The sequence below is a fragment of the Niallia nealsonii genome (genome assembly GCF_002835805.1).
Classification (GTDB): domain Bacteria; phylum Bacillota; class Bacilli; order Bacillales; family Cytobacillaceae; genus Niallia; species Niallia nealsonii.
In genome coordinates this window covers 1-181,028 of record NZ_PISE01000016.1, presented here as the reverse complement: position 1 = coordinate 181,028, position 181,028 = coordinate 1, and the positions used below count along the sequence as shown (strand labels likewise).

180 protein-coding genes, 1 other RNA gene, 2 pseudogenes and 1 riboswitch are annotated in these 181,028 nt (G+C 34.4%); of the genes and pseudogenes, 153 read left to right on the top strand and 30 right to left on the bottom strand.

The features are described 5' to 3' along the window. Positions 1 to 56: 56 nt before the first annotated feature. The gene (locus tag CWS01_RS08925) at positions 57 to 923 is read right to left on the bottom strand and encodes a DUF1002 domain-containing protein (RefSeq protein WP_101176840.1); all 867 of its coding nucleotides are present in this window, start codon (positions 921 to 923) and stop codon (positions 57 to 59) included. 441 nt (positions 924 to 1,364) lie between these two features. Here CWS01_RS08925 and CWS01_RS08920 point away from each other — a divergent pair, with 441 nt between their 5' ends. Next, entirely contained in the window at positions 1,365 to 1,739 is a 375-nt protein-coding gene (locus CWS01_RS08920; protein WP_101176839.1) for a GNAT family N-acetyltransferase, read from the top strand. Between the two features lie 161 nt (positions 1,740 to 1,900). On the opposite strand, the gene CWS01_RS08915 is transcribed toward CWS01_RS08920, so the two are convergent. Then, a complete protein-coding gene (locus CWS01_RS08915; RefSeq protein ID WP_101176838.1) occupies positions 1,901 to 2,419 on the bottom strand; it encodes a DUF309 domain-containing protein in 519 nt (172 codons plus the stop codon). Between the two features lie 281 nt (positions 2,420 to 2,700). On the opposite strand from CWS01_RS08915, the gene CWS01_RS08910 reads away from it, so the two are divergent. The 22 genes and pseudogenes from CWS01_RS08910 (at position 2,701) to CWS01_RS08795 (ending at position 24,870) form a co-directional block, all read left to right on the top strand. Next, positions 2,701 to 3,471, top strand: coding sequence for a segregation/condensation protein A (locus tag CWS01_RS08910; RefSeq protein WP_101176837.1), 771 nt, complete (start codon positions 2,701 to 2,703; stop codon positions 3,469 to 3,471). Next, positions 3,458 to 4,042, top strand: a complete 585-nt coding sequence (scpB, locus tag CWS01_RS08905) for an SMC-Scp complex subunit ScpB (protein WP_101176836.1) — start codon at positions 3,458 to 3,460, stop codon at positions 4,040 to 4,042. Before CWS01_RS08910 ends, scpB begins: the two co-directional genes overlap by 14 nt. A gap of 391 nt (positions 4,043 to 4,433) precedes the next feature. Then, entirely contained in the window at positions 4,434 to 5,327 is an 894-nt protein-coding gene (locus CWS01_RS08895) for a superoxide dismutase (protein WP_101176834.1), read from the top strand. Positions 5,328 to 5,982: 655 nt separating this feature from the next. After that, positions 5,983 to 7,131, top strand: coding sequence for a D-alanyl-D-alanine carboxypeptidase family protein (locus tag CWS01_RS08885; protein ID WP_101176833.1), 1,149 nt, complete (start codon positions 5,983 to 5,985; stop codon positions 7,129 to 7,131). Further along, positions 7,124 to 7,714: a nucleoside recognition domain-containing protein gene (locus CWS01_RS08880; protein ID WP_101176832.1), complete on the top strand. Its 591-nt coding sequence runs from the start codon at positions 7,124 to 7,126 to the stop codon at positions 7,712 to 7,714. Before CWS01_RS08885 ends, CWS01_RS08880 begins: the two co-directional genes overlap by 8 nt. Before the next feature lie 3 nt (positions 7,715 to 7,717). Next, positions 7,718 to 8,251 carry a spore maturation protein gene (locus CWS01_RS08875; RefSeq protein WP_101176831.1) on the top strand — a complete coding sequence of 178 codons (534 nt, stop codon included), beginning with the start codon at positions 7,718 to 7,720 and terminating at the stop codon, positions 8,249 to 8,251. A 322-nt stretch (positions 8,252 to 8,573) separates the two neighbouring features. After that, on the top strand, positions 8,574 to 9,302 hold the full coding sequence (rluB, locus tag CWS01_RS08870; protein ID WP_101176830.1) for a 23S rRNA pseudouridine(2605) synthase RluB: 729 nt from the start codon (positions 8,574 to 8,576) through the stop codon (positions 9,300 to 9,302). Between the two features lie 100 nt (positions 9,303 to 9,402). Further along, the gene (resA, locus tag CWS01_RS08865; protein ID WP_101176829.1) at positions 9,403 to 9,927 is read left to right on the top strand and encodes a thiol-disulfide oxidoreductase ResA; all 525 of its coding nucleotides are present in this window, start codon (positions 9,403 to 9,405) and stop codon (positions 9,925 to 9,927) included. A gap of 17 nt (positions 9,928 to 9,944) precedes the next feature. Beyond that, a complete protein-coding gene (gene resB / locus CWS01_RS08860) occupies positions 9,945 to 11,564 on the top strand; it encodes a cytochrome c biogenesis protein ResB (RefSeq protein ID WP_101176828.1) in 1,620 nt (539 codons plus the stop codon). 1 nt (position 11,565) lies between these two features. Then, positions 11,566 to 12,741, top strand: a complete 1,176-nt coding sequence (gene ccsB / locus CWS01_RS08855) for a c-type cytochrome biogenesis protein CcsB (protein WP_101176827.1) — start codon at positions 11,566 to 11,568, stop codon at positions 12,739 to 12,741. Positions 12,742 to 12,853: 112 nt separating this feature from the next. Then, a complete protein-coding gene (locus CWS01_RS08850; RefSeq protein ID WP_101176826.1) occupies positions 12,854 to 13,570 on the top strand; it encodes a response regulator transcription factor in 717 nt (238 codons plus the stop codon). Then, positions 13,567 to 15,327, top strand: coding sequence for an ATP-binding protein (locus tag CWS01_RS08845; RefSeq protein WP_101176825.1), 1,761 nt, complete (start codon positions 13,567 to 13,569; stop codon positions 15,325 to 15,327). The genes CWS01_RS08850 and CWS01_RS08845 overlap by 4 nt, the downstream gene beginning before the upstream one ends. Positions 15,328 to 15,584: 257 nt before the next feature. Continuing rightward, positions 15,585 to 16,136, top strand: a complete 552-nt coding sequence (gene sigX, locus CWS01_RS08840) for an RNA polymerase sigma factor SigX (protein ID WP_101176824.1) — start codon at positions 15,585 to 15,587, stop codon at positions 16,134 to 16,136. After that, complete coding sequence (locus CWS01_RS08835) at positions 16,108 to 17,283, top strand: hypothetical protein (RefSeq protein ID WP_101176823.1); 1,176 nt, start codon at positions 16,108 to 16,110, stop codon at positions 17,281 to 17,283. The genes sigX and CWS01_RS08835 overlap by 29 nt, the downstream gene beginning before the upstream one ends. A gap of 200 nt (positions 17,284 to 17,483) precedes the next feature. Further along, positions 17,484 to 17,591: a glycerate kinase gene (locus CWS01_RS23450; RefSeq protein ID WP_407938547.1), complete on the top strand. Its 108-nt coding sequence runs from the start codon at positions 17,484 to 17,486 to the stop codon at positions 17,589 to 17,591. 375 nt (positions 17,592 to 17,966) lie between these two features. Continuing rightward, positions 17,967 to 18,308 (top strand): annotated as a pseudogene (locus CWS01_RS23445) (glycerate kinase); the annotation flags it as partial. A 368-nt stretch (positions 18,309 to 18,676) separates the two neighbouring features. Next, the gene (locus CWS01_RS08820) at positions 18,677 to 19,480 is read left to right on the top strand and encodes a M23 family metallopeptidase (protein WP_101176821.1); all 804 of its coding nucleotides are present in this window, start codon (positions 18,677 to 18,679) and stop codon (positions 19,478 to 19,480) included. Between the two features lie 387 nt (positions 19,481 to 19,867). Then, a complete protein-coding gene (locus tag CWS01_RS08815) occupies positions 19,868 to 20,902 on the top strand; it encodes a sulfate ABC transporter substrate-binding protein (RefSeq protein ID WP_101176820.1) in 1,035 nt (344 codons plus the stop codon). 32 nt (positions 20,903 to 20,934) lie between these two features. Next, complete coding sequence (gene cysT, locus CWS01_RS08810; RefSeq protein WP_101176819.1) at positions 20,935 to 21,777, top strand: sulfate ABC transporter permease subunit CysT; 843 nt, start codon at positions 20,935 to 20,937, stop codon at positions 21,775 to 21,777. A gap of 100 nt (positions 21,778 to 21,877) precedes the next feature. After that, positions 21,878 to 22,750: a sulfate ABC transporter permease subunit CysW gene (gene cysW / locus CWS01_RS08805; RefSeq protein WP_101176818.1), complete on the top strand. Its 873-nt coding sequence runs from the start codon at positions 21,878 to 21,880 to the stop codon at positions 22,748 to 22,750. A 13-nt stretch (positions 22,751 to 22,763) separates the two neighbouring features. Next, entirely contained in the window at positions 22,764 to 23,813 is a 1,050-nt protein-coding gene (locus CWS01_RS08800) for a sulfate/molybdate ABC transporter ATP-binding protein (RefSeq protein WP_101176817.1), read from the top strand. Positions 23,814 to 23,950: 137 nt separating this feature from the next. Continuing rightward, a riboswitch (FMN riboswitch) is annotated at positions 23,951 to 24,084 on the top strand. 168 nt (positions 24,085 to 24,252) lie between these two features. Continuing rightward, on the top strand, positions 24,253 to 24,870 hold the full coding sequence (locus CWS01_RS08795; protein WP_101176816.1) for an ECF transporter S component: 618 nt from the start codon (positions 24,253 to 24,255) through the stop codon (positions 24,868 to 24,870). 22 nt (positions 24,871 to 24,892) lie between these two features. Here CWS01_RS08795 and CWS01_RS08790 read toward each other — a convergent pair whose 3' ends face one another. Beyond that, the gene (locus CWS01_RS08790; protein WP_101176815.1) at positions 24,893 to 25,141 is read right to left on the bottom strand and encodes a ferredoxin; all 249 of its coding nucleotides are present in this window, start codon (positions 25,139 to 25,141) and stop codon (positions 24,893 to 24,895) included. Between the two features lie 270 nt (positions 25,142 to 25,411). Here CWS01_RS08790 and CWS01_RS08785 point away from each other — a divergent pair, with 270 nt between their 5' ends. The 5 genes from CWS01_RS08785 to CWS01_RS08765 all read left to right on the top strand — a co-directional run bounded on the left by CWS01_RS08785 (position 25,412) and on the right by CWS01_RS08765 (position 29,835). Continuing rightward, a complete protein-coding gene (locus tag CWS01_RS08785; protein ID WP_101176814.1) occupies positions 25,412 to 26,461 on the top strand; it encodes a helix-turn-helix domain-containing protein in 1,050 nt (349 codons plus the stop codon). Then, complete coding sequence (locus CWS01_RS08780) at positions 26,458 to 27,954, top strand: RecQ family ATP-dependent DNA helicase (RefSeq protein ID WP_101176813.1); 1,497 nt, start codon at positions 26,458 to 26,460, stop codon at positions 27,952 to 27,954. The genes CWS01_RS08785 and CWS01_RS08780 overlap by 4 nt, the downstream gene beginning before the upstream one ends. 1 nt (position 27,955) lies before the next feature. Next, on the top strand, positions 27,956 to 28,561 hold the full coding sequence (locus tag CWS01_RS08775; protein ID WP_101176812.1) for a CPBP family intramembrane glutamic endopeptidase: 606 nt from the start codon (positions 27,956 to 27,958) through the stop codon (positions 28,559 to 28,561). Positions 28,562 to 28,573: 12 nt separating this feature from the next. Continuing rightward, positions 28,574 to 29,236: a LysM peptidoglycan-binding domain-containing protein gene (locus CWS01_RS08770; RefSeq protein WP_101176811.1), complete on the top strand. Its 663-nt coding sequence runs from the start codon at positions 28,574 to 28,576 to the stop codon at positions 29,234 to 29,236. A 140-nt stretch (positions 29,237 to 29,376) separates the two neighbouring features. After that, positions 29,377 to 29,835, top strand: a complete 459-nt coding sequence (locus CWS01_RS08765) for a YpbF family protein (protein WP_101176810.1) — start codon at positions 29,377 to 29,379, stop codon at positions 29,833 to 29,835. 54 nt (positions 29,836 to 29,889) lie between these two features. On the opposite strand, the gene CWS01_RS08760 is transcribed toward CWS01_RS08765, so the two are convergent. The 3 genes from CWS01_RS08760 to CWS01_RS08750 are packed head-to-tail and all read right to left on the bottom strand — an operon-like array spanning position 29,890 to position 30,971. Continuing rightward, the gene (locus CWS01_RS08760; protein WP_101176809.1) at positions 29,890 to 30,459 is read right to left on the bottom strand and encodes a manganese catalase family protein; all 570 of its coding nucleotides are present in this window, start codon (positions 30,457 to 30,459) and stop codon (positions 29,890 to 29,892) included. Between the two features lie 24 nt (positions 30,460 to 30,483). Further along, positions 30,484 to 30,744 (bottom strand): spore coat protein CotJB, encoded by a 261-nt coding sequence (locus CWS01_RS08755; protein WP_101176808.1) that lies wholly within the window; start codon positions 30,742 to 30,744, stop codon positions 30,484 to 30,486. After that, on the bottom strand, positions 30,741 to 30,971 hold the full coding sequence (locus CWS01_RS08750) for a spore coat associated protein CotJA (protein ID WP_101176807.1): 231 nt from the start codon (positions 30,969 to 30,971) through the stop codon (positions 30,741 to 30,743). The genes CWS01_RS08755 and CWS01_RS08750 overlap by 4 nt, the downstream gene beginning before the upstream one ends. Positions 30,972 to 31,148: 177 nt before the next feature. On the opposite strand from CWS01_RS08750, the gene CWS01_RS08745 reads away from it, so the two are divergent. From CWS01_RS08745 to rpsA, 11 genes are all read left to right on the top strand, one after another. After that, complete coding sequence (locus CWS01_RS08745) at positions 31,149 to 31,937, top strand: metallophosphoesterase (protein WP_101176806.1); 789 nt, start codon at positions 31,149 to 31,151, stop codon at positions 31,935 to 31,937. Positions 31,938 to 32,165: 228 nt separating this feature from the next. Beyond that, positions 32,166 to 32,750, top strand: coding sequence for a genetic competence negative regulator (locus CWS01_RS08740; RefSeq protein WP_101176805.1), 585 nt, complete (start codon positions 32,166 to 32,168; stop codon positions 32,748 to 32,750). A gap of 768 nt (positions 32,751 to 33,518) precedes the next feature. Next, positions 33,519 to 34,796, top strand: coding sequence for a Glu/Leu/Phe/Val family dehydrogenase (locus tag CWS01_RS08735; RefSeq protein ID WP_101176804.1), 1,278 nt, complete (start codon positions 33,519 to 33,521; stop codon positions 34,794 to 34,796). Between the two features lie 164 nt (positions 34,797 to 34,960). After that, complete coding sequence (locus CWS01_RS08730) at positions 34,961 to 35,929, top strand: YpdA family putative bacillithiol disulfide reductase (RefSeq protein ID WP_101176803.1); 969 nt, start codon at positions 34,961 to 34,963, stop codon at positions 35,927 to 35,929. Positions 35,930 to 36,314: 385 nt separating this feature from the next. Next, on the top strand, positions 36,315 to 36,995 hold the full coding sequence (gene prsW / locus CWS01_RS08725; RefSeq protein ID WP_101176802.1) for a glutamic-type intramembrane protease PrsW: 681 nt from the start codon (positions 36,315 to 36,317) through the stop codon (positions 36,993 to 36,995). A gap of 246 nt (positions 36,996 to 37,241) precedes the next feature. Further along, positions 37,242 to 38,240 carry a spore cortex-lytic enzyme gene (gene sleB / locus CWS01_RS08720; RefSeq protein ID WP_168714372.1) on the top strand — a complete coding sequence of 333 codons (999 nt, stop codon included), beginning with the start codon at positions 37,242 to 37,244 and terminating at the stop codon, positions 38,238 to 38,240. 11 nt (positions 38,241 to 38,251) lie between these two features. Beyond that, complete coding sequence (gene ypeB / locus CWS01_RS08715; RefSeq protein WP_101176801.1) at positions 38,252 to 39,601, top strand: germination protein YpeB; 1,350 nt, start codon at positions 38,252 to 38,254, stop codon at positions 39,599 to 39,601. 415 nt (positions 39,602 to 40,016) lie between these two features. Beyond that, positions 40,017 to 40,766: a flagellar brake protein gene (locus CWS01_RS08710; RefSeq protein ID WP_235852007.1), complete on the top strand. Its 750-nt coding sequence runs from the start codon at positions 40,017 to 40,019 to the stop codon at positions 40,764 to 40,766. A gap of 67 nt (positions 40,767 to 40,833) precedes the next feature. Further along, a complete protein-coding gene (locus CWS01_RS08705) occupies positions 40,834 to 41,013 on the top strand; it encodes a DUF5359 family protein (RefSeq protein ID WP_101176800.1) in 180 nt (59 codons plus the stop codon). Between the two features lie 415 nt (positions 41,014 to 41,428). After that, entirely contained in the window at positions 41,429 to 42,106 is a 678-nt protein-coding gene (gene cmk, locus CWS01_RS08700) for a (d)CMP kinase (protein WP_101176799.1), read from the top strand. A 234-nt stretch (positions 42,107 to 42,340) separates the two neighbouring features. Continuing rightward, positions 42,341 to 43,480 (top strand): 30S ribosomal protein S1, encoded by a 1,140-nt coding sequence (gene rpsA / locus CWS01_RS08695; protein WP_101176798.1) that lies wholly within the window; start codon positions 42,341 to 42,343, stop codon positions 43,478 to 43,480. Positions 43,481 to 43,574: 94 nt separating this feature from the next. Here the strand turns inward: rpsA and CWS01_RS08690 are convergent, their stop codons facing one another. Further along, positions 43,575 to 43,718 carry a YpzI family protein gene (locus tag CWS01_RS08690; protein ID WP_101176797.1) on the bottom strand — a complete coding sequence of 48 codons (144 nt, stop codon included), beginning with the start codon at positions 43,716 to 43,718 and terminating at the stop codon, positions 43,575 to 43,577. Between the two features lie 105 nt (positions 43,719 to 43,823). Here CWS01_RS08690 and CWS01_RS08685 point away from each other — a divergent pair, with 105 nt between their 5' ends. The 25 genes from CWS01_RS08685 to CWS01_RS08570 all read left to right on the top strand — a co-directional run bounded on the left by CWS01_RS08685 (position 43,824) and on the right by CWS01_RS08570 (position 70,155). Further along, a complete protein-coding gene (locus CWS01_RS08685) occupies positions 43,824 to 44,432 on the top strand; it encodes a YphA family membrane protein (protein WP_101176796.1) in 609 nt (202 codons plus the stop codon). Further along, positions 44,429 to 45,325 (top strand): YIEGIA family protein, encoded by an 897-nt coding sequence (locus CWS01_RS08680; protein WP_101176795.1) that lies wholly within the window; start codon positions 44,429 to 44,431, stop codon positions 45,323 to 45,325. The genes CWS01_RS08685 and CWS01_RS08680 overlap by 4 nt, the downstream gene beginning before the upstream one ends. Further along, complete coding sequence (locus CWS01_RS08675; RefSeq protein ID WP_101176794.1) at positions 45,315 to 45,500, top strand: capping complex subunit for YIEGIA; 186 nt, start codon at positions 45,315 to 45,317, stop codon at positions 45,498 to 45,500. The genes CWS01_RS08680 and CWS01_RS08675 overlap by 11 nt, the downstream gene beginning before the upstream one ends. Positions 45,501 to 46,152: 652 nt before the next feature. Beyond that, the gene (gene der, locus CWS01_RS08670; protein WP_101176793.1) at positions 46,153 to 47,463 is read left to right on the top strand and encodes a ribosome biogenesis GTPase Der; all 1,311 of its coding nucleotides are present in this window, start codon (positions 46,153 to 46,155) and stop codon (positions 47,461 to 47,463) included. A gap of 16 nt (positions 47,464 to 47,479) precedes the next feature. Next, positions 47,480 to 48,532, top strand: a complete 1,053-nt coding sequence (locus CWS01_RS08665; RefSeq protein WP_101176792.1) for an NAD(P)H-dependent glycerol-3-phosphate dehydrogenase — start codon at positions 47,480 to 47,482, stop codon at positions 48,530 to 48,532. A 1,093-nt stretch (positions 48,533 to 49,625) separates the two neighbouring features. Further along, positions 49,626 to 51,104: a stage IV sporulation protein A gene (gene spoIVA / locus CWS01_RS08660; RefSeq protein WP_101176791.1), complete on the top strand. Its 1,479-nt coding sequence runs from the start codon at positions 49,626 to 49,628 to the stop codon at positions 51,102 to 51,104. Positions 51,105 to 51,609: 505 nt separating this feature from the next. After that, on the top strand, positions 51,610 to 51,882 hold the full coding sequence (locus tag CWS01_RS08655; protein WP_016203034.1) for an HU family DNA-binding protein: 273 nt from the start codon (positions 51,610 to 51,612) through the stop codon (positions 51,880 to 51,882). A gap of 459 nt (positions 51,883 to 52,341) precedes the next feature. Continuing rightward, positions 52,342 to 52,905 (top strand): GTP cyclohydrolase I FolE, encoded by a 564-nt coding sequence (folE, locus tag CWS01_RS08650; RefSeq protein WP_101176789.1) that lies wholly within the window; start codon positions 52,342 to 52,344, stop codon positions 52,903 to 52,905. 293 nt (positions 52,906 to 53,198) lie between these two features. Further along, positions 53,199 to 53,993, top strand: coding sequence for a heptaprenyl diphosphate synthase component 1 (locus CWS01_RS08645; protein ID WP_101176788.1), 795 nt, complete (start codon positions 53,199 to 53,201; stop codon positions 53,991 to 53,993). Positions 53,994 to 54,000: 7 nt separating this feature from the next. After that, positions 54,001 to 54,708: a demethylmenaquinone methyltransferase gene (locus tag CWS01_RS08640; RefSeq protein ID WP_101176787.1), complete on the top strand. Its 708-nt coding sequence runs from the start codon at positions 54,001 to 54,003 to the stop codon at positions 54,706 to 54,708. Between the two features lie 67 nt (positions 54,709 to 54,775). After that, positions 54,776 to 55,738, top strand: a complete 963-nt coding sequence (hepT, locus tag CWS01_RS08635; RefSeq protein WP_101176786.1) for a heptaprenyl diphosphate synthase component II — start codon at positions 54,776 to 54,778, stop codon at positions 55,736 to 55,738. Positions 55,739 to 55,827: 89 nt separating this feature from the next. Further along, positions 55,828 to 56,274, top strand: a complete 447-nt coding sequence (gene ndk, locus CWS01_RS08630; protein ID WP_101176785.1) for a nucleoside-diphosphate kinase — start codon at positions 55,828 to 55,830, stop codon at positions 56,272 to 56,274. A 251-nt stretch (positions 56,275 to 56,525) separates the two neighbouring features. Further along, entirely contained in the window at positions 56,526 to 57,305 is a 780-nt protein-coding gene (locus CWS01_RS08625) for a CheR family methyltransferase (RefSeq protein ID WP_101176784.1), read from the top strand. Positions 57,306 to 57,467: 162 nt separating this feature from the next. Further along, positions 57,468 to 58,637, top strand: a complete 1,170-nt coding sequence (gene aroC, locus CWS01_RS08620; protein ID WP_101176783.1) for a chorismate synthase — start codon at positions 57,468 to 57,470, stop codon at positions 58,635 to 58,637. Further along, positions 58,637 to 59,716, top strand: coding sequence for a 3-dehydroquinate synthase (gene aroB / locus CWS01_RS08615; RefSeq protein WP_193603768.1), 1,080 nt, complete (start codon positions 58,637 to 58,639; stop codon positions 59,714 to 59,716). Before aroC ends, aroB begins: the two co-directional genes overlap by 1 nt. After that, positions 59,717 to 60,082, top strand: a complete 366-nt coding sequence (gene aroH / locus CWS01_RS22770) for a chorismate mutase (protein WP_193603767.1) — start codon at positions 59,717 to 59,719, stop codon at positions 60,080 to 60,082. A 64-nt stretch (positions 60,083 to 60,146) separates the two neighbouring features. Beyond that, on the top strand, positions 60,147 to 61,250 hold the full coding sequence (hisC, locus tag CWS01_RS08610) for a histidinol-phosphate transaminase (protein WP_101176782.1): 1,104 nt from the start codon (positions 60,147 to 60,149) through the stop codon (positions 61,248 to 61,250). Positions 61,251 to 61,278: 28 nt separating this feature from the next. Beyond that, a complete protein-coding gene (locus CWS01_RS08605) occupies positions 61,279 to 62,385 on the top strand; it encodes a prephenate dehydrogenase (RefSeq protein ID WP_101176781.1) in 1,107 nt (368 codons plus the stop codon). Between the two features lie 23 nt (positions 62,386 to 62,408). Next, complete coding sequence (gene aroA, locus CWS01_RS08600; RefSeq protein ID WP_101176780.1) at positions 62,409 to 63,692, top strand: 3-phosphoshikimate 1-carboxyvinyltransferase; 1,284 nt, start codon at positions 62,409 to 62,411, stop codon at positions 63,690 to 63,692. A 614-nt stretch (positions 63,693 to 64,306) separates the two neighbouring features. Next, on the top strand, positions 64,307 to 65,572 hold the full coding sequence (locus tag CWS01_RS08595) for a tetratricopeptide repeat protein (protein WP_101176779.1): 1,266 nt from the start codon (positions 64,307 to 64,309) through the stop codon (positions 65,570 to 65,572). A gap of 111 nt (positions 65,573 to 65,683) precedes the next feature. Further along, entirely contained in the window at positions 65,684 to 66,232 is a 549-nt protein-coding gene (locus CWS01_RS08590; protein ID WP_101176778.1) for a ReoY family proteolytic degradation factor, read from the top strand. A 203-nt stretch (positions 66,233 to 66,435) separates the two neighbouring features. Continuing rightward, a complete protein-coding gene (lhaT, locus tag CWS01_RS08585; RefSeq protein ID WP_101176777.1) occupies positions 66,436 to 67,029 on the top strand; it encodes a lipoprotein heptaprenylglyceryl N-acetyltransferase LhaT in 594 nt (197 codons plus the stop codon). Between the two features lie 74 nt (positions 67,030 to 67,103). Beyond that, positions 67,104 to 67,919 carry a sporulation protein YpjB gene (gene ypjB, locus CWS01_RS08580; protein WP_101176776.1) on the top strand — a complete coding sequence of 272 codons (816 nt, stop codon included), beginning with the start codon at positions 67,104 to 67,106 and terminating at the stop codon, positions 67,917 to 67,919. 174 nt (positions 67,920 to 68,093) lie between these two features. Continuing rightward, positions 68,094 to 68,768, top strand: coding sequence for a zinc metallopeptidase (locus CWS01_RS08575; protein WP_101176775.1), 675 nt, complete (start codon positions 68,094 to 68,096; stop codon positions 68,766 to 68,768). 175 nt (positions 68,769 to 68,943) lie between these two features. Continuing rightward, on the top strand, positions 68,944 to 70,155 hold the full coding sequence (locus CWS01_RS08570) for an MFS transporter (protein WP_101176774.1): 1,212 nt from the start codon (positions 68,944 to 68,946) through the stop codon (positions 70,153 to 70,155). 60 nt (positions 70,156 to 70,215) lie between these two features. Here CWS01_RS08570 and CWS01_RS08565 read toward each other — a convergent pair whose 3' ends face one another. Beyond that, positions 70,216 to 71,094, bottom strand: a complete 879-nt coding sequence (locus tag CWS01_RS08565; protein ID WP_101176773.1) for a YitT family protein — start codon at positions 71,092 to 71,094, stop codon at positions 70,216 to 70,218. A gap of 326 nt (positions 71,095 to 71,420) precedes the next feature. Here CWS01_RS08565 and CWS01_RS08560 point away from each other — a divergent pair, with 326 nt between their 5' ends. The 17 genes from CWS01_RS08560 (at position 71,421) to CWS01_RS08480 (ending at position 88,583) form a co-directional block, all read left to right on the top strand. Beyond that, entirely contained in the window at positions 71,421 to 71,750 is a 330-nt protein-coding gene (locus tag CWS01_RS08560) for a nucleotide pyrophosphohydrolase (protein WP_101176848.1), read from the top strand. Positions 71,751 to 71,830: 80 nt separating this feature from the next. Continuing rightward, entirely contained in the window at positions 71,831 to 72,631 is an 801-nt protein-coding gene (gene dapB, locus CWS01_RS08555; RefSeq protein ID WP_101176772.1) for a 4-hydroxy-tetrahydrodipicolinate reductase, read from the top strand. Between the two features lie 13 nt (positions 72,632 to 72,644). Beyond that, positions 72,645 to 73,070 (top strand): methylglyoxal synthase, encoded by a 426-nt coding sequence (mgsA, locus tag CWS01_RS08550; protein WP_101176771.1) that lies wholly within the window; start codon positions 72,645 to 72,647, stop codon positions 73,068 to 73,070. Further along, entirely contained in the window at positions 73,036 to 73,770 is a 735-nt protein-coding gene (gene bshB1, locus CWS01_RS08545) for a bacillithiol biosynthesis deacetylase BshB1 (protein WP_101176770.1), read from the top strand. Before mgsA ends, bshB1 begins: the two co-directional genes overlap by 35 nt. After that, the gene (gene bshA, locus CWS01_RS08540; RefSeq protein ID WP_101176769.1) at positions 73,767 to 74,903 is read left to right on the top strand and encodes an N-acetyl-alpha-D-glucosaminyl L-malate synthase BshA; all 1,137 of its coding nucleotides are present in this window, start codon (positions 73,767 to 73,769) and stop codon (positions 74,901 to 74,903) included. The genes bshB1 and bshA overlap by 4 nt, the downstream gene beginning before the upstream one ends. Before the next feature lies 1 nt (position 74,904). Further along, positions 74,905 to 76,107, top strand: coding sequence for a CCA tRNA nucleotidyltransferase (locus tag CWS01_RS08535; protein ID WP_101176768.1), 1,203 nt, complete (start codon positions 74,905 to 74,907; stop codon positions 76,105 to 76,107). Then, positions 76,092 to 77,075 (top strand): biotin--[acetyl-CoA-carboxylase] ligase, encoded by a 984-nt coding sequence (locus CWS01_RS08530; protein ID WP_101176767.1) that lies wholly within the window; start codon positions 76,092 to 76,094, stop codon positions 77,073 to 77,075. The genes CWS01_RS08535 and CWS01_RS08530 overlap by 16 nt, the downstream gene beginning before the upstream one ends. Before the next feature lie 230 nt (positions 77,076 to 77,305). Continuing rightward, positions 77,306 to 78,142, top strand: coding sequence for a 3-methyl-2-oxobutanoate hydroxymethyltransferase (panB, locus tag CWS01_RS08525; RefSeq protein ID WP_101176766.1), 837 nt, complete (start codon positions 77,306 to 77,308; stop codon positions 78,140 to 78,142). Continuing rightward, on the top strand, positions 78,139 to 79,002 hold the full coding sequence (panC, locus tag CWS01_RS08520; RefSeq protein WP_101176765.1) for a pantoate--beta-alanine ligase: 864 nt from the start codon (positions 78,139 to 78,141) through the stop codon (positions 79,000 to 79,002). Before panB ends, panC begins: the two co-directional genes overlap by 4 nt. A gap of 35 nt (positions 79,003 to 79,037) precedes the next feature. After that, positions 79,038 to 79,421: an aspartate 1-decarboxylase gene (gene panD / locus CWS01_RS08515; RefSeq protein ID WP_101176764.1), complete on the top strand. Its 384-nt coding sequence runs from the start codon at positions 79,038 to 79,040 to the stop codon at positions 79,419 to 79,421. A gap of 340 nt (positions 79,422 to 79,761) precedes the next feature. After that, a complete protein-coding gene (gene dinG / locus CWS01_RS08510) occupies positions 79,762 to 82,548 on the top strand; it encodes an ATP-dependent DNA helicase DinG (RefSeq protein ID WP_101176763.1) in 2,787 nt (928 codons plus the stop codon). A 281-nt stretch (positions 82,549 to 82,829) separates the two neighbouring features. Further along, entirely contained in the window at positions 82,830 to 83,303 is a 474-nt protein-coding gene (locus tag CWS01_RS08505) for a cell wall elongation regulator TseB-like domain-containing protein (RefSeq protein ID WP_101176762.1), read from the top strand. 29 nt (positions 83,304 to 83,332) lie between these two features. Beyond that, positions 83,333 to 84,526, top strand: a complete 1,194-nt coding sequence (locus CWS01_RS08500; protein ID WP_101176761.1) for a pyridoxal phosphate-dependent aminotransferase — start codon at positions 83,333 to 83,335, stop codon at positions 84,524 to 84,526. A 292-nt stretch (positions 84,527 to 84,818) separates the two neighbouring features. Continuing rightward, positions 84,819 to 86,111, top strand: a complete 1,293-nt coding sequence (gene asnS, locus CWS01_RS08495) for an asparagine--tRNA ligase (RefSeq protein WP_157827606.1) — start codon at positions 84,819 to 84,821, stop codon at positions 86,109 to 86,111. Positions 86,112 to 86,598: 487 nt separating this feature from the next. After that, complete coding sequence (locus CWS01_RS08490) at positions 86,599 to 87,312, top strand: DnaD domain-containing protein (protein ID WP_101176759.1); 714 nt, start codon at positions 86,599 to 86,601, stop codon at positions 87,310 to 87,312. 93 nt (positions 87,313 to 87,405) lie between these two features. Beyond that, positions 87,406 to 88,062, top strand: a complete 657-nt coding sequence (gene nth, locus CWS01_RS08485; RefSeq protein ID WP_101176758.1) for an endonuclease III — start codon at positions 87,406 to 87,408, stop codon at positions 88,060 to 88,062. Continuing rightward, on the top strand, positions 88,062 to 88,583 hold the full coding sequence (locus CWS01_RS08480) for a YpoC family protein (RefSeq protein WP_101176757.1): 522 nt from the start codon (positions 88,062 to 88,064) through the stop codon (positions 88,581 to 88,583). Before nth ends, CWS01_RS08480 begins: the two co-directional genes overlap by 1 nt. Positions 88,584 to 88,681: 98 nt before the next feature. Here the strand turns inward: CWS01_RS08480 and CWS01_RS08475 are convergent, their stop codons facing one another. Then, entirely contained in the window at positions 88,682 to 91,612 is a 2,931-nt protein-coding gene (locus CWS01_RS08475; RefSeq protein ID WP_101176756.1) for a PBP1A family penicillin-binding protein, read from the bottom strand. 45 nt (positions 91,613 to 91,657) lie between these two features. Further along, positions 91,658 to 92,254: a Holliday junction resolvase RecU gene (recU, locus tag CWS01_RS08470; protein ID WP_101176755.1), complete on the bottom strand. Its 597-nt coding sequence runs from the start codon at positions 92,252 to 92,254 to the stop codon at positions 91,658 to 91,660. A gap of 94 nt (positions 92,255 to 92,348) precedes the next feature. On the opposite strand from recU, the gene CWS01_RS08465 reads away from it, so the two are divergent. The 4 genes from CWS01_RS08465 to CWS01_RS08450 all read left to right on the top strand — a co-directional run bounded on the left by CWS01_RS08465 (position 92,349) and on the right by CWS01_RS08450 (position 94,963). Further along, positions 92,349 to 93,332: a DUF2515 family protein gene (locus tag CWS01_RS08465; protein ID WP_101176754.1), complete on the top strand. Its 984-nt coding sequence runs from the start codon at positions 92,349 to 92,351 to the stop codon at positions 93,330 to 93,332. Between the two features lie 136 nt (positions 93,333 to 93,468). Beyond that, a complete protein-coding gene (locus tag CWS01_RS08460; protein WP_101176753.1) occupies positions 93,469 to 93,729 on the top strand; it encodes a hypothetical protein in 261 nt (86 codons plus the stop codon). An 82-nt stretch (positions 93,730 to 93,811) separates the two neighbouring features. Beyond that, on the top strand, positions 93,812 to 94,180 hold the full coding sequence (locus tag CWS01_RS08455; protein WP_168714371.1) for a YppE family protein: 369 nt from the start codon (positions 93,812 to 93,814) through the stop codon (positions 94,178 to 94,180). 255 nt (positions 94,181 to 94,435) lie between these two features. After that, on the top strand, positions 94,436 to 94,963 hold the full coding sequence (locus CWS01_RS08450; RefSeq protein ID WP_235852006.1) for a YppG family protein: 528 nt from the start codon (positions 94,436 to 94,438) through the stop codon (positions 94,961 to 94,963). 52 nt (positions 94,964 to 95,015) lie between these two features. Here the strand turns inward: CWS01_RS08450 and CWS01_RS08445 are convergent, their stop codons facing one another. Next, positions 95,016 to 95,168, bottom strand: a complete 153-nt coding sequence (locus CWS01_RS08445) for a YpzG family protein (RefSeq protein ID WP_101176750.1) — start codon at positions 95,166 to 95,168, stop codon at positions 95,016 to 95,018. 136 nt (positions 95,169 to 95,304) lie between these two features. Beyond that, positions 95,305 to 95,790 (bottom strand): Hsp20/alpha crystallin family protein, encoded by a 486-nt coding sequence (locus CWS01_RS08440; RefSeq protein WP_407938550.1) that lies wholly within the window; start codon positions 95,788 to 95,790, stop codon positions 95,305 to 95,307. A 265-nt stretch (positions 95,791 to 96,055) separates the two neighbouring features. Here CWS01_RS08440 and CWS01_RS08435 point away from each other — a divergent pair, with 265 nt between their 5' ends. The 8 genes from CWS01_RS08435 to CWS01_RS08400 all read left to right on the top strand — a co-directional run bounded on the left by CWS01_RS08435 (position 96,056) and on the right by CWS01_RS08400 (position 104,276). Continuing rightward, the gene (locus tag CWS01_RS08435; RefSeq protein ID WP_101176749.1) at positions 96,056 to 96,835 is read left to right on the top strand and encodes an alpha/beta fold hydrolase; all 780 of its coding nucleotides are present in this window, start codon (positions 96,056 to 96,058) and stop codon (positions 96,833 to 96,835) included. 79 nt (positions 96,836 to 96,914) lie between these two features. Then, a complete protein-coding gene (locus tag CWS01_RS08430) occupies positions 96,915 to 99,191 on the top strand; it encodes a DEAD/DEAH box helicase (protein WP_101176748.1) in 2,277 nt (758 codons plus the stop codon). Positions 99,192 to 99,199: 8 nt separating this feature from the next. Then, entirely contained in the window at positions 99,200 to 100,459 is a 1,260-nt protein-coding gene (locus tag CWS01_RS08425; RefSeq protein ID WP_101176747.1) for a ribonuclease H-like domain-containing protein, read from the top strand. 330 nt (positions 100,460 to 100,789) lie between these two features. Beyond that, positions 100,790 to 101,176, top strand: a complete 387-nt coding sequence (locus tag CWS01_RS08420) for a CotD family spore coat protein (RefSeq protein WP_101176746.1) — start codon at positions 100,790 to 100,792, stop codon at positions 101,174 to 101,176. 334 nt (positions 101,177 to 101,510) lie between these two features. Further along, complete coding sequence (locus CWS01_RS08415) at positions 101,511 to 102,068, top strand: DUF1273 domain-containing protein (RefSeq protein ID WP_101176745.1); 558 nt, start codon at positions 101,511 to 101,513, stop codon at positions 102,066 to 102,068. Positions 102,069 to 102,140: 72 nt separating this feature from the next. Beyond that, entirely contained in the window at positions 102,141 to 102,443 is a 303-nt protein-coding gene (gene gpsB / locus CWS01_RS08410) for a cell division regulator GpsB (protein ID WP_101176744.1), read from the top strand. Positions 102,444 to 102,517: 74 nt separating this feature from the next. Next, positions 102,518 to 102,893, top strand: an RNA gene (rnpB, locus tag CWS01_RS08405) — RNase P RNA component class B. A 243-nt stretch (positions 102,894 to 103,136) separates the two neighbouring features. Further along, the gene (locus tag CWS01_RS08400; RefSeq protein ID WP_101176743.1) at positions 103,137 to 104,276 is read left to right on the top strand and encodes a THUMP domain-containing class I SAM-dependent RNA methyltransferase; all 1,140 of its coding nucleotides are present in this window, start codon (positions 103,137 to 103,139) and stop codon (positions 104,274 to 104,276) included. 999 nt (positions 104,277 to 105,275) lie between these two features. On the opposite strand, the gene CWS01_RS08395 is transcribed toward CWS01_RS08400, so the two are convergent. After that, complete coding sequence (locus tag CWS01_RS08395) at positions 105,276 to 106,709, bottom strand: DHA2 family efflux MFS transporter permease subunit (RefSeq protein WP_407938549.1); 1,434 nt, start codon at positions 106,707 to 106,709, stop codon at positions 105,276 to 105,278. A 292-nt stretch (positions 106,710 to 107,001) separates the two neighbouring features. On the opposite strand from CWS01_RS08395, the gene CWS01_RS08390 reads away from it, so the two are divergent. The 5 genes from CWS01_RS08390 (at position 107,002) to CWS01_RS08375 (ending at position 112,992) form a co-directional block, all read left to right on the top strand. After that, positions 107,002 to 107,595, top strand: coding sequence for a TetR/AcrR family transcriptional regulator (locus CWS01_RS08390; RefSeq protein WP_101176741.1), 594 nt, complete (start codon positions 107,002 to 107,004; stop codon positions 107,593 to 107,595). A 775-nt stretch (positions 107,596 to 108,370) separates the two neighbouring features. Then, positions 108,371 to 108,826, top strand: a complete 456-nt coding sequence (locus tag CWS01_RS08385; protein ID WP_101176740.1) for a CBS domain-containing protein — start codon at positions 108,371 to 108,373, stop codon at positions 108,824 to 108,826. A 165-nt stretch (positions 108,827 to 108,991) separates the two neighbouring features. After that, positions 108,992 to 109,159 carry a hypothetical protein gene (locus CWS01_RS22305; protein ID WP_157827603.1) on the top strand — a complete coding sequence of 56 codons (168 nt, stop codon included), beginning with the start codon at positions 108,992 to 108,994 and terminating at the stop codon, positions 109,157 to 109,159. Positions 109,160 to 109,395: 236 nt separating this feature from the next. Continuing rightward, positions 109,396 to 111,318 (top strand): ATP-dependent DNA helicase, encoded by a 1,923-nt coding sequence (locus CWS01_RS08380; protein ID WP_101176739.1) that lies wholly within the window; start codon positions 109,396 to 109,398, stop codon positions 111,316 to 111,318. Positions 111,319 to 111,465: 147 nt separating this feature from the next. Next, a complete protein-coding gene (locus tag CWS01_RS08375; protein WP_328588905.1) occupies positions 111,466 to 112,992 on the top strand; it encodes a carboxypeptidase M32 in 1,527 nt (508 codons plus the stop codon). A 277-nt stretch (positions 112,993 to 113,269) separates the two neighbouring features. On the opposite strand, the gene CWS01_RS08370 is transcribed toward CWS01_RS08375, so the two are convergent. Further along, a complete protein-coding gene (locus tag CWS01_RS08370) occupies positions 113,270 to 114,919 on the bottom strand; it encodes a b(o/a)3-type cytochrome-c oxidase subunit 1 (RefSeq protein ID WP_101176738.1) in 1,650 nt (549 codons plus the stop codon). Continuing rightward, complete coding sequence (locus CWS01_RS08365; protein WP_101176737.1) at positions 114,916 to 115,395, bottom strand: cytochrome c oxidase subunit II; 480 nt, start codon at positions 115,393 to 115,395, stop codon at positions 114,916 to 114,918. The genes CWS01_RS08370 and CWS01_RS08365 overlap by 4 nt, the downstream gene beginning before the upstream one ends. Positions 115,396 to 115,851: 456 nt before the next feature. Between CWS01_RS08365 and CWS01_RS22630 the strand changes: the two genes are divergently transcribed. Then, positions 115,852 to 116,004, top strand: coding sequence for a hypothetical protein (locus tag CWS01_RS22630; protein ID WP_168714370.1), 153 nt, complete (start codon positions 115,852 to 115,854; stop codon positions 116,002 to 116,004). Between the two features lie 144 nt (positions 116,005 to 116,148). Here CWS01_RS22630 and CWS01_RS08360 read toward each other — a convergent pair whose 3' ends face one another. Beyond that, on the bottom strand, positions 116,149 to 116,601 hold the full coding sequence (locus CWS01_RS08360) for a chemotaxis protein CheX (RefSeq protein WP_101176736.1): 453 nt from the start codon (positions 116,599 to 116,601) through the stop codon (positions 116,149 to 116,151). Between the two features lie 730 nt (positions 116,602 to 117,331). Here CWS01_RS08360 and CWS01_RS08355 point away from each other — a divergent pair. Next, positions 117,332 to 120,922, top strand: a complete 3,591-nt coding sequence (locus CWS01_RS08355) for a dynamin family protein (RefSeq protein WP_101176735.1) — start codon at positions 117,332 to 117,334, stop codon at positions 120,920 to 120,922. Between the two features lie 173 nt (positions 120,923 to 121,095). After that, complete coding sequence (locus CWS01_RS08350; RefSeq protein WP_407938548.1) at positions 121,096 to 121,965, top strand: 5'-3' exonuclease; 870 nt, start codon at positions 121,096 to 121,098, stop codon at positions 121,963 to 121,965. Positions 121,966 to 122,167: 202 nt separating this feature from the next. On the opposite strand, the gene CWS01_RS08345 is transcribed toward CWS01_RS08350, so the two are convergent. Together CWS01_RS08345 and sspL are read right to left on the bottom strand one after the other, a co-directional pair. After that, on the bottom strand, positions 122,168 to 123,244 hold the full coding sequence (locus CWS01_RS08345; protein ID WP_101176733.1) for a glycosyltransferase family 2 protein: 1,077 nt from the start codon (positions 123,242 to 123,244) through the stop codon (positions 122,168 to 122,170). A gap of 491 nt (positions 123,245 to 123,735) precedes the next feature. Next, entirely contained in the window at positions 123,736 to 123,873 is a 138-nt protein-coding gene (sspL, locus tag CWS01_RS08340) for a small, acid-soluble spore protein L (protein ID WP_101176732.1), read from the bottom strand. A gap of 123 nt (positions 123,874 to 123,996) precedes the next feature. On the opposite strand from sspL, the gene CWS01_RS08335 reads away from it, so the two are divergent. Then, a complete protein-coding gene (locus CWS01_RS08335) occupies positions 123,997 to 124,491 on the top strand; it encodes a divergent PAP2 family protein (protein ID WP_101176731.1) in 495 nt (164 codons plus the stop codon). A gap of 27 nt (positions 124,492 to 124,518) precedes the next feature. Then, positions 124,519 to 124,788 carry a DUF6123 family protein gene (locus CWS01_RS08330; RefSeq protein WP_101176730.1) on the top strand — a complete coding sequence of 90 codons (270 nt, stop codon included), beginning with the start codon at positions 124,519 to 124,521 and terminating at the stop codon, positions 124,786 to 124,788. Positions 124,789 to 124,846: 58 nt separating this feature from the next. Here CWS01_RS08330 and CWS01_RS08325 read toward each other — a convergent pair whose 3' ends face one another. Further along, positions 124,847 to 125,776 carry a DMT family transporter gene (locus CWS01_RS08325; protein WP_328588904.1) on the bottom strand — a complete coding sequence of 310 codons (930 nt, stop codon included), beginning with the start codon at positions 125,774 to 125,776 and terminating at the stop codon, positions 124,847 to 124,849. Then, complete coding sequence (locus tag CWS01_RS08320; RefSeq protein ID WP_101176729.1) at positions 125,773 to 126,183, bottom strand: reverse transcriptase-like protein; 411 nt, start codon at positions 126,181 to 126,183, stop codon at positions 125,773 to 125,775. Before CWS01_RS08320 ends, CWS01_RS08325 begins: the two co-directional genes overlap by 4 nt. Positions 126,184 to 126,385: 202 nt before the next feature. On the opposite strand from CWS01_RS08320, the gene CWS01_RS08315 reads away from it, so the two are divergent. Together CWS01_RS08315 and CWS01_RS08310 are read left to right on the top strand one after the other, a co-directional pair. Next, positions 126,386 to 127,042, top strand: a complete 657-nt coding sequence (locus CWS01_RS08315) for a reverse transcriptase-like protein (protein WP_101176728.1) — start codon at positions 126,386 to 126,388, stop codon at positions 127,040 to 127,042. 73 nt (positions 127,043 to 127,115) lie between these two features. Further along, positions 127,116 to 127,301 (top strand): zinc-finger domain-containing protein, encoded by a 186-nt coding sequence (locus CWS01_RS08310; RefSeq protein WP_101176727.1) that lies wholly within the window; start codon positions 127,116 to 127,118, stop codon positions 127,299 to 127,301. 36 nt (positions 127,302 to 127,337) lie between these two features. Here the strand turns inward: CWS01_RS08310 and cspD are convergent, their stop codons facing one another. Further along, a complete protein-coding gene (cspD, locus tag CWS01_RS08305; RefSeq protein WP_009332654.1) occupies positions 127,338 to 127,538 on the bottom strand; it encodes a cold-shock protein CspD in 201 nt (66 codons plus the stop codon). Positions 127,539 to 127,999: 461 nt separating this feature from the next. Here cspD and CWS01_RS08300 point away from each other — a divergent pair, with 461 nt between their 5' ends. From CWS01_RS08300 to mntR, 5 genes are all read left to right on the top strand, one after another. Beyond that, entirely contained in the window at positions 128,000 to 128,284 is a 285-nt protein-coding gene (locus CWS01_RS08300; RefSeq protein ID WP_101176726.1) for a hypothetical protein, read from the top strand. 438 nt (positions 128,285 to 128,722) lie between these two features. Beyond that, positions 128,723 to 129,022: a hypothetical protein gene (locus tag CWS01_RS08295; protein WP_101176725.1), complete on the top strand. Its 300-nt coding sequence runs from the start codon at positions 128,723 to 128,725 to the stop codon at positions 129,020 to 129,022. Between the two features lie 2 nt (positions 129,023 to 129,024). Continuing rightward, positions 129,025 to 130,005, top strand: coding sequence for an aromatic acid exporter family protein (locus CWS01_RS08290; protein ID WP_101176724.1), 981 nt, complete (start codon positions 129,025 to 129,027; stop codon positions 130,003 to 130,005). Positions 130,006 to 130,264: 259 nt separating this feature from the next. Next, a complete protein-coding gene (locus CWS01_RS08285; protein WP_101176723.1) occupies positions 130,265 to 132,424 on the top strand; it encodes a type IA DNA topoisomerase in 2,160 nt (719 codons plus the stop codon). A 378-nt stretch (positions 132,425 to 132,802) separates the two neighbouring features. Further along, positions 132,803 to 133,225, top strand: coding sequence for a transcriptional regulator MntR (mntR, locus tag CWS01_RS08280; protein ID WP_101176722.1), 423 nt, complete (start codon positions 132,803 to 132,805; stop codon positions 133,223 to 133,225). A 53-nt stretch (positions 133,226 to 133,278) separates the two neighbouring features. Here mntR and CWS01_RS08275 read toward each other — a convergent pair whose 3' ends face one another. Beyond that, complete coding sequence (locus CWS01_RS08275; protein ID WP_101176721.1) at positions 133,279 to 133,488, bottom strand: DUF3892 domain-containing protein; 210 nt, start codon at positions 133,486 to 133,488, stop codon at positions 133,279 to 133,281. A gap of 310 nt (positions 133,489 to 133,798) precedes the next feature. Here CWS01_RS08275 and CWS01_RS08270 point away from each other — a divergent pair, with 310 nt between their 5' ends. Further along, positions 133,799 to 134,494 carry an AIM24 family protein gene (locus tag CWS01_RS08270; protein WP_101176720.1) on the top strand — a complete coding sequence of 232 codons (696 nt, stop codon included), beginning with the start codon at positions 133,799 to 133,801 and terminating at the stop codon, positions 134,492 to 134,494. A gap of 102 nt (positions 134,495 to 134,596) precedes the next feature. Here the strand turns inward: CWS01_RS08270 and metA are convergent, their stop codons facing one another. After that, a complete protein-coding gene (metA, locus tag CWS01_RS08265) occupies positions 134,597 to 135,505 on the bottom strand; it encodes a homoserine O-acetyltransferase MetA (RefSeq protein WP_101176719.1) in 909 nt (302 codons plus the stop codon). A gap of 331 nt (positions 135,506 to 135,836) precedes the next feature. On the opposite strand from metA, the gene CWS01_RS08260 reads away from it, so the two are divergent. The 4 genes from CWS01_RS08260 (at position 135,837) to coaW (ending at position 139,659) form a co-directional block, all read left to right on the top strand. Continuing rightward, entirely contained in the window at positions 135,837 to 137,525 is a 1,689-nt protein-coding gene (locus CWS01_RS08260) for a formate--tetrahydrofolate ligase (protein WP_101176718.1), read from the top strand. Positions 137,526 to 137,590: 65 nt separating this feature from the next. Continuing rightward, positions 137,591 to 138,127, top strand: a complete 537-nt coding sequence (locus CWS01_RS08255; RefSeq protein ID WP_101176717.1) for a hypothetical protein — start codon at positions 137,591 to 137,593, stop codon at positions 138,125 to 138,127. A 181-nt stretch (positions 138,128 to 138,308) separates the two neighbouring features. Next, positions 138,309 to 138,785 (top strand): glutathione peroxidase, encoded by a 477-nt coding sequence (locus CWS01_RS08250; protein ID WP_101176716.1) that lies wholly within the window; start codon positions 138,309 to 138,311, stop codon positions 138,783 to 138,785. 73 nt (positions 138,786 to 138,858) lie between these two features. Then, entirely contained in the window at positions 138,859 to 139,659 is an 801-nt protein-coding gene (coaW, locus tag CWS01_RS08245) for a type II pantothenate kinase (protein WP_101176715.1), read from the top strand. Between the two features lie 153 nt (positions 139,660 to 139,812). On the opposite strand, the gene CWS01_RS08240 is transcribed toward coaW, so the two are convergent. Next, complete coding sequence (locus CWS01_RS08240) at positions 139,813 to 140,391, bottom strand: MerR family transcriptional regulator (protein ID WP_101176714.1); 579 nt, start codon at positions 140,389 to 140,391, stop codon at positions 139,813 to 139,815. Between the two features lie 490 nt (positions 140,392 to 140,881). Here CWS01_RS08240 and CWS01_RS08235 point away from each other — a divergent pair, with 490 nt between their 5' ends. From CWS01_RS08235 to CWS01_RS08170, 14 genes are all read left to right on the top strand, one after another. After that, positions 140,882 to 141,535, top strand: a complete 654-nt coding sequence (locus CWS01_RS08235; protein WP_101176713.1) for an HD domain-containing protein — start codon at positions 140,882 to 140,884, stop codon at positions 141,533 to 141,535. Further along, the gene (locus CWS01_RS08230; RefSeq protein ID WP_101176712.1) at positions 141,516 to 143,411 is read left to right on the top strand and encodes an ABC transporter ATP-binding protein; all 1,896 of its coding nucleotides are present in this window, start codon (positions 141,516 to 141,518) and stop codon (positions 143,409 to 143,411) included. Before CWS01_RS08235 ends, CWS01_RS08230 begins: the two co-directional genes overlap by 20 nt. A gap of 76 nt (positions 143,412 to 143,487) precedes the next feature. Then, entirely contained in the window at positions 143,488 to 144,612 is a 1,125-nt protein-coding gene (locus CWS01_RS08225) for a conserved virulence factor C family protein (protein ID WP_101176711.1), read from the top strand. A gap of 94 nt (positions 144,613 to 144,706) precedes the next feature. Continuing rightward, positions 144,707 to 144,976, top strand: a complete 270-nt coding sequence (locus tag CWS01_RS08220) for a YrhK family protein (protein ID WP_101176710.1) — start codon at positions 144,707 to 144,709, stop codon at positions 144,974 to 144,976. Positions 144,977 to 145,054: 78 nt separating this feature from the next. After that, positions 145,055 to 145,489 carry a BrxA/BrxB family bacilliredoxin gene (locus CWS01_RS08215; protein ID WP_101176709.1) on the top strand — a complete coding sequence of 145 codons (435 nt, stop codon included), beginning with the start codon at positions 145,055 to 145,057 and terminating at the stop codon, positions 145,487 to 145,489. Between the two features lie 96 nt (positions 145,490 to 145,585). Continuing rightward, the gene (locus CWS01_RS08210) at positions 145,586 to 146,371 is read left to right on the top strand and encodes a class I SAM-dependent methyltransferase (RefSeq protein WP_101176708.1); all 786 of its coding nucleotides are present in this window, start codon (positions 145,586 to 145,588) and stop codon (positions 146,369 to 146,371) included. A 578-nt stretch (positions 146,372 to 146,949) separates the two neighbouring features. Further along, entirely contained in the window at positions 146,950 to 147,648 is a 699-nt protein-coding gene (locus CWS01_RS08205) for a polysaccharide deacetylase family protein (protein WP_101176707.1), read from the top strand. 155 nt (positions 147,649 to 147,803) lie between these two features. Further along, positions 147,804 to 148,397 (top strand): YpjP family protein, encoded by a 594-nt coding sequence (locus CWS01_RS08200; protein WP_101176706.1) that lies wholly within the window; start codon positions 147,804 to 147,806, stop codon positions 148,395 to 148,397. 88 nt (positions 148,398 to 148,485) lie between these two features. Continuing rightward, entirely contained in the window at positions 148,486 to 149,067 is a 582-nt protein-coding gene (locus CWS01_RS08195; RefSeq protein WP_101176705.1) for a TerD family protein, read from the top strand. A gap of 257 nt (positions 149,068 to 149,324) precedes the next feature. Continuing rightward, on the top strand, positions 149,325 to 150,098 hold the full coding sequence (locus tag CWS01_RS08190) for a TerC family protein (protein WP_101176704.1): 774 nt from the start codon (positions 149,325 to 149,327) through the stop codon (positions 150,096 to 150,098). A 263-nt stretch (positions 150,099 to 150,361) separates the two neighbouring features. Next, complete coding sequence (locus CWS01_RS08185; RefSeq protein WP_101176703.1) at positions 150,362 to 151,558, top strand: HpcH/HpaI aldolase/citrate lyase family protein; 1,197 nt, start codon at positions 150,362 to 150,364, stop codon at positions 151,556 to 151,558. After that, positions 151,500 to 152,864, top strand: a complete 1,365-nt coding sequence (locus CWS01_RS08180) for a phosphoribosyltransferase family protein (RefSeq protein WP_101176702.1) — start codon at positions 151,500 to 151,502, stop codon at positions 152,862 to 152,864. Before CWS01_RS08185 ends, CWS01_RS08180 begins: the two co-directional genes overlap by 59 nt. Continuing rightward, positions 152,864 to 153,976, top strand: coding sequence for a cysteine protease StiP family protein (locus CWS01_RS08175; protein WP_101176701.1), 1,113 nt, complete (start codon positions 152,864 to 152,866; stop codon positions 153,974 to 153,976). Before CWS01_RS08180 ends, CWS01_RS08175 begins: the two co-directional genes overlap by 1 nt. Then, positions 153,973 to 154,788 (top strand): hypothetical protein, encoded by an 816-nt coding sequence (locus tag CWS01_RS08170; protein WP_101176700.1) that lies wholly within the window; start codon positions 153,973 to 153,975, stop codon positions 154,786 to 154,788. Before CWS01_RS08175 ends, CWS01_RS08170 begins: the two co-directional genes overlap by 4 nt. On the opposite strand, the gene CWS01_RS08165 is transcribed toward CWS01_RS08170, so the two are convergent. Continuing rightward, complete coding sequence (locus CWS01_RS08165) at positions 154,785 to 155,033, bottom strand: hypothetical protein (protein ID WP_101176699.1); 249 nt, start codon at positions 155,031 to 155,033, stop codon at positions 154,785 to 154,787. The genes CWS01_RS08170 and CWS01_RS08165 overlap by 4 nt on opposite strands. A gap of 503 nt (positions 155,034 to 155,536) precedes the next feature. On the opposite strand from CWS01_RS08165, the gene CWS01_RS08160 reads away from it, so the two are divergent. The 7 genes from CWS01_RS08160 to CWS01_RS08130 all read left to right on the top strand — a co-directional run bounded on the left by CWS01_RS08160 (position 155,537) and on the right by CWS01_RS08130 (position 161,958). Beyond that, positions 155,537 to 157,174, top strand: a complete 1,638-nt coding sequence (locus CWS01_RS08160; RefSeq protein ID WP_101176698.1) for a YceG family protein — start codon at positions 155,537 to 155,539, stop codon at positions 157,172 to 157,174. Positions 157,175 to 157,189: 15 nt separating this feature from the next. Further along, positions 157,190 to 158,284 carry a toxic anion resistance protein gene (locus CWS01_RS08155; RefSeq protein WP_101176844.1) on the top strand — a complete coding sequence of 365 codons (1,095 nt, stop codon included), beginning with the start codon at positions 157,190 to 157,192 and terminating at the stop codon, positions 158,282 to 158,284. A gap of 35 nt (positions 158,285 to 158,319) precedes the next feature. After that, positions 158,320 to 158,928 (top strand): TerD family protein, encoded by a 609-nt coding sequence (locus CWS01_RS08150; RefSeq protein WP_101176697.1) that lies wholly within the window; start codon positions 158,320 to 158,322, stop codon positions 158,926 to 158,928. Between the two features lie 96 nt (positions 158,929 to 159,024). Further along, a complete protein-coding gene (locus CWS01_RS08145) occupies positions 159,025 to 159,603 on the top strand; it encodes a TerD family protein (protein WP_101176696.1) in 579 nt (192 codons plus the stop codon). 275 nt (positions 159,604 to 159,878) lie between these two features. After that, positions 159,879 to 160,586, top strand: a complete 708-nt coding sequence (locus CWS01_RS08140; RefSeq protein WP_101176695.1) for an anthrax toxin lethal factor-related metalloendopeptidase — start codon at positions 159,879 to 159,881, stop codon at positions 160,584 to 160,586. A gap of 86 nt (positions 160,587 to 160,672) precedes the next feature. Continuing rightward, positions 160,673 to 161,467 carry a thymidylate synthase gene (locus CWS01_RS08135; RefSeq protein ID WP_101176694.1) on the top strand — a complete coding sequence of 265 codons (795 nt, stop codon included), beginning with the start codon at positions 160,673 to 160,675 and terminating at the stop codon, positions 161,465 to 161,467. Further along, on the top strand, positions 161,464 to 161,958 hold the full coding sequence (locus CWS01_RS08130; protein ID WP_101176693.1) for a dihydrofolate reductase: 495 nt from the start codon (positions 161,464 to 161,466) through the stop codon (positions 161,956 to 161,958). The genes CWS01_RS08135 and CWS01_RS08130 overlap by 4 nt, the downstream gene beginning before the upstream one ends. A 54-nt stretch (positions 161,959 to 162,012) precedes the next feature. Here CWS01_RS08130 and trhA read toward each other — a convergent pair whose 3' ends face one another. Continuing rightward, a complete protein-coding gene (gene trhA, locus CWS01_RS08125; RefSeq protein WP_101176692.1) occupies positions 162,013 to 162,636 on the bottom strand; it encodes a PAQR family membrane homeostasis protein TrhA in 624 nt (207 codons plus the stop codon). Positions 162,637 to 162,827: 191 nt separating this feature from the next. Between trhA and ilvA the strand changes: the two genes are divergently transcribed. The 4 genes from ilvA to CWS01_RS08105 all read left to right on the top strand — a co-directional run bounded on the left by ilvA (position 162,828) and on the right by CWS01_RS08105 (position 167,736). Continuing rightward, complete coding sequence (gene ilvA / locus CWS01_RS08120) at positions 162,828 to 164,093, top strand: threonine ammonia-lyase IlvA (protein WP_101176691.1); 1,266 nt, start codon at positions 162,828 to 162,830, stop codon at positions 164,091 to 164,093. Between the two features lie 357 nt (positions 164,094 to 164,450). Further along, positions 164,451 to 165,293 (top strand): DegV family protein, encoded by an 843-nt coding sequence (locus CWS01_RS08115; protein ID WP_101176690.1) that lies wholly within the window; start codon positions 164,451 to 164,453, stop codon positions 165,291 to 165,293. A 978-nt stretch (positions 165,294 to 166,271) separates the two neighbouring features. Then, positions 166,272 to 167,087: an SGNH/GDSL hydrolase family protein gene (locus CWS01_RS08110; protein ID WP_101176689.1), complete on the top strand. Its 816-nt coding sequence runs from the start codon at positions 166,272 to 166,274 to the stop codon at positions 167,085 to 167,087. Between the two features lie 73 nt (positions 167,088 to 167,160). After that, entirely contained in the window at positions 167,161 to 167,736 is a 576-nt protein-coding gene (locus tag CWS01_RS08105; protein ID WP_101176843.1) for a YpmS family protein, read from the top strand. A gap of 119 nt (positions 167,737 to 167,855) precedes the next feature. On the opposite strand, the gene CWS01_RS08100 is transcribed toward CWS01_RS08105, so the two are convergent. Further along, positions 167,856 to 168,620, bottom strand: coding sequence for a DUF4397 domain-containing protein (locus tag CWS01_RS08100; protein WP_157827602.1), 765 nt, complete (start codon positions 168,618 to 168,620; stop codon positions 167,856 to 167,858). 192 nt (positions 168,621 to 168,812) lie between these two features. Here CWS01_RS08100 and msrA point away from each other — a divergent pair, with 192 nt between their 5' ends. The 4 genes from msrA to CWS01_RS08080 all read left to right on the top strand — a co-directional run bounded on the left by msrA (position 168,813) and on the right by CWS01_RS08080 (position 171,607). Further along, positions 168,813 to 169,352: a peptide-methionine (S)-S-oxide reductase MsrA gene (msrA, locus tag CWS01_RS08095; RefSeq protein WP_101176842.1), complete on the top strand. Its 540-nt coding sequence runs from the start codon at positions 168,813 to 168,815 to the stop codon at positions 169,350 to 169,352. After that, positions 169,342 to 169,773 (top strand): peptide-methionine (R)-S-oxide reductase MsrB, encoded by a 432-nt coding sequence (gene msrB, locus CWS01_RS08090; protein WP_101176687.1) that lies wholly within the window; start codon positions 169,342 to 169,344, stop codon positions 169,771 to 169,773. The genes msrA and msrB overlap by 11 nt, the downstream gene beginning before the upstream one ends. A 267-nt stretch (positions 169,774 to 170,040) precedes the next feature. Next, positions 170,041 to 170,271 (top strand): YozE family protein, encoded by a 231-nt coding sequence (locus CWS01_RS08085; RefSeq protein WP_101176686.1) that lies wholly within the window; start codon positions 170,041 to 170,043, stop codon positions 170,269 to 170,271. Between the two features lie 640 nt (positions 170,272 to 170,911). After that, entirely contained in the window at positions 170,912 to 171,607 is a 696-nt protein-coding gene (locus CWS01_RS08080; RefSeq protein ID WP_101176685.1) for a hypothetical protein, read from the top strand. 54 nt (positions 171,608 to 171,661) lie between these two features. Here CWS01_RS08080 and CWS01_RS22300 read toward each other — a convergent pair whose 3' ends face one another. Beyond that, entirely contained in the window at positions 171,662 to 171,820 is a 159-nt protein-coding gene (locus CWS01_RS22300; protein WP_157827601.1) for a hypothetical protein, read from the bottom strand. 163 nt (positions 171,821 to 171,983) lie between these two features. On the opposite strand from CWS01_RS22300, the gene CWS01_RS08075 reads away from it, so the two are divergent. The 3 genes from CWS01_RS08075 (at position 171,984) to CWS01_RS08065 (ending at position 174,089) form a co-directional block, all read left to right on the top strand. After that, a complete protein-coding gene (locus CWS01_RS08075) occupies positions 171,984 to 172,154 on the top strand; it encodes a YozD family protein (RefSeq protein ID WP_101176684.1) in 171 nt (56 codons plus the stop codon). Positions 172,155 to 172,566: 412 nt separating this feature from the next. Then, on the top strand, positions 172,567 to 173,298 hold the full coding sequence (locus CWS01_RS08070; protein WP_157827600.1) for a serine/threonine protein kinase: 732 nt from the start codon (positions 172,567 to 172,569) through the stop codon (positions 173,296 to 173,298). Between the two features lie 23 nt (positions 173,299 to 173,321). Further along, on the top strand, positions 173,322 to 174,089 hold the full coding sequence (locus tag CWS01_RS08065) for a sporulation protein (RefSeq protein ID WP_101176682.1): 768 nt from the start codon (positions 173,322 to 173,324) through the stop codon (positions 174,087 to 174,089). A gap of 88 nt (positions 174,090 to 174,177) precedes the next feature. On the opposite strand, the gene CWS01_RS23150 is transcribed toward CWS01_RS08065, so the two are convergent. After that, a complete protein-coding gene (locus CWS01_RS23150; protein WP_268877060.1) occupies positions 174,178 to 174,303 on the bottom strand; it encodes a hypothetical protein in 126 nt (41 codons plus the stop codon). A 240-nt stretch (positions 174,304 to 174,543) separates the two neighbouring features. On the opposite strand from CWS01_RS23150, the gene deoD reads away from it, so the two are divergent. From deoD to CWS01_RS08040, 5 genes are all read left to right on the top strand, one after another. Continuing rightward, a complete protein-coding gene (gene deoD, locus CWS01_RS08060; RefSeq protein ID WP_101176681.1) occupies positions 174,544 to 175,245 on the top strand; it encodes a purine-nucleoside phosphorylase in 702 nt (233 codons plus the stop codon). Positions 175,246 to 175,337: 92 nt separating this feature from the next. Further along, positions 175,338 to 176,192 (top strand): M15 family metallopeptidase, encoded by an 855-nt coding sequence (locus tag CWS01_RS08055; RefSeq protein ID WP_101176680.1) that lies wholly within the window; start codon positions 175,338 to 175,340, stop codon positions 176,190 to 176,192. A gap of 303 nt (positions 176,193 to 176,495) precedes the next feature. After that, on the top strand, positions 176,496 to 177,974 hold the full coding sequence (locus CWS01_RS08050) for a lmo1851 family serine protease (protein ID WP_456238033.1): 1,479 nt from the start codon (positions 176,496 to 176,498) through the stop codon (positions 177,972 to 177,974). A gap of 63 nt (positions 177,975 to 178,037) precedes the next feature. Then, positions 178,038 to 178,949 carry a CobW family GTP-binding protein gene (locus CWS01_RS08045; protein WP_235852005.1) on the top strand — a complete coding sequence of 304 codons (912 nt, stop codon included), beginning with the start codon at positions 178,038 to 178,040 and terminating at the stop codon, positions 178,947 to 178,949. A 97-nt stretch (positions 178,950 to 179,046) separates the two neighbouring features. Then, positions 179,047 to 179,883, top strand: a complete 837-nt coding sequence (locus CWS01_RS08040; RefSeq protein WP_101176678.1) for a hypothetical protein — start codon at positions 179,047 to 179,049, stop codon at positions 179,881 to 179,883. 78 nt (positions 179,884 to 179,961) lie between these two features. Here CWS01_RS08040 and CWS01_RS08035 read toward each other — a convergent pair whose 3' ends face one another. Further along, positions 179,962 to 180,204 carry a DNA alkylation repair protein gene (locus tag CWS01_RS08035; RefSeq protein ID WP_101176677.1) on the bottom strand — a complete coding sequence of 81 codons (243 nt, stop codon included), beginning with the start codon at positions 180,202 to 180,204 and terminating at the stop codon, positions 179,962 to 179,964. Positions 180,205 to 180,738: 534 nt separating this feature from the next. On the opposite strand from CWS01_RS08035, the pseudogene CWS01_RS08030 reads away from it, so the two are divergent. Then, positions 180,739 to 181,028: pseudogene (locus CWS01_RS08030) on the top strand (CAP domain-containing protein); the annotation flags it as partial.

Genomic DNA, 181,028 nt, shown 5'->3' with positions numbered 1-181,028 from the left:
CTACCATAGAGGGAGCATATCACATCGCACTTAGTTTTTTTGTTTTATTGTGATCATCAGTTAAAAAAATTTTTAATGGCATCAACTAGACTGACAAAAAATTCTTTTACTTTATCTAAAAAGCCTTGGCCTTCTTCACTTTCAAGATAGTTTGTCAATTTATCTTTTGCATTTTGCAGCTGGTCTCCTACTTGGTTCCAATCAATGTTTAATTCTTTTAATTTATTAAAGAACTCAATTAAACTGTTTGTCTGCTGTTCGGTTAAGGTTATATTTAAATCTTTTGCGGCATCATCAATAATTGTTTTTAGTTCCTGATCTGTTTCTGGTTTTGTTTCGGCTACTTTTTCTTTAATTTTCGCCATAAGTGCGGTTGCATTTTCCGTGCCAATATCGTCGCCTAAGTTTGCTGTTTTTACCATTTCCTCATTGGCTGCTTGTTTCACATCTTCCGGAATTTTCGTATCAGTTGAGACCTCATATGCTTTTACAATTCCGGTTAAGGCTGCTGTTCCAGAAACGGGAATGGGAGCTGTTATAAAAATGTTGGCGTCTTTTACTCCAGCAGTAATAAGGGCATTTATATACATTTCATCAGTAACCCATGTAATATTTTTTGTTTTCACCGTAATGCCGGCATTTTTTTCGGCAATGGTAATGGCAGAAGAAGAAATGGACTTTGTACCAATTAAAGATTTGGCAATATAGTTTCCTAAATATTGATGTTCTTCTTCATTTGAAATCGTAATGATTTGTGCATCATCTGGTGCATTCATTTCCGTTAATAATAATTTTTTTTGTTCTTCTGTTAAATTTTTTCCAAGTGTAATAATCATATCTCCTGTTGTAACATCAGCGTATGCAGGAATTGGCAGCAATAACAATAATGTTAACAGAGCAATTATTGGCTTTTTTAATTTCATTTTTTAAGTCCTCCTAATGCTTCAAAAACTTTCCTAATTACTAGACGTAAAAAAGGAGAAAAAAGTTTCCTTTTCTATGATTGATTTTATTGTTATTTTAATATATTAAAAAATAGATGCTTTCATTGAAAAAATAATCGAGGAAAAGGTAGCTTATTTATGAAAGCGGCATATTTATATAGAGAATGCAATCAAATTAGCAAGAGGCAATTCGTCTATAATCACTATTTTTTTATGATTTTTTTGCGAAATATAGGATGAATCCAAAGGTTTAGAAGATTTATCATTGAAGAATCACCATATTTTATGTATGATAAAGGAAATAACATATTTCGTCAAAGTAAGATATTATCTGCATATTGTTTCGGGAACATTGTTTGGAAGTATAGGAAGATGGGAAAAATAATAGGTAAATATGTTTTATAATAATGAGGGATATAAATGATTATTCGATATAAAAAAACATTTGAAAAAATTGCCATGGGATTGCTTTCATTTATGCCAGCTGAAAAAAATTTAAAAGTTCTTCAAGCGACGATTAAGCAATATGAAACAGAGGACAGTTGGCAGCTGTTTTTATGGAAAGATGAAGAAGATATAATCGGTTTAATTGGGATACATCTTGTAGATGAAAATACAATTAGTATTCAGCATATATCTGTTAACCCATCACATAGGCAGCAAGGAGTAGGAAAAGCGATGGTACAAGGAATCAGAAGCTTATATCCAAATAAGGATATTCAAGCAAATGAATTGGTTCTTGAATTTTATTCAAAATGTAAAGATATCGTTGAAAAAGAAAATATGAATTTATAATAAAGTGAAGCTTCAATCAGTGCGGTCAAAAGCCCGTTAATGCGTGATAAAGTTTTCAGAGGAGACGAGGATTTTTTATTCTGCGTCTCTTGTTCTGATTTATGGTATAAAAAACATCTATTTGTTTGCCTCTTTTTTAAAGGGGAACAAATAGATGTTTTTTATTTTTTTCGTTGGCGCATAAAAAGGGCTTCTTCTCGTTCTTTAAGGACAGCTTTACGGTCTCTTGTTAGATGACGGTTGATGATGGTTGGGTCTACAGGTGTCTGGTCTTTCCATAATAATCCAAGTTCTGCTGCTTTATTTTTGCATAGATCTTCTAGCTTCTCATCACATATCGGTAAATTAAATCCTTTAAAAGTACTTAAGTGACTAATCTGTTTTTCTAATTCCTCCAGGGTCAGTAATAGTTTATCCTTGTTAAGACCATACTGGTTGATATCCTCATTTTTTATTTGGAAGATATGTAAACTTTTGCGAATCGTTTTTAATGCGCCAGAATAGTTTCCACGTCTAAAATGGTAGCAAGAAACGGCTAATAAAATAAAGGCTACCCATATCGACTGCTTATTTGCTTTATCTACTTGTTTCCAATATTCTTCTAGTATTTCATGGCATTCAAAATAATCCCGATCTCCATGAAAATGCACTAAAAAAAGGATATATTCATTTGGATACATAAAAAATCTCCTTTCGTTATTTTTTGTATAAGTTTTATCATTATGCAACAAATTGTTTTGAGAAAAGTTGTTTGCGTAAGGTAGCTATTTTTAAACACAGCATTGTGTTTATATAGTATATTCTTCTCTATTATACAAAATAATTTAGAGGGAGGGTCAATGATTTGTTTTGAAATCAGTGATTGGATTATTTTTCTGTTGGATAAAGATATTAAATCATCTATACTTATTACTAGCATTGCAAAAAAGTAATGCGATTAACACAGGATTTGGTGAATGAAATGCAATATAATGTGAAAATTGACAGTTTTGAAGGTCCACTGGACTTGCTTCTTCATTTAATTAATAAATTAGAGATTGATATATACGACATAAATGTTGCAGACATAACAGAGCAGTATTTAGAGTACATTCATACGATGACAGAGCTTCAACTGGATATTGCCAGTGAATTTCTTGTCATGGCGGCAACGCTTCTTGCCATTAAAAGCAAAATGCTTTTGCCAAAACATGAGGATGATTTATTTGATGAAGATTTAATGATGGAATCAGTTGAAGATTCTAAAGAAGAATTAATTGAAAGATTAGTAGAGTATCGGAAATTTAAGGAAGCAGCGGACGATCTGAAAGCGAGAGAACAAGAAAGAGGGCTTATCTATACAAAACCTCCAAGTGATTTATCTAGCTATGTGGACAAAGAAGAAGATATAACGAAAAAAAATCTAGATGTAACTTTATATGATATGTTGGCTGCTTTTCAAAAATTATTAAAAAGAAAAAAACTTCAGGCGCCTCTTGCAACAAAAATAACCAGACAAGAGATTCCTATTGAAAATAGAATGAAAGAGATTCTTCAATTTGTTAAACATAAAACAGGAAGAGTATTATTTGAAGACCTTTTTCCGGTATTGAATAAAACCCATATCGTTGTAACTTTTTTAGCAGTTTTAGAATTAATAAAACGCCAGGAAATATTTGTAGAACAAGAAAAGAATTTCGCAAATATTTTTGTGATGGGAAAGGAAGTAGGAACAAACATTGAAAGCAAGTAAATGGAAGGGCATTATGGAAAGTCTGTTATTTGCAGCAGGTGATGAAGGGTTAACTTTGAAGCAAATAACACATGTATTATCCATTGAACAAAAAGAAGCGGAAGAGATTATCGATCAGTTAAAAAAAGAGTATGAAAATAAAGAACGGGGCATTACGATTATAGAGATTGCAGGAACCTTCCAGCTAGGCACTAAAAAGGAGCATTCCAGCTATTTGAAAAAGCTGGTCGAGTCTCCACATGCTTCTACGCTTTCGCAAGCAGCCCTTGAAACATTGGCGATTATTGCCTATAAGCAGCCAATTACTCGTGCTGAAATCGAAGAAATTAGAGGAGTAAAAACAGAAAGGCCTCTTCATACGTTAGCGGCAAAAGCATTAATTAGAGAAGTAGGCAGAGCAGAAGGTGCCGGCAGAGCGATATTATATGGCACAACCAAAGAATTTTTAGATCATTTTGGCTTAAAAGATCTAAAAGAGCTGCCCCCTCTTGCAGAAAAAGAGGAAGATTTGTTTAATCAGGAAGAAGCAGATCTTTTCTTTGAAACCTTTCAGCAGCAAATGGAAGAGTAGCAAAAAACAAATAATTAATTTGTTTAAGCAGGTGGCTTAGAGTGTTAAAAAGGTTTTAAAGTAAAAATTTAGGAAGAGAGTCATTTGTTTAGGCAAATGGCTTTTTTTGCCGAAAGCAGCATGGTGCTCCTGCCAAAACGGAACTCTTTTTTTGTATATAGAAAGATGAATTTTTTTTGTTTTTCTTATGGAATTATTTTATCATTTCCCAATAGAAGACTCCCACTTCAAGCATTAGCTAAGTGGTGGGTAGTTCAATGTTGTACTTATTCCCATTTAGCAGGCAGTAAGACCTCTAAGGATTGAAGTTTCACTTTATCAAGCATGTTCCCTTTTCTTTTATCATATCTTTTAATGAGTGATTCTAAAAGCGAAAAGGGGTTAACATAGAATGGCGAGCTATAATGAATATGTAAAGGAAGTATTGATCTGGAATGAACAATTAAAGCAGCTGCTAGAATCAGAAGAGATTCGAAAGGATGAAAGCATTTGGCGGAAGTTGGATAATTTCTCTCAATTAATGGAGGGGGTTCAACGCAAGCAGCTCCATACAGAAGAATTGATTAAAATCCAACATGAAGCAGAAGAGCTTCATGGAGCAATGGAAGGATATTTTTCCAGCCGTCAAAATTTAGGGACTATTTATATAAATGAACCGATTGTACCTGCCGGAGGTCATGTATTGCCTAATTTACCATATGCTTATAATGCACTAGAGCCATATATTGAAAAAGAAATTATGGAGCTTCATCATAAAAAACATCATCAATCATATGTTGATGGTTTAAATAAAGCAGAGAATATGCTTGCAAAATCAAGAAAAGATGGAGACTTTCAACTAGTAAAACATTGGTCAAAAGAACTTGCCTTTCATGGTTCTGGCCATTATTTGCATACAATATTCTGGCATAATATGAGTCCAAAAGGTGGGGGAGAACCAAAGGGAGCATTATTAGAAGAAATAAAAAAATATTTTGGCAGTTTTCAAGCATTTAAAAAACATTTTACAGAAGCAGCAAAAGCAGTCGAAGGAGCAGGGTGGGCAATTCTTGTCTGGTCTCCTAGAAGCAGACATTTAGAAATTCTCCAATCAGAAAAACATATGCAGCTTACACAATGGGATACAATTCCCTTACTAGCACTAGATGTATGGGAACATGCTTATTATCTGCAATATAAAAATGACCGGGCAACTTATGTTAATAACTGGTGGAATATTGTCAACTGGAAAGATGTAGAACAGCGCTTTTTAAAAGCAAGTGAATTAAAATGGCGTCCATATTAATTAGTGCAGGAAAATCACTCAGAAAAAAAGGGTTATTATTCGAGACATGAATCTCGAATAATAACCCTTTTTATAGTAGACAATAGTTAGTCGTCTTCCAAATTATCTTGGAATAGATTAATTCCATGTTTTAAATCTGGAGCATACACCTCGATTTTGCGATACCATAGATAAATTTCATCATTCATGATTACGCGAAATATTTTAAGGCTAGCTTGTCTCCAGAGCCGTCTTTACCAATTTTTATATAATTATCAGGAATATATTCTTCTCTGCTACCCATATTTTGTCTGACTGCATAATCTCAAGTGTTTTTAGATTTTATCGTCTTTGATAGGAAATAATATCTATCCGTCAATTTCTAGGTTATTGACTCATTAAAAAACTCTTTATATTGTTTTAGAAATAAGGCATCTGAATTTTTTTCTGCTGTTTGTATGGAAGCTTCGTTTATACTTGCTTTTTGGTATAAATTAATTTGCGAGCTTCTTTCACGATAACTCCCTCCATCCCTCTCTATTAATATATCTGTTCTATATGATATAAAAAGAAGATTTCTGTAGGGGAATTTGATTAGATTTTCCCACAACAGTCATAACCCAACTTGTCTCTTCATAAACTTGTACAAACCATATAAGGAGACGAGGTAGGTTAAATGAAATTATTTAAAGTAATCATTTTATCTGTTATCACGTCCTTGTTAATACTAGCTATTCCTCAAAATACAAGTGCGGCAATGTATGTTAGTGCAAGTAGTGCAGTATTAATGGAGCAGGATTCAGGCAGGATTATTTATGAAAAAGATGCGAATACACAAAGAAGAATTGCTAGTATTACCAAAATTATGACAGCAATCCTTGCGATTGAATCAGGGAAATTAAAAGAAAAAGTAACAGTAAGTGAAAATGCGGTGAAAGCAGAAGGTTCCTCTGTGTATTTAAAGCCAGGTGAAAAGATAGCATTAGAAGATTTAGTATATGGTTTGATGCTTCGTTCCGGCAATGATGCTGCCGTTGCAATTGCAGAAGCGGTTGGGGGAAGTTTAGATGGTTTTGTTTATATGATGAACCAAAAGGCAGAGGAAATTGGTATGGCAAATACTCATTTTTCCAACCCCCACGGTTTGGACGACCATGAAGATCATTATTCCACAGCATATGATATGGCATTATTGACACGTTATGCCATGAACAATGATACATATAAAAAGATTGCTTCTACCAAAACGTATCGCCAAGATAATCCGACGGAAGCATGGGACCGTGTTTGGAAAAATAAAAACAAGCTATTAACATCGCTTTATGAATATTCAACAGGAGGAAAAACAGGGTACACAAAAAGAGCAAAAAGAACTCTTGTCAGCACAGCTGAAAAAGACGGCTTATCGCTTATTGCAGTAACATTAAATGATCCGGATGACTGGGATGACCATATTAATATGTTTGAAACAGCTTTTAAAAATTATACGATGAAAACCGTAATGGAAAAAGGGGATTTAAAAGATGTGGATAGTAAATTTTATAAAAAGAAATTGTATATAAAAGAAGAGTATAACTATCCAATAACAGAGGATGAACAGAATTTTTTTTCGGTAGAGTATAAGCTTGCTCCTGTAAAAAAAGCATGGAAAAAGAATGAGGAAAAAGTTCCGAGTATTGTTGGAGAAGTAGAAATATCTTTTGATCAAAAAATAGTAGATACAATTCCAATCTACTATAAACATACAGAAAAAGACGGAAAATCTTTTATTGATCATTTTAAAAGCATCTTTTTTGCCATAAATGGAGTGGGCGGCAATGGTTAATATCATTTGGGTGTTAATGACGGTTATTGGCATTGTGTTTGCCATGTTTAATGGAACAATGGATGAGGTAAATAAAGCTATTTTTTCAGGAGCAAAGGAAGCAGTTACAATCTGTATCGGTTTAATCAGTGTCTTAGTTTTTTGGCTTGGCATGATGAGAATTGCGGAAGAAGCAGGACTATTAAAAAAACTAACTAATCTTTTTCGTCCACTCGTTACAAAACTATTCCCAGAAGTGCCAAAAAATCACCCAGCAATGGGTTATATTCTTTCCAATATGATGGCTAATTTATTTGGACTTGGCAATGCGGCGACTCCTCTTGGCATTAAAGCAATGGAGGAACTGAAAAAATTAAATGGCGGAAAAACAACAGCAAGCAACAGTATGATTACTTTTCTTGCATTAAATACATCGAGTGTCACCTTAATTCCGACAACTGTTATTGCAATTAGAATGAACTATCATTCTGCCTCCCCAACTGATATTGTTGGACCAACATTAATTGCAACGATTTTTTCGGCAATAGCAGGAATATCAATTGATCGTTTTTTCTACTATAGAAGATTAAAAAAGGGTGGGTAATTTATGGAATTTGTTTCCCTTATTTCTTTATGGATGATTCCTTCCCTGATTGGGTTTATTCTACTATACGGGACATACAAGCGAGTGCCGACATATGAAAGTTTTGTAGAAGGGGGAAAGGAAGGCATTAGCATTGCGTTTTCCATCATTCCTTTTTTAATTGGCATGCTTGTAGCGATTTCTGTATTTAGAGCAAGCGGTGCATTAGAGTATTTTATGGGATTTCTAAAGCCGGTCCTCGATTTTGTAGGGGTTCCATCAGAAGTGGCACCTCTTGCAATTATTCGTCCCATTTCAGGAAATGCAGCACTTGGCATGACAAGCGATTTGATTGCGACATATGGACCTGACTCTTATATTGGCAGGCTTGCTGCTACCATTCAAGGAAGTACAGATACAACACTGTATGTTCTTACCGTTTATTTTGGCGCTGTTGGCATTAGAAAAATGGGCGATGCCTTAAAGGTGGGTTTACTGGCAGATTTAGTTGGTTTTATTGTTGCCGTTGTGGTAGTTACCTTGTTTTTTGGGAAATGATAAAAATATTTATGTCTATTTAGTCATTTGTTTGCACACTGCTATATTTAGCAGTGTGTTTTTGCTGTTGTCGGAATAATGGATTAATAAAGACTTTCTTTGAAAATTCATGATTTTATGTCATAATGCAAAAAGGATATAGCTTAATATGTGAGTACTTTAAACCATAGGCTGCGTTAAATTCTATTGTTGCTTTTAATACTATGTGGATTAGAAATCAGCAGATAAGTTCAACACAGCACAACAATAAAAAAGCAGGGTTTAGAGTATCTTTAACCAATGGCGAAATCAAGAAAATAATGAGAATTTTGAGGTGGCATAGATGGAAAGACTACAAAAAGTAATTGCGCATGCAGGGATTGCATCAAGAAGAAAAGCAGAAGAATTAATTGTAGAAGGTCGAGTGAAAGTTAATGGGAAAACGGTTAAGGAACTAGGGATAAAAGTGACTCCTTCCGATAAAGTGGAAGTAAACGGAATACCTCTTGAAAGAGAAGAGCCAGTTTACTTTTTGCTGTATAAACCAAGAGGGGTTATCTCAAGTGTAAATGATGACAAAGGAAGAAAAGTAGTGACAGACTTTTTCTCTGAAATTGTCGAAGCGCGAATTTATCCAATCGGTCGACTAGATTATGATACATCAGGATTAATCCTATTAACAAATGATGGAGAGTTTGCCAACATCATGATGCATCCAAAAGGAGAAATCGAAAAAGTATATGTGGCAAAAGTAAAAGGAGTTCCATCTCGGGAGAAATTAAAATTGCTAGAAAGAGGAGTAGAATTAGAAGATGGCAAAACAGCTCCTGCTAAAGTAAAGCTTCTTTCTTTAGATAAGAAAAAAGGGACGTCTATTATTGAGTTGAAAATTCATGAAGGCAGAAATCGTCAAGTAAGAAGGATGTTTGACGCAATTGGTACGCCTGTTATGAAACTAAAAAGGGAAAGATATGCTTTTCTTAATTTAAGTGGATTAAGACCAGGAGAGGCAAGGGAACTGACAGCACACGAAGTAAAGCTGCTCCGTGCAGAAGCAAGTAAGAAAAAGTAAAAAATTCATAAAACTTTCACAGTTGCCTAATGGGGATTACAATATCAACAACATATAAATGATATAATAATGTCGAAAGTAGCTTGGCAAGGGGGCATTTATGAAAAAGAAACGTTTATTAGTTCGCTCCACTATTTTTTTACTAATAAGTGCAGCTGCCCTTTATACGATTTATGCAAGCATAACCAATAAAAAAGCCGACCAGCTGCAGGTTGGCCAAAAAGCCCCTGATTTTATACTTGTAGATCAATATGGAAAAAAGCAGCAACTGGACAATTATAAAGGCCAAGGTGTATTTTTGAATTTTTGGGCCACTTGGTGCAAACCATGTGAAACAGAGATGCCCCTTATTAATAAAGTGGATAAAAAATACAGTGAAAAAGGCATTCAAGTATTATCTATTAATATTGGGGAATCCTCTTTGGCAGTAGATAGATTTATAGAAAAATATCAATTGGACTTTTCTATCATGAATGATGCAAATGAAGGAGTGCAGGACTCCTATGCAGTCAATCCCCTTCCTGCTTCCTTTTTCATCGATAAGGATGGAATGGTTAAAGTGATTTATACAGGAGAATTAACGGAAGAAAAAATGGAAGCATTACTGGAAAAGATTAAACCATGATATCAGGTGGCGTACATATGAAACCAATCCAATGCAGCTGTGGCTATAAAAATCCATATGGAACAGAAATTTGTTGTGCATGCGGCAATGTATTAGAGAAAACTGATGGAAAAGTGGATATGCGCTATGAAGGCAGTGCCCGACGTTCCCAAATATATAAGAAAAACTTAATGGATAAACTCTGGAATTTCTTTTCATCTGTAAAAGTCGGTGTTGTCTTTATTATTATTGTATTAGTTGCGTCCATCATTGGAACGATATTGCCCCAAGCCCCAACTATCCAGACAGACCTTCCACTAGAGGAGTATTATAAACAAAACTATGGATGGTTTGGAACTGTGTATCATGCTCTAGGACTTTCTAATTTATATCATTCTTTTTGGTATCTTTTTTTGATCATCTGTTTAAGCATCTCTTTACTTATTGCAAGTATCGATCGTTTTTTTCCTTTATATCGTTCTTTGAAACATCAGCGGGTGATGAAACATCCGAATTTTTTCCAAAATCAGCGCGTTTTTTTTCACAGACCTTCCATTAATGAACAAGAGTTAGAGTGGAAGCTTCAATCTCTTCGTTATAAGGTAAAAAAGGAAGGGGAAAATGTATTAGCTGAAAAAGGAAGATTTTCAAGGTGGGGGCCGTATGTTAATCATTTAGGTTTAATTATTTTTTTGATTGGTGTGGTTGCACGATTTTTGCCTGGAATGTATGTAAATGAAGTAGTCTGGATTCGAGATGGAGAAACAAAACGTTTGCCTGGAACAAACGGCGAATATTATTTAAAAAACAATCAATTCATCGTGGAAGTATATGATAAAACAAAGGAAGAAGAAGTATTTCAGGATGCTTTGCAAAAAAGAGAGGTTATGGCAAAAAACTTTCAAACAAAAGTAACCTTATTTCAAACAGATCAGCATGCCATTTTAGGCGAAAAACCAACTTTGCAAGAAGTAAAAAAAGCAGATATTCAAGTGAATAAACCATTAAAATATGATGGATATGCCTTGTATCAAGGAGACTATAAACTGAATGAATTATCCGAGCTGGAGTATACAGTAATAGCGAATACGACAAAAAAGGAATTTGGGTCTTTTAAGATTAATTTAGCTGATCCACAAAAAAGCTATACACTAAAGAATGGTTTGCAAGTAGAGCTAGAAGAGTATTATCCAGATGTAACCTTTGATAAATTTGGGAAACCTCAGACAGTATCCAAAATTCCCAATAATCCAGCGTTTGTGTTTCGAGTACATTCAGCAGATAAAAAGGTTTCAGAAGTCAGTTTTGCTACAGTAAGCCAAACGGTAAACTCGTCAAAAAATCATCAGTTTACTGTAGAGTTGGAAAATATCAAAACAAAAAATGTAACAGCTTTAACCGTCAGAAAAGATCCATTGCTGCCAATTCTTTTTATTGGTGGAATTATTTTTATGATAGGTGTTATTCAAGGCTCTTATTGGAATCATAGAAGAGTATGGATAAAAAGAGTGGGAGACAAAAAAGTTTGGATTGCCGCACATACAAATAAAAACTGGCACGGTTTAAAACGGGATATTGAGCATGTGTTTGGAAATATAGAAAAAACAAGATTAGAAAAACCTGCATATAAACAATCAGGCAATAGAGAGGAGGAATAAAATGGCAAGTGTCAGCAGCAATTTTTTATTTGCGTCATTTCTCCTTTATATAGTGGCCACTTTGTTTTTTGGCGGGGGAGTGAATCAAAGGCAAAAAGACAAAAAAAAGATGCTGGGCAAATTTTCAACCATAGGCATGATTATAACCGTTTTTGCTTTTTTTAGCCATTTGACCTATTTTATCTTGCGATGGATTGCATCTGGTCATGCTCCTGTCAGCAACTTATTTGAATTTATTTGTTTTTTTGCATTGGCAATAGTTGCAGGTTTTTTGCTAATAGTCAAATTGTATCAGCTTCCTTCATTAGGTGTGTTCACCTTGCCTGTTGTTATTGTTCTTTTGGCATATGCAAATATGTTTCCAAAAGATGTTGCACCTCTTATACCGGCGCTGCAGAGTTCTTGGCTTAAAATTCATGTGATAACAGCAGCATTAGGAGAAGGAATTTTATCCGTTAGTTTCGCGGCGGGCTTTATTTATTTGCTAAAATCAACAAATGATCAAAACATCAAAAGCATAAAAGGGATTGAATTAATCATCTTTATCTTTTTATCTTTTATAGGATTTATTCTGTTAAACCTAATTCTTTCTTCTATTGGCTTTAAAGAAGAAATATACATAGTCGATAGTCAAGGTGAAAAAACAGTGATTGAATATCATATGCCTCCAATCATTGGTCCCGCTGAAAAAGAAGCAGCTAATAATACGGATTTTCAGCCTTTTCTCACAGTGCCGGCAACTATAAATAGCGGTAAATTAAATAGCCTGCTATTATCTGTTGTGGCAGGAGGCATTTTATATGTATTAGCTAGATTAATTCTCCGAAAAAGAGTTGGAACTGCATTAAAACCCCTGGTGAAAAATGTTTCATTAGATCTTTTAGATGAGATAAGCTATCGTTCGGTTTTAATTGGATTTCCTGTTTTTACATTGGGGGCATTAATTTTTGCGATGATTTGGGCGCAAATAGCTTGGTCAAGATTTTGGGATTGGGATCCTAAAGAAGTTTGGGCATTAATTACTTGGTTATTTTATGCAGCATTTTTGCATTTGCGCATTGCGAAAGACTGGCAAGGAAAAAAGTCTGCGTGGCTTGCTGTATTAGGTTTTATTATCATTATGTTTAATTTGATTGTCGTAAATTTAATTATGGTAGGTTTGCATTCTTATGCATAGATAAAGGGAATAAAGCTAATTTCCCCATTTTTAAAAGAGATGATGTGAAGTATCAACTATATGCAATGAAAAAATACTTAAATTAGAGTACTTGGTATAGGGGGATTCATAAATGGAAAAAGAAATTAAACTGTTAGTAGTGGATGATGAGGAAAGAATAAGACGTTTATTAAAAATGTATTTGGAAAGAGAAAATTTTCTTGTAGAAGAAGCGGAAGATGGAGAAGAAGCGCTAACAAAAGCTATGGCGACAGATTATGATGCTATACTTCTTGATTTAATGATGCCAGGCAAAGATGGCATGGAAGTATGTAAAGAGTTAAGAGAAAAAAAAGCGACCCCAGTTATCATGCTGACAGCTAAAGGGGAAGAAATAAATAGAGTGCAAGGGTTTGAAGCTGGAACAGATGACTACATTGTTAAACCGTTTAGTCCAAGAGAAGTTGTTTTGCGTGTAAAAGCCCTTCTCAGAAGATCCGTGACGACAACATTTGTGCAAAATGACAGCAGCTCAAAAGATATTATTGTATTCCCTTTTATTACAATTGATCATGATGCACATCGAGTGCTTGCAGAAGGAAAAGAAGTAAGTTTAACGCCTAAAGAATATGAACTATTATACTTTTTGGCCAAATCTCCAGATAAGGTTTTTGATCGAGAACTCCTTTTAAAGGAAGTATGGCATTATGAGTTTTTCGGTGATTTGCGTACAGTAGATACACATGTCAAACGTTTAAGAGAAAAGTTAAATAAAGTATCAGAAAAAGCTGCAGGAATGATTGTGACAGTTTGGGGTGTAGGGTATAAGTTTGAGGTTAACAATGGATGATGTTTTGGAGGAGCGTAGTATTTAAATTATGGTTTACATTTTTACTTCTGATATCCATTGTGCTTTTTATATTAACAGTGATGCTGTTGGAATATTTTCAACAGTATCATTCTGACCAGACAAAAAAAGGACTGGAAAATACTGCAACCAAAATATCAGCTATTTTAAGCAAGCATCAAACAGAGGCAGGAGTAGAAATTGCTTGGGATTTGCTTGATGATGAGATGGGGGCTACTATCATTCGATCTTCTGATAAGGTTATTTTATCGCCAAAAGGTCAGGTGACAAAGCTTTCTCCTCATTATTTAATGCAAAACAAAAAATTGTCTGATGCGATTTCTAAGGGGAAAACAAAGGTCATCACGATAAAAGATCCGATCAATGATCGAGATCAATTGGTTATCGTTGGGACACCACTAATTGAAAGCGGTAAATCCTCTGGTGCAGTTTATATTTATCAATCCTTGAAAGTATTAAACGAGACGAAAAATTCTACTACTAAATTTATTGTGTTGGCAGCTGTTATCGCTATTGTTTTAACCACAATCTTTGCTTTTTTCTTGTTGACAAGAATAACGGCTCCCTTGCGAAAAATGAGAGAAGCTGCATTTGAGCTGGCAAAAGGAAATTTTGATACAAAGGTGCCGATTATGGCACAGGATGAAATCGGTGAATTGGCTATTGCTTTTAATAATATGGCCAAAAGACTAAACTTTAATATTAATGCATTAAGTGAAGAAAAAGAGCAGCTAGGCAATATACTAAGTGGGATGGCAGATGGCGTTATTACGTTTAATAAAAATGGAAGTTTATTAATCACCAATCCTCCAGCTGAAAGATTTTTGCAGCATTGGCACTACGAGCAAAGCGATCATGCAAAAGAAGGGCAAGTTCCAACAAAAGTGAAAGAGCTATTTCTTTTAGCTATTACGACAGGGGAAGAGCAAATTGATGAAATAAAACTGCAAGGGAGATATTGGGTTGTTATTGTGAGTCCGTTATACAACAAAGAGTTTATTCGAGGGGCAATCGCAGTCATTAGAGATATGACAGAAGAAAGAAAACTGGATAAGCTAAGGATTGATTTTATTGCCAATGTTTCCCATGAATTGCGTACGCCAATAAGTATGCTTCAAGGTTATAGTGAAGCAATCGTAGATGATATTGCTGGGTCGGAAGCGGAAAAAAAAGAAATGGCGCAAATTATTTATGATGAATCGGTTCGAATGGGAAAATTGGTGAATGAATTATTAGATTTGGCGAGAATGGAAGCAGAGCATGTAGATTTATTAAAAGAAGAAGTAGAAATAAGCAGCTTTTTGCAAAAAGTTTCTCGGAAATTTAATGCATTAGCGAAAGAAAAGAATATTTCGTTGATTGTAGATTCACCATCCGTAGCGCAAGCTTTTTATATGGATCCAGATCGTATGGAACAAGTATTAACTAATGTTATCGACAATTGCATTAGACATACTCCTATTAAAGGAAAAGTTGCCATTGATTGTAAGGTAGATAGTTCAGGTGTTACCTGGACCATTGAAGATACAGGCATTGGCATTTCAGAAGAAGATTTGCCTTTTGTATTTGAACGTTTTTATAAAGCAGATAAAGCGAGAACAAGAGGTAATTCTGGTACAGGCCTTGGACTTGCTATTGCCAAAAACATTGTGGAGGCACATCATGGTCATATTTCTGTACACAGTAAGGTAGGCAGTGGTACGACATTTTTAATCTATTTGCCTCGAATCCTTGAATAAAATAAGAGAAAATGACGATTATTCTTGATTCATAAGAAACAATTTCACATAATAGAACGTATGGGAAGGAGTTTAGATGCCTTCCTTTTTTTATTAATAGTTTTATGAAAAAAAAACCAGGTTATTAGCATTTTGCATAAAAATGAGAGTATGTAACGGAAGTGTTTTTGTTATGTAATAAAATAAATCTTTTTTTATAAAGATGAAACTATTGTTACATAAAGTTCGACTAATTAAAGGAACGGGGAGGGGAAGATATGAACTCCGTTTTTGATGACCTATACGACAAGTATCATCATGACGTTTTTCAATTTTTATTATATATGGTGCAGCATAAAGAAACTGCAGAAGATTTAATGCAGGAAGTATATATTCGTGTATTTAAATCATATGAGCGATTTGAGGGGAAAAGCTCACAAAAAACATGGCTGTTCAGTATTGCTAAAAATGTTGCCATTGATCATTTTCGCAAACAAAAAAGCATCAAAACAAAAATTATGGAGAAATTTGATTGGACAAAGCAGCAAATCAAAATAGAAGAGCTAATGCCAGAAGAACTTGTTCTACAATCGGAAGAAAGTCAAAAAATATATAAAGCATTAAAGCTGTGTACGGTAGATCAACGGATGGTTATCATTATGCGTTATATACAGGAACAATCGATTGCTGAAACTGCAAAAGCCTTAGGATGGACAGAAAGCAAAGTGAAAACAACCCAGCATCGCGCGCTGAAAGTATTAAAGAAAAGAATAGAGGACATATATAGAGAGGAGGAAGAGTATGACAAAAGAGTCCAAGTGGAGCGATGAACAGATAGAAGAGCTTTTAAGACAGCTCCCTGCATTAAAAGACCATCGGCCGAAACAAATGATTTATCAACAGATAGACAAAAAAATAAATAAGCGCCGAAAAAGAATTTGGTATATCCCCACAATTGCTACGGTGTGTTCTCTGCTTCTTTTTTTGGTTATTATCAGCGAAATTGTTCATAATGGTACAGAAAATGAAACAAGTAATCGTTCATTAGATAATTCCAATATGATCGCATTAAAAGCAGAAGATAAAATAGCCAAAAAGGAAAGGGAAGACACCTCAGATAGTCTAAACATGGATCAAAGCAAGATGATCCAAGCAAATGCGGTATATCAGGAAGATATACAAAACAAGGAAGTACTTACTTATCCCATTCCAGATGCTGCTATGCAAGTAGTTGTGCCAATTAGCATAGTGGCAGATAATCCGAATCACCATTCTCGCTTCCAGCTGTATATGGATAATATGAGTAAGTTGACAGAAAAGGATTGGCATTTAAAAGAATCTTATCCTATTCAAGCGGACATTCAATTTGATGAAAAGAAAAAAAACGTGTCAGTAACTATTGAAAAAGAGTTAGCTGCTTTTCCTTCCAATGGAATAAACTTTTATTCTGCTATTATAAATCAACAATTACAAAACGTTGGAGGAAAAGAAGTGACATTTATGACAGAAGATCAGCCAGGCATTGAATTTGGCAATTTTGGCGAAAAACTGTCTTATCAATATACCGAATTGGAGAACAGAGGATATTTTCTTTTAGATTCCAATAAAATAGAGGAGAATCTCCCATTTTACGTGCCATCATTAGATTCCTATCAAGATATAGAAACAGCTTTTTATGAAATGAGGCAAGATAATGAAGTTTTAGGGCTTGATTCTTCAATCCCCGATACCATTCATTTTTCCAAAATCGTTAAAGATAAAGCAAAAGGCCAGCTTACTCTCTTTTTAACAAATGGCAGTAAACTAGAGGAAAATGCAACAACTCTTCAAGCGATAGAATCAATTTTATTAACAGCGAAAGATTTTCATTTTTCCTCCGTAAAATTTGAAAATGCCAAGTTAAAGCAAATTGGCAGGTTTTCCCTTGCAAAAGCCATAGCAGTACCTATTGCCCCAAATAAAAGAGAAGTGAGATAGGAGAGTTTATGTTTCTAGGGCAATGTTTTAATTATTGCCCTTTTTTAACTAGTAAAGTTTGATTGTATGGTTTCTTTAATGGAGAATAACGTTTTTTTAGGTTCCTGATTTGTTGTAATTTCAGCTAAAAAATGCCCTTTAGGGGGAGTAATTATGACAAAAAAATTTGTGCTTGCACTAATTCATTTAAAGAAGGCATGATGGCAAAAGAAGTATTTATCGCAATGGCACCAGGTATAAAAAGAGTGTTTCCAAATGGAAAGTTTATTCATGTTCCGGTGGCCGATGGGGGAGAAGGCACCGTGTAATCATTAGTGGATGCTACAGGTAGAAAGCTATATTATACTCATGTAACTGGTCCCCTCAAAAATGTAGTAAAGGCAATATACGGAATAATGGGAGATACAGAAACAGCTATAAGAGAGTGGCATTCATCTTGTTAATAAAAGGCTGTTTTCGTAAACTTTGTTGCTATTCACTAAGCACTGGGGAAGGTTAATTTCCGCTTCAGGATGCTCGCTTTCCGTGGGGCGGGCGGTGAGCCTCCTCGTCGCACCAGCGACTGTGGGGTCTCGCCTGTCCCGCTGCTCCCACAGGAGTCTCACACCTTCCACTCCAATCAACCTAAATAATTTTTGTTTACAAAACTTATTTAAAAACAACAATCTTTTAGAAAAGAGCCTAATAAAAAGATCGAAAATCCCCTTATAGCTATTACATATGGAACAGGTGAATTTAATAATAGAATGTATAAATAAAAAGGCTAAAAGAATTATTATCGGCATTGGTGGAAGCGCTACAAATGATAGGGGGCAGGAATAGCTGAAGCCCTTGGAGTGAAGTTTCTTGATCAAGACGGCAATTGCCTGTCATGCGGGGGAATTCTTTGAATCTATTAAATAAAATTGATTTGTTCTCATTTAGATAAAAGATTAGCTAATATAGAGTTGTTGGCTGCCTGTGAGGTAACAAACCAATTATGTGAAGAGAGCGGTGCTTCCTTTGTGTTTGGCCCACAAAAGGGAGGCGATTTAGTGATTCGATATTCCTAGATAAAGCAGTGAAAGAACCTGAGAATATATTGTACGTTTATTATAAAAATTATTTGCAAAAGTGGGGATTCCTCGCTTTTTTTTGTTTTATTGAATTCAACTTTCATAATGGATGCCTATAAAAAAAATTGATGCATAGTTTTTCACACAACAGAAATAATAAGCTTTGTTGTTTCCTTTTTAAGACATATCTTGCCAGATAACCCATGATTTAAAAGAATTTTATTTGCGAATTTTCCAGAAAAAAAGGATTAGGAGCTAATCGTAGCCGACATCTTGAAGGCGTGCTTTAAAATGGCAGGAACTTTTTTATGTTCTCAATCATTATAAAGGAGGAAAGGATGGAAGATTACAGGAAGAAACACATAAAAGCGATGAGTTTTTTGACACTGTTTTGTTTATTGTTTTTAGGCAACATAAAAGAGGCCAACGCTCAATCTATTGCAGAAAGAACAAAGGATTGGGCTTGGCCTAGTGATGGTATCATCTCTGATTTATATAATACGAGAAATGGGCACCATAAAGGAATTGATATTGCTGGAAATATTAATGAATCAGTTTATGTTGTCGATAGGGGAATCGTGATGAAATCCTACTATTCCAATTCTTATGGAAATGTAGTATTTATTAAGCATACTAACGGGATTGAAACAGTTTATGCCCATTTAAATAAAAGAATGGTAAAACAAAATGACCAAGTGAAAAAAGGACAAGTGATTGGAAAAATGGGGAGTACAGGGAATTCCTCCGGTGTTCATCTCCATTTTGAAATACATAATAAAGAATGGACGATGACAAAAAAGAATGCTGTAGACCCCATGGTGGCTTTAGGAGAAGTAGAAGTAGGGCAAACTGTCCATACTTCTGCCCAAAAGGAAAAGTTGACAGCTAGTAAAGAGAATAAAAAGCAGAAATCAGTAGAAGTAGTAAAAAATATGCCCTTAGCAGAAGGAAATAAAGCAACCTTGCATAAGCATAAAGAAAAAACGCAGAAGTCTGCCAAAAAAATAATTTATACCATTAAAGCGAATGATACATTATGGTCGATTGCGAAAAGGGATAATGTATCGGTGGCTGAATTGAAAAGATGGAATAATAAAAAATCTGATGTGATTATAGAGGGAGAGAAATTGCTTATTAAATAAAATGAAAGGAACAATCAGCGGGGTCACGTTCCCTACGGATTGTTCCTTTGAGGAAAGATAGAATGCAGGCCATACAGATGTTGCTACTGTAAGCCTGTGTTCTTTTTTATTGGGCAGTTTCTACCCATCTAGATTTCTCGTTTCCTCTTTCCATTAGGGTGGTCTCAAAAGCCCGATAAATCGCAATGGAGTTAGTAGAGAGTGGCTCCGATTAGGGTGAAAATTTTTAAAAACCAAGTTGACAAATAGGGATAATATAGTTTAATCTATATGAAGAAAAAATAATATTAATAATGCTGCTGATTAGACAACTAAAGGCATATTACCCATCACATAAAAAGGGGGTAATATGCCTTTTTTTGTAGTCATTTTTAAGGGGGAAAAAAAATGAAAAAAACTGTTATTTTACTAGCTTCACTTATTCTATTAATAGGTGTGCTTGCTGCATGTGGAAATGAAAAAGAAAAGAACGCCACAAAAGAGACAAAAAATGTGGAAATATTAAATGTTTCCTATGATCCGACAAGAGAACTGTATCAAGAATTTAATCAGGCTTTTGCGAAGAACTGGAAAGAGGAAACAGGACAAACGGTTACGATTAAGCAATCACATGGAGGTTCAGGAAAACAAGGAAGAGCTGTTATTGATGGACTTGAAGCAGATGTTGTCACATTAGCACTTGCATATGATATTGATGCCATTGCGGATGGAGCTAATTTGATTGATAAAGAATGGCAAAAAAGACTGCCAGATAATTCAACGCCATACACTTCTACCATTGTTTTTCTAGTGAAAAAAGGCAATCCTAAAGGGATCAAAGATTGGAATGACTTAGTGAAAAAAGATGTGTCTGTTATTACGCCAAATCCCAAAACTTCAGGTGGAGCAAGATGGAACTATTTAGCTGCTTGGGCATATGCGGATAAAAAAGATGGTGGGAATGAAACAGAAACAAAAGAATTTATGAAAAAATTATATAAAAATGTGGAAGTGCTAGATTCAGGTGCCAGAGGAGCTACTACAACTTTTGTAGAGCGTGGAATTGGCGATGTTTTAATTGCATGGGAAAACGAAGCATACTTAACATTAAAAGAATTTGGATCAGATAAATTTGAAATTGTCAATCCGTCTATCAGTATTTTGGCTGAACCTCCTGTTTCCATTGTTGATAAAGTAGTCGATAAAAAAGGAACAAAGGAAGTGGCAGAAGCGTATCTAAAATATTTATATACAGATGAAGGACAAGAAATTGCGGCTAAAAACTTCTATCGCCCAAGAAAGGAAGAAATCTTAAAAAAATACGAAAATCAATTTGCAGATATTGATTTAGTGACAGTGGATAAAGAATTTGGCGGATGGAAAAAAGCACAAGAAAAACATTTTAATGATGGGGGAACTTTTGATGAAATATATGAGCAATAAGGTTCCTGTAATGAAAAAAGAGATGGTGTAGTATGGGGAAAATAACAATAAATCGAAAGAAAGCCAGCAAGAATAATTATATTCCCGGTTTTCGGTTTACTTTAAGTTTTACCTTGCTTTACCTTTCCTTAATTGTGCTAATTCCGTTATCCATGGTGTTTTTACATTCTTTTTCTAATGGTTTTTCTGATTTTTGGGATATTATTACGGAGAAAAGGGTGTTAGCATCCTATAAATTGAGCTTTTTGACTGCTTTTTCAGCAGCGCTAATTAATGTTTTTTTTGGAGTATTAATCGCTTGGGTTTTAACTAGGTATCAATTTCCAGGGAAAAAATTTATTGATGGCCTTGTTGATTTGCCCTTTGCATTACCTACAGCTGTTGCTGGCATAACTTTAACTACTCTTTATGCAAGCAATGGCTGGATAGGCCAATTTTTCTCTTTTAAAATTGCTTTTACGCCAATTGGCATTATCATCGCGTTAGTTTTTATTGGTTTGCCATTTGTGGTTAGAATGGTTCAGCCGGTGCTAGCAAGTGTGGAGACAGAAGTGGAGGAAGCATCTGCTGCTTTAGGAGCCAACAGGTGGCAAACATTCATTAAAGTGATATTTCCAGAGATAATTCCAAGCATTTTTATTGGATTTGCTTTGTCCTTTGCACGGGCTTTAGGGGAATATGGATCTGTTGTATTTATAGCTGGAAATATGCCATATAAGACAGAAATTTCTCCATTAATTATTATAACAAAACTAGAGCAATATGATTATGAGGGAGCTACAGCTGTTGCAGCAGGAATGCTGATTATTACATTTTTTATTTTATTTGGCATTAATCTGCTTCAATGGTGGAATAGAAAAAAGTTTGTTTCTTAAATTATTAGTATGAGATAAACAAAAGAAAAAATCCAGTGTTATTGGATAATAATACCTATTTAGAAAGTAGCGTTTATTTTCCATTTAAAGGAGGATAGAAATGGATGCGAATATACAAGTTAAACAAAAAAACATAAATAATAAGGTGCAAGTGCAAAAGGAGCCGGTGTTAGTCAAATGGGCATTGATTAGTATTGTTTTACTATTTTTAACACTTTTTTTAGTGGTTCCTTTGATTGCTATTTTTGTAAAAGCCTTTGAAAAAGGGAGCTGGGTATATTTTGAAGCAATTTCAAATCCAGACTCTTTATCTGCCATTAAATTAACGCTGTTAGTAGTGATTATTGCTGTGCCAATTAATACAATATTTGGCGTTATTGCAGCATGGGCAATCACTAAATATGAATTTAAAGGGAAAAATCTTCTTATCACTTTAATTGATTTGCCCTTTGCGGTTTCACCGGTTATTGCAGGACTGATTTTTGTTTTATTATTTGGTCTTCATGGAGTATTTGGGCAAATATTGATGGAAAACAATATAAAAATTATTTTTGCTGTTCCAGGAATTGTGTTAGCAACACTTTTTGTAACCTTCCCGTTTATTGCCCGTGAACTAATACCAATTATGCAAAGTCAAGGCACAGCAGAAGAAGAGGCCTCGATTATCTTAGGGGCGGGAGGATTTAGAACGTTTTGGAATATTACTCTTCCAAATATAAAATGGGCTTTGCTTCATGGAGTGATTTTAGCTACCGCAAGAACAATTGGCGAATTTGGAGCTGTATCCGTTGTTTCTGGACATATTAGAGGATTAACCAATACCTTGCCCCTGCATATTGAAATATTGTACAACGAATATCAGTTTTCAGCATCTTTCGCTGTAGCATCGCTTATGTCCATTTTTGCCATTATATCTTTAATTATTAAGAGCATCGTGGAATCAAAAACAAAACATCTACAATTAGAACGGTAGGGAGGGTTGGCAGTTGAGCATAAATATTAAGAATATCCATAAAAACTATGGTTCTTATGAAGCATTAAAAGATATAAACCTTGAAGTTAAAACAGGAGAACTTCTTGCTTTATTAGGTCCTTCCGGTTCAGGAAAAACGTCCTTGCTGCGCATTATTGCAGGGCTGGAATACCAAGATCAAGGTGTGATATTAGTGGACGAGGACAATTTTTCAGAAAAGCATGTAAAAGACAGAAATGTTGGTTTTGTTTTTCAGCATTACGCTTTATTTCGCCATATGACTATTTTTGAAAATGTAGCATATGGTTTACGTGTAAAACCGAAAAAAGAAAGGCCAACAAAAAAAGAAATTACAGAAAAAGTGACTGAATTATTGGAGCTTGTTAAATTAAGCAGCTATCAAGATCGATATCCATCTCAATTATCTGGAGGGCAAAGACAAAGAGTTGCGTTAGCGAGGGCTCTTGCTGTGAAGCCAAAAATATTATTGTTAGATGAGCCTTTTGGTGCACTAGATGCTAAGGTCCGCAAAGAATTAAGACGTTGGTTAAGAAACCTTCATGATCAATATAAAATCACCAGCATATTCGTCACACATGATCAAGAAGAAGCCTTAGATGTTGCGGATAGAGTTGTTATTATGAATGAAGGGGAAATTGAACAAATAGGCACGCCAGAAGAAGTATACGAAAGTCCAGCTAATTCTTTTGTTTATGATTTTTTAGGAAGCATCAATATATTTAAAGGAAGAATGGAAAAAGGAAAATTTGCTTCAGGTGCTGCAATGTTTAATATCCAGAATGGAATTGGCAATGAAGATGGCGTTGGCTATGTTAGACCATATGATTTTATTATTGAAAAACAACCAAGTGATAAAAGTTCTATTAAATCTATTATTCGCCATATCCAAAAGGTAGGGAATACGGTTCGAATGGATGTCGTACGAACAGATTTGCATGAAAGTTTGGAAGTGGAGCTAATAAAAGAACAATATAGCTCATTACAAGTAAAACAAGGCGATATTATTTATGTTAAACCAAAAGAGATAAGGGTTTTTAGCTAAACACTTATTCTTTTTGGAGAAAAAGAGGGATAAAAGCTAGATTTAAAAAAACTTTTTTAAAAAATGAAGCATTCTTCTTCACAGATTGAATTTTCTTTTGTATAATGGCAATTGTATCATATTAAAAATTAATATTGATCTATCTTCGGGGCAGGGTGAAATTCCCGACCGGCGGTGATGAGTATAGCTCAAAGTCCGTGAACCTATTTCGATAGGTTGATTTGGTGAAAATCCAAAACCGACAGTACAGTCTGGATGGGAGAAGATGGAGGTTCTGCGTTTGTTCAAAAATTTTATATTTGCGAACATTTATTTGGCGTACCTTTAAAAATTCTCCCTCAAGTGCATCTGCTTGAGGTTTTTTATTTGAAGAATATGTCAAAATAGAACAGAATCTTTCTTCTTTAGGCAGATGGATCCTAAAAAGGAGAGAGTAGAAATGAAAAAAAAGATGAATGTAAGAACGTATGTAGGAGTTGGAATGTTAAGTAGTTTGGCGTATATTCTAATGTTTATGAATTTCCCAATCCCCCCATTTCCAACATTTTTAAAAATTGATTTTAGTGATATTCCGGCACTGATTGCAGCATTTATATTTGGTCCACTTGCAGGAGTATTAGTAGAGCTTATTAAAAATATTATCGATTATTTTATAACAGGCAGTGAAACAGGCATTCCTGTTGGACATATGGCAAACTTTATCGCAGGTGTATCTTTTATTCTGCCAACCTATTATATTTATAATAAATTAAAATCCAAAAAAGGCATGGTTTTTGGATTAGTTGTTAGTGTTGTGTTAATGAGTACATTACTGAGTCTATTTAATTATTTTGTGCTTCTTCCAGTATTTATGAAATTAATGAATACACCAATGAGTGGTCCAGAAATACGTCAATATGTAGTTTCTTTAATCCTTCCATTCAATTTATTAAAGGGAGTTATTATTTCTGTTTTATTTATGCTAGTTTTCTCAAAAATGAGAGCTTGGATTATGAAACAGCAATCCCAATATAGCAGTGCAATGCTGCTAGGAAAAAAGGAAGCTGGTCGATTTTGACCAGCTTCCTTTTTTATTAAAACTATTCGAATTTAAGTGCATCGCCTTCGAATGGCTCATCAGCAACTTTAATAGAGTCTGTTGGGCATCCTTCAAATGCATCTAGCATATCATCTAATAAAACTTCAGGAACTTCCACTGTTCCTTCATTTTCATCTAACATAACAAAAGCTAAGCCTTCATCATCATAATCATAAAGATCTGGTGCTGCAGCGCCACATGCTCCACAAGCGATACATGTGTCTTTATCTACTATTGTATATTTTGCCATGAGTAAAAAAACCTCCAATATTTTAGTTAAGTTATATACATTTTTACGAATGATACTCCTTACTCTTATCCTATTGTAAAACTGAATCTATAACTTTTCAATAAAAAAAGATGTGTTTGCGATATAAACAATCGTAAATCGACGATTAAATTTTCCTTTTAGCATCATACAAATTTTTAAAACCCTCCTTTTTCATGATAAAATAAGGAGGAGAAATACAACAAATTTCTACAATATTAGCTAAAAAATCGTGTATGGAGAGAGAAGTAAATGCCTTTTATAGAAATTGTGCTATTGTACTGTTTACATAATATTTCTGGAGAAAGAACGATCTATTCTATTTTGCACATTTTAAATGGAAAAAAATCTTCGCAAACGATACAGGATATTCATTTATTTCAATTGACCATGTTTTTTCAAATTTTTCCAGATCTATCAAGAAAAGACTTCCAAGCAATTATGGAAACATTAAAAAGGAATGGTTGGCTAGAAGAGCTTTCAGAACAGCATGTTGTCATAAGTAAGGAGAAACGAAGGGAATTAGAGATGCTGCTGGTAGAAAATCCTATCCCTAAGCATTTAAATGGATGGATTTATCATCAACAAACAAGTGTTTTTTGGGAAAGATTGTCCTTATTTGTACAAGTAGCTGCACACTTAAAAGCAGGGAAACGCCGTTATATTCCGGTGCAAAGAGATCGTTCTATACAAGCATGGCTAAAGGAGACTCTAGCAAGCATAAATATTCCCCGAGATAAAATAAGCGGAAAATTATATGGAGAATTGGTGGCATGTCTAGATCATCGTAACATTGATCCACGTTATTTTGTTATAAGATTGACCGGGTGTGATAATATTGGATTAACGGTGCATCAAGGAGCTCAGGAGCTACAGGTGGACAAGGATTATTATCATGTTTATTTTCTGTCCATTTTACATTTTATGATGGACCATATTAGGAAATGTGAAGATGACTTTCCGTTATTACAAAAACTGATAAAAGAAACGGAACAAAATCTCCCTTTAACTCTTTCAACAACAAAAACATATCAATACATTCAAAGAGGTTATAGTATAGAAGAGATTAGTACAGTCCGCCAGTTAAAAGAGAGCACTATTGAAGATCATATAGTAGAAATTATATTAAATATTCCAACATTTCCTATTAGTGAGTATGTATCAGAAAATAGTTTTGTTCGGGTTAAAAACTGTATAAACAAATTAGAAACAAAATCTTTAAAGCTTATTAAAGAGAATTTTCAGGATGTAAGTTATTTTGAAATTCGGGTAGTGCTGGCAAAATTGGGGGATAAAATATGACTTTAGAAAATAAATTAAAAGAGTTCTTTTCTTTTTCGTCTTTTAGACTAGGCCAAAAGGAAACGATTTCTTCTATTTTAAATGGGAATCATACGCTGTCAATGCTGCCAACTGGCACTGGAAAGTCTTTGTGTTTCCAATTTCCAGGGCTTTTTTTAGATGGTGCCGTTATTATTATCTCTCCATTATTATCCTTGATGCAAGATCAAGTGGAACAAATGAAGATGAATGGGGAAAAACGAGTAGTAGCACTTAATTCCTTTTTATCGAAAAAAGAAAGAGACTACTTCTTTACCCATATAAAAAAATATAAATTCATTTATATTTCCCCAGAAATGATTTCTTCTAGTTATGTATTAAACTTATTAAAAACAATAAAAATCGTCTTATTTGTGGTGGATGAAGCCCATTGCATCTCGCAATGGGGATATGATTTTCGTCCAGAATACAAAAATTTAGGGAAGGTTAGAAAGGAACTAAAATCTCCTTTAACGCTGGCATTAACAGCAACTGCTACATCAGAAATTAGAGAGGATATAAAAAAGTCGCTTTTTTTAGAAGAAGTGACCGAAATTATTTATCCTGTTAACCGACCAAATATTGCCTTTTCGGTAGAAAAGTTTTCTGCAACAGCAGAGAAGCTGGAGAGGTTGTATACATTAGTAGAACAATTGCAAGGTCCAGGCATTATTTATTTTTCTAGCAAAAAAATTGCCGAACAAACTGCGAGTTATATTCGCAGCAAAAGCAATAAAAAAATTAGCGGCTATCATGGTGGCATGACACAGGAAGATCGGATTTTAATCCAGCAGCAGTTTCTACATGGACATTTGGAAGTGATTTGTGCGACAAGTGCATTTGGTATGGGGGTTAATAAGGAAAATATTCGCTATGTGATCCATTATCATATGCCAACACAGATGGAATCCTTTTTGCAGGAAATTGGCCGGGCTGGCAGAGATGGATCTGATAGTATCTCTATTTTACTTTATGCAAATGGAGATGAGGCATTGGCAAGTCAGCTAATTGAAATGGAACTAGCGAGCGATATGCAAATTGATCAACTGCTAGCAAGCTTATCTTCCTATAGCAGTTATCAAGAGTGGAAAGAAAAAGAAAAGGAGTGGCGTCAATTTGCTTTTTCTGAAACACAGTGGCGCGTATTAGAAGCATATTTTTCATCAGAAATAGCTGATATGCCAAGTTTAATAAAAAAACTTCATTTTTTTAAACAACATCGGCTAAAAAGGGTGGAAATAAAAAGACAAAAAATAGCAGCATTATTAACATGGATAAACCAACAGGAATGCAGAAGAACGTTTATAGCTAATTACTTTGATGAGAAAAAACCGGAATCTATGGAAAGATGCTGTGATAGATGTGGGTTAGATTTATCCTTTTATCATTATAAGAGAACCTTGATAGAGAAGAGTCATAATGAGGATGACTGGAAAGAGATCCTTGCCAAAATTTTATTAGAAAGTGATTCTTAGGATGAATAAAGAAGCATATTTTCAATTGATAAAAGAATTGTCTGAAAAACAGTTAATCAAGCATTTATATCTTACCCAGCTCCTATTGCTGACTATAGCATTTATTTTGCATACGTTTATATTTAAAAGCAGTACATTAAAAGAGCTGTTTATAGTAGATGTAAATGAAATGTGGCTAGGGTTTGCAGCAGGGGTGGCTGTAGTTATATTTGATGTTATACTGATGAAATGTTTGCCGGCTGAATATAATGATGATGGGGGATTAAATCATCGGATATTCAGTGCTAGAAATCCTCTTCATATTGCCTTTATTGCTTTTGTGGTCGCTTTTGTTGAAGAACTATTGTTTCGAGGCATTCTTCAAACTCATTTAGGATTATGGATCAGTAGTATTATTTTTGCAGTTATTCATTATCGGTATTTATTTAATTGGTTTTTATTTGCTAACATTATTATTTTAAGTTTAATTATTGGGGTGTTATTTGAATGGACAGAAAATATTTTGGTCACAATCATTATGCATTTTATGATTGATTTTCTACTTGGAATAATTATTAGATATCAGCTATTTGGATACAACAAGGTAAATCAATGGATAGATAAGTAGGGAAGGGATGTTATGACAAGGGAAGATTCATACAGAAAGCAAGCGGAATTGCAGAAAAAAAGAATCCCTCGTTCAAATAATATAAAAGTTGAGACAAAAAAGGAGAATTCCAAAAAAGAATTGCCATCTAGAAGCAGTGTACATAGAAAAAAAGGAAAAAAGAAGACGTTAAAGATACCAGGTATGACTTTATTAGTCATTATCTTTATTCTTTTGCCTATTTCCCTTTTCTTTATACTTAAAACATTATCAAATATTGAGTTTTCGCAAATTGTGCCATCAGACTCTGCTTCTAAGATGTTTGAACGAGTAAATATAGAAAAAACAGAAGAAGATGATGCAGGAAAAGAAGAAGAAACAGATACGATGGAAGAAGAAAAACAAACGAGCCAAACGGAAGATGATAATAAGGAAGAAACGAATTCAGCAGAAAAAAAACAAACTGCCGATGAAGCAGCAGAAAAGACAGCAGAATCTCAAGAAACGAGTTCACAAACCAACAACTCTACAATTGGAAAGGTAGTCTATCATGAGGTTGTACAAGGAGAAACCTTATTTACGATTTCTTTGAAATATTATCCATCTGGCAATGGAGTGGATCTTATTAAACAAGCAAATCAGCTAATAAATAATGAAATTATGGTTGGTCAAACATTAAAAATACCTCTTCCATAAATCTATTGTGATTCTAACTTGTCCTTTTCCTTCATATGTTTTTATATAAGGAAGCATCAAACAAACAGAACTGCTAAAAATAAACCATTGTTTTTTAAGCGTTTATGATGAGCGGGTAAGGGGAAAAGGGAGGAAAAGTAATGGAAACATCCATTATTAAGTTGAATCATTATACAGATGAAGCGACAAAGGCAATGCTGCAGAAGGTTATAGAAAAAAAGCGAAAGTTTGAAATATTACATAAAAGGCATCTTTTTGTGATGTGGTTGACTATTTTATTCGCTTTTTTATATTTTATATTTCTGTATAAGCATGTTGCCATTCCGTATTCTCATTCAATGGAAAGGATGTTTTCCGCTTTTATCGAGGAATCATTTAATTTATATGCGATGACGGTTATTATTGGTTCGTTCGGTTTTATGAATGTATTAAAGCAAAAAACAGATAAGGCAGAAAAAGAGTTTCATGCTTTGCGTTGTGAAATTATTGATAAAAGCAAAGATTTATGGAAAAAAGAAGAAGAATGGAAAAGTCGCCATCAAGTATTCGAAATGATGAAAAAAGAATATGATATTAATTTATTTTATGAATCAAAATAAAGAGAGGCTCATTTGCTTTAGCTTTTTTACAAATGCCTCTCTCTTTTTTTAACATTAGAATATTTTTTTACGGTTTTGATCTTCTTTAATGATTTCGACTGCTTCACGAAATCGCTGAGAATGAATAATTTCTCTTTCCCGCAAAAAACGCAGGCTGTCATTTAAATCAGGATCATCACTCATATTAATAATCCATTGATAGGTTGCTCTTGCTTTTTCCTCTGCAGCAATATCTTCATATAAATCGGCAATAGGATCCCCTTTTGCGGCAATATAGGTAGCGGTCCAGGGATTTCCAGCAGCGTCATGATAAAATAGGGCATGTTCGTGATTAGCATAATGGTCTCCAAGACCTGCTGCTTTTAATTGATCAGGTGTAGCATCCTTAGTTAGTTTGTAAATCATAGTGGCAATCATCTCTAAGTGAGCAAATTCTTCTGTTCCGATATCGGTAAGCAAGCCGATGACACGATCAGGAATAGAATAGCGCTGATTTAGGTAACGCAAGGCGGCGGCTAACTCTCCATCAGCACCGCCATATTGCTCAATTAAAAATTTGGCAAGCATAGGATTACACGTGCTCACTTTTACAGGATATTGCAATTTTTTTTCGTATAACCACATTCACTCTCATCTCCTTTAGTTAATTTATACTTGCCATGGCCAAGGAGCAGAATCCCAGTCCCAAGGGGTGCCGGAATAGCTATTCCCATATTGCAGCAAGGGGCCATATTTACTTTCATAAAGTTTTTTGAATTTTTCTTTTTCTTGTACATAATGATTAAATTGGTTGATGGCATCTTTATCATGAGGATGGGTATCTAAATATAAAGTAAGTTCTACAAGGACAAAATCTACAGCTTGAAGTTGTTCTAACAGCTGATAATATTCTTTTGGAAGTTGTTTCATAAAGGATTCTCTCCTTTTTTGTTTTCATATGGACTATAATAAGGATCATAAAATGCTTTCCATAAAGTCCCTGCTTTTAATGCTTCCATTGGTGAAAATTGTGGCAAATGTGGTGGTTGAAATCCCATATAGAGATTAGGGGGAGTAGAATATGTTTTTGTTTTTATTGGTGGACATGGATCAAATGGACTTATATATGGCTGATATTGTTTATAAAATGAATTCATAAAATATCCTCCTGTATTCAAAATGTTTTAATCCTTTAAATGATATGAGCCTAATTTATTTTCATGCTTCTTTTAATCGTCAATAAATGTCAATTGTTAAAAAAATCAGCTAGGTGAGGTAATATTGTAGGGTTTGGTTCTGTAATTTTTTTAAACTAAATAGAAAGGAAGGCAATTATGCTACCATTAATTCTACTATTGACTGTTTTTTTTCTGTTTGTTGGAGTTTTGCTGCTCGTCAAAATGCATCAACAAGCTAATGAAAATACAGTGAAATATGAACTGATTTATTTTCCGGATTTCCCCCGATCTTTTCAAGCAGTTTCCCTTTTTTTTATTTCTGATATACATAGAAGAACTGTTGCAGATAGTTTAATCAATGAAGTGAAAGATATAGCGGATATCGTAATAATAGGGGGAGATTTAACGGAAAAAGGAGTGTCTTTTGATCAGGTTAGACAAAATATTCAAAAGCTAAAATTAATTGGTGATGTTTATTTTGTTTGGGGCAATAATGATTATGAAGTAGACTCTGATCGTTTAAAACAGTTGTTTGCAGACGAAAAAGTCACAGTACTTGATAATAAGTCCATAACCTTTACCTCTGAATTAGGGGAGAAATGGTCATTAGTTGGAATTGAGGACTATTCGATGGAATTTGATGATCTAGAAGGTGCTTTAATGCAAACAGAGGAAGATGTTTTTAAAATTTTATTAAGCCATAATCCGAAAATAATGGAAAAGATAAAAGAAGAACATAAAATATCTTTTGTGTTAAGTGGACATACACATGGAGGCCAAATTAGAATTTTTGGAATAGGACCATATGAAATTGGAAAAACAAAAGTAATAGGCAATACGACTATATTTGTCAGCAATGGATATGGCACAACTAAGGTTCCTCTTCGTCTCGGCGCAAAACCAGAGACTCATCTAATTAAAATTAAAAATAAACTAGATCAATAAAAAAACTAGAAGCAAGTTAGGAGCTCTTAACTAAACCTGCTGTTTAGATGAGGAAATAGAGGTAAATGCATTATAAGGTAGTATCGTTATGTTAGCTATGTTTAGTATCATCATATAGATAGGGAAAATATGAGAAATATTATATCCATTCCTTTGAAATTATCACCTTTTGTTTTTTGCTTCATAAGCTAAAGTAAGAGTTTTTTCAGAGGAGCAGGAGGCAATGCTATGCGCTTAGAGAGATTAAATTATAACAGAATAAAAATACACCTGACTTTTGATGATTTATATGAACGTGGCTTAACGAAAGATGATATATGGAAAGACTCGATAAAATGGCAGTATTTTTTTCATGAAATGTTAGAAGAAGCAAATGTTCTTTTCGATATAGAAATACAAGGTTCTGTGGCTGTTGAAATTTTCTCTTTAAAAGCACAAGGAATGGTGATGATTTTAACGATGAGCGACAGTTTAGAAGAAGAAGAGGAAGAGCTTTTAAATGAAGGTTTTTTAGAGATGCAAGTCACTGTTGAAGAGACAATTGATATATTATTTGAGTTTATGGAGCTAGAAGATGTGATTCAAGTTTGCAAACAGCTGAAAAGTCTTAACCTGAACGGTGGATTGCTATTAAGCAAAGATGGACGCTATTATCTAATGTTTAAAGAGATGACGGCAAAAGAAGAAGAACGCGCAGTAGCTATGTTAGGTGAATATGGGGAACCTGCTTTAATCAGTATCCATATCTTAGAAGAATATGGGAAAATAATTTGTGCTGATTGTGCAATTGAAACAATTACTACTTATTTTTAAAGCCATACTTAATATCTCGTTAAAAAGATAAAGTTCATTCTGAAGTCTTTAAAAATTTGCATGGTTGACTTATTTTTCTCTTTTTATAAATAAAGGGTGCAAGGAGAAGAAAAGGTTTTTCAAATTTTTAAGGTAACGGAGAAACTTTATTTTTTTATTGGAAAACAAGGCAATAAAGTTGTTATTTTTAGCTTGTATTATATATTTTACATAAATAGAAGAAGGTAAAAGGTTCCTTTCAACAAATGAAGAAAACAGGTGGGAATAACTTGCAATGAGATGTCTAAAAAAATGAAACGATGGGTACAACTTCATTGGTAAATGTTATGAAAAATGTTAAAATGAAAGAAAGTTTTATTCGATTTTACAGAGAATAAAACGCTAGAAATAGAAGACAAATGATTATTATGCAAATAGAGACTTTTGAAATTTTACAGGGAGATGACGGACAAAGACTATGTTATTCGAATATATTATTATTAGGGATGACTGTATAATAAAAACCATCTAATCATAATGAAAAAAGGAATTAATAAAATGATTTAACGAATCGAAAAGTTTTCTTGCAATAAAATAGAAGGTAGGTATACTAATTTAGACTGTATGATGGGGATGTATGCTAAAATAAATAAAATTATTGTTTAGCAAGCATTTCTTTTAAGATGATTTTTTATTATTAAGAGGCAAATTTGGACTTGCCAGTAAAAAGTATAAACGTTGCACGACTAATTAATAATTAATTTTGTAGTTTTTTAGGAGGATTTAAAAATGGTAGCCAAAAAATCTAACGAGAAAAAACAAACAGATGAGCAGCATGATGTTTTAAAATCAACACAAACGGTTATTCAAAAAGCGTTAAGTAAGCTTGGTTATTCTGATGAAGTATATGAGTTGCTAAAAGAACCGATTAGAATGATGACTGTTAAGATTCCCGTGAGAATGGACGATGGAACGGTAAAAATATTCACAGGCTACCGGGCGCAACATAATGATGCTGTTGGACCAACCAAAGGTGGAATTCGTTTTCATCCACATGTAACTGAAAAAGAAGTAAAAGCATTGTCGATTTGGATGAGCTTAAAATGTGGAATTGTTGATTTGCCATATGGAGGAGGAAAAGGAGGGATTGTCTGTGATCCACGAGATATGTCTTTCCGTGAATTAGAGCGGCTAAGTCGAGGGTATGTTCGTGCAATCAGTCAAATAGTCGGACCAACTAAAGATATCCCTGCTCCAGATGTATTTACCAATTCGCAAATAATGGCTTGGATGATGGACGAGTACAGCCGAATTGATGAATTTAACTCTCCAGGTTTTATAACAGGAAAACCGCTAGTGTTAGGGGGATCACATGGAAGAGAAACGGCAACAGCAAAAGGGGTAACGATTTGCATAAGAGAAGCGGCGAAAAAGAAAGGAATTTCCATTGAAGGCGCTCGTGTAGTGGTTCAAGGATTTGGAAATGCAGGAAGTTTCCTAGCAAAATTTATGCATGATGCAGGAGCTAAAATAATTGGTATATCTGATGCATATGGTGCTCTGCATGATCCAGAGGGATTGGATATTGATTATCTATTAGATAGAAGAGACAGTTTTGGAACAGTTACAAACTTATTTAATAAGACAATCACCAATCAGGAGTTATTAGAATTAGAATGTGATATTTTAGTGCCTGCAGCAATTGAAAATCAAATTACTGAAAAAAACGCAGATAACATAAAAGCAAGCATTGTAGTAGAAGCAGCAAACGGTCCAACTACATTAGAAGCTACACGGATTTTAACAGAAAAAGGAGTTCTGTTAGTGCCGGATGTTTTAGCATCAGCAGGTGGAGTAACAGTTTCCTATTTCGAATGGGTGCAAAATAACCAAGGATATTATTGGACAGAAGAAGAAGTGGAAGAAAGATTAGAAAAGGTTATGAGCAAATCTTTTGAAAATATTTATGAAACAGCTCAAGTCAGAAGAGTGGACATGAGACTTGCCGCATATATGGTAGGGGTAAGAAAAATGGCTGAGGCTTCAAGATTTAGAGGATGGATTTAAAGTATCAATTCTTTTTATTGTATATTTTTTTAAAATCTCCTATGCTATTTTTAGGGGATTTTTTTTTATACAAGACATATTTGAATAAATAGGCCATATTTACTTTTTTAAAGTTGTTAAAATATTGGGGTATTTGGATGTAATTAGGTTAGGAGTGAAGAGGTTTGAAAAGAGAAGACGCAATAATAATTGGTGCAGGACCTTGTGGTTTGGCTGCCGCGATTGCATTAAAGGAAATTAATATCAACCCACTTATTATTGAAAAAGGGAATGTAGTGAATGCTATACATGGGTACCCAACCCATCAAACTTTTTTTAGTACGAGCGAAAAATTAGAAATAGGAGAAGTGGCGTTTATAACAGAACAGTATAAACCACATCGCAATCAGGCATTAGTTTATTATCGAGAAGTGGTCAAAAGAAAACAGCTGCGAATTAATGCGTATGAGAAAGTCACTTCTGTGGAAAAAACGAATAATCAAGAATTTATGGTGAAAAGTGAAAAGGAAGAATACATAACTCCGTATGTAATCGTTGCAACAGGTTATTATGATCATCCGAATTATATGAATGTTCCAGGTGAAAAATTGCCGAAAGTAATGCATTATTTTAAAGAAGCCCACCCATACTTTAATCATGATGTTACTGTAATTGGCGGAAAAAATTCGAGTGTGGATGCTGCCATTGAACTTGTGAAAGCAGGAGCAAGAGTAACGGTTTTATATAGAGGAAATGAATACTCAACTAGCATTAAACCATGGATTTTGCCTGAATTTGAGTCGTTAGTGAGAAACGAAAGCATAAAAATGGAATTTAATGCACATGTAACGGAGATTAAAGAAGATAGTTTATTTTACAATAAAAATGGAGAAAGCTTTGAAATAAAAAATGATTTTGTATTTGCAATGACAGGGTATCATCCAGATCATCATTTTCTAATGAAAATGGGTGTGGAAATTGAGAAAACAACAGGAAGACCAGTATTTGATTCGGAAACGATGGAAACAAATGTAAAAGGAATATTTATTGCTGGTGTTATTGCAGCAGGCAATAATGCAAATGAAATCTTTATTGAAAATGGCCGTTTTCATGGCGGACAAATTGCAGAGGCTATTGTTAAGCGTTCTAAATAAGAATATTTCTTATTAAATAAAGTGAAACGAACAATCAGTGGAGGTTTTCCACATCCTCCACTGATTGATTGTAGCTTGAGGACTATGAATATAGTTTACACAGATGTTGCTATATAGTTTTTATATCATCCACCTGAATTTTTCTTATCGCCCCTTAGATGAGGGTCAAAAGCCCGTTAATGCGTGATAAATTTGCTATCCTTAATATTTCAATCTCCCTTACCGATTGAAGTGTTATTTTAGTATAATAAAATGAATTTTTGATTCATTTTAAGAAAAAAGAAATAGATGCTTTAATAAAGACAAATTTATGATAAGATTATATATAATAACGAATAATGGAAATATCGTGTATTTAAGTAAAAAAATGGGAATGAGGATTAGCATGTTGGCAATTATTTCAGCTGGGATAGCTCCTGGTCTTGCTTTATTAAGTTATTTTTATTTAAAGGATCAATATGACTCAGAGCCAATTTCTCTTGTGTTTCGAGCGTTTATTGCTGGAGCTCTTCTTGTATTTCCAATTATGTTTATTCAATATGTTATGGAAGTAGAGCAGATTATTCCATCTGGATTATGGAGCTCTTTAATAACGACCAGTTTGCTGGAAGAGTTTTTTAAGTGGTTTATTCTTTTTTATACTGCCTATCAGCATGTTGAATTTGATGAACCATATGATGGTATCATTTATGGAGCAAGTGTGTCTTTAGGGTTTGCAACAGTAGAAAATATTCTTTATTTAATTGCAAATGGCGTAGAACATGCATTAGGAAGAGCGCTTTTGCCGGTTTCAAGCCATGCCATATTTGGTGTGTTGATGGGATATTATTTAGGTAAAGGGAAATTTACTATGCCTCGGGGTAAGTGGGTGTTTTATTCGTTATTTATCCCTTTTTTCTTACATGGAATATATGACTATATTCTAACAATGCAAAAAAATTGGCTTGTAATCATTACCCCATTTATGCTGTTTCTATGGTGGCTTGGCTTAAAAAAAGTAAAATCCGCAAGAGAATTAAGCAAAGATTATTTCGAAAAGCATATAAAGATGAGCGCTATTAAATAGGAACAAACTTATTGCTTTTCTCTTTTTCAAATTTGGAGAAAAGTCCTCATTCTCTGTTTTATTCATTCCCAATTTGGGTGGGAGTATTGATACATGAACATAAATTATAGTCAATGGAAGATAAACTAAATCTTTTTTATTTGAAACAGGATGATTATTCATTCTGTTTTTTTTTTTGTATAAAAAACCAACATCTACAAAAAATAGAGTTAATGTTAATAGTATTTACTTCTGGGGGTAACAATCATGAATAAAAAATTATTACTCGCAAAAATTTCAATTATTTTTTCTCTATGCCTAATTTTGGAGCCTTCGCTTGAAAGGGAACGATCTGCTGAGGCATTTTCCAATCAAGTTATTCAGCAAGGGGCAGTTGGTGACGATGTAATCGAACTGCAATCAAGGCTGCAATATTTAGGTTTTTATAATGGAAAAATAGATGGAGTTTTTGGATGGAAAACATATTGGGCGCTAAGAAATTTTCAATATGAATTTGGTTTACCGATTGATGGGTTAGCAGGGACGAAAACAAAACAAAAGTTAGCAAAAGCATCTAACTATAATGAGAAATTTGTGAAGAATCAAATTAATAGTGGGAAGAAATTTTCACATTATGGAGGGGTTGATTTAGAAAAACAAAAGACACCTTCTGCTAATGAAAGTGGAACTTCTAAGGAGACCCAAAAAGGATCTGGCGGTACAAAAAGTGGGGCAAATAACAATGCAGCAAATAATGGAGCAGATACATCCAAAAGTTCCAGCAATAATGCAGCAAATAATGGAGCAGGCACATCCAAAAGTTCCAGCAACAATGGAAGCAGCGGTACGGCTAATTCTGGTGAAAATACAAAGGGGGAAAAACCAACAGCCGCCAATGTTCCGAATGGATTTTCTCAAAATGATATTCAATTAATGGCAAATGCAGTGTATGGAGAATCCCGCGGTGAACCATACACAGGACAAGTGGCAGTTGCGGCAGTGATTTTAAATAGGGTAAACAGCCCATCTTTTCCTAATACGGTTTCCGGCGTTATTTTTGAACCGCGTGCATTTACAGCAGTAGCAGATGGACAAATATGGCTGACTCCAAATGAAAAGGCAAAAGAAGCAGTGCTAGATGCCATTAATGGCTGGGATCCAACAGGGAATGCTTTATATTATTTTAATCCAGATACAGCAACAAGTGGCTGGATATGGACAAGACCACAAATTAAGCAAATCGGAAAACATATCTTCTGTAAGTAGAGGTGAGAAAATTGCTAAGAGGCATATTAATAACCGTTTTAACAATTGGTGTTGCAGGGGCAGCATTTTGGGGCTATCAAGAACATAAAGAAAAGAATGCAATATTAATGAATGCAGAAAACAATTATCAACGAGCATTTCATGATTTAACTTATCAAGTCGATTTATTGCATGACCAAATCGGAACCACTTTAGCAATGAATTCGAAAGAGTCTTTATCTCCTGCGTTGGCAGATGTTTGGAGAATTACATCCGAAGCGCATAGCGATGTAGGGCAATTGCCTTTAACATTATTGCCTTTTAATAAAACAGAAGAGTTTCTGGCGAATATTGGAGATTTCAGCTATCGTACTGCGGTAAGGGATCTAAATAAAAAACCATTATCTACGCAAGAATATGGTTCATTAAAAAAATTATATAGCCAAGCAGCGGAAATACAAGATGAGCTGCGCAATGTGCAGCATTTAGTCTTGAAGAATAATTTGCGCTGGATGGATGTGGAAATGGCTATCGCCAGTGGAAAAGAAGCTGGAGACAATACAATCATTGATGGATTAAAAACAGTAGAAAAAACAGTAAATGGATATGATGAAGCATCATTCGGCGTTACAAATGTGAGTATGGAGAAACAAGATCGAAATTTTAAAAATCTAAGTGGTGCGACAATCTCCAAAGAGGAAGCAGTAAAGGTGGCAAAAAAATATGCCGAATTTAATGGAGATGTCGATGTAAAAGTAACAGAAAACGGAAAAGGCTCTAATTACGGTTTTTATAGTGTAACTTTATTGGATAAAGATACAAAGCTTGAGGCTAGCATGGATGTGTCTAAAAAAGGCGGCTATCCAATTTGGTATATCCTTTCTAGAGATGTAGAGAAGCAAAAAATCAGTTTAAATAAGGCAGGTAATAATGCTGTGAAGTTTTTAAAGGATAATAACTTTAAAGATCTTGCTCTTTTTGAAAGCATGCAATATGACAATATTGGAGTGTTTTCCTTTGTAACAGAGCAAGATGGGGTTAAAATTTATCCTGACAGCATAAAAATTAAAGTGGCATTAGATAATGGGAATATTGTTGGGTTTGCGGCTGAGGATTATTTGCTTTCCCATAAGCAAAGAAACATTGCCGATCCAGTTATTTCAAAAGCTGATGCACAAAAGAAAATAAATACGCAAGTGAAAATTATGGATGATGGGCTGGCGATTATCCAAAATGATTTAAACAAAGAAGTTCTATGCTATGAATTTATTGGCACACTTGGAGATGACACCTATCGAATTTACATTAATGCCAAAAATGGCATTGAAGAAAAGGTAGAAAAGCTAAAAAATGCAGAAAGTGTTTATGAAGAAGTGGTGTAAATGCAAGAAATAAACTGAATACAGCTTTAAAAGGCCAACTAAAATTGCGGTTTCTATTCCGTAATGTTAGTAGGCCTTTTTATAAGAGGAAAATTTGCCTATTGTTTTCTTTTTTGATTTCACTTTATTTTCCCCGTGTTTTGCTCCTTTTTTTTAGTAATTTCCTTCGTATTTTGAGCAGATAGCTATTTTTCTACAAAATTCACTATCTGCCAACTCGTCCTTCTCAAAAAGTAGTTGCTCAACTATATTCATTAAAAAGCCTATTAAAAAATAATGGCCAAACATTAGTTGGCTACGTAGTATATAAGGAAAGGAATTATCCTGCAAAAGATCGATTGATTTCACTAGCAGCCAGTAGGGAATAGTTGCTTTCAATCACGCATATGTAAAGAAATTTTAGGTTTTTCTTCTATTGCTTAAAAGGAAAGTTCCATGCCATAATAAAAGAAAAAATTGGGCATTGAACCCAGCTTCTAAAAACAGTGGAAGCAAAGAAAGAGTGGTAGCACGATTGATCAATATTGGAGATACTTTAATTCTTGAACCAATGGATACAGATAGTCCGGAACAGTATAAATGTCGATTAGTAGAATACAATGAAAAAGAATTATATATTGATTATCCAATTCATTTAGAAACAAACAAAACTGTTTTTTTAGTAAATGGTACGCAATTAAGAGGGAGTTTTGTAACAAAGGAAGGGATTTCCTATCTATTTGATACGGAAATCATCGGTCGATTAAAACAAAATATACCAATGTTAATTTTGCCTTTTCCTACAAAAGATCAGCTCATTAAGAATCAGCGAAGACAGTATGTTCGAGTAGCAGCATGCATTGACATTGCCATACATCCTATACCAAATGAATATATACCTTTTACAGCCATGACAATAGATATTAGTGCTGGTGGTGCCGCTATTGTTATTCCTAAGTCCATAGAGCTTGCAGAAGATATACTAGCAGAATTGACATTAGTCCTGCCTCTCCAAAATGGAGAATATTATTATCCTAAATTAAGGGGTAAAGGGATAAAGATATTAGAGCTTAATAAAACATATAATAAGCTAATCATTCAGTTTGTGGATGTATCCCCAAAAAATAGGCAATTGCTTTTGCGTTATTGCTATGATATTCAGCTATCCTATAAAAAGAAAGAATAGAACCTTGAATAAACAGATAGAAATCCTCCGATACTAATAGTATAAGCTATCAGTGGAGTGGGGATTTATGAAAAAAATTGAAAGAATTATAATGAAAATTATCATCATTCAATTTGCCTTCTTAGCGGTGAGTCAAATGATTCATCATTGGGATTTATTTCCTAAGCTATATGAATTGGCAGAATATGAAGGTGTTTCTAAATCGAATTTTACTAAAATATTAGAAACATTTGAGCAAAATAATTAACTATATGCTTGCAATAATTTTGTTTGTATGAAATTAGCTTATTAAATAGTGCACTGCTTCGTTTTTTAGAGTAGTGTCATTTTTTATGTTGAATTTGGACAATAGAATAAAATCTTTAAATCCTCTTATTTTAAAGAAAATAGCAAATAAAATATGTTAAAATAAGAAAGAAGCGATATATTTCGTTTTCCGGATAGAAACAAATGGGCATAATGAAACATCTTCTTTTTTGTTAGGAAGGCAATATAAATTGCTTCAAACCTAATAGGGAAAGTGTGAAACAAAATTTTTGCTGTAAAAACGTTTCGAGCTTTAGCGGTACAGTTCCTTTTGAGAAGTTTGAAGGGGAAGTTGTTTTGTTTTAGCTATTATTATCGTATTGGTTTTTATAAAAGCCAAAGTTTTAGGAGGATTTATGAACAAAAAAATTAGTATTGCAATAGATGGACCTGCTGCGGCTGGAAAAAGTACTGTTGCAAAAATTATTGCAGAAAAATTAGGTTATATTTATATTGATACAGGAGCGATGTATCGAGCATTAACATATAAAGCTTTAAATAATCAAATAGATCTTGAAGATGAACAAAAATTAATGAATGTGCTAGAAAATACAGTTATTGAATTATTTCCAGGAGAAAACAGTCAACTGATATTTTTGGATAATCAAAATGTAACAGAAGAAATTAGGACAAGTGCTGTCACAAATTCCGTTTCCGTTGTTGCAAAGCATAAATCAGTCCGTGAAGAGATGGTTAGACGTCAACAGATGTTTGCAACAAGCGGTGGCGTGGTAATGGATGGTAGGGATATTGGCACACATGTTATTCCAAATGCAGAGGTAAAAGTATTTTTATTGGCATCTGTAGATGAACGAGCAATTAGACGTCATACTGAAAACCTTAAAAAAGGGTATGATTCGGATTTAGAATTATTAAAGCAAGAAATTGCAACAAGAGATAAGTTAGATTCTGAACGTGAAGTAGCACCATTAAAAAAAGCGGCGGATGCCACAGAAGTAGATACTACTTCTCTTTCTATTGAAGAAGTGGTTAATCAAATCATGGAATTGACTGCCGAAAAAATTACCAATTAATTTCTTTTCAACGGTTTATAAATAGTTTGGAATAGCAGAAAAAGAATTATTTAATAGATAGTAGTTCTGTATTTTGCTATTCCTTTTTAAGTTGTCTTACTTGACAAAAGTAGTTATTTATAAGAACTTAAAGAAAAGGAATAATTTGAAGTATTCTAAAAAGTTTGTGCAGAGCAAGCTTGCCGAAATTATTTAAGCATATTTTATGAAAGTGATATATAAGGAGGAGTACATATGTCTGAAGAGTTAAATGATATTGTTGTTAATAATTATAGTGTTGGAGAAAATGTAGTGGGCCAAGTAACAAAAGTAGAAGAAAAACAAGTTATTGTTGCTATTTCCAATAGTAAATTAGATGGAGTTATTCCCATCAGCGAGCTTTCAAGCCTTCATATTGAAAAAGCCAGTGATGTGGCAACTGTTGGAGATACATTAGAATTGCAAGTGATCAAAGTAGAAGAAGATGCGCTAGTGCTTTCTAAGCGTAAAGTCGATGCAGAAAAAGCATGGGATAGTTTAGAAGAAAAGTTTCAAACCGGAGAAATTTTTGATGTCGAAGTAAAAGATGTGGTCAAAGGCGGTTTAGTAGTGGACCTTGGAGTACGAGGGTTTGTTCCTGCTTCTTTAGTAGAAGATCATTATGTAGAAGATTTTTCTGATTACAAAGGAAAAACAATTGCATTTAAGATTGTAGAACTAGAAAAAGACAAAAATCGTTTAATCCTTTCACATAAAGCGGTGATTGAAGCAGAAAAAAGCAAACAAAAACAAAATTTGCTAGATTCATTGGAAGCAGGGCAAACATTAGCTGGTGTTGTACAAAGAATTACTGATTTTGGCGCATTTGTTGATCTTGGAGGAATTGATGGATTAGTTCACATCTCTCAATTATCCCATGAACATATTTCAAAACCGTCTGATGTTGTAGAAGAAGGACAACAAGTAAAGGTAAAGATATTAAGCGTGGATCGAGACAATGATCGAATCTCTTTATCCATTAAAGATACACTGCCTGGTCCATGGGCAAATATCGCAGAAAAAGCAACAGTAGGAAGTGTATTAGAAGGAACAGTAAAAAGACTTGTATCATATGGTGCATTTGTTGAAGTGTTTAAAGGAGTAGAAGGTCTTGTGCATATTTCCCAAATTGCACATAAACATATTGGAACACCGCATGAAGAATTACAAGAAGGACAAGTTGTACAAGTAAAAGTATTAGATGTAAATGAACAAGAGCAGCGTCTATCTTTAAGCATTAAAGAGCTGACAGAAAAAGAACAGGATGAAGAAGAAACTTATGAACTTCCTGAAGAGTCTAAAGGATTCCAATTAGGCGATATGATTGGAGATCAATTAAGAAAACTAAAAAACTAAAGAAAATAAAGAGTGAGCTATTGCCCTATTAATAGCTCACTCTTTTTGTGTAGATGCAGCATGTTTAGAGTGCTTCAACGCATCTTTACAGTGCCTAACCTTGCTTATTATCATTAAAAGCTCTTGCTTCTTCTGGACTTTGAAGCTTTGCAGAACCTGGGTAATGTAATGCTTGGTCTCGGTCAGATTCTACTCTTTTACTCTTTTTTAATTTCCCCTCTTGTCTATCTTTGCCCATACTTTTCACCTCCATTTCCTTATCATGATAAATTATGAGAAGATTATGCATCATCGTTTAAAGTTCTCTTTGAATAGCCATAATGGAAATGAGGAGGAGATAAATTTGGATGGTCAGTTCTTTTATTGGTTTATATGGATGTTATGGATTCAAACGACATTTTTTTTAGATAAAAAGCATAAAAATCGATTGAATTTCACTATCCTATTATTATCAGCTATTATTTTATCGCCATATCAATTAAGTATGTTTGGTTTTACTATTTCTTTATTATTAGCTTGTTTATATGTCGGAATTTTTTTCTATATCACCACATTTAAAAAAACAGCACTTTTGTACTTTCTTTTATCCGCCTTTTTTACGATGCTTGCTTACTGCTCGTTTCACTTATTTTCTATTCTTGACCCTATATGGATTATCTTTAATAAAGAGTGGCTGCTTTCCATTGGTTTAATTATAGTGGCCCGACTTATCTATAAGGAGCCGACGAAACAAATTTTATTAATCATTTTTGGAAGTATTAATGGGGATGTTTTATATGGCATTCTGTTAAAAAAATATCAGTATTCCTATACAGTTGGTTCTATGTCTTTTTTTGATAGTTTGCTTATTAGCATTGCTGCAATCGTCATTTTTTATACAGTTAAACTATATCTTTTAAGATGGGAAAAGTATGTTTATATTATGGAAAAGGAGAAACAAAAACTATTATGAATGAATTTACATATCCTATTGCTTTTGGGGTGATAATCGGAACTGCTTTAAGAGTATTTATGTTAAGAACAGATTATCGGCAATATCCAACGTATTTGCATGGGAAAATAATTCATATTGCATTAGGTTTTATTGCAGCAGGGTTAGGAACGGTGGCGATTCCTGCTATATTAGATAAAGATTTTACCGCGGTCACTTTTTTAACAGTAGCCGCTTCTCAATTTAGAGAAGTTCGTAACATGGAGCGAAACACATTAACGGAGCTAGATAGCTTTGAGATGGTGCCGAGAGGGAAAACATATATCGAGGGAATAGCGATTGCTTTTGAAAGCAGGAACTACTTAGTAATGTTTACAAGCCTTTTGAGTACCTTCGGCTATATTGCATACAATATTTGGACAGGAATGTTTGCCGCTATTGTATCTATTATTATTTCAAAAAAATTAATGTCTGGTGGAAAACTAAAGGATATTGTAACGATACAAGAAATGGAACCGAGATTTGAGGAAGCTGGTTTATACATTGACAATATTTATATTATGAACATCGGCTTGCCCGAAAGACAAAAAGAGGTGCTGCAATATGGCATAGGATTTATTCTTTCACCCAAAAACTTTAATGCCCGAAATACTATCGCTAATTTAGGGCAAAGACAGGCCATTCTTTATGATGTATCTACTGCTCTTGGCGTATATCGAGATTCAGGAACGCCAGCTTTAGTTCCATTAGCTAAAAGGGATTTAAATGATGGGAGAGTGGCTGTTTTTTTGCTGCCCCAAGAAAAAAATACCAAGAAGGCCTTGCAGATTATTGGAGCCGTGCCAACATTAGAGAATGCAATTAGAATGCCAAATAAACGGTTAGAGAGAAAGGAAGAAAAAGGTGAATATTGAAAAGTATATATTGGCTGCCATTACGACGAATTCCGCTAAAGTAGCCCAAGGCACGGGTGTATTTTATTGTGAAAATCAAAAAGAAATGGAACATGTTTCAGCTAATTTAGAAGCAATATTGGATGGAATTGCCCATCAAATAAGTAAAGATATTTATATTATTGTGAAGCATTAGAAATGTTTTTATATGATGGCTCATTTTATTCCGCATTAACGGGCTTTTGATCCCCCTCGAAGTTGGTGGGGACAACTGCCCGTAAAAGCCCGATTGGTTCAACTAACAATCAGTGGGGAATGGAACCCCTCCCCACAGATTGAAGTTTTACTTTATTTGTATAAGATAAAATGCTCTTTTTTCCTATTTAGAGAAACAAAGCCAAGAATTTTTGTTCTTGCTAGTAGTGAGGCTCTTTGTTAAAATAAATAAGTTATAGGGGTGTCCTAGGTGTAATGAGTATAATCCAGTCTTCCTTTTGTTCTTTTAAGCATGTTTCCTAATAATATTGATTTTTGGATTATTTTAACTATGTATACAGAAGCCATAATAAGAGCAAAATTAGTTGCCTGCTCTATATGCAGTAAATTTTCCATGATTTGAGGGAAACAAAAACTTATTCATAAAGGAAATTTGGCTTATGCTCATATGATGGACACCTTTAAGCTTTTGTGTTGTTCTTTATAAGAATAAGCAAACGTTAATAGAGAGTTTAAAGATTTAGATGCAGCTTACTGTTTATCTTTAGTAAGTTGATAACATGTTTGTTTTTAGGAATAAGCAGATTGGCTGCATAAATAAGTTTAATGGAAATGATGGAAGGATGAATGTAATGGCAAAACCTGTAATTGCGATAGTAGGAAGGCCAAATGTGGGCAAGTCCACTATTTTTAATAGAATTGTTGGCGAACGTATTTCAATAGTAGAAGATATTCCAGGAGTAACAAGGGATCGGATCTATAGTTCTGCTGAATGGTTAAATCATGATTTTAATTTAATTGATACAGGGGGCATCGACATTGGTGATGAGCCATTTTTAGATCAGATTAGAATGCAGGCAGAGATTGCTATAGAAGAAGCGGATGTTATTATTTTTATTACAAATGGACGCGAAGGGGTAACATCTGCTGATGAAGAAGTAGCAAAAATTCTATATCGTGCAAAAAAACCTGTTGTTCTTGCAGTAAATAAAATTGATAATCCTGAAATGCGTCAGCAGATTTACGATTTCTATTCCCTAGGTTTTGGTGAACCAGTACCAATTTCAGGTTCTCACGGTTTAGGATTAGGAGATTTGCTTGATGAAGCAGCACAGCATTTTCCAAAAGGAGAAGGAAAAGAATATGGCGATGATGTCATTAAATTCTCTTTAATTGGACGTCCAAATGTTGGGAAATCTTCTTTAGTTAATGCTATGCTAGGGGAAGATCGAGTAATTGTCAGCAATATAGCAGGAACGACAAGGGATGCAATTGATTCACAAGTAACGGTGAATGGAAACCCATATGTTATTATTGATACTGCCGGCATGAGAAAAAAAGGAAAAGTATATGAAACGACAGAAAAGTATAGCGTTCTTCGTGCATTAAGAGCAATTGAAAGATCAGATGTGGTTCTTGTTGTAATTGACGGAGAAGAAGGAATTATTGAACAGGATAAAAAGATTGCCGGCTATGCTCATGAAGCTGGAAGAGCAGTTATTATTGTGGTCAATAAATGGGATGCTGTTGAAAAAGATGAAAAAACAATGAAAGCATTTGAACGAAATATTCGAGAACATTTCTTGTTTTTAGATTATGCTCCGATTGTATTTTTATCTGCAAAAACAAAAAAACGTATCCATACGCTTATTCCTATGATTAATTTAGCAAGTGAGAACCATACATTGCGTGTGGAAACAAGTGTCTTAAACGATGTCATAATGGATGCAGTTGCGATGAATCCAACACCAACTGATAAAGGAAAAAGATTAAAAATCTACTATACTACACAAGTTGCTGTGGGACCGCCGACATTTGTTGTATTTGTTAATGATCCAGAGCTGCTTCATTTTTCTTATGAGCGCTTCTTGGAAAACCGTATAAGAGATGCATTTGGCTTCGAAGGCACACCAATTAAAATCTTTGCGAGAGAACGCAAATAATCGAGGTGTTTTTTTGATGGGCAATGGCAAAGTGAAAGTGGCAATGATAGGTGCTGGAAGTTGGGGAACAGCACTATCATTGGTTCTTGCAGATAATGGACATACTGTTTACTTATGGGGAAAAAACCAGCAAACAATTGATGAAATAAATAAGGTTCATGAGAATAAAAAATATTTGCCGAATATTTTGCTCCCAGATGGAATACATGGGACAACTTCTATGGAAGAAGCAGTGCGTGATGCTGCGTATATAACATTATCTGTACCAACAAAAGCAATGCGGGAAGTGATTAAACAAATTATTCCCTTTGTGAAAAGTCCTATAACCTTTGTACATGTAAGCAAGGGAATAGAACCAGAATCTCTTTTGCGAATTTCTGAAATAATGGAAGAAGAGATACCAAAAGAACTGATTAAAAGCATTGTTGTTCTTTCTGGCCCGAGTCATGCGGAGGAAGTGAGTCTGCGCCATCCAACAACGGTGACCGTTTCTTCGAAAAGCATGGAAGAAGCGCAAAAAGTCCAGGATTTATTTATTAATTCTAATTTTAGAGTATATACAAATCCTGATATTATTGGAGTCGAAATTGGTGGTGCATTAAAAAATATCATTGCTGTTTGTGCAGGTATTACAGATGGATTAGGTTATGGAGATAATGCAAAAGCAGCTTTGATTACAAGAGGGCTTGCTGAAATGGCTCGTCTTGGAACAAAGATGGGCGCTAATCCTTTAACATTTGCTGGACTGACAGGCATTGGTGATTTAATTGTAACATGTACAAGCCCACATTCTAGAAACTGGAGAGCAGGAAATCAGTTGGGAAAAGGGCGTCAAATGGAAGAGGTATTAAATGATATGGGCATGGCCGTGGAAGGAATCCGCACCACTAAAGCCGCTCATCAACTTTCTGAAAAATATAATGTAGAGCTGCCAATCGCAAGTGCTCTATATAATGTCCTCTTTAACGGAGGAGACCCTAAAAAGGCGGTAGATAGCCTTATGGAAAGAGGAAAAACAAGTGAGATGGAAGATTTGATAAATATTCTAGCCTCACAATACATAGAATAAATAAAGGGAAGCAGCAGAAAATATGCTGCTTTTTTTTGTTCGTAGACATTCTTTTATGAACTTTAAAAAAAGGAAAATTCAATTCATAGCTAGATGCAATATACTAGCTGTATAGTTTGTATAAGGTCTATTCTAAAAAAATAACGATCTTTTTTAGAAAAATAGGCATTTTTATGAAGCGATTTTGTAACAAATTGCATACAATGCAACGAAGCAACCTGGTGGATTGAACAGGGATTGGGTACAATAGTCTAAAAGTTTGCCGAAGTAAAGTTTCCCCTTCTTTACTTTGGCTCTTTGTTATTGAATGAGCTCTTATCCCTTTTTTTATATTTAGAAACAATGGGAATATTTAGGGGGGACTCGGGTTTTAAAAAACAGTATGTTCATTTATTTTTTATCCCTCTTTAACGGGATTTTGACCCCCACTGATTGAAGTTTCACTTTATGTTGGGTTTTTCTTTAGAGCTAGCTGTTTTGCGTACTTTTAAACTGGACTAGAAAGTATAAAAATGAAATCGATAAATGTTATTTTCTATTCTGTTAAAAAAATGTCATAAGCTTTCTTTTCATGTATATATTGAAGAGAAGGTTTTTTTCTATTTTTCTAAAAAGTTATATCTTCAAGAATAGCAAACTAAAAAAATTACCTTAATATAAGGAATTGCTTCTTTTTTCGCGTAGACATCAAGTGGCAAAAGATAGGGGTTCTTGATGTGTTTGTCCCTATTTAACAAGCTTTTGACCCTCATCTAAGAGATGATGAGAGATCTAGGTAGGAGACAAATGCTGAGTAAAAGCCCGATATAAAAGTACATAGACTAATAAGGACCCCGTGTCCTGTGACAATGTCTGTGTGACCTATATTCATCGGTCTCAGGCTACAATCAGTGGAGACGTAGAAAACTCCCGCTGATTAAAGTTTCACTTTATTAGCGGCATGTACTTGTTTTATTAATGGACAAAAAATCTAGGGGAGGAAATTTTTAAAATCAGTCATAAAGATATAGGACAACATCATAAATATATAGTGTCAAATAGTATTTTACGGAATAGTTTCCGATATGCTAAGGAGAGTTCAGGAGGGGATCACTTGGAAAAGGTCAATATTTTTAAAGATATTGCCGAAAGAACGGGCGGCGATATTTATTTAGGAGTTGTAGGTGCTGTACGAACAGGGAAATCAACTTTTATTAAAAAGTTTATGGAACTTGTCGTAATCCCTAATATGGACAATGAAGGAGACAGAGCTCGAACAAAAGATGAATTGCCGCAAAGTGCTGCTGGCAAAACAATCATGACGACAGAACCAAAATTCGTTCCAAATCAAGCAGCTTCTATTAAAGTGGATGAAGGATTAGATGTTAATATAAGATTAGTCGATTGCGTAGGATATACTGTTCCAGGAGCGCAAGGCTATGAAGATGAAAATGGTCCAAGAATGATTAATACACCGTGGTATGAAGAGCCAATCCCTTTCCATGAAGCAGCTGAAATTGGTACAAGAAAGGTCATTCAAGAACACAGTACTATTGGTGTTGTTATTACAACAGATGGCACAATTGGGGATATTCCTAGAAGTAACTACTTAGAAGCCGAAAAACGGGTGATTGAGGAACTAAAAGAAGTAGGGAAACCGTTTATTATGATTATCAATAGTGCACAGCCATTTCATCCAAATACAGAGGCTCTTCGTACAGAGCTTTCTAATGAATACGATATTCCTGTAATTGCAATGAGTGTAGAATCGATGAGGGAAACAGATGTATTAAATGTAATGAGGGAAGCATTGTTTGAATTCCCGGTTTTAGAAGTAAATGTAAATTTACCGAGTTGGGTAATGGTATTGCGTGAAAATCATTGGCTTCGCGACAACTATCAAGAAGCAGTAAAAGATACGGTTAAAGATATTAAAAGATTAAGAGATGTTGATCGAGTAGTAACCCAGTTTAGCGAATATGAATTTATTGATCGTGCAGGTCTTGCTGGAATTGAAATGGGGCAAGGAGTTGCAGAAATTGATTTATTTGCACCAGATGAGCTATACGATGAAATATTAAAAGAAATTGTTGGTGTTGAGATAAGAGGGAAAGACCACTTATTAGAGTTGATGCAAGATTTTGCTCATGCAAAAACGGAGTATGATCAAATATCTGATGCTTTAAAGATGGTAAAGCAAACCGGCTACGGCATAGCTGCCCCATCATTAGTGGACATGAGTTTGGATGAACCAGAAATTATTCGTCAAGGATCTCGATTTGGTGTTCGATTAAAGGCTGTTGCACCATCTATACACATGATAAAAGTAGATGTAGAGTCAGAATTTGCGCCAATCATTGGTTCTGAAAAACAAAGTGAGGAGCTTGTCCGATACTTGATGCAGGACTTTGAAGATGATCCGCTATCGATTTGGAATTCTGATATTTTTGGCAGAAGTTTAAGTTCGATAGTGCGTGAAGGGATTCAAGCGAAGCTTTCACTTATGCCGGAAAATGCAAGGTATAAATTAAAAGAAACACTTGAACGAATTATCAATGAAGGCTCTGGTGGACTAATTGCAATCATTCTTTAGGAGAACTCTTTTTAGGGTTCTTTTTTTGTTTTGGAAAATAAAAGATGTTAAATTTAACTTTCTGTTTCTTTAGAAGATAAAGCTTAAGTGAACGAATAATCAAAAGAAAATTCAAATAACTTTTGGCCTTAATTAAGGGGGAGATGCTTCTGAAGTAAGCCTTTTTTGCAACTAATCTTTAAAGGGATTGTTAAAAAAAGGGACAAGTGTTACAAATATCTGTTAAATTATTAAAAGATTGCTCTCAATAGATAATATTTCTTGATATGCGCAAATGATTATGATAATCTTTTAAAGGAATTAGCGTCATATAAGGTTTTTTAGGGGTATATGATTTAAGCAACCCACTTTTCGTTCAAATAATTCTCGTATATGCACTAGTATATAGTTCATATTTAAGAAAATATTTGGTATGATGTATATAATTCCGTGAATTTGTTTACAAATAATGATAGTAGATGCACTCTTTGAATTTATTTGAAACATTTGGGAGGAGGTGAAAGGCATGAACAAAACAGAATTAATTAACGCAGTTGCTGAAGCAAGTGAATTATCTAAAAAAGACGCTACTAAAGCAGTTGATGCTGTTTTTGATACAATCTTAAATGCTTTAAAGGATGGGGATAAAGTTCAACTTATCGGTTTCGGAAACTTTGAAGTTCGTGAACGTGCAGCACGTAAAGGACGCAACCCACAAACAGGCGAAGAAATTGAAATCGCAGCTAGCAAAGTTCCTGCTTTTAAACCAGGAAAAGCACTTAAAGATGCAGTGAAGTAATTACATACATTGCTACGATACTAAAAACCGCGGTCAACGCGGTTTTTTTGATACCATGTTTTTTGGAAAAGTGCTGAAATAAAGTGAAACGAACAGCTTCATTCCTTCTATATTCCCCAAATAATTATCAAAGAAAACAGTCGACAAACGGATGTTTTTATATTATTCTCCTAACTATATGTTTTTTATTAAATAGTTTTTGCTGTTAATCCACTTATATATGGTTTATTCATTAGAAAAAACTAAAAAGCATGAAGCGTAAATAATAGCTTTTACACCATTTGTTTTTCTATAGTATCTATCTAATTATGGCGGTTTATATTTTTTAGTATGTCCGAGCATAAAAGGAATACTCCTATAATTTATTTTTATAAAGCAAGGCGAGATAGTCTTCTATTAGTTATTATGCTAATATGGTTAGAGATAAATGGAATGAAAGGCTTTAGGAGGAAAAAGGAAATGTCTAAGGTAAATATCCCAAAAATTGAAGAAGCGGTAAAACTTATTTTAGAAGCTATTGGAGAAGATCCCGATAGAGAGGGTTTAATAGATACACCTACAAGGGTAGCGAAAATGTATAGTGAAATTTTCTCAGGTTTGCAGGAAGATCCGAAAGAATATTTTCAAACAATATTTGGAGAAGATCATGAAGAACTAGTGCTAGTAAAAGATATCCCATTTTACAGCATGTGCGAACATCATCTAGTGCCCTTTTTCGGAAACGCTCATGTTGCATATATCCCGCGAAATGGAAAAGTAACAGGTTTAAGCAAATTAGCGAGAGCGGTAGAAGTAGTTGCTAAAAGACCACAGCTCCAAGAACGAATTACATCAACTGTTGCAGACTCCATTTATGAAATGCTTGAGCCGCATGGTGTGATGGTGGTAATTGAAGCAGAGCATATGTGCATGACGATGAGAGGCGTTAATAAACCTGGGGCAAAAACGATTACGACAGCTGTACGAGGCCGCTATGCAGAAGATTCTGATGCAAGGGCAGAAGTGTTGTCTTTATTAAAATAATATCGGAACCAGGTCTGTTTTTTCAAAGAGTCTATTAAATATATTGTTGATATTTGGTTCATTTGTGCAAACTATTTGGTTTTTGCGAATGAATCAAATATTATTTTATCTAATAATAGTTATAGACAAAGATTGGAGAACAATCATCATGGATTTTTGTTTTTTCAAGCAAGTGGATGTATGTGAAATGAGCTAGAATGTTGAAAAAAGCGTCATACACCCGTTTTATGCTATAATTACAAAAGTAAGCGTAAATAGTAAATTTGAAATAATAGGGGAACAAGGGTGATAAAATGGCCATTACACAAAATTTGATTGATCAAATAAAAGAAAAAATCTTGCAGAAAATTTCTCATACCTATCTTTTTCAACATATACAGAAGCCTGTTATTGATGATGAAAGATTGCTTCTAATCCTTTCTATTTTAAAAGAGGCGAAATTATCAGATAAGGATATCGAGAAATATACAATAACTACCATGCTTATTCAAATTGCCCTTGATACCCATGAACTAATAACAAATGAAAGCCAAAGCAAAGATTTAGAAAAAAATAGGCAGTTGACTGTTTTGGCTGGTGACTTTTATAGTGGCCATTATTTTCAGTTATTAGCAGAAGCAGAAGATATTGATATGATAAAAATATTGGCGGAAGCAATAAAAGAGATCAACGAACAAAAAATTGTTTTATATCAAAAAGCAGCAGCCAATATGGAAGAGTTAGTAAAAAGCATTGGAATAGTAGAACATGCTTTAGTAGATAAATTAATAGCAGCTTTTCAAATGGAAGAATGGAAAAATCTATCTATTTTCATATTGCTAATAAAAAGGCTATTAAAAGAAAAAAATACATATAATGAGACTGGATCCTCTCTTGTAATGGATACCTTTTCATCAGAAAAATGGAAAGAGAAAAATAAAAATGAAGCCCCAGCAGAACTTATTCTAGGAAAATGTTTAGAGGATGCTTGTGGCCACTTGCAAAAAGCAATGAACTCTATGCCCGTTTGTATAAATACTTTGCTATTAGAAAAGATTCAACTTTTATTAAATGAATGTCAACAACAAATGTATGTGGAAGAAGGGTAAAAAGGCAATGCAGCAACAACAATCGAAGGAAGAAAAAGTCCATCATGTTTTTGAAAAGATCTATGATAATTATGATAAAATGAACACGCTAATTAGTTTTCAGCAACATAAATTTTGGCGAAAAGATACAATGAAAAAGATGAACGTGTCAAAAGGTGCTTCTGCATTGGATGTTTGCTGCGGCACTGCTGATTGGACGATTAGTTTGGCGGATGCTGTTGGGCCAACTGGTCATGTTGTTGGTTTGGATTTTAGCGAAAATATGTTAAGCATCGGGAAAGTAAAAACAAAAAGTTACTCCAATATTAAACTTATACATGGAAATGCAATGGAACTGCCTTTTCCAGATAACAGCTTTGATTATGTAACAATTGGATTTGGACTCAGAAATGTACCCGATTATTTACAAGTGCTCAAAGAAATGCGGCGAGTAGTAAAGCCAGGGGGAACGGTAGTTTGTCTAGAAACATCCCAACCAACAATGCCCGTTTTTAAGCAGTGCTACTATTTTTATTTTCGGTTCGTTATGCCTCTTTTTGGAAAATTGTTTGCCAAAAGCTACAAAGAGTATTCGTGGCTGCAAGAGTCTGCCCGCGATTTTCCTGGTATGAAAGAATTGAAAAATATGTTTGAACAAGCGGGCTTATCCAATGTTTCCTATAAGCCGTATAGTGGCGGAGTTGCAGCTTCCCATTTTGGATATAAAGAAAAATAAGTTTCTGTACGGTTAAAAACAGCAGGGTTTTTAGCCGTATAGATTTTAAAAGACGGGTGAGTAGTGAGTGAAATTAAAAATGATGTATTCATTTTTGAATTCGGATTTAGCGATGATTGAAAAGACATTAGAAGAAACAGTAATGGCTGATTCTAGTGTTTTACGAGAGTCTTCTTTGCATTTATTACAGGCGGGCGGTAAACGGATTAGACCGATATTTGTTTTATTGGCAGGTCAGTTTGGCGATTATAATATCGATGTAATAAAAAAGGCTGCTGTTGCCTTAGAACTAATACATATGGCTTCTTTGGTGCATGATGATGTTATTGATGATGCAGATCTTCGTCGAGGTCAGCCTACGATTAAAGCAAAATGGGATAATAAAATTGCCATGTACACAGGGGATTATATTTTTGCTCGTTCTTTAGAAGTAATGAGCGACATAAAAAAAGCTGAGGCGCATAAAGTATTGGCTAATACTATTGTGGAAGTATGCATTGGGGAACTTCAGCAAATAAAAGATAAATATCGTTATGAACAAAATATTAGAGATTATTTTCGCCGGATCAAAAGAAAAACAGCTCTTCTTATTTCAGCAAGTTCCTTAGTTGGGGCTATTGCTTCTGACGTGGAAGAAAAATATCAAAAAAAACTGTATCGATTTGGCTATTATGTAGGAATGTCCTATCAAATCATTGATGATGTACTTGATTTTGTCGCAACAGAGGAAGAGCTAGGAAAACCAGCAGGTGGAGATTTGCTGCAGGGGAATATTACATTGCCAGTTTTGTACGCAATGGAGCAAAAAGAAGTACAGAAGGCTGTAAAAACTGTTCATGAAGATATGGACAAAAAAGATCTTGAGAAAATTATTATGCTAATAAAGAATTCAGATGCTATTGATCGTTCCTTAAAAGTAAGTGATTTATATTTGGCTAAAGCTTTAAAGGAATTAGAAGGCTTGCCGAATAATCGCTCGAAAAAAGCGTTAACTAATATAGCAAAGTATTTAGGGAAACGGAAATATTAGAAAATTTTGCAAAGTGTCTTCATTTATGGTAGTGTTTTCATGAATAGCCTATTTTTACATTTTCTATTAATAGTATAGGAGTGAAAACGATGGAGAGAACGTTTTTAATGGTAAAGCCAGATGGTGTACAAAGAAATCTAATAGGCAAAATTATAGAACGTTTTGAACAAAAAGGCTTTCAACTTATTGGTGCAAAATTTATGCATATATCCAATGAGTTGGCCCAAAATCACTACCAGGAACATGTGGAAAAACCTTTTTTTACGGAATTAGTAGATTTTATTACTTCTGGTCCTGTTTTTGCAATGGTATGGCAAGGGGAAGATGTTATTGCTAAATCAAGACTAATGATGGGCAAAACAAATCCAATGGAAGCCATGCCTGGAACAATCCGAGGCGACTTTGCTACTGTTAAAAGCAAAAATGTTATTCATGGATCGGATGGTGCAGAAAGCGCTGCAAGAGAAATTGCGTTATTTTTTAAAGAAGAAGAATTAATTACATATCAAAAAAATATAGCGGCATGGGTGAATTAATTATCTAGACAAGCCCTTACTTACATAATAAGATGCTTGATGAAAATCAAGTATCTTTTTTCTATATAACTAATTATGCATTATTTTTCTTTTAATTAGTGGGAATATTCTTGTTATTTATTAAAGCAAAGGATAAATCTAGTCTATTTATTTGATGTGAAACCATTCGGTAGAGAAATTTAATGCCCTTTTTTTTGTTTTATCGTTTATACTATAAAAAAGAAATTAATGTATTGTAGTGAGGGGTAATAATGGATAAAGCTTATGATGATTTTGTCAAAAATTTTTACAATCAATCAGGTATTGATTTATCCTTATATAAGGAAGCGCAAATGAAAAGAAGATTAACATCCCTTTATGAAAAAAGGGGATTTGCTTCTTTTAAGGAATATTTCCAGGCAGTCATTAGAAATAAAGATTTAATGGACGAATTATTAGATCGAATGACGATTAATGTTTCAGAATTTTATCGAAATTACAAAAGATGGGAAATTTTAGAAAATAAAATCATCCCTAAAATAATTGATAAACGAGGTGGAAAACTGAAAGTATGGAGCGCTGCTTGTTCTACAGGAGAAGAGCCATATACGCTTTCAATGATTTTTGCCAATCATTTGTCGAGAACTCAATATGATATTTTGGCTACAGATATTGATGAGCTAGCCATTCAAAAAGCGAAAACAGGCATTTACATCGGTAGAGCATTAAATGAAGTTCCACTAAAACAAAAACAGCAGCATTTTACAGAAAAGGGCAGTCTTTTCCACGTGAATGAGGAAATAAAAAAAACGGTATCGTTTAAAAAACATAATCTCTTGGCAGATTCATTTCACGGTCCTTTTGATTTGATTGTATGCCGAAATGTACTCATCTATTTCACAGAAGAGGCAAAAGATTTGCTTTATCAAAAATTCTCTAATGCGCTAAAACCTGGAGGGATTTTTTTTGTAGGCAGTACAGAACAAATATTTAATCCAGGAAAATATGGCTTGGAAACAGAGGATACTTTTTTTTATCGCAAACGATTATAAGTTGTTTTTTTTTGCTTTTTAGTTTAGGCGATAGCATGTTAAATCTGACGAATTATAAGGTTTTTTTATTAAATTTATTTTTTATACTATTTTTCTATAAATGAATATGTTATATTGAAACATATTTCCTTTAAAGCGTTGAAGGGAGAAAGGATTCGAAAAATGAGATATTTAACTTCAGGGGAATCACATGGTCCCAAACTTATAACAATTATTGAGGGGCTTCCTTCTGGGATGCCACTGCTTGCAAGTGATATTAATGAAGAATTGGCAAGAAGACAAAAAGGCCATGGACGTGGCAGAAGAATGCAGATTGAAAAAGATACAGTCGAAATTGGCGGCGGAATCAGACATGGTTATACATTAGGTTCTCCGGTGTCCTTAATTGTCGAAAATAATGACTGGAAGCATTGGACAAAAATAATGGGGCAAGACCCAATAGAAGAAGATGAAACAGAAATTAAGAGAAAAATTTCTCGTCCAAGACCTGGACATGCTGATTTAAACGGGGCAATTAAATATGGCCACCGTGATATGCGAAATGTGCTAGAACGCTCTTCTGCCCGTGAAACAACGGTGAGAGTAGCTGCTGGTGCAGTTGGAAAAAAACTGCTTTCGCTTTTAGGAATAAAAGTAGCATCACATGTTTTAGAAATTGGCGGAGTAAAAGCAAATGTAGAGTCATATGAGTCTATTGAGAAATTAGCGGAAATATCTGAACAATCACCAGTTCGCTGCTTAGATCCTATTGCTGAAAAAGAAATGATGAAAGCAATTGATGATGCAAAAACTAATGGTGATTCTATTGGTGGTATAGTAGAAGTAATCGTCGAAGGTATGCCTGTTGGTGTTGGTAGCTATGTACATTACGATCGCAAATTAGATGCAAAGCTTGCTGGTGCCATCATGAGCATTAATGCATTTAAAGGTGTGGAATTTGGCATTGGCTTTGAAGCAGCGAGAAAACCTGGCAGTGAAGTCCATGATGAAATCCTTTGGGATGAACAAAATGGTTATACACGCAAAACAAACAGATTAGGCGGTTTAGAAGGTGGAATGTCAACAGGTATGCCGATTGTAGTCAGAGGCGTAATGAAGCCAATTCCAACTTTATATAAACCATTAAATAGTGTCGATATTGAAACAAAAGAGCCGTTTGCTGCGAGCATTGAGCGTTCAGACAGCTGTGCTGTTCCTGCTGCTGCCGTTGTTGCGGAAAATGTTGTGGCATGGGAATTGGCATGTGCTATTATTGATCAGTTTTATTCGGATAGATTCGATAGTTTGTTAGAAAATATCAATAAGCATCGAGAATATGCGAGGGAATTCTAATGAAAACAGTTGCAGTTACAACTGATTCAAAAAAATATGATGTGTTTATTGGAAAAGATGCAACTAGACATTTGCCTGAATTTCTGCATAATCATTTCCAAAACTGTTCCAAACTTTTTATATTAACAGATGAAACAGTGGCAAAGCTTCATTTAGCATCACTTACTGAGCTGCTGGCTGATTTTTCTTATGAAACATATGTGGTTCCATCAGGAGAAAAAGCCAAAACATTTGATGTATATTATGACTGTTTAACATTCGCTCTAACACAAAATTTTGACAGAAAGTCGATTGTCTTAGCTCTTGGCGGTGGTGCAGTAGGAGATTTGGCTGGTTTTGTAGCAGCGACCTTTATGAGAGGAATTCCCTTTATTCAGATTCCAACAACGATTTTGGCTCATGACAGTGCTGTTGGCGGCAAGGTAGCTATTAATCATCCAGAAGGAAAGAATATGATTGGAGCTTTTTATCAGCCTGAAGCTGTGTTTTATAATACTTCAGCTATTGCTACATTGCCAGACAAAGAAATTAAGTCAGGCTTTGCTGAAGTAATAAAACATGCATTAATTAACGATGAAAATTTTTATTCTACTCTTTTAAAGCTAGATGATTTAAGCAAAGTAACGGAGCAAGAGTTAGCTGATTTCTTGCAAAAAGGCATTGAAATAAAGGCGAAGATAGTTGGAGAAGATGAGAAGGAAACAGGAATTAGGGCCTATTTAAACTTTGGTCATACATTAGGCCATGCAATTGAAGCTGAGATGGGCTATGGCAATATGACCCATGGGGAAGCTGTTGCAATTGGCATGATCTTTGCCCTAACTTTAAGCAAAAAGAAATATGGTTTGGATTTTTCAGTAGCCGATTTCTCAAAATGGTTGGAAAAATTAAACTATCAAATTCAAATTCCAAATCATCTTGATCTCGATCGATTAATTAATAGAATGAAGCAAGATAAAAAATCAGTTAATGGAGATATCCATTTTGTATTGCTGCAAAAAATCGGCCAGCCTCAAGTAGTAAAAATAGCTGAGGAAGAGATAAAAGAGGAACTACAATTATTTAAGGAGAGAATGTAAATGATAAGAGGAGTGCGGGGGGCAATAACTGTTGAGCAAAATGAAGAAACAGAGATTATGAATGCAACAGAGCGCCTTGTGAAAGCGATGATACTGTTAAATGACATTCAAGCGGATGATGTCGCATCTGTTTTTGTGTCAGTGACAGATGATATAACGGCTGCATTCCCTGCAAAAGTTATACGTTTGCAAGAGGGCTGGACATATGTTCCTGTTATGTGCATGAAAGAAATGGAAGTTCCTTTTTCACTAGAAAAGTGCATACGAATTATGTTTCATGTCAATACACAAGTTGCCCAAAAAGACATTAAACATGTTTATTTAGAAAATGCTATTACATTAAGGCCAGATCTAAAAGAAGCTTAATAAACTTACTTCTTTTAAAAACGGGATAAACATAAAAGCTATTAAAATTTTGAGGTGAACAATGATGAAATGGAAAAGCCAACTTTTGAATCTAACTCCTTATCAACCTGGGAAAAACATTGATGAAGTAAAAAGACAATTTAATTTAGAAAACATCGTCAAACTTGCTTCAAATGAAAATCCATTTGGCAGTTCTTTAAAAGTAGTGGAGGAACTGAAAAAAGTGGATGGTTCATTTGCTTTATACCCAGATGGATATGCAACAAAATTGCGCTTGAAATTAGCTGAATTTTTGCAAGTGTCTAAAGAACAATTAGTTCTTGGAAATGGATCAGATGAAATTATTTTAATGATTTCTCGTGCGCTTTTAAAACCAGGTTTAAATACGGTAATGGCAACACACACATTTGGACAATACAAACATAATGCGATTGTAGATGGAGCGGAAGTAAGGGAAGTTCCATTAACGGCTGATGGACTTCACGATTTGGATGCTATGCTTTTAGCGATTGACGAGTCTACAAGTGTTGTATGGTTATGTTCACCTAATAATCCAACAGGTACATATATTACAGAAGAAAAATTAGTGGACTTTTTGAGAGCTGTTCCAAAAGATGTTTTAGTCGTTTTAGATGAAGCATATTATGAGTATGTTGTAGCAGAAGATTATTATGATGCTCTTGATTTAGTAAATGCTTTTGAAAATTTAATTGTGTTAAGAACATTCTCTAAAATTTATGGTTTAGCAAGTTTTCGAGTTGGCTATGGGGTTGCGAATGAATCATTAATCAAAACATTAGAGCCAATTAGAGAGCCTTTTAATGTGAATACCCTTGGGCAAATTGCTACATTAACAGCTTTAGAAGATCAGGAGTTTGTAGAAAGCTGCAAAATAAAAAACAGAGAAGGGTTGGAATTATTCTATGCATTCTGCAAAGAGCATGGCTTGGATTACTACCCGTCTCAAACAAACTTCATCTTAATCGATTTTAAAGTAGATGGAAATGAGGTATTCCAGTACTTTTTAGAACGGGGTTATATTGTGCGTTCTGGTGTACCGCTAAACTTCCCTACATCTGTTCGAATAACAGTTGGTTCAAAAGAGCAAAATGAAGGATTATTGCAAGTGATGTCTCAGTTTTTAGAAGAGAAGGCAGCTAAATTATAATTTTACAAAAGAAGTGGCGGTGAATAAAGTGAATGGCCGCGTCTTTATAATAGGATTGGGACTAATTGGAGGATCTTTGGCATTAGGCATTAAAGCCAAACATCCTCATTGCAGCATCATTGGTTATGATGTATCAGATCAAAATGTAAAGCTTGGAAAAATGTTAGGGGTAATTGATGAAAAAGCCGATTCCATTATGGAAGGGGCACTAGATGCTGATTTGATTATTATTTCGACACCTGTAAAGGAAACGGAAATAATAATGGAAATGTTTGGAGAGTTGCCTTTAAAAAAAGATGTGATTATTACAGATGTTGGCAGCACGAAAGGGAGAATTATGGAGAAAGCAGAATTGCTTTCGCAAAAGGGCATCACTTTTATTGGGGGGCATCCGATGGCTGGCTCCCATAAAAGTGGGGTTACCGCTGCAAAATCTTTGCTGTTTGAAAATGCCTTTTATTTAATTACACCAGACAATTTTACAGATGAAGACAAGGTAAAATGTTTAATGAATTGGCTAGGTGGAACAAAAGCTAAGTTTTTAGTAATTACCCCAAGTGAACATGACTTGCTGACAGGTGTCATTAGTCATATGCCTCATATTGTGGCAGCATCTCTTGTACATCAGGCAGACCAAACAAGCAAAACAAATGAGCTTGTTACAAGACTCGCAGCTGGTGGGTTTAGAGATATTACAAGAATAGCATCAAGCAGTCCAGCTATGTGGCGTGATATTTTACTTCATAATAAAGAAGTGCTGTTGAAGCTTTTAAAGGATTGGCAAGATGAAATGAACCTGGTTATTTCGTTAATAGATGAGGAAAATGCTGAAGGGCTGTTCACTTATTTTGAAGATGCGAAAAAATTTCGGGATGAGCTTCCTAAAAACCAAAAAGGAGCAATTCCTGCCTTTTATGATTTATATGTAGATGTTCCCGATTATCCAGGGGTTATTTCGGAAATAACAGGTTATTTAGCGAAAGAAGCAATTAGTATAACCAATATTCGCATTATTGAAACAAGAGAAGATATTAATGGAATATTAGTTATTAGCTTTCAAACAGATGAGGATAGAATGCGTGCGCAAAAATGTATTGCAGCCTATTCCAATTACGATACGACGATTGAAAAATGATGGCGGAAGAGGTGGACGAACGGATGAAATTAATAGATACTCCAGCGAGTTTACAAGGGGAGATATTAGTCCCGGGCGATAAATCTATTTCTCACCGTTCTGTTATGTTTGGCGCGATTGCAAATGGCAGAACAACGGTTACTAATTTTTTAATGGGCGATGATTGTTTAAGTACAATCTCTTGTTTTCAAAAACTAGGCGTTCATATCGATGTACAAAAAGATAAAGTAATCATTGAAGGAAATGGATTAGATGGGTTAATAGAGCCAAAAGAGGTTTTAGATGTTGGCAATTCAGGGACAACTATTCGACTGTTGTCAGGAATTCTTGCTGGAAGAGAATTTCATGCTACATTAGTTGGAGATCACTCTATTGGAAAAAGACCGATGACAAGAGTTGTGGGCCCATTACGTACAATGGGAGCAAAAATTGATGGCAGAAATAATGGAGAGTTTACACCACTTTCTATCCGTGGTGGTTCTCTAGAGCCTATAACATATGAACTTCCTGTGGCAAGTGCTCAAGTAAAATCTGCAATTATTTTTGCTGCACTGCAAGCAAATGGAAAAACAACGGTTATTGAACCATTGGCAACAAGGGATCATACAGAAAGAATGATTAAACGATTCGGCGGGAAAATTGATATAAAAGATAAGGCGATATATATTGAGGGCGGACAATCTTTAACAGCTGCGGATATTCATGTTCCAGGAGATATTTCATCGGCAGCCTTCTTTTTAGTTGCAGCCAGTATTGTGCCGAATAGTCGCGTTTTGCTGAAAAATGTCGGTTTAAATCCAACTCGCACTGGCATAATGGATGTTTTGAAAAATATGGGGGCATCAGTCGAAATCAGTCAAAATGAATCTGAATTATTTGAACCAGTTGGTGACATTACTGTAAGAACAAGCAATTTGACAGGGACAGTTATTGAAGGGGACATTATTCCAAAGTTAATTGATGAAATCCCAATCATTGCTCTTTTGGCAACACAAGCAAGTGGAACAACTGTTATTAAAGATGCTCACGAATTAAAGGTAAAAGAGACCAATCGTATTGATACAGTTGTACAAGAATTGCAAAAGTTAGGTGCTGATATTGTCGCAACGGATGATGGAATGGTGATTAAAGGGGGAACACCTCTTTCTGGCAATGTGGTAAATAGCCATGGAGATCATCGAATTGGCATGATGTTGGCTGTTGCTTCCCTCATTTGTGAAGGAGAATTAACATTAGAAAATGCAGAAGCGATTTCTGTATCCTATCCAACTTTTTTTGAACATTTAACAGGTCTAACGCAAAATTAATGCGTAAATTGACATAAAAATAAAACTCGGTCCTAATGGAGGGCTGAGTTTTATTTTTGTTCAAAATGAAACGATATAGTGAATAATAGGGAAGCAGGAATCAATTCAACATTTTGCCACCCATTATATTCATTAACAAAAAAAGGAATAATTTCTGAAACAAAATCATAGCTTGTCTTAAAGAAAATGGGTGGTGATGCTAGGAAATGGCTGGAAATAGGGTGAAAACATCCATTCATCTATAAAAAGTGGACGAAAAACATGGCTGCAAGGAATGGAAAAAAAATTTTTTGTATGATTGTTTCTGTTTTTTCTAAATAAAAAATACTGACTTGCAAATGAGAAATGTATGATAAAGGAGAAAACAGGCAAAGCAGTAATGGAGGAACCAATCGAAGAGGTAAATGTTCTCTGTAGTAAATAAGTTCTTCGATCATAAATATTGAAGAAAATGATTTGTTTCTTTATCATAGTGATAGAGTATAATTTGTTTTTTGTTAAGAAAGTTGTATTTGAAGCAAGTGAAAGCATTTTTTATCACTTACAATAGGGAATATATTGAAGCAAAAGTCTTTTTATCTTTCGAAATGGATAGAGACTAGAGAGGAACATACATGGAAAGAGTACAAGAAATTATTGCGTTATTAGAAGATGGACAACAAGATAAGGCGTTGCAATATTATAATGATATAGTAAAAAGCGGCAGCAATGAGGAGAGATTTCTATTAGGGGAAGAGCTGTTTCAGCTAGGTTTTTTGGAAGAAGCAAAAATTTTGTTTCAGCGTTTATTAGAAGCGTACCCAGAAGAGGGAGAATTATTAGTGCTAGTAGCTGAAGCAGAAATGGAACTTGGCAATGAAGAAGAAGCAATTGCTGTGCTTGAGAGAATAAATGAACAAGATCCAAGCTATCCTCAAGCCTTGTTATTATTGGCAGACTTATATCAAATGGATGGCTTGTTTGAAGTAAGTGAACAAAAATTGCTTCAAGCGAAGTTAATTTTGCCAAATGAAGTGATTATAGATTTTGCTCTTGGGGAATTATATGCAGAACAAGGAAGACTGTATGATGCAATTAATGCTTATAAACTAGTTCTCTCTCATCAAACTGTAGTGGGCGGCGTTAATGTTAATGGAAGAATTGCGGATTGTTTAAGTGCAGGCGGCGGTTTTGAAGAAGCTGTCGACTATTATAAAAAAGCATTAGCTGAAAAAGTGGAAATTAACACATTGTTTAATTTAGGATTAACTTCCCTGCAAGCTGGAATGACTTCAAGTGCAATTAAACATTTGGAAGAAGTAAAAGCGTTAGATCCTTCTTTTCATTCTTTGTACTTATATTTGGCAAAAGCATATGAACAGGAAGAGATGTTAAACGAAGCAGATGAAACAATGGTAGAAGGCATAAAACAGGATGAGTTTAATAAAGATTTATACGTATATGGCGGGAAGCTTGCACTCAAGTTGGGCAACGAAGAAAATGCAGAAAAATATTTTCGTGAAGGGTTGGCGATTGATCCTGAATTTACGGAAGCTGTGCTTCTACTAAACAAGCTGTTTTTATCTCAGGACCGGTTTAGTGACTGCATGGAGCTCGTTGATATGATGGATGCTCAACAAATTGAGGAGCCCCAGCTATATTGGGATGCTGCTAAAGCACTGCAAGGGCTAGAGAAATATTCAGAGGCATTAAACAAATATAATACCGCATATACTTTTTATAAGGATCTTCCAGATTTTTTATACGACTTTGGATATTTTCTTTTAGAAGAAGGAAAAAGAACGGAAGCTGCCGAAATTTTTAATAAGCTGTTGTTAACTGACCCTAGTAATGTTGAGTATATGGAAATTATTGATCAATTAACAGAGGAGCCATTTTAACGCAAGCTTGAATTTTGGAGAGCATAAGCACGGGGGAAAAGAGTGGTGAATGGCAGGGTGTAAACTGAAAGAAAAAAATTTAGTTGCAATGCAGAGGAGGGAACTAAACAGATGAAAACCCCTGTATCTGTCAATGAGAAAAAAGACTTCATTCGTTGGTTTTTGAATCATTATCAATTGAAGAGAAGGGAATGTGTCTGGATTTTAAATTACTTAATGAGCCACGATCAATTAATGGAAAAGGTTCATTTTGTAGATAATGCAGAAAGATGTCCAAGAGGGTTAATCATGTCGACACATTGTGTGGATGAAGTTCCATTTCGTTTTTATAAAGAAAATGTAATGACAACCGATGCAGAGAAATCTTTTCATGATATTCGCTTAAACAGGGATGAAGATATTTATATTCAATTAAATTTTTATGCATCTAATCAAGCTCATCAATATGCAGCTGTGCTAGTGGAAAATCCATTTATGCCGAAAAAATTAGAAATAAGTGAAAAAGATAAAATGATTGCAGAACAATTTCTTGTAGCAAGCATTGAAAAGTTTCAAAAGGAAAAACTGCTTGAATTGATTGATGAGGCTCTTGATAAGGGAGATCAACAATCTTTTCAGGAGTTGACCAATAGGTTGCAGTATTTGCGAAATGTAGAATAGATAGTGGCGGCAAAAAGATGTGGCGAACGAGAGGATTGGTTTGCCTTTCCCTTTTTGCCGCTTTTTTGTGTTGTTATGGAGTAAATGAATGAATAAAGAGAATCAAATATCAAATAAGAGAGCTTGTTTTAAGCGATTATATACTGCTAGAAGCTCTTATGATAAAATGAAGCAATATGGATTTGGAAAGGAAGTACATAGGAATGAAATGGCTTTATTATCTATTGGCAAACCGCTCCTTATTATTATTATTGCTCGTTGTAAATATATTAGGAACTATTTATGGATATTATTGGTATAGGTTTCAGTTGGCTGAAACTCCTGCCATTTTCCTAGCTTTTGTACCAGATAGCCCAACAGCAAGTCTTTTTTTTGTTGTTGTTCTGTTTGCATTTTTACTGAAAAAAAATTGGCCATTATTTGAGGCGTTAGCGGTTATTACACTGTTTAAATATGGCATTTGGGCTGTGGTGATGAATATTCTTGTCTATGCCAAAACAGGAGTTATGGAAATGGCTGCTGTAATGCTTATTGTTTCACATGGTGCCATGGCGATTCAAGGCTTATTATATACCCCTTTCTACCGCATAAAAGGGAGGCATCTTTTGCTTGCAGGCATATGGACATTTCATAATGATGTCATTGATTATGTTTTTTTTATGATGCCAAGATATCAAGTGCTAGATCAATATATGCCAGAAATTGGCTATTTTACTTTTTGGTTAAGCATAATAAGTGTTGCGGTTGCTTATTATTTAACGCAAAAAAAGCCACTCTTAAAATGGAACTTGTCTTAAGCTGATAATTTTTTATTCTAACCTTGTCCAACCTCACATACATTTTTAATAGTAGAGTGGGGAGGGACAAAAAAATGAAGGCTAAATTGGTTGTATTAACGTTATTATTATGTTTGCTTGCACCAATTTCTCTTACTATTTCAGCAAATGCAGATGTAGAACGGAATGCTCCTATAGATGAACTTGATACGTTGAGTGATGAAGCATTGCAGCTTGTAAAATCAGAAAGATATGAGGATGCGAAAAAAATTCTTGATTATTTCTCCAATCAATTTAGTACGGTTTCTATTAAACAAAAAACATTTACTATGGATGAATTAAGAATTGTGACTGGAGCGCATGATGAAGCAGTTGAAGCAATTTCTAATGCGTCTCTTAATAGTAATGAACGTGTTAATACCGTTACAAAATTCCGTCTTGCAGTTGATGCGGTTTCTTCAGGAAAGCAGCCTTTATGGACACAAATGGAGGAGCCGGTAATGACTACATATACGGAAATGAAACAAGCATTGACTGCAGGAGATAAGCGGGTTTATGAAGAAAAAATGGATTCCTTTTTGTCTTTATATCAAATTATTTATCCTAGTTTAAAACTAGATGTAGGAACAGAACAGTTTCAAAAATTAAATGCATTAGTAGAATTTATTGGCACATACCGTCTGCAAGTGTTTTCTAATGGAGGGCAGCAAGAAGAACTGACAACGCTTCAGTCAGAACTGGAAGATGTATTTAATCAAGTGTACGAAGATGAAGCAGATCCTTCTCTTTGGTGGGTAATTATTTCTACAGGAAGCATTATTATCTTGACATTATCTTATGTTGCGGTGAGAAAGTATATGGGAGAAAAAAGGGAACAAAAGCGAAAAAGAAAATCCAGCCACAAACTATAAGCATCGGTATGTATTTAGCTTTAACAGGCAAGATTATCTGTATAGGGATAGGCGTAAAGTAGATATCGCCTTCGTGTTAGAATAAAATTTTGATTGGAAGTTTAATATTTGACATCGGGCTTACCTCTTGCTTACAATTAAAATAATACTACTAGAACAATTAGGGGGAAAAGCATGTATATACTATACTTTATTATCATCCTTTTAGTACCTCTTTGGGCGCAGATGAGGGTTAAAAGTGCATATAAAAAATATTCCAAAGTAGCTGCTACTTCTCATCTGTCAGGCCGAGAAGTAGCAAGAAAAATTTTAGATGAAAATGGACTATATAATGTTACGGTCGAAGAAACAAGAGGCGTTTTGTCTGATCATTATGATCCAAGAACAAAAGTTGTGCGCCTTTCTAGCGACAACTATCATGGACATTCTGTTGCAGCTGCTGCTATTGCTGCACATGAAGTTGGCCACGCAATTCAAGATCAGCAAGATTATTCCTTTTTGCGGTTTCGCCACGCATTAGTTCCAGTCGCAAATATTGGCAGCAATTTCTCTTGGATACTCATCCTAATCGGAATGTTAGCTGGATTATCCAATTTATTGCTGTTAGGGATTCTTTTTATGGCAGCTGCTGTATTATTCCAGTTTGTCACATTACCAGTTGAATTTAATGCATCTAATCGAGCAATGGATCAAGTTGTTTCACTTGGCATTATTCGCAATGACGAAGAAAGAGAAACAAAAAAAGTGTTAAACGCAGCAGCGTTGACATATGTTGCAGCAGCGGCTGTAGCCGTTTTGGAATTGATTCGTCTTATTTTAATTTATACGGGTATGCAAAGAGACGATTAAATCTAAAGAACATTTAAATAGCAATATATCTTTGAACAAAAAATCCATGTGCATTGTAATGGGTTTTTTGTTTTTTTCTACTAATATCTGAAATTTGGCTGTATAATAAATCTTGATATTTCACTAATCGAAAATTTTTACATACATCATTTTTACGGGGGAAAGAAGGGGTTTTTTGCAAACAGCAGAGCAGTTGCAGCAAAAACAATCGTTAACAGTTTATCGGATTTTATTTGCTATTAGTTTAGGACATTTTATTAATGACTGTATGCAGTCTGTGGTTCCAGCGTTATTTCCTGTGTTAGAAAAGTCGATGCAATTAAACTACACTCAGGTTGGCTGGATTGCCTTTACACTGAACATTACATCCTCTCTTATGCAGCCTTTTTTTGGAGTGATGGCAGATAAAAAACCGGCACCTTTTTTATTGCCGATTGCACTTGTTTCCAGTTTGCTTGGCATGATGGGACTTGCTTTTGCTTCAAATTTTTATCTTGTGTTATTATCTGTCCTATTTATTGGATTTGGTTCAGCGATTTTTCATCCAGAGGGATCGCGTGTTGCCTATATGGCTGCAGGACAGAAGAGGGGATTAGCACAATCTATTTATCAAGTTGGCGGCAATGCAGGCCAATCAATGGCGCCACTATTTACTGCTTTTATTTTTCTTTATACAGGCCAATTTGGCACAATTTGGTTTACTGCTCTTGCAGCTTTAGGTGTGATGGTTCTTTTTACGGTGTCTTTCTGGTATAAAGAAGAGTTGAAACACAAGATTCCTAAACAAAAACAACAAACAAAACAGGAGCTTCGCATTTCGAAAAAGATTGTTTTTTCTATATGTTTATTAATCTTTTTGGTATTTGCTCGTTCTTGGTATGGAGCGGGGATTACGAATTTTTTTCATTTTTATATGATGGAGAAATTTCAGTTGTCTATTAAATCGGCCCAGCTTTATGTATTTATCTTTATGCTTGCTGGTGTTTTTGGAACATTTTTGGGGGGGCCTCTTGCAGACCGTTTTGGTAAAAGGACAATTCTTGTGTTCTCCATGCTTGGATCTGTGCCCTTTACTTTACTGTTGCCTCATGTACCTTATTGGCTTCTTGCGCCACTGCTCGTTGTTATTGGCTTTATCTTGCAATCGAGCTTTAGTGTTACGGTCGTATATGCACAAGAGTTGCTTCCCGGAATGATTGGATTAGTGTCAGGGCTAATTGTTGGCTTAGCATTTGGAATGGGAGCGTTGGGCGCCGTTATTTTTGGGATAATCGGCGATTTATATAGCCTTCAGACTGTGATGCTATTATGTAGTGTTTTGCCTGTTTTAGGCATATTAACGTATTTGCTGCCAACAGATAAAGAAGTAAACAACATGCATATATAGTAAAAAAAGCATGAGAATAAACGGAGAAAGGTTTGTTCTCATGCTTTTTATATGGGAGAATTAATGCTCAATTGGACGCTTGTACTCATCTAATGTAAATCCTTCGCCAATTACATCATGAACAACGCTGACAGAAACAAAAGCATGGGGATCAACCGAAGTTATTACGCTTTTTAACCGGACAATTTCGGTTTTGGCCACCACACAATACAATACTTCTCTTTCTTTTTTGGTAAAAGAGCCATGGCCTTTTAGAACAGTGACGCCTCGATCCATTTCGCTCATAATTTTATCTGCAATTTGTTCATTAAAGTCAGAAATAATCATAGCGCCTCTGGCAGCATATGCGCCTTCTTGCATAAAATCAATGACTCTTGTTCCGACAAATACAGCAACAAGAGTGTACATGGCCTCACGATAGGAAAGGTAAAAAATTAAGGAAAGAGTAATAACACATGCATCAAATAAAAACATGGTTTTTCCCATACTCCAGCCATAGAATTTAAAAACAAGTCTTGCAATGATATCGACTCCGCCTGTTGTGCCTCCAAAGCGGAAAATAATGCCGAGGCCAATTCCGATAAAGGTGCCAGCAAACAAAGCAGCAAGCGTTAAATCTTCTTTTAATGGAATATGTAGCTGGATTTGAGGAAGCTGAAATAGCCAAAAAAAGAAGGATACACTGACTGTTCCAATAATAGTATAAATAAAAACGTTTTTCCCAAGCAATTTCCAGCCGATGAAAAATAACGGTATATTTAAAAGTAGATTGGTATAAGATGGATCCCAATTAAATTTAAAATACAGCAATAAGGTTAAACCAGTAAATCCACCTTCCGATAAATTATTCTGCATATTAAAATGAATAATTCCAAAAGAGAAAATAGCGGAACCAAGAAGGATAAATAAGATATTTTTAAGTTTTATTCCTTTAAACATTTAATAATCGCCTTCTTTCTATGTATTGGCTAATTAAAAATTATTGCAAACTATTTATTTCCTAAGAAATAGTTTGCTGATAGAAGGTTCACTTTATGCAGTGAATGCTCATTCATTATATCCAAATAATAAGTCGATAGCAATGTCAAGGTGAATATTCTGGAAATATGGGGAAAATGTTAAGAAATAAAGAGTAAGTATTTTATTAGAATATGTACGATAAAAGAATTGTGAAAATATCAGAACAAAACTAGCTAAAATGTTTGTAAAAACCTTTTAGATTAGCTAACATGTAGAAGAATATGATTTGGTTTGGGGTGGAAGGATTGACAAAGAAAACACTGAAAGAAATTCAAACAGAGGTAGATCAATATATTGGCCAATTTAAAGAAGGATACTTTAGCCCTTTGGCCATGTTAGCACGTCTAACAGAAGAATTAGGTGAGCTGGCAAGAGAAATTAATCATCATTATGGAGAAAAGCCAAAAAAAGCATCAGAGGGAGAAAAAGAGATTAAGGATGAGCTTGGTGATATGCTGTTTGTTTTAGCATGCCTTGCTAATTCTTTAAATATCGATTTAGAAGAAGCGCATGATCGAGTGATGCATAAATTTAACACAAGAGACAAAGATCGTTGGACAAAAAAAGAAGAGTAAACATTTAGCAGCACTAAAGAAAAGTAAAGCTAAAGTTTTTCTTATAAAAACATACATATAGCATAAAGGAGCGCATGAAATTGAATAAAATAAAGATTGTTATCGCAGGGGCTAGGGGAAGAATGGGAAAAGAGGCAGTTTATTTAACAGGCCGCACCGAGCATTTTGATTTAGTTGGGGTTTTAGACCATAAGCATGAGGGAAAAAAATTAAGTGATTTAGATGGTTTTACAGGGTATGATGTGCCAATTTATACAGATATTGAAAAATGCTTTCAAACAGAAAAACCAGATGTGCTTATTGATTTGACAACACCTGAATTTGGCTATTATCATGCTAAAACAGCCCTTAGTTATGGAGTGAGACCTGTTGTTGGAACAACTGGATTTACAAAAGAGAATTTACAAGAATTAGAAGATTTATGTGAAGAAATGAACCGTGGATGCATTATTGCTCCTAATTTTGCCTTAGGTGCTGTATTAATGATGAAATTTTCTCAAATTGCTGCAAAATATTATCAGGATGTTGAAATAATGGAGATGCATCATGATCAAAAATTGGATGCGCCAAGTGGGACAGCCATTAAAACAGCAGAATTAATGGCAGAAGTAAGACAAGCAAAAAACCAAGGACATCCAGATGAAAAAGAAACGATTCCAGGTGCGAGAGGGGCAGACTTTGATGGAATGCGCATACACTCTACTCGTTTGCCAGGTTTAATTGCCCACCAGCAAGTGTTATTTGGAGCAGAGGGAGAATCTTTAACCATTAGACACGATTCCTATAATCGAGTGTCCTTTATGTCTGGAGTAAAGCTTGCAGTAGAAGAAGTACTAAAGGTGAATGTATTAGTTTACGGTTTAGAAAATATCATGGAGTAGGAGTGTTAAGATAATGAATATCGCTTTAATTGCTCACGATAAGAAAAAAGATGATATGATCCGATTTGTAACTGCCTATAAAACGATTTTTGCAAAACATGTACTATTTGCAACAGGAACAACTGGACTGAAAATTCAAGAAGCAACAGGATTAGAAGTTCATCGTTTTTGTTCTGGCCCTCTTGGAGGGGACCAGGAAATTGGTGCGAAAATTGCTAACAATGAAATGGATATGATTTTTTTCTTTCGAGATCCGCTAACCGCACAGCCCCATGAACCAGATGTAACTGCACTTATTCGTTTATGTGATGTATATTCTGTGCCTCTTGCAACGAATATGGGGACAGGAGAAGTGTTGATTCGAGGATTAGAGCAAGGGGATATAGACTGGAGAAATGTTGTACATGGAAAAACAGAAGATTTTATCGAAGAAAAATAATATAGATATATTGGCATTTGGAGCCCATGCAGATGATGTTGAAATCGGCATGGGCGCTAGCATTGCCAAATATGCTCATGAAGGCAAACGCATTGTAATATGCGATTTGACAAATAGTGAATTGTCTTCAAATGGTACGGTAGAGAATCGTAAAGTGGAAGCAAAAAATGCTGGAGAAACATTAGGAATAGTAGAAAGAATGACAATTGGAATTCCAGATAGAGGATTATATTTACAGGAGTCTTCTATCAAAAAAATTGTAGAAGTTATCAGATACTATAGGCCTAAGGTTATTTTTTCGCCATTTTATATCGATCGTCATCCAGATCATGGAAATTGCGGAAAGCTAGTCGATGAAGCTATTTTTTCAGCAGGCATAAAAAACTTTAAAGCTGGCGATTTAGCATCACATAAAGTGCAAAACAGCTATTATTATATGATAAATGGTTTTCATAAACCAGATTTTGTTATTGATACATCTGAATGGATAGAAATAAAAAAACAGGCATTAAATTGTTATCGGAGCCAATTTGTCAAAACAAAAGAAACAGTTGAGACCCCACTTGTTAATGGTTATATTGAAACAATTGAAGCAAGAGAAAAAATGTTTGGACAAGAAGTTGGAACAATTTATGCCGAAGGATTTATGAAGAAAAAACCACTATTAATACATCATGATTTATTAGGTGAAATAGAATGAAAAAATTAAAAATAGGAATTACCTGCTATCCGACAGTAGGAGGATCAGGTGTTGTTGCAACCGAATTAGGGAAAATGCTTGCAGAAAAAGGGCATGAAATACATTTTATTTCTTCTAGTCTGCCATTTCGCCTGAATAAAATGTATCATAATATTTATTATCATCAAGTAGAAGTCAGCCAATATTCTGTTTTCCAATATCCACCCTATGATATTGCTTTAAGCAGCAAAATGGCAGAAGTAATAAAACGAGAAGAGTTGGATCTTCTTCATGTCCATTATGCAATTCCTCATGCAGTGTGTGCCATTTTGGCAAAACAAATGAGCGGCCGTGATGTGAAGATTGTCACAACCTTGCATGGAACAGATATTACTGTTTTAGGATATGATTCTTCCTTAACAGACAGCATTCGTTTTGGCATTGAGAAATCGGATGCCGTTACAGCTGTTTCTGAATCATTGCGCATGCAGACATATGACGTCATTCAAGCAGATAAGCCTATTGAAGTGTTGTATAACTTTATTGATGAGCGAATATATCATAAAGTCGATTCCACACATCTTAGAGAAGAATATGGAATTAAGCAGGATGAAAAAGTTGTTATCCATGTGTCTAATTTCCGCAGTGTGAAAAGGGTGCCAGACGTAGTAAAGGCATTTCATCATTTAGCCGAAAAGGTTCCGGCAAAACTTTTGCTTGTAGGCGATGGTCCAGAAATGAGAAATGTTACTAAACTGGTGGATGATTTGCAAATGAAAAATAAAGTATTATTTTTAGGAAAACAAGAAAACTTGGAAGAATTGTATTCTATCAGCGATTTAATGCTTCTTTTATCAGAGAAGGAAAGTTTTGGTTTAGTTGCATTAGAAGCAATGGCTTGCGGTGTGCCTTGTATTGGTACAAATATAGGCGGAATTCCAGAAGTTATTATTGATGGCAAAACAGGTTTTATTTGCGAATTAGGCAACATAAGGGAAATTGGGGAAAAGGCGATCACTCTATTATCCGATTCAGAACTTCAAAGACAGTTTTCCTTTCATTCCATAGAGAGGGTGAAAGAAAATTTTCGTGCAGAATTGATTGTTAATCAATATGAACAAATATACGAGCGTCTTCTAAAAGAAGGTGAATAATATGATAGCAGTTTTTCGAGATGCTGCACCGATTTTAAAAAAAATAGAATATGCTGGATTTGAAGCATATTTTGTAGGTGGTTCTGTCCGGGATTATTTGCTTGGCAAAAAAATAAATGATATTGATATTGCGACATCTGCGACACCAGAAGAAGTAAAAGGAATATTTGGCCAGACAATTGATATTGGCATACAGCATGGAACGGTTATGGTAATAGTGGATGGAAAGTCATACGAAATAACAACGTTTCGGACTGAATCATCTTATGTGGATTTTAGGCGGCCAAGTGAAGTGACGTTTATTAGAGAGCTTCGGGAAGATCTACAAAGGCGAGACTTTACCATGAATGCAATGGCGATGGATAAACATGGAACTATTATCGATTATTTTTCTGGCAGAGATGCATTAAAGCAAAAAAAAATAGAGACTGTTGGAAATGCAAATGAACGTTTTAACGAAGATGCCCTTCGTATGATGCGTGCTATTCGATTTGTCAGTACGCTAGGTTTTTCATTAGAAGAAAAAACATATGATTCTATTGTGCAAAATCGGCTATTATTAGCAAAAATAGCAATAGAAAGAATTACACAAGAATTTGAAAAGCTGTTAACGGGAAAATACAGCAAAAAGTCCTTGCAGTTAATTGCTGAAACAAATTTACATGAATATTTGCCCATGCTGAAAGAAAAAAAACAAGCGATTCTGCAAGTTTCCAAAATGGAGATAGATTATCTAACCATTGATGAAATGTGGTCGTTATTGCTTTGGAAGATGGATATTACGGCTAATAAGGAAATCGATGTGTTTTTGCGCAAATGGAAATTGCCAGTAAAAAAAATCAAAAAAATTCAAAAAGTAGTTGCAGCTCTACTTGGAAAACAAAAAAACAAGTGGACATGCGTGGATTTATACAAAATAACCTTGGAGATTGTTTGCAGTGCAGAAAAACTTTCCATGTTAATTTGGGAAGGGAAATCGATAAAAGATACAGATTACATAAAAGCAGCATTTGAAAAGCTGCCGATACAAGATAAAACAGAACTTGCCATTCATGGCAAAGATTTATTGAATTGGAGCAGCAAACCTTCTGGAGCTTGGATAAAAGAAGCGATAGAGGCAGTAGAATATGCGGTAGTAGAACAAAAGGTGAAAAACGATAAGCAGGCAATAAAGGAGTGGCTAGAGTCATGTCATCTGATTTAAGAAAGAAACTGCTGGAAGTATTTACTGATAAGCCAGATGAATATATATCAGGCCAAGAGCTTGCCGATAGGTTAGGATGCTCTAGAACAGCTATTTGGAAACATATAGAAGAGATGCGCAAAGACGGATTTACTTTAGAAGCCGTTCGCAAAAAAGGCTATCGAATTACGAATAGTCCAAAGAGCATTATTCCTGATGAAATTCGGTTTGGATTAAAAACAAAGTTTTTAGGAAGAAATATTTTTTATGAAGAAACAGTAGATTCCACCCAAAAAATTGCCCAAAAATTAGCCTATGAAGGGGCGGAAGAAGGGACAATTGTTCTTGCAGAAGAGCAAATTGGCGGAAGGGGCAGAATGGATCGTTCTTGGCATTCTCCTAAATATAAAGGAATTTGGATGAGTGTTTTATTAAGACCTAATATTCCTATTATGCAGGCTCCTCAATTAACACTGCTGACTGCTGTTGCAGTTGTGCAGGGAATAGAGGAGGTTACAGGTATACAGGCGCAAATCAAATGGCCTAATGACGTGCTGATAAACGGCAAAAAAGTAACCGGCATTTTAACAGAACTTCAAGCAGACAGCGATCGCATCCATTCCCTTATTATTGGCATTGGCATCAATGTCAATCAGCACATAGAAGACTATCCAGAAGAACTTCAAAATACTGCTACCTCTCTTTTTATAGAAAAAAAGGAAGATTGGAATCGAGCAGTTATTATTCAGGCGATTCTCCTCAAAATGGAAAAGTTATATACGATTTATTTAGAAAACGGATTTTACCCTATTAAATTATTATGGGAAAGTTATGCATTAACGATAGGCACAAGGATTACTGCAAGCACATTAACGGGAAAGATAGTTGGGAAAGCATTGGGCATTACAGATGACGGAGTTTTATTAGTAGAAGATGAACAAGGGACCACACATAGGATTTATTCAGCAGATATTTCTGTTACATCATGATAAATACTTATAGTAGAAATGATTTGGATTTGTTATAATTCTTTTGTCGGGCGGTATCAGAGTGAACTGCACCTTTATACACTTATTTATTTATATCTGCCTAGATCCAAATAATAGGACAAGGACAGAGGGATGAAACAAATGAAATCAGCGTATTATCCTTCTATTTTGTTAATAGAAGGATTTTTTATTATGTTTAGAAATCCCCTCTTCCAAACAAGGAGGAAAAAATGAAGTCGATCACTGATTTTCTTAAAATGAAGGAAAAAGCAGAAAAAATAACGATGATAACAGCATATGATTATCCTTCCGCCAAACATGCAGAGGCATCAGGTGTGGAGATGATTCTTGTTGGAGATTCATTGGGAATGGTAGTGTTAGGATATGATTCTACTGTCCCTGTTACAATGGAGGATATGATCCATCATGGAAAAGCTGTAAAACGAGGGGCAAAGGATACGTTTATTGTTATCGATATGCCTTTTATAAGTTATCATTTATCTGATCGAGATACTTTACTGAATGCATGCAAATTAATTCAAGAAACAGGCGCTCATGCTGTAAAAATCGAAGGCGCTAATGATGTTATAGACAAAATCAACATCCTTACTAATGCAGGCATTCCAGTTATGGCTCATTTAGGATTAACCCCCCAATCTGTAGGTGTTTTAGGCGGCTATAAAGTGCAAGGCAAAAACCATAAAGAAGCATTAGAACTAATCGAAAATGCAAAAAAATGTGAACAAGCAGGCGCTTTTGCAGTTCTTTTGGAATGTGTGCCAATGCAGTTGGCAGAAGAAGTGAGCAAAAATTTGCGAATTCCAATAATTGGAATAGGTGCAGGCGTTCATACAGATGGCCAAGTGCTTGTATACCACGATTTAATCACATATGGGGTAGACAGAGTAGCAAAATTTGTTAAACAGTATACAAATATAAATGAATCTATCAAACAAGCAATCGAACAATATATACACGAAGTGAAAATGAGTGAGTTTCCTGAAATAACACATAGCTTTACGATGAAAGAAGAAGAACTAAAAAGCTTGTATGGAGGAAAACAATGAACGTACTGACAGAGACAAAAGTTATCACTACAACAATAGAATTGCAGCAACTTACAACAAAGCTAAAAAATGACCAAAAAACAATTGGTTTTGTGCCTACAATGGGGTATCTCCATGAGGGGCATCGAGCATTGTTAAAGGAAGCACGAGAAGATAACGATGTTGTCGTGTTAAGTATTTTTGTAAATCCTCTGCAATTTGGCCCTAATGAAGATTTAGATTCCTACCCTAGGGATTTTGAACATGATAAGCAAGTAGCTGTAGAAGAGAATGTAGATTATATTTTTTATCCCTCGGCAGAAGAAATGTATCCAAAAACATTATCTGTCACAGTGAATGTGCAAAAAAGAACAGATGTCCTGTGTGGGAAATCTCGACCAGGTCATTTCGATGGCGTTGCAACCGTTCTGACAAAACTTTTTCATTTAGTGCAGGCCAACCGAGTATATTTTGGACAAAAAGATGCACAGCAAGTAGCAGTTGTGGATGGATTAATAAACGATTTTCACTTTCCGCTCGAACTTGTTTCTGTTCCAACGGTTCGCGAGGAAGATGGTTTAGCTAAAAGCTCACGAAATGTTCGCTTAAGCGATCCAGAAAGAATGGAAGCAGGCATCCTTTATCGTTCCCTTGCTGAGGCAAGAGAAGAGATGATTAAAGGAAAAACAGATATAAATCAGCTTCGAAACAGGCTGGTAGCCGATATAGAACGAGAATCATCTGGCAAAGTGGATTATTTAGAAGTATTAACTTATCCTGACTTAGAACAGCCGAAGAATTTGTCTGGCAGGATTATTGTGGCCCTGGCTGTTCAATTTAGCCAAGCAAGATTAATCGATAATATCATTTTTGATCTGTAAACTGTATAAACAGCAATAAGTTGGAGGGATAATTTATGTTTCGAACGATGATGAATGGAAAAATCCATCGTGCAACAGTAACGGAAGCAAACTTAAATTACGTAGGAAGCATTACAATCGATGCGGATCTTCTTGATGCAGTTGGTATGGTTGCAAATGAAAAAGTGCAGATTGTCAATAATAATAATGGAGCGAGATTGGAAACATATATTATTCCTGGGGCAAGAGGATCAGGCACTATTTGTTTAAACGGGGCAGCTGCAAGACTTGTTCAAAAAGGGGATATTGTCATTATTATTTCTTATGCTCTTGTTTTGAATGAAGAAGTGGCAAACCATCAGCCAAAAGTAGCGATCATGGACGAAAATAATCAGATACGGACGCTTTTAAATAATGAACCAGCAGGAACGATTATGTAAGCAATAATGGTCTGTTTGACTTTTTTTAAGCAAATCTCTAAGCCTAGCCTTTAAAAGGGTAGGCCTTTTTAATGAGCAAAATGTATTTTTCAATAGTAGTAGGAGAAAATGGAAATAATATAAAAAATGGTATAAAGGAAACAGGCATGCATTATTTTTTCGATCATAGATTATTTCTATTAAATAACATCCATATGTGGATGAAACATAAGAAAAAACAAAATGATGCCATATGAATGTATTCCTATATAACTGCTCTGTCTATATAATAGGTAAAACTCTTTTCCTTTTTTCAATTTTATGATACCGTTTGATTGACTGAAAGTTAGAGGTGGGTAAAATGGAGAATAAATATGTCGTGATTGATCTGGAAACAAACGGTAATTCTCCGAAAAAAGGGGATAGGATTATTCAATTTGCTGCAGTTGTAGTAATGAACGGAGAAATAGTGGAAGAATATTCTTCCTTAATAAATCCTCTGCAACCAATATCTCCATTTATAGAAGAATTAACAGGGATTAACGACGAGATGGTGAAAGATGCGCCATTATTTGAAGAAATTGCGGAAAAAGTGCAAGAGCTATTAAAAGATGCTTATTTTGTGGCACATAATGTATTATTTGATTTATCATTTTTATCTGAAGAGCTAGAACAGGCTTTTTATAAACCATTTTATGGGCCGGTGCTAGATACGGTTGAATTAGCAAGAGTGCTGTTTCCGACTGCAGATAGCTACAAATTAACAGATTTAGCTCTGCAAGAGGGAATTGTGCATTCAAGACCTCATCAGGCAGATAGTGATGCATATGTCACAGCAGAACTTCTTCTTATTCTTCTGCACAAATTAGAGGGGTTGCCGCTGCAAACGAATAAACAGCTGCATAAATTAAGCGGCTCTTTAAAAAGTGATATCGATTTGCTTTTGGAAGATATAATGGATAAAAAACAAAAAAAAGTAGAATACATACCGGATCATCTAGAGGTTTACCGTGGATTGGCGCTAAAAATAATTAAAAATGAGGAGAAGGACAATAGAGAAAAACGAAAGGCTTTACAAAACTTTTCCATAACAGAAATAGAAAAGCAGATGGAGAGAGCCCTTCCTTTTTTTCGCAAAAGACAAGGCCAATTAAAGATGATGGAAACCATTTATGAAGCATTTTGCGATAATAACCATCGTTTGATCGAAGCGGGTACAGGAATAGGAAAAAGTTTAGCTTATTTACTTCCAGCTGCCTATTTTGCTTTTGCAAATAAGAAACAAATTGTCATTAGCACCTATACGACTCAATTGCAAGAGCAGCTAATTAATAAGGAGCTGCCTCTGCTTAAAAGTACTCTTCCTTTTTTTGTTTCTTATACAATCTTAAAGGGACGCAGCCATTATATTAGTCTAGATAAGTTTGAAATCTCTCTTCAAGAAAAAGAAGATAACTATGATACTATTTTAACCAAAATGCAAATTCTCATCTGGTTGACGGAAACTTCCACAGGAGATAAGGATGAGTTGAATTTATCAAGTGGGGGAGCAGCTTATTGGAATAAAATTAAAAATGACGGCAATTTTTCTTTAGCTATTTCGAAAGCATGGGCACCTAAGGATTTTTATCGCAGAACAAGGTTGCTTGCACAAAAAGCGCATTTAATTATTACAAACCATGCCTTGTTGCTAAAGGATAGCACTTCTTTGCAAAAATCAATTCCAGCGTATCAATATGCTGTTATTGATGAAGGACATCATTTTGAAAAAGTGGCGACAAAACATTTTGGTCATAAATTTAGCTATGTTGGGGTTAAAGTAAGCATACAGCAAGTAGGTACATTTGAACAAAAACAACTATATTATAAGATGGAATTGTTTATGGATAAAGAGGGAAAAGGGCAAAAAGATCCTACATTTAATAGGCTTATTGGCGATCTCCAAATAGAGCTAGACAGTTTTTTTCGAACATTAATGCGCTATGCCAAAAAGCCAGGCAAAAAAACGGTGTATACAAACAACGCTTTCCGCATTAAAAGAGAGGATACAAAAGAATGGAGCAATGCCCGAAATTCTGCTGAGCGGCTAGTCTTCTTATTTAAAGATGCCATTGATGCAATCACAGCAAAAATAAATAGGCTAAAACAATCAAAAGAAATACTGACAACCAAACAAGTTTTGGTGACAGAAAGACTTGCCGAGATCCAAAAGGAATGGCAAGACTATTTAATGGCACTCAGAATCGTTTTTTTGCGAGAAGAAAAGCATATATCTTGGCTTGAAGCAGATATAAGAACTTTTCCTAATAATGCTGTATTATTTGCACAGCCTTATTCTGTAGGAGAGATTTTGCAAAAGGAGTTTTTTGCTCAAAAAAACAGTATTGTATTTACTTCTGCAACGCTTACGGTAAATAATTCTTTTGATTATTATGTTCGTTCACTGGGATTAATAGCAGAAAACTATAAGGCGGAGCAAATTATTTCCCCTTTTCCATATGAAAAACAAGTAAAACTGTTAGTGCCGAATGATATACCTGAAATCAATACCGTTCCTTTAGAAGAATTTATTGCCGCGATAACAGAGCAAATTATTCAAATTGCAGAAGCCACAGCAGGTAGAATGCTTATTTTATTTACTGCAAATGATATGCTGCGGAAAACACATGATTTAATTAAAGAAAGCGGCTGTTTAGAGGATTTTGCTATTTTGGCACAAGGCATTACAAATGGAAGCCGAATGAGGTTAACACGAAATTTTCAACGCTATGAGAAGGCAATTCTGCTTGGAACAAACAGCTTTTGGGAAGGAATTGATATACCAGGAGAAGATTTATCATGCCTAGTAATTGTCCGGTTGCCATTTTCTTCTCCAGATGAACCGTTAACAGAAGCAAAAAATGAAGAGATTAAAAAAAATGGCGGCAATCCTTTTACAGAAAACAGTCTGCCAGAAGCAGTATTGCGCTTTAAACAAGGTTTTGGAAGGTTAATTCGTACAGAAGAAGATAAAGGATTTATTGTTGTATTTGACCGCAGAATACTAACAACGACCTATGGAGAGACATTTTTGCGCTCTATTCCTGCTGTTTCAGTAGAGACCAAAAAATTGAATGAAATGATTGCAGTTATAAAAAAATGGCTTTAGTGAAAAAGAGCTAATTTGGAAAAATTAAATAGTTTAGAATTTTTTAATAGGGAAAAGTGTTCCTTTCTCTTGATACTTGCTGTTATAATAACTGATGAGAATAATTGAATGTATTTCCTGCTGGTTAATTTCAGTTCAAGGAGGAAGAGAATGAAAGGTTGGAAGTGGAACCATAACTTATTCCTAAAAACAGGATTAGATGAAATACAAGAGGCAATAGATAATAATATCCACTATTTGACAACAGTGATAATAGAATGAACGTGAAGAAGTGATGATAAATGAAAAAATGGATATGGATTGTAAGTTTAGCATGTTTGATTATTCTAGGATTTGCATTGAACTTATATTTGGATGCTGTAAAGCCAGTGAAAACTGCCCAAGAAAAAGCAGCAGAAATTGCTGAAGAAAAAGCAAATGTAAAAAGTATCAATAACTTTACACTATTCCATGGGACAGATACCTATTATATAGTAGAGGGAAAAAACAGCAAAAAAGAAAATGTAATTGTCTGGATAAATGAAAAAAACAACAATATAATAGTGAAAAAGAAACAAGAAGGAATATCCAAAAAAGACGCAATAAATGCTTTATTAGACAAGAGATCGCCAAGCGTCATTAACACTGTTCGATTAGGTATGGTTCAGGGAATTCCAGCATGGGAGATATATACCCATTCAGAAGATGATTTAATAAATTATTATTATTTGGATTTTGAAACAGGTGAAATCCTTTTAAATATAGAAAATATCTAAATTAGTGTCTTTAGTTGGAGGAGAAGAACATGAATATTACGTTAGCACAAAGAGTGAATGCATTAACACCGTCTACCACTTTAGCAATTACCGCAAAAGCAAAATCATTAAAAGACAGCGGCTATGATGTTATTGGTTTAGGAGCAGGAGAACCTGATTTTAATACCCCGCAAAATATTATTGATGCTGCTGTAAAAAGCATGAATGAAGGACATACAAAATATACGCCTGCTGCAGGCTTGCCCTTGCTAAAACAAACGATTGGCGAAAAATTAGAAAAAGATCAGGGCTTGCATTATGAAGCTTCTGAAATTATTGTGACAAACGGAGCAAAACACGGACTTTACACATTATTTCAAGTGTTATTAGATGAAGGCGATGAAGTCATTATTCCAACACCTTATTGGGTTAGCTATCCAGAACAAGTAAAGCTTGCAGATGGTGTGCCAGTATTTATAGATGGATTAGAAGAAAATGAGTTTAAGATAACGCCAGCACAATTACAAAATGCGATAACAGAGAGAACAAAAGCAGTTATTATTAACTCCCCGAGCAATCCTACTGGAATGATTTATACAGAAGAAGAATTAAAAGCAATTGGAGAGATTTGTTTAGCAAATAATATTCTAATCATTTCAGATGAAATTTATGAAAAACTTGTGTATGGAGATGCAGTGCATGTATCCATTGCTACATTGTCTCCTGAACTTAAGGAAGCGACTATTATTATTAATGGTGTTAGTAAATCCCATTCGATGACAGGTTGGAGAATTGGATATGCAGCTGGTAATAAACAAATTATTACAGCTATGACAAATCTTGCAAGCCACAGCACGTCAAATCCAACGACAACGGCACAATATGGTGCAATTGAAGCATATAGAGGTCCACAAGATACTTTAGCAGAAATGAATAAAGCATTTGAAGAGCGTCTTACTATCATTCACCAAAAATTAAATGAAATTCCTGGAGTCGTTTGCTTAAAACCAAAAGGTGCTTTTTATTTATTCCCTAATGTGAAAAAGGCTGCTGCTTTAACAGGTTTTGCTAGCGTGGATGAATTTGTTTCTTCCTTATTGGAAGAAGCTTTAGTGGCAGTTATTCCTGGTTCAGGATTTGGAACAGAAGACTATATACGCTTATCATATGCTACTTCTTTAGAAAACCTGGAAAAAGCAGTTGCACGCATTCACGAGTTTGTGATAAATAAAATGGAAAAATAATATTGTAGTAAAGTATACTTCGCTAAAAAAGAGATATTGAGTTATGCAATTAGAAAAGGTTTAGTTCTTATATATATATCGCTTGCAAAGTGCTGGCAATTGATGAGGAGGGTGTTTCAACTATTGATTGGAACACCCTCCTATGTTGCTTGTGGCGTGTAAGTTCGGTATAATGTTTTGATAGGAAAGTAATTTTATGCTAGGATCGAATGTTTTTTAGCATTTATAAAAATTAGCAGTTGCTGCTTTTCTTTTACATATTAGATCTTTGTTTTTGGAGGAATTTATTGTGATTAAATCAACGATAGCTGAATTACCGAAAAATGTTGATAAAGAAGTAAAAATAGGTGCATGGATTGCGAATAAACGCTCAAGCGGTAAAATCGCCTTTTTACAGCTTCGTGATGGAACTGGATTTGTACAAGGAGTAGTTGTAAAAAGTGAAGTGGGAGAAGAATTGTTTCAAACAGCAAAATCTTTAACACAAGAATCATCTGTATATGTTACAGGGCTTGTACAAAAAGACGAGCGTTCTCCTTTTGGCTATGAACTATTAGTGAAAGGTGTTCAATTAATTCATAGTTCTGTTGACTATCCGATTACACCGAAAGAGCATGGGACAGAATTTTTGATGGATAATCGCCATTTATGGCTTCGTTCTAAACGCCAGCATGCGGTAATGAAAGTGCGCAATGAAATTATTCGTGCCACATATGAGTTCTTTAATGAAAATGGTTTTACAAAAGTAGATCCGCCAATTTTAACTGGAAGTGCACCAGAAGGCACAACGGAATTATTTGCGACAAAATATTTTGATGAAGATGCCTATCTTTCTCAAAGTGGACAGCTATATATGGAAGCAGCAGCAATGGCGCTTGGAAAAGTATTTTCATTTGGACCAACTTTTCGTGCAGAAAAGTCAAAAACTCGCCGTCATTTAATTGAATTCTGGATGATCGAACCAGAGATGGCATTTGTAGAGTTCGAAGATAACTTAGTAGTGCAAGAAGAATATGTAAGTTTTATCGTGCAATCTGTATTAAAAAATTGTGCTCTTGAGTTGAAAACACTTGGTAGAGATACCTCTAAATTGGAAAAAATTAAAGCGCCATTCCCAAGAATCAGCTATGATGATGCAGTGAAATTTTTGCAAGAAAAGGGCTTTGATGATATTACGTGGGGAGATGACTTCGGAGCGCCCCATGAAACAGCGATTGCAGAAAGCTATGATAAGCCTGTATTCATTACCCATTATCCAACTACTTTAAAACCATTCTACATGCAGCCAGATCCAAATAGAGAAGATGTTGTGCTGTGTGCAGACTTAATTGCTCCAGAAGGATATGGAGAGATCATCGGTGGATCTGAACGCATTCACGATATGGATCTTTTAGAGAAACGGGTAGAAGAACATCAATTGGATACTGAAACATACAAATGGTATTTAGAATTAAGGAAATATGGTTCTGTGCCACATTCAGGATTTGGACTTGGTTTAGAACGCACAGTTGCATGGATCAGCGGTGTGGAGCATGTTAGGGAGACTATTCCATTCCCACGATTGCTAAACCGTTTATATCCTTAATCGTTTCTGATTATTTATTTCTAAAGGTTGATTTTTTACTCTGTTGATTGAAGTGAAAGACGCTCGCTTAGCGGAAAACGAACGCATCAACAGCCAATTTTAATAGAACCTTTCTAATAAAGGGAAGAATGACTTTGCTGCCTAAAAACTGGAGCAAAGTCATTCTCCCTTGTTTATTTTCCTGTTTTTGATAGGGTCCCTATTTCTTAATATTTGCTAGCAAACTTGTTGAACGATGCCTTGATTGACTATATTTATTTATTGATTAACAGCCAATTGTCAAGATAGTTATCCACTAATTTAACTGTTTTAGCAGACTCCATCGAAGTGAGGAGAGCTCTAGGATCGTCCCCTCGCTGCAATCAATAGGCAAGTTTAACAAAGGCATAGCAAAAAAAGAGTATAGCAAAAGTTTATACCAGCAATTCCATTTTTTAATTATTACAAGAGAGATTTGTCATGATATACTGGATTAGAGGTGTCCTAAATGAATAAAACAATAATGTTAAAATGGTTGCAAGAGGGAAGCATCAGCATTCCTACAGCACTTCTAACACACTATAAAACACTTAAACTGACGGAACAAGAATTAGTATTGCTTTTGCATATTAACTCTTTTTTAGAAAAGGGAAATGAATTTCCAACGCCAACAGAATTAGCTAGCTATATGACAATGGATGCTAGACAATGCCATGAAATGTTAAGCCAACTTATAAAAAGAGGGTTTATTTCCATAATGGATGGCAATAATGAAAATGGCATACGTTTTGAACAATATTCTTTAGAACCACTATGGAATAAACTAATAGATTTATATTTATTCATAAATAAGCAGGAAAAAGCAAAAGAAGCGGAAAAAGCAGAAACAGATCTGTATTCTTGTTTTGAAATAGAATTTGGCAGACCATTATCTCCTTTTGAGATTGAAACATTAGGCATGTGGATGGATGATGATCAGCATAATCCAACTATTATAAAAGCGGCACTTAGAGAAGCGGTGATTTCTGGAAAAATAAATTTCCGCTATATCGATCGAATTCTTTTTGAATGGAAAAAAAGCGGCATCCAAACCATTCAACAAGCAAAAAATCATGGGAAAAAGTTTAGACAAAATCAACAAAGTACAATAGGAAAAGGAGCAGAATCTTCTGTAGACAGTACGGTAAAATCTGTTCCTTTTTACAATTGGCTAGACCAATAAAGTGAAACTTCAATCGGTGGAGGGCAAAAGCCCATTAATGCATAATAAATAAAAAAGTACCTGTGAATAGGGAAAAAACGTGGTGAGATAAACATGCTAAAAAAAGATGAAATAAGGTATTGTTTGGATACAATGGCAGAAATGTTTCCTGATGCCCATTGTGAATTAGTCCATGCAAATCCATTTGAATTAGTGATTGCAGTAGCCTTATCTGCACAATGTACAGATGTACTTGTAAATAAAGTAACGAAAAACTTATTCCAAAAGTATAAAACTCCCGAAGACTACTTATGCGTCCCTCTTGAAGAACTGCAGCAGGATATCCGTTCTATTGGACTATATCGAAATAAAGCAAAGAATATTCAAAAGTTATGCCAAATGGTATTAGATCAGTATAATGGGGAAATACCTGCTGATCGGGATGAACTAATTAATCTTCCAGGGGTCGGGCGCAAAACAGCCAATGTGGTCGTGTCCGTTGCTTATGATATTCCAGCAATCGCTGTTGATACACATGTAGAGCGCGTAAGCAAAAGATTGGGCTTTTGCCGCTGGAAAGATTCTGTATTAGAAGTCGAAAAAACATTAATGAAAAAGATACCAAAGGAAGAGTGGTCGGCAACACATCATCGTATGATTTTTTTCGGACGCTACCATTGCAAAGCACAAAATCCACAATGCGAGATCTGTCCTTTATTGTCCCTTTGTCGGGAAGGAAAAAAGCGAATAAAAAAAATAGGTGTTGGCTAATGAGAAAAAGCTATTGTATACATCTATCCGCTGATTTACAAATTCCCCAATTAACTCATTTGACTAAATTTACATTAGAAGATATCCGTTTAATAGAATCCTTCCAAGCTGAATGGCCTTTTATTCACGAAGGCGCGTATATAGAAGGGCTAAATGGTTTTACACCATGGAAAAAAGAGCATATTAAAACATCTGTATCGACACTTATCAATCAGTGGAAGTTATTGAAAGTAGAAATTGCACAATATATAGCTGCCAAAAAAAAGGAACAAATGTATAAAGGGATGGTACATGGCATTTGTTTTTTTTTGGAATGTATATATTGGCTGAATGAATTGCCTGTTAATTTTAAAGAGGGGTTAATCAGCCGCAATATTAAAATAATGCCAATAAATGCTGAGGAGAGATTACATTTTATTCTTTCAAGAGTAGCAGGTTATCATTCTTTTAAACAATTAGAAGAGTTGTTTAAAGAACTAGAAAAGCAATTTGCCATTTATTTAATAAAAAATAAAGGATAGCTAATATCAATAGAGAAATGAATCACAAATCAAAAGGAAGTCTAATTACACACCTTAAAAAAGAGGACAAAGTCATTTTGCGACTTCGTCCTCTTTTTTTAATTGTTATCTGTCTTGTTGTTTGACTGATTGGTTGTATTTCCATTATTTTGGTTTGTTGTACTATTTGAAGAATTTGAGCCACTTGTTGAGTTCTCGTTTCCATCTTCTTCACTTGAAGTGTTGCTGTTATTACTATTGGAACTGTTAGAGTTATTGTTGCTGTTACCGGAATTATTGTCGCTGTTACCGGAGTTATTGCCACTGTTACCAGAATTAGTGTTGCTGTTGCCGGAGCTATTGCTGCTGTCGTCGGAAGCATTTCCACTATTTCCAGAATCATTCCCATTGTTGTTATTGTCTGTATTTCCTTGGTCTGTACCTTGGTCTGTACCTTGGTCTGTACCTTGGTCTGTGCCTTGATCTGTACCTTGATCTGTATCTTGATCTGTATCTTGATCTGTACCTTGATCTGTACCTTGATCTTGATCTTGGGAATCATCTGTTTCTGTATCCTCAGTATCCTGTTTATCCTCTTTATCATCAATAGCTTCATTTTCATCTTCCGTTGGTTGTTCTTCTTCCACTTCTTGCTTTGGAATCGTCACACTTGCTGAAGCTGCGTCACTTGATTGACTGTCTTTAACAGCGATAACAGTAAACGTATAACTGCTTCCTGGTGTTGGTTTGGCAATTTTTAGACTTTTATCAGACGTTTGGGTTAATTGCTCTGAACCACCGCCATCGACGCTAACATTTACTTGGAATTTAACTCCTTTTTTGCTGCCGTATTTCCAAGATAATTTAATCTCATCGTTACCTTTATTATAGGATGCATTTAAGCCAGATGGAGCATCAGGTTTATCATATTTCTGAGATACTTGATTAAGGATATTGCCTTTGACCGCATATTCGGTAAGAATTTGACTGCTAGGTGTATAAGAGCTGGCTAATCGAGCAGGATAAGTTCCTTTTTCAATTTTAACTGTCTCTACACTGTCTGGTTGTTTAAAGTCTTTGGTTTCCACATCTTCAGAAATATATTCCATAATATTTGCAAAGATTTGTTGGGCAATCTTTTGATCCATACCTGGTGCAATATAATTTTTCCTACTTTCGTATCCTGTCCATACGGCCATTGTAAAGTTGGTCGTATATCCAGCAAACCAAGCATCTGGAACAGCTTTGCTTGTAGGTATATTATAATCCGCTAATTCTTGATCGGTATAGTTGGTTGTTCCTGTTTTACCAGCAATCGGCAGTCCAGAAACATTTGCATAAGAACCTGTTCCATAAGAGGAGCTTACTACATCTTTTAACATATCTGTAATTAAAAATGCAGTATAGTCTTGCATCGCAGCTTTAGGTTCTGGTTCCATATTTATTTTCGTGCCATCTTTTAAAGTAAAAGATTTGACAGCATGTGGTGTATTATATATCCCTTCATTTCCAAATGCACTGTATGCACCTGCTAATTCAAGAGAAGAAATCCCTGGGCTTATTCCACCGATAGAAGCTGATTCATAGACTTCTTTTAGTTCGACACCGATATTTGCTGCAAATTCTTGTGCCTTGTCTGCACCAACCTCTTTAAAGGCTTCTAAGGCTGGTATATTACGAGATCGTGCCAATGCCTCACGCATTGATAATGAACCCATATACTGATTATCCCAGTTGCCAATTGGTGTACCATCAGAGTACGTGGTAGCTTTATCCACTAATGTATGATATGTCCCCCATTTTAAGTATTCAATGGCAGGTCCATAGTCAAGGATTGGCTTAATGGTGGAACCTGGCTGTCTTTTTTGTTCTGTTGCATAGTTGAATCCAAATTTGACATCAGGATCACGGTCACCGCCGATTGCCAAAATTCCTCCTGTTTTTGTATCAAGCAAAGTAATTCCTGCTTGGAATTTTTCATCAGGAAACGGAACAATTTCATTTTCATACATAATTTTATCAACCTGATCTTGTGCTTTTTTATTTAATGTTGTTTGGATAGAAAGTCCATCTGTATAGACATTAATGTCTGGATATTTTTCCTCAATTTCCGCGATTGCTTCTTTAATAAAGGAATCATATGGAAGATCAGTGCTTTTTCTTTTATCTTTACTCACAACGAAGCTTTCAACAGATACCTTTTGTGCTTCTTCCATCTCTGCTTTTGTTATATATCCATGCTGGTGCATTAAAGATAAAACGACATTTTTGCGTTTATCCGCACGATCAGGATTATTAAAAGGATTATAGGCATTTGGAGCCTGTGGCATCCCTGCAAGCATTGCTGCTTCCGGCAATGTTAATTCATCCAATTCTTTATCGAAATAGGTTTTTGCCGCTGTTTTCACACCACTCATATTTTCAGACATAAAAATTTTATTTACATACATTTCAAAAATTTCTTCTTTTGAATACTTGCGCTCTAATTGAATGGCAAGCCATGCTTCTTGCGCTTTACGGGAAAGGGTTTTTTGCGGTTGATTAAAGAAAAAGTTTTTAACAACCTGCTGTGTAATCGTACTTGCCCCCTCAGAACCAAAACCATGTTTAAAGTTTGCTACAACGGCCCCTCCTAAACGGATGGGATCAATTCCGTGATGCTTAAAAAATCTTGCATCTTCTGTAGCAATAAAAGCGTCTTTGACTAATTCAGGAATATCTTCATAATTGACATAATCTCGATTTACAGCCCCGACTTTTGCAATTTCTTCTCCTTCTGAATCGTAAAATGTAGAAGAAATAGAATCTTTTAATGTTGCTGCATCAAGCTTTGGAGCATCTTTGACCATAACGGCAAAGGTAATAGCGCCGCCAATCATCCCCACAATAGCCAATGCGATTAATGTTAAGAAAATGCGTTTTGCAATTTGTTTACCACTTTTTTTCGTTTTGTTTTGTTGTTCTTTTTTATTTTTAGGTCCTTTATTTTTATTTTTCGCTTCTAGGAGTCTTTTGCGGCGCTCCTCTCGCGTTTCATACATATCTGCCATTGTTTTTTTCCTACCTTTCTTCAATAAAAACAATCAAAGGGGCATTTAATCGAAATGATAAAGCCGGTCTATTACTTTAATATAGTCAATTCTCGGCTGAAAACCAAGTATTATTGTGTGACTACAAGCTAAAAGCTCCTTTTTGGTAATCGATTTTCTGCCACCATTTTTCATTCTGTCCCAAAATATAAACAATTGCTCTGCTTGCAACAAAAAAATCTCGTCTGTCGAAGAAAATCGAATAAGTACAAAACAGATGCCTTTTTGCTCTGCTACTAGGTGCATATGTTTAATTTGGTGCTCATGAAAATTACTTAATGGAAAAGATTGTAGAGATTTTGTTTCTTTTGCTTCAAAATCAATATATTTTCCGCGGTATACACCATTATAATCTGTCGTAGAAGCTTGTTTAAAATACGCTTCTTTAATAACAGCAGCACTTCTTTTTGGATAATCCACTTGAACAATTTGAACAGGTGTTGGCTTTTTATGTATAACCGCTTTTCCACATTCTAAGTAATACTGGTTTGTTGCATTGATGTCTTCTTCCAAAGTCATGCCTCTATTGGAATAATTGATTTTTTTTACCGGTGTTTTTATGCTGGCTGTTGGATTGTACTTTTTTCCGTTTGGGTAATTCATTTTTTTCACCTCATTAACTACCATAGCAAAGAGTATAAGTTAACTCTAACAACAAACAATAATATCATATTGTTTGATAAAAGAGGGGGCTTATATGGTAGGTCTATTTAATTATTTTCTTCCGCCAAATGAAGAGATGTTGGTTCAAAAGATTTATTCCCTAACAAAAAAATATAACTTAGATAATATATCAAGAACTGAAAGTTATCTCCACTATTATATCGCAAATAAAGAAATCCGATGGGCATATCTTGCCAGCCAAGTGTCGCGAAATGCTGGGTGGAATATGTGCGATTTACAAGGAAGCTGGTTTTCCAACATATTAGAGCCAGAAAAAAGAGCGCAATTATTTTTCACCTATGAAGAAGCAAATTGGTTAATTTTTCAAGATGCATTCCCTCAATTATTGCTCTATGATTATTCGACGAAATACAACAGACCTTTGTTTCACTTATTAAAATACTTTTCAGTTTCTTCCTTTATGGAAAAAGAATGGAATCTTTTTTGGGAAAATCGCAACCAAACAAGATTAATGACAAGTCTTATTATTAATGAACAAAATTTAATTGAGAAGCCTATTATTAAAAATCCCTATTATAAGAGAGAAGTATTTCATAGTCTAGCATATTTATTTCAAGATTTTTTTCATTGCAGCTCGGTGTTATTTCCGACTTTAAAAGGGCGCCTTTATGGTAGCTGTGTGACTGATTTTACTTCCCTTAATAAACGGATCGAGTTTGGAAAGGAACTGGCGAATATATTGTTTTATCCAGATTTATATGAAGAATTTTATCAATTTAGTATCTTGAGAACACATACTGGTTCGAGAGGAGATTATGAGCGCATTATTTATCCCCGGCATAAAAGAGATACACCCATTTTGCGTTTAACTTATCCTGTAGTAAAACACGAAAAAAAAGAAATGATGGACTGGATGGGGTTACGGAGGAAAAAGAGAGCTTGGCAAAGTCCATTGGCTAAAAAGCAAAAGCCACAAGACCTAACAACATGGTATCGGGATAAACAAGAGCAGCTGCATGCATTCATTAAACTGCAAAATAAAGTAGTCGAAAAATAAATATGTCGAAAATAGCGGTGAGAATTTAAGAATCAGTTCTTTCTTTGACGAATCCCTTCTAGTTTTGTCAGGTTGGCAGGAGCCCGCAAAGGAAACCTCGAATTAGTAACTATCAAAAGAAACAGGAGGGGTAGAGATGAAAGAAGAATACAATAAAGCAGAATTGTTGGAAATGCTTGAAACTATTTATGATGATTTAGAAGAATTGGATAGTTTGCTTTTAGGTGTTCACTCCAATCAAAAAAAAGAATTAGAAGATCATCTTGACCATTTAGAGCTCTTAGAAGCTGCATTTTCTGTTTTTGAACAAAAGTTAAAAAAAGAAACCCCTAATATTATAGCAAAAAGTCCAGAGAAAATAAGAAGAACAGCAATATTTAAACTTGAATTAAGTTAAACAATCCCCTAATATTATGTCAATGACAATTAGAATAAGTTGCATCAAAAGCGAATAGGAAGTAGTGAATGAGAAAGTGATTTTGATTAATCAATTAAAAGAAAATACAAAGATGCTCATAGAGGCAACAGAATATTTAATGGACACCTTTATAAAAGTAAAAGCTTCAGGAAAAGGGGAAGATTTTTATGAAGTAGTGGTTCCCTTTGCAAATAAGGTAAAAAAAATAAACGAAGACTGGAAAGTGTCTGCTATAAATTGGGTGGTGGCAAATAAGCCAGAATATCTTTATGCGGCCCAAATTCAGTCGGCTTCTGATCACTTAGAAATCATTTCAGTCAGTGCCTTTTATCCGGACACAAGCAAAAAAAGATTTATGGATGCTATAAAATCTGTGCAGTATACTTTAGAAGTGCTATTAAATCAATTATCAAGTATAGAAAAAAAATGATACTTGTTTATCAAATAAAATAAATCAGAAATACCAAAACTATCCATCCAAATCGATAGTTTTTTCTTTTTTATGTAGGTTCTGTTAAATTTGCTTGTTGATTTTCGCTACAGGCGTTCGCTTTTCTAATCAGGAGTCTCACGCCTTCCGCTCCAATCAACAAAGGAACAGATGCTTTTTATCAGTCCATGCACATGCTGGGCATTTGCTTCATAGAATATGACGGGAATTACTATTGGAGGAGGAACGAGTAAAATGAACACAGCACACCCCATTTTTTATGCGCGAAATCCTGCTGCTCCATCACACATAAGTAGAATGCCACAACAGTATATTCAGAAGGAAACAAGAATGTACAATCCATATATGAATCAACCACAATGGAATGGCGGCTTTGATCAAAATATGCATCAAAGTTATTACGGCAATGCACCTTCACCTTATCCACAGGCAAATTTTAATAATTATGAACAGCCGTATTTTCATCCACAAAATAATTATCCGAAATCTCATGAAGTATTTCAAAATCCGCTACAGTATTATGATGATTCTTATTCAAGTGCTGCCACCAAACAACATCCACAAAATTATATGAATCCATATCCTAAACAATCGTTTATTCCTCAGAAACAAGGGGGAGTGAAAAGTTTTATGAATTCCTTTAAATCGCAGGATGGCTCACTTGATTTTAATAAAATGATGGACACGGCAGGCATGATGATGAATGCGATGAATCAGATGACAGGACTTGTAAAAGGAGTAGGAGGAATATTTAAAGTGTAAACTAAAAGGCACCCTAAATATTAAAGGGTGCCTTTTCTAGTTTCTTTTTCCCTTACCAGCGGTGCGCTTTTGCATCTCTTTTTAAAATAAGATTGTTTCTAGACATTTCGGTATGTCCATTAACTTGAGACTTTGCCCGTTTTGGTCTTGTCCAATTGTGGTGAAAAAGCGAAGAATGAGAATCTAACTGATCTTTGTAGCTCATCTAATCACCTCGGGAATAGGTTTTATAAAAAACTAGCGATGCCTCTTGGTTGAAGCACCACTAGTAGCATATGCAGGAATTTTTTTTTTATACATGCTCTATTTTTCTAAAGCAAGTGAATCAAAGAAAAAGCTATTTAGGATTCTTCGATCATTATTTTTTTGCCTTTTTGTTTCGGCACAGTTACGGTAAGCAGTCCATTTTGATAAGATGCTTTCACTTTTTTTTCATCAATTGGATAAGGAAGAGCAACGGTTCTGCTGTTTCTTTTATAGGTTTGGCTAGAACGAAAGAAATTTTGCTGTGTGTTTTCTTCTGTAATTAATTCTTGATAATTGACGCTGATTGTTAGATGGTGATCATATACATTAATTTGGATTTGTTCTCTATTGATTCCAGGAAGCTCTGCTATGATAAGGTTAGCTGTTGTGGTTTCTTTAACGGTCAGAGGGAAGGCACTATTTGGAAACGGATTACTGAAGAATTCATCCATGCTTTGCAGAAAATTTTTGATTGGCTTTTCTTGAAGAAATCCATTCATGCTCTTAATAAGTCCACCAAATGGTTCATTTTTATCTTTTTTGTTTGGATCAATAGGAAAATTTGCTGACAATGTTGACACTCCTTTTTGCAAATACTTTCTAACATCATATTTATGCAAAAAAGAAATATTCTGTGCCTATCTTCTTTTAAAAGAAATTGTTTTTTAGGAATAGTAGAAGGTATATTTTATTTAAAGGATTTGTTGATTTTTCGTTTATTCTATTTGCGATATTTAGGAATAAAAACTAGTTAAAAGAGTGAAAAACTTTTTGCTTTTGACAAAAATGACTTACTATAGAAAAATGAAATTATGTTATCGTAAAATGTACAAGGGGGTACTAAATATGAAGACAATCACAATAAATGGAAGAGAAATGGCCTATCAAGAAGCAGGAAAAGGAAAAACAATTATCCTTATTCATGGATTTTGCGGAAGTGCCAAATACTGGGAAAAAGTTATGCCGTTATTAACAGATTTTCATGTGATCGCAATAGAGCTAAGAGGACACGGACTAACAAGCTTTAATGGTGAATCCTTTCTGATAGAGGATTTGGCAAAGGATATCCATTTTTTCCTTAATAAAAAGGAACTAGCAGATGTGTATATGTTTGGCCATTCATTAGGAGGATATGTCACATTGGCATTTGCTGATTTATTTCCTGAAACGTTAGCTGGATTTGGTCTTATTCATTCCACCGCATATCCTGATACAGAACAAGGAAAAGAAGGAAGATTAAAATCCATTAAAAAAATCCAAGATGTAGGAATAGTTGAATTTGTTGATGGATTAATACCAAATTTATTCTCAGACGATTCTATTCATACAAAAAAAGAAGAAGTGGAAAAGGCAAAAGAGATCGGATACGAAACGGATGCGATTGCTGCAATGGAAACATTATCTGCCATGCGAAAAAGAATAGACCGCAATCATATTATTGCCAATTCAGAAGTTCCTGTTTTGCTTGTAAAAGGAACAAAGGATAAAGTAGTGCCTCTTGATCGTGTTACATCTGCAAATGGAAAACATATTACAGTTGAATTGTTGGAAACCGGACATATGAGCATGGTGGAGGATTCTCAAGCACTTGTCATAGCTGTTGAAAAGTTTGTGAAAAATAAATAGCTTTTTTTGGAAAGACAAGAAAACCTCTTTGGATAAGAACGTTTATTCGCTAAAATAGAATGAAGTAAGAGGTGGAAAAATGAAAGTACGTAAAAATCTCCAACAAATCATTCATGATTTTAAATATAATGAAGAATATAAAGAGCAGATTGCTTATTGGCATACGATGGAGGCAAAAGAAGCGAGTGTGACGCCACTTCCTAGTGACTTATCTCCAAAAATAAAGGCAGCATTAGAGAAACGTGGTGTATCTAGATTATATACCCACCAGAAATCAGCATACGAACAAGTGCGGAAAAACCGCAGCATTGTTGCAGTAACTCCGACAGCTTCAGGGAAGACACTTTGTTATAATTTGCCTGTTATTCAATCCATTACAGAAGATAGTCAGGCGAGAGCGCTTTATATGTTTCCAACAAAAGCACTCGCCCAAGATCAGAAAAGTGAACTAAATGAGCTGATTGAAAGTGCAAACTTGCAAATTAACAGTTATACATATGATGGGGATACTCCTGCTTCCATTCGTCAAAAGGTGAGAAAAGCTGGACATATTGTGATAACAAACCCAGATATGCTTCATTCTGCTATTTTGCCCCATCATACGAAATGGGTTAGCTTATTTGAAAATTTAAAGTATGTTGTTATTGATGAACTCCATATTTATCGAGGAGTGTTTGGAAGTCATGTTGCGAATGTTATCCGCCGCCTAAAAAGAATTTGCGCTTTTTATGGCAGTAACCCTATCTTTATTTGTACGTCAGCGACCATTGCTAATCCTTTAGAACTTGCGGGGAATTTAACAGAAGAAAAGATGGCATTAATTGATAATAACGGTGCTCCGAGCGGCAAAAAACATTTCGTTTTTTATAACCCGCCCATTGTGAATGTTCCGTTAAATATACGCAAAAGTGCAACACTTGAGGCAAGAAGGATTGCGGGAGAACTTTTAAAAAACAAGATTCAAACGATTATTTTTGCAAAAAGCCGGGTAAGGGTAGAAATTTTGCTGACTTATTTGCAAGAATTAGTAAAGTATCAATTAGGCACAAAAGCGATTAGAGGATATAGAGGCGGCTATCTTCCAACAGAAAGAAGAGAAATTGAAAAAGGCTTAAGAGAAGGAAGCATCTATGGAGTTGTCAGCACCAATGCATTAGAGCTTGGAGTGGATATTGGACAGCTGCAAGTATGTGTAATGACAGGGTATCCAGGTACAATCGCAAGCTCTTGGCAGCAAGCTGGACGGGCTGGCAGAAGACATGATGAATCTCTTGTGATACTGGTCGCGAGCTCTAGTCCATTGGATCAATACTTAATTCAGAATCCGGATTATTTTTTTAATCGGAATCCAGAAACGGCACGCATTAATCCAGATAACTTAATTATTTTAATTGACCATATGAAATGCGCCGCCTATGAACTTCCTTTTAAACGAGGCGAAAAGTTTGGAACCTGTGAAATAGAAGAGGTGCTGGAATATTTAACAGAAGAAAGAGTTTTATTCGAAAACGGGGATAAATGGTATTGGATGAACGATTCTTTCCCGGCCCATAATATTAGCTTGCGTTCCGCTTCCCAGGAAAATATAGTCATTATTGACATTACGAATACAGGGAATACTCGAGTGATTGGAGAAAGTGATCGTTTTTCTGCCATGACTTTGCTTCATGAGGAAGCTATTTATCTTCATCAAGGAGTACAGTATCAAGTAGAGAAGCTAGACTGGGAAGAGAAAAAAGCATTTGTGAGAGAAGTGGATGTTGATTATTATACGGATGCAAATCTTGCCGTTTCTTTAAAAGTCTTAGAAGTAGATAAGAAAAAAGAAGAGGAAAGACTAGAAATAGGGTATGGAGATGTTAGCATCATAGCAATGAGCACCATTTTTAAGAAAATTAAGTTTGAAACACATGAAAACATTGGCTCTGGGCCAATCGCTCTTCCAGAAGAAGAGCTTCATACAAATGCTTGTTGGATATCCTTTTTGGATAATGGGTTTAATGCAAAAAGCGAAAAAATGGAACTGGGGTTAATTGGCGCTGCACACGCCTTAAAACACATCGCACCACTACTTGTCATGGCAGACCCAAGTGATATTCATGTTGTGCCCCAAGTGAAGGCAGAACATAATGAAAAAGCTACTATTTTCTTTTATGATCGTTATCCTGGTGGAATTGGACTGGCAGAAAAACTGTATCAACAAATAGATATAGTTATAAATGAGGCGAAAAAAATGATCTTAAATTGCACTTGTCCCCATGGCTGTCCATCTTGCATTGGCATGGAAAGCACAAACGACTATTATAAAAAAGATGTGTTAGACCTTCTTTCTTTCGTAAAATTACAGCAAAAATAGGGGATACCATGAGTATAAAAAATAAATTAAACCGGCTAAAAGGGCATATCAAAAAAGAAACGGCAAAACCAGTGGAAATAAAAACAGAAACAAAGGAAATTCCCTTTTTAGATGTGTGGGAGCAGGAAAATGTCTATCCATATTGGGCAGATAAGGAGTATTGTTTGATTAGAGAAGTAAAGTATCCTTTATCGTTTAAACATGGAAACTACTATTTTTATGAATTTTGTCAGGCGGTCGATGAATGGAACCAATCACCTTTTATCCACCCATTATCAGCAAAAGGACATCAATCAAGCAATCTTTTTTTCTTTGATACGGAAACAACTGGACTTGGCGGCGGAGCAGGAAATACGATTTTTATATTAGGATATGCACAAATTATTGGAGAGGAAGTAGTGCTAAAACAGCATATTCTTCCGTATCCGGCCGGGGAAGTGCCGTTATTTAAAAGCTTTTTAGAGAATGTGGACTATACGACACTTGTGACTTATAACGGCAAAGCATTTGACTGGCCCCAAGTGAAAACAAGGCATATGTTTGTGAAAGAGCATGTTCCAAAGCTGCCTGAATTTGGACATTTTGACCTGTATCATGCAGCGAGAAGAATGTGGAAACATCGGCTAGAACGAACAAAATTATCGATTGTAGAAGAAGAAGTATTAGGGGTAGTGAGAAAAGATGATATTCCAGGATTTTTAGCACCAATGATTTATTTTGATTTTGTGGAAAGAAAAAATCCAGAAGGTATGCTTGGGATATTAAAACATAATGAAGTCGATATTTTATCGCTTATTACACTATATACTCATTTAAGCTATCAATTATTGAAAAAAGATAAAGGCATGTCAGCAAAAGAAATATTAGAAGTAGGCAGATGGTATTCTTCATTAGGCGAAAATAATGCTGCAAAAAAAACATTTGAAAATATGGATGAAACAAACAAAGAAGAAGTATTGCAGGCTAAATTTATTCTTGCTGCACAAGAGAAAAAAGCGAAAAAACTTCAGTCAGCTATTTTTCTATGGCAGTATATCATCGATCATTATACAGTCAAAACCAATATAAAAATGGTGGTCGAAACGTATACAGAGTTAGCGAAAGTTACTGAGCATAAAAATAAAAACTACTTAAAGGCATTGCAGATGACAAATAGAGCAATGGCTTTAAGCAAAAGCCATGATTTGCTTGAAAAACAAACCATAGAACTGCTAAAAAGAGCAGAACGTCTCCAAAGGAAAATAAAACAACTAGAAATGCAGGAATGAAGTCATTAATTTCCTGCTAATTCCTAGTTGTTTGTTTTTTTTATTGTGAGTAAAATAATAGATAGAAAATGAGAAGTTTGTCTAAAAATAGGGAAAAAGAGGTGGCTTTTTTTGTATAAGGTTGTAATGTTTTTATTTTTTGTAGTAGTTTGTCTAACTGTCGTGCTTTTTACCACATTTAAGAGCAGTTTTTATGCCATGTAGGCATAGTTCATTTCAATAATTAAGGGAAAATAACATAAATAGGTGTTTGTATTAGTACAAGATTATCTCTTTGTTCATAGGTTATTAGTGTAAGATAAATTAACTATTTGAGAGGAGATTTTCTATATGCATCATTGTCATAAACCAAATGTTTGTCCACCGATAGTACATCCAGCAAAATGTTGTGTGAATCATACTTTTTCTAATAACATTGTTCCCCATATTCACCCAACTCATACAACAACGGTAAACCATGTTAATTATGAGCATCAACATTATTTCCCACAAACTCAATCTGTCGAAAACGTAGTAACAAATACACAAGCAAATATGGGGCCTGCGCCAGCTCCATACCCTGTTCAAGGTGCAGCACCAGCGATGCCTCAAACAGGTGGTATGCCGTTTACTGCAACAGGTCAAATGTTCCCAGGTACAACTGGAAGCATGGGTATGCCTGGAGCTGCTGGAAACATGGGAACTATGCCAGGAGCATTTCCATTCAGAAAACGATAATAAATGAAATTATATGATGGAAAAGGGCCTATTAAATAGGTCTTTTTCTGTTTATATACATGTTTCCCCATAAAAAATATATAATAATGGAAATATCCTATAAAAATAATCAAACTAGTTTCTCTTTTTTTTAGAAATGCTTATAATACAAGATAAAGGTAAAAGATAATAAAAGGCTATATTTTTAGAGGTTGTATTTTCAAATGGAAAAAAAGATGCATGTTGCTGGCTGAATGTAATACAATTCCTAGTAAAGGGAAAATTAAGCTCCATCATACCTACATCTAAAAAATAATGATTACATAGTAAGTTTGTAAAGGAGTTTATAGTGAAAATGAAAATTGCTGTTATTTCAGGTTATAAACCATATGAAATAGGCATTTTTAAAAAAGACGAAAAAGCTGTTTCTTATATAAAAGAAGCAATTCGTAAACAAATAGAAACAATGGCAGAAGAAGGCGTAGAATGGATATTAATAAGTGGCCAGCTTGGTACAGAGTTATGGGCTGCAGAAGTAGTGTATGAGTTGCAGCTAGAAAAGTTTCCGTTTTTAAAAGTAGGGGTTTTTACTCCTTTTATAGATCAGGAACAAGGCTGGAAAGAAGCAAACAAAGAATGGTATGAAGAAGTGTTAATGCAGGCAGACTTTATTGATTCTGTATCCAAAAAACCTTATGAAAGTCCTGAACAGCTGAAGGCAAAGAATATTTTTCTCCTGCAAAAAAGCGATATGCTATTATTGTTTTATGATGAAGAAAAAGAAGGAAGCCCCAAATATTTATACAATCTTGCAAAATTGTATAAAGAAAAAAATGAGTATGAAATAAGACAGATTAATTTTTCTGATTTACAATCCATTGTAGAAGAAGAGCAATTTAATGACTCCTTTTAAGTGAAAAATTGACAAATGCACTAAATTTTGAAAAAATAAATTTATAATGGTATTTCTTGAGGTGAGCGGACGATGCTAGCAGATAAAATGAAATTAACAGCTAAAGATATTTTGGAAAAAGAATTTAAACCAGCTATGAGAGGCTATAAACCCGAAGAAGTGGATCAATTTTTAGATTTAATTATTAAAGACTATGAAACATTGCATCAAGAAATTGAAGAGCTGCAGCAAGAAAACTTGCGCATGAAAAAACAAGTGGAAGATAGTTCCAAAAGACAGCCTGCACCAAGTACAGCAGGAACAACAAATTTTGATATATTAAAGCGTTTATCGAATTTGGAGAAACATGTTTTTGGCAGCAAATTATATGATTGATGACTTTCTTTAATTTTCCATTGCTATTATAGGAGGAAAATAATATAATAGCAAATGTAGTCAATACAAACGCCAGAGGTAATCGCTGCAAAACTTGTTTTTGTAGAGGAAAGTCCATGCTCGCACAAGCTGAGATGCTTGTAGTGTTCGTGCCTAGCCAAAAAATAAGCTAGGGCAGCAAAGTCATTTGCTGACGGCAGGGAAAATACCTAAGTCCTTAGGATATGGTATGAATACCTTGAAAGTGCCACAGTGACGGAGCCTTTTTAGAAATAAAAAGGGTGGAACGAGGTAAACCCCACGAGCGAGAAACCCAAATTATGGTAGGGGAACTTTCTCTGAGGAAATGAACGGAAGAGAAGGACAGAATACTATTCTGTAGATAGATGATTGCCGCCTTTGGTACGAGACAAACGTCGCTTGAGTACAAAGGAACAGAACATGGCTTACAAAAGCGTTTATATTGATGATTAAAGTTTACAGTATAGGGTGACACTTTTTGAAAAGGGTCTGACTTCATATACAAATAGAGAAGCGCTTATTTATTTTCTATTGTTAGGAATGTCAGACATATTTTTCATGAAGGTCATCCTTTTTATTTGATTTGATGAAAATAAATCAAGTTTAGGCAGTACTTAATAGGCAATAATGATACATAATAGAAAATGAATTAAAGGAAAAAAAGGTGAAAATATGAGAAAATTTAATTTAATAGCAACAGCTGCGATGGGACTTGAATCAATTGTGGCAAAAGAAGTACGAGATTTAGGTTATGAATGTACAGTGGATAATGGAAAAGTATTATTTTCTGGTGATGAACTTGCGATAGCACGAAGCAATATGTGGCTGCGTACAGCGGATCGAATAAAAATTAAAGTAGCAGAATTCAAAGCAACTACATTTGATGAGCTTTTTGAAAAAACAAAAGCATTACAGTGGGAGGACTATCTGCCAGTAAATGCAGAATTTCCTGTATCAGGAAAATCGGTGAAGTCTAAGCTGTTTAGTGTCTCTGATTGCCAAGCAATTGTCAAAAAATCTATTGTAAACAGATTAAGCGCCTATTATAAAAAAACCGGCTGGCTAGAAGAGAATGGGGCTTTATTTAAGATAGAAGTATCTATTTTAAAGGATATTGTAACATTAACGATTGATACATCAGGACATGGCTTGCACCGCCGCGGTTATCGTGTTGGTCAAGGGGAAGCGCCGATTAAAGAAACATTGGCAGCATCCCTTGTACTTTTAACAAACTGGACGCCTGACCGCACATTTGTTGATCCATTTTGCGGGTCTGGCACAATTGCAATAGAAGCGGCCCTAATTGGCCAAAATATTGCACCAGGATTTAACAGAGAGTTTATTTCAGAACGATGGGACTGGATGCCTGAAAACATCTGGGATGAAGTACGCAATGAAGCAGAAGATACAGCAAACTATGATCAAGTCTTGGATATTGTTGCATCCGATATTGATCATAGAATGGTCAAAATTGCCGAAGAAAATGCCTTTGAAGCAGGATTATCGGATCTTATTACCTTTAAGCAGATGCAAGTCCGCGACTTTACCACAACAAAAGACTACGGGGTAATCGTCGGAAACCCGCCATACGGCGAACGTCTAGGTGACAAGCCATCTGTACAAAAAATGTACCGGGAGATGGGCGAAGCTTTTGCTCCTCTTGATACATGGTCTATCTATATGCTGACAAGTGATGAAGAATTTGAAACGCACTTCGGCAAAAAAACAACCAAAAAACGCAAACTCTTCAACGGTTTCATCAAAACGGACTATTATCAGTATTGGGGAAAAAGGAAGCCGAGAGAAAGCTGATATACCAATGGTTTGAAGGGTGTAAAATAGTGTGGAAGTGTCACTTTGCGGGGAAATTCATTGAAAAAGCAGAACGAGAAGTATAGTTTATTAAATAATATTGATAGTGGATGGTTTAAGGAAGCAGAGTAACTGCTTCCTTTTTTATGTGTGCCAGGCATGGCAACTATCTAGGCGGCGAAAGTCCGCTGTGGGGGTACACATCGACTAACCACTAAGGAAGCGCAAGGTACTTATCGTGAGGTGAGGGCTAGAGGAAGCGTGGAATAAAATCTTGGCTCGACGAACAGGAATCTGATACTAAGGCTCTATAAAGGGATTAAACTCCATAACAAGTTAAAGTCCAAAAGATGTGCGTAACTTTGTAGAGTAAATCAGGCGAGCAAAAGAGGAAAGATAGTTGTCTTACCCTGGGAGGTCTTGCGGATGTACAGAAGTACAGTCGAAAAAGGTTAGTCGCAAGAAGTCAGCAGAAGCCATAGTAATGAAATAACTTCATGAAGGGCTGAACAATTTATAGTGTTTCAACACCACGAATGCGTGAGTGACATACTCCGAATGTGTTAATGGTGAAAGTATGAGCGTACCTCAAAGGATAACCAAAATGGAGCTATCACTTACTACGTGAGAGGGGCGAAAATAATACATTTATTTTCCCTCTACTCGATTGCAATAAACGAATGGTATTTATGAGTTTTGGAATGAATCATTTAGGAAATAAAAGTTAGCGTAGTAGACATTTGTTTAGTTGGCTGTGCATTTTTATCTAGTAAAAAAATTAAAGAAAGAGAGGAAGCATTGGCACAAAGGATTAAATTTCAACTAAACAAAATAGAAAAGAAATCAGGTGCTGGTATAAGATGATAAGCAACGGAGAGAGTTGAAGAAGGACAATCAAAAAGCAGTGATTTTTGATTTCACTGCTTTTATTATTACTTAGTTTTTTGGTTTTAACATAGCTGAGGGAGGTTCAAGCATATCTTAAGTAAGCTTTGTATTTTAGGTCTCTTTTATAATAGCTTTATTTAGATTAGCGTCAGAAACCTCCTCAGAGTTTTGTTCTACGCGTTTAATAAATAATGATAGAAGTAATCCGATAACTGCTATTCCTATAATGACAACATAAGCGTCGTTGATTCCCTGAATGGTGGCTTCTAAAATCATTTGTTTTTCGGTTGCCCCATTTCCGCCAGTGGACATCATATCTGTTAGATGGGTTTTGGTGCGATCCATCATAATAGTTACGAGAAGGGATGTACCAACTGCACCTGCTACTTGCCTAATGGTATTGGAGATTGCTGTACCATGGGCAATCAAGCTGGAAGGCAATTGGTTTAAACCTGCTGTTTGAAGAGGCATAAGCATCAGCGCCATTCCGATACGGCGGCCTGTAGACATGAGAACCAAATAAGTATAGCTAGTTGAATCTGTCAAATCAATAAATCCCATAGTTGTAATGATCATAATGATCAATCCAATTATGGACAGCCATTTTGCTCCATATCGATCAAATAGCCTTCCGGTAATAGGCATTAAAAAACCCATCACAAGTGCTCCAGGAAGAAGCAGCAAACCAGATTCGAGAGCTGTGTAACCTCGCGCACTTTGTAAGTACAGTGGAAGAAGCATCATATCTGCATACATAACCATGGTAACTGCAATGTTGATAATAGTTGTAAGGGAGAACATATTATATTTGAAGGCTCTGAGATCCAGCAGGGGATTCTCGGAGGTTAACTGTCTCCATGTAAAAAATCCAAGTGCCACAACTCCCGCAACAATCGATACAAGCACCTCACTGCTCGACCATCCTTCACTTCCAGCCCGGCTGAAGCCATATAAGAGAGTTCCAAATCCTATTGTAGAAAAGATTACACTTATAATATCAACCTTAGTAGCAACCTGTTCCGAAACATTCTTCAGGTAAATAAAGCCACAGATAATCACCAAAAGAGCAAGCGGAATCATACCGTAGAACATTAATTCCCATTCAAAGTTTTCCAGGATATATCCTGCCAAAGTAGGACCGATAGCAGGTGCAAAAATGATTGCAAACCCCACCATACCCATAGCTGCACCTCTTTTATCGACAGGGAAGAGCTTGAAAATAACATTCGTAAGCAGAGGCATAATAATGCCGGCTCCCGCTGCTTGAATCATACGCCCAGTCAAAAGAACTGGGAAGTTTACTGATATAGCAGATACTATCGTGCCCGCAAGAAAAAGAAGCATCGAAGTTTGAAAAAGCTGACGAGTGGTGAACCTTTGCATAAAATAGGCGGTAATTGGAATTAGAATACCATTTACTAGCATATAGCCAGTTGTCAGCCATTGTGCCGTCGCAGCTGAAATATTAAAATCTACCATTAGTTCTGGAGTTGCAACGCTCATGATTGTCTGATTAAGCGTAGCTAGAAAAGCCCCCAAAATCATAACGAACAAGATAGGTCCTTTTTTTATGGAACTACTAGTTGTCTCTATACGTTTATTCAACCTAAAACTTCCTTTCTTTCTCTTTCTATCTAGACTTAATTTACAATGTGTAAGATAATTAACATTGTATAAAAAAGATTATAATTGGAAATGAAAATTTTGCAATTTACAATATATCTCAAAGTGTAAATTAGTTTACACTTAATCTGCTTGTGTTGTTTAGTTGGGAAATATAGTACATTATTTAAAGAATTTGTATACTTAATTCTAAAAAGAAAGGATAAGTAAAATAATGGATAATAACAAAGATCATATAGATCCCAGAATTCTTCGTACACGGCTGTTGATAAAAGAAGCTTTTGTTGATTTGCTGCAGGAAATGGATATCGAGAAAATGTCTGTTAGCCGTATAGCGGAGCGCGCTACAATTAGTCGTGTCACATTTTACCTGCATTATCGTGATATACCAGATATGTTAGAAAAGATGGCTGATGATATGATAAAAGATATTCAGCGTGCGATAAACGGTCAAGTAAAAGAGAGTTTCTCTAAAGATGCAGATTGGTTGATGTTGATAAGGCTGCTTGATCATATTGCGGCACATGCTAAATTTTATAAAAGTACTTTAGGTTCGAGGAGGGCCCCCATCTTTACTGAACGTTTGTCAAATATGCTAACTGAACTAATTACTGAAAGGTTAGAGGACTTAAAGAGTGAAAATATTTTATATAAAGAAGGAATTCAAAAAGATATTGTTATTTGGTACGGATCTTCAGCTTTGATAGGCACTATAGTTTCTTGGCTACGAAAAGATATGCCATATACACCCCATTTTCTCGCAAAGCAGTTTTACATCCTGGTTCGTAACCAAGATAAAAATTCTTAATTGGCTATTATTGATTTTCCGGATATCTTCCAGTGATAAAAAAACTTTCTGAACTAAACCAGCTAATAGTTTGTTAATACGCTCCAATAAATTTGTACAAAATAAATAAACTTTTAAATTTAAGAATTAATCATTTAGCAAAAAAACATGGAAAAATAGAAGATTATTCAATCCATCTCTGGTACATTGAATAATTCTCGGCAATGATTACTCCTGAAATTTAGGGAATCTATTTTTTAACATTCAAAGCAGCTGTTTATATTTGCAGGAGTTAGTCCACTTATTTAGGAATCTGCTACATTCAAACAAGTGCTTTATTTGAATAAAAACATCTATCAGAGACCAGTTATATATTGGTCTTTTCTATTAGTCACAAAGTGACAGAGATAGCCTTTTATAGAAATAGGCCATACCAAAAATACAAACTAGACTGCTTCCAACATATAGCCCAATAAACTATAAGCAGTTGCCCTGTTTTTTTATGGCTTAAAAAGACGTTAGATCATCATATGAAATATGTTTACTAAATAAAATATACAATAAGCCATATATTTTTCTTTTTCTTTGGTTGTTCATCATCTATCCAAGCGTTGTCAGATTAAGTATTTAATAATATTGCCATATTTCTAAGATAGGCTTTTTAGTCCAAGTAGTATAATTGATATAAGAAGGATTTGCGGCATAAAATGAAATAATTGCACCATTCAACTTGAAAACAATTATATCCATCATGTAATCCAAAGTGCGATTTCGTTATTTGAATAGGGGGATGAACATGCAGGCACATGAACTGATGAAAACAAATGTGGTTAAAGTAAAGATGCAGGATAGTGTACGTGCAGTTATTAATAAATTTATTCATTATAATATTAGTGGCCTTCCTGTAGTAAACGATCGAAATGAAGTGGTAGGCTATATAAGCGATGGAGATATCATGCGATTTATCGGCAAACATAAGGATGTTGTTGTAGACTGGTTCCATTTTGTCACCGTTATTCAAGGGGATGACTATAAATTTGAAGAAAGAGTGAATAATATCTTAAATTTGAACGTGATGGATATTGCCAAAAAAACGGTTCAAAAGGTTGGTTGGGATGAAGAAATAGAAAATGTAGCAGCCGTTTTAGGAAAAAGAAAAATAAAAAAGTTGCCTGTTGAAAAAAATGGGGTATTAGTGGGCATTATTAGCCGGGGAGATGTTATTCGAACCATTTTTAAAGAATTATTATAAGCTTCGAAAAAAGTATCCTCTTCCTAAAAGAAATATCGACCATTTATAGTGGATGAAAACATTAGAAAAAAATAGGATGGGCTAAAACCATTCTCTTAGCGTATAATTTTTTATTTTTTGTATATATTGTATCTATATGGGATGTTTTTTTAGGGAGGAATAAAGATGGATAATACAATAAATTACCACAAAATTATAGATGCAATAAATCAATCAATGGATATTATAAAAAATGAACAAATAGAATCAAGTGTTCTTGCTGAACTCTTAGAAGCTCAGCAATCGGTACAGCAAGCAATGTCTTATTCTCTATCCAAAGACAATGGATACTAAAAAACGGAAAGCGCCATAAATAGGAGATGCTGATAACGGCAAAATACTAATAAAGAGGGTGCCCAATATAACGAATTATTTGGACACCTTCTTTTTTCTTGATTGTTTGAAGAAACTTTACTATTATATATAAGATATACTTTTTTAGTAGATAGCAATAAAAAAATAGATGCGATTAGTAAACAAGTTCTCTCTTATTAATATATGAGAGGCTATTTTATTTTTGGAGGGGTAACATGCAAAACAGCATGCCGTTTGATGTTTCAAAAACAGAATCTTTTTATGAAAAGCTTGGGGAATGGATTGGGGATGTATTTTATGACATTCTCCCAGAGGCAGGGTATGAGGAGAGAGATGAACAAATCTTTATGGCTTTTCAATTAGAAAAAGCGTTTAAAGAGAAAAAGACTATTTTTGCTGAAGCTGGTGTAGGGACAGGAAAAACATTTGTGTACTTATTATATGCTATTTGTTATGCACGCTATATGAATAAGCCGGCAATCATTGCATGCAGCGATGAAACGTTGATTGAGCAATTGGTTAAAAAAGAGGGAGATATCGCAAAGCTAGAGAAAGTGCTGAATTTAAATGTAGATGTTCGTCTAGCAAAATCTCGCAATCAATATCTTTGTTTAAATAAATTGGATAAGCAGATTACTTTAGAAGATACATTTAATACGATTTATGATAATCTTCCCGATTTTGTTCATGGATCAGGTTCGATGCAACTCTTTGCCCCATACGGTGACCGTAAAGACTATCCAGAACTTGGGGACGATGATTGGAATGAAGTGGCTTGGGATTCTTTGCAAGACTGTTTTACATGTGATAAAAGGCATCGATGTGGACAAACATTGCATCGTGACTATTACAGAAGCGCCAAAGATTTAATTATTTGTTCTCATGATTTTTATATGGAGCATATTTGGACAAAAGAGTCGCGCAAAAGAGAAGGGCAGCTGCCTTTGCTGCCTGAGAGCTCATGCGTTATTTTTGATGAAGGACATTTGCTTGAATATGCTGCACAAAAGGCATTGACATATCGTTTAACAGAACAAAACTTAGAAAAACTATTAACAAGATTAATGGCAAACGATGTGCGTGAAAAAACATTAAATATAATGGAAGATACCATTTATCAAAACGAACAATTTTTTACTGAATTAACAGCTGCATCTTTTCAGACTAGCGGTTCAGATAAACAAGAGATTACAAAAACGGACAAGGTAATGCGAGAAGGCAGAAGACTTGCCAATTTAATTTCTGATTTAGAAGAAGAACTTGTGTTTGAAAGTGAAATGTATGTTATTAATGAATATGAATTAAAGGTAGTGGAGGAATATTTAGAACAGATTTCCCATTCTTTAGGATTGTTTCTAAAAGAGATGAATGGTATAACTTGGTTTGAAGAGCATAATGGAGAACGCACATTAGTAATTATGCCAAGACTTGTTAAGGATATTATGAAAGAAGATGTTTTCAGCCAGAAGAAGCCAATTGTTTTTTCTTCTGCTACTTTGTCTGAAAATAAATCTTTTGATTATATGGCAAATAGTTTAGGTGCAAGTGACTATTTATCCTTTTCTGTCGATTCGCCGTTTGATTATGAAGAAAATATGAAAGTTTATGCTTCTTCTTTCAACAAAGAGGACAACTCTCAGAAACAAAACTATTGTTATGAAAATATAATAAAAGCACATGGCAGATCTCTTGTGTTGTTTAATAATAAAGAAGATTTGCAGCAATTTAAAGAAAACTTGCCAACCGATTTGTCTTTCCCTGTATATTTTGAAGGAGAAGGAGAAATTAGCAGCCTTGTATCCAAATTTCAAAATGAAGAAGAATCTGTTTTATGTGCGGTTAATTTATGGGAAGGCTTGGATGTTCCCGGAAGATCTTTAGAAAATGTGTTTATCTTTTCTTTACCATTTCCACCGAACGACCCTGTGTATAAATCCAAAAGAGAAAATAGCGGAAATCCATTTTTAGAAGTGGATATGCCATATATGATATTGCGGCTTAGACAAGGAATCGGCCGTTTAATTCGTACTAGCACAGATAGCGGTGATGTACATCTTCTATTAGATGATAATACAGAAGAAATAGTTGAAAATGCTGTTTTGGCTGCATTGCCAGTAGAGCCGGTGAACGGTATTTAAGAAAATATTGTACTGCCTGGGATTATACATTCAGGCAGTTTTTTATGGCTGCTTATATAAATATGGTAAGATAGTTTTAAAGACAAGGCTATATGCATAAAACATTTCTAAATGTTTATGCATATAGCCTTTATGATAAAAGGGAGGATGGTAGAATTGGGAAATGCGATGGTAGCTCTTGAAAATGAGTTTTTAGCATATGTAAAAAAGATAAGTGCTTATAATGAAGCATTGGCATTAATTTATTGGGATTTGCGAACTGGTGCACCCAAAAAAGGAATTAATCAACGAACAGAAGTAATCGGTGTATTATCTTCTGAAGTATTTAATCTCTCCACATCCAAAGAAATGGAACAATACATAACAAAATTATCAGAAAAAGAAACACAAAAGAATTTATCGAAAACAACGATTAAACTTATCGAGGAAGTAAAAAAAGAGTACGAACGCAATAAAAAAATTCCTGCAGATGAATACAAAGAATATGTGATGCTTCAGTCTAAGGCAGAAAGCGTGTGGGAAGAAGCAAAAGAAAAGGCTGATTTTTCCTTATTTCAGCCCTATTTAGAAAAATTAGTCGAGTTAACTAAGAAATTTATCCATTATTGGGGCTATGAAGGAAACAAATATAATACACTCCTAGATATGTATGAACCAGGCGTAACCGTTGATATACTTGATCAGGTGTTTTTTGAATTAAGGGGAAAAATTGTTCCATTAGTTCAAAAAATTTCAGAAGCAAATAATCATCCCAAAACAGCTTTTTTATATGAGCATTTTCCAAAAGAAAAACAGCATGCTTTTAGCATGGAAATATTAAAGCAGATTGGCTATGATTTTGAGGCAGGAAGACTAGATACAACCGTTCATCCTTTTGCGACAGGCATCAATACAGGAGATGTAAGGATTACAACAAAATATGATGAATCTGATTTCCGTGTTGCTGTTTTTGGAACCATTCACGAAGTTGGCCATGCACTATATGAGCAGAATATTTCTGGGAATTTAACTGGTACGCCATTGGCAGACGGAACTTCTATGGGAATTCATGAATCACAATCTTTATTTTATGAAAACTTTGTAGGGCGCCATAAGGCTTTTTGGAAACAAAATTTTGAACGATTAAAATCATTCAGCAATGGTCAGTTTGATTCCATTTCAATAGAGGATTTTTACCGGGCCATTAATGAATCAAAGCCATCGTTAATTCGTATTGAAGCAGATGAATTAACATATCCTCTTCATATTATTATTCGTTATGAATTGGAAAAAGCTTTATTTAATGATGAAATCGAAGTAAAAGATTTGCCACAGATTTGGAATGAAAAGTATCAAGCTTATTTAGGCGTAACGCCGAAAAATGATGGTGAAGGAGTACTGCAAGATGTGCACTGGGCAGGTGGAAGCTTTGGCTATTTCCCATCGTATGCTTTAGGCTATATGTATGCAGCACAAATAAAACAGGCATTGTTAAAAGACATTCCACAGTTTGATGAGTTATTAGAACAAGGAGATCTCCTTCCGATTAAGAAGTGGCTGAATGAAAAAATTCATCAATATGGAAAAATGAAAAAGCCTTTGGAAATTATTGAAGATGTAACAGGAGAAGGATTAAATCCTGATTATTTAATCGAATATTTATATGCTAAGTATCATAATGTGTATAAATTATAGGCTGTTTTCTAAAAAAAATTTGTTTTTCGGATAGTTTCCAGGAATAAATACATGGTTAAAACAGGTTGATGGGAGTGAAAGGTGCGAGACTCCTGTGGGATTAGCGGCAGGCGATACGCCGAGGAGGCTCACCGCCCGCCCCACGGAAATTAACCTACTCCTTTAAAAGCAACAAAGTGTAAGAAAATAGCCAAATTATAAAAAATAAAAAGGATGTGCGCCATTTGAATGAAACAAAGCGAATGGCACACATCTTTTTTGTTCTTGAGCATGTTTTTTACCAAAGCTGATAGCCGCTGCTGCCAGTCGGTGCATGCTGAATCATGGAGTATAAAGGAATGGCATAGGCAATAATAATAACAAAAAAAGTAATGCCGATCCAAAGAAGCCAATTTTCTAGAAGAAGAAGAAGGGGTTTTTCATCATGCACGTCCATTGTTGCAACAGGAAATTCTTGTATGCCTTTTTCTGCAAAAAAGGCTAAATAAATAACGATAAAGAGAACAAGCAGTATACTAATAAACAAGATGCTGCCGCCAACAGCTTGTGCCAGTTGATAGCTTATCCATTTCTTTGCTTGCGCTGCTCCGCCGTAGTCTGTAAATGCTGTTCTTCTAGGTGCACCTAAAAGCCCTGCAATATGCATGCTTCCTGACATAATTGTCATGCCAATTGCCCACGATATACCCTGAATAATAGCAAGACGATTTAGTTTTTTTGTTAAGATGCGGCCAGTTAGATGGCCAATTAGCCAATAAGATACGCCAAAAAAAGTTAAGGTGACAGTTGTTGATATGGTCAGATGAAAATGTCCTGTTATCCAAGTGGTATTATGGACCACTGCATTCATTTGATTAGATGCATTAATAATGCCGCCAGCGCCACCAGGAATAAAAGCAAGCATTCCTATAAAAGGAACAACAAATCTGGCATCACCCCAGGGGAGCTGCTTAAACCAGCCAAATAGTCCAGCATCTTTTTTGCTTCGGGCGAATGATTCAAAGGTTGCGAACATAGAAAAGGCGGTCATTAATGAAGGAATAATCACAACAAAAGTTAAAAAAACTTGGAAAAACTTCCAACTATGACTTATTCCTGGTTCCATGAGCTGATGGTGAAAACCTACAGGAATAGAAAAAATTAAAAATAATAAAAAGGCCAAACGCGCTAGGGAGTCAGAATAAAGCCTCCAGCCGATTACTTTGGGAATGACAACATACCAAGCCATATAGGCTGTGAGCAGCCAAAAATACACCAGAGGATGGCCAAAATACCAAAACAGAGTGCGGCTTATTACTATATTTATAGTGGAATGCCACCCGAGTGACCAAGGAATCATCTGGAAAACAATACTTCCCGTTACACCAAAAGAAGCTATTATCCACATGATGGAATTAACAACTGCCATAAAAGTTAAGAGGGGACTAAGTATGTTTTTATGTGTTTTTTTCCATATAGCATAGTGAAGAATGATTGCTATTCCTTCCAACCAAGTCCCAATAAAAAAAAGCGCTAATCCAATATAAAAGATAGCATGAGCCTGTAAGGGAGCATAAAAAGTGTATAAAACAGTTGCTTTATTCAGTAATATCATCCATGCGGCCATAAGGGTGCCTATAAGCATAAGAAAAAAACCTGTCCAAGCGAGTAGCCGTATTTTTTTAGAGAAAGTTCCAGCAGTTCTTGAAACAGCTGCAAACATAAAACCAAAAATAAAAAAAGTGGTAAAAACCAGTGCTAAAAGAACACCGTGTACGGTTAATATTTGATAATAGCTGATATTAAAGGGAAGCACTACTTTCCCCGTTTTCACAAGAACCTGCAATAGTCCAGCAAAACCGCCAATCGCAAGTGCTAAAAAGGCAAGGAAAAGGTGGGTTTTTATTAATTTTCCATCTTTTGGATCGATTAAGTAAATACTTTTCATGCGTCAACCACCTTTAATATTCCACTCATATAATGATGGCCATTTCCACAATACTCATTGCATAGAACAAGGTATTCTCCTTTTTTGCGAAATGTTGCAATTTTTTCTGTTACAAGGCCTGGTTCAAGCATTAAATTAATATTCGTTTCAACCACTTCTAAGCCGTGAATCACATCTTTAGATGTAGCAATTATTTTGACTTTTGCACCGACAGGGATTTCTACTTCAGAAGGGGAGTATTGAAATACAGATGCCACAATTACTAATTCATAATCCCACTCTTTTTCAGATACTTTTTTTAAGCCGGGTTTATTAAATGGTGCTGTTTCATCTGTTTTTTTCGGATCAACTGTTTCTATGGCTGCTGCATGGTGATGCCCAAATGTGAAATTCTGCAAAAATAGAACAGAAAGAAACAGGAGTAAAGTTACTCCTCCAGTCATTAAAATAATCTTTTCTAACTTATGTACTTTCAACTCTTTTTCCTCCTATAAATTACAAACGATATAAAAAAACAACATAAATAAGGCTCCATAAGAATATGATGGTGCCAATAAGCAAAATAAGTAAACTAAATGTACCAAAAAGAGAAGAAGAAGGAAGTATATATTTTTTCTTTTTCAGCAATCAGATAACACCTCGAATCTACGGTTATTGATAATATTAATTGACTCTGCCAGTAAATTTTCCTGAAATGAACGAAAATTTGCGGGTAAGCAAAAAGAATTGTTTAGAAAATGGTTTGATTTATTTTTAACAGAATAAATAAAAACTTGCTAGTTAAATAGAAAAAATTCATAAACTTGTCATAGGCTGCTGCTTTTTTCATAAGTAAAAATGAGGGAAACATAAAATGTATATTTAAATTTATCACAAAAAATCTGATTAATAAATATACTACTATATGCCGAATAAATAGTGGATGTGAAAGTATGGAGAAGTTTTATTGTGAATACTGTCGGATACTTTATAATGAAGAAACTACCTGCTTAAACTGCGGAAAAAAGGTAGAAAAGAAATTAAAAATTGAAGTTCACTATCAAAATACACAAAAAAATAAAATGGAGCAAGATGAAACACTGTAGGTGCAGACGGTTGAAACGCTTGTATTTAGTTACTGTACATTTTAATCATGCCTAATATAGATAAAATCTAGATTGTTTGTAGCCGAAAAAACAAGCGTTTTGTCCAACCCATATAGGAATACATAGGATATAGGAATAAAGGCACTATCCTTCTATCATTAAAATAACATTTAAAGTTCCAAGCTCATTTAAAGAGATTGGCAGCTGAAGCGCTTTGTCAAAACCATACATTTTTGTTTCTCCAATAAGGACAGTTGGTGGAGTGATATCCATTTCAATGCCATTTTGTGAGACAAAGGTAGATAAATTTCCAACAATCATATTGCCGAGTTCACCAGAAAAAGACTCTAACATTTCACCTTCCAACAGCATGCCAAACATCGTTTCCCCTAGTTTGCTAAAAACATGTTCATTGCCGTCAATGATAATTCTGCCACGCAGATCTCCAGTTATACCTATTAATACACCAAGAGATTTCTGTAAAAAAGGAGCTGAAATTTGTAAAGGCTTGTGAATGGAGATTTCAAATGGGAGAACACTTTTGACAGATTCAATAGTCCCGTTTAATATTTCTGTTGCACTTTTTGTTAATGTCATTTTTACATTCCCCCAATTAATCAATTAGCTTCATCTTATCATACTTTTATTGCCTATATGTAAAGGCATATGAAAATATTATTTGAAATTTTTCATTATTTTCTCTCTAATCCTATATTATTATTCAAAACAATACCATCTATTTGACTATGTGAAAAGACCTAATTTTAAATATTTATTGTGAAAAATATTCTCAATGTGGAAATTATTTATAATGAAATTTTACAATGGTTTCTTTATAATAGAAATGCACAGCAACTCCTTCAAAACAGTTTAAGGATGCCTAAGTTAGTTAGGGCATCCTTTTTTTGTTGAAATAAATGAAAAATTCAAAAAAAACAATAGGACATATTGAAAATGATTATCGTTAATGATACAATCTAATTGAACTTGATAGTTATTCTCATTAACAGAAAGAAGGGATAATCATGTTAGTTGTATCTATCGGGGTAACCATTGCAAGTTATTTATTTGTAATGAAGTATGTTTTAAATAATACGACAAAATCAGTCCATCAAAAATAATATAATTAAATACATAGTATGTTAAATGAAATCCAATTTTAAAAATTGGATTTTTTTGTTTTTTAATCTCACACTAACAGCCAGAATCTTTAAAAGGTTTGCTGCAAAGAATTTAATTGGGGAAAAATGCACTGCATGATGGAAGTTCGATTTTGTAAACAATTAGATCATAGAACATGGTAAAATAGAGAAAAAAGGAGGCAACTATGGTTCTAACAACTAGTTCGGTCCAAAACCTTAATCGTTTAGCAAAACTTCATCAGCTGTATTTACAAGAAGAAGATGTTCTTTCCGCCAATCGAATAAAAGAGCTGCTAAAAAAAGCATATTCATCAGAATTTTCGATTAGTTTTTGTGGACATTATTCTGCGGGGAAATCTAGCATGATAAATGCTTTAATGAATAAACCTATTTTGCCGGCAAGTCCTATTCCAACTTCCGCTAATTTAGTTCGTATTCGCTCTGGCAATAATACAGCAAAAATCACCCTTCATAATGGAGAGGCATTTCTTTATCAAGAGGTGGCTAATCTAAAGGAAATTCAAAGCTATTGCAAAAATAGTCAAGATGTGAAAGAAATAGAAATTTGTTTATCAGGAATTAATCTGCCGGAAAATGTTTTATTGATGGATACACCTGGCATTGACAGTACAGATCAGGCTCACTTATTGGCAACTGAATCAAGCATCCATTTGGCAGATCTTATTTTTTATGTTGTCGATTATAATCATGTTCAGTCAGAAGTGAATTTGGAGTTTATGAAGCAACTAGTTACGGGCGGCAAAGAAGTAGCGCTTATTGTCAATCAAATGGATAAACATCAGGAGACACAATTAAAGCTAGCAGACTTTAAAGAAAGCGTTCGGAGAGCTTTTCAATCATATGGTGTACCACTTGTTAAGATCTTTTTTACAAGTGTCAAAGATAAAAACTGGCAATATAATGATTTAGGAAAATTGCAGCAATACATAAAAGAACAAATGGACAATAAGCAGGCTATTTTGCCCAAAACAACCGAGCAATCCTGTTTGAAAATACAAAAAGATCATCAGCTATTTCGGGAAAATAGAAAAAAAGAGCAGCTGACGCCTTATTTGAATCAACTATCTATGTTGACAGAAAAAGAACAGCTCGCATTGGAAGAGACGCTGGATAGGAAAATAATGGAGTTAACCAAACGGCAGAATGCTGCCAGTGAAACATATAAACAATGGGAAACGACGATTTTATCAACTATTGAAAATGCCTATATGATGCCATATCAAAATAGAGAACTTGCTAGAGCTTATTTGCAGACAGAGCAGAAGACGTTTAAAATGGGCTTGTTTACTACTAAACAAAAAGTGCAAAAAGAGAAAGAAAAACGATTGGTTCACCTTTTAGAACAATTAGAACATACTACAAAAATTCAATTATTGTCTCCATTGATTGAATTTTTCGAACAAACTGCAAATGATTTTGAAAACGCAAACATGGAAGTGATGGAAAAAGTAAGAGCGTGGGAATCTCCAATTGGAGGTACGTCCCTTACACAGCTTGTTAATGATAAAGCGGATTTGTCTGAAAATTATCTTCTTGTTTATTGTGAAGAAGTGGAAAAATTTATTAAAAGAAAGATAAGAAAAGAAGCCATCCAGCTATTGGCGATTATTGGAGAGGATTTTCAAAAAGTTAATGCAAATAAAACAAAGGAGCTTCAAAAAGAAATAAAGGGATTAGAAGAGTTAATTGCCGCAAAAAATAATAAACAAAAAATAATAAAGATTTGGGAAAAGTCAGAGAAACAAGAATGCCGATTGCTTCACGAACAAACAGAAGATTATCCATTATTTTTAGACTTGATCAAAGAAAACAAAGCAAAACCTATTACGGGATCTATACTTAAAGCAGTCGAGACAAAAGAAATAATGCCTACTCTAGAAAAGGCAATAGAACACAAATCCATACCTGAAAAAAACAAAGTGTTAAAACAATTGCAGTTTTTAACTGAGCAGATAAAAGAGATAAAAGGTTTTAAGCAAATAGCGGCAAATTTACAAAAAAAAGCAAATAGCATCATCAATAAACAATATACCATTTGTTTATTTGGAGCATTCAGTGCTGGAAAATCATCCTTTGCCAATGCTTTATTAGACTATCCGCTACTCCCTGTCTCGCCTAATCCTACCACCGCTGCCATTAATAGGATTGTTCCAGTAGACAATCAACATCCACATGGGACTGTTATTGTAAAATGGAAAAATGAGGAGCAAATTTGGAGTGAAATAAAAGAACAGTTGCAATTATTTAAAAAAACGGCGGCAAATTTAACGGAAAGCATTCCGGTAATCGGGGAAATAATGCAAACACAAACAGCAGATTTTCCGGCAATCATCCGGTATTTTCAATTCTTTTTGCAAGGTTATGAAAAAAACAAGGCATTATTAGGAGGGGAAACGCAGACAGACTATACACAGCTTGAACGTTATGTTGCGTTAGAAGAAAACTCCTGCCTAATTGCCAATATTGATGTTTATTTTGAGTGTGAGTTTACAAAAAAAGGCATGATATTAATTGATACACCAGGCGGAGATTCCATTAATACAAGGCATACAGAAGTTAGTTTTGAATATATGAAAGAAGCGGATTCGATTATTTATGTTAGCTATTATAATCATTCTTTTTCTAAAGCAGATAAATCCTTTTTGATGCAGCTAGGCCGTATGAAGGATGCGATGGAAACAGACAAAATGTTTTTTATTGTTAATGCGATAGATCTTGCACAAGATGAACCGGAAATACAAGCAGTGACACAATATTTAACAGATCAGCTGCAATTGCATGGCATTCGAAATCCCAAAATTTCTTCTGTATCTAGTTTGTATTATCAAGATAAAAGCTTTAGCGACAGAATGATTCATTTTAAAGAGAAACTTTTTGCTTTTATTGAAGAAGATTGGACTGCTATGATGCTTCGTTCTGCAAAAGCCGATTGCGAAAAGACAGTAGAGCTTCTTCAAAATTTTGTACAATCTGTCCTTGAAAAAAAAGCAGAAAAACATCAGGAAGCATATCGCCTGCAAGAAGAACATCATGAAATCGCCGCCATTATCCAAGGGTTTGATACAAATTATTTGCAGAAGAAAATTCAGATGGAAATAGAAGAACAGCTTTTTTATGTAAAACAGCGGATGTTCTTTCGTTTTAATGATTTTTTAGTTGATGCTTTTCATCCTAGCCTATTAAAAGGAGAGGATAAAAACAACGAGCTGCAAAGGGCATTGGATCAATTTTTAAGAACCTTTAGCTATGAAATGGAACAAGAGTTAAGGGCAACTACTTTGCGTATCGAAAATTTTTATGCCAAAAAACAACAAGAAGCTTTTTATGGGGTATTAAATAAGCTCCATGAAGTAAATGAAGAAATTGTGCTGCAGTTTGATGAAACGTCTGAATTAGATGCAAAACTGACTTTTCATGCGCCATTTCGAGAAATGGAATACTCTTTATTTAAAAAAGCTCTTGCTCATTTTAAAAATCCTAAAGCTTTTTTTGAAAAAAATGAACGAAAAAAATTAGGGGATGAAATTCAGCAAATAATGGATGAACATAGTCAGAGCTACATGAAAAAGGAAATAGCGTCGCTTGGATTTGTTTATCTAGAGCAATGGAATAAGGAAACTATTCAGAAACAAAGCGAGTTCCTTCTTCAAGCAGCAGATTATTATGAAGGTAAAGAGGCACTTTTTACAGAAGAAGAACAGGTTGAAAAAATAGTAAACATATTAAAGGAAATAAAAGAAATACCAAATGCGTAAAATGGAAAAAATGCCATCTAAGGGAATGCAAAAACTAACAATAGCTCATCATCATACTTTTTGAAACTTTTAAAAGAAAAACGTACCAATATCTCGAGAAGAAAAATCTGTTATAATGGTGGTTATGATGTAAAGGAGCGATGAATGTGAATCAAAAAAATGAACCTCATTTAATGCTAGTCGACGGGATGGCCTTATTATTTCGTGCTTATTTTGCTACAAGTGTAACAGGGCAGTTTATGATTAATTCAAAAGGTGTGCCAACAAACGCAATATATGGTTTTATTAAACACTTTTTTACGGCAGTCGAACATTTTAATCCATCACATGTTGCGGTATGCTGGGATATGGGAAGCAAAACGTTTCGCACTGAATTATATCCAAACTATAAGGGAAATCGTTCAGAGGCGCCGGTAGAACTTATTCCTCAATTTGACTTAGTAAAAGAAGTAGTGGACAGCTTACAACTTCTTAATATTGGGATGGTTGGATTCGAAGCGGATGATTGTATTGGTACGATTGCCAAAAATATGAAGGGATCAGCAAATGTAACCATTTTAACAGGGGATCAAGATATTCTTCAGCTTTTGGATGAGCATATTTCTGTTGCACTATTAAAAAAAGGCTATGGGAACTATTCTTTATATACACCATCTGTATTTATCGAGGAAAAGGGAATAACGCCACAGCAAATGATTGACTTAAAAGCATTAATGGGCGATTCTAGCGATAATTATCCAGGGGTTAGAGGAATAGGGGAAAAAACAGCATTAAAGTTATTGCAAACCTATGGCGATATAAATGGTATTCTTGCAAATTTAGAGAAGCTAACAAAGGGTCAGCGTCTAAAAATTGAAACAGATTTAGACATGCTTCATTTAAGCAGAATTTTAGCGGAAATAAAATGTGATGTTCCTGTTACTTGCTTATTAGAAAAAAGTATTTTAAATATAAATCCAGAACTAGCCATCAATAAATTTAATGAATTGGAATTTAAGCATTTTCATCGTTTGGTCCAAAAACAAGAAGCAATTAATTTTTAGATAGTAGAATAAATGGATTAGAAAAAAGTAGTTTAATAGATCTTGAAATGCGTATAGATGGTGGTTTTTAAAATCAGCAGCCTGCTCGGGATCTTTTCTGTTAAAAACAATAAAATTTGAGAAAAAAGCTTAAAAAAAGGTAAAGAAAAATAATAAATTTTTCTTTACCTTTTTTTGCATGGAAATGGATGACAGTAACATATTAGTGATCTAATGACTGGAAAAATAGTTCATTTTGTTTAATTGCTGGCTCATTCGGTATATAATGTTTTGCTGCAGTATTATGTTCTATCGATTTTTTTATATTACCAAGTTCCCAATAACAGACACAAAGCTGCAGATTTGGGTACCAAGTTGCATAAGCTTCTTGCCAGAAACCTTCCACATCATCGAACGTTATTTCAAGTGCTAATTTGTACCAGATTATAGCTTTGTTAAATAAGCATTCTAATAGGTATAGATCGCCTAAACGACAAGCAGCTTCAGGTCTAGGAATATCATACTTAAAGGAAAGAGCTAGTGCTTCCATTTCTTGCTCTTTGTTATCTAATGATCTATAACACTCGGATATATTTATGCATGCACGAACTTCATCTTCTTTCCACCCTTTTTTTGTATTTAAAAAGGTTCTATAATAATCGATTGCATTTAAGTATTGTTTATGATCTTTTAACTCATTGGCATAATAAAATAGATCTCTAGGAGTAAATTCTTCACCATGTTGTAGGCGTTTTTTATAAATTTGAAGATTGCGGTCGCTTTGTTCAGCCGGCCTCTCTAATTTGCGGTGTGTCACTGCGACATCAGATTGTATGATATTGCCGAATACTTCCAGATACTCATGGACGAATCCTATCCACTTATAATGATTTATCCTTTTTATTAATCTATTTCTTCTAAAGCTAAATGTTGAATTTCCAAATGAATCAAATGCGATATTATATGGCATGGATACAGCATCTACAGAAAAGTCTAAGTTTTTGATGGTTTCTGCAAGCCTTTGCTGATCTTCTTCTAGTAGGACATCATCAGCATCTAGCCAAAAAATATAATCCATTGTAGCTAGACTGAATGCATAGTTTCTTGCCGCGGAAAAATCGTCAATCCATTCAAAATCAAAAATTTTATCTGTATATTTTTTTGCTATTTGTTTTGTTTGATCAGTAGATCCTGTATCAACAATAATGAGTTCATCACAAAGATTTTTTACACTATTTAAACAATTTGATAACACCTTTTCTTCATTTTTGACAATCATACAAAGACTTATAGTATACAATTAGTTCCACCCGCTTTTGATTTGCTGCTAGATATTATATGTTGGCGCATTACATAAGAGTGGGGGAGTGCCTAGTTGTATTCTAAGATCATGTTCTATTTTAGAAGTTATAGAGAATTATTTTAAAATAAAATTAGATTGTCAATGAAGAAGGATCTTATTGGAACGGCCATCCAAATTAAGAGGTTTTGATTTCAGCTAAAGATGGTCAGAAGGGAAACAAGACGTAACTTGCGAAAAGCCGATTTGTTTTTACTAATAACTAGTAAGAGACGCAGAAAACTTACACTAATTGAATTTTGGCTTATATTGTTTACTAACGCTTTTTTTGCACGCTGTTAGTTTAAAATTAGAGCAAGCAGTTTAGAAAAAAGAAATTTGGAGTATAAGACTGGTTTATAGAGATTATGTGGAATAGGTATGAAGATAAAATAGTTGCTTTTATTATCCATCAGTATGGACTAGAAGAAAAGTCCACTGATGGAAGTAAGTTATTTAGTATTCTTTTTTTTCGCTGCATTTTCTAGTTTGCTTTTTGGATTTCTTGTTTGGTCATTATCTTGTCCATAACCTTGAGGATTAACGCCCCCTGCTGCAATGCCTTTATTTGTATGGTTTTTTATGCTCATCATAACTCCTCCTTTTTTCTTTCACAAAATATTTGAGAGTTGGAAATAAAAACTTCAAGATTAGTATGAACCATATCGAATAATTTAATCTCCTTTAAAAGAAAATAACTTCGAGGTGAGAAAATGAACAAAGGGGTATATGTAGCGCTAACTAGCATCGCAGCAGCACAAGGGTTAAAAATACCATTATATTTTATAAAAACAGGAAAATGGAAACCTGGATTATTTTTTCAAACAGGTGGCATGCCAAGTTCCCATTCTGCAGGAGTGTCTTCGTTAACTACTTTTATTGCGCTAAAAAGAGGGATACCGACTATTGATTTTGCCCTTTCTCTTGTTTATGGATTGATTGTTATGTATGATGCACAAGGAATAAGAAGGCAAACAGGGGAATTAACATTAAAAGTAAATAATTTAGATGATTTAATAAATAAAATTAATCATAATGAAAAATTGCCGTTTGAAGAAAAACAGCCAAAAAAATTAAAAGAGATGCTTGGACATCAGCCCAAGGAAGTGGTTGGCGGGGCATTGCTTGGTATACTTATTGGTTTTATAGGACATATTTTATCAAAAAAAGATAGAAAATGGCGGAAAAATAAAGTAACATTACGGTAAAAGGTACGGAGAGGAATTGGCACAACTTTGAGCACATTAGATGATTACTTGCTGTTTTTACAAAGCAAAGGTTTTTTCTTTAAAGAAGACACAATTGGTTTTATTTATTTTGGAAAGGCTTTAACAAATGCGCCTGACGAGTTAAGCATGGCAGCGATAGAATGTACATTAAAGATACAAAAAAGTTTTGATGGCAGCTTTTATGTTTCATTATTAGAAATGTTTGTAAATAATAATGTGAAAACAAAAAGACAAGCCTTTCATTTTATTCGAAACAATGAATTATTCCCACTTTAAAGAATATAAATGGTCTTTAAAGCGGGAATTTTTTGTTGATTTATGTATGTAGAAACACTTATTCATTTAAGCGGTTTATCTTTTGTTTTGTTAGCTTTATTCCTTTTTTAAAGGGAAGCTCTACAAAAATCATGCCTGCTAAAATGAGAGCACAACCAACCCAGGAGCTGTTTGATAATCTTTCCTGATTATAGAAATAGGCTGTTATTGCAGCAAAGACTGGTTCCATTGCAAAAATAAGAGCTACTCTTATAGAGGTTGTATATTTTTGCACTCCTGTTTGGATAATAAAGGCAAGAGCTGTTGCAAAAACAGAAGTAATCAATAAAGCGGACCATACTTCTTTTTTGTAGAGAACAGGAAGCTGAAAATTATTTGCTGTATTTTCAAAAAGAAAACTTGCAGCAAAAGACAGGATTGAAACAGTTGCTAGTTGAATAATAGTTAATAATAAAGTTGGGTAGGCAGATGCATATTTTCCTGTGAAAATAATTTGCAGTGCAAAACCAATAGCACATACAAAAACATACACATCACCAATATTTACGGAGACTGCATCTGCAAGTGTTAATAAATATAATCCAGCAGCAGCAGATAAAACACCGATTATATTAGTCGCTGTTAATTTAACTTGATAAAAAACAAATAAAAATAATGGAACTAAAATAACGCTTAAACCTGTAATAAAACCAGCTTTAGAGCTAGTAGTATAAATAAGCCCTATTGTTTGGAAAGAATACCCTATGAATAGAAAAAAACCAAGAGTAAAACCGGCTTTTATAGAATGTTTATTCCATTTTTTTAACTGTGAACGATCAAATAGCAGCAGCCAAATAATTAAAAAAAGTGATGCAATGCTAAAACGGATGGCATTAAAGGCGTGGGGTTCTAAAAAAGAAATAGCATGTTGTACGGTAACAAATGTAAAGCCCCATATGCCTGCTACTAGTAATAATAGGCCATCTGCCATTTTTGCTTCTTTTGTCAATTTGGTTTTGCTCCTTTGCTGCTGTTTTTTCTTATCGCTAAACGCGCCAGTTCATCAGCCGTTTTATTTTCACTGCTTGGCACCCATTTGATGAAAAATAACGGAAGTTTTTTTGATAATGTTAAAGCTTGTTCAAGAAGTGGAGCAAATTGTTTGTTTTTCGCAAATTCCTTTTCTACTGCACGACTAACAAGTTCCGAATCTGTTCGAAAACTTACTGTTTGATAATTGTTTTCAAGGCAGATTTCTAAAGCTTTAATTAAGGCATAAAATTCTGCTTCATGGTTGCTCATTGTTCCAAGGGGGATAGAATATTTATCTCCTTTTCCATGGCCTTTAATAAATATGCCAGCGCCGCTTGGACCAGGGTTTCCTGCACTGGCTCCATCAATATACACTTCAATCATTTTTATCCCTCCAATATTTTTGGTATGATAGGTTAGATTTACTTGTTCAAACAGCAGCCAAATTTTTTCTATTAACGTAGAGAAAAAGCAGTTTACTAATTGAAGTTTCCCTTTATTATAACGTGAAAATAGGAATTAACGAAAAAAAAATTCGCCAAATATAATCATAACAAGTTAAAGAGGATGGAGGAATTAGAAAGATATGAAATATAAATTAGAGTGGAAGTATCGAATAAAAAAAGGCAATTCTGTATATTTTACTTCTGATTGGATGACATTAGACGATAGCATTATAATAGGAGAAGACATTGAAAAAAGCCAAAAAGGCACAGAACTCACCTTTTACGATGAAAAGGGAACAGATTGGCAGCTAAAAGAATTAAAAAAACTAGCAATGGAAGTAGAAGAAGAACCCCATGATTTTTTAATTTATTTTGATGGTGGCTATCAAAAGGAAGAAAAATTAGCAGGGATTGGGGTTGTCCTTTTTTTTCATCAAGGGAAAAAGAAGTATCGTATTCGGGCAAATGAAGTTTTTCATGAAATGGAAACGAATAATGAAGCGGAATATGCGGCATTTTATCATGCATTAAATTTATTGCAGGAATTGAATGTGCAAGGAGCGACATGTGAGTTTAAGGGTGATTCTCAAGTTGTTTTGCAGCAGCTTTCGGGAGAGTGGCCATGTTATGAAGAAGAATTAAATAGATGGCTTGATCGGATAGAGAAAAAAACAGCTGAATTAAAGATTCAAACCATTTACACTCCGATAGGCCGCAATGAAAATAAAGAAGCGGATAAATTGGCAACACAGGCCCTTGAAGGCAAACGAATATACAGTAAGATGCAAATCATCTAAGCATGAGCTAAACAAAAAAGTATAATTTTTCTAAAGATAAGTTATAGAATACGGCAAAAGTAGGCGATAAACATTGGAAAGAAAAAAATGGATGCAAGAAGTAGAAATATTAATGAATGATTTTTGTAAAGACTGCTTTTTATATGGGCATCATAAAAATGAAAAAGGCAAAAGATATGCCCATCGCTTTTGTATTTCACAATGTACAGTTGGAGAAAAAATTAAAGCATATGGAGAAAAGATGATGGGAGAAAAATAAAAGAGCTGACAGTTGTCAGCTCTAAATAATATTTTATTATAGTTTTACAACGTTAGCAGCTTGAGGCCCACGATTTCCTTCTACGATTTCAAAAGAAACTTCTTGTCCTTCTTCTAATGATTTGAATCCTTCACCTTGAATAGCTGTGAAATGTACGAATACATCGTCTCCGCCTTCAACTTCGATAAATCCAAATCCTTTTTCATTATTAAACCATTTTACTTTACCGTTTTGCATATTAAATTTCCTCCTAAGACTTTCAAGACACTCTATAGCGCCTATAAAATAAATATTCTCATAGAACAAAATAATAATAGAAAACAATTTTTTCAGAATTTTGTTAAATGATGTCTATAATATACACGATTAAGCCTTTACAGTCAAGGTTTCTAGGCGTTTTTCCGATATTTTTTTATTCAATTTATATTCGTAAAAACTTATGGGTAAGCGTGTACATTTTATCGAAATAATGAACAGCAGGATACCAATTGAATGATACGATATTAATTCCTGCTCATTGTTTCATTGTTTCATTGTTAGAGTGAATATGTTCTGAAAAAAGATAATCTAACATATTTATGTATACATATAGACAGGAAATAATCCTAATAGAAAAAGAAGTTAGATGAGAGGTTATGTTTTATCCATTTTTTTAGCTGGCTTAGAGCTATTTTATCTGTATACAGGAGGGTGAATGCATGTATCGATTTTCGATTGGAAATGAAAATTGGATCTTAAGGTTTTCCCCGAATATTGTATTAGAAGAAAAAGAAAAAGAAACAATTATAAAAGGAATTCTTCAATTAGGCAAAGAATTATCGACACTATCACATGGACAATCCTTTGTCATTATGAATGAACTAATGGGCTTAATTGTATTTAATGTGGAAAAAATCCCCTCGTTTATTTTAACGGTTTCTAATCAGGTCGAAAAAGAGAAATGGTATGTACAAGACAAAAAGGGAATAAGATCTTTTCTTTAGTTGTATTTTACATCCTTTGGAGATAATGGAAAATAGGAAGTGTTTGATGAGAAAATATGTAGAAAATGGTTATTTTGAATAGGTTTTTCTAGTGGGAAATATAGGATATCTTTTAGAGGTTGCCTATGTAATCGCATTCTATTTTTTTCCTTAATTTTCTATAAAAAAAAAGTGGGAATCTTGTTAGAAATCATTGAAAAGTATAGGGAAATATGTTTTTATTAACATGACTTAGAAAACAAAATGAATGAGATATTGTAAGGATTTCTTGCAAAAGACAGCAGAGATGAAGAAGCTTTTTTGTTTTCTATCTATAATGGGTTCTGTGATGGGATAATGTTTCGTTTATTTATAAAAAAAGAACGAACGAAAATCGACAGCGTTCTTTAACAAAACCTGTATGATAAAAAAACTATATAAAAAGGAAGTTTTAAAAAAATGATTGAAACGATTGTAAAAAGCAGTCAAAGTCCGTATTATGAAATTTCAAAAGAAGACCAGTTAATATTAAGCCCTGTTGAAGGAATTGTGGAACATGTTTTTATTCAAGAAAAGTCCTATTTTTATGAGTGGGAACCGATTCTAACCATTAAAACAGCTAATCAAGAAATACAAGAAATAAGTGTTCCCTTTAGTGGATCTGTAGTAGCTCTTTTAGTGAAATCTGGTGATAAAATTTCAATCAATACGAAGCTTGCTTCTTTACAGGATGATTTGTTAGTAACAGGTTGTGATTAATCATGCATGCTGCAATAAAAAGCTTAAAAAAGTATAAGATTGGCTATCGAACAGCTAAAACAGCAGTTGCTGTAAGTATAGGCATTACGATTGCACAATTATGCAACTTAGATTTTTTTGTCTCATCTGCGATTATTACCATATTATGTGTACAAAACTCCAAAAAAAAATCACTTCATAGTGCTTTTGCCCGTTTTGTTGCATGTATGCTTTCTATTCCTTTTTCCTATGTGTTTTTTGAAGGAATAGCCTATCAGCCTTATGTAATTGGGCTACTTTTATTAGTGTTTATTCCAACAACAGTCCTATTAAAAGTAAATGAAGGAGTTGTAACGAGCACCGTTATCATTCTTCATATTTACTCAAGAAATAATATGAATTGGGATATTATTTTAAATGAATTAGGGTTGATTGTTATTGGTATAGGCGCGGCATTGCTTGTGAATAGCTATATGCCGAGTCTGGATAAAGAGATGAAAACCTATCAGAAAAAAATAGAAAAGCATTTTCAAGAATTATTAATGGAAATGGTTCATTTTCTAAGAGAAAATGAATGCGATATAAACTTTCAAAATAAATTAAAAGTCACTTCTAAAGAAGTACAAATAGCCAAAAGTCTTGCATTCCGGGATGTTGAAAATCATTTTACCCGCAAAGAAAATTACTATTATAAGTATTTTACCATCCGTGAAAAACAGCTGGATGTTATGGATCGTCTATTTGCTAGAGTAACAGGGGTTTCTACGTTAATAGAGCAAAGAGAAGCAGTTGCTTCTTTTTTAGAAGAGCTGAGCCTTTGCGTTCATTCAGGCAATACAGCCCAGCTATTTTTAAGCAAATTACAAAAAATAGAAGACCAAATAAAAAATCAGGATCTTCCGAAAAATTGGGAAGTATTTGAAGAACAGGCTCAAGTTTATTATATTCTGAAAGAAATTGAACAATATTTAGTTATAAAAAAATCATTAAAAGTGGCATATTAATAACCGATAGAGCCTTAATTTAACTGCATGTTTTCTAGTCTGATAAAAGATAGGAAAAATGCAGTTGTTTTTTTTATTTCTGCATAGTGTAAATGATGTCTCTTTTTTTTCTTCTGACATTTTTTCCTTTGTATACAAGTTTTGAGAACATGATTTTACTTGCACCTGACAAAATATATCTTTAACATAGACTTGTATTCAATAATCAATTCATTAGATTAACAAAGCAGACAAAATAGTTGTTTAAAAAGGTGAAAAAATGAAATTAATTTTAGCGGAAAAACCATCTGTTTCTAAAAATATAGCAGATGCATTAAAAATAAAAAATAGACAAGATGGCTATTTTGAAGGCAATGGATATATTGTTACATGGGCATTTGGCCATTTGCTGCAACTAAAAGATGCAAAAGATTATGATGAAAAAATGGCCTCTTGGAAGATGGACAATTTTCCATTTATCCCTCCTGCTTTTCAGTATAAAGTAAAAAGTGATCCGAAAAATCGGGAGTATTCGGATAAAGGGGCGCAAAAGCAATTGAAGATTATTCAGCAGCTGATGAAACGCCAAGATGTAGAAGCGATTATTTCTGCCTGTGATTATGACAGGGAAGGGCAAATAATTGGAGACAGCATTATTTATAATTTGAAGACGGGAAAAAAAGTATTTCGGCTTTTGCTAAATGAATGGACACCAACTGAAGTGTTAAGTGGCTTAAATCAGCTTAAAGATAACCGAGAATTAAGGCCCTTGCAGGATGCTGGTGTCAGCAGACAGTGGGCAGACTGGCTGATTGGCATTAATTTGACTTCTGTTGCGACACTAAAATACCAAAAGGGAACAGGCAAAGCATTAAATATTGGCAGGGTTCTTTTGCCGACATTAAAGATTATTTATGATCGAGATAAAGAAATAGTTGATTTTCAGCCAGAAAATTATTATAAGCTTCAAGCAACTTTTTCAACAAAAGAGGAAAAAACGTATACTGGCATCTACACAGAAGGAAAAGAAGAAAAGTTTAGGCAAAAAGAGTATCTGGAGAATATTCAAAAACAAATAAATCATCAAGATGGCATGGTTATTGATAAGCAAGTGCAAAAGAAAAAAGAATATCCTCCCTTTTTATTTAATTTGTCAAACTTGCAAGGATATATTACTAGCAAATATAAAGGATGGACTGCAGATAAAGTCCTTAAAGTTGCCCAAAGCCTATATGAGAAAAAATATATTACGTATCCCAGAACAGCAAGCCAGGCATTAGAAGAAAGCTTAATTGGTAAAACAGCCAAAGTAGTCGAGCTTCTTGCTGCAGATTTGCCATATAAAGAAGAAATAAAATTTTTTTCTAGTAAAAGAGTGTTCGATAATAAAAAAGTAGAAAGTCATAGTGCCATTATACCAACTTATATGCTGCCAAAAAAGTTAAGTAGCGATGAGGAGCAAGTGTATGAAGCTATTAAAAATCGGCTGATTATGCAGTTTATGCCAATAGCTGAATATGAAGAAACAAAAATAACAACGAAAATACAGGGTGAATCACTAAAAGGTGCTTTTATTACAAAGGGAAAAGTGCAGCTTTTGGAAGGCTGGAAAAAAGTAGAGAAAATCCAGTCGAAAGATGTGTTATTGCCATATGTGCAGTTAAATGAAGAAGTAAAAACAAGCAAATTAGAAACAACTGAACATACAACAAAACCACCGAAAGAACATACAGAAAGAACCTTGCTTCGAGTGATGGAAACATGCGGGAAACATATAGGAGAAGAGGGAGAGCTGGAAGAGGAAGATGTGACAACCATTTTAAGCGGCTTTAGCATTGGCACTCCTGCAACCCGAGCAGAGACAATAAAAAAGCTAAAAGATATTGGCTATATTACAACAAATAATAAAAACCTTGTTTGTACAGAGCTGGGAAAAAAAGTCGTCGAAACTTTTCCTATCAAAGATTTATTTAATTTACAATTTACCGGGAGACTGGAAAAGGCATTGTACGATATTGAAAAAGGAACGTTTTCTAAAAAAGACTTTTTAGAGATTATTTATCAATTTACGATTGACTCTGTGCAATCCATAAAAGAAGCAAATGATATAATTATCCAAGAAGTAGAGTATAAAAGAAAAGAAGTGGAAATAATCGGGAAATGTCCAGTGTGCGGACATGCCGTGATTGAAGGACAAAAAGGGTTTGGCTGCAGCAATTGGAAAAATGGCTGCAAATTTGTTGTCTGGAAAAATGATAAATTTTTGGCAGCATTGAAAAAGAAACCGACAAAAACCATGGTGAAAGCTTTGCTCAAGAATGGAAAGGCTTCTGTAAAAGGATTAACAAGCAAAAAAGGCAATAAATTTGATGCCATTTTATCTTATCAAAAAAATGACGACAATGACTATTATAGTTGGAAAATGGAGTTTGATAAATGAATGGGAAATATAGTCAATAAACATTAGAGCGACCATTCTATTTTTTATGGAAATATGAAGGAATACAGCTATTTGAAAAGAAAATAGGCATTAACTTGTTTCACTGTTTCTTATATAGTAAAATGCTAAAAGGATATGAGTTTTTGGATGGAAATAATATGTATTCTTTTTAGGTTTTGTTAAAGAATTTTGCTGATTTTTGGTTCCTTTTTAAAGAGGAACTAAAAATCAGTCTATTGGCTGTATTCATTAATATAATCTTTATTTAAGAAGAGAAACCACACCAAAAAAGTGAATGATTGAACAAAGAGTTTCACTAATTACTTCATTATTATACGTTAAAAATGCGTAACACGAATAGGAGGGCTATTAGTATAAATGCCAACACCTAGTATGGAAGATTATATTGAACAAATTTATAATTTAATTGAAGAAAAAGGATATGCCCGTGTATCCGACATTGCAGAAGCGTTATCGGTTCATCCCTCCTCTGTCACAAAAATGGTTCAAAAATTGGATAAAGATGAATACCTAGTATATGAAAAATATAGAGGGCTTGTTTTGACGGCAAAGGGAAAAAAAATCGGCAAACGTCTTGTATACCGTCATGAATTATTAGAACAGCTATTGCGTGTTATCGGTGTAAAGGAAGAAAATATTTATCAGGACGTAGAAGGAATTGAACATCATTTAAGTTGGGATGCAATTGACCGAATAGGAGACTTGGTTCAATTTTTTGAAGAAGATGCATCTCGTATCGAGGCATTAAAAGTAATTCAACAAAAAAATGAAGAAGAATAATCAAAAAAGACGTGCATCTGTTTTATTTTAGATGCAGTCTTTTTTTATTGTTATTAATAAATTAATGGATAATTTTCAAAATTATCCTCAAATCTTGCAGATAGACCATTTTCTTCTGTGGCTTCTGTAATGTTTAAACCGTCAATCATCCCACTCTCTGCGTCTAATAATGCTTTACGATAGGAAATGACTCTGCCACTTGACGTTTTAAAGCTAATGATTTGTCCTAAATAATTTCTTTCAACAGCTATAATTTGTTCCATCTTTCCTATTCCTCCCTTTTTAAATAGAAGTAATGGTTTACTATTTGTTATATTTCCTAATTTCAAATTATTATGCAAATAGTATGTACAAAAGAAAATAAAATAAACATGAAACTTATTTTCTGCTGTTTCGTAATCTTATATATACCATCTTTCTAGTGTTTCTCTTTTTTATTATTTTTATATGTTTTGTATAAGATATGATAGAGTGATTTAAAGTTTCCTAAAATAAAAGAAAAGTTTTAGCAAAATTTGTGATTTGGATAGTGAAATTATGAATAAATGATTTGTTTAAAAAGGAGAGAATACAATGAGTCGATTTTCACTGCAGGATTTTATTAAGGAAACAGAACAAAAAGATAAAGGAGAAGGCTTATTTGAATTAGAGACACCAAGAATGCTGGAGATTAATTTGAACAAGCAAATTTGGGCAAAAGCAGGAAGCATGGTATCTTATCGAGGCCGCATTAAATTTACGCGAGAAGGCGTGTTAGAAAATGGGTTAGGAACATTATTAAAGAAAGCATTTACTGGAGAGGGTGCTTCTTTAATGAAAGCAGAAGGCGAAGGTACATTATATTTAGCAGACCAAGGGAAAAAAATTACCATCCTTCATCTGCAAAATGAGTCTATATATGTAAATGGCAATGATTTATTGGCTTTTGAGCCGAGCATCAATTGGGATATTAAATTAATGAAAAAAATCGCAGGTATGATGAGTGGAGGACTGTTTAATATTCGTTTGTCAGGAACGGGCATGGTTGCCATTACTTCCCATTACGAGCCATTAACATTAAAAGTGACAAAAAATAATCCTGTATTTACAGATCCTAATGCAACAGTTGCTTGGTCTGGGGATTTACAGCCGGATTTTGTAACAGATATTTCTTTAAAAACATTTTTTGGGCGGGGCAGTGGGGAGTCGATTCAAATGAAGTTTTCTGGAGATGGATTTGTTGTTGTGCAGCCATTTGAAGAAGTATATTATGCAGAGTCAAAAAGCTAATTCAAGCAAAAAAGCTGACAGAGTACAGTCAGCTTTTTTTTGCTTCATCAAGTCCAAGAGAAAGAGGAACTATGTTTGTTTTACCAACAAGGTCTTACCCTTTCATTTCCAATCATAAGGCGTTTCTTGATAAACATAATAGTTTAGCCAGTTAGAAAAAAGCAAATGGGCATGAGAGCGCCAATAATTTAATGGTTTTTTTGTTGGATCATTATTAGGAAAATAATCAAGGGGAAGATGAATATCCAATCCTTTATTTCGATCTCTTGTATATTCTTCTGCAAGCGTACAAGAATCATATTCTAAATGGCCTGTTACCATAATATGTTTTCCGTAGTTTCCGCTCACAATGAAGGCACCAGCATCTTCTGACGCCGACAAAAGCTCCAGCTCATTATGTTTGATGATTTCTTCTTTATCTACATTAGTATGGCGGGAATGTGGCGCTAGAAAGCTGTCATCAAAGCCACGCAATAACTTTTCTTTTGAATTAAAGATAGTATGGGAGTAAATTCCATAACATTTTTTGTTTAGTTCGTATTTTGGTATTTTATAGTGATAGTATAGTGCTGCTTGAGCTCCCCAACAAATATGTAGAGTGGAGGTGACATTTGTATTTGTCCACTCCATTATTTCTGTAAGCTCTTTCCAATATTGTACTTGTTCAAACTCTAATAACTCGACAGGGGCGCCAGTAATAATCATTCCATCATACTTATTTCCTTTAATTTCATCAAAGTTTGTGTAAAACTGATCCAAATGATAAGGACTTGTATTTTTGGATTCATAGGAAGCGGTTCGTAAAAAAGAAATATTTAGTTGCAGTGGTGTATTTCCAAGTAAACGAAGGATTTGCACTTCTGTTTTTTGTTTTTCCGGCATTAAATTAAGGATAATAATATTTAATGGTCGAATATCCTGCTGCTTTGCACGATTTTCATCCATAATAAAAATGTGTTCTTCTTCCAGTATTTCGCGAGCTGGCAGTAAATAAGGGATTTTTATAGGCATGATAAAACGCCTCCTTTTTGTCATAATAAAAAATGTATGTAAATATAAATTTAAAAAACTAATTCATAGGAATAAATAGAAGGTTTTGATAAATGGAAAATCCAACTTAGAAAAAACAATTAGGATATTAATGGGACATAGCCTATATTATAAGTATAGTTTGCAAACCTCGCAATGATAATGTTTTAAATTTTGGAAAAATAACAAAAGAATAGCCGATGGATTTTTTAGAAGAATATGATTATTAATAAACACGAACATTTTGTTACTATATTTCTTTTTTTTTCGTTATTTTGTACAATGTAAGCATACTGTATCAGGAGGATTATACATGCAGCAAAAAGTGAAAGTAAAATCGGATATTGAAATAGCTCAACAAGCAGAAATGAAACTGATTGTACATATCGCAAAAAAACTAAACTTAACAGAAGATGATTTAGAGCTATATGGAAAATATAAAGCGAAAATCACTTCTAGTAAATTAGCTTCTTTAAAAAAATATAAATCTGGAAAAATTATTCTTGTTACTGCAATCAATCCTACTCCTGCTGGGGAAGGAAAATCTACTGTTACAGTAGGTTTAGGAGATGCATTGCAAGCATTAAATAAAAAAGTGGCTATTGCGATGCGAGAACCTTCTTTAGGCCCTACAATGGGAATTAAAGGGGGAGCAGCTGGCGGGGGATTTGCCCAAGTGTTGCCAATGGAAGATATTAATCTCCACTTCACTGGTGATCTCCATGCCATTACGACTGCAAACAATGCATTAGCAGCATTTATTGATAATCATATCCATCAAGGAAATGAACTGCAAATTGATCAAAGAAGAATTGTATGGAAGCGCGCAGTCGATTTAAATGATCGTGCATTAAGAAAGGTGATAATAGGATTAGGAGGCCCTTTAGAAGGAGTTCCTCGTGAAGATGGTTTTGATATTACGGTTGCTTCAGAAATTATGGCTGTATTATGCTTGGCTTCCGATATAGAGGATTTAAAAACTCGTCTCGCGCGAATGGTAGTGGCTTATAATAAGGATAAAAAACCAGTGACTGTTGGTGACATGAAAATGGAAGGTGCTTTGACCTTATTGTTAAAAGATGCCATCAAACCAAACCTCGTGCAGACAATCGAGCATACACCTGCGATTATTCACGGGGGGCCATTTGCCAATATCGCTCATGGCTGCAACAGTGTTATTGCAACAACAACTGCTGCTAAATTAGCGGATTATGTGGTGACAGAAGCAGGTTTTGGCGCTGATTTAGGAGCTGAAAAATTCTTGGATATTAAAGCAAGAAATTCAGAAATAAATCCAGAGGCCGTTGTAATTGTTGCTACATTGCGTGCATTAAAAATGCATGGGGGAGTAGCGAAAGCAGATTTAGGAAAAGAAGATGCAGAAGCAATTAAAAAAGGCTTTAGCAACCTGCAGAAACATGTCGAAAATATTCAACAATTTGGTTTGCCTTTTGTTGTAGCAGTCAATCGTTTTTATACAGATACAGAAAATGAAATCAATACATTGATTTCATTATGCGAACAGCTGCAAATTCCTGTAGCATTAACAGAGGTATGGGAAAAAGGTGGAGCAGGGGGAATAGAGCTTGCGAAAAAAGTGCTTTCTATTATAGAAGAAAACCAAAACAACTTTGACCATTTATATCCCCTTGAAGCAGGAATTGAGGAGAAAATCACCACGATTGCCCAAAAGGTATACGGGGCAATGGGAGTAGAGTTTTCTACAAAAGCAACAAAACAAATAGCAGACTTCACAGCAAATGGTTGGAGTAATCTCCCAATATGTATGGCGAAAACGCAATATTCCTTGTCAGATGACCCAGCATTGCTTGGCAGACCTGAGAATTTTACTATTATGGTTCGTGAATTAAAACCCTCTATAGGAGCCGGGTTTATCGTAGCATTAACAGGCGATGTGATGACGATGCCTGGACTGCCGAAAGCGCCTGCTGCATTAAATATGGACGTAGACGAAGAAGGCAAAGCAATCGGTTTATTTTAATATAAAAAAGTGCAAGTGTTTGATGGTTACGAAACACTTGCACTTTTTTTGGAAAGGAAAAAAATATGTTTGATCCAACTGCATTTGAAAATATGAAAACAGTAATGGAAGGGGCCATTTATGATAAAGATTTAGACGGAACAATTACGATTTTAGATCGCAATGATATTTTTAACAACAGTAAACTGGCGAGAGAATATTCGATTTCTTTTGCTTTAAAAAATCAGGACAATGCTTTGATGACATTTCGTTTATTTGCAAATGCACGAAATCTTGCTGGCGAGCTGTTGGCGATAAAAAATCTTCAGGGGGAAGTCGGATGTACGATAGCTGTTGAAATGGTTGTAAAACATGCCAATGATCCCTCTGTTTATGTAATGTTAAAGGAGTTGCTAACAGGTATTTGGGGAAATAAACGGGAGATCAAACAGGAAATCAGACTAAATCCTTATGATTGTGATAATATGGTGGAAAATCATTTGTTGATCTCTTTTAATCGAGTAATAACGGAAGATCAAATGGATGATCTAGTAGTGATGGTTGAATATATGGAAAACACATTACAATTAATAGCAGATAACAAAATGTTTTATTCCCTATAACAAAGTGAAAGCTTATAAAAAAAGGCTATGTTCTAAAAGGTTGTTGTTTTTTTAATAGGGCTTGTTTACTCAAATCATTGAAAAGCGAGCATCCCAGAGAGAAAATCCACTAATCTTTTGTTGCTTAAACAGCAAACAAGTTTTCGAAAATACCCAAAATAAAAAGGAGGAGCGGAGATAAATGAGCATTTATGATTTTGAAGTAAAAACGATCAAAGGAGAAACAAAAAAATTAAAAGAATTTGCTGGAAATGTAATGGTTATTGTTAATACGGCAAGCAAATGTGGATTTACCCCCCAGTATAAAGAACTGCAAAGCATTTATGAAGAGTATAAGGAAACCGGTTTTACAGTGTTAGGTTTTCCCTGTAATCAATTTATGGGCCAAGAGCCGGGCGAAGAGGAGGAGATTCAACAATTTTGTGAAATGAATTATGGGGTAACCTTTCCTCTTTTTGCAAAAGTAGACGTTAATGGAAAAAACGCCAGCCCTCTTTTTCAATATTTAACAGAAACAGTACCTGGGGCACTTGGAATGAAAGCAATTAAATGGAATTTCACAAAGTTTTTAATAGACCGCTCGGGAAATGTGGTAAAAAGGTATGCTCCCAATACATCGCCAATTGAAATGAAAGAAGATATTAAAAAATTATCATAGATTCTATTTTTTTAAGTAAATATGCTGTTATAAAATCTAAATAAATAGAGTGGTATATTATGGAGGTTGTTAAGTGACTTCTAAAAAAATCGGCATGGATATTGGCGGATCACTGATAAAATTGGCTTTTGAAGAAAAAGGAAGCATTCGCTTTAAAAAATATCCAGTATCAGAATTGGCAAATGTGCTGCAATGGCTAAAAATAATAGGGATAAATAAAATTGCTTTAACTGGTGGAAGAGCAGGAGGAGTAAAAGAAAAATTTTTTCCTGCTGCTAAAATTATTCATGAATTTGAAGAGAATTATTTAGGCGTTAATTGGCTATTGCAGCAAAATAATCTGTTTGGATTTGAAAAATATCTTCTTGTGAATATAGGAACAGGAACTTCATGGTATAAGGTGGAGGACAATCATTGTAAGCGTATGTTGGGCAGCGGCATTGGCGGCGGTACGTTAATGGGCTTAGGATCATATTTGACAAAAGTAGAGGACTTTTGTTCTTTGATGGAGCTTGCTTCTTTGGGGAATCGAAAAAATGTCGATATGCTGGTTAAGGATATTTATACAATAGAAGATCCAAGAATAAACGGAGAGTTAACTGCAAGTAATTTTGCTAATTTAGCGGAGGGTGCAAAAAAAGAGGATATTACAAATGCTTTGCTGCAAATGATTGGAGAAACACTATTTCTTTTAACGAAGCAGGTTGCAAAAAGGGAATCTTTACAGAAAGTAGTGTATATTGGTGGAACTATATCTGAAAACCCCCTTTTACAAACTATTTTAACTTCTTTTCAAGATCAATTAGAAGTTGCACCGTATTTTTTAGAAAATGGCGAGTATTGTGGAGCAATCGCTGCATACTTATCCATCTAGCTCATTGCCTAACTCCATGAATAAGCAGCATAAAAGGGAAGATTCCTTTTTATGCTGCTTATTAGAACTTTAGTTGTTTTTGTTAATGAGTATTTCTAAATCTTTAAAGTAAAAGAATATAGATGAAAGGTCTTTCACTGAGAGCTGATCTTTTTATCTGTAAGAAAATAGGCGGAAAAAGGTTGGCTTTTTCGAAATAGTTTCCACGGCTTTTTCTTTTTGAATTTTTATATAGGAATCTTCTTTTTCTCTTTTGCTAGTATCCAATAATGCAGAAATATGCTGTTTTTGAGATTGGATAAATTGTTGCTGTTCTTCGATATGTTCCTGCTGTTTTTTTAATTGCTGCACCAATACTTGATTAAAATTCACCTGCAGCTCTAATTGTTCCTTGATAGTATTTAAATCTTGCAGAATACGTTCTGCTGTATCTGAATTAGAAGAGAAAGGAAGAGCTACATCTTTAGTTTTAGCAGGTGAAATTTTGTCAGCAATTTCCGCTAAGGATAAATTTTCGTCTCTTCTTAATTGTTGTACCTTTTTTAACACCTCTAAGCCTGATTGGTCAAAGTATCGATAGCCATGTTTGCCAACAATGGTAGGAATTTGTGTTTTTAATTCTCGAAGCCAATTTCTTACTACACCAGGACTTTCCTCAATAACTTCAGCGGCTTCTTTAACACTTAAAGGGGCATTATTTTCTGTTAAAATCATTTCTTTTTTTTCACTCATACTAAACAGCACCTTTCAAAAAATATGATTTTTGGCTAGTGTCTACAATAAATAGTCAAACTTACTTCTGAAATAAGTTATTTTTTTCAAAAACTTTAATGAAAATAACGGCAACAAATACAAGCCAACAATGGACAAGTAGAATTATTTTTATATGTAATTATTTCTGTAAAAAAGAAATAATTCCTTTAGCGAGCTTTGTCTAGTTTTGTTGAGATAGAACTACTTTTGACTAATTCGTAAAAATTAGATAAAAAATAAACATCTTTTTTTATTAGTTCACTCATTTTAGTAGCAACATTTCTATATTGACTTTATTTTTTATGCTTTGTCTTATTATTTTCCGTTGCTATTTCGTTTAATTCTCCACTAGCTGATTCTTTAAGCAAAGAAATAATTGTTGATGCATGACAAAAGAGATTTATATTCCTTGATTCGAAATTCATGTTAAAATATGTTCGTTAGCTAAAAAGATGGGAGTAAGCAGAAAGTGATCAAAGAAGCAGAACAATTTGTCAAAAAAAGATTAAAAAATGATACATCAGGCCATGATTGGTATCATATTGACCGTGTTAGAAAAGCAAGTCTTTATATATGCAAACAAGAAAGAAAAGGAAATCCTTTTATTATTGAAATGGCGGCTCTTCTCCATGATATAGCAGATGTGAAACTGAATGCATCTAAAGAAGCAGGTTTACATGCTCTCGATTATTTTCTGCAAACACAAAAGATAGCAGCAAAAGATAAACAGCATATTTTAGCAGTTATTGAGTCTGTTTCTTTTAATGGAGGAAATGGCATATCTCCTCCTGCAACAATAGAAGCAAAAATAGTTCAAGACGGGGATAGATTGGATGCAATTGGCGCAATCGGCATTGCCAGAACCTTTGCCTATGGGGGAAGTAAAGGGAGTATGCTATATGATCCTTCAATAGAAATCAGAGAAAACATGTCAGAAATAGAATACCGCCATGGTAAATCCACGTCTATTCATCATTTTTATGAAAAACTATTAAAATTAAAAGATTTATTACATACAAATACAGCGAAAAAAATTGCAGACGAAAGACATCAGGTGATGGAGTTTTTTCTAGCTGAATTTTATAAAGAATGGAATGGGACTTATGAAAAGTATTTCAATTGAAAATTTATCAAAATCATATGGAGAAAAAGAGCTTTTTCAAGATATTTCTTTTGCTATTAGCGACAAAGAAAGAGTTGGACTAATTGGCATTAATGGCACAGGCAAATCTTCTTTGTTAAAAATTGTGGCAGGAATTGATATTCCTGATAGTGGCGAAATCATTGCTCCAAAAGATTACTCCATCGCTTATTCTGCGCAAACTCCAGACATAAATCCTGATTTAAGTGTGCTTGATCAAGTATATGAAGGGGATGCACCTGTTTTAACATTAATAAAAAAATATGAAGCATTATTGCTGCGATTGGATACAGACCCTGAAAATAGCAGTCTTCATGAAGCACTTTTTGATGTGCAGAAGAAAATGGATGCATTAGATGGCTGGGATGTCCACACTAATGCAAAAACAGTTTTAATGAAACTTGGAATTGAAAATTTTGATAAAAAAGTAGGAGAACTTTCAGGTGGGCAAAAAAAGCGAATTGCTTTAGCACAAGTTTTAATTCAAAATCCTGATTTGCTTATTTTAGATGAGCCGACAAACCATTTGGATTTCGAAGCAGTGAAGTGGCTTGAAGATTATTTAGCAAGATTTAATGGAGCCCTGCTTTTAGTAACACATGATCGCTACTTTTTGGATAGAGTAACAAATCGCATGTTTGAATTAGATGGCGGCAATCTCTATAGCTATAAAGGAAACTATTCAGAGTTTTTGCAAGCGAAAGCCCTTCGTGAAGAAAATGAAGCAGCAACATTAGATAAGCAAAAGAATTTATTCAGAAGAGAGTTGGAATGGATCAGACGAGGGGCAAAAGCAAGGTCCACCAAACAAAAAGCAAGGATTCAGCGTTTTGATGTTTTAGATCAACAAATTTCTTCTGTCAAAACATCTGAAAAACTAGATATCTCATTAAAAGGGAGCCGCTTAGGAAAACAGGTGTTTGAATTAGCTGGTGCAAATAAACAGTATAAGGATACCGTGATATTAAAAGATTTTAATTTGCTTGTAAAACCAGGGGATCGAATTGGCATTATCGGCAAAAATGGAGCTGGCAAATCCACTGTATTAAATATTTTAGCAGGAAAAACACCCTTAGACTCTGGGGACTATATTATTGGCCAAACAGTGAAAGTGGCCTATTATACACAAGAAAACGAAGAAATGGATACATCCAAAAGAATGATTGAATATTTAAAAGAAACGGCAGAAGTTATTCATACATCCGACGGAAAAACCATTTCTGCTGCGCAAATGCTTGAAAGATTCCTTTTCCCTATGCATACGCATGGAACCATTATTGCTAAGTTGTCTGGTGGGGAAAGAAGACGATTGTATCTTTTGAAAATATTGATGGGCGAACCAAATGTACTATTATTAGATGAGCCGACAAATGATTTAGACACACAAACATTAATGGTATTAGAAGACTATTTGGAAGATTTTGCTGGTGTTGTCATTACGGTTTCCCATGATCGTTACTTCTTGGATAAAGTGGCAGAGACATTGCTGATTGTGCAAGGCAATGGCCAATTTGATTCTTATTATGGAAACTACTCAGAGTATTTGGAAGCAGAAAAAAGAAAAGAACAGCAAGAAACAGGAAAAATAAAAAAAGAAAAGCAAATAGAAGTGTCTGCTGCTCCTGCTCCGAAGAAAAAAGTGAAACTTAACTTTAATGAGCAAAGGGAATGGGACACTATTGATGAGAATATGGAACAAGTAGAATCAAGAATTGGGGAAATAGAAAAAGAATTAGAAACAGTAGGCAGTGATTTTGAAAAAGCAAATCAACTTTTGCAAGAATCAGAAGAGTTAAATCAAAGATTGGAACACTTAATCGAAAGATGGAGTTATTTATCTGAAATAGTTGAAAAATAACAAAGGCATAACTTGTTTCCTTTAGATTTCTGCGGCTGCTATGATATCATAAATGATAAACAGAAAGGGGATTACTGTGAGAATTATTTCAATAGAACCAACACCAAGTCCAAATACAATGAAAATAAATTTAGATGAAGAATTGCCGATGGGCAAAAGTAATAATTATAAACAAGGAAATGCAGCGGATGCACCGGAGATCATTCAAACTATTTTAGAGATAGAAGGCATCAAAGGTGTTTATCATGTTGCAGATTTTTTGGCAGTCGAAAGAAATGCCCGCTATGATTGGAAAGAATTATTAACATATGTACGAAACGCGTTTGGAGAAGAAACTGAAGCGGCGCAAGAAAGCAAAATAAATGAGCATTATGGAGAAATAAAAGTGCTTGTCCAAATGTATAAAGGCATTCCCATGCAAGTGAAATTATCAGATGGCGAGGAAGAAAGACGTTTTGGTTTGCCGGAAATTTTTCTGAAGGCAGTAACGGAAGCAAAAATGCCAAATGATAATGTTGTTGTAAGCAGAAAATGGAAAGAATTTGGTGTCCGTTATGGAGAGTTTGAGGAAATAGGCAATGCTGTTGTAGAAGAATTGCTTGCAGCCTATCCTGAAAATAGATTAGAAGCGCTTGTACAGCAAGCAAAAAATGAAGAAGATGGAGAAAATGCTATTAAGCCGCAAAGGCAAAAAATAAAATTATCATTAGAAGATTTGGATCATCCTGATTGGAAAGTTAGATATCAAAAATTAGAGCAAACAGATGATCCAACGCTTGAAGATATTCCTGTATTGTCGAAGGCTCTTTTGGATGAAAAGCCATCGATTCGCAGACTTGCCACCGTTTATTTAGGAATGATTGAAGATAAATTGGTGCTGGAATCGCTTTATGTAGCATTAAAAGATAAAACAGTTACCGTAAGAAGAACAGCTGGAGACTGTTTATCCGATTTAGGCTTTCCAGAAGCAATGCCTGAAATGATGGAAGCATTAAAAGATAAAAGCAAGCTTGTAAGATGGAGAGCTGCTATGTATCTTTACGAAGTAGGCGATGAAACGACGCTGCCTGCATTAAAAGCACATGAAAACGATCCGGAATTTGAGGTAAGTCTGCAAATTAAGCTGGCGATTGAACGAATTGAATTAGGGGAAGAAGCAAAAGGCTCTGTGTGGAAACAAATGACGGAAGCAAGAAAATAGAACGCTACTTTTTGATGATGTATAAATCTTCCACGTTTTATGGCAGAATCTAGAGGAAAAGAATTATATTCTTTTTATAAATGAGGTGCTAAAAGTGACGGGAAGAAAAAAATATCAAAAAAAAGATATGGTATTTCGAATGGGAAAATGGAAGATCATCGTGAATAAGGCAGGGTTATTTAATAATTTGATCTCTTTTTTTAGCGCCGCTACTTATTTCATTGGAAGTATTTTATTTAGTCAAAAAGAGTGGAGACTGTATGGAAGCTTTGCTTTTATTATAGGAAGTGTTTTGCTGCTTTTTGCTGCTAGTGTACGAATCGTTCATCATCTGAAAATAAAAAGAGCAGAGTCTTCTGTCTAAAAGAGTCTAATGCATTGCATGAATGAATTAGAGTATAGTATTCTAAAGGAATAAACAATCATATTAGGAGGTAATTTTATGTCAATGGCATATGAGGAATACATGAAACAAATGGTAAAACCAATGAGAGCAGAATTAGCAAATGCAGGATTTGAAGAGTTGACTACAGGAGAGGAAGTAGAAAAATTCATTGAAACTGCAGAAGGCACTTCTTTAGTTGTGGTGAATTCTGTTTGCGGATGTGCAGCAGGACTTGCAAGACCAGCAGCAACACAAAGCGTACTTCAATCTGAAAAAAAACCAGATCATTTAGTGACAGTATTTGCAGGCCAAGATAAAGAAGCAACAGCAAAAATGAGAGAGTTTTTTGGAGATATTGAACCATCTTCCCCATCTATGGCATTAATTAAGGATAATAAAGTGGTTCACTTTATTCATCGCTACGATATTGAAGGAAACTCAATGGAAGCAATTATGGAAAATTTAGTATCTTCATTTGAACAATATTGTTAATGTAAATTTGAAAGAACATCCTTCGAAGATGTTCTTTTTTAATAGATGAAGAAATACAAAATGCAGTAGGGAAAAATAAAAGAAAGAGGAAGTAATATGATTGTAACAACTGCTGGAAGAACGGATCAAAAAATGACAGAGGAGGCAGTGGGGATTTCTAGAAATTTGCAGTTTCCATTTATAGAACGAAAAAAAAAATCTATAAGTATGCTTAAAAGGGAATATGAAACAGATATATTGGTTATTGGAAAAAATCGTTATGAATTATTTATGCATACCCAATCAGAACCGTTTTTTTTTCATCCTAATTCAGCTGTTTTTCGAATTAAACGCATTCAAAAAGGGGAATATGATCCTTTTATAGAGGCAACAAATCTACAAGCAGGATCGACCTTTTTGGATTGTACATTTGGACTTGGATCGGACAGCATTGTTGCAAGTTTTGTTGTTGGGGAACAAGGAAAAGTAGAAGGCTGCGAAGCAAGTCAGATGCTTGCTTTTTTAGTGAGAAAAGGACTGGAAATGTGGGAAACGGATTGTTCTGCAACAAATTTAGCGATGCAAAAAGTACATATTCATCATAATGATGCTTTAGCAGAATTAAAGAAAAGAAAAGATAATAGTATTGATTGTGTTTATTTTGATCCAATGTTTGAAGAAGAAATACTCTCTTCTAAAGGGATCGGTCCTTTAAGAAGTCTTGCGGTTTATCATGATTTAACAGAAGAATTAATAAAGGAAGCACTGCGGATAGCAAAAAAAAGAGTAGTACTAAAAGATCATTTTCGCAGCAAACGATTTGAAAAGTTTGGTTTTTCCGTTATTAAAAGAAAATCAGCTGCTTTTCATTACGGCATTCTTATAAAAGAACAGGTTAAGTAGATCATATAACACTGGATTTGAACAAGTTTATGATGGGAATAAAGGTGCGATAATCTCTTGAACTACCCCCCAACTTAGCTAATGCTGAAAGTGGGGGATTCCTACGAACACCAGTGTATCCCCCAGTTATGGAGTAGGCTCTACCCGTAGTCCCTACGGTGAAAACTTTTAGCATCTTGTACACTGATTTTTCACGCATCCTATTTTCGCTTGATTTTCGCAGCTTCGGTATGCGTGGGCGATTCGAACGTGGAAGATTTTACCTAGCAGACGCTTTTCCTGCTAGAACCCATATATCCGTTTTCAAAGAACAACTTACAGAAATAGTGTAGTGCGTTTGTTCGTATCGTTCAACCATTTAGGCCTAAGCCTACCGACATTCGTCTCCCGCTTGCTCATCGGGCTACGCCATTCGCATTCCTTGAAGTGGGAGTCTTCTGTCGGAAAATGATAAAGTGGTGAAGTACATTATCTCAGCCTAGATTTCTCATCATTTTGTAGTAAGGATCTTATTGCTTATTAATAGAGGAAATCGGATATAAACAAATTATTTAGAAGGATGTGTAACTTATTTAGCGATGAAAAAAAAGTGGATATATAGTGGATGTGCAATAATCTGTTTAGCTATTTTGTTGGCTGCTTCATACAAGCTAATGAATTCAAGATCCTTTCAAGTATTTGGAGGCATTACAGCTAAAGCAGATACAAAGGAAAAAGTAGTTGCTTTAACTTTTGATGATGGTCCAAGTGGCAATGTTAAGGAAATATTAAGCATTTTACAGCATTATAATATAAAAGCGACCTTTTTTCTAATAGGAAATGAAATAGAAAAATATCCTAATGAGACAAAAAGCATCGTCGAAGCAGGACATCAAGTAGGCAACCATACTTATTCTCATAAACGGATGGTCTTTAAATCGCCTTCGTATATAAAAACAGAAATTGATAAAACGGATAAACTGATTAAAGAGGCAGGCTACAATAAAGAAATTGTTTTTCGGCCACCAAATGGAAAAAAGTTAATCGGTTTGCCTTATTATTTACATAAAATAAATAAAAAGACAATTACATGGAATCTCGAACCAGATACGTATTATGATTCTGCGCAAGAGAAAATTGACTATGCAATAAAAAATATTAAACCAGGATCGATTGTATTAATGCATCCTATGTACGACCAAACTGGGAGTGAACTGCAAGCGATAGAAGGAATAATTAAAGAACTAAAGAAAAAGGACTATTCATTTGTTACAGTGAATGAATTAAGGAGCTATTAACCTAATAAAAATAATAAAAAATAGAATTTGCAAAGGATATTTGTAGATGAATGGTAAAAAATTATTATATAATAGAATAAAACATTATTATAGCTGAAAAATACTGGGAGTTTACTAACAAGATAAACAAAATTGGTTAAAAGGGAGGTGTAATAATGCCTAATTGGATACGTAAAAGTCTTGTTGTTTTTGTTTCTATTTTAACATTTGGGCTTGTTTCACCGTCCCCTGCTTCTCTTTATAACAACAATAATAATGATAAAAAGCCAAGTGATGAAAGCAAGACACCTTTCGCTTTAGAAGAAAGAGAACTTGAATTCGAGAGCACAGAGGCTGAAGCACCAAATGAAAGAGAAAAATTTTTATCGCAAATAATGCAAGAAGCGGAGACGCAAAGTTATATGAAATTCGGCAGTAAAATTAAGCCAGTAATAGAGGATGAATTCCGCGTGGCGATTCTTCCAAATATGGAAAAAGCAATTGCAGATGTTACGAGTATTTTTCCAGAAGAAGATTTAAGTCAATTGACGGTTACAGAATTTCCAAGTGCTGGATTGGCAGAAAGAATTTTTCATATACAAAAAAATGACGAAGACATTATCCGTTTCCATGTAAGACGGGATCGCCCCCCACAAGAAGGCTATTGGTTTAATTTTCATTATCATACGTATCATGATCAGTTTCATGGACATTACTATTTAGGGGAAATATATTGGGATAAAAACACCCCACCTAAATGGATGAGTTAGTATATGTGAAAAAAATATACATATGCTGAAACTTTTTTGATTGTGTTTCGTAGATAAGATATTCTAAACATTTTTGGAGGTAATAGTTATGGCAATCAGTTTATCAAAAGGTCAAAAAGTAGATTTAACAAAAGGAAATCCTGGACTGACAAAAGTCATTGTTGGTTTAGGCTGGGATGTAAATAAGTATGATGGCGGCCAAGACTTCGACTTGGATTCTTCTATTTTTTTATTAGGAGACAACGGCAAAGTAGCATCAGACGGCGATTTTGTTTTCTACAATAATCCAACTGGCGGAAATGGTTCTGTTGTTCATTCAGGAGATAACAGAACAGGTGCAGGAGAAGGCGATGATGAGCAAGTAGTTATTGATTTACAGGCTGTTCCAGCAACAACTCAACGTATCACATTTACGATTACAATTCATGATGGAGAAGCAAGAAACCAAAACTTTGGACAAGTATCCAACTCTTATGTTCGTATATTAAATGAACAAAATAATGAAGAACTGATTCGTTATGATTTAGGAGAAGATTTCTCTATTGAAACAGCATTAGTAGTTGGCGAACTATATCGCCATAATAATGAGTGGAAATTTAGTGCGATTGGCAGCGGATATCAAGGCGGCTTAGCAGCACTTGCAACAGATTTTGGATTGCAGGTAGGTTAATTAATAATTGGATGAGCTTTCTTTTTAGAAGATAAAAAGCAGTAGATTAATTAATAGGTGCTGACTCGAACATTTCCATGCTGTTTATATGAAAAGTCCTTTTGAATATAACAGTATTTAAACAATAAACTTTATTCTCATTCCTCTGTTGTGTCTTGCAGAAAAGTAAACGAATGGGAGAAGTATTGTTTGAAGGTGGAGAAACGTTCGAGTTTTCCTATATAGGAAAGCCAAGAAAACAGGAGGAAAAGAATTAAATGGGCATTTTAGAAAGTATTATCCATACCTATTCACAGTTTTTTAACTGGGAAATGTGGGGGGAAGTGTTAACAGATCCTGTAAGCTGGGGATATATTGGAACACTAATTATATTAGAAGGTTTGTTATCAGCAGATAACGCACTTGTTCTTGCTGTAATGGTTAAGCATTTGCCACCAGAAAAACGAAAAAAAGCATTGTTTTATGGATTATTAGGTGCTTATGTGTTTCGTTTTATCGCAATTGGAATAGGTGTATACTTAATAAAATTATGGTGGGTCAAAGTATTAGGTGCAGCGTATTTAGCTTATCTTGCCATCAAATACTTTATCGATAAACGAAAAGAACGCAATTCAGAAGAATCAGAAGAAGAACATGGGATTAATAAAAATGGATTATTGCTTCGCTTGTTTGGAACATTCTGGGGAACGGTTATTTCTGTAGAATTAATGGATATTGCTTTCTCTGTAGATAGTGTCCTTGCTGCATTTGGAGTAAGTAACCAAGTATGGGTATTGCTTGTCGGCGGTATGCTTGGGGTATTAATGATGCGTGGAGTTGCAGGAGTATTTTTAAAATTGATAGATCGTATTCCTGAACTAGAATCTACTGCGTATATTTTAATACTAATTATTTCTGCAAAAATGTTTTTAGGCGTATTTGGCGTTCATATTTCCCACTATGTTTTTTTCGGAATTTTATTGATAGCTTTTGCTGCAACATTTGTTGTACATTATATGAACAAAAAGAAAGAAACACAAAACCAAGGGTGAAAAATCAGAAAAGGGATCAGACATTATGTCGGTTCCCTTTCTTTTATAAATTGGCTTATTTCTAATGCTTGTTCTATAAACATAAAGGGATTAAAAGTCAGAAATTTTTAATAAATAGTCTGTATCCTTATTTGTCTTACTAATTAAAAATCTACTTTATGTTAATGGAATTTTCAGTCAATAAGTGATATATTTTATTACAATAAAAAGTAGGAACAAGTGATATTTTTTTAAAGGGTGGAATTAAAGAATGGAGCAGAAACATGAAATTATTCGCTGATTTAACGGAAAATCAAAAAAAACATTTATTTTATAAAGCACCTGAAGCATTTACGAATAATTCAGATAAAGAAATACTAAGTTATGCACTCGCATCTACTCTTTATATGCCGGCAACAAGACCGAATATCTATCAAGATCTTGTCGCACGAAAACATCCTTCACTCACTTCAATGGTCATTTGTTTAGAAGATTCCATTGGTGATCATGAAGTGGAGGCTGCAGAAAGTAAACTGTTGGAAGAATTTCAAATGATGAAAAAAGGTTTAGAATCTGGGATATTAATAAAAACTGAAATGCCGCTAATTTTTATAAGAATTCGCTCTGTTGAACAGTTTTTAAGAATAATGAACCGATTAGAAGATGGCATAGATTTACTGACAGGCATTGTCATTCCTAAATTTAATGCAGCAATTGGCAGCATTATTTTAAAAGAACTAGAGTCATATAATCATAGTGGAAATAAATTGTATGCAATGCCAATTCTCGAAACAAAAAAAATTATTGAAAAAGAAACAAGAATGGAAGAATTATTATCAATTAAAACAGTCCTTGATGCATATAAACAATTAATTTTAAATGTTCGAATAGGAGCGACTGATTTTTGCGGATTATATGGGATTCGCCGAAACATCGATACGACAGTTTATGATGTGGCAATTATCCGGGACTGTATTAGTGATATTGTAAATGTATTTTTGCGGGAAGATAGCCCATATGTTGTGTCAGGACCAGTGTGGGAGTATTTTTCAACAAAAGAAAGAATGCTTATTCCTCAACTAAGGGAAACACCATTTCGAAAACGATATGGGGAAGCAGGAAGCAAAATGAGGACACAATTAATTGATAAACAAATGGACGGGCTTATTCAAGAAGTGCTGATGGATATTACAAACGGGCTGACAGGAAAAACCATCATCCATCCAACGCATATTAAACCTGTACAAGCTTTAAATGTGGTGTCATATGAAGAATATTTAGATGCCAATAACATTATCCAAAATGGAAATGGAGAAATCGGTGTCATAAAAAGCAGCTTTTCCAATAAAATGAATGAAATAAAACCTCATTATTATTGGGCACAGAAAATCCTTTTAAAATCCAAAGTGTACGGGGTGTTTCATGAAAAATTCACATACATTGACTTGCTCAAACAAGAAAATTTTGCTCTCCATACTTGATGACTTACAAATGGAAATTGAGATAACAGGAAATCCATTTCAGTTGAGTGTGGAAGATTTTTTTTTAATGGCAGCACGAATTAACAAAAAGCGTTCTTTTTTATTTGTTAGCAAACTATTGGGCAAACACTTGCCAATCCATCCGAACCGTGGATTATTGACAGGTTTTTTGCTGGCAGCTCGTTATGAAGAAATAAAAACAAACCAACCTTCTTTTAAAAAGGAATCGTTGCTTGCCTATTATCATGATCCATCCTTATTTGCTGATAGACCATATATAGACGAAGAAGTTTCTTCCCCTGTTATTATTGGATTTGCAGAAACAGCTACATCACTTGGGCATAGTTTTTATCAGGCCTTTAAACACGCTGTCTATTTTCATACAACAAGAGAAGTAGTAAATGAAGCAGCTTCTATTATATCGTTTGAGGAAGAGCATTCCCATGCCACTTCCCACAGATGTTATGTGGGGGAAGAAATGCTAAAAAATGAGCGTGAAGTGATATTAGTAGATGATGAGCTAACCACAGGCAAAACAGCTATTAATATCATTCGGGATATTCAAACCAAATTTCCTAGGAAATTATATACAGTTGTTTCCATACTTGATTGGCGTTCCGAAGAAGATAGTGAAAAAATGCTTGAACTGGAAAAAGAGTTAGATATTAAAATTCATTTTGTTAGTTTGCTAAAAGGTCGTTTTACCTTACATAATGGACATGTCGATTTTAAAGAGAATATTTTTAACCATATGCCGAATAGCGATTTTCCACAAGTAGAGTATCTGGAACTGACAGAATTTATCAGCAATCGTCTTATCCCATATACTTCAAACACTTTATCTATGGAGAAAAATAATTTTTATTATTTAGTAGATACTGGTCGTTTTGGAATAGAATCTAATCAGACAGATGACGAATGGATGAAAAAAGCTGGACAGTATTTATCTTTAAAGAGAACAGGAGAAAAAACTCTAGTGATTGGTACAGGAGAATTTATGTATATTCCAATGAAAATAGCAAGCTATATGGGAGAAAACATTTGGTATCAATCTAGTACAAGAAGTCCAATTTATCCAAATAAAGAAGCACATTATGGTGCGAAAACAGCCTATCGTTTTCCTAATCCTGAAGATGGGGATATTGTCCATTATTTGTACAATATCGAACGGGGAAGCTATGATGATGTATTTATTATTTTTGAAAGAAAAGTAGACCATAAAAAGTTAGCGCCATTATTGCAGCAATTAAATAGAGAAAATTTCAAAAAAATAAATATCGTTTATTGCAATGGGAGGGAACAATAATGGAGTCTAAAGCAAAAAAAAGGTTTGGATCGTATAAGGAAGAGGATGTTATTTTTTTATTAAAAGATTTAAGTGATGTGCAGTTGGAGGGAAAAACAGAGGAACGGGAAAAAAATATTCAAAAGGGACAGCATTATAGTGAAACATTGCCAATTGAATATAATCCTCCTGAACAATATATCGAACTGTTTTTAAGCACATTAAAAGATTATAAACAAAAGGTAGCAGCATGCACGGCGATTGTTTCGGAGCAAATCTATCAAAAATCAGGAGAAAAAACGGTGCTTGTTTCATTAGCTAGAGCAGGCACTCCTATTGGGATTTTGATTAAAAGATATATAGGATTACAATACAGTATTAATTTGCCTCATTACAGCATCTCTATTATTCGGGATAAAGGAATAGATGAAAATGCTATTTCTTATATTTTAAAAAAGCATAAAGGAGCAAAAATTCAATTTATTGATGGCTGGACCGGAAAAGGTGCTATTTCCATAGAGCTGACAAAAGCTTGTAAGGAGTATGAGCAGAAATATCATATAAAGCTTGATGATACATTAGCTGTATTAGCAGATCCAGGCCATTGTACGACTTTATATGGAACAAGGGAGGATTTCCTGATTCCAAGCGCTTGTTTGAATTCAACGGTTTCTGGTCTTGTCAGCAGAACGGTCCTTAACTCTGCTTATATAGGAAAAGAGGATTTTCATGGAGCCAAATTTTATAAAGAATTATTCCCTTTTGATGTTTCTAATGATTATGTAGAAGCAATAACAGCCGAATTTTCTAGGTTGTCTTTTGAAAAAATCCAAAGCGCTATTTTGAATAATCAAAAAGAGCAAAATATTTCATTTAAAGGCATGGAGGAAGTGCTGGCAATTAAAGAGCAATTTTCTATTGATTCTACTCATTATGTAAAACCAGGAGTTGGTGAAACGACAAGAGTCCTATTAAGAAGGGTGCCATGGAAAATATTAATGAAAGATCCACTTAGCCCTTATGTCAAGCATATTGTGATGCTTGCAAAAGAGCGAAATGTCGAAATCATCCATTATCCTAATATGAGCTATACATGTTGTGGACTAATTAAAAAAGTAGGGGAAAAAGAATGAAGATGTTTGCATCTGATTTAGATAGAACCTTAATTTATTCGCAAAGAGCCCTTGAAACGCTGCAAACGCCGTTAACAGAAAAAATGAGGCCAGTAGAAAAACGAAACAATGAAGATGTATCTTTTATGACAAAAGATTCATTTTTTCTTCTTCAAGAAATAGCAAAGGAATGCTTGTTTGTGCCTGTTACAACAAGAACCTATGAGCAATATAAGCGAGTGTTTATTTTTGGAAAAGAAATACCAGTCGACTATAGTGTTACAAATAATGGGTCCCATATTTATTATCGTGGAGAGTTGATAAAAGAGTGGAAAACAAAGGTGCTTTTTCGTTTAGAAGAAGAATGTATAAAAAAAGAACTGTTATTAGAACAATTAGAAAAATTTAATGTTAAAGGAACTCTAAAAATCGCAGATGATCTCTTTTTTTATTATATTTTAAATCAAGAACTTTCAACAGATGAAAAAAATAGGATGACAGAAATGGCAAAGGCAGTTGGCTGGAAAGTATCCCTTCAAGGAAAAAAACTGTATTTTATGCCATTGCCGATCTGTAAAGGAGAAGCCATTAAATATATTCAAAAACGGGAGGGGATAACAACTGTTTTTGGAGCAGGAGATTCCATTCTTGATGCACCTTTCCTAGCAGTCTGTGACTCTCCTTTTATTCCTAGGCACGGAGAAATAGCATTGCAATGGAAAAATGGAAATAGCCATGATGATTTCACAAAAAGTAGTGGAGCATATGCTGGAGAGGAAATCATCCAGAAGGTTCATAAATTATTGGCCTCTATAGGAAGTAAAGAGCGTTAATCAGAAGGCTCCTTAAAGCATTTTTGCAATAGATAATAAAAAGCTGAAAATAAAAGGAAGCTGGCTAGATTTACAATCAATCCTAGCCAAAAGGAATGATAAAATATTCCTACAAAAAAACTGAAAATCATTGTTATAAGGAAAAGGTCGATAAAAATAAAAAAGGATGAACTTAAAATCGCTGTAACCTGCTCAATCTCACAGCGAAGCTCATTATAAGAGGATTTGCGGAATAATGCTCTCATCTATTAAGCACCTACTTACTTAAAGTACTATAGAATATGCAAAAAGCAGAAATTGGTGAGGCATTGATGCGTGTATCTGTTGCTTTGTAAAGGGAATATTTTTTGTCTAAAGGGGATAGATTGCTGTTAAGAATGCAAGTTGTGTAACAGAGGAAGAACTAGCTAAAGGTCTATAGTATTTTTAGACTATTTCCATAAAATTTTATGAAACTTTTTATGGAATGAAATCGTATAAAAATAGAGGGAAATATTTTAGAATTAACACGATGCTATGCTATGATTAAAGAGAGTCATTTTGTGCATGATTTTTTTGGCAGAAATGGTTGGGAAATGTTTAAATATGGTAATCTTACAGAGTATTGTGGATAAAACGATTTTTTAAAAGTTAAACGAAAAAAAGTCAGCATTGTTTTGGAACAAAGCCTGAAATAGAAAGATATCCATTTATTGATTGTTGGGCAAGCAGTACTATTTTTTTGCTCATAAAGGGAAGTGGAAAGAGGATGAATAGCGAAATACATACATGGGATAATCAGATTCTTCCATTATCCCTAGAAAATTGGCAAGAGCTTTTAGCGATGCCGCTATCGGAAAGACCATTATATAAGATGGATAATGAAAATTTATCCTTTGGGCAGGTTGCTGTAAAACTGTTTGGAATGCCGGTGGATGAAGATGAGTATTATAATGAACTATTTGAATGGGTATATGAAAGCAAGGACCCTGTTATTTTATTATCGGATGACCATTTAGATAGAACAATGGATAATAAATATTTTCAAGCCATCCAAAGAGTGCTGAATCTATTAATAGAGCAAAATTTATCTGTTAATCGTTTTGTAGCATTTTTAGACGGGGAAAATTTATTGCTGAAATCAGCTATTCCAGCTGCACATCGAAAAATAAGAGAGTCATTTATTGCTGTTTTGCAGCATTTTGAACAAGTTGAAGAAAATGGCCTACATAATAATGAATTAAGAAGAGTGCTAGTAGATCTGATTAAATGGTCGATTAATCATTTGCATCCTGCGTTGATAGCATGCAGAGACAAAGGGAATATGCCGAAATTTTTATGGTACGCTGATGGGAAAAAAAGCCAAGCGTATTTTATCTACTATTTGCTTGAATTAGGCTGTGATGTTATTATTGTTCATCCAAATAGCATAGATATGTTAAAGCAGCTTAAGCTGACTAAAACATTTTTTACTCATCGATATACAGGAAAAAAAGAGCCAGAAAAATTTCCTCAAGAAAAAAGAAGACGGACGGCAACTGTTGCCTATAGGGCTTCAAAAGAAATTGAATCGATTTTGAACCATGAAGGCAGCGGATTGTATAAACCATGGCAGTTACGGGATTATACACCAATGTCTGTTACATTAAAAACAACTTACGATGAATTATTTTTATTAGAAAAAGAACCAGCGATGGTTCGTCCAAATTTTGAAGTGAATAATGGTTTGGTAAAAATTCCAACTATATTTGCTAAAGTATTTGGTGTCAGCAAAAATAGAAAAGAATATTGGGATCGCCTTCACCAAATTGCATCACGAGATCATGCGTTGTTAATAAAAAGTTTTCCGTTTACAAGAGCTGTTATCAGCGATTACCGCTATCATTATCGGGATGCTCTAGATGCATCAGGTCATCTAATTCCAGAAAAAATGCTAGAAGCCAATTATTGGTCATATGGCAGACTTCCAATTGGACTGCAAAAGGGGATCGCATCTGCCATTTCATCTGTTTGCCAGCAAATGCAGCTAAAAAGGCTGCCAAACGAAACAGAAGAAGAAACAGCCATTTTTCTTTTTTCCCAAGGACTATTATTGCCTGAGGCAGTAATCAAACTTCTGCAGAAATTTGATTACTCTCAGGAAGTTCCAAGCGTTATTTTATATAAAACAGAAAAAAATGGCCATTTTACAAGAGAAGACGCTGGGGTACTTCTTCTTTTGAATACATTTGGGGTTGATATTATCGTATATACCCCTTCCGGAGAATTAGATATGGAAGATTATGTACAAAAAGGCATATTTGATGAGCACTGGCTAGAAGATGTTGTGTTTGAAATGGAATATAAAGAAGCCTCTTTTATAAAAAAAATATGGCGTATGGGGCAGTTTAAAAAATCGAAGGGGTGATAAGCGATGAATAGTATGGAGCCATCTAATTCATTTACAGGTAAAAATGAAATGAATGTTTTATCTGAGGATAAAGTAACAGATATTAAACAAGCATTACGTAATGAACCAGAAGTGCAAGCATTAGCGCAAGCAATCGATGAACGAGATCAAATTCAAATATTGGAATTTGGAAAAGAGCCAGCAGTCCAAATTTCCAGATTTTCTGATCAAATATTAAATAATATGCGAACAACCAAAGTGGAAGATTCAGGAGAATTGTTAAAGCAGCTTGGACGCATTATGGATAAATTCGACAAAAAAGATTTTGAGCAGCCACCCCGTGGTTTTTTCGGCAAACTATTTAAAAAAAGCGAAAAGATCATGGATAAGCTTTTTGGCAAATACCAATCGATGGGGCAAGAAATTGATAAAGTTTATGTAGAAATATCCAAATATCAAAATGAAATGGTCGATTCCACAACGATGCTTGATAATATGTATGAACAAAATTATCAATATTATTTGACCTTAGAAAAATATGCGGTGGCAGGTCAATTAAAATCAGAAGATCTAAAACAAAATATGCTTCCACAGCTTGAAGCCAAAGCAACAAATGGCGATCAGCTTGCCAGCATGCAGCTTGATTCTTTGCGCAATGCGATTGAACTATTAGATCAGCGCATCTATGATTTAGAGATGGCAAAAATGGTTTCCTTGCAAACAGCGCCGCAAATAAGGCTGCTGCAGCGGGGCAATACAAAATTGATTGGCAAAATTAATTCTGCATTTGTTACAACAATTCCGATTTTTAAAAATGGTTTAATTCAAGCAGTTGCTGCTAAAAGACAAAAGTTAGTGGCAGATAGTATGAGTGAATTGGACCGGCGTACAAATGAAATGTTAGTGCGCAACGCAGAGAATATTTCTCAGCAGAGTGTGGAAATTGCTAAACTTGCAGGCGGTCCTAGCATAAAAATTGAAACAATTGAAGAATCATGGAATATTATCATGAAAGGCATGCAGGAAACAAAGTCTATTGAAGAGGATAATAAACGCCTGCGTGAAGAAGGAACCAAAAAGCTTGAACAGCTTCAGCATAACTTTAAACAAATGAAGCTAAAGGGATAATAAAAAATAGTAACTAATAGGAGTGGAAAAAATTTATGGCGATTAATTTACAAAAAGGGCAAAGAGTAGATTTAACAAAAGGCAACCCAGGTTTAACAAAAATTATGGTAGGACTTGGCTGGGATCCTGTTCAGCAAAAAAGCGGCGGATTATTAGGTTCTTTATTTGGTGGCGGATCTGGTGCAAACGTAGACTGTGATGCATCTGTTATTTGCTTAAGTGAAAATGATAAAGTGTTATCCAATAGCGATGTTATTTATTTTGGAAATTTAAAAAGCAAAGATGGAAGCATTCAACATTCTGGCGATAATTTAACAGGGGATGGGGATGGCGATGATGAACAAGTACATGTTGATTTGTCCCGTGTCCCTGCAAATATTCAAAAGTTAGTTTTTGTTGTTAACATTTATGATGCAGTAAAAAGAAAACAACATTTTGGCATGATTCAAAATGCCTTTATCCGCATTGTAAATCCAAATACGAACGCTTCCTTAATTCATTATAATTTGACAGATGATTATAGTGGAAAAACAAGTTTAATAGTGGGAGAGTTATATCGCCATGGCCAAGAGTGGAAATTTGCAGCTGTTGGAACAGGTACAGCTGCAGGAAGTCTTGGTGAAGTCGTAAAGTCATTTTCATAAAACTAGTGGGCTTTTTTGCCCCGAGAATGTTAGTGCAACTAATTTAAGGTGAAAACTTATCTATAATAGAGTTATTTTTCATAAGGAGGAGAAGTCATGAGCATCAATTTATCAAAAGGTCAACGAATCGATTTAACGAAAACAAATCCTGGGTTAAAAAGAGCAATCATCGGATTAGGCTGGGATACAAACAGATATGATGGCGGAGCAGATTTTGATTTAGATGCTTCTGCTTTTTTAGCAAATGAAAATGGAAAAGTAATAAATGATATTGATTTTATTTTTTACAATAATTTGAAGCATGCAAGCGGTGGGGTAGAACATACAGGGGATAACCGCACAGGCGATGGAGATGGTGATGATGAACAAATTATCATTGATTTCCAAAAATTACCCTCCCATGTACATAAAATTGGCATTGCAGTAACCATTCATGATGCGGATTCTAGAAGCCAAAACTTCGGTCAGGTTAGCAATGCGTTTGTAAGGGTTGTAAATGAGGAGAATACTATAGAAATCCTTCGTTTTGATTTAGGGGAAGATTTTTCTGTAGAAACAGCTGTGGTGATTTGTGAACTGTATAAGCATAATGGCGACTGGAAGTTTAATGCAATCGGCAGCGGATTTTCCGGTGGACTGGCAGCGCTTTGCCGCAATTATGGATTAGAAGTTTAACATAAAATAATAATTGAATAATCATAAAGCCATTTAAATAAGAGCTGTTGCACAAAGAAAAAGGTTCTGTTTGTCGCCCTTTCTTTGCTGTAAAAAGCTGGCTTATTTGAATGGCTTCTTTTTGTTTCTCCATAAATTTCAATCTTTTCTCTCTTTTTTTGTATGATATAATAGATAGAATAGTATTTACATAGTCTATTATTTTCTTTTCTATCACTTATCACCTAAAGAAGACAAAACAACAAGATGTAAAAGAGAGAAAAGAGGGAATTTAGATGAGGAGATGGAAACTTTTTTTTCCTTTTTTTATAATTGGCATGTCTGCTCTTTTAATGGGGAATTCACAGTTGCAGCAGACAGGACTTCCATTAAAGGAGGTTTCAAACACTTCCATTTTAAAAAAAGAGCTTTCTTTAAAAGCCGAAAAAAACTTTGAAAATATCATTTTGCTTCCATATAGTAAGTATGATGAAAAAGAAGCGGCTGCCATTATTAATAGATTAAACAAACTGCCCCAATCCCTTATAAAAAAAATTCACCAAAAGGGGATAACTCTACAATTATTTACAGGGAAATTAACAGATAATGAAACAGTTAAAAGTCTTGCAGGAGTGATTCCTCGCGGTTATCAGTCGAAAACTACTTGGGATAATGTTCCAGGCATTGGCGGCGGACAAACCGTTCTTGTTAAAATTGGAGCTAGCCAAAAGGGAAAGGGACATGGTTCTGTCAACTTAGAATATCATGAGCTCGCCCATTCCATTGACTCAAAAGTATTAGGGAATGCCAGCAAAACAAACTATTATTTAGCCATTTGGAATAAAGAAAAGTTTAAACTATTTCCAAATAAACCATATTTTCAAAACTATGCAGAAGAGTATTTTTCGGAAACTTTTGCAATGTTTTATATTGGAGGAGCTGAAAAGGAGCACTTAAAAGCTGTGGCTCCATTGACATATCAATATATTAGTAGAATCAACTGAAAATAATTAATAAGCAGGATGAATATTTGGGGAATACTATTAAAGAATTGTTAGAGTATAAATAGAAAAAAAAGGATGTTGAATGGATGAAACAATATTTGCAATTATGTGAACAAATTTTGGAAAATGGAGTTAAAAAAGAGGATCGTACAGGAACAGGAACAATTAGTAAATTTGGCTATCAAATGCGTTTTAATCTAGCAGAAGGATTTCCTTTGCTGACAACAAAAAAATTGCATATTCGTTCTATCATTTATGAGCTATTATGGTTTTTAAATGGAGATACGAATGTAAAATATTTGCAAGATCATAATGTACGGATTTGGAATGAATGGGCAGATGAAAAAGGAGAATTGGGTCCAGTCTACGGACATCAATGGCGTTCTTGGACAACAAGAGAGGGAGACACGATTGACCAAATTTCAGAGTTGATCCAAACCATTAAAAACAATCCTGATTCAAGAAGAATGATTGTGAATGCATGGAATGTAGGGGATATAGACAAAATGGCACTGCCGCCATGTCATTGCTTGTTCCAATTTTATGTGGCAAATGGAAAATTATCTTGCCAACTTTATCAACGCTCAGCAGATGTGTTTTTAGGGGTTCCATTTAATATCGCATCATATGCACTTTTAACCCATATGATTGCACAATGTTGTGACCTTGAGGTTGGCGAATTTATTCATTCTTTTGGAGATGTGCATATTTATACAAATCACTTAGAGCAAATAAACTTACAGATGTCTAGAGAGCCGAAAGCGTTGCCTAAATTAAAGATAAATAAAGAGGTAAAGGATATTTTCAGTTTTAAGTATGAAGATTTTGAAATCCTGGATTATGAAGCACATCCACCGATTAAAGGCGTGGTGAGTGTATGATCTCCTTAATCGTTGCAATGGACAAAAATAATGTAATTGGCTATAAAAATGATTTGCCATGGCATTTGCCGGCAGATTTAAAATATTTTAAAAAGATTACAACAGGACACCCAATAATAATGGGCAGAAAAACAAGAGATTCTATTGGCAGAAATTTGCCTAATCGAGAAAATATTGTTATTACAAGAAATAAAGAGTATAGGCCGGAGGGGTGCACTGTATTTTATTCTATTGAGGACTGGAGAAAATGGAGCCAAACCCAAAACGAAGAAGAAATGTTTATTATTGGCGGAGCAGAAATTTTTAAAGAAACATTATCATTTACAGATAGATTGTATATAACAAAAATTGATGCTGAATATCCAGGCGATACCTTTTTTCCTGAAATGGACTGGGGAAATTGGAAACTTGTTTCAGAAGTGGAAGGGCAAAAGGACGAAAACAATTCAGTCGATTATCAATTTTTAGTCTATGAACGAATAAAAAATTAAAAATGGCAGCAAAACAAAAACAGCCTCCTTTTATGAGAAGAGGCTGTTTTTTAATTAGACATAAAACAATATGCATAGGTACATGAATGTGCTTCCGCATAACACAAAAATATGCCAAACCGCATGGAAATAAGGGATTTTTTGCAGAATATAAAAAATGCTGCCAACTGTATAAAGGATGCCTCCTAAAAATAGAAGAATAAATCCAGATGTACCGATTGCATGATAAAGGGGCACAATTCCTAACACAATGAGCCATCCCATTATCACATAAAGAACAGTTGATATAATCAAAAATTTTTTTACAAAATAACATTTAAAAACAATTCCGCCTATAGCCAGTGTCCATACAATGCCAAATAATGTCCATCCCAAAGCACCTTTTATGGAAAGAAGTACAAAGGGGGTATAGGTGCCAGCTATTAGTAAATAAATGGCAGAGTGGTCGAAAATTTCAAATAAATCTTTTAGTTTTTTATTTTTTGCGCTATGGAGAAGGGTAGAGCATAAATATAAAATAATCATAGTTGATCCAAATATGGTAAAACAGACAATGCGCCAAGGGTCCCCGCCTTTTGCTGCAAAAATAATTAATAAAACAAGGGCAGGAATGCTTAAAATAAAACCAATGCCATGTGTGATTGAATTAGCTAATTCTTCTTTTGTGGAAAAACTCATAAATTTACTCACTCCTTAAACATCAATTCTACCGCAATATTTTCTTAAAAACAAATAATTGTAAAATTTTACGCATTCTATTTGACTAAAAAATTCAAAATATCTTAAAAATTGAATTTATAGGATGGAATTAATGCGGTATCATGGTATAATGTACAAATTAATATAGGGAAGAAATGAGGTATGAGGATATGGAACAAAAGGTTATGAAAAAATGGGTGCAATTGGAGGATATTATGATTGCATACCAGCGAATTAAAGACATAGTAGCCCATACTCCTTTACAAAAAAATCAGCGACTTTCTGAAAAATATGATTGTAATATTTATTTAAAAAGAGAAGACTTGCAACATGTGCGTTCTTTTAAATTACGGGGTGCATTTTATTCCATGGTAATGCTGGAAAAAGAAAAAACAAAAAATGGAGTAGTTTGTGCAAGTGCTGGAAACCATGCACAAGGTGTTGCTTATGCTTGTAAATATTTAGGGGTGCATGGGAAAATTTTTATGCCAGCAACTACACCTAAGCAAAAAGTAAGCCAAGTTAAAATGTTCGGCAAAGATAATGTTGAGATTATTCTAACAGGAGATACATTTGATGACTCCTATGTAGAGGCAGTTGCTTGTGCGGAGATGGAAGAAAGGGCTTTTATCCATCCTTTTAATGATGAAAATGTGATCGCTGGTCAAGGCACTGTAGCAGTTGAAATTATGAATGACAGTGATGACCCCATTGATTATGTTTTTGCAAGCATTGGTGGGGGCGGCTTAATGGCGGGTTTAAGCACCTATATAAAAAGCGTATCTCCACAAACAAAAATGATTGGAGTAGAGCCATTAGGTGCTCCATCTATGCAAGAATCCATTGCACAAAATAAGCTAGTGACATTGAATAAAATTGACAAGTTTGTTGATGGTGCTGCTGTTAAATGTGTGGGCCAGAAAAACTTGGAAATATGCCAAGAATTATTGGATGATATTGTACTTGTGCCTGAAGGAAAAGTATGTACTTCGATTTTATCTTTGTACAATGAACATGCGATTGTGGCAGAACCTGCTGGAGCTCTGCCGGTTGCAGCTTTGGATTTTTATAAGGAGCAAATTAAAGGAAAAAACGTCGCTATTGTAATCAGCGGGGGCAATAATGATATTGATAGAATGCAGGAAATTAAAGAAAGATCTTTATTGTATGAAGGATTATTATATCATTTTATTGTTAATTTCCCTCAAAGAGCAGGTGCATTAAGAGAATTTTTAGATGAAGTATTGGGACCAGAAGATGATATAACAAGGTTTGAATATACAAAAAAGAATAATAAAGAGAATGGTCCTGCACTTGTTGGGTTAGAACTCAAACATCGAGAAGATTATAATGGTCTAATTGAAAGAATGAATCAAAAAGGATTTCCATATAAGGAATTAAATAAAGACTCTAATTTATTCCACTTATTGGTATAACTCAATCCATGGTAAATAAATAAAAAATCTGCGAGCAATGACGAATTGTTCGCAGATTTTTTAATATGTAATTTTGCAATGAGGAAGAAGATGAATTTTAAAAAAACGTAAATTATTTCCAAAAAATAGTTGTTTTGAAAAAGTTAAAACAAAGCAATAAAAAATTGAAATAAAGGGTCAGCTTTCCCCTGATGAAAAATGAATTCTACCGTTTATGAGATATAACCTTATTTGTCTATTGATAATGATTGCTTCTTAGGAAATTATTATACAAAGCCTTTGGCATACGGTATAATAAGTGTTTAAAGAGAAAGCGCTTAAAGGTTTTTGCAAAAAGATTATTTAGGGAAGTGTATTATGACAAAAATAAAAATAGTAACCGATTCAACAGTAGATTTATCACAAGAAGAATTGGAAAAATACGAAATAGAAGTGGTGCCTCTTTCTATTTCTATAGATGGCAAAACATATTTGGACAGAGTGGATATCACTCCGGACGAATTTATATATAAGATGAAGCAAACAAGTGAATTGCCTAAAAGTTCTCAACCAGCTGCAGGAACTTTTGCTGAAAAATATGAGGAACTAGGGAAAAACGGGTTTGATGTTATTTCGATTCATATGACAGGAGGAATGAGTGGAACGGTTGCTTCTGCACAAAGTGCATGTGAATTAACCAATACAAATGTAACGGTTATTGATTCACAATTTATTTCAAAAGGATTAGCCTTTCAGGTTGTAGAAGCAGCGATATGTGCACAACATGGCAAAACCAAACAAGAAATTATCGAAAAAATTTCGCAAGTCAAAAAAAACACTAAATTATTTGTTGTGGTTGATACATTAGAAAATTTAATAAAAGGAGGAAGAATCGGCAAAGCAAAAGCGTTAATCGGTTCTTTATTAAATATTAAACCGATTGCCAGCATAGAAATGGGCGTATATACACCAATAACAAATGTCCGCAGCAGAGCTCAAGCTATTAAATATTTGGCAAATGCTTTAAAAGAAGATGCCATAAATAAAACAATTAAACGTGTTGGAATTACACATGCTGACAGTCTTGAATTTGCTTTGAAATTAAAAGAAGCAGTTGAAAATCTAACTGGCTTTAACAAAGTTGAAATTGATTTTACAACACCAGTAATCAGTACACATACTGGTCAAGGGGCTATTGGATTCAGCTATTATATTGAATAAGTTTCTGTCATATATCCTTCTTTCCTTCATATATTGGTGGTAAAGTGTCCAAAGTAGAAATACTTTGCTTAAAGCGTATAAAACCTATATTATTCGCAATTTATATTATGGAACAAAGGGACAGCTAGATAAAGAGTTTAAAAAAGAAATCTAAATAGTGTGGGCATTTAGCCAATATGTATTTGGTGTACAGAAGCAATTCGATATATTGTATGCTCACTTTATCACATCACGCATTAACGGGCAGTAAAACCCCAAACTCAAGATGGTAAGAGAAAACGAGAAATCTAGGTGGGGGATAAATGCCCATAAAAGCCTGATTGGTTCAACTAACAACCAGTGGGGGATGAAGTTTCACTTTATGCTATCAAAAGCAAATGGAATAGTGAAAAATGAAGTAGCGCCAGGGGATTAGCTCCTGGCTTTTTTGCTATTGAAGGAGATCTAAAAACTTATTGGATGTACACAGGCATCAGGTAGTTTTATTTGCAAAGAAATGGATCAGGCAAATTAATGATGACTGAGCATTCTTCAAAAAGCCATTCCACTATCAGTCTGCCTAATTGTGGGATGGGCATGTTGTGGGCAGCCTGAAAGTTTGCATTTTTGACTTTCTACACGCTGAAGACCTATTTTGGTAGGTCTGTTTTTTGTGAAAGCTATTGTATCCGGCATTGACCGGCTTTTGACCACCACTTCGAGATGAGAAGAGGAAATGGGAAATCTAGGTGAGTATAAATTTTCTGAATAAAAAAAGCCTGATTGGTTCATCTAACACTTAGTGAGGGACATGGAAAATCTACAATAATTGAAGTTTCCCTTTATCCTTATATTTTACACAAATAAAAAAGGGGGAATGAAAAAAATTGTAACTGTCCTTTATGCATAGTAGTACATAACATGATAAAAGATAATGGTAGAAAAAAATTGAATTTCATATGTTATAATAAATTATTGACTAAAAGGTAGGTGTTAAAGATGAAAAAACCATTTACCTTTCTTAGTATATGCATCGCTCTTTTTTTATTAACTTCTTGTACTCAAACTACTGGATTGCAATATAACAGTATAAAAGAGACCACGGTATCAGCAAAAGAAAAGTTGCCAGAAACTTTTCGTTTCTATGATATGCATATTGTTTCTGCGGGAGATTCATTAACACAAGGAGTTGGCGACAGTACCAATAGAGGTGGATATATTCCTTATTTAAAGGACTTGTTGGAAAGTGAAAAAGGAATTGGAAAAGCTACGTTTGAAAATTATGGAGTTCGGGGCAATAAAACAGATCAATTACTAAAAAAATTACAAACAGATAAAGTGAAAAAATCAATTTCTAAAAGTGATATGGTAATTTTAACAATAGGCGGCAACGATATTATGAAAGTAGTTCGTGAAAATTTATCTGATTTACAGTTGAAAGACTTTACAAAACAAATGAAATTGTACGAAACGAATCTTCATCAAATATTAACACTTATACGAAAAGAAAATCCTGATGCAATGATTGTTTTAGTGGGGGTTTATAATCCTTTTACAAAATGGTTTTCTAATATTGATGAGATGAATGAGTTAGTAACAGAATGGAATACCACTGGGGAAAATATTTTAACCTTATTTGATAACACTTATTTTGTGAAAATCGATGATTTATTTCTAAGTACAAAAGTAAATTTGTTTTATAAAGACTATTTTCATCCGAATGATAAAGGGTATGAATTAATAGCAGAAAAAATATATGAGAAGATGGAAAAAGATGCTTTGCCAGCTTTTTTAGCAAACGTATCTGAGGATTAAATCTGTTTTTAGTATGGATGAAAAAATAGCAAAAAAGAAATATTTTTTCCTTTTTAGGGGAAGGAGAATGATAGTGAAGAAAAAAAAATGGAAATTAGCATTTATAATCCTATTGGCTGTTAATATAGTCATTTTTATTGGATTAACTATCTTAATTTTTTTACCGAGCAGCAAAGTAAATCATATAAGCAATTCCGAAACAAATACTGTTGGACTGGATGTTGCGACAAATAAAGAAGATTTAACTAAAATAATCAATTATTATATTCAAAAAGAAGGATTAGATGGGCCTGTTCATTATGAAATAAATTTATCAAATGAGGTGGAATTATACGGCTATTTGCCTGTTTTTGGTCAAGATATCGATTTAAAGCTTACATTTGAACCAGAAGCATTAGAAAATGGCAATTTGCTTTTAAGACAAAAGTCCATTAGTATTGGAAAGCTTCCACTTCCTGTTTCTTATGTGATGAAATTTATTCAGCAGCAATATAAACTGCCAGGCTGGGTGGAAATTAATCCAAATGAGGAAACAGTATACATGTATTTAACGGAAATGAAAATAGCAAATGGTCTTAGTGTTAACATGCAAGAATTTAATCTTCTTGAAGATAAAATTCAATTTAAACTAATCTTGCCGACAAAATAAAAAATGGATGGGGCTGTAAAAAGAGAAAAAAACGATTTCATGTTTTAATAAATAACCGAGTCAGCTCCATCTTTTGATTTTCAGCCCTACCGATAACCCACTTCTAATCATTTCCTCCATTAATTGGCGGCAAACAATAAAACCTCAATAGGGTACTCTGGGCTGTTTGTCTCCAGCAGTATGGCAGAATAAGCTTTATTTTCTTTTAACACAAGTGGCTGAAAAACGGACAAAAGTTCATTTGTTCCTATTTTTCGAGCCTCTAAATAAACAGTCATTGGAGATAACGCGAGATAGGAAGAAGCGGTTTTTGCTTCTAGTTTTGGGAAAATGACATCTCCGTTTTGTACGGCAATTTTCAGTGTATCTGTTGTTTTGGATGCAAGATGAATAAAACGCAATTTCGTTTCTCCATAAGGGACATGGGGATGCTCATTATAGGAATATATCTTTAATTTTTCTTTTTGTCCTATAAATGCAAAGGTGTGGTAAAGGTTGCTTTCGACCATAACCTTTTGGCTACAATACGTATCCACCATTTTATCAGCTTCGTATATATCAATTTGATATTTGCCCACAGGAAGAGTAAGGTCATTGCTCATTTTTTTAAAGGATAGTTCTTTAAATATGCGTATTCCATTAATATAAATATCAACAGCTGGTGTATCAAGAGAGGCATGCAGCATTCTTATTTTCCCATACTCTTTTTGTCTTTGTGTATCAGGGAATATCGAATTTGGCTGCTCAAAAGCTTTTTGCAAGCTTTGCAAATGTTTTTGATAATAAAAGATATGAAGATTTGGATTGGTATATTTATAGTAATCTGCTAATAAATCGTACATACCAGCTTCTTGCATAGGGCTTGCTTCATGATGAGGGTTCATTTGGATCACTCCTGTAAATAGATAGATGCTAATAATGTATGATCGGTTGACTAAACTAGTGCCTATTCGTACGATCATTGTTTTTGCAATTTTTTTGTTAAGTGAGGTAAGGTAAGAGTAGATGCATGTATTATAGGGAATACGATTATATATGTGATCAGAATGATTGAAGGAAAAGAAAGAGGTGTTTGCATGCAAAATTATGAGGTTGCAACATTTGCAGGTGGCTGCTTCTGGTGTATGGTTAAACCATTTGACGAGCAGCCTGGCATCATCAAAGTAGAGTCTGGCTATACGGGAGGCCATACGGAAAATCCAACATATAAAGAAGTATGTTCAGAGACAACAGGCCATTATGAGGCAGTTCAGATAACATTTGATGCAACAATTTATCCATATGAAAAATTATTGCAAGTTTACTGGCAGCAAATTGATCCGACTGATGCTTTCGGCCAATTTTATGATCGAGGCCAATCGTATCAAACGGCAATATTCTATCATAATGAAGAGCAAAAACAGCTTGCCGAAAAATCGAAACAAGAGCTTACAGAAAGCAAACGTTTTGCAAAAATAATTGCAACAAAAATACTGCCTGCCAAAACGTTTTATCTGGCAGAAGAATATCATCAAGATTATTATAAAAAAAATCCCCTGCATTATAATTCCTATCATGTCGGAAGTGGAAGAGCAAATTTTATTAAAACTAATTGGGGTGACACTAATGAAAAATAAACAAGAAATAAAAGAAAAACTAACACCGATTCAATATGAAGTGACGCAAAATAATGGGACAGAGCCACCATTTCATAATGAATATTGGGATGAATTTTCAGAAGGAATATATGTTGATATCGTTTCAGGGAAAGCCCTTTTTTCTTCGCTGGATAAGTTTGATGCCGGCTGTGGTTGGCCGAGTTTTACAAAACCAATTGAAGAAGAAGATGTGACAGAAAAAAAGGATACTAGTCATTTTATGGTTCGGACAGAAGTGAGAAGCAAAGAAGCAGATTCTCATTTAGGTCATGTATTTAATGATGGTCCACACCCTACAGGACTTAGATACTGTATTAATTCTGCTGCATTAAAATTTATTCCAAAAGCTGAAATGGAAGAAAAGGGGTACGGCAAATACTTAGCGTTATTTTCTAAATAAATCAGATAAGTTTGAGTTGTTGAGATAATAAAAATATGTATTTTTTATGCAAGTTATAAAAAACCAGTTTAAGAACTTTGCGGCATTCAGCAAGCAGTCTTAAACTGGTTTTTATTATGATGTTTGTTGCATTAGCAATAAAGTTATAAAAGAAAAGTGCAATTTTGATGCAATGATGGGAAAGTTGTTCAAGAGCAGGTACTAGACGAATCTAGTATTCTTCGGTATAGTATGTTTAAAATTATTTAGATAAAGGATGGAAAGGTTATGGGAAAATCTTTTTACCATTTTTTGATGAAATTTCGTCATCCAGCTCCAAAAGATGAAATTAGTGACTTTGCTAATCACGCATATGAGGATCATAGCTTTCCTAAAAACAGTTCTGATTATGATGAAATCAGCAACTATTTAGAGCTTAATGCTCATTATTTAAGTGGGATGAGAATTTTTGATCATGCATGGGAAACGTATTTATTTCAAGAAGAAAAGAGTATTTAAGAGAATAACTGGAAAATATGATGAATCAAATGGCATGTTAGGGTGTAGCTAATTTTTTAGCTGCCCTTTTTTATTGTGTTTTAACCGAAACAAGCAAATTTTTAGCATTCTCTTATACAAAAAGATTTTTAGAGAGAGGAAACCACCAACAAAAGCATGTATAGAAGAATAAATTTTTAATGCGCCAACTGATAGGAAGTTTTTATAATGTTATTCAACGGATGGAAAAATATTTGCCAATAGTACAAACTGAATTCCTTTAGAAATTTTTCCTTTTGTATGAACACGTTATATTGTTTGAAAATTGTTCATAGTATTAAATAAACTTCTTTTCATCCCGTCTTGTAAGCAGCATAAAAGGAATAGCAACTCAAGGAGCCTACTTGGAAATAATTTCTGTGTAATCATAAAGAGAACAATGAGCGAAAATTATTTTTTAGCATACAATGGTAGTAAAAATATACGATAGGATAAAAGATAAAGGAGAACATCTAATGGAATTTTTTGAGAGAATTACTCTCTTGGTATCATGACCCCCCACCCTTAACACGAACACGTCTTTAAACAAAAGAGTGGGGGTTTTATAAGCCGCAATTTGCGGGATAAAACTCACAATCTAGTTTAGAGAGGACATTCAACTATGAGCAATCGAAAAAAACCGAAATTTAAAATAGGTGACACTGTTGTTATTACTATATATGGTACAGTTGGGAAAATTACCAATGTGAAATGGTTAGATGATATGCATGTATATGAAGTCAATAAAAGTGAAGGCTTATATTTAGAGTCGAGTCTGCAAATGTTATCGGAATACGAAGGAGAGCTAATGGAATCAGAAAAGATTGATATTGAATATCGGTTTTTTATTGGCGACTTAGTAAAAGTTAAAGGGTATGGCAGCAATTTATTTAAAATTGTGGGGTTTCGGACGGAAATATGGCGTTATAAATCAGATGCATGGGAAGATATCATTTATGAGCTCTCAAGAGTCAGTGATGGAGAATGGTTAGAGGCTGGTGAAGAGGAATTGACTTTAGTAGCGGATGCGGAAAATGCAGATACTTTTATTCAAAAGCTCGGACTTCTGTATCTGATGGATACAAAGAAAAAACCAGTAGATTTAAAAAAAACAAACAGCTCTTTCCGTACTACGGAAAAAGAGCTGTTAGAAAGAATAAAGGAAAAAAAAGAATTGATTGATGGATTGCTAGATATATATAATGATTATCATGTGCTATTTCAGATGTTCCATGATCGAGAGTATGAGCATGTCATGAAACTTACAGTGCGGAAGCTAAAAATAGTTGTTAATTCAGATGATAAAAATATTGTTTAAAAGGAGCCTTCATGGGAATAAGCCAAAAGCAGGTCCCATTCTTGAAATTGCCTTTTATAATAAAAAAAATAAATAAAGTAAAAAAGGAATGCCGCAAATCATCATAACGGAGAAAAGAAAGGTTAATATTGTATGAAATAGAGAGAGTATTTCACTGTTTTCTGTATTTAGATCTGTTTTGACAACATCGATAAATTGCTGGATAGTGTGCATCAAATAAATCCCCCTAAAAAGAATATATTGAATCATATGAGACGAATAGGGAAAACATGTCTCTTTTTTCTTGAAAAAATCCCAGTTTTATCAGATAATTTGTACAAAGAAAGTCATCTTTTTGTAATTGTCACATATATTCTTTTTAAAGGGGGCGATATGCTTGAAAGAAATTGATGTAATAATAGATACGGAGGAAATCGCAGAGTTTTTCTTTCGTGAGCTATTGAAGCGGGGATACGTTCCCACAGAGGGAGAGATTGAAGAATTGGCTGACATTACATTCGAATATTTATTAGACAAATGTATCATTGATGAAGAAACGGAAGATTAATAGAATAAACGAGGGCGAGAAAATTCCATTGTGCAAAACTGGGATAGTATAATCAACAGTTTGCGGGAAGGGATGTTTTCTCGCCTTTTTACGTATAGATGTTCTTAAAAATAAGATAGTGCAGACTGTAAAGAGAGCTAATGAAATGAACAAAAAATCGGAACCTTTTTAGTAGTAGAACGTATGTAAAGAAAGGGGGCGAGTTATCTTGCTAAAAAAACTATTAAAATATTTTTTGGGAAAAAATAAACATAAAAGACATTATTCTTCAAGCAGCAACAGATGGAGAAACACTTATAAAAATAGTGGTCAAAATATGGGGCATAAATATTATAAAGGAAAACGAAGGAAAGGCTCATCAAGCTTTTACAGCAGCTAATAATCGGAGGAAAAAATTATAGTAAGCACTTTTTTGAAAATAATAGAAAAACCATTTAAAGAAAATAAAATTATTTCTAATCGATATATAATCCGATCTTTTCTTGGACGTGGGGGGTATGGGTATACGTATTTAGTTTATGATGAAATGCAAAAACAGGAAGTCGTGTTAAAAACACTTCGATTGCATAAAAGAATAAGAAAAAAAGAGAAAAAAAGATTTCAGCAAGAACAGGATATATTGCTATCATTAAATAGTTCTTCTTTTCCTAAGTTTTATGATAGGGGTTTTATTGATGGCAGCATTCCTTATTTTACGATGGAGTTTATTAATGGAAAAACGATGGAAGCTTGGCTATTTGATGAAAAGCGCAAATGGAGTGAAAAACAAGTATTTCAATTTGGATTAAAACTTGTAGAATTGGTCGATATGTTGCATAAAAATCAGATTGTACATCGAGATATACATCTTCCTAATCTTATCGTAGCAAATAATCAATTGAAACTGATTGATTTTGGATTAGCAAAAAAATGTACAAGAGAAGAAGCAGATTTGTTTGCAGATGACTTTTTTGGCATCGGCCAAATTTTGCTGTTTTTATTCTATTCTTCTTACGAACCAGGAGACAAACAAAAGGAGAAAAGCTGGCAAGAAGAACTGCAGCTGACTGGGGAAGCGCAAACGCTGTTAAAAAAGCTGCTGGCAATAGAAGAACCTTTTCGCAATTGCCAGCAAATAAAGAGAGCATTATTATCGTTAAAGTAATAAAAATTGGGGGGAACTTTATCATGTCATTTTTTCAAAAAGCATTGGCAAGCATAGGAATTGGTTCTGCTAAAGTGGATACGGTTTTGCATCAGCATATCTTATCTCATGGGAATTTGGTTGAAGGGGAAATAGTCATTAAAGGCGGCAATGTGGCACAAACAATTGACAATATTTATTTGCGTTTACATGCAACATATGAAAAGGAATCAAATGACCGAACATATACAGAGTCATGCGTTATCGATTCCTTTTTAGTAGGAGAAAGTCTGGAAATTGGTGCAAATGAACAAAAAACGATTCCCTTTTCATTTCCACTCTCTATATATACTCCGTTCACTTTAGGAAAAACAAAAGTTTGGATTTCAACAGGATTGGATATAAAAAATGCAATTGATCCTAGTGACCAAGATTATGTAGAAGTACAGCCTAATGCATTGGTGAATAAACTGTTATCCGCTGTATCCGAATTAGGTTTTCAGATGAAACAAGTAGAGTGCAAAGAATCATCCTATAAAAGGAATGGGATTCCTTTTGTGCAAGAACTAGAATATGTGCCTGTTTCCGGTTCATTTTATGGAAAGCTTGACGAAATAGAGCTGTCTTTTTTAACTGTTGATGATAAATTAATAGAACTGGTTGTGCAAGTCGATAAAAAGGCAAGAGGTTTAGGCGGCTTATTTGCAGAAGCACTTGATTTGGATGAACGATTTATCAATGTTACGATCAAGGATGAAGAAAAAAATATCATTAAACAACAATTGTTTAACATGGTGCAAACATATTCTTAAATGCTTATAATCTTTAAAAGTTTGCATTTTTTATTTTGTCTGCACTCTAAAGACGTGTGAAAGAAATAATCACACGTCTATTTTTTTGTTAATTTTTTCGTTCTTTTGCAGAAAATTCTTTTCCATGTGCTTCTTGTTCAGCAATTATTGCTTCTTTTGGTATATGATTATTTTTTTTGGGAGAATTAATTCTATTTCGATGTTTTTTGCCCATAACAGTCTCCTTTTTATTCCTTAAATTTATAGAAAATCAAAATCAATAAGCATGTTTTTCTGTTATAGTAGAAAAACTAATGTTAGTTTAACCAGGGAATTGCTTGTTATCCTGAAATTAAATGTGTTTATCATAAAAATAGAATATGATATAGTACAAATAGTGACAAAATAGTAGAAACAATTGTCCAGCTAACACTATGGAATTGGTTTATGTATCAATTAATGGAGGTTTATAAAAATGAGTGTACATATTGGAGCAAAAACAGATGAAATTGCAGAAACTGTGCTTTTGCCGGGGGATCCATTGCGAGCAAAATATATTGCAGAAAACTTTTTGGAATCAGCAGTTTGTTATAATGAAGTGCGAAATATGTTTGGATATACCGGCACATATAAAGGCAAAAGGATTTCTGTTCAAGGCACAGGCATGGGGGTTCCTTCTCTCGCTATTTATGTGAATGAATTAATTTCAAGCTATAATGTGCAAAATCTTATTCGCGTTGGAACATGTGGAGCAATTCAAAAAGATGTAAAAGTGCGTGACGTCATTTTAGCAATGAGCGCTTCAACAGATTCACAAATGAACCGTTTAACATTTGGAGGAGTAGATTATGCTCCAACTGCAAATTTTGATTTGCTGAAAAAAGCGTATGAAGTAGGAGAAGCAAAAGGATTATCCTTAAAAGTAGGGAATGTTTTTACAGCAGATATGTTTTATAATGATAATTCAGAGCTTGAAAAATGGGCAAAGTATCAGATCTTGGCAATTGAAATGGAATCGGCGGCATTATACACATTAGCTGCAAAATTTAATCGAAAAGCATTGTCTGTTTTAACTGTCAGCGATCATATTCTAACAGGGGAAGAAACAACAGCCGAGGAGCGTCAAACAACATTCAGCGATATGGTTGAAGTTGCATTAGAAGCAGCTATTAAATAATTCGGCTTCTAAAAAATCAGTGAAAAACTGATTCAGTTAAGGGGAAAATGCGAAAAGAACCGTAAATATTTTGGGAAAAATAAGGTGGGAAAATGAAAAAAGTAGCAGCTCTCTCTTTTTTGACCGTTTTATTGTTAACTGGGTGTAAAAGTCTGGATGAGTTAGAAAAAAACATACCGTTTTTGCATTCAGATGAGGAGAAAACGACAGAAAAAGAGCAACCAGAAAATAAAGAGACAAATACTAGCAATACTGAATCGAATAAAAATGAAGAAAACAGCAGCGAACAGGAAACATCTCCACTTACATTAGAGGCTGATTATTTTAATGAAATAAAAGTAGTGGATGGACGCAATATTATTCAGAATCCAAAAAATACTGTTTCCTTAGTAAATAAAGAGTATGGACTTCCAGATGGATATGCACCAGAGGATTTAGTTAGACCTACTGTTACTTTTTCTTTTGGAGATCAAGATATTGAGAAAAGTTATATGAGACAAGCAGCAGCAGATGCGTTAGAAAAAATGTTTGCAGAAGCAAAAACAGATGGCGTTATATTATATGCTGTTTCAGGATATCGTTCCTACGATCGTCAAACCGTTTTGTTTGATGCAGAAGTGAAGCGAGTAGGGGAAGAAAAGGCTATCCAAGCGGTCGCATATCCTGGCAATAGTGAACATCAAACTGGTCTTGCCATGGATATTTCTAGTGAAAGCTCGGACTTTTTATTAAGTGATGATTTCAACAAAACAACTGAAGGAAAATGGCTAAAGGATAATGCCCATCGTTTTGGTTTTATTTTGCGTTATCCTGAAGGCAAAGAAAAGATTACAGGCTATAAGTTTGAGCCATGGCATTTCCGTTATGTAGGGGAAAAATCGGCTAAGGACATTTATGAAAATGATTGGACCCTTGAAGAATATTTCCAAATTGTAAAGAAAATATAAGGATAGATAAAACAACATCTTCTTTGAAAAAGAAAGTGAATGTTGATGCATTCCTTTCTTTGCTTTTATACATAATAAGCAAATATAAACTTTAATCTGCTGATTGTTATTTCTAATAAACTTGAAAGGAATAATTTTTGTAAGATGATAGAATAAACAAGAATTTTTCAAGATATTAGTTGGATTTGTTCATAATTTGTTCATTGTTTTTTTAAGGAATATTCCATTTTATTTGGTATTTTAGTCATTAAGGCATGTTAGTGCAGAAAAAAATGATGTTGGTTAATGAAAGTGGTGAAGCATTTGGAGAATGAAAATAAGGGGAATGAACTTTTAGAAAAGGATTCATCTGATAATGAGTCAAGCTATATACGGATAAAAAAATTCTATTTTGTGATGCTGATTTTTTTTACTGTCATATTAGCGGCGGGCATTACAACAATTGCTTTAGCTTTTGGTGATGAAAAAGCAGTAAATGTTGGGACAGACCGCAGTGAATTTGATAAGCTGTTTTCAGCTTATGATGCATTAAAGGAAAATTATTATAAAGACATTGACACAAATGATTTGGTGAATGGAGCAATTGATGGCATGTTCACAGCATTAGATGATCCATATTCTGACTATATGAATGAAGAAGAAGCAAGCAGTTTTCATGAAAACATTTCGTCTTCTTTTGAGGGAATCGGGGCAGAAATTCAACAAAATAATAATAAAATTGTCATTGTGTCTCCAATTAAAGGATCTCCAGCTGAAAAAGCAGGTCTAAAACCAAATGACGTAATTCTTTCTGTTGATGGAAAAGCCTTGCAAGGAATGAGTTCTTCAGAAGCAGTATTATTGATTCGCGGGGAAAAAGGAACGAAAGTAGAATTGCAAATTCAAAGAACCGGTGTTGAAAAGCCAATGGAGATTTCGATTGTTCGTGATAACATTCCAATTGAAACCGTTTATGGAGAATTAAATAAAGATGGAATTGCGGAAATTCAAATAACCAGTTTTTCAGAAAATACATCCACAGAACTTGTCGATAAACTAAATGAATTTCAGGAAAAAGGCATGAAAGGAATTGTATTAGACTTAAGACAAAATCCTGGTGGGCTTTTAACAGAAGTGCAAAAAATCGCCAATCTTTTTGTTCCAAATGGCAAAGTGGTTTTCCAAGTCGAACATAAAAATGGCAAAATTGAAAAAGCTGTATCGGAAAACAGCAGCGGCACCGATCTGCCATTAGTTGTGATTATTGATGGAGGTAGTGCGAGCGCTTCAGAAATTTTAGCAGGTGCTGTTAATCAGTCTGCAGGAGTTCCTCTTGTTGGCGTAAAATCATTTGGTAAAGGAACCGTGCAAAGTGCTACCGATTTATCAGATGGAAGCAATATAAAATATACGACAGATAAATGGCTGACTCCAAATGGAAATTGGATTCATGGCAAAGGAATTGAACCAACCTATAAGGTACAATTGCCAAGCTATGCAAATCTAACTATCATTAATCCAGAATCTAAATTAAAAAAAGACAGCAATTCAGATGAAGTAAAAACGGCACAGCAAATGCTTAATGCATTAGGCTATAAAGTTGATCATGCAAATGGATATTTTGATGAAAGTACAGAACAAGCAGTGAAAGATTTCCAGAAAAAAGAAAAGTTAAAAGAAACTGGAATACTTACTGGGGATACAACAACGAAGCTAATGTCTAAGCTTAGCACAAAAATTAAAAACAATGATACACAAATGAAAAAAGCAATTGAAGTATTAAAAGAAGAAATGAAAAAGTAAAAAATTCTGCTTAAAGGGTGACATGCTTACATGTCGCCCTTTAAGCAATTGAAGGAGTAATATATGCATATAAATAAAACGGAAATCTACATATTGTCTGGATTTTTAGGCAGCGGAAAAACGACTTTATTAAAGGAATTATTAATAAAAGAAAAAGAAGCAGGCCGAAAAGTGGCAGTGCTTATGAATGAATTCGGCAGCATTTCTATTGATTCCAATGAAGTGGATAAAGATGTTCCTTTAAAGGAACTTTTAGGCGGATGTGTTTGCTGTACCATTCAAGATAAGCTGGAGGCGCAGCTGCAAACATTATTAATAGAAGAAAATCCAGATGTTATTTATTTAGAAACAACAGGAGCAGCACATCCTGTAGAGACAATGGATACGATTCTTTCTCCCCTACTCGCACATAAATTACAACTTAAAGGCATTATTACGGTAGTTGATGGATTACAATGGCTTAATCGCAGGGAACTTAGTCCTATTATTCAGCAATTAGTATTAGAGCAAGTGCGCCATGCCAATTTGCTTATCATTAATAAACAAGATACATTAACAGAAGAAAAGAAAGCACGCATTACGATGGAGATACAAGGAATAAATCCTTTTGCTCCTGCATTATTAACGAATCACAGCAAAATTCCTTATAGCAAAATACAAAATATTAAAGCTCATTTTCATAAAGAGCTAGAGCGTACTACCATTAAAAGCATGCAGTTAACTTCCTATATATATACATTTCAAAAAACGATTTCCTTTGAGAAATTTGATGACTTTTTACGGTCATTGCCTGAGATGATCTATCGAATAAAAGGATATGTACAATTTGAAGATTCAGCTTACCCAGATCTTTTTCAATATTCTTATGGAACGCCCATTTTTATGAGAGAAGAGATGAATCTTCCTTTGAATATGGTGTTTATTGGAGAAAACATCGACTGGAAAGAAATCGAACAAAAATTGGAACGATTATAGTCAGATAGAATATATATTTAATTTACCTTGTTTTTACAGTAATGAAACTTGCAAGCAAAGGGCAAACTTTCATTAGATAAAAAGAAGGATGGTAAACATGCTAAAAAAAACTTTACTAATGGCAATATGTTTTCTATTGATATCCCAAGTACAAGATGTTATTTATGCAGAAGAGGAGAATAAGGAAGATTTTTCTTTTGGATATGATATACAATTGCTTCCATGGATTGAAGCAGATAAAATAGTGCCTAGATACAGCAAGTTTACTATTTTAGACATAGAATCAAAGAAGATATTTCATGTACAAAGAAGAGCTGGTAGTCAGCATGCAGATGTTCAACCTCTTACAAAAGAAGATACAAAAATTTTAAAAGAAATTTATCATGGAAAATGGAGCTGGAAAAGAAGGGCCATTATTGTACTGGCCAATGATCAATGGCTTGCTGCTTCTATGCATGGCATGCCACATGGTGCTGGAGCATTAAATAATAATTTCCCTGGTCATTTTTGTGTCCATTTTCTTGGAAGCACCACACATAAAAGTGATAAAATGGATAAATCTCATATGCTGATGGTTTATAAAGCAGCAGGTATGCTTCCAGACTATTTAAACCACCTAGATGCAAAAGAAGTAGTAGTTTCTTTTATCGCAGGTCTAAAAGAACAGGATTCATTTATTTTAAAACAGATGGCAACAGAAAAGCTTAAATGGAAAAAGGAGTTAGCTTCATTAGAAAACATTCGATTAATGGGTTTGAAAGAAATAGATAGTTATGATAACGATACAATAAAGGAATATTCCGTTGAATGGCAAATTTATTTGAAAAATAGGAAGCCTTTTAAGGAAACAAAAAAAATCATGTTAATCAGAAGCTCTGAACTAGAATCATGGAAAGTTGTTGTATATCCTAATTATTTGAGCAAAAGCAAATAAGTGAAAAACTAAAAAAACTGCCTCTTCCATTGCAAATGCTGCTTAAATGGAAGAGGCAGTTTTTTTTATCTTCACTTACTATTTCATTTCGCCAAACTTAGCAAATGTTTTTTCATCTTCCACTAATCCACATGCAGCGCATTGGATACGATATGCAGGCCCTTTATAAGCCATGTGGAACGGAGACAGATTTTCTTGTGAATACTCTTCTAGAACATTTCCGGTTTGGGGATCTAACTTAACGGACTGGGCTACTTGTTGAATAAGGTTAAATCTGCTTCTATTTGTTTTGCAATTGGGGCAGCAATACGGTGCATTCATATTATTACTCCATTCTTTATATAAATTCGTTCCTTCTTATTTTTTCCCTTCTCTATGTTTTTATCCATATAGATAGAAATTTTCCTTTTTCATCTGGATAATTACCGTTTATATCTATATATAAGAGAATTAGTCTAATTATCCTGAAAATTCCTTTTTTAATTGTCATGAAGTCCATTTTATTGCATTTTATGTTATTAGATTGTAATAAAAGACATATTTCTTCTGTTATAAAAAACCTGTCAATAGTTAATATGGTCTAAATTATGGTTTTTATTAAAGGAATTTTCCTTTTATGGATATTTTTCAAATGGTATATTTTGTGAAAAGAGATTCTGTTTGTTATTGATATATCTAGCTTTCTTAAATTCTCCTTAATTTTTTCTTTTACAATCTTTTATTATTTCTTCAGTTTGAGAGATATTTCCATAAATATGACAAAAAACCTGTGGTATGATTTGTTTGTAAGACGGAGCACACAAATAAAAAAACTATTAAACTACTAAGTTCAGCATCCAAGGAGGATCTTAATATATGAAGAAGAAAAACATGATTTTATCAGTGGCAGCAGCGTCAGCATTATTAATGTCTAACCCAATGGTGAACAAAGCAAATGCAGCATCAAATACAGCACCAGTACAAAATGCGAAAGTTATTTATCAATCATATAATTTAAATCAAGATCAAATAAATAATCTATTAAAAAAATATGAAGCAACAGGTACAGTAGATATTAATAAATTAATGGCTGAGTTGCAAAAAGGACAAGCAACAAAACCAAGCACTGCTACTAACAAACCGACAACAACAAATACAACAACACA

Bases quoted from the DNA above. Each gene is read 5' to 3' on its own strand.
- CWS01_RS08925 (WP_101176840.1), bottom strand. From the start codon at position 923: ATGAAATTAAAAAAGCCAATAATTGCTCTGTTAACATTATTGTTATTG.
- CWS01_RS08920 (WP_101176839.1), top strand. From the start codon at position 1,365: ATGATTATTCGATATAAAAAAACATTTGAAAAAATTGCCATGGGATTG.
- CWS01_RS08915 (WP_101176838.1), bottom strand. From the start codon at position 2,419: ATGTATCCAAATGAATATATCCTTTTTTTAGTGCATTTTCATGGAGAT.
- CWS01_RS08910 (WP_101176837.1), top strand. From the start codon at position 2,701: ATGCAATATAATGTGAAAATTGACAGTTTTGAAGGTCCACTGGACTTG.
- CWS01_RS08895 (WP_101176834.1), top strand. From the start codon at position 4,434: ATGGCGAGCTATAATGAATATGTAAAGGAAGTATTGATCTGGAATGAA.
- CWS01_RS08885 (WP_101176833.1), top strand. From the start codon at position 5,983: ATGAAATTATTTAAAGTAATCATTTTATCTGTTATCACGTCCTTGTTA.
- CWS01_RS08880 (WP_101176832.1), top strand. From the start codon at position 7,124: ATGGTTAATATCATTTGGGTGTTAATGACGGTTATTGGCATTGTGTTT.
- CWS01_RS08875 (WP_101176831.1), top strand. From the start codon at position 7,718: ATGGAATTTGTTTCCCTTATTTCTTTATGGATGATTCCTTCCCTGATT.
- rluB (WP_101176830.1), top strand. From the start codon at position 8,574: ATGGAAAGACTACAAAAAGTAATTGCGCATGCAGGGATTGCATCAAGA.
- resA (WP_101176829.1), top strand. From the start codon at position 9,403: ATGAAAAAGAAACGTTTATTAGTTCGCTCCACTATTTTTTTACTAATA.
- resB (WP_101176828.1), top strand. From the start codon at position 9,945: ATGAAACCAATCCAATGCAGCTGTGGCTATAAAAATCCATATGGAACA.
- ccsB (WP_101176827.1), top strand. From the start codon at position 11,566: ATGGCAAGTGTCAGCAGCAATTTTTTATTTGCGTCATTTCTCCTTTAT.
- CWS01_RS08850 (WP_101176826.1), top strand. From the start codon at position 12,854: ATGGAAAAAGAAATTAAACTGTTAGTAGTGGATGATGAGGAAAGAATA.
- CWS01_RS08845 (WP_101176825.1), top strand. From the start codon at position 13,567: ATGATGTTTTGGAGGAGCGTAGTATTTAAATTATGGTTTACATTTTTA.
- sigX (WP_101176824.1), top strand. From the start codon at position 15,585: ATGAACTCCGTTTTTGATGACCTATACGACAAGTATCATCATGACGTT.
- CWS01_RS08835 (WP_101176823.1), top strand. From the start codon at position 16,108: ATGACAAAAGAGTCCAAGTGGAGCGATGAACAGATAGAAGAGCTTTTA.
- CWS01_RS23450 (WP_407938547.1), top strand. From the start codon at position 17,484: ATGGCAAAAGAAGTATTTATCGCAATGGCACCAGGTATAAAAAGAGTG.
- CWS01_RS08820 (WP_101176821.1), top strand. From the start codon at position 18,677: ATGGAAGATTACAGGAAGAAACACATAAAAGCGATGAGTTTTTTGACA.
- CWS01_RS08815 (WP_101176820.1), top strand. From the start codon at position 19,868: ATGAAAAAAACTGTTATTTTACTAGCTTCACTTATTCTATTAATAGGT.
- cysT (WP_101176819.1), top strand. From the start codon at position 20,935: ATGGGGAAAATAACAATAAATCGAAAGAAAGCCAGCAAGAATAATTAT.
- cysW (WP_101176818.1), top strand. From the start codon at position 21,878: ATGGATGCGAATATACAAGTTAAACAAAAAAACATAAATAATAAGGTG.
- CWS01_RS08795 (WP_101176816.1), top strand. From the start codon at position 24,253: ATGAAAAAAAAGATGAATGTAAGAACGTATGTAGGAGTTGGAATGTTA.
- CWS01_RS08790 (WP_101176815.1), bottom strand. From the start codon at position 25,141: ATGGCAAAATATACAATAGTAGATAAAGACACATGTATCGCTTGTGGA.
- CWS01_RS08785 (WP_101176814.1), top strand. From the start codon at position 25,412: ATGCCTTTTATAGAAATTGTGCTATTGTACTGTTTACATAATATTTCT.
- CWS01_RS08780 (WP_101176813.1), top strand. From the start codon at position 26,458: ATGACTTTAGAAAATAAATTAAAAGAGTTCTTTTCTTTTTCGTCTTTT.
- CWS01_RS08775 (WP_101176812.1), top strand. From the start codon at position 27,956: ATGAATAAAGAAGCATATTTTCAATTGATAAAAGAATTGTCTGAAAAA.
- CWS01_RS08770 (WP_101176811.1), top strand. From the start codon at position 28,574: ATGACAAGGGAAGATTCATACAGAAAGCAAGCGGAATTGCAGAAAAAA.
- CWS01_RS08765 (WP_101176810.1), top strand. From the start codon at position 29,377: ATGGAAACATCCATTATTAAGTTGAATCATTATACAGATGAAGCGACA.
- CWS01_RS08760 (WP_101176809.1), bottom strand. From the start codon at position 30,459: ATGTGGTTATACGAAAAAAAATTGCAATATCCTGTAAAAGTGAGCACG.
- CWS01_RS08755 (WP_101176808.1), bottom strand. From the start codon at position 30,744: ATGAAACAACTTCCAAAAGAATATTATCAGCTGTTAGAACAACTTCAA.
- CWS01_RS08750 (WP_101176807.1), bottom strand. From the start codon at position 30,971: ATGAATTCATTTTATAAACAATATCAGCCATATATAAGTCCATTTGAT.
- CWS01_RS08745 (WP_101176806.1), top strand. From the start codon at position 31,149: ATGCTACCATTAATTCTACTATTGACTGTTTTTTTTCTGTTTGTTGGA.
- CWS01_RS08740 (WP_101176805.1), top strand. From the start codon at position 32,166: ATGCGCTTAGAGAGATTAAATTATAACAGAATAAAAATACACCTGACT.
- CWS01_RS08735 (WP_101176804.1), top strand. From the start codon at position 33,519: ATGGTAGCCAAAAAATCTAACGAGAAAAAACAAACAGATGAGCAGCAT.
- prsW (WP_101176802.1), top strand. From the start codon at position 36,315: ATGTTGGCAATTATTTCAGCTGGGATAGCTCCTGGTCTTGCTTTATTA.
- sleB (WP_168714372.1), top strand. From the start codon at position 37,242: ATGAATAAAAAATTATTACTCGCAAAAATTTCAATTATTTTTTCTCTA.
- CWS01_RS08705 (WP_101176800.1), top strand. From the start codon at position 40,834: ATGAAAAAAATTGAAAGAATTATAATGAAAATTATCATCATTCAATTT.
- cmk (WP_101176799.1), top strand. From the start codon at position 41,429: ATGAACAAAAAAATTAGTATTGCAATAGATGGACCTGCTGCGGCTGGA.
- rpsA (WP_101176798.1), top strand. From the start codon at position 42,341: ATGTCTGAAGAGTTAAATGATATTGTTGTTAATAATTATAGTGTTGGA.
- CWS01_RS08690 (WP_101176797.1), bottom strand. From the start codon at position 43,718: ATGGGCAAAGATAGACAAGAGGGGAAATTAAAAAAGAGTAAAAGAGTA.
- CWS01_RS08680 (WP_101176795.1), top strand. From the start codon at position 44,429: ATGAATGAATTTACATATCCTATTGCTTTTGGGGTGATAATCGGAACT.
- der (WP_101176793.1), top strand. From the start codon at position 46,153: ATGGCAAAACCTGTAATTGCGATAGTAGGAAGGCCAAATGTGGGCAAG.
- CWS01_RS08665 (WP_101176792.1), top strand. From the start codon at position 47,480: ATGGGCAATGGCAAAGTGAAAGTGGCAATGATAGGTGCTGGAAGTTGG.
- CWS01_RS08655 (WP_016203034.1), top strand. From the start codon at position 51,610: ATGAACAAAACAGAATTAATTAACGCAGTTGCTGAAGCAAGTGAATTA.
- folE (WP_101176789.1), top strand. From the start codon at position 52,342: ATGTCTAAGGTAAATATCCCAAAAATTGAAGAAGCGGTAAAACTTATT.
- CWS01_RS08645 (WP_101176788.1), top strand. From the start codon at position 53,199: ATGGCCATTACACAAAATTTGATTGATCAAATAAAAGAAAAAATCTTG.
- CWS01_RS08640 (WP_101176787.1), top strand. From the start codon at position 54,001: ATGCAGCAACAACAATCGAAGGAAGAAAAAGTCCATCATGTTTTTGAA.
- ndk (WP_101176785.1), top strand. From the start codon at position 55,828: ATGGAGAGAACGTTTTTAATGGTAAAGCCAGATGGTGTACAAAGAAAT.
- CWS01_RS08625 (WP_101176784.1), top strand. From the start codon at position 56,526: ATGGATAAAGCTTATGATGATTTTGTCAAAAATTTTTACAATCAATCA.
- aroC (WP_101176783.1), top strand. From the start codon at position 57,468: ATGAGATATTTAACTTCAGGGGAATCACATGGTCCCAAACTTATAACA.
- aroB (WP_193603768.1), top strand. From the start codon at position 58,637: ATGAAAACAGTTGCAGTTACAACTGATTCAAAAAAATATGATGTGTTT.
- aroH (WP_193603767.1), top strand. From the start codon at position 59,717: ATGATAAGAGGAGTGCGGGGGGCAATAACTGTTGAGCAAAATGAAGAA.
- hisC (WP_101176782.1), top strand. From the start codon at position 60,147: ATGAAATGGAAAAGCCAACTTTTGAATCTAACTCCTTATCAACCTGGG.
- aroA (WP_101176780.1), top strand. From the start codon at position 62,409: ATGAAATTAATAGATACTCCAGCGAGTTTACAAGGGGAGATATTAGTC.
- CWS01_RS08595 (WP_101176779.1), top strand. From the start codon at position 64,307: ATGGAAAGAGTACAAGAAATTATTGCGTTATTAGAAGATGGACAACAA.
- CWS01_RS08590 (WP_101176778.1), top strand. From the start codon at position 65,684: ATGAAAACCCCTGTATCTGTCAATGAGAAAAAAGACTTCATTCGTTGG.
- lhaT (WP_101176777.1), top strand. From the start codon at position 66,436: ATGAAATGGCTTTATTATCTATTGGCAAACCGCTCCTTATTATTATTA.
- ypjB (WP_101176776.1), top strand. From the start codon at position 67,104: ATGAAGGCTAAATTGGTTGTATTAACGTTATTATTATGTTTGCTTGCA.
- CWS01_RS08575 (WP_101176775.1), top strand. From the start codon at position 68,094: ATGTATATACTATACTTTATTATCATCCTTTTAGTACCTCTTTGGGCG.
- CWS01_RS08565 (WP_101176773.1), bottom strand. From the start codon at position 71,094: ATGTTTAAAGGAATAAAACTTAAAAATATCTTATTTATCCTTCTTGGT.
- mgsA (WP_101176771.1), top strand. From the start codon at position 72,645: ATGAATATCGCTTTAATTGCTCACGATAAGAAAAAAGATGATATGATC.
- bshB1 (WP_101176770.1), top strand. From the start codon at position 73,036: ATGGAAAAACAGAAGATTTTATCGAAGAAAAATAATATAGATATATTG.
- bshA (WP_101176769.1), top strand. From the start codon at position 73,767: ATGAAAAAATTAAAAATAGGAATTACCTGCTATCCGACAGTAGGAGGA.
- CWS01_RS08535 (WP_101176768.1), top strand. From the start codon at position 74,905: ATGATAGCAGTTTTTCGAGATGCTGCACCGATTTTAAAAAAAATAGAA.
- CWS01_RS08530 (WP_101176767.1), top strand. From the start codon at position 76,092: ATGTCATCTGATTTAAGAAAGAAACTGCTGGAAGTATTTACTGATAAG.
- panB (WP_101176766.1), top strand. From the start codon at position 77,306: ATGAAGTCGATCACTGATTTTCTTAAAATGAAGGAAAAAGCAGAAAAA.
- panC (WP_101176765.1), top strand. From the start codon at position 78,139: ATGAACGTACTGACAGAGACAAAAGTTATCACTACAACAATAGAATTG.
- panD (WP_101176764.1), top strand. From the start codon at position 79,038: ATGTTTCGAACGATGATGAATGGAAAAATCCATCGTGCAACAGTAACG.
- dinG (WP_101176763.1), top strand. From the start codon at position 79,762: ATGGAGAATAAATATGTCGTGATTGATCTGGAAACAAACGGTAATTCT.
- CWS01_RS08505 (WP_101176762.1), top strand. From the start codon at position 82,830: ATGAAAAAATGGATATGGATTGTAAGTTTAGCATGTTTGATTATTCTA.
- CWS01_RS08500 (WP_101176761.1), top strand. From the start codon at position 83,333: ATGAATATTACGTTAGCACAAAGAGTGAATGCATTAACACCGTCTACC.
- CWS01_RS08490 (WP_101176759.1), top strand. From the start codon at position 86,599: ATGAATAAAACAATAATGTTAAAATGGTTGCAAGAGGGAAGCATCAGC.
- nth (WP_101176758.1), top strand. From the start codon at position 87,406: ATGCTAAAAAAAGATGAAATAAGGTATTGTTTGGATACAATGGCAGAA.
- CWS01_RS08480 (WP_101176757.1), top strand. From the start codon at position 88,062: ATGAGAAAAAGCTATTGTATACATCTATCCGCTGATTTACAAATTCCC.
- CWS01_RS08475 (WP_101176756.1), bottom strand. From the start codon at position 91,612: ATGGCAGATATGTATGAAACGCGAGAGGAGCGCCGCAAAAGACTCCTA.
- recU (WP_101176755.1), bottom strand. From the start codon at position 92,254: ATGAATTACCCAAACGGAAAAAAGTACAATCCAACAGCCAGCATAAAA.
- CWS01_RS08465 (WP_101176754.1), top strand. From the start codon at position 92,349: ATGGTAGGTCTATTTAATTATTTTCTTCCGCCAAATGAAGAGATGTTG.
- CWS01_RS08460 (WP_101176753.1), top strand. From the start codon at position 93,469: ATGAAAGAAGAATACAATAAAGCAGAATTGTTGGAAATGCTTGAAACT.
- CWS01_RS08450 (WP_235852006.1), top strand. From the start codon at position 94,436: ATGAACACAGCACACCCCATTTTTTATGCGCGAAATCCTGCTGCTCCA.
- CWS01_RS08445 (WP_101176750.1), bottom strand. From the start codon at position 95,168: ATGAGCTACAAAGATCAGTTAGATTCTCATTCTTCGCTTTTTCACCAC.
- CWS01_RS08435 (WP_101176749.1), top strand. From the start codon at position 96,056: ATGAAGACAATCACAATAAATGGAAGAGAAATGGCCTATCAAGAAGCA.
- CWS01_RS08430 (WP_101176748.1), top strand. From the start codon at position 96,915: ATGAAAGTACGTAAAAATCTCCAACAAATCATTCATGATTTTAAATAT.
- CWS01_RS08425 (WP_101176747.1), top strand. From the start codon at position 99,200: ATGAGTATAAAAAATAAATTAAACCGGCTAAAAGGGCATATCAAAAAA.
- CWS01_RS08420 (WP_101176746.1), top strand. From the start codon at position 100,790: ATGCATCATTGTCATAAACCAAATGTTTGTCCACCGATAGTACATCCA.
- CWS01_RS08415 (WP_101176745.1), top strand. From the start codon at position 101,511: ATGAAAATTGCTGTTATTTCAGGTTATAAACCATATGAAATAGGCATT.
- gpsB (WP_101176744.1), top strand. From the start codon at position 102,141: ATGCTAGCAGATAAAATGAAATTAACAGCTAAAGATATTTTGGAAAAA.
- CWS01_RS08400 (WP_101176743.1), top strand. From the start codon at position 103,137: ATGAGAAAATTTAATTTAATAGCAACAGCTGCGATGGGACTTGAATCA.
- CWS01_RS08395 (WP_407938549.1), bottom strand. From the start codon at position 106,709: ATGATTTTGGGGGCTTTTCTAGCTACGCTTAATCAGACAATCATGAGC.
- CWS01_RS08390 (WP_101176741.1), top strand. From the start codon at position 107,002: ATGGATAATAACAAAGATCATATAGATCCCAGAATTCTTCGTACACGG.
- CWS01_RS08385 (WP_101176740.1), top strand. From the start codon at position 108,371: ATGCAGGCACATGAACTGATGAAAACAAATGTGGTTAAAGTAAAGATG.
- CWS01_RS22305 (WP_157827603.1), top strand. From the start codon at position 108,992: ATGGATAATACAATAAATTACCACAAAATTATAGATGCAATAAATCAA.
- CWS01_RS08380 (WP_101176739.1), top strand. From the start codon at position 109,396: ATGCAAAACAGCATGCCGTTTGATGTTTCAAAAACAGAATCTTTTTAT.
- CWS01_RS08375 (WP_328588905.1), top strand. From the start codon at position 111,466: ATGGTAGAATTGGGAAATGCGATGGTAGCTCTTGAAAATGAGTTTTTA.
- CWS01_RS08370 (WP_101176738.1), bottom strand. From the start codon at position 114,919: ATGAAAAGTATTTACTTAATCGATCCAAAAGATGGAAAATTAATAAAA.
- CWS01_RS22630 (WP_168714370.1), top strand. From the start codon at position 115,852: ATGGAGAAGTTTTATTGTGAATACTGTCGGATACTTTATAATGAAGAA.
- CWS01_RS08360 (WP_101176736.1), bottom strand. From the start codon at position 116,601: ATGACATTAACAAAAAGTGCAACAGAAATATTAAACGGGACTATTGAA.
- CWS01_RS08355 (WP_101176735.1), top strand. From the start codon at position 117,332: ATGGTTCTAACAACTAGTTCGGTCCAAAACCTTAATCGTTTAGCAAAA.
- CWS01_RS08350 (WP_407938548.1), top strand. From the start codon at position 121,096: ATGCTAGTCGACGGGATGGCCTTATTATTTCGTGCTTATTTTGCTACA.
- sspL (WP_101176732.1), bottom strand. From the start codon at position 123,873: ATGAGCATAAAAAACCATACAAATAAAGGCATTGCAGCAGGGGGCGTT.
- CWS01_RS08335 (WP_101176731.1), top strand. From the start codon at position 123,997: ATGAACAAAGGGGTATATGTAGCGCTAACTAGCATCGCAGCAGCACAA.
- CWS01_RS08320 (WP_101176729.1), bottom strand. From the start codon at position 126,183: ATGATTGAAGTGTATATTGATGGAGCCAGTGCAGGAAACCCTGGTCCA.
- CWS01_RS08315 (WP_101176728.1), top strand. From the start codon at position 126,386: ATGAAATATAAATTAGAGTGGAAGTATCGAATAAAAAAAGGCAATTCT.
- cspD (WP_009332654.1), bottom strand. From the start codon at position 127,538: ATGCAAAACGGTAAAGTAAAATGGTTTAATAATGAAAAAGGATTTGGA.
- CWS01_RS08300 (WP_101176726.1), top strand. From the start codon at position 128,000: ATGTATCGATTTTCGATTGGAAATGAAAATTGGATCTTAAGGTTTTCC.
- CWS01_RS08295 (WP_101176725.1), top strand. From the start codon at position 128,723: ATGATTGAAACGATTGTAAAAAGCAGTCAAAGTCCGTATTATGAAATT.
- CWS01_RS08290 (WP_101176724.1), top strand. From the start codon at position 129,025: ATGCATGCTGCAATAAAAAGCTTAAAAAAGTATAAGATTGGCTATCGA.
- CWS01_RS08285 (WP_101176723.1), top strand. From the start codon at position 130,265: ATGAAATTAATTTTAGCGGAAAAACCATCTGTTTCTAAAAATATAGCA.
- mntR (WP_101176722.1), top strand. From the start codon at position 132,803: ATGCCAACACCTAGTATGGAAGATTATATTGAACAAATTTATAATTTA.
- CWS01_RS08275 (WP_101176721.1), bottom strand. From the start codon at position 133,488: ATGGAACAAATTATAGCTGTTGAAAGAAATTATTTAGGACAAATCATT.
- CWS01_RS08270 (WP_101176720.1), top strand. From the start codon at position 133,799: ATGAGTCGATTTTCACTGCAGGATTTTATTAAGGAAACAGAACAAAAA.
- metA (WP_101176719.1), bottom strand. From the start codon at position 135,505: ATGCCTATAAAAATCCCTTATTTACTGCCAGCTCGCGAAATACTGGAA.
- CWS01_RS08260 (WP_101176718.1), top strand. From the start codon at position 135,837: ATGCAGCAAAAAGTGAAAGTAAAATCGGATATTGAAATAGCTCAACAA.
- CWS01_RS08255 (WP_101176717.1), top strand. From the start codon at position 137,591: ATGTTTGATCCAACTGCATTTGAAAATATGAAAACAGTAATGGAAGGG.
- CWS01_RS08250 (WP_101176716.1), top strand. From the start codon at position 138,309: ATGAGCATTTATGATTTTGAAGTAAAAACGATCAAAGGAGAAACAAAA.
- CWS01_RS08240 (WP_101176714.1), bottom strand. From the start codon at position 140,391: ATGAGTGAAAAAAAAGAAATGATTTTAACAGAAAATAATGCCCCTTTA.
- CWS01_RS08230 (WP_101176712.1), top strand. From the start codon at position 141,516: ATGAAAAGTATTTCAATTGAAAATTTATCAAAATCATATGGAGAAAAA.
- CWS01_RS08215 (WP_101176709.1), top strand. From the start codon at position 145,055: ATGTCAATGGCATATGAGGAATACATGAAACAAATGGTAAAACCAATG.
- CWS01_RS08210 (WP_101176708.1), top strand. From the start codon at position 145,586: ATGATTGTAACAACTGCTGGAAGAACGGATCAAAAAATGACAGAGGAG.
- CWS01_RS08205 (WP_101176707.1), top strand. From the start codon at position 146,950: ATGAAAAAAAAGTGGATATATAGTGGATGTGCAATAATCTGTTTAGCT.
- CWS01_RS08200 (WP_101176706.1), top strand. From the start codon at position 147,804: ATGCCTAATTGGATACGTAAAAGTCTTGTTGTTTTTGTTTCTATTTTA.
- CWS01_RS08195 (WP_101176705.1), top strand. From the start codon at position 148,486: ATGGCAATCAGTTTATCAAAAGGTCAAAAAGTAGATTTAACAAAAGGA.
- CWS01_RS08190 (WP_101176704.1), top strand. From the start codon at position 149,325: ATGGGCATTTTAGAAAGTATTATCCATACCTATTCACAGTTTTTTAAC.
- CWS01_RS08185 (WP_101176703.1), top strand. From the start codon at position 150,362: ATGAAATTATTCGCTGATTTAACGGAAAATCAAAAAAAACATTTATTT.
- CWS01_RS08180 (WP_101176702.1), top strand. From the start codon at position 151,500: ATGAAAAATTCACATACATTGACTTGCTCAAACAAGAAAATTTTGCTC.
- CWS01_RS08175 (WP_101176701.1), top strand. From the start codon at position 152,864: ATGGAGTCTAAAGCAAAAAAAAGGTTTGGATCGTATAAGGAAGAGGAT.
- CWS01_RS08170 (WP_101176700.1), top strand. From the start codon at position 153,973: ATGAAGATGTTTGCATCTGATTTAGATAGAACCTTAATTTATTCGCAA.
- CWS01_RS08165 (WP_101176699.1), bottom strand. From the start codon at position 155,033: ATGAGAGCATTATTCCGCAAATCCTCTTATAATGAGCTTCGCTGTGAG.
- CWS01_RS08160 (WP_101176698.1), top strand. From the start codon at position 155,537: ATGAATAGCGAAATACATACATGGGATAATCAGATTCTTCCATTATCC.
- CWS01_RS08155 (WP_101176844.1), top strand. From the start codon at position 157,190: ATGGAGCCATCTAATTCATTTACAGGTAAAAATGAAATGAATGTTTTA.
- CWS01_RS08150 (WP_101176697.1), top strand. From the start codon at position 158,320: ATGGCGATTAATTTACAAAAAGGGCAAAGAGTAGATTTAACAAAAGGC.
- CWS01_RS08145 (WP_101176696.1), top strand. From the start codon at position 159,025: ATGAGCATCAATTTATCAAAAGGTCAACGAATCGATTTAACGAAAACA.
- CWS01_RS08140 (WP_101176695.1), top strand. From the start codon at position 159,879: ATGAGGAGATGGAAACTTTTTTTTCCTTTTTTTATAATTGGCATGTCT.
- CWS01_RS08135 (WP_101176694.1), top strand. From the start codon at position 160,673: ATGAAACAATATTTGCAATTATGTGAACAAATTTTGGAAAATGGAGTT.
- CWS01_RS08130 (WP_101176693.1), top strand. From the start codon at position 161,464: ATGATCTCCTTAATCGTTGCAATGGACAAAAATAATGTAATTGGCTAT.
- trhA (WP_101176692.1), bottom strand. From the start codon at position 162,636: ATGAGTTTTTCCACAAAAGAAGAATTAGCTAATTCAATCACACATGGC.
- ilvA (WP_101176691.1), top strand. From the start codon at position 162,828: ATGGAACAAAAGGTTATGAAAAAATGGGTGCAATTGGAGGATATTATG.
- CWS01_RS08115 (WP_101176690.1), top strand. From the start codon at position 164,451: ATGACAAAAATAAAAATAGTAACCGATTCAACAGTAGATTTATCACAA.
- CWS01_RS08110 (WP_101176689.1), top strand. From the start codon at position 166,272: ATGAAAAAACCATTTACCTTTCTTAGTATATGCATCGCTCTTTTTTTA.
- CWS01_RS08100 (WP_157827602.1), bottom strand. From the start codon at position 168,620: ATGAACCCTCATCATGAAGCAAGCCCTATGCAAGAAGCTGGTATGTAC.
- msrA (WP_101176842.1), top strand. From the start codon at position 168,813: ATGCAAAATTATGAGGTTGCAACATTTGCAGGTGGCTGCTTCTGGTGT.
- msrB (WP_101176687.1), top strand. From the start codon at position 169,342: ATGAAAAATAAACAAGAAATAAAAGAAAAACTAACACCGATTCAATAT.
- CWS01_RS08085 (WP_101176686.1), top strand. From the start codon at position 170,041: ATGGGAAAATCTTTTTACCATTTTTTGATGAAATTTCGTCATCCAGCT.
- CWS01_RS08080 (WP_101176685.1), top strand. From the start codon at position 170,912: ATGAGCAATCGAAAAAAACCGAAATTTAAAATAGGTGACACTGTTGTT.
- CWS01_RS22300 (WP_157827601.1), bottom strand. From the start codon at position 171,820: ATGCACACTATCCAGCAATTTATCGATGTTGTCAAAACAGATCTAAAT.
- CWS01_RS08065 (WP_101176682.1), top strand. From the start codon at position 173,322: ATGTCATTTTTTCAAAAAGCATTGGCAAGCATAGGAATTGGTTCTGCT.
- CWS01_RS23150 (WP_268877060.1), bottom strand. From the start codon at position 174,303: ATGGGCAAAAAACATCGAAATAGAATTAATTCTCCCAAAAAAAATAAT.
- deoD (WP_101176681.1), top strand. From the start codon at position 174,544: ATGAGTGTACATATTGGAGCAAAAACAGATGAAATTGCAGAAACTGTG.
- CWS01_RS08055 (WP_101176680.1), top strand. From the start codon at position 175,338: ATGAAAAAAGTAGCAGCTCTCTCTTTTTTGACCGTTTTATTGTTAACT.
- CWS01_RS08045 (WP_235852005.1), top strand. From the start codon at position 178,038: ATGCATATAAATAAAACGGAAATCTACATATTGTCTGGATTTTTAGGC.
- CWS01_RS08040 (WP_101176678.1), top strand. From the start codon at position 179,047: ATGCTAAAAAAAACTTTACTAATGGCAATATGTTTTCTATTGATATCC.
- CWS01_RS08035 (WP_101176677.1), bottom strand. From the start codon at position 180,204: ATGAATGCACCGTATTGCTGCCCCAATTGCAAAACAAATAGAAGCAGA.